168 protein-coding genes and 1 tRNA gene are annotated in these 215,271 nt (G+C 48.4%); 95 read left to right on the forward strand and 74 right to left on the reverse strand.

Translation table 11 applies throughout. The features are described from left to right. Positions 1-225 precede the first annotated feature (225 nt). From HB364_RS28190 to HB364_RS28210, 5 genes are all read left to right on the forward strand, one after another. Positions 226-1,068 (forward strand): hypothetical protein, encoded by an 843-nt coding sequence (locus HB364_RS28190; RefSeq protein ID WP_167291773.1) that lies wholly within the window; start codon positions 226-228, stop codon positions 1,066-1,068. Between the two features lie 104 nt (positions 1,069-1,172). Then, positions 1,173-1,685 carry an RNA polymerase sigma factor gene (locus tag HB364_RS28195; RefSeq protein WP_167291774.1) on the forward strand — a complete coding sequence of 171 codons (513 nt, stop codon included), beginning with the start codon at positions 1,173-1,175 and terminating at the stop codon, positions 1,683-1,685. Beyond that, a complete protein-coding gene (locus HB364_RS28200) occupies positions 1,675-2,244 on the forward strand; it encodes a hypothetical protein (protein ID WP_167291775.1) in 570 nt (189 codons plus the stop codon). Before HB364_RS28195 ends, HB364_RS28200 begins: the two co-directional genes overlap by 11 nt. A 128-nt stretch (positions 2,245-2,372) precedes the next feature. Then, positions 2,373-2,984: an SGNH/GDSL hydrolase family protein gene (locus HB364_RS28205; RefSeq protein WP_167291776.1), complete on the forward strand. Its 612-nt coding sequence runs from the start codon at positions 2,373-2,375 to the stop codon at positions 2,982-2,984. A gap of 30 nt (positions 2,985-3,014) precedes the next feature. Continuing rightward, the gene (locus HB364_RS28210; protein WP_167291777.1) at positions 3,015-3,527 is read left to right on the forward strand and encodes a hypothetical protein; all 513 of its coding nucleotides are present in this window, start codon (positions 3,015-3,017) and stop codon (positions 3,525-3,527) included. Here HB364_RS28210 and HB364_RS28215 read toward each other — a convergent pair. From HB364_RS28215 to pxpB, 6 genes are all read right to left on the reverse strand, one after another. Then, on the reverse strand, positions 3,519-4,784 hold the full coding sequence (locus HB364_RS28215) for a DUF4407 domain-containing protein (RefSeq protein ID WP_167291778.1): 1,266 nt from the start codon (positions 4,782-4,784) through the stop codon (positions 3,519-3,521). The genes HB364_RS28210 and HB364_RS28215 overlap by 9 nt on opposite strands. Positions 4,785-4,919: 135 nt before the next feature. Further along, positions 4,920-5,345, reverse strand: coding sequence for a hypothetical protein (locus HB364_RS28220; protein ID WP_167291779.1), 426 nt, complete (start codon positions 5,343-5,345; stop codon positions 4,920-4,922). Between the two features lie 116 nt (positions 5,346-5,461). After that, a complete protein-coding gene (locus HB364_RS28225; RefSeq protein WP_246228641.1) occupies positions 5,462-6,700 on the reverse strand; it encodes an NRAMP family divalent metal transporter in 1,239 nt (412 codons plus the stop codon). Next, positions 6,681-7,442 (reverse strand): LamB/YcsF family protein, encoded by a 762-nt coding sequence (locus HB364_RS28230; protein ID WP_167291780.1) that lies wholly within the window; start codon positions 7,440-7,442, stop codon positions 6,681-6,683. Before HB364_RS28230 ends, HB364_RS28225 begins: the two co-directional genes overlap by 20 nt. After that, positions 7,436-8,431: a 5-oxoprolinase subunit C family protein gene (locus HB364_RS28235; protein WP_167291781.1), complete on the reverse strand. Its 996-nt coding sequence runs from the start codon at positions 8,429-8,431 to the stop codon at positions 7,436-7,438. The genes HB364_RS28230 and HB364_RS28235 overlap by 7 nt, the downstream gene beginning before the upstream one ends. A 14-nt stretch (positions 8,432-8,445) precedes the next feature. Further along, complete coding sequence (gene pxpB / locus HB364_RS28240) at positions 8,446-9,123, reverse strand: 5-oxoprolinase subunit PxpB (RefSeq protein WP_208420124.1); 678 nt, start codon at positions 9,121-9,123, stop codon at positions 8,446-8,448. Between the two features lie 266 nt (positions 9,124-9,389). Here pxpB and topA point away from each other — a divergent pair, with 266 nt between their 5' ends. The 4 genes from topA (at position 9,390) to HB364_RS28260 (ending at position 14,418) form a co-directional block, all read left to right on the forward strand. Continuing rightward, positions 9,390-11,972 carry a type I DNA topoisomerase gene (topA, locus tag HB364_RS28245; protein WP_167291782.1) on the forward strand — a complete coding sequence of 861 codons (2,583 nt, stop codon included), beginning with the start codon at positions 9,390-9,392 and terminating at the stop codon, positions 11,970-11,972. Positions 11,973-12,116: 144 nt separating this feature from the next. Next, on the forward strand, positions 12,117-12,668 hold the full coding sequence (locus HB364_RS28250) for a YcxB family protein (protein ID WP_167291783.1): 552 nt from the start codon (positions 12,117-12,119) through the stop codon (positions 12,666-12,668). A 155-nt stretch (positions 12,669-12,823) separates the two neighbouring features. Beyond that, the gene (locus HB364_RS28255; RefSeq protein WP_167291784.1) at positions 12,824-13,753 is read left to right on the forward strand and encodes a transglutaminase family protein; all 930 of its coding nucleotides are present in this window, start codon (positions 12,824-12,826) and stop codon (positions 13,751-13,753) included. 194 nt (positions 13,754-13,947) lie between these two features. Next, positions 13,948-14,418, forward strand: coding sequence for a Dps family protein (locus HB364_RS28260; RefSeq protein ID WP_167291785.1), 471 nt, complete (start codon positions 13,948-13,950; stop codon positions 14,416-14,418). Positions 14,419-14,489: 71 nt separating this feature from the next. Here the strand turns inward: HB364_RS28260 and HB364_RS28265 are convergent, their stop codons facing one another. Together HB364_RS28265 and HB364_RS28270 are read right to left on the reverse strand one after the other, a co-directional pair. After that, positions 14,490-15,227 carry a LytR/AlgR family response regulator transcription factor gene (locus tag HB364_RS28265; RefSeq protein WP_167291786.1) on the reverse strand — a complete coding sequence of 246 codons (738 nt, stop codon included), beginning with the start codon at positions 15,225-15,227 and terminating at the stop codon, positions 14,490-14,492. Positions 15,228-15,231: 4 nt separating this feature from the next. After that, entirely contained in the window at positions 15,232-16,293 is a 1,062-nt protein-coding gene (locus HB364_RS28270) for a sensor histidine kinase (protein ID WP_167291787.1), read from the reverse strand. 218 nt (positions 16,294-16,511) lie between these two features. Between HB364_RS28270 and HB364_RS28275 the strand changes: the two genes are divergently transcribed. After that, positions 16,512-18,797 carry an outer membrane beta-barrel protein gene (locus HB364_RS28275; RefSeq protein ID WP_167291788.1) on the forward strand — a complete coding sequence of 762 codons (2,286 nt, stop codon included), beginning with the start codon at positions 16,512-16,514 and terminating at the stop codon, positions 18,795-18,797. 131 nt (positions 18,798-18,928) lie between these two features. On the opposite strand, the gene HB364_RS28280 is transcribed toward HB364_RS28275, so the two are convergent. Further along, positions 18,929-20,365, reverse strand: a complete 1,437-nt coding sequence (locus HB364_RS28280) for a Gfo/Idh/MocA family protein (RefSeq protein WP_167291789.1) — start codon at positions 20,363-20,365, stop codon at positions 18,929-18,931. A 214-nt stretch (positions 20,366-20,579) separates the two neighbouring features. Then, positions 20,580-22,016, reverse strand: coding sequence for a Gfo/Idh/MocA family protein (locus tag HB364_RS28285; RefSeq protein ID WP_167291790.1), 1,437 nt, complete (start codon positions 22,014-22,016; stop codon positions 20,580-20,582). Between the two features lie 67 nt (positions 22,017-22,083). On the opposite strand from HB364_RS28285, the gene HB364_RS28290 reads away from it, so the two are divergent. The 6 genes from HB364_RS28290 (at position 22,084) to HB364_RS28315 (ending at position 26,860) form a co-directional block, all read left to right on the forward strand. Next, positions 22,084-22,416 (forward strand): tRNA-binding protein, encoded by a 333-nt coding sequence (locus tag HB364_RS28290; protein ID WP_167291791.1) that lies wholly within the window; start codon positions 22,084-22,086, stop codon positions 22,414-22,416. Then, on the forward strand, positions 22,413-22,913 hold the full coding sequence (locus HB364_RS28295; RefSeq protein ID WP_167291792.1) for a methylated-DNA--[protein]-cysteine S-methyltransferase: 501 nt from the start codon (positions 22,413-22,415) through the stop codon (positions 22,911-22,913). Before HB364_RS28290 ends, HB364_RS28295 begins: the two co-directional genes overlap by 4 nt. Positions 22,914-22,987: 74 nt before the next feature. Continuing rightward, entirely contained in the window at positions 22,988-23,989 is a 1,002-nt protein-coding gene (locus HB364_RS28300) for a YhdH/YhfP family quinone oxidoreductase (protein WP_167291793.1), read from the forward strand. 1 nt (position 23,990) lies between these two features. Continuing rightward, positions 23,991-25,028 (forward strand): flavin reductase family protein, encoded by a 1,038-nt coding sequence (locus tag HB364_RS28305; protein ID WP_167291794.1) that lies wholly within the window; start codon positions 23,991-23,993, stop codon positions 25,026-25,028. A 183-nt stretch (positions 25,029-25,211) separates the two neighbouring features. Continuing rightward, positions 25,212-26,480 carry an NAD(P)/FAD-dependent oxidoreductase gene (locus tag HB364_RS28310; RefSeq protein ID WP_167291795.1) on the forward strand — a complete coding sequence of 423 codons (1,269 nt, stop codon included), beginning with the start codon at positions 25,212-25,214 and terminating at the stop codon, positions 26,478-26,480. Between the two features lie 56 nt (positions 26,481-26,536). Beyond that, a complete protein-coding gene (locus tag HB364_RS28315) occupies positions 26,537-26,860 on the forward strand; it encodes a hypothetical protein (protein ID WP_167291796.1) in 324 nt (107 codons plus the stop codon). Positions 26,861-26,881: 21 nt separating this feature from the next. Here the strand turns inward: HB364_RS28315 and HB364_RS33440 are convergent, their stop codons facing one another. Further along, positions 26,882-27,745 carry a TlpA family protein disulfide reductase gene (locus HB364_RS33440; protein WP_167291797.1) on the reverse strand — a complete coding sequence of 288 codons (864 nt, stop codon included), beginning with the start codon at positions 27,743-27,745 and terminating at the stop codon, positions 26,882-26,884. Between the two features lie 115 nt (positions 27,746-27,860). Between HB364_RS33440 and HB364_RS28325 the strand changes: the two genes are divergently transcribed. The 6 genes from HB364_RS28325 (at position 27,861) to HB364_RS28350 (ending at position 36,297) form a co-directional block, all read left to right on the forward strand. After that, entirely contained in the window at positions 27,861-28,376 is a 516-nt protein-coding gene (locus HB364_RS28325; RefSeq protein WP_167291798.1) for a DinB family protein, read from the forward strand. 307 nt (positions 28,377-28,683) lie between these two features. Continuing rightward, entirely contained in the window at positions 28,684-30,003 is a 1,320-nt protein-coding gene (eat, locus tag HB364_RS28330) for an ethanolamine permease (RefSeq protein ID WP_167291799.1), read from the forward strand. Between the two features lie 284 nt (positions 30,004-30,287). Further along, positions 30,288-31,571, forward strand: a complete 1,284-nt coding sequence (locus HB364_RS28335) for a hypothetical protein (protein ID WP_167291800.1) — start codon at positions 30,288-30,290, stop codon at positions 31,569-31,571. Between the two features lie 357 nt (positions 31,572-31,928). Next, positions 31,929-33,308: an ethanolamine ammonia-lyase subunit EutB gene (locus tag HB364_RS28340; RefSeq protein ID WP_167291801.1), complete on the forward strand. Its 1,380-nt coding sequence runs from the start codon at positions 31,929-31,931 to the stop codon at positions 33,306-33,308. Continuing rightward, the gene (gene eutC, locus HB364_RS28345) at positions 33,305-34,084 is read left to right on the forward strand and encodes an ethanolamine ammonia-lyase subunit EutC (RefSeq protein WP_317170727.1); all 780 of its coding nucleotides are present in this window, start codon (positions 33,305-33,307) and stop codon (positions 34,082-34,084) included. The genes HB364_RS28340 and eutC overlap by 4 nt, the downstream gene beginning before the upstream one ends. Before the next feature lie 833 nt (positions 34,085-34,917). After that, complete coding sequence (locus HB364_RS28350; protein ID WP_167291802.1) at positions 34,918-36,297, forward strand: glycosyltransferase; 1,380 nt, start codon at positions 34,918-34,920, stop codon at positions 36,295-36,297. Positions 36,298-36,395: 98 nt separating this feature from the next. Here the strand turns inward: HB364_RS28350 and HB364_RS32985 are convergent, their stop codons facing one another. Together HB364_RS32985 and HB364_RS28360 are read right to left on the reverse strand one after the other, a co-directional pair. Further along, on the reverse strand, positions 36,396-36,932 hold the full coding sequence (locus HB364_RS32985; RefSeq protein WP_208420125.1) for a CAP domain-containing protein: 537 nt from the start codon (positions 36,930-36,932) through the stop codon (positions 36,396-36,398). A gap of 73 nt (positions 36,933-37,005) precedes the next feature. Next, positions 37,006-37,485 (reverse strand): GNAT family N-acetyltransferase, encoded by a 480-nt coding sequence (locus HB364_RS28360; protein WP_167291803.1) that lies wholly within the window; start codon positions 37,483-37,485, stop codon positions 37,006-37,008. A gap of 199 nt (positions 37,486-37,684) precedes the next feature. Between HB364_RS28360 and fbp the strand changes: the two genes are divergently transcribed. The 8 genes from fbp to HB364_RS28400 all read left to right on the forward strand — a co-directional run bounded on the left by fbp (position 37,685) and on the right by HB364_RS28400 (position 48,459). Beyond that, positions 37,685-38,692, forward strand: coding sequence for a class 1 fructose-bisphosphatase (gene fbp, locus HB364_RS28365; protein ID WP_167291804.1), 1,008 nt, complete (start codon positions 37,685-37,687; stop codon positions 38,690-38,692). Between the two features lie 63 nt (positions 38,693-38,755). Next, complete coding sequence (locus tag HB364_RS28370) at positions 38,756-40,024, forward strand: aspartate kinase (protein WP_167291805.1); 1,269 nt, start codon at positions 38,756-38,758, stop codon at positions 40,022-40,024. 12 nt (positions 40,025-40,036) lie between these two features. Continuing rightward, entirely contained in the window at positions 40,037-41,818 is a 1,782-nt protein-coding gene (locus tag HB364_RS28375; protein ID WP_167291806.1) for a MutS-related protein, read from the forward strand. Between the two features lie 81 nt (positions 41,819-41,899). Continuing rightward, complete coding sequence (locus HB364_RS28380) at positions 41,900-43,021, forward strand: hypothetical protein (protein ID WP_167291807.1); 1,122 nt, start codon at positions 41,900-41,902, stop codon at positions 43,019-43,021. 38 nt (positions 43,022-43,059) lie between these two features. Continuing rightward, a complete protein-coding gene (locus tag HB364_RS28385) occupies positions 43,060-44,592 on the forward strand; it encodes a T9SS type A sorting domain-containing protein (protein ID WP_167291808.1) in 1,533 nt (510 codons plus the stop codon). 150 nt (positions 44,593-44,742) lie between these two features. Next, positions 44,743-46,686, forward strand: a complete 1,944-nt coding sequence (locus HB364_RS28390; RefSeq protein WP_167291809.1) for a TlpA family protein disulfide reductase — start codon at positions 44,743-44,745, stop codon at positions 46,684-46,686. Positions 46,687-46,827: 141 nt separating this feature from the next. Continuing rightward, positions 46,828-47,499: a uracil-DNA glycosylase gene (gene ung, locus HB364_RS28395; RefSeq protein ID WP_167291810.1), complete on the forward strand. Its 672-nt coding sequence runs from the start codon at positions 46,828-46,830 to the stop codon at positions 47,497-47,499. Positions 47,500-47,709: 210 nt separating this feature from the next. Further along, the gene (locus HB364_RS28400; protein WP_167291811.1) at positions 47,710-48,459 is read left to right on the forward strand and encodes a lysophospholipid acyltransferase family protein; all 750 of its coding nucleotides are present in this window, start codon (positions 47,710-47,712) and stop codon (positions 48,457-48,459) included. Between the two features lie 181 nt (positions 48,460-48,640). Here the strand turns inward: HB364_RS28400 and HB364_RS28405 are convergent, their stop codons facing one another. Continuing rightward, on the reverse strand, positions 48,641-51,277 hold the full coding sequence (locus HB364_RS28405; RefSeq protein WP_246228642.1) for a putative LPS assembly protein LptD: 2,637 nt from the start codon (positions 51,275-51,277) through the stop codon (positions 48,641-48,643). Between the two features lie 118 nt (positions 51,278-51,395). Here HB364_RS28405 and HB364_RS28410 point away from each other — a divergent pair, with 118 nt between their 5' ends. The 11 genes from HB364_RS28410 to HB364_RS28460 all read left to right on the forward strand — a co-directional run bounded on the left by HB364_RS28410 (position 51,396) and on the right by HB364_RS28460 (position 65,316). Beyond that, positions 51,396-52,331 carry an N-acetylmuramoyl-L-alanine amidase family protein gene (locus HB364_RS28410; RefSeq protein ID WP_167291813.1) on the forward strand — a complete coding sequence of 312 codons (936 nt, stop codon included), beginning with the start codon at positions 51,396-51,398 and terminating at the stop codon, positions 52,329-52,331. An 83-nt stretch (positions 52,332-52,414) separates the two neighbouring features. Next, a complete protein-coding gene (locus tag HB364_RS28415; protein WP_167291814.1) occupies positions 52,415-53,338 on the forward strand; it encodes an N-acetylmuramoyl-L-alanine amidase family protein in 924 nt (307 codons plus the stop codon). Between the two features lie 161 nt (positions 53,339-53,499). Beyond that, positions 53,500-54,495 (forward strand): MlaD family protein, encoded by a 996-nt coding sequence (locus tag HB364_RS28420; RefSeq protein WP_167291815.1) that lies wholly within the window; start codon positions 53,500-53,502, stop codon positions 54,493-54,495. A 1-nt stretch (position 54,496) separates the two neighbouring features. Next, positions 54,497-56,182 carry an OstA-like protein gene (locus tag HB364_RS28425; RefSeq protein WP_167291816.1) on the forward strand — a complete coding sequence of 562 codons (1,686 nt, stop codon included), beginning with the start codon at positions 54,497-54,499 and terminating at the stop codon, positions 56,180-56,182. Between the two features lie 75 nt (positions 56,183-56,257). Further along, positions 56,258-56,728, forward strand: coding sequence for a hypothetical protein (locus tag HB364_RS28430; RefSeq protein ID WP_167291817.1), 471 nt, complete (start codon positions 56,258-56,260; stop codon positions 56,726-56,728). A 304-nt stretch (positions 56,729-57,032) separates the two neighbouring features. Continuing rightward, a complete protein-coding gene (locus tag HB364_RS28435) occupies positions 57,033-57,782 on the forward strand; it encodes a DeoR/GlpR family DNA-binding transcription regulator (RefSeq protein WP_167291818.1) in 750 nt (249 codons plus the stop codon). Positions 57,783-57,876: 94 nt separating this feature from the next. Further along, positions 57,877-61,059, forward strand: coding sequence for a SusC/RagA family TonB-linked outer membrane protein (locus HB364_RS28440; RefSeq protein WP_167291819.1), 3,183 nt, complete (start codon positions 57,877-57,879; stop codon positions 61,057-61,059). Positions 61,060-61,088: 29 nt separating this feature from the next. Further along, positions 61,089-62,741, forward strand: coding sequence for a RagB/SusD family nutrient uptake outer membrane protein (locus HB364_RS28445; RefSeq protein ID WP_167291820.1), 1,653 nt, complete (start codon positions 61,089-61,091; stop codon positions 62,739-62,741). Positions 62,742-63,270: 529 nt separating this feature from the next. Then, positions 63,271-63,516 carry a GlsB/YeaQ/YmgE family stress response membrane protein gene (locus tag HB364_RS28450; protein ID WP_167291821.1) on the forward strand — a complete coding sequence of 82 codons (246 nt, stop codon included), beginning with the start codon at positions 63,271-63,273 and terminating at the stop codon, positions 63,514-63,516. Between the two features lie 520 nt (positions 63,517-64,036). Further along, positions 64,037-64,621, forward strand: coding sequence for a transposase (locus HB364_RS28455; protein WP_167291822.1), 585 nt, complete (start codon positions 64,037-64,039; stop codon positions 64,619-64,621). Positions 64,622-64,863: 242 nt separating this feature from the next. Next, positions 64,864-65,316: a hypothetical protein gene (locus HB364_RS28460; protein ID WP_167291823.1), complete on the forward strand. Its 453-nt coding sequence runs from the start codon at positions 64,864-64,866 to the stop codon at positions 65,314-65,316. Positions 65,317-65,487: 171 nt separating this feature from the next. On the opposite strand, the gene HB364_RS28465 is transcribed toward HB364_RS28460, so the two are convergent. Then, positions 65,488-66,036, reverse strand: a complete 549-nt coding sequence (locus HB364_RS28465) for a hypothetical protein (RefSeq protein WP_167291824.1) — start codon at positions 66,034-66,036, stop codon at positions 65,488-65,490. A 909-nt stretch (positions 66,037-66,945) separates the two neighbouring features. Here HB364_RS28465 and HB364_RS28470 point away from each other — a divergent pair. From HB364_RS28470 to HB364_RS28495, 6 genes are all read left to right on the forward strand, one after another. Then, entirely contained in the window at positions 66,946-67,740 is a 795-nt protein-coding gene (locus HB364_RS28470) for a hypothetical protein (protein ID WP_167291825.1), read from the forward strand. A gap of 118 nt (positions 67,741-67,858) precedes the next feature. Beyond that, positions 67,859-68,608: a DeoR/GlpR family DNA-binding transcription regulator gene (locus HB364_RS28475; protein ID WP_167291826.1), complete on the forward strand. Its 750-nt coding sequence runs from the start codon at positions 67,859-67,861 to the stop codon at positions 68,606-68,608. A 141-nt stretch (positions 68,609-68,749) separates the two neighbouring features. Next, positions 68,750-71,902, forward strand: coding sequence for a SusC/RagA family TonB-linked outer membrane protein (locus HB364_RS28480; protein WP_167291827.1), 3,153 nt, complete (start codon positions 68,750-68,752; stop codon positions 71,900-71,902). Between the two features lie 20 nt (positions 71,903-71,922). Beyond that, positions 71,923-73,614, forward strand: a complete 1,692-nt coding sequence (locus tag HB364_RS28485) for a SusD/RagB family nutrient-binding outer membrane lipoprotein (protein WP_167291828.1) — start codon at positions 71,923-71,925, stop codon at positions 73,612-73,614. A 21-nt stretch (positions 73,615-73,635) separates the two neighbouring features. Then, positions 73,636-74,406 carry a DUF4397 domain-containing protein gene (locus tag HB364_RS28490; RefSeq protein ID WP_167291829.1) on the forward strand — a complete coding sequence of 257 codons (771 nt, stop codon included), beginning with the start codon at positions 73,636-73,638 and terminating at the stop codon, positions 74,404-74,406. A 96-nt stretch (positions 74,407-74,502) separates the two neighbouring features. Further along, entirely contained in the window at positions 74,503-76,890 is a 2,388-nt protein-coding gene (locus HB364_RS28495; RefSeq protein WP_167291830.1) for a hypothetical protein, read from the forward strand. Between the two features lie 81 nt (positions 76,891-76,971). On the opposite strand, the gene HB364_RS28500 is transcribed toward HB364_RS28495, so the two are convergent. Continuing rightward, positions 76,972-78,210, reverse strand: coding sequence for a nucleoside recognition domain-containing protein (locus tag HB364_RS28500; protein WP_167291831.1), 1,239 nt, complete (start codon positions 78,208-78,210; stop codon positions 76,972-76,974). Between the two features lie 69 nt (positions 78,211-78,279). Between HB364_RS28500 and HB364_RS28505 the strand changes: the two genes are divergently transcribed. Both HB364_RS28505 and HB364_RS28510 read left to right on the forward strand, forming a co-directional pair. Beyond that, positions 78,280-80,700 carry an ABC transporter permease gene (locus tag HB364_RS28505; RefSeq protein ID WP_167291832.1) on the forward strand — a complete coding sequence of 807 codons (2,421 nt, stop codon included), beginning with the start codon at positions 78,280-78,282 and terminating at the stop codon, positions 80,698-80,700. Between the two features lie 108 nt (positions 80,701-80,808). Further along, positions 80,809-81,192 carry a rhodanese-like domain-containing protein gene (locus tag HB364_RS28510; RefSeq protein WP_167291833.1) on the forward strand — a complete coding sequence of 128 codons (384 nt, stop codon included), beginning with the start codon at positions 80,809-80,811 and terminating at the stop codon, positions 81,190-81,192. 29 nt (positions 81,193-81,221) lie between these two features. Here the strand turns inward: HB364_RS28510 and HB364_RS28515 are convergent, their stop codons facing one another. The 3 genes from HB364_RS28515 to HB364_RS28525 form a co-directional block, all read right to left on the reverse strand. After that, complete coding sequence (locus HB364_RS28515; protein WP_167291834.1) at positions 81,222-82,277, reverse strand: serine hydrolase domain-containing protein; 1,056 nt, start codon at positions 82,275-82,277, stop codon at positions 81,222-81,224. 70 nt (positions 82,278-82,347) lie between these two features. Further along, positions 82,348-83,985: a serine hydrolase domain-containing protein gene (locus HB364_RS28520; protein ID WP_167291835.1), complete on the reverse strand. Its 1,638-nt coding sequence runs from the start codon at positions 83,983-83,985 to the stop codon at positions 82,348-82,350. Positions 83,986-84,051: 66 nt separating this feature from the next. Next, the gene (locus HB364_RS28525) at positions 84,052-84,870 is read right to left on the reverse strand and encodes a helix-turn-helix transcriptional regulator (RefSeq protein ID WP_167291836.1); all 819 of its coding nucleotides are present in this window, start codon (positions 84,868-84,870) and stop codon (positions 84,052-84,054) included. A 136-nt stretch (positions 84,871-85,006) separates the two neighbouring features. Here HB364_RS28525 and HB364_RS28530 point away from each other — a divergent pair, with 136 nt between their 5' ends. Beyond that, positions 85,007-85,528: a GNAT family N-acetyltransferase gene (locus HB364_RS28530; RefSeq protein WP_167291837.1), complete on the forward strand. Its 522-nt coding sequence runs from the start codon at positions 85,007-85,009 to the stop codon at positions 85,526-85,528. Then, the gene (locus HB364_RS28535; RefSeq protein WP_167291838.1) at positions 85,509-86,573 is read left to right on the forward strand and encodes an aminotransferase class V-fold PLP-dependent enzyme; all 1,065 of its coding nucleotides are present in this window, start codon (positions 85,509-85,511) and stop codon (positions 86,571-86,573) included. The genes HB364_RS28530 and HB364_RS28535 overlap by 20 nt, the downstream gene beginning before the upstream one ends. A gap of 8 nt (positions 86,574-86,581) precedes the next feature. Here HB364_RS28535 and HB364_RS28540 read toward each other — a convergent pair whose 3' ends face one another. The 21 genes from HB364_RS28540 to HB364_RS28640 form a co-directional block, all read right to left on the reverse strand. After that, the gene (locus HB364_RS28540; RefSeq protein WP_167291839.1) at positions 86,582-87,739 is read right to left on the reverse strand and encodes a TlpA disulfide reductase family protein; all 1,158 of its coding nucleotides are present in this window, start codon (positions 87,737-87,739) and stop codon (positions 86,582-86,584) included. A 74-nt stretch (positions 87,740-87,813) separates the two neighbouring features. Beyond that, positions 87,814-89,253 (reverse strand): RagB/SusD family nutrient uptake outer membrane protein, encoded by a 1,440-nt coding sequence (locus HB364_RS28545; protein WP_167291840.1) that lies wholly within the window; start codon positions 89,251-89,253, stop codon positions 87,814-87,816. Between the two features lie 11 nt (positions 89,254-89,264). Beyond that, positions 89,265-92,558, reverse strand: a complete 3,294-nt coding sequence (locus HB364_RS28550) for a SusC/RagA family TonB-linked outer membrane protein (RefSeq protein ID WP_167291841.1) — start codon at positions 92,556-92,558, stop codon at positions 89,265-89,267. Between the two features lie 226 nt (positions 92,559-92,784). Continuing rightward, the gene (locus HB364_RS28555; protein ID WP_167291842.1) at positions 92,785-93,942 is read right to left on the reverse strand and encodes a FecR family protein; all 1,158 of its coding nucleotides are present in this window, start codon (positions 93,940-93,942) and stop codon (positions 92,785-92,787) included. A 64-nt stretch (positions 93,943-94,006) separates the two neighbouring features. Next, complete coding sequence (locus tag HB364_RS28560) at positions 94,007-94,579, reverse strand: RNA polymerase sigma factor (protein WP_167291843.1); 573 nt, start codon at positions 94,577-94,579, stop codon at positions 94,007-94,009. A gap of 150 nt (positions 94,580-94,729) precedes the next feature. Continuing rightward, positions 94,730-95,833 (reverse strand): TlpA disulfide reductase family protein, encoded by a 1,104-nt coding sequence (locus HB364_RS28565; RefSeq protein WP_167291844.1) that lies wholly within the window; start codon positions 95,831-95,833, stop codon positions 94,730-94,732. 33 nt (positions 95,834-95,866) lie between these two features. Beyond that, positions 95,867-97,288 (reverse strand): TlpA disulfide reductase family protein, encoded by a 1,422-nt coding sequence (locus HB364_RS28570; protein WP_167291845.1) that lies wholly within the window; start codon positions 97,286-97,288, stop codon positions 95,867-95,869. Positions 97,289-97,351: 63 nt separating this feature from the next. Further along, positions 97,352-98,857 carry a PKD-like family lipoprotein gene (locus HB364_RS28575; protein WP_167291846.1) on the reverse strand — a complete coding sequence of 502 codons (1,506 nt, stop codon included), beginning with the start codon at positions 98,855-98,857 and terminating at the stop codon, positions 97,352-97,354. Positions 98,858-98,880: 23 nt separating this feature from the next. Further along, positions 98,881-99,624, reverse strand: a complete 744-nt coding sequence (locus HB364_RS28580) for a DUF4843 domain-containing protein (RefSeq protein ID WP_167291847.1) — start codon at positions 99,622-99,624, stop codon at positions 98,881-98,883. Between the two features lie 18 nt (positions 99,625-99,642). Then, positions 99,643-101,091, reverse strand: coding sequence for a RagB/SusD family nutrient uptake outer membrane protein (locus HB364_RS28585; RefSeq protein ID WP_167291848.1), 1,449 nt, complete (start codon positions 101,089-101,091; stop codon positions 99,643-99,645). Positions 101,092-101,102: 11 nt separating this feature from the next. Then, complete coding sequence (locus tag HB364_RS28590) at positions 101,103-104,456, reverse strand: SusC/RagA family TonB-linked outer membrane protein (protein WP_167291849.1); 3,354 nt, start codon at positions 104,454-104,456, stop codon at positions 101,103-101,105. A 294-nt stretch (positions 104,457-104,750) separates the two neighbouring features. After that, complete coding sequence (locus HB364_RS28595) at positions 104,751-105,944, reverse strand: FecR family protein (protein ID WP_167291850.1); 1,194 nt, start codon at positions 105,942-105,944, stop codon at positions 104,751-104,753. 56 nt (positions 105,945-106,000) lie between these two features. Further along, the gene (locus HB364_RS28600) at positions 106,001-106,594 is read right to left on the reverse strand and encodes an RNA polymerase sigma factor (protein WP_167291851.1); all 594 of its coding nucleotides are present in this window, start codon (positions 106,592-106,594) and stop codon (positions 106,001-106,003) included. Between the two features lie 203 nt (positions 106,595-106,797). Then, positions 106,798-107,550 (reverse strand): polysaccharide lyase family 7 protein, encoded by a 753-nt coding sequence (locus HB364_RS28605; RefSeq protein ID WP_167291852.1) that lies wholly within the window; start codon positions 107,548-107,550, stop codon positions 106,798-106,800. Positions 107,551-107,817: 267 nt separating this feature from the next. Beyond that, positions 107,818-109,020 (reverse strand): DUF4998 domain-containing protein, encoded by a 1,203-nt coding sequence (locus tag HB364_RS28610; protein ID WP_167291853.1) that lies wholly within the window; start codon positions 109,018-109,020, stop codon positions 107,818-107,820. A gap of 66 nt (positions 109,021-109,086) precedes the next feature. Beyond that, on the reverse strand, positions 109,087-110,304 hold the full coding sequence (locus HB364_RS28615; RefSeq protein WP_167291854.1) for a DUF4959 domain-containing protein: 1,218 nt from the start codon (positions 110,302-110,304) through the stop codon (positions 109,087-109,089). A gap of 29 nt (positions 110,305-110,333) precedes the next feature. Next, positions 110,334-112,304 (reverse strand): RagB/SusD family nutrient uptake outer membrane protein, encoded by a 1,971-nt coding sequence (locus HB364_RS28620; protein WP_208420126.1) that lies wholly within the window; start codon positions 112,302-112,304, stop codon positions 110,334-110,336. Positions 112,305-112,337: 33 nt separating this feature from the next. After that, positions 112,338-115,526, reverse strand: coding sequence for a SusC/RagA family TonB-linked outer membrane protein (locus HB364_RS28625; protein ID WP_167291855.1), 3,189 nt, complete (start codon positions 115,524-115,526; stop codon positions 112,338-112,340). Positions 115,527-115,707: 181 nt separating this feature from the next. After that, a complete protein-coding gene (locus HB364_RS28630; protein ID WP_167291856.1) occupies positions 115,708-119,820 on the reverse strand; it encodes a two-component regulator propeller domain-containing protein in 4,113 nt (1,370 codons plus the stop codon). Between the two features lie 97 nt (positions 119,821-119,917). Beyond that, positions 119,918-121,189, reverse strand: coding sequence for an SMP-30/gluconolactonase/LRE family protein (locus tag HB364_RS28635; RefSeq protein WP_167291857.1), 1,272 nt, complete (start codon positions 121,187-121,189; stop codon positions 119,918-119,920). Between the two features lie 101 nt (positions 121,190-121,290). Next, positions 121,291-123,150: a hypothetical protein gene (locus HB364_RS28640; protein WP_167291858.1), complete on the reverse strand. Its 1,860-nt coding sequence runs from the start codon at positions 123,148-123,150 to the stop codon at positions 121,291-121,293. Positions 123,151-123,286: 136 nt separating this feature from the next. On the opposite strand from HB364_RS28640, the gene HB364_RS28645 reads away from it, so the two are divergent. The 5 genes from HB364_RS28645 (at position 123,287) to HB364_RS28665 (ending at position 127,813) form a co-directional block, all read left to right on the forward strand. After that, positions 123,287-124,045, forward strand: coding sequence for a ThuA domain-containing protein (locus HB364_RS28645; RefSeq protein WP_246228643.1), 759 nt, complete (start codon positions 123,287-123,289; stop codon positions 124,043-124,045). A 195-nt stretch (positions 124,046-124,240) separates the two neighbouring features. After that, on the forward strand, positions 124,241-124,756 hold the full coding sequence (locus HB364_RS28650) for an RNA polymerase sigma factor (protein WP_167291859.1): 516 nt from the start codon (positions 124,241-124,243) through the stop codon (positions 124,754-124,756). Further along, positions 124,749-125,534 (forward strand): HEAT repeat domain-containing protein, encoded by a 786-nt coding sequence (locus HB364_RS28655; protein WP_167291860.1) that lies wholly within the window; start codon positions 124,749-124,751, stop codon positions 125,532-125,534. The genes HB364_RS28650 and HB364_RS28655 overlap by 8 nt, the downstream gene beginning before the upstream one ends. A gap of 12 nt (positions 125,535-125,546) precedes the next feature. Next, entirely contained in the window at positions 125,547-126,314 is a 768-nt protein-coding gene (locus tag HB364_RS28660) for a DUF4097 family beta strand repeat-containing protein (RefSeq protein ID WP_167291861.1), read from the forward strand. A 41-nt stretch (positions 126,315-126,355) separates the two neighbouring features. Continuing rightward, complete coding sequence (locus HB364_RS28665) at positions 126,356-127,813, forward strand: S41 family peptidase (RefSeq protein WP_167291862.1); 1,458 nt, start codon at positions 126,356-126,358, stop codon at positions 127,811-127,813. A gap of 6 nt (positions 127,814-127,819) precedes the next feature. Here the strand turns inward: HB364_RS28665 and HB364_RS28670 are convergent, their stop codons facing one another. From HB364_RS28670 to HB364_RS28700, 7 genes are all read right to left on the reverse strand, one after another. After that, a complete protein-coding gene (locus HB364_RS28670; protein ID WP_167291863.1) occupies positions 127,820-128,404 on the reverse strand; it encodes an RNA polymerase sigma-70 factor in 585 nt (194 codons plus the stop codon). Positions 128,405-128,548: 144 nt separating this feature from the next. Continuing rightward, the gene (locus tag HB364_RS28675) at positions 128,549-130,405 is read right to left on the reverse strand and encodes a TlpA disulfide reductase family protein (protein ID WP_167291864.1); all 1,857 of its coding nucleotides are present in this window, start codon (positions 130,403-130,405) and stop codon (positions 128,549-128,551) included. Positions 130,406-130,459: 54 nt separating this feature from the next. Next, the gene (locus HB364_RS28680) at positions 130,460-131,995 is read right to left on the reverse strand and encodes a RagB/SusD family nutrient uptake outer membrane protein (protein WP_167291865.1); all 1,536 of its coding nucleotides are present in this window, start codon (positions 131,993-131,995) and stop codon (positions 130,460-130,462) included. A gap of 13 nt (positions 131,996-132,008) precedes the next feature. After that, positions 132,009-135,500 carry a SusC/RagA family TonB-linked outer membrane protein gene (locus HB364_RS28685; RefSeq protein WP_167291866.1) on the reverse strand — a complete coding sequence of 1,164 codons (3,492 nt, stop codon included), beginning with the start codon at positions 135,498-135,500 and terminating at the stop codon, positions 132,009-132,011. A gap of 275 nt (positions 135,501-135,775) precedes the next feature. Then, the gene (locus tag HB364_RS28690; RefSeq protein ID WP_167291867.1) at positions 135,776-136,918 is read right to left on the reverse strand and encodes a FecR family protein; all 1,143 of its coding nucleotides are present in this window, start codon (positions 136,916-136,918) and stop codon (positions 135,776-135,778) included. Positions 136,919-137,172: 254 nt separating this feature from the next. Then, the gene (locus tag HB364_RS28695) at positions 137,173-137,586 is read right to left on the reverse strand and encodes a hypothetical protein (protein WP_167291868.1); all 414 of its coding nucleotides are present in this window, start codon (positions 137,584-137,586) and stop codon (positions 137,173-137,175) included. A 128-nt stretch (positions 137,587-137,714) separates the two neighbouring features. Then, the gene (locus tag HB364_RS28700) at positions 137,715-138,128 is read right to left on the reverse strand and encodes a winged helix-turn-helix transcriptional regulator (protein WP_167291869.1); all 414 of its coding nucleotides are present in this window, start codon (positions 138,126-138,128) and stop codon (positions 137,715-137,717) included. A gap of 140 nt (positions 138,129-138,268) precedes the next feature. Between HB364_RS28700 and HB364_RS28705 the strand changes: the two genes are divergently transcribed. Together HB364_RS28705 and HB364_RS28710 are read left to right on the forward strand one after the other, a co-directional pair. Next, positions 138,269-139,033 carry an SDR family oxidoreductase gene (locus tag HB364_RS28705; RefSeq protein WP_167291870.1) on the forward strand — a complete coding sequence of 255 codons (765 nt, stop codon included), beginning with the start codon at positions 138,269-138,271 and terminating at the stop codon, positions 139,031-139,033. After that, entirely contained in the window at positions 139,030-140,031 is a 1,002-nt protein-coding gene (locus HB364_RS28710) for an NADP-dependent oxidoreductase (protein ID WP_167291871.1), read from the forward strand. Before HB364_RS28705 ends, HB364_RS28710 begins: the two co-directional genes overlap by 4 nt. Before the next feature lie 108 nt (positions 140,032-140,139). On the opposite strand, the gene HB364_RS28715 is transcribed toward HB364_RS28710, so the two are convergent. Beyond that, entirely contained in the window at positions 140,140-140,508 is a 369-nt protein-coding gene (locus HB364_RS28715) for a cupin domain-containing protein (RefSeq protein ID WP_167291872.1), read from the reverse strand. A gap of 402 nt (positions 140,509-140,910) precedes the next feature. On the opposite strand from HB364_RS28715, the gene HB364_RS28720 reads away from it, so the two are divergent. The 8 genes from HB364_RS28720 to HB364_RS28755 all read left to right on the forward strand — a co-directional run bounded on the left by HB364_RS28720 (position 140,911) and on the right by HB364_RS28755 (position 148,295). Then, positions 140,911-141,342 carry a hypothetical protein gene (locus HB364_RS28720; RefSeq protein WP_167291873.1) on the forward strand — a complete coding sequence of 144 codons (432 nt, stop codon included), beginning with the start codon at positions 140,911-140,913 and terminating at the stop codon, positions 141,340-141,342. A gap of 251 nt (positions 141,343-141,593) precedes the next feature. Continuing rightward, positions 141,594-141,974, forward strand: a complete 381-nt coding sequence (locus HB364_RS28725) for a VOC family protein (protein WP_167291874.1) — start codon at positions 141,594-141,596, stop codon at positions 141,972-141,974. 357 nt (positions 141,975-142,331) lie between these two features. Then, complete coding sequence (locus tag HB364_RS28730; protein WP_167291875.1) at positions 142,332-143,573, forward strand: MgtC/SapB family protein; 1,242 nt, start codon at positions 142,332-142,334, stop codon at positions 143,571-143,573. Positions 143,574-144,015: 442 nt separating this feature from the next. Next, on the forward strand, positions 144,016-146,226 hold the full coding sequence (locus tag HB364_RS28735; RefSeq protein WP_167291876.1) for a tetratricopeptide repeat protein: 2,211 nt from the start codon (positions 144,016-144,018) through the stop codon (positions 146,224-146,226). 140 nt (positions 146,227-146,366) lie between these two features. After that, positions 146,367-146,726: a hypothetical protein gene (locus HB364_RS28740; RefSeq protein ID WP_167291877.1), complete on the forward strand. Its 360-nt coding sequence runs from the start codon at positions 146,367-146,369 to the stop codon at positions 146,724-146,726. A 232-nt stretch (positions 146,727-146,958) separates the two neighbouring features. Then, positions 146,959-147,285: an ArsR/SmtB family transcription factor gene (locus HB364_RS28745; RefSeq protein ID WP_208420127.1), complete on the forward strand. Its 327-nt coding sequence runs from the start codon at positions 146,959-146,961 to the stop codon at positions 147,283-147,285. Next, complete coding sequence (locus tag HB364_RS28750; RefSeq protein ID WP_167291878.1) at positions 147,282-147,782, forward strand: SRPBCC family protein; 501 nt, start codon at positions 147,282-147,284, stop codon at positions 147,780-147,782. Before HB364_RS28745 ends, HB364_RS28750 begins: the two co-directional genes overlap by 4 nt. A 72-nt stretch (positions 147,783-147,854) precedes the next feature. Then, positions 147,855-148,295: a VOC family protein gene (locus HB364_RS28755; RefSeq protein WP_167291879.1), complete on the forward strand. Its 441-nt coding sequence runs from the start codon at positions 147,855-147,857 to the stop codon at positions 148,293-148,295. Between the two features lie 72 nt (positions 148,296-148,367). On the opposite strand, the gene HB364_RS28760 is transcribed toward HB364_RS28755, so the two are convergent. Together HB364_RS28760 and HB364_RS28765 are read right to left on the reverse strand one after the other, a co-directional pair. Then, a tRNA-Pro gene (locus tag HB364_RS28760) sits at positions 148,368-148,441 on the reverse strand. Positions 148,442-149,232: 791 nt separating this feature from the next. Next, a complete protein-coding gene (locus HB364_RS28765; RefSeq protein WP_246228644.1) occupies positions 149,233-150,381 on the reverse strand; it encodes a class I SAM-dependent methyltransferase in 1,149 nt (382 codons plus the stop codon). Positions 150,382-150,473: 92 nt separating this feature from the next. Between HB364_RS28765 and HB364_RS28770 the strand changes: the two genes are divergently transcribed. The 4 genes from HB364_RS28770 (at position 150,474) to HB364_RS28785 (ending at position 154,431) form a co-directional block, all read left to right on the forward strand. Further along, a complete protein-coding gene (locus HB364_RS28770) occupies positions 150,474-150,824 on the forward strand; it encodes a TfoX/Sxy family protein (protein ID WP_167291880.1) in 351 nt (116 codons plus the stop codon). Between the two features lie 76 nt (positions 150,825-150,900). Further along, positions 150,901-152,934, forward strand: coding sequence for a M13 family metallopeptidase (locus HB364_RS28775; protein WP_167291881.1), 2,034 nt, complete (start codon positions 150,901-150,903; stop codon positions 152,932-152,934). 97 nt (positions 152,935-153,031) lie between these two features. After that, positions 153,032-153,886, forward strand: coding sequence for a helix-turn-helix domain-containing protein (locus HB364_RS28780; RefSeq protein ID WP_167291882.1), 855 nt, complete (start codon positions 153,032-153,034; stop codon positions 153,884-153,886). Positions 153,887-154,023: 137 nt separating this feature from the next. Next, positions 154,024-154,431 (forward strand): DinB family protein, encoded by a 408-nt coding sequence (locus tag HB364_RS28785; RefSeq protein ID WP_167291883.1) that lies wholly within the window; start codon positions 154,024-154,026, stop codon positions 154,429-154,431. Positions 154,432-154,548: 117 nt separating this feature from the next. Here the strand turns inward: HB364_RS28785 and HB364_RS28790 are convergent, their stop codons facing one another. From HB364_RS28790 to HB364_RS28800, 3 genes are all read right to left on the reverse strand, one after another. Then, on the reverse strand, positions 154,549-156,477 hold the full coding sequence (locus HB364_RS28790) for a T9SS type A sorting domain-containing protein (protein WP_167291884.1): 1,929 nt from the start codon (positions 156,475-156,477) through the stop codon (positions 154,549-154,551). A gap of 310 nt (positions 156,478-156,787) precedes the next feature. Further along, positions 156,788-157,822: a dipeptide epimerase gene (locus HB364_RS28795; protein WP_167291885.1), complete on the reverse strand. Its 1,035-nt coding sequence runs from the start codon at positions 157,820-157,822 to the stop codon at positions 156,788-156,790. 36 nt (positions 157,823-157,858) lie between these two features. Beyond that, positions 157,859-160,567, reverse strand: coding sequence for a 4-alpha-glucanotransferase (locus HB364_RS28800; RefSeq protein WP_167291886.1), 2,709 nt, complete (start codon positions 160,565-160,567; stop codon positions 157,859-157,861). Between the two features lie 302 nt (positions 160,568-160,869). Here HB364_RS28800 and HB364_RS28805 point away from each other — a divergent pair, with 302 nt between their 5' ends. After that, positions 160,870-161,022: a hypothetical protein gene (locus HB364_RS28805; protein ID WP_167291887.1), complete on the forward strand. Its 153-nt coding sequence runs from the start codon at positions 160,870-160,872 to the stop codon at positions 161,020-161,022. Positions 161,023-161,144: 122 nt separating this feature from the next. On the opposite strand, the gene HB364_RS28810 is transcribed toward HB364_RS28805, so the two are convergent. Together HB364_RS28810 and hppD are read right to left on the reverse strand one after the other, a co-directional pair. Continuing rightward, positions 161,145-162,356 (reverse strand): L,D-transpeptidase family protein, encoded by a 1,212-nt coding sequence (locus HB364_RS28810; protein ID WP_167291888.1) that lies wholly within the window; start codon positions 162,354-162,356, stop codon positions 161,145-161,147. 335 nt (positions 162,357-162,691) lie between these two features. After that, the gene (gene hppD / locus HB364_RS28815) at positions 162,692-163,822 is read right to left on the reverse strand and encodes a 4-hydroxyphenylpyruvate dioxygenase (RefSeq protein ID WP_167291889.1); all 1,131 of its coding nucleotides are present in this window, start codon (positions 163,820-163,822) and stop codon (positions 162,692-162,694) included. A 407-nt stretch (positions 163,823-164,229) separates the two neighbouring features. Between hppD and aqpZ the strand changes: the two genes are divergently transcribed. From aqpZ to HB364_RS28850, 7 genes are all read left to right on the forward strand, one after another. Further along, positions 164,230-164,925: an aquaporin Z gene (gene aqpZ, locus HB364_RS28820; RefSeq protein ID WP_317170728.1), complete on the forward strand. Its 696-nt coding sequence runs from the start codon at positions 164,230-164,232 to the stop codon at positions 164,923-164,925. Between the two features lie 42 nt (positions 164,926-164,967). After that, positions 164,968-166,089, forward strand: a complete 1,122-nt coding sequence (locus HB364_RS28825) for a 5-(carboxyamino)imidazole ribonucleotide synthase (protein ID WP_167291890.1) — start codon at positions 164,968-164,970, stop codon at positions 166,087-166,089. Between the two features lie 94 nt (positions 166,090-166,183). After that, positions 166,184-167,308: an efflux RND transporter periplasmic adaptor subunit gene (locus HB364_RS28830; RefSeq protein ID WP_246228645.1), complete on the forward strand. Its 1,125-nt coding sequence runs from the start codon at positions 166,184-166,186 to the stop codon at positions 167,306-167,308. A gap of 9 nt (positions 167,309-167,317) precedes the next feature. Then, positions 167,318-170,434, forward strand: a complete 3,117-nt coding sequence (locus HB364_RS28835; RefSeq protein ID WP_167291891.1) for an efflux RND transporter permease subunit — start codon at positions 167,318-167,320, stop codon at positions 170,432-170,434. A gap of 13 nt (positions 170,435-170,447) precedes the next feature. After that, a complete protein-coding gene (locus tag HB364_RS28840; RefSeq protein WP_167291892.1) occupies positions 170,448-171,782 on the forward strand; it encodes a TolC family protein in 1,335 nt (444 codons plus the stop codon). A gap of 99 nt (positions 171,783-171,881) precedes the next feature. Further along, complete coding sequence (gene purE, locus HB364_RS28845) at positions 171,882-172,397, forward strand: 5-(carboxyamino)imidazole ribonucleotide mutase (protein WP_167291893.1); 516 nt, start codon at positions 171,882-171,884, stop codon at positions 172,395-172,397. A gap of 61 nt (positions 172,398-172,458) precedes the next feature. Further along, entirely contained in the window at positions 172,459-173,343 is an 885-nt protein-coding gene (locus tag HB364_RS28850) for a DUF6929 family protein (RefSeq protein ID WP_167291894.1), read from the forward strand. Between the two features lie 6 nt (positions 173,344-173,349). On the opposite strand, the gene bshC is transcribed toward HB364_RS28850, so the two are convergent. The 7 genes from bshC to rimO all read right to left on the reverse strand — a co-directional run bounded on the left by bshC (position 173,350) and on the right by rimO (position 182,941). Next, a complete protein-coding gene (gene bshC, locus HB364_RS28855) occupies positions 173,350-174,945 on the reverse strand; it encodes a bacillithiol biosynthesis cysteine-adding enzyme BshC (protein ID WP_167291895.1) in 1,596 nt (531 codons plus the stop codon). A gap of 90 nt (positions 174,946-175,035) precedes the next feature. After that, complete coding sequence (locus HB364_RS28860; RefSeq protein WP_167291896.1) at positions 175,036-176,286, reverse strand: NAD(P)/FAD-dependent oxidoreductase; 1,251 nt, start codon at positions 176,284-176,286, stop codon at positions 175,036-175,038. Positions 176,287-176,424: 138 nt separating this feature from the next. Continuing rightward, positions 176,425-177,585, reverse strand: a complete 1,161-nt coding sequence (locus HB364_RS28865) for an aldose epimerase family protein (protein WP_246228646.1) — start codon at positions 177,583-177,585, stop codon at positions 176,425-176,427. A gap of 63 nt (positions 177,586-177,648) precedes the next feature. Continuing rightward, positions 177,649-178,710 carry a 4-hydroxyproline epimerase gene (locus tag HB364_RS28870; protein WP_167291897.1) on the reverse strand — a complete coding sequence of 354 codons (1,062 nt, stop codon included), beginning with the start codon at positions 178,708-178,710 and terminating at the stop codon, positions 177,649-177,651. Between the two features lie 153 nt (positions 178,711-178,863). Next, positions 178,864-180,345, reverse strand: a complete 1,482-nt coding sequence (locus HB364_RS28875; protein ID WP_167291898.1) for an aldehyde dehydrogenase (NADP(+)) — start codon at positions 180,343-180,345, stop codon at positions 178,864-178,866. Between the two features lie 100 nt (positions 180,346-180,445). Further along, complete coding sequence (locus HB364_RS28880; RefSeq protein WP_167291899.1) at positions 180,446-181,381, reverse strand: dihydrodipicolinate synthase family protein; 936 nt, start codon at positions 181,379-181,381, stop codon at positions 180,446-180,448. Positions 181,382-181,633: 252 nt separating this feature from the next. Continuing rightward, positions 181,634-182,941 (reverse strand): 30S ribosomal protein S12 methylthiotransferase RimO, encoded by a 1,308-nt coding sequence (gene rimO, locus HB364_RS28885; RefSeq protein WP_167291900.1) that lies wholly within the window; start codon positions 182,939-182,941, stop codon positions 181,634-181,636. A 204-nt stretch (positions 182,942-183,145) separates the two neighbouring features. Between rimO and HB364_RS28890 the strand changes: the two genes are divergently transcribed. Then, positions 183,146-183,628, forward strand: coding sequence for a hypothetical protein (locus tag HB364_RS28890; RefSeq protein ID WP_167291901.1), 483 nt, complete (start codon positions 183,146-183,148; stop codon positions 183,626-183,628). A 104-nt stretch (positions 183,629-183,732) separates the two neighbouring features. Here HB364_RS28890 and ftsY read toward each other — a convergent pair whose 3' ends face one another. The 5 genes from ftsY to HB364_RS28915 all read right to left on the reverse strand — a co-directional run bounded on the left by ftsY (position 183,733) and on the right by HB364_RS28915 (position 186,021). Then, a complete protein-coding gene (ftsY, locus tag HB364_RS28895; RefSeq protein ID WP_167291902.1) occupies positions 183,733-184,698 on the reverse strand; it encodes a signal recognition particle-docking protein FtsY in 966 nt (321 codons plus the stop codon). A gap of 108 nt (positions 184,699-184,806) precedes the next feature. Further along, positions 184,807-184,977, reverse strand: coding sequence for a DUF4295 family protein (locus HB364_RS28900; protein WP_167291903.1), 171 nt, complete (start codon positions 184,975-184,977; stop codon positions 184,807-184,809). Positions 184,978-185,069: 92 nt separating this feature from the next. Further along, on the reverse strand, positions 185,070-185,252 hold the full coding sequence (gene rpmG / locus HB364_RS28905) for a 50S ribosomal protein L33 (RefSeq protein ID WP_167291904.1): 183 nt from the start codon (positions 185,250-185,252) through the stop codon (positions 185,070-185,072). A 32-nt stretch (positions 185,253-185,284) separates the two neighbouring features. Continuing rightward, positions 185,285-185,521 carry a 50S ribosomal protein L28 gene (gene rpmB, locus HB364_RS28910; RefSeq protein WP_167291905.1) on the reverse strand — a complete coding sequence of 79 codons (237 nt, stop codon included), beginning with the start codon at positions 185,519-185,521 and terminating at the stop codon, positions 185,285-185,287. A gap of 137 nt (positions 185,522-185,658) precedes the next feature. Beyond that, positions 185,659-186,021: a hypothetical protein gene (locus HB364_RS28915; RefSeq protein ID WP_167291906.1), complete on the reverse strand. Its 363-nt coding sequence runs from the start codon at positions 186,019-186,021 to the stop codon at positions 185,659-185,661. A 197-nt stretch (positions 186,022-186,218) separates the two neighbouring features. Here HB364_RS28915 and ppk1 point away from each other — a divergent pair, with 197 nt between their 5' ends. The 8 genes from ppk1 to HB364_RS28955 all read left to right on the forward strand — a co-directional run bounded on the left by ppk1 (position 186,219) and on the right by HB364_RS28955 (position 199,468). Further along, on the forward strand, positions 186,219-188,333 hold the full coding sequence (gene ppk1 / locus HB364_RS28920; RefSeq protein ID WP_167291907.1) for a polyphosphate kinase 1: 2,115 nt from the start codon (positions 186,219-186,221) through the stop codon (positions 188,331-188,333). Positions 188,334-188,364: 31 nt separating this feature from the next. Further along, positions 188,365-189,270, forward strand: a complete 906-nt coding sequence (locus HB364_RS28925; RefSeq protein ID WP_167291908.1) for a Ppx/GppA phosphatase family protein — start codon at positions 188,365-188,367, stop codon at positions 189,268-189,270. 219 nt (positions 189,271-189,489) lie between these two features. After that, positions 189,490-190,305, forward strand: a complete 816-nt coding sequence (gene panB / locus HB364_RS28930; RefSeq protein ID WP_167291909.1) for a 3-methyl-2-oxobutanoate hydroxymethyltransferase — start codon at positions 189,490-189,492, stop codon at positions 190,303-190,305. A 206-nt stretch (positions 190,306-190,511) separates the two neighbouring features. Then, positions 190,512-193,097 carry a TonB-dependent receptor gene (locus tag HB364_RS28935; protein WP_167291910.1) on the forward strand — a complete coding sequence of 862 codons (2,586 nt, stop codon included), beginning with the start codon at positions 190,512-190,514 and terminating at the stop codon, positions 193,095-193,097. Between the two features lie 147 nt (positions 193,098-193,244). Further along, positions 193,245-194,768: an L-piperidine-6-carboxylate dehydrogenase gene (gene amaB, locus HB364_RS28940; protein WP_167291911.1), complete on the forward strand. Its 1,524-nt coding sequence runs from the start codon at positions 193,245-193,247 to the stop codon at positions 194,766-194,768. 254 nt (positions 194,769-195,022) lie between these two features. Next, the gene (locus HB364_RS28945) at positions 195,023-196,477 is read left to right on the forward strand and encodes an OmpA family protein (protein ID WP_167291912.1); all 1,455 of its coding nucleotides are present in this window, start codon (positions 195,023-195,025) and stop codon (positions 196,475-196,477) included. A gap of 290 nt (positions 196,478-196,767) precedes the next feature. Continuing rightward, positions 196,768-198,471, forward strand: a complete 1,704-nt coding sequence (locus HB364_RS28950) for a S8 family peptidase (protein WP_167291913.1) — start codon at positions 196,768-196,770, stop codon at positions 198,469-198,471. A 433-nt stretch (positions 198,472-198,904) separates the two neighbouring features. Further along, complete coding sequence (locus tag HB364_RS28955; RefSeq protein WP_167291914.1) at positions 198,905-199,468, forward strand: DinB family protein; 564 nt, start codon at positions 198,905-198,907, stop codon at positions 199,466-199,468. A gap of 139 nt (positions 199,469-199,607) precedes the next feature. Here the strand turns inward: HB364_RS28955 and HB364_RS28960 are convergent, their stop codons facing one another. Next, a complete protein-coding gene (locus tag HB364_RS28960; RefSeq protein ID WP_167291915.1) occupies positions 199,608-200,360 on the reverse strand; it encodes a Rossmann-like and DUF2520 domain-containing protein in 753 nt (250 codons plus the stop codon). A gap of 52 nt (positions 200,361-200,412) precedes the next feature. Between HB364_RS28960 and HB364_RS28965 the strand changes: the two genes are divergently transcribed. The 7 genes from HB364_RS28965 to HB364_RS28995 all read left to right on the forward strand — a co-directional run bounded on the left by HB364_RS28965 (position 200,413) and on the right by HB364_RS28995 (position 207,725). Beyond that, positions 200,413-201,255 carry an alpha/beta hydrolase gene (locus tag HB364_RS28965; protein ID WP_167291916.1) on the forward strand — a complete coding sequence of 281 codons (843 nt, stop codon included), beginning with the start codon at positions 200,413-200,415 and terminating at the stop codon, positions 201,253-201,255. Between the two features lie 132 nt (positions 201,256-201,387). Further along, on the forward strand, positions 201,388-202,962 hold the full coding sequence (locus tag HB364_RS28970) for a flavin monoamine oxidase family protein (RefSeq protein ID WP_246228647.1): 1,575 nt from the start codon (positions 201,388-201,390) through the stop codon (positions 202,960-202,962). Between the two features lie 15 nt (positions 202,963-202,977). Then, positions 202,978-204,150, forward strand: a complete 1,173-nt coding sequence (locus HB364_RS28975; RefSeq protein ID WP_167291917.1) for a pyridoxal phosphate-dependent aminotransferase — start codon at positions 202,978-202,980, stop codon at positions 204,148-204,150. A gap of 347 nt (positions 204,151-204,497) precedes the next feature. After that, positions 204,498-205,490, forward strand: a complete 993-nt coding sequence (locus HB364_RS28980; protein WP_167291918.1) for a Hint domain-containing protein — start codon at positions 204,498-204,500, stop codon at positions 205,488-205,490. A gap of 630 nt (positions 205,491-206,120) precedes the next feature. Further along, positions 206,121-206,486, forward strand: a complete 366-nt coding sequence (locus HB364_RS28985) for a helix-turn-helix transcriptional regulator (RefSeq protein WP_167291919.1) — start codon at positions 206,121-206,123, stop codon at positions 206,484-206,486. A 409-nt stretch (positions 206,487-206,895) separates the two neighbouring features. Beyond that, on the forward strand, positions 206,896-207,342 hold the full coding sequence (locus HB364_RS28990; RefSeq protein ID WP_167291920.1) for a MauE/DoxX family redox-associated membrane protein: 447 nt from the start codon (positions 206,896-206,898) through the stop codon (positions 207,340-207,342). Positions 207,343-207,374: 32 nt separating this feature from the next. Then, positions 207,375-207,725, forward strand: coding sequence for a helix-turn-helix domain-containing protein (locus tag HB364_RS28995; protein ID WP_167291921.1), 351 nt, complete (start codon positions 207,375-207,377; stop codon positions 207,723-207,725). A gap of 400 nt (positions 207,726-208,125) precedes the next feature. On the opposite strand, the gene HB364_RS29000 is transcribed toward HB364_RS28995, so the two are convergent. From HB364_RS29000 to HB364_RS29025, 6 genes are all read right to left on the reverse strand, one after another. Next, positions 208,126-210,078 (reverse strand): alpha-L-arabinofuranosidase C-terminal domain-containing protein, encoded by a 1,953-nt coding sequence (locus HB364_RS29000; protein WP_167291922.1) that lies wholly within the window; start codon positions 210,076-210,078, stop codon positions 208,126-208,128. A 497-nt stretch (positions 210,079-210,575) separates the two neighbouring features. After that, complete coding sequence (locus tag HB364_RS29005; RefSeq protein WP_167291923.1) at positions 210,576-211,235, reverse strand: hypothetical protein; 660 nt, start codon at positions 211,233-211,235, stop codon at positions 210,576-210,578. 17 nt (positions 211,236-211,252) lie between these two features. After that, complete coding sequence (locus HB364_RS29010; RefSeq protein WP_167291924.1) at positions 211,253-211,498, reverse strand: hypothetical protein; 246 nt, start codon at positions 211,496-211,498, stop codon at positions 211,253-211,255. Positions 211,499-211,891: 393 nt separating this feature from the next. Beyond that, positions 211,892-212,659, reverse strand: coding sequence for a hypothetical protein (locus HB364_RS29015; protein WP_167291925.1), 768 nt, complete (start codon positions 212,657-212,659; stop codon positions 211,892-211,894). Between the two features lie 45 nt (positions 212,660-212,704). Further along, positions 212,705-213,445 (reverse strand): hypothetical protein, encoded by a 741-nt coding sequence (locus HB364_RS29020; protein ID WP_167291926.1) that lies wholly within the window; start codon positions 213,443-213,445, stop codon positions 212,705-212,707. A gap of 96 nt (positions 213,446-213,541) precedes the next feature. Beyond that, positions 213,542-214,306, reverse strand: coding sequence for a hypothetical protein (locus HB364_RS29025; RefSeq protein WP_167291927.1), 765 nt, complete (start codon positions 214,304-214,306; stop codon positions 213,542-213,544). 684 nt (positions 214,307-214,990) lie between these two features. On the opposite strand from HB364_RS29025, the gene HB364_RS29030 reads away from it, so the two are divergent. Continuing rightward, positions 214,991-215,161 (forward strand): hypothetical protein, encoded by a 171-nt coding sequence (locus HB364_RS29030; RefSeq protein ID WP_167291928.1) that lies wholly within the window; start codon positions 214,991-214,993, stop codon positions 215,159-215,161. Positions 215,162-215,271: the final 110 nt, after the last annotated feature.

Raw genomic sequence — 215,271 nt, forward strand, 5'->3', positions numbered from 1 at the left:
CCAACAGCATCCATTACAAGCAATCACTGCTGAAAATACTGAAACCGGCAACCTAACCAGCACCGCTCTACGTGAAAAACACGCAAAAAATATCTGTAAAAAACTGGTTGTCATGCCGGCAGGTGAAACGTTGATATAAGTCATGCCCCCGGATGCCCGACAGGGGTTGACAATCCCTCCCGCTTGTTCTATATTTAACCTATCCAATATCCAAGCCCCCAGGCGATGAAAAAGTTTTACCTTATCCTATTGCTGGCCTTCACGACCAGCTCCTATGCACAAATGTCTTTGCTAAAGAAATACCAGGCAGCAGACAGTTTGCTGCAGATCAACAAGCTCACCGAAGCTTGCAAGATCCTCAAAGACATAGAACCAATTTGTGACAAGACAGACACCCTGTACCTCTATATTATTTGGAGCTATGTAAGCATCACCTCCAAACTGGAAATGCAATACCGGTTAAAAGAGCGATTTGACAGCTCCCTGTATTACGGACAGGAAGCCCTGAAGTTTATAGATAAGTGTAAACCCTATTTTGACTCCTCCTTTGCCGCCAGACAATACTGGATGTACAAAAATGTAGTGGTATCCTCCTTTGGCCTGGGTAAGCCGGATAATGCCCGCAAATACCAGGACCTGCTCTATAAAGCCTATAAAGACAACCAGCTACCCGAAGGCATCAACCAGTATTATAACTTCTCCTTTTTCAAATGGGAAGGCAAAAATGTATGGGGCTATGAATGGTATCCGGAGCCGGGCGATCCGGAAACAGCAGGCAGCTTTTCAAAGATCGTTTATTACGTATATAGCACCAATACCGATGGCACCGACAAAGACCATCTCTACCGGCTGCACGTATTGAAGTCTCCTAAAATGAACGCGTCCGCAAAGTTTGATTATGTATTGACCAAATGCCTGGAGAAAGCCAGCAATGAAGTGAGCGGTACTTTTTATAGCTATACCTATAATAGAAAGATTGACTACCTTAAGCTCCGGAACGATATAAAGGAAGTCCTCAAAGGCAATTATTATCCCGGCACAACCGCTGCAGTGATCAAAAAGAATTAAACCACCTGCACCTACCAGGCAACAAAAGCTATCATTAAAAAATTTGACGCCGATTGTAAGGATTTGTTCCTTTACCGGGACTAATAGATGAAACCATCATCCTTTTGACCCTGCAGGAACAGCAATACATTTTCGATCAGTGGCTGCATCAGCACAAAGCGCTCTTCTTTAAGATAGTGCGCACCTATGCCTTTACCCCTATGGACCGGGATGACCTATTCCAGGAGATCACCCTCCAGGTGTGGCATTCCATACCCTCGTTCAAAAATGAAGCGGCTGTGTCCACCTGGCTATACCGCATTGCCTTCAATACAGCCATCAAGTGGTCGCAAAAAGAGCAAAAACACCACACGGCACGCGCTCCCCTTGACAGCGTGGAGCATATTTTACAGGACAATCACCTGCCCATGGACGAGCGGTTGACCTGGCTCTATGAAGAGATCTCAAAACTCAATGAAGTAGACCGCTCTATCACCTTGTTATTGTTAGAGGGCCTGAGCTACAGAGAGATGGCCCTCATCCTGGGTATCACGGAGTCCAATATCGGGGTAAAGATCAACCGGATTAAAAAACACCTGGCTGGTAAATCTAAAAAAACTGAACCATATGGACTTTGAAGAATTGCAAAAAGTATGGGTGGCAGATAGCCAGGAGGCTGTTTATGTCATCAACGAGAAAGCCTTACACAACCGGATCACCTCGAAAAAGAATACGGCACTGCATATTACCAATGTAAGTGAGTTGCTGCTCATCATAGGGAATGTCAGCGCCGGCATTTTTGTGGCTGGCGTAAGCTATTGGAACAACAACCGCAATATTTTTATGTACATCATGGCAGCCTGGATGCTCCTGACAGCCGGGTATGTTTTGGTAAACCGCATCCGCCGGCTAAACAGGCAACCCAGGTTTGACCGCTCTATGCAGGAAGAGCTTCAACACGCGCTGGCTACTGCCACGTACCAGGTACGGCTATCGCACCTCATGCGGCTGAACGTTTTACCCATTGGAATACTGAGCGTGCTGGGGGTGTGGGATGGAGTCAAAACGATTTGGTTCGCTGCGGGTATATTGCTTTTTTTTTGCATAGTGTATTATCTCTCAGGATGGGAACACAATATCTATAAACGCAAAAAACGGGAACTGGAAATACTACAAAATAAATTAATGAAAGAGTAAATATTCCCGGAACAAATACAAACCGTCCCTTTTTACGTATATAGTGTCAAAGGACTCTGATGATGAACAAGGTAGCATTGTTCATGTATCTTTGCGTGTACCTATTTATCCCTTTGACAGCACAAGACATGAACCCAACCAACTTAACCTACCTCGCCCTGGGCGATTCTTATACCATTGGGGAAGGTGTTCCCGAACACGAAAACTTCCCCCTCCAGGCCACCCAATTACTGAATCAGGCAGGTTATCCATTCGGCAAGCCTACCATCGTAGCCAAAACCGGCTGGACAACAGATGAGCTGCAGCAGGCCATTGCCGCTGCCAGCCTGGATAGCAACTATGGTATCGTGTCCTTACTGATCGGGGTTAATAACCAATACCGCGGCAGGAACCATACCGAATATGCCGCCCAGTTTGAAGAGCTGCTGCAACAGGCCATCGCCTTTGCCGGCCACAAGCCGCAACATGTATTCGTATTGTCCATCCCCGACTGGGGCGCTACGCCTTTTGCCGAAGGCAGGGACCGGGCACAGATCGCCCGGGAAATAGACCAGTTCAATGCGACGAATAAGGCCATTACCGAAAAATACCTGGTACACTATATTGACATTACGCCCGGCACCCGGGAAGCCGCCTCCGACACTTCCCTCGTCACTACCGACCATTTGCACCCTTCCGGCAAAGAATATAGTCGCTGGGCAGCTAAACTGGCCGAAGCGGTAAAAGAGGAAATGAAGTAGCTTTGCGCCCATCATTCACTCTGTCCTTGCATGGAAACGCAACAAGCTCAAGCCCCCGTTCTGAAATTAAGCTGGAGAGAAAAATTTGCCGGCCTGCTCGTATTACTCATTGGCATTGTCTACCTGCTGTGGCAGATGACCGACTTTATATCGTCTAAATCCGGCGCCTATGCCGTGAAGGAGGGCGCCCTCCAGGTAAGTACCAGTGAATTGTTCAACCATATACGGTCAATCATTTCCATTCTGCTCGCTTTTATAGGCGGCTGGTTGTTGCTGAAAGGCAAAAGAGCCGGCTGGGTGATTGGTATATCACTGCTCTTCCTGCTCAACGTCATCGCTGCAGGCATTATGATTGCCAGCTATGCAGCAGTAGATAACCTGAACAAGATGGTGGGTGGCGCGTTGGTATTGCCCCTGCTGCTGGCACTGATCTTTTTACTGCTGCCATCGGCCCGGTTAAAATACAAGGTCGGCCGGAACACCCTTGTTACGACCGTGGCCTTGATAGTATTACTGATAGGACTGTATTTCTTCTTACAGTAGATCGCCTTCATCCACCTGGTAGCGTTCCTTGATCTTGCGCATCACCTCATCCATCGAGGAGCGGTGATCTTTGGGATTCCACTCTCCCCGCTCCCATTTGTCCAGCTCCTCATCAATATGCTTTTGCTGCAGGGCTGTCAGCTTATCGGTCAGTTGATCCGACATTTCCTTTTGCTTGCGGTAAAAGGCTTTCTTCTTCTCCGATGTCAGTTCCTTGTCCTTACGCATCTCATTTTCCGAAGCGGCCATCAGCGTCAGTTCTTCTTTGGCCAGGGCAATATCATAAGGGCCTACCGGCATAATGAGCTTGGATAAAATAGGGCCTACTTCTATCAGGATGATCAGCAGCGATAACAATAAACTGGTCCAGAATACGCTGCTTTCTTCGCCGGCCAGGTCGGTCAGCGCCTTATTGCGTTCCAGGAAGCCCACATTGGCTTTGGCTGAGGCTTCATATTGTTTACGCTTTTCTTCCAGGGAAGCCTTGGCCCCGGCAAGAATGCTGTCCTGCTTTCCGATATCCGCCTGTAATTGCAACAGCTCCGGACCATGTTGCTGGCGGGCATTGCCAAAAGCGTCCATTTTCAGCCTGGTCAGTTGTTCTATCCCCCTTCGTCCCGACCCGCCGGTACCATCTGCTTCCTGCACATACGACAGTTGCAGGCGGTGCAGGGTATCTTCAAGAGACAGCTTCCTGTTCATCAGCCGGTTGCGCTCTGTTTCGGTAGTCTGCATCAGGGCGGTGTTCTCCGCCTGCAGCAGGCTGTCATTCAGTTGTATCTTCTTGTGGATATTCTCCACCACCTTGGTATCAATCTCTTTTTCGAAGATCTTCAGTTCCAGTGGCCGGGCAATCGTAACACCGATCAGCAGCGCCAGGGCAATACGCGGCACTGCCATCCAGAACTGTTTACGCCTGCTCACGCCATACTTGCGCATCGTGGATACCAGGAAACGGTCGAAGTTGAATATGATCAATCCCCAGATAATGGCAAAAAGGATGGTCCACCCAAAGCTGTTGAAAATACTGTAAATGGCATAGCCGGAAGAGATGGCCGCCAGTACAAAAGTGGCCAGGATCACGCCTCCCAGGCCACTGTATTTGCTATGTTCGGAAGGGAATTGCTTCAGCAGTTGCTGGTGGGCGCCGGCGCACCACCAGAGGAAATTATTGTCGGATCGTTTACCGCCTCCTCCCCCGCTAAAAGAGTCGTAGGCATACAGGTCATTATCCTGCACAGGTTCTTTGGCAGCCATAAGAATGCTTTAATGAATAAATTGTAATAATTGGAACGATAGCGGTTGAAGTGGGACCAGAATACAACGGCAAATAAACGGATAAATTGTAAATGAAATGTGAAAAATGAGACACTTAAAATGAGCAGGTTAACATTAGTCCTTGAATGGTTCATCCGAATCCCGGTATCCGCCAATGAAGGACAAGAGAATATAACCCAGGCCGGCCAGCGTGAAGACAATGGCCATGGCCCATATCAAAATGGGACGCACCAATATGCCGCCATAGGTATATACATAATAAATATAGAAGGAAGCAGCCAGCCCTAACAGTAAGAAAAAAGCGCCATACAGGTAGCCACTCCGGTTTTCTTTTTTAAACTCTCCGCCATTGGCGGCAAATAACTCTTCCAGCAACTGGGTGGCCTCTATATAATCCATGCCCCGGTAATCGGCCGTAAGGCTTTCCAGAATATGCTCCCGCTTGGAACCTGCTTTCACAGCATCCACTGCATACAGGAAATTGTCTTCACGTACTCCCTGGTCAAGATAACGGGCTTTAATAGCGTCAATATTTTTCATGGGTGGTTGGGGTATAATCAGGCATACAAAATATAATCAATTGCGCAAGATTCCAAGCCTTCTCACCCCTGATGCCTCATTGCCTTTATGCCTTGTTACCTCAATGCCTTCTTACCTTACTTCCACAACGCCGGCAAATCACTCATAATTGCCTTCGCCCCCATATAGCCCATCACCACTACGACGGCCCAGCCGGCCAGTTGCATCCATAATGGATGACGGTAATCTTTCATCAGTTTGCGGTTCATGGCAGCGATTAATATAATGGCCAGTCCCACGGGCAGGATCAGCCCATTTATCACACCGGCAGCAATCAGCAACTGTTTAGGTTTGCCGATCCATACAAAGATGATCGTGGAAAGAATAATAAATACAGAAATACACAAACGCTCATAACGCGCAAAAACAGGATGGAATGTTTTAAAGAAAGAGACCGAGGTATAGGCCGCCCCCACTACCGAGGAAATGGCGGCACTCCACAATACCACCCCAAAAATGCGGAAGCCGATCTCCCCTGCCGCATGCCTGAATACACTGGCCGGTGGATTATTGGCATCCAGCACCACGCCCTGTACCATCACACCCAATGCAGCCAGGAACAATACATACCGCATAATGCTGCTGATAACAATGCCACTCATGGCGCTGCGGTTTACCTGCGGTATATAGGCGGTGCCTTTAATACCCGCATCCAGCAGCCGGTGCGCGCCGGAAAAAGTAATATACCCGCCCACCGTACCGCCCACCAGTGCTACAATGGCTACCGTGCTGATCTTCTCCGGCATGATCGTCTGCCTCAAGGCTTCTCCCAACGGAGGATGCGCACTAAAGGCAATGAATAAAGTAAGCAGGATCTTGACCACGCCCAGCGTCTTTGTAAATCCGTCCAGCATCTTGCCGATCTCACTGAGCCAGAACAGTAACAACGCCACTACACAACTGATCACTGCCCCTTTTTCAAAAGACATCCCGGTGAGCACATTCATGCCCAACCCACAACCTGCTATATTACCAATATTAAAAGCAAAACCACCCATGATCACCAGTACAGCCAGGAAATAACCCAGTCCCGGCAACAAGCGGTTGGCCAGGTCCTGTGCCCGCAGCTCACTGATCGTTAAAATGCGCCAGGTATTCAGTTGCGCGCCGATGTCGAGCAGTACAGATACCAGAATCACAAAGCCCATCCCGGCCAGCAACTGCTGGGTGAATACCGTCGTTTGTGTTAGGAACCCCGGACCTATGGAGGAATTGGCCATCAGGAAAGCGGCCCCGAGGATGGCGCCGCCGCCGCCGAATACAACACGCTTATCAGGAGAAGGAGTACCGGATCTTTTAAATGGCTGTAATTTCAATACCGTGTCGTTTTAATGTATGTTTTATTCGTTGGGCAAAAGCCAGTGCATGCGCTCCGTCGCTATGGATACAAACTGTTTCGGCCTCAATAGGTATCGTTTTGCCACTGGTGGTAGTTACAGACTCCTTCCCTATCATCTGCAACACCTGCTTAATACAAGCATCTTCTTCTTCAATGAGGGCATTGGCTTCCGAACGTGGTGTAAGACTGCCATCATCACGGTAAGTCCTGTCGGCAAATACCTCACTGTAGGTAGCCAGTTTTACAGATTGCGCCCTTTTGATCAACTCACTGCCCGAAAGGCCATACAGGAGGAGGTTTTTGTCTAAATTTTTTACAGCCAGGCAAATGGTGGTGGCCAATGCGGGATCTGCCGCGGCCATATTATATAAAGCGCCATGGGGCTTCACATGATGCAGGTCTGCATTGTATAATTTCAGGAAAGCCTGCAAAGCGCCTACCTGGTAGGTTACCAGGTCGTACACCATTTCAGGCGACAGATGCATATGGCTGCGGCCAAAATTATCCCGGTCCATAAAAGAAGGGTGTGCGCCAATGGCTATACCTGCCTCCAGCGCCGCTTCTACCAACTCATGCATGGTGTGCGGATCACCCGCATGGAACCCGCAGGCTATATTAATGGAACTGACGTACGGAAATAAAGCAAGGTCTTTTGTTATATCATAAGGCCAGAGATGGGTGCTTTCCCCCATATCACAGTTAATATCAATTTCTAACATACTAATTGGTTCAGGTGATCGTGACAGGCCCGCTGAATAATACTCAGCTCATGCTCCTGTGAAAATAACAATTGCTCCGCAGTTGGCATGTCCACCATACTGAAATGAATGCTGTCGCTGGGCCTTAACTGCGCCAGTTTGGGCAGTTGGGAAGAGATGACATGGCCGATGCGGGGGTAACCGCCCGTCGTCTGGTGATCGGCCATCAGCAGGATCAGTTGTCCATCCGGCAACAACTGTATCGTACCAAAACTCACACCGGTAGAGACCAGCTCAGCAGGATGTTGCTGTTGTAAGGCCACCCCGCGCAACTGGTAGCCCATGCGATCGGAAAAGGGATGGATAATAAAATTATTGTCCAGCATTTCACGCTGGGAAGTATGGGTTAACTGGGTCCATTCATTGCCAATGGTAAATAATATCTCATGGGGCAGTTGATACGTTTTGCCGGTATCCACCCGCCAGTTCAGGGGCTGGTATTCCCGGCTTTCTTTCAGCAGCCCGGCAAAATAAATACTGTTCTCCTTAAAAGGCACTTCATCGCCTTTTTCCAGCCTGCGCCCCTGGTAACCGCCGGCGCCGGCCTTCAGGTTGGTGCTGTAGCTGTTCAGCCAACGGGGCACGCAAAAACCACCATGAACAGCCAGGTAACAACGGCTGCCATACTGCCATTTGGGAAAATGCAGGAGGGTATTCCTGCGCACCACAATCGGCCGCCAGGTACTCACCGGCTCATTATCATTCAGCGTAGGCGTAAAATCGGCCCCGGTAATGCTGATCAGGGCATTCTGTTCAAACAACAACTGGGCGCCGGGAAAATGGATCTCCATCACGGCTTCCCCTGGCTCATTGCCTACCAGCATATTGGCTACGCGGGCGGCGTAACTGTCCATAACTCCCCCGGGATTGATACCCCAGCTACTGTAACCATACCGGCCCATATCCTGGATGGTATCCAGCAGTCCGGGTTTGATAATTGATAATGACATAGACTGCGTCGGGTTTATAGTTCATAAAACTCCACTTCGTCACCAGCCTTTAAGAGTACGGGATTTTTAGACTGAGCGTTGAACAATTGCAGCGGTGTACGGCCGATAATATTCCATCCTCCCGGGCAGGCAAAGGGGTAAATGCCTGTTTGTGAGCCTGCTATGCCCACACTGCCTGGCGCTACCATCACTGGTTTTTCTTTGCGGGGCAGGGCTATCAGTTCATCTACTTCGGCCAAATAGGAAAATCCCGGCAGGAAACCGATCATATACACCCGGTACACCCTGGCAGTATGCAGCCGCACCACTTCTTCCGGGGTCAGTTGCTTTTGCCGGGCCAGGGACTCCAGGTCCCCGCCGTTTTCTGCGCCATAATAAACAGGGATACGGTGTTTTACCGGGGTGCTGGTTGCCGAAGCGGCTGATTGGCGGTAAGCAACAGCCACCCTTTCCCGCACCCATTCAAATACCGTACGGGGAGGCCGGTAATGGCTTTTAATGAGTACAGGATCATACAAAATGGTAAGTGAGGAATAAGCGGTGATAATGTCTTTCAGGCCTTCGAAGCTATTTTGTTGCAGCCAGTCCTGCATAGCCAGCACCTTTCCGTTCAGCGTTTCGCTGAGCCGGTTACCGAGGTCAATGGTAACGGCCCCATCTCCCATGGGGTATATGTCGGGTAATTGATTCACGAGCAGGCGGCAGGATCAGCCATCGGCTAAAGATATTGATTCTTACCATAAAACCTGACAGGTTTATTCAGCCTGCGGTATTAAGTGCCGCCAGCCGGCAAAACCTGTCAGGTTTTACCCATCAGGTTAAATCTTGTTTAACATTCGTCATTGCCACTGATTTTCTTTATTTTATACAGGTCGTGGCTGGCATCAATTTGTTGATTTCATGCTTATACACTAAACTTGCACGCCAACAGGCCTATTTTAAACCGTTCAAACAACGTATGGCGAAGAATTTATTGATCGTAGAGTCCCCTGCAAAAGCGAAGACTATCGAGAAGATCCTGGGCAAAGATTTCGAGGTGAAAAGTTGCTATGGTCATATCCGTGATCTGGAAAAAGATGAGATGGGTATTGATGTAAAGAACAATTATCAACCCCGTTATATAGTACCGGAAGAGAAGGAAAGAGTGGTAAAGGAATTAAGAACGCTGGCCAAAAAATCTGAAGAAGTGTGGCTGGCAACGGATGAGGACCGCGAAGGAGAAGCCATTAGCTGGCATTTATGCGAGGTACTGGGATTAGACCCCTCTACTACCAAACGCATTGTTTTTCATGAAATTACAAAGCCCGCCATCATTAAAGCGGTCGATTCTCCCCGCACGGTGGACATGAACCTGGTGAATGCCCAGCAGGCCCGCCGGATACTGGACCGCATTGTGGGTTTTGAACTGAGCCCTGTGCTCTGGCGCAAAATGAGCATGAAGAACAACCTCAGCGCCGGCCGGGTGCAGAGTGTGGCTGTTCGCCTCATTGCCGAGCGGGAAAGGGAGATCAACGCCTTCGTAGCTGTCAGCTCCTTTAAAATAGAAGCCCTGTTCACCGCCAAAGATACCACCGGCAAACAGGTGACCTTCGGCGCAGAAGGCAAAAAATTCAACCAGGCCGAAGACGCTGAAAAGTTCCTGCAAAGCTGTATTGGCGCCAATTATACCGTAACGGATATCCAGGTAAAACCGGGCAAGAAGTCCCCTTCTGCTCCTTTTACCACTTCTACCCTGCAGCAGGAAGCCTCCCGCAAATTCGGTTATTCTGTGAGCCGCACCATGCTGCTGGCGCAAAAGCTGTATGAAAGCGGTTATATATCTTATATGCGTACCGACAGTGTGAACCTGAGCGATACAGCCATGGATGGTATCCGCAACCAGGTCACCAATCAGTATGGCGATCGCTACTACCAGCCACGCAAGTATAAGAACAAGAACGAATCGGCACAGGAAGCGCATGAGGCTATCCGTCCTACCTACATGGAGAATGCCACCGTAGATGATCCGGATACCAAAAGGCTGTATGAGCTCATCTGGAAGCGTACCATGGCCAGCCAGATGGCAGATGCCGAACTGGAAAAGACCATTGCCAAAATACAGGTATCCACCAATAAAGAAGAACTAACGGCCAGCGGCGAGGTGCTCAAATTTGAAGGGTTCCTGAAAGTATACCGCGAAGACCGGGATGATGAAGACATTACCGAAGATGAGCAGGCAGAAGGGATGCTGCCACCACTCAGCGTGCAGCAACAATTGCCATTGCGGGAAATGAAAGCCATTGAACGCTTCAGCAGGCCCCTGCCCCGCTATACGGAAGCTTCCCTGGTAAAGAAACTGGAAGAGCTGGGTATTGGCCGGCCTTCTACTTACGCACCTACCATCTCTACCATCCAGAAAAGAGGCTACGTAGAGAAAAGGGATAAAGAAGGCATACGCCGCGATTTCCGCGTATTCCGCCTGGCCGATAACGCCATCACCAAGATCACAGAACAGGAAAATACCGGCGCCGAAAAGTCGAAACTGTTCCCCACCGATCTCGGACTGGTGGTGACAGACTTCCTGAAGCAGTATTTTGATGATATCATGGATTACGGTTTCACTGCCCGCGTAGAAGAGGAATTTGACGAGGTGGCTGCAGGCAAGATCAAGTGGAACACGATGATCGATGATTTTTATATCCCCTTCAAAAAGGATGTAGAGAATACCATTGAGAATGCCGAACGCATCAAGGGCGAACGTGAGCTGGGTGTAGACGCAGAAAGCGGCAAAAAGATAGTAGCCCGTATGGGACGTTATGGCCCCATGGTGCAGATAGGCGATGTGAATGATGAGGAGAAACCCCGTTTTGCCGCCCTGAAGAAAGAGCAGAGCATAGAGACCATCACCCTGGATGAAGCGCTGCAACTGTTCCAGCTCCCCCGCACACTGGGCGAGTACGATGGGCAGGAAGTGGCGGTAAACATAGGCCGGTTTGGCCCCTATGTAAAGCTGGGTGAGCAATTCATTTCCATTCCCCGCGGTGAAGACCCGCTGGAAGTAACGCTGGACAGGGCCATAGCGCTCATCAACGAAAAGCAGAAGGCTGACGCTCCCATCAGCACGTATGAGAACAAGCCCGTTACCAAAGGTAAAGGCCGCTTTGGCCCCTTTATCAAGTGGAACGACATGTTTATCAATGTGCCCCGCCGTTATAACTTTGATGCGCTGAGCGCTTCGGACATCAAAGAGCTCATCGACGCCAAGGTAGCCAAGGAAGCCAACCGTTACATCCAGCACTGGCCCGAAGAAAAAATTGCTATTGAAAATGGCCGCTGGGGTCCCTTCATCCGTTTCGGCAAGAAAATGCTGAAGCTGGGTAAGAAAGCAGACGATACCAAATACACCGCAGAAGATATGGCAACAGTAAGCCTGGACGAAGTGAAAAAGATCATTGAGACCCAGGTACCTAATGCATTTGCCAAAAAGACCAAGGCTGCCCCGGCTAAGAAAGCGGCCGCTAAAAAAACAGCCACTAAAAAGGCTGCGCCGAAGAAGAAATAGGAAAACCGTTCCGGGTGTAAGGTTTGGAGTTTCGGGTTCTTCCAATGCCAGCGACTGCTGAAAAGTACCAGCCTGTTACCGTTTACTTTCGTTTTTTAAGTTGCGGAGCAACTCCAAACCCGGAACACGAAACACGGAACCATTATGCTCGTTCTGAAATATCATCTTACCGAAGAAGAGTATTTTGATTATAATTACTACACGGCCTGGGCTTCGCCCGACAAAAAAGGCTATCGTATCCGCTATTACGGGCGGGTATTCCTTTTGTATGCGGCAGTAGCGGTCCTGTTCATTATCAGCAACCACAGTCAGCAAATGACCGTGGACTTTATCATCTTTGGCGCCATTGCCATCGCCTACTTCCTGCTGGTGCCCTGGCTCATCAAAAAATCCATCAACAGGCGGGTGAAGGACATTCTGCGACAGCCGGAAAACCAGCATGTACTGGGCGAAGCAGAGGTGGTACTGACGGATACCGGTATCATTGATAAGGATGCCGCATCAGAATCCAGGTACTCCTGGGATGCCATCGTACGCAAGGCGGAAACACCTTTCTGTTACTACTTATATACGAACTCCCATCATGCCATCGTTATACCAAAGCGGGCCGTTCGCAATGCCCAGGAAAAACAGGAGCTGGAACGGTTATTGAATCAGCACCTTTCACTGACCTCCGAATTCAGTGAAGAGGAATAACTTTGTAAGTAAGTAAGGCAGTGAGTCAAAGAAGCTCTTACCATTCACCACTCGCCGCTTTGTGGATTTGTGGAAAACATTTTTATTCATAATATACCAGTTTACCCGAAATTGACCGTCATATCACCTGTGCGTTAGTTATGAAGCTGTAAACCATGGAAGAAAACAAAGAAATATCGGCACTCTTTCACCTGTTGGACGACCCCGACACCGAAGTATATAATGTAGTATCCACCCGCATTATTGACTATGGCAAAGGGATCATCCCCAACCTGGAAAACCTGTGGGAGAATACCATCAGTGAAGAAGTGCAGGAAAGGATTGAAGTGCTCATCCATCGCCTTCACCTCCGTGATCTTTCTGAAGAAGTGGTACAATGGAATAAAAATACGCACCAGGACCTCCTCACCGGCGCTTTACTGGTATCCCGTTTTCAATATCCTGAACTGGCGACCGCCCCGGTATACCAGGAAGTGGAGAAACTGCGCCGCAACATCTGGCTGGAGCTGAATAATTACCTCACGCCGCTGGAGCAGGTCAATGTGCTCACCAGCATCCTGTACAACTATTACAGCTTGCGGGGCGCAGAAGTAGGTTATCAGCACCCGGAAGAATTCCTCATCAACAAACAACTGGAAACCAAAAGAGGCAATGCGATTGCCAATGGTATCCTTTACCTGATACTGAGTGAACTGCTGGATGTGCCGGTACGGGCCATCAACATTCCGCGGCAGTTTGTACTGGCTTACTTTAAGTCCGACTACGACTTCAACCGCCATACAGAAGATACCATGTACAAGGCGGAATTCTTTATAGACCCTATGAGTGGGCAGGTATTTACCCACAAAGACGTAGAGAACTATTTCAAGCGCATCAGTGTACCTCCGGTACCCTCCTACTTTAAACCCCTCTCCAACAAACGCATCATACAATCCCTGCTGGAAGAATTCAGCAAATGCTTTGACACCGACAAAACCCGTTATAAGCAACAGGAGCTGATAGCGCTGTCCGAAATGATCGTGGACCAGCCCGACGACGACCAGCCGGAAGGTGATGTCCCCCCTCCTCCCGCCGGAAACGAATAACTTTTTTTCTTGCTTAACGCTCTTCGAGGCTTTTAGCCTCGAAGCTCTATTACGGGGCTTTTAGCCCCAAAGCCCCTCTTCCCCGTAAACACATTGACGATTCATTAACCCCACAGCTTTGAAGCAGGTATTGTATTTGCAATGCTGTGGGCAATGATCAACGCATAGCCATTTCACTAACCAAATCATAAAGCATGAAAGCCAATATTGGTCTTACCGAAAAAAATGCACAGCAGATTGCCGCCGCACTCAACAAGCTTCTGGCCGATGAACACATCCTCTATGCCAAAACCCACAACTACCATTGGAACTATGTAGGCGATAACTTCATGGAGATGCACAAATTCTATGAAGGACAGTATGAGGAACTGGCTGAAATGATTGATGAGGTAGCGGAACGTATCCGCCACATCGGCCACTTTGCCGAAGGACGTTTAAAAGAATACCTCAAGCTGACCGACCTCGAAGAACCGGCCCCTACCCCCGATCAGCAAAAACAGGTACGCAACCTGCTCGATGATCATGAAACCGTAACACGCTGGTTGCGCCAGCAGGTGGATATTATGCAGGACAAGCTGAAAGACGCCGGCACTGCCGACTTCCTCACCGGCCTCATGGAAAAGCATGAGAAAATGGCCTGGATGCTGCGCTCCTATTTGAAATAAGCAATCCCCCAACGATACATAAGGCGGGCTGTACGCTTTTCAGGCGAATGGCCCGCCTTATCTATTTATATTCATTCATGAAACCCCAGGGCCTTCATTACATCGGCTTTATATTGCCGGCCGATGGGCAATTCCTGGTCGCCTATTTCAATAAAGGCGGCATTAAAGGACCTGATCTTATTAAGAGCAATAATATAAGAGCGGTGAATGCGGAGGAAACTTTCATCAGGCAGTTTCTCCTCCAGGTAAGTAATACGCTGATAAGTAACAATATCTTTTTCGGTGGTTTTTACTTTCACATAATCCTTCAGGCTTTCGATATACAGGATATCCTTCAGGAACACTTTTACCATCTTCTTACCGGCTTTCAGGTAAATAAAAGTATCCTGCGAAATACCATTGATGGCCGGAGCTATCATTGGCGGCAAGGGTACTTCTTCGGCTGCGTGCGCAGCATGATATTTATTGATCGCCACGAGGAAACGTTCAAAAGGAATGGGCTTTACCAGATAGTCCAGCACATTCAGGTCAAAACCTTCCACGGCATAATCACGAAAGGCCGTGGTAATGATCACCTTCGGGCGCCTCTGGAGGGTTTTGAGAAAATCAATGCCCGTGAGCCGGGGCATCTGGATATCCAGCAACAGGAGGTCTATCTTTTGCTTCTGTAAATACGATAAGGCTTCAATGGCATTGCTGCACTTGCCGGCCAGCCATAAAGAGTCCAACTGGCTGATATATTGTTCCAGTACCTCCGCCGCGAGGGGTTCATCATCAACGATCAGGCATTTGATCTTGTTCTTTTCCATCAGGTCAGGATAGCTTTATTTTCAGGTCCACACTATAGCGGCCCGGCTCTTTATTGATCACCAGTTCATGATTATATTCATACATCAGGTTCAGGCGGCGTGTTACGTTTTGTAACCCGATGCCATTTTTATCCCCATCGCCGGAAGTGGGCGGCAGTGGTTCGTTATAGCTGTTTTCCACCTTTACGCTCAGCCAGTCATGCTTCACCTTGATATCAATCGTGACCCACACATTACCGGTCTCCTCGCTTATGCCATGCTTGAATGCATTCTCCACAAAGGGGATCAGCAATAGTGGGGCTATGCTTACCTGCCCGGTCTCGCCCGATACATTGAGCGATACGTCCAGCCGGTTGCCATAGCGCAATTGTTCCAGTTCAATATAATTTTTAATGTGCCTGATCTCCTGCTGCAGGGAAGTAAGGTCCGACCGGGAATCGTACAGCATATAGCTCATTAATTCCGACAACTTCAATACCACGGCAGGGGCTGTGGGCGAGGCCTGCAGCGTAAGGGCATACAGGTTATTGAGCGTATTGAATAAAAAATGCGGATGCACCTGTGCTTTGAGGAAATTCAGTTCGGCATTTAGCTTCTCCTGCGCTGTCTTTTGCTGCTGCTGTTCCTGCCTGAACCACTGCTGCAATATTTTAATGACCAGTGTAAATAACAATACGGGGCTCAGGAACCACAACATGCCTTTAAACAGCATGTACCATACAAATACAGGTTCGGGATAGGTAGTGGCGGGAAAGAATACCGGCTCAAACCATTTCTCAATAATAGTGCGGCTGATGACCGAACTTATAAACAACAATACCATAGAAGCCAGTGTGTAAGCAGCATATTGGCGCTTTGCAAATAAGCGGGGGTACAATACATACATATTTACATACGCTACCAGCATGGCCCAGGGTAGCTGCTGCAATTCATAAAGGAAATACTCAACCATTTCATCATCGCCGGTATGTACGCCTGTGTACACCAACAGGTAGCCCACCCAAAAAAGCAGGTGCGTAAGCCGCCGGTTATTGCCAATATAAAAGCTTTTCGCTTTATCACTCATGTACACTCATTTATTGCCATACCATCCTATACTGCCCCCAAATTAGGCATAAGCGCTTTATATCATTTATTTTTTTAGACCAACGACGATTTACCCAATGCTTTCAACTCCTTTCCCGCGGCAAGGCAGGAATTATGCGAAAGAAAGCATTATCCCGTTGCCGGCCTGCAGTTGGACGAGATAACTAAAAATGAGGCAACTAATAAGGTTCATTTGCATTGAAGCAAATTAAAAATACCGTGCATTATTTACTGCCGATCGCTAACAAACCCCTTATCCTCCTCCTTTGCCTGCTCATTGCCAGCCTCCTCGCAGGGTATCAACAGGCATTCACCCAGGGCCAGGGGCGTCCGCAGGTAATTGATAGGGCTGCCACCCGCCTGAAAGATGACACCCTAAAGACCGTCACTGTAACGGGCCGGCGGCAGGCTATTGAACGAAAAGCCGACAGAACGACCGTTAACGTTGATGCCTTCATTACCAATGCCGGAAGCAATGCCTGGGAGGTGCTGGAACAATCGCCGGGCATCCAGACAACGAACGATCAGATCAGCCTGAAAGGCAAGCAAGGGGTGACCGTTTACATTGACGACAAGCCCACCTACCTGCAGGGGGACGATCTCGTCAGTTATCTTAAATCCCTGCCGGCCAGCATCCTCGATAAAATAGAGATCATGAGCAATCCTCCGGCCCATTATGACGCAGCCGGCAACGGCGGCATCATCAATATCAGGCTGAAGAAAAACCGGATAAAAGGCTTTAATGGCAATATCCTTTCTGAAAACATACAGGGCCGCTATACCCGGCTATCGCAAAGCCTCAATGTTAACCTGCGTACCAATAAGCTCAATATATACGGCAATGCGGCCTATTATAATGGTACAGGCATTTCTCATCTCAACAGTTTGCGCGTATACGCGCCGGGCAGCAATAACTCCCTGCACAGTTTTACGCAAAGCGGCTTTGCCAAAGTGCGCAACAACCGCATTTTGCTGAAAGCAGGCATTGACGTGTATTGTTCTCCCAAAACCACCTGGGGTCTTAGCATGAGCCATATGAACTGGGATGCTACAGAACATCGGTCCTTTAACGGCCGGCAAACCTATATCGGACTATTGGCCACCGATACGTTGACCCAGGTGGACAATGCAAATCAGTCGGCCACGGTGAACAATAGTATTACCCTCAACTTCCAACATGTTTATGACAGTGCGGGCAAACAACTGACGGCCGGTATGGATTATATCCGGTACAGCGAAGGATATGATGCACTGACTTCCACCACGGCGGCCGGTAGCGACGGACCTGTAAATTACCGGGAACAACGGAGCAACCACCAACCGTTTGTTATCGATATTTATGCTGCCAAAGCCGATTATGTGCATCCATTGAGAAAAGGCTTTAAATGGAGCATGGGTTTCAAAAGCTCCCTCACGCACGCCAACAACAGGGGCCTTTTTTCAACGGTAGTCAATGAGGTGCCACTACCTGATCTTATTGTGAGCAATCGTTTCAATTACCGGGAAAATATCAATGCGGCTTATATTAACTATGCAGCCGAATGGCAAAAGTGGGCCCTGCAGGTGGGGTGGAGAATTGAAAACACTTCCCTGCAAGGAGATCAGCGGGACTACAAAACCGCACGGGATACTTCTTTTAAAAGGAATTATACCAATATATTTCCAACGATCTACCTTTCCCGGAAGATTGGCAGAAGAGCCAATCAACAGCTTAATTTCTCTTATGGCAAAAGGATTGACCGGCCAGGCTATACCAGGCTTAGCCCCTTTGCAATCCCGCTGGACAGGTACACTTACCGGATCGGCAATCCTTACCTGCAGCCACAGCTTTCCGACAACGTTGAATTATCCTGGCTGTTCAGGAATAGTTTTACAGCCGCTCTCTTTTACAACCGGCTGAAGGATGGTATGGAAGAAACGATAGAAGTAAGGAACAATGTTTTTTACCGGCAGCCCAATAATGTAAGCCGCAAGGAGGTAATGGGATTCTCCCTGGATGGCAGCACGAACATAACCCCCTGGTGGACGATCAATCCCATCATTCAGTATACCTGGTCTCGTTTATCTGCCAGGCTCAACAATGCTGATGTGCATGTGCGGGGCGGCAACTGGCATATGGCTGCGGGTCAGCAGTTCAACCTGCCCAAAGGCTGGACCATCGAAGTGTCGCCAGACTTCAGCTCGCGGGAAGTGTATGCACAGTTTGTACAACGATCTACCTGGTATATTCATGCGGGCATCGGCAAAAAGATACTGAAGGACAATGGTACGATCAGGCTCAATGTCCGGGATATATTCTATACCCGGCGTGACTACCAGGATTTCAATAATATAAAAGACGTGACAGGGTTCAATCAACGCACCTGGGATACCCAAAGCGTTACGCTATTGCTGAGTTACCGCTTTAAGAAAGGCAACAAAGTAGCCAGGACCCAAACGGGTGAAGGAGGAGAAGAATACAGGCGACTGGGAGATCGACAGTAGTGCTTTCTGAAGAAGAATGGCAGCGTATCTTTTTACAGACGGTCTTCATACCTCCCTTTAATAAAAGAGGAGATATCATTGTAAGATATCTCCTCTTTTAATGCAACCGGTAGATTGCTTGTATTATTTACTTACAATGACAAGCTCCAGCCATCACGGTATTCGCGCTTCACAAACTGGTTGGCTTCATCAAAGTTGGTGATCTTCATATTCTTTGCATCCCACAACAGCTTCTTGCGGCCGAGGTATTTATCATCCCATCCCTTGCCTTTCGGGTTCTTCATTAAGAAGCTGCGGATGGCCAGGTTGGAGATCAGGATGCTTTCTGTAAACGGACCAGCGAAAGAGAACGGTGAGCTGGTTTCACCCTTGCCATAACCGGCAATACAGGCATTCACCCATTGTACATAGTGCCCTTCGGGTACACGCTTAATAGTTTCCTTAGGCATCGTTTTCTCTTTCATCAGCCGGGTAGGCAGTAAGCGGGGATTAGCGCCATAGCAATCAGCCATGATCTTACCCTTGGTGCCTTCAAAGATCACACCGCCATCCCAGTTGCCCATAGGCTCTTCGGGCAGCAGCTCATCAGGACGCTCAGGCAGTAAACCGCCATCATGCCAGGACACTTTAATATTACCCTTGCCATCTTTACGTGGATAAGTAAGATGTACAATGGTAGAAGGCGGACAGCTATCAGGATTAGCCGAATCATTCCACATCTCTTTCCAGATAGTAGCCACACTGCATTCTACGCTGGAAGGGAAATCAATAGGCAATATGCGGTAAACGGGGTCCATAATATGGCAGGCCATATCACCCAGTGAACCGGTACCAAAAGCCCACCATCCACGCCAGTTAAAAGGCAGGTAAGCAGGATTAAAATCAATCTGTTTGGCAGGACCGAGCCACAGATTCCAGTCCAGCTCGGAAGGAACGTCAAACTGGCCGGTAGGTGTAGGAACACCCTGGGGCCATACCGGACGGTTGGTCCAGCAATGTACGGTGTGTACTTCACCGATCATGCCGGCATCAACGATCTCCTTCATCTTACGCACACCGTCGCCGGAACCACCCTGGTTGCCCATTTGGGTAACCACCTTGTATTTTTTAGCAGCTTCTGTAAGCACACGCGCTTCATAAATATCATGCGTCATGGGTTTCTGGCAATACACATGCTTGCCCAGTTGCATAGCAGCCAGGGCCGCTACCGCATGGGTATTATCAGGAGTAGAGACTGAAACCGCATCAATATTATTCTTTTCCTTGGCCAGCATCTCCCGGAAGTCCTTATAATAATTAGCCTTGGAGAAACGCTCACGTGATTTCTTTGCCTGGCGGTCGTCTACATCGCACAAGGCTACGATATTGACATTGGGACTTTTAGCAAATGCAGTCAGATCGCTTTCACCTTTACCACCCACGCCAATGCCCGCAATATTCAGTTTATCGCTGGGCGCAATAAAGCCTTTTCCCAGCACATGACGCGGCACTATAAAGAAACCCGCAGCCGCCAGCGACGTGTTACGGATGAAATCGCGGCGCGTTGGTTTAGTCGTTTGCTTTTTCATGATGACAAACTTGATTTTTTTAATTTTAATATGAAAGATATAGCAGTGTTATAACGATTTAGCACCCAAATTAAGGAGAACGGCTGATACTTCGAAATTAAAAATGAGGGAATTTGAAAATGAAGCCAGTGAAAGTCCCATTTTCATATTATCAAATTTTACGCTGGCGCAAGTATGCAGCCAGGCTCTGTGTATGGCGTACTTGTGCCCCAGCTTATAATTCCAGCTTCCAATTCCCCCTGTACTGCCGCTTCACAAACTGGTTGGCCGGCTCAAAATTGGTCACCTTCATATTGGCGCCATCCCACAGCAGTTTCTTGCGACCGGTAAATTTCTTATTGCCTTTGCTATCAGGCTCGCTATAATAGAAACTGCGGATACCGAGATTGCCCATGAGCACGGTTTCTGTAAGCGGACCCGCCATTTCAAAAGGGGAGCTGGTATAGGCGCCATGCCCTTTTTTGCAGGCATCGGTCCATTGTGTCTGGTGGCCTTCGGTGCCCCGGGCCACGTAGGGCCGCTCTGCCTTAGGCAGTTTGGCGCCCTTGAACTTATTATCGGGCAATAGTCTTGCGTGCTCACCAAAAATGCCGGCCAGGATCTTCCCTTTCGTCCCCTCAAAGAGGATACCGCCACTATCCTCGCCAAATGCCTCATCAGCCCCTAATTCTTCCGGCCGGCGGGGCATAATACCGCCATCATACCAGATCATTTCCACCGGCACCATCTTGCCACGGGCTGGGAACATAATATGTGATTTGGAAGAGGGAGGGTAACTATCAGTATTAAATGCTTCCTGGAAAAATCCTGTCCATACACGGGTTACACTCGACTCTACTGAAACAGGGTATTGAAGTCTCAAAGCCCGGTAAGGCACATCAATAAAATGGCAACCCATATCGCCCAGGGAACCCGTTCCGAAATCTACCCACCCTCTCCAGATAGCAGGAATATAGGCAGGGTTGAATTCACGGAAGGGTGCCGTACCCAGCCAGAGCTCCCAATCCACTTCCGCAGGAACGGCAAACTGTCCTTTAGGCGTAGGAATACCCTGCGGCCAGGTGGGCCGGTTGGTCCATACATGCACCGTGTGCACATCGCCAATAACGCCCTGTTGTACCCAGGCTTCTACATTACGCGTGCCATCACTGCTGCTGCCCTGGTTGCCCATCTGCGTAACGACTTTGTATTTCTGCGCTGCCTGCGTTAAAATACGGGCCTCATAAATATCATGCGTAAGTGGTTTCTCTACATATACATGTTTGCCCAGTTGCATACAGGGAAGCGCCATTATCGCGTGCATGTGGTCTGGTGTACTGATCATCACCGCATCAATCGTTTTCCCTTCTTTGTCCAGCATCTCCCGGAAATCACGGTAATAAGAAGCCTTAGGATGCTTTTTGCGGGAATCTGCCGCCTGCCGGTCATCCACATCACACAGGCTCACGATATTTTCTGCCCCATTATTATAAGCCAGTTCAATATTGACAATACCCTTCCCCCCTGCCCCAATGGCGGCAATATTCAGTTTATCACTGGGTGCTTTATAACCCCTGCCCAATACATGACGGGGCACAATAAAAAAACCGGCAGCAGCCAGTGAAGTATTACGGATAAATTTTCGGCGGGACGATGATTGGTTACTTTTCATATTGCAATAAAATGGTTGAGTGGTATAAGATAGCTTATTTGTTATTTTTGAATAAACATATTCATCAATGACCATTTCCTGGGATGACTTTGAAAAGGTTGACATCCGCGTCGGAACAATTCTGGAAGTTACCGATTTTCCAAAAGCCAAAAAGCCTGCGTACCAAATTACTATTGATTTCGGTGAATTGGGGATTAAAAAATCATCAGCACAGATCGTTGCCCTGTATACCAAAGATGAATTACCGGGCAAACAGGTTGTAGCCATCGTAAATTTTCCGCCCAAACAAATTGCTAATTTCTTCAGTGAATGCCTCGTACTGGGTGTTTATACTGATAAAAAAGACGTAGTTTTATTGCAACCTGAAAGGAAAGTTGACAACGGGTGGAAAATAGGATGAATCATTTCATTACATATTATCAATCGCCTGTGGGATTGCTACGCATTTCCGGTACGGATCAATACGTCAGTGAAGTGCATTTCATGAAGGAGGAAGAAGCAGCTACAGCGCCACCCCCTACCCCCGACCTACCGCCAATGGCCATACAGGCTACCGAACAGCTTATACAATACTTTCATGGCGACCGCCGCGTATTTGAATTGCCCCTTTTCCAAACAGGTACCGATTTCCAGGAAAAAGTGTGGAATGAGCTCATGAACATCCCTTTTGGCAAAACCATCAGCTACCTGGAACTCTCCCGCCGGCTGGGCGATCCCAAATCAATTCGCGCAGCGGGCACTGCCAATGGGAAAAACAACATTGCCATCATCGTACCCTGTCACCGGGTAATAGGCGCCAAAGGGGAACTGGTAGGTTATGGCGGCGGGCTGGCACGGAAAAAATGGCTGTTGACTCATGAAAATAAAGTGGCCCATGGCGTACAAACGCTGTTTTGAGGTCAGCAATCTCAGGCTGAGGCAAGAAATTTGCAACACAAACGTTTGCGATATAACTTTCCACAAAATCATATATGCCATTTAAAGCACTTTGGGTTACAGAAACTGCCGACGGGAAATTTGAACGGAACATTGTAGAACGGGTTATTGACGACCTGCCACAGGGTGAGGTTGTCATCAGGGTATTGTATTCTGCACTTAATTACAAGGATGCTTTATCAGCCACCGGTAACAAAGGCATCACCCGTAAATATCCGCATACACCTGGCATTGATGCTGCAGGGATCGTAGAGATCAGCCGCAATGAACAATTTGCTACCGGCGATGAAGTCATCATCACCGGGAACGACCTGGGCATGAACACCTGCGGAGGTTTCGGTGAATTCATCCGCGTGCCGGCTGCCTGGGTAGTGCGCAAGCCCGAAGGATATACCCTGAAAGAATGCATGATCCTGGGAACGGCCGGTGTTACCGCCGCCCTTGCCCTGCATAAAATGGAATTGCTGGGCCTCCATCCCGACCAGGGCCCCATCGTAGTAACAGGCTCCACCGGTGGTGTGGGCAGCATAGCGGTATCCCTGTTGGCGAAATCAGGTTATGAGGTCATTGCGGTGACCGGTAAAAACCATGCCCATGAATACCTGCAACACCTGGGCGCCCATAAAATAGAAACCCGTGAATTTGTCAATGATACCTCCGGCAAAGCGCTCCTGCGCCCGCAATGGGCAGGCGCCATTGATACCGTTGGCGGCAACACCCTGCTCACCTTGCTCAAAGGCTGCAAGCCCGAAGGCGCGGTAGTAAGTACCGGGCTCGTTTCCTCTCCCAAACTGGAGGCTACTGTATATCCCTTCATCCTCAATGGGGTCAGTCTGCTCGGTGTAGGCTCGGCAGAAACACCCATGACCACGCGGTTACTGATATGGGATAAGTTCAAAGACACCTGGAACATCAGGGACAAGCTCAATGCCATCGCCAAAGAAGTTACGCTGGAGGAATTAAACCTCACTTATATTGATTCGATCCTGCAAGGAAAGATCATGGGCAGGATCGTTATAAAAATCGCCGAGAAATAATATGAACCTGCTGCAATGGAAAGTGGTCCGGCTGATCCCGGAGGCTAAAGACACCATTAGCTATGTGCTGGAGGAAATAAGCGGCCAACCGGTGGTATATGAAGCAGGGCAGTTCCTCACTTTCCTCTTCAATTACCACGGTCAGGAAATAAGACGCTCCTACTCCATGGGCTCCGCACCAGGCATTGATACGCAGGTCTTCATCACCGTGAAGAAAAAAGAGAATGGTTCTATTTCCCGTTACATACTGGAACACTGGCATGAAGGCACTGTCATCCTCAGCCTCCCTGCTTCGGGCAGGTTTACCCTGGCCACTGATCCATCACATAAGCGGCAAGTATGCTTCATTGCTGCAGGCAGTGGCATAGTCCCTGTATTTGCCTTGCTGAAGAAACTACTGCAGGAAGAACCGCATAGCCAGGCCCTGCTCCTGTACCAGAACCACGATGAAAACAACATCATCTACCATGCTGCCATACAACAACTGGCAGAGCAATACCCCGCCCGCTTCTCCCGTATTGACTTATTAAGCCACCCTATACTACATGACTTACCCCATCAAAGATTAAACAACGGCCTCCTCGAAGCGATCGTAACGCGAAACACCAAACCCGAAACCAGGAATACTTTTTACTACACCTGTGGCCCCGCCTCTTTTATGCGCATGGTACAATTCACCCTGCGGGTAATGGGGGTAGATGAATCACGCCTCCGTAAAGAGAACTTTACTGTGGACACCGTACCACCACCCGCCTTTACCATCGACCCGGCCCCACGCAACGTGCAGGTAAAGCAAGGCGAACGGCTATACCAATTCACCGTCTCCTATCCCGATACCATATTACAGGCAGCCCTTAACCACCATATCAAGCTACCCTATAGCTGCCGGGGCGGGCGCTGTTCCACCTGCACGGCCCGTTGCCTCAGTGGCACCGTAAAGATGAACATCAATGAAGTTTTGACGGAACAAGACCTGCAGAACGGCCTCGTTCTCACCTGTGTAGGGTATGCATTGACTGATTTGGTACTGGAGCTGTAGCTAAAGCTGCCCCTAGTAAGTTCTCGTTGCCTTGTTGCCTCAATGCCTCGTTGCCTTTATGCCTTTTCCCAAACAAAAAAGCATCGTCATGCGTTATACAAGGGATTACCGCATTGAGCAATGAGTCCCGGGTCCGCTTTTTGCAGTTTGGATTACTTTTGACCTTCAAAATGGAATTATTTTATGGACGGACATCAAAAAAAAGTGGTTGTCATCGGAGGAGGCTTTGCCGGTGTTAACCTCATCAAAAGCCTCGCAAAAGACCAACGTTTTCACATCACCCTGGTAGACAAGAATAATTACAACTTCTTTCCTCCCCTCATCTACCAGGTCTCTGCAGGCTTCCTCGAACCATCCAACATCAGCTATCCGTTTCGTAAGTTGTACCACCACAAAAAGAACATCACCTTCCGTATGGGCGAATTCCTGAAGGTGATTCCTGAACAAAATAAAGTGGAGCTATCCACCGGGGAGTTATACTATGATTACCTCATTTTTGCCACCGGCACACAAAGCAATTTCTTCGGCATAGAGAATGTCATGAACAAAGCTGTGCCGATGAAGACCATCAATGATGCCATAGAACTACGCAACTACATATTACAGACCGTAGAAAAAGCTACCGTTACCACCGATCCTGCAGAACGAAAGAAGCTGCTCACCATGGTAGTAGCAGGGGCTGGTCCCAGTGGCGTGGAAATATCCGGCATACTGGCCGAAATGAAAAATGGCATCTACCGGAAAGACTATCCGGAACTGATCGGTCAGCCGGGCGGCATCTACCTCATAGATGCAGGAACCAAAGTATTAGGCCCCATGAGTGAGCAATCGCAGGCATACTCCCATAAGTCCCTGCAGGGAATGGGTATTAAAATACTGTTGGGCAAATCCGTAAAGGATTACGTAGACGACAATGTGATCCTGGCCGATGGGGAGAAGATCCCCACCAAAACCCTCATCTGGACGGCGGGTGTTATTGCCACAGAACTACCGGGTTTACCCACAGAAAGCATTGGCCGCGGAAGAAGAGTGCTCGTAGATGCGTACAATAAAGTGCAAAGCACAGAGAACATCTATGCCATTGGCGATATCAGCCTGCAAACCACCGATCCGGCTTTCCCCAACGGTCACCCTCAGTTGGCACAGGTAGCCATACAACAGGGACAGAACCTGGCCCGCAACCTGAAACACATAGCAGACAACAAACCATTAAAGAACTTTAGCTATTACGATAAAGGTACCATGGCCATCATTGGAAAAAGTAAAGCCGTGGCAGATATTGGCAAACTACACTTCAAAGGTGTTTTTGCCGCATTGATCTGGGGCTTCGTCCATATATGGTCACTCATCAATTACCGCAATAAACTCAAAACCTTCTTCAACTGGCTCTTTGCCTGGTTTACCAAAGACGTAGCCATGCGCTTCATCTTCCGGCCCGGCAGGAAACTATAGATCCCTTACCCCCTGCAACGGTCATAAGCGTTCTGTTGTCACCTACTAAAACGCTTATGAAAAAATATTTATTACTCTTGCTGATACCGGCATTGCTGGTAACGGGCCCTGCCTGCAGGAAAAATAAAAAGGAGTTAACATCCGCCATCCTCACCGGCAATGATCCCAGGTATTGTGGCTGCTGTGGTGGGATAATGGTCACATTTACCAACAATCCGGTACCTATGGCAGCAGAGTTCAAATTATTCCGTGGTAATTTATCAAACTATCTTGGCAGCAATCCTACTTTCCCTATATATGTTGAGATAGAGTGGCATGCTGATCCCGACAAATGCGCTAATCAGGAATTTATCATCATTACTAAGCTCATCAAAAAATAGTTACCACCTGGATTACTTTATTTATTGTAAGGCCTTGATCTTACTGATCGTCTCATTGACATACACATCCTGCTTGTCCTTATCATACCCTTTCGACACATACCTGATAATACCCGCTTTATCAACAATCACTTCAAAAGGAAAATTCTTGATCCCGAGCTTACGGGTAAACAGGGCGGCACTATCATAATACTGTTTTTCTGTAGCAGATCTCCGCTTATAAAAATCATCCACCTTATCTATCTTGCCATTATCCACATATACAATTTCAAAGTCTTGCTTATCGGTCATAGCAGCTATTCGCTGCAGGGCAGGATGCTTCATCCGGCAGGGCGGGCACCGGTCAAAATAAAACTCTAATAGATATACTTTACCTTTGGGAAATGGGTTTCCTGCATAAGCAGTATCCGGCTGCAGCCTGGTCCCTGTAAGGAACTCATCAATTGATTTTCCTACCAGTGCAGACTTTCCCCCACTCTCCGATGACGATACCAGCCGGGGATAAATAAAACTTAAGTTCACATATCCGAAAGCAATAATGAGCAACGGAACAATAACCCTGCCTACCCGGCCGATCTTTGCCCAATAATAACCAGACAAGAGGCCCGTAACTATAAAACTGTTGGCAGGTAACCGGTAGTAAAGATCATTCTTGCTAAATGGGTACAGGAAATAAATGATTAAAAACAACATAAACAACAAGGCCAGCAGGAACCCGAAGTCATCCTTAAAAAAGCGGAACAGCACCACACCCCACAGGAAGGCCAGCAAAAACTTGATCAGCATACTCCAGAAAAGTGAATCGAAAATATAAGAATAGCCTGCAGCCATAAATACCGCCACGTCTATTACAATAATGAGCGGGATACTGAGATATGATTTCACCACAATCAGGTTAAGGTTTAATGATGTCCTAAAAATACGTAAACAATCCGGCACCGGGAATGTTACTTTATGGTTACCATGCTTTACGCATCGTTCATCAACAAAACACATTACCATGGAAACGCAAACATCAACAAAGCCAACTGCGGAAAAGGAACTATTTATTAAAATGGTCATTTCCAACTGGGAACTGCAAAATGCCCGCGTCAATAAGCTCATCAGCAAGCTGACAGACGAACAATTGTCCACGCCTACCGCACCGGACAGGAATACCGGCGTCTGGATCCTGGGGCACCTCATCGCCGTTAATGATGGCATGATCCCTTTACTGGGCCTGGGTGAAAAGCTGTATCCCGAACTGGAAGCCCCTTTCATTGGAGAAGCCAACAAGCCCGGCGTGGCCGTTCCTCCGCTGGCAGAACTGAAGCAAAAATGGGAACAGCTCAATGCAAAACTGACACAGTACTTCACCGCCCTGCCTGCCGAAGAATGGTTTACCCGCCACAACTCCATTTCACCGGAAGACTTTGCCAAAGAACCCCACAGGAATAAACTGAACATCCTTATCAACAGGACCAATCACCAGTCGTACCACCTGGGACAACTGGTTTACCTCGATAAAAAACAGTAAACATTAATCATTCGCCTGATTATCCTTTTTGGCCCGGCAGCGGCAGCAGCCGGGCTTTTGTATTTGCCCCATAGAGCTATCGCTTTGTAGAACAAATCGTCAAAAGTGCTTCCTGCCCCAGAGGGGCTACCGCTTTGTAGAAACACGTAGCAAAGGTGCATTTTGCCCAGAGGGGCTACCCTCAACACATGCACAAAAAGCATATCCATATAATTCCACGACGCCAAAGCCATATTTCTATAAAAATCTATCTCCTGCCTCATCATTCCTCCCCCACATGCCTTATTTTTAGAAAAACAGGCTGCTTATGAGTGAATCCGTTACCGCGCTGAAAAAAGCAATACGTCCTATCCACCTCTGGGCCATCGCGGTGGGACTGGTCATCTCCGGCGAGTATTTTGGCTGGAACTATGGATGGGGAGTAGCTGGTACGGTGGGCTTTCTCATCGCTACCCTCGTCATCACTGTCCTGTACATCACCTTCATCTTCAGCTTTACCGAACTTACCACCTCCATCCCCCATGCAGGCGGACCTTTTGCTTATTCCTATAAAGCATTGGGGCCATTGGGCGCCCTGGTAGCCGGCTATGCTACGCTGGCCGAATTCCTGCTGGCTACACCCGCCATCGCTTTCGCCTTGGGCAACTATGTCCATTTTCTATACCCTTCCCTCCCGGTGCTGTGGACAGCCATCGGCTGTTATATCATATTTACCGGCATCAACCTGCTGGGCATTAAAGAATCGGCGGTATTCACGCTCATCATGACCTTACTGGCCGTAGTAGAACTGCTCATCTACATGGGCATTGTAGCGCCCTCCTTTACGGCCGCTAATTTTTTCCGCAACTCCATGCCGGCCGGATGGGGTGGCGTATTTGCTGCACTGCCTTTTGCCATGTGGTTATACGTATGCATTGAAGGCGTGGCCATGGTGGCGGAAGAAGTAAAAAATCCGGCTAAGACCATTCCTGCCGGCTACATCTCCGGTATTCTTACCCTCATGCTGCTGGCCCTCGGTGTGATGATCTTAACGGGTGGCATTACCGACTGGCAACAACTAACCGCCATTGATTATCCCCTGCCCGAATCCATAGGTATTGTATTGGGCAAAGACAACAGCATCACTAAACTCTTTGCGGGCATTGGCCTCTTTGGACTCATTGCTTCCTTTCACAGCATCATCATCGGTTATTCCCGGCAAATGTTTGCATTGGCGCGCAGTGGTTACCTGCCCGGTTTCTTATCGGTAGTGAACCGCAAATTCCAAACACCCCACTGGTCATTGATAGTGGGTGGTTTGTTTGGCATCATCGCCATCTGTTTAGGGAAAACAGATCAACTGGTTATCCTTTCTGTGCTGGGCGCTGCGGTCATGTACATCATGAGCATGATCAGCCTCTTTGTATTACGCAGGAAAGAACCATCATTAAACCGGCCGTTCAAAGCACCGCTGTATCCCTGGTTCCCGGGCATTGCACTTGTATTATCCATCGTGGCCCTCATAGCTATCATCTGGTACAACCAGATGCTCAGCCTGCTGTTCTTCGGCGGACTGGCCTTTGTTGTTTTTATATTCCTCGCATTGGGCAAACACAGGCAGAAAAGCCTGCCAGGCCTCAGCAATTAGCCGCCCAAACTACATGGAATAGGTCCAACTTACGGGAAATACCAATCCGCCATAAAAACGGTAATGCACAGCAGCAAATCTTACTGTGGCATTTACGCATACCATTATGTGAAGTTTCCTCAATCACATATCTGTATTTCATTTATTCAAATTCATTCAGATATACCTGAACAAAAAAGAACAATGTTTAGACTGCATTAGCCGTTAATTTTGTGCAATTCTAATACCTATGCAAAACACTTCTTCATCCGATTTACTATCTCTCAAAAGATCCTGTATCCGATATGAGGAAACCAAACAAAGAGGTATTGATTAATATTCTAAGGAAAGAAGTAGAAGAAGTATTTGGTCAACCCATCACTTCTTATCGCGAATGTGTTTTGCTGAGTGAGGAAATTTCCCGGAAAACTTCCTACACCATAAACCACAACACCCTGCGGCGCATTTATGGTCTCGTAAAGGCCACTTACCCGCCTTCCACCACTACGCTGGCAATTCTTGCCCGCTATTGCGGCTATGATTCGCTGGAAGAATTGGTAGAAAAAAAGCAACAAACAGACAATGCGGCACAAAACTTCTCGCCGCAGGATATCCTGAGCTATATCAGCGCCGTTTTCAAAAATACACCTGTCAGAGACTCCCATGATCCGACATTTGCCGCACTCGTAAAACAAACGGTGATTTTCCTGCAGGACCACTCCCTGCTTAGTTTGGAACTGCTGAAAAAAATTGCCAGGACAAAGAACGGGCAGGATTATTATTTTGAACAATTTATCCATATTGATGAACTCAATTCATTATATGGCGAAGGTCTTCGTTATTACATGAATGAAAAGCAGACCATTTCGGCCCGGATCTTCGGCCACTCACTTTTATGCCTGCGGGACTGGCTTACCGGTAATCCCAAAGATGTAAAAAAACACAGTGACATAGTAAATACACTACAACCTCCAAAATATGCGCACCCATTCTTATCCGGCATCTATTACGCGGCGTTAATACTGGATGCTGACATACAAAAGACCGATAATGCGCAAATTTTGCTGGACGCTGCCCATGCTCATGCGGGTTTAGCATACTTTGAAGGGACCCATGCGCCTTTCCCCTGGTTTGAATACATCTTTTGCATCGCATTGGTTTTAACCGGCCAAAACCAGGAAGCATTGTATTATTTGGATAACATCGGGAGTAATAAGGAGAACCCCCAGCAAATTATTGAAGAAGGACGCTATGAAACCTTATTGCTTTTAAGGGGCATCGCACTTGTCAAAACAGGCCGCAGGGCAGAAGCCAAAGACATTTATGAAACCGTAAAACCGCACCGGTTTCATTTCTTATCTAAAAAGTTCGACACCATGCTGTATCTCACACTCGGCATCCTGCTACAAAAAATAAATCCGAAGGTAGAAACACAGCTTGACAGACTGATTAAAGAAACCGGCTTTGTAAAAATGCAGGGATTAGGAGGGAATATGATGATTGGGATGAACAATACACAACATGTATTACAACAGGAACAGCCTTTCAATGAATACCAAAGCCAACACACGATGATCATGGCAAATTGAATGCACAGTCATTTACTGAACAAAAATGAACAAAAAACATACAATCCTGTACACCATCTTTGCATTACAAAAGTCAGCATCAGATTGAAGAACCCACAGTCCAATAGAGGTTTCGGAAGTGGAAAACCATACAAGGTTTATTTCTGTGAAATGCTACCGCATCCTTGAACAGTGATTAAAATTTACCTCTAAAGCTAAATTGAAACTCACCGAGTTGTTAATTGCTTTTAATCATTTTTGAAGGATGTTTAGTTCCTCCTTTTCCAGGGAGGAACTTTTTTTATTTGATCCAACCCACAACGCAGCAATGCAATAAACTAGCTTAGTCTTATATTTATACCGCAATAAAATATAAGATTGCCTTACAAAACCACCATAGGAAACCTCACCTACCAGTTTGATGACCTGAAAACGGTACTGGCCAAAGCCTCCCCCTACCGCTCGGGCGATGCCCTGGCAGGCGTTACAGCATCCAGTTACGAAGAACGGGTAGCTGCACAGATCGTGCTGGCCGATATACCCTTACAGGACTTCCTGCAGCAGGCCATCATTCCCTACGAAACCGACGAAATCACCCGGCTCATCATAGATACCCACAATACCAGCGCTTTCGCACCGGTCAGTCATTTTACCACCGGCCAGTTCAGGGACTGGTTACTGAGTGATGCGGCCGATACCCCCATCCTGCAACACCTGGCACCGGGCCTTACCCCCGAAATGGTGGCCGCCGTATCAAAGCTCATGCGTAACCAGGACCTCATCAGCGTGGCCCATAAATGTGAAGTGGTTACCCGCTTCAGGAATACGCTGGGCCTTAAAGGCAGGCTTTCCGTACGACTGCAGCCCAATCACACTACCGACGATCCCAAAGGCATTGCGGCCAGTATGGTAGATGGATTGCTCTATGGCAGTGGCGATGCCGTCATTGGTATCAATCCGGCAACGGATAGCCCGGCGGTGGCGGTACAGCTATTGCACATGATAGACGACCTGCGGCAGCAATACGACATTCCCACGCAGTCCTGTGTACTGTGCCATATTACCACTGCTTTATCCATCATGCCACAGGCGCCGGTTGACCTCGTATTCCAATCCATTGGCGGTACCGAACAAACCAATAGCAGCTTTGGGGTGAACCTGTCTATCCTGCAGGAAGCGCAGGAAGCAGCCCTGTCCTTACAGCGTGGTACCATAGGCAACAATGTCATGTACTTTGAAACGGGGCAAGGCAGTTCCTTATCGGCCAATGCCCATGCAGGGGTAGATCAGCAAACCTGTGAAGCGCGGGCTTATGCCGTAGCCCGGCGGTTCAGTCCGCTGCTGGTCAATACGGTGGTGGGCTTTATTGGTCCCGAATACTTATATGATGGTAAACAGATCATCCGGGCAGCGCTGGAAGACCATTTTTGCGGCAAGCTCCTGGGCCTGCCAATGGGCGTGGATGTATGTTATACCAACCATGCCGAAGCCGACCAGGATGATATGGACAACCTGCTCACCTTATTGGGCGTAGCGGGCTGTAACTACATCATGGGCATTCCCGGCGCCGATGACATCATGCTCAACTACCAGTCTACCTCCTTCCACGATGCCTTATATGTGCGGAAAGTGCTGGGCCTGCGCCCCGCGCCGGAATTTGAACAATGGCTGGTGAGACAGGGAATTATGAGTAATGAAGGGAATTTGCTGAAGGTGAGTGGAACGCATAAATTGTTAACAGCAATCAACTACAAGTGAACAGTGAATGGTCGATAATGAATGAAGTGCCCGCTGACCCATGGGCATCACTAAAGGTATTCACCCCGGCACGTATTGCGCTGGGCAGAACGGGAACCGCCATTCCTTTACAGGAAGTATTGCAATTCAGGATGGCGCACGCGCATGCACGCGATGCCGTCTACTCCATGCTGGATAAAGAAACGCTCATCACACAGTTACAAAACTTACAGCTACCGGCAAACTTGTTGCACAGCCAGGCCGCCGACCGGCATGAATACCTGCAAAGGCCTGATAAGGGAAGAAAGCTGGACCAGGCTTCTGCCGGCTTATTAACTTCCATAGCAGGCGATGCCGCACAAAACGCTGTAGCCATTATACTGGCAGATGGATTGAGTGCTACCGCCATTAACAAACATGCCATTCCTTTACTGGAAACATTGCTGCCCATGTTGCAGCAGGCAAACATAGCGGTGTCGCCATTGAGTATGGTGGAGCAGGCACGTGTAGCCATTGGTGATGAGATCGGCAGCTTACTCAAAGCCACATTGGCCGTAGTATTAATTGGCGAAAGACCCGGCCTCAGTTCCCCGGACAGCCTGGGCGTATACCTCACTTATCGCCCGCAACCCGGCCTCACCGATGAAGCCCGCAACTGCATCTCCAACATCCGCCCGGAAGGATTAAGCTATCAAACCGCCGCCGGTAAACTCTTCTATCTTATACAAGAATCTTTCCGGCTACAGCTCTCCGGTATATCCCTCAAAGACAACGAAGCCAATAACCTGCTCTCATAGGGTGAAACATTACATCCTTTTGTCATTTCGAGCCCTACCATACGCTGCCGCCCAAGCAGGAACTATATAGGGCGAGAAATCTGTTATCGAAGCAAAGCCCGCGACGCAAACGCAAATCGAAGCAAACGGCTCCCTTCACTGGCCTTCACTTTTATACCGCATCAAGCATCACTTTGGCAGGTTTATTGCTGCTTAATAAGTATCATTTTCTGTGAATGACTGTTCACCTACGGAATAGAGCGCTCAACGTAAGCATACAAGATTTTAGTTTTTCCATAAGACATCAATTGTAAAAAACGAACAATAAAACAGGGAATCGCTATACCCGTATACGAACAGATATGACAACTGGATATAATAAAATATCATCTTTTAGCTGTTTTAACACCTCCTTACAGCGTACTTACAACGACGTTTCAGTGATCTCATAGCGGACTTTCAGCGAGCTTATAGCGATGTTACAGCGACCTTATAGCGATATAAGTCGTGGGTAACTCCCACCTAACTCCATAGTAACTCCCTATTCCCTCCCCACCAGACGTATAGTAGCGCCCACCCGGCAGCGGCCCAAAAGGCAGGTGACAGCCATATACTTGTCCCGGAATAGTAGTGGAATGCGCTGAGATAGCACTAGGATAGTATTCAGATAGTACTCAGATAGCACTGGGAATGCTCTATATACAGTACTATCTCAGAGCAGTCTTAGACCATTCCCTGACCATTCTTAGACAATACCCAGCGCATTCCCCACATCTGGTGATTGTCTCCCTATACCTTAACGCGCACTTTTGCAAACGATAGCATCTTTTACAACGCTCCAAATTCAAAAAGTCATGAAAACAGTGAATGATCGCCCGCTCAGCGGCATCAACGTCCTGATGGCCTGTGTACCGGCCGATGGACACTTCAATCCCCTTATCCCCATAGCCCGCTACCTGCAGCAGCAGGGCGCTGAGGTACAATGGTATACCTCCAACATCTATGCGCCCAAACTCAAGGCACTGGGTATTCCGCACTGGCCTTTCAGAAGAGCCACAGACATCAATGCACAGAACGTAGACCAGGTCTTACCCGAAAGAAAACGTATCAAAGACAAAATAGCCAGGCTCAACTTTGATATGATCCAGGGATTTGCCGCACGGTCGGAAGAATACTACCAGGACATTACCACCATTGCACAGGTATTTCCTTTCAACATCCTGATCTGCGACAGCATGTTCAGCGCCATCCCTTTCATCAAGGAAAAAATGAATATCCCCGTCATCGGCATAGGCATTATCCCGCTGGCTGAGGCGTCAAAAGACGTTTATCCGTATGGACTCGGATTAACGCCCGGACGCGGCATGCTGGATGCCCTAACGCGGCACATCATGCACTTTGTAGCCCGCAACATCCTGTTAAAGAAAAGCATTGCAACTTTTGACAGGATACTGCTTAACAACGGGCTTACCGGCACAAAAACCGACCTGGCAGACACACTCATCAAACGGGCCGATGCCGTGATGCAGATCGGTATAGCCGATTTTGAATACAAACGGAGAAACCTCGGCAGCAACATCACCTTCATTGGCGCCTTATATCCTTATACAAAGCAAACCGGCCAACCGGCCTGGTCGCACCCCAAACTACTGGTATACCGGAAAATAATACTGGTAACACAAGGCACTGTTGAAAAAGATACCAGTAAGCTGCTGGTACCGGCATTGGAGGCCTTTAAGAATACCGACACGTTGCTCATCGTCACCACGGGTGGATCACAAACAGCCGAATTACGTAAACAATATCCGCATGGAAACATCATCATTGAAAACTTCATTCCTTTCAAAGACATATTGCCGTATTGCAAAATATTCATCACCAATGGAGGCTATGGTGGTGTGTTGCAGAGCCTGGGAGAAGGAGTACCGGTAATAGCGGCAGGTGTGCATGAAGGCAAGTCGGAGATCTGTGCACGGATTGGCTACTTCAAAGTGGGCATCAACCTCAAAACGGAAACGCCTACGCCCAAACAACTGACGCAGGCGGCAGAAGAAATAATGGGTAATGGAGAATACTACGCCAATGCAAACCGTATGGCGGCGAAGCTCAGCAAATACCAGCCGGAAAAGACTGTCATGCAAACCCTGGTAAAGCTCGTACAAAGTAAAACACGCTATACTTCTGCCACCTACCTCTCCCAGCTCAACTTCTCCGGCCCTGCCGGGGATTATTAAACAGCCGTGACACTTTTCATCCGTACCCTATTTCAATTTAATTTTCTCCGCAGAGTCTCCCGAAGGGGACTCTGCGGAGAAACAACTGTGTAAGATGATCAATTCGCAAATATCTGTGTAAAGTACAGCACACTCTGCTCATCCCTTGCCACACCAATGCCCGTGAGGCGGAACCGGCCTTCAATATTCTTCTTATGACCGGGACTATCGAGCCAGCCATCCACTACTTCTTTGGCTGTTCTGCTGCCATAGGCTACGTTTTCGGCAGTAGCGGTAATCCCGGGTATCTTGGAAGTGATCACTTTGGAGCGGTAGGAAAAACCATTGTGGCCAAAAGGTGTTTTGTGGGAAGCCATAGACACCGTATGACGGCGGGCTTCCACGCCAATCACCGCATTTTTTTCCAGGGCAGGCAACCCTTTTTGCTTCCGGTGCTGATTGATCAATGATAATATCTGGTCTTCCAGGGCGGGCGCTATACTGGCAGTGGAAGGCTTGGGCGCAGGCGCCGTCTTTTTGGTAACTGTTGTAGAGGTCTTTCCGGAAGAAGCCGGCTTACTACCCGAACAGGAACTAAATGCAATAATAAAACTACTGATATACAATACTACTGTGTAAGAAATACCACGTCCCATGAATAATGCTGAATTTACTATACCCGCCTGCTAATTCTATACCAGCTTTCGTGAAAGAACTGAGAAAATGACCTCACGATTTGCCGACTGCCACCCCCAATTCCAGCTCCATCTTCACATCAGCCGTCGTAAAAGGAGAATGTTCCACCTTCACATGCCGGAAACCATACTTTTCATACAACTGCAGGGCCGTCTTCAACTGGCTATTGGAAAACAACGTGATTTTGGTAGCCTTCCACAACCTGGCCGTCTCCAGGCACTGATCTATCAGCAACCGGCTGATCCCTTTACCCTGCCACTCAGGCGTTACAGCCATCTTGGCCAGTTCATACACGCCTTCCTCTTCCTTCATCAGGGCCGCCGAACCCACCACCTCATCAGCCACTACAGCCAGGTAAATAATACCGCCCCGGTCAAGAATAGTGCCCCGGGGGTCATTTAATACCATCAGGTCATGCGATTCTGTCAGGTGGTACTTATCCAGCCATTCCAGGTTTAGCCGTTTAAAATCAGCCTTATACCTGTCTTCATATAAAATGATTTCGATGATCATAAAGCTTTTCTTTTAGGGTGCCCCCTTAAAAATACACGCTTAATAGGGAAAATGTTGCATCTTTTTTAAAGCATAATTCCACCCAGCTATACCGTTTTTGCTTTCCCGGCTTCCTGTTGGGAACGTTACCATGCTTTGACTTTCAACCCTTTCGCCTTACTTTTGAGCCCACTTTAACAATTCCCAAAAACAGCCTTCTATGAGTACGATCAACCGGCAGGTAATGACCCTCGATGAGTTCACCATCCAGCAGCTAAGGAATTTCCCCCATGCTACCGGTGAGCTGAGCGGGCTGTTGCGGGATATGGGCCTGGCGGCCAAAAGGGTGAATGTGGAAGTGAATAAGGCCGGACTGGTGGATATCCTGGGCGATGCAGGGGCTATCAATGTGCAGGGAGAGGATGTAAAAAAGCTCGACATCTTTGCCAACAACCAGTTCATGGGCGTGTTGCAGCATGGCATCAGTTGCGCCGGTATCGCCAGTGAAGAGCTGGACGACTTTGTGGCTTTTGACGATGCAGTAAGCCGCAACTCAAAATACATCTGCATGTTCGATCCGCTCGATGGCAGCGGTAACATTGACGTAAACATCTCCATTGGCACCATCTTCAGCGTATACCGCCGGGTAAGCCCCATTGGATCAGTGGCTACGGAAGCCGACTTCCTGCAACCCGGCCGTAAGCAGGTGGCCGCAGGATACATGATCTATGGCTCTTCCACCATGCTGGTGTATGGCACCCGCCGGGGAGTAAATGGTTTCACCCTCGATCCTTCTATCGGTGAATTCTGCCTCAGCCATCCCAACATCAAATGCCCGGAATTCGGTAAAATATACTCCGTTAACCATGGTAACTTCTTCCAATATGCGCCCGGAGTACAGCAATACATAGACCAGTGCCAGAAAAAAAACAAGAATAACGGAGGTCCCTATACACAACGGTACATTGGCAGCATGGTGGCCGATGTACACCGCAACCTGCTGAAAGGCGGCATATTCATGTATCCTGGTACTACCGACAAGCCCAAAGGCAAGCTCCGTTTATTGTACGAATGCAATCCGTTTGCATTCATAGCCGAAGTGGCCGGCGGCAAAGCTACCGACGGTACGCAACGCATACTGGACATAGAACCTACCGAACTGCACCAGCGCTCTCCTTTCTTCATAGGCAGCCGCGGCATGATGGAAGAACTGGAAAGCTGTTTATAAGCAGACTTTCAATTACATTTGCCCCGGTTTTACAACATTCATCGTTCACCTTTCAACAGCACTATGAAGGTTTTTAAATTCGGCGGGGCCAGTGTGCAGAACATTGAGCGGATCCACCTGGTAGCAGACATCCTGCGCGCTTATCCTGATCAAAAAATACTGGTGGTCATCTCCGCCATGGGCAAAACCACCAATGCACTGGAAAAAGTAGCAGAAGCTTTCTTCAACAACCACAAGGAAGAAGCACTCCAATTGTTTGAGGCCGTTAAACAAAGCCACCTTACCACGGCCAAATACCTGCTCGTTACCCATTACAATGAAGCCCTGGAGCAACTGTCCAACTTCTTTACCGAAGTAGAATGGCTGCTGCACGACAAACCGGTACGGGATTATGACTACTACTATGACCAGATCGTTTGCGCCGGTGAACTCCTGTCTACCGGCATCGTAAGCGCTTACCTCAATGAAGCAGGCATCGCCAATCACTGGATAGATGTGCGCGACATTGTACGTACAGATAATAACTTCCGCGATGCCAACATTGACTGGGCATTTACCCAGCAGAAAATAAACGGCGAAATACGTCCGCTGTTTGACAACAACAACATCGTCATTACACAGGGCTTTATTGGCGCTACCGACGACAATGAAAGTACCACCCTGGGCCGCGAAGGCAGCGACTATACCGCCGCCGTTTTCGCCAACATGCTCAATGCCGAAAGCCAAACCATCTGGAAAGATGTGGAAGGCGTTATGAATGCCGACCCCAAATCCTTCCCCGATGCACAGTTCATCAGCGACCTCAACTATACCGAAGTCATAGAAATGGCCTATTATGGCGCACAGGTCATACACCCCAAAACCATCAAGCCCTTACAGAACAAAGGCATTCCGTTGCACGTTAAATGCTTCCTGGATAAAAACCTGCCCGGTACCGTTATCCATAACAAACCCGTAAAAGGCCTCCCGCCCATCATCGTGGTAAAGCAACAGCAGGCGCTGATACACCTCCATTCAAGGGATTTCTCCTTTGTAGGCGAAAAGCCCGTGGCCGACCTGTATGAACTGCTGGCAGAGATCAGGATAAAACCCAACCTGATGCAAACGGGCGCCGTAAGCATACAGGTATGCCTGGACGATCGTGCCGATAAAATTGAAAAACTGGCCTTCGCTGCTTCGGAGTTCTTTGAAGTAGAAGTGGAAAAAGGACTTACCCTCCTCACCATCCGCCATTACAATGAAGACATCCTGCAAAAAATGATTACCGGTCATACCATTGAACTGCGGCAGCAATCGCCCGAAACAGTACAGGTATTGATGCTGCCCCTCTAATAACCTTCCTATATGCAAACACCCATAGCTTTTTACGAAGAAAGGATCAATCAATACAGCGCGGAACTGGAAAAGCTGAAGAATCGCAGCCTGCTCGTGTCCATTGCCCGGCTGGCCAGCTTCGTGGCCCTGGCCTGGAGCGTATGGCAATGGATACAGGAAGGAAGTACCACCTATAAAATATTCACCGCTGGTTTCCTTGTGTTGTTCATCCTTTTCATCCGCATTGCGCTCACACTAAGTGATAAGAAAAAGCTATTGGAGAAACTACTCTTCCTGAACCGGAATGAAGTGGGCCTATTAAAAAACAAGCCCAACGAATTTGACAATGGTATCGCCTTCACCAATAATGACAACTACACCGGCGACCTCGATATCTTTGGCGCCAACTCCCTCTACCACGGGCTCAACAGGACCACTACCCATCATGGCGCCCAGGCGCTGGCAGGCCTGCTGCAACAGTCCTTATTAAAGAAAGAGACCATTGAACAACAGCAGGAGGCGGTACGAACGCTGGGCCCACAAAAAGAGCTGCGCCAGCTCATCACCGCTCATGGCCTGCTGCATGAAGAAAAGGAAGGCAACCTGCATGACGTAGCTTCCTGGCTGCGTTGGCCGCCCATCCTGCATGGTAAAAAAGGGCCCAATACGATGCGCCTCCTGGTGCCCGCCTTTAACATCGGCAGTATTGTCTTTTACCTGTTCACCGATAACTACCTGCCCCTGCTGGCCGGCTACTTCATCGGTTGGTGCGTTATTGGCGCCTTTGCCAAACAAATTAACCGCCAGCACGCCATGCTGGGCAAAAAACAATCCATCCTCGACCAGTATGCCGCTATACTGAGGTTATTCAATGGAGTAGATAAAGGATCATCCACGCTGTTACAACGGGAACAGGCTACTGCCGCAGAAGCACATCGCGCTATTAAAAAACTGTCCCGCCTGTCAGGCCTCTTTGATCAGCGTATCAACATGCTGGTATTACTATTCCTGAACGGCTTTTTCCTCTACGACCTGCAATGCATGTGGTCGCTGGAAAACTGGAAGGCTACCAACAAAGACCGTTTTGATAAATGGATAGCTTGTGTAGGCGCTATTGAAGTCCTTAATTCACTGGCCACCTTTGCCTTTAACAACCCGGCTTATCACTGGCCTTCCGTCAATACTGCGGGGCTTTCTGTTAGCGGCAAAGGTCTCGCCCATCCTTTAATACCAGCGAAGGAATGCGTGGCCAATGATTTCACCATGGGTGCACAGGAGCAACTGGTATTGGTAACCGGCTCCAACATGAGTGGGAAAACCACCTTTTTAAGAACAGTAGGCGTTAACCTCCTGCTGGCGCAATGCGGCGCCCCGGTTTGCGCCGGAAGCTTTGCCTTCACTCCCCTAAACATCTTGTCCTCCATACGGGTAAGCGACTCTCTGCAGGAGCATACCTCCTACTTCATGGCAGAACTCAAACGCCTTAAGCACATCGTACGCCATGTGCAGGAACAGGGATCGCCTGCCCTGGTGCTCATTGATGAAATATTGCGCGGCACCAACTCGGAAGACAAAACCCATGGCTCGGAAATGTTCATCAAAAAACTCCTGCAGTACAACTGCCTGACCATGTTCGCCACCCACGATCTTTCCCTCAGCAAGCTGGAAGCAGAACTGCCCGGCAGGCTCAGCAACTATTGCTTTGAAAGCATCATCCGTGATGGCGAGCTCATCTTTGACTATACCCTGCAACGCGGCGTAGCCAAAAACAGGAACGCCTCCTTCCTCATGCAAAAAATGGAAATTATTTAACATACAAAATCCCGTCGTTCACATACAACGCCCCCATCCCGCCCTGGCCGCACCTTACTTTAGCAGCCACAAACAACTATTATGAGATCAAGCATCATAGCCTGCCTGTTAATGGCATGGCAGGCAGGCGCCTATGCCCAGGTAGGTATCGGCACCACCAACCCCAACCCCAGCGCCGCTGTGGATATTGCATCAACAGATAAAGGATTGTTAATCCCCCAAATGACAGCAGCCCAGCGTACAACGATTACCAATCCTGCTACCGGGCTGCTGGTCATTCAAACGGATGGAACAGCCGGCTTCTATTACAATGCCGGCCCCCCCGCTGCGCCCAACTGGCTCAACCTGAGTACCTATACACTGCAGCAAAACATCAATACCAATGGAAAATACATTTCGGGCGATGGCGGCGATGCAGGTCTGCAGGCTTCACCAGGTGGGATGTTGGTGGGTACCGGCCCTTACACGGGCGTCAATACAAACAGGACATTCAACCCCGGCTCCTACCTCATCTGGGCGCCGCATAAAGGGGCTTTCCGGGCCGGTCAAATGACCAGCCCACTATGGAACGATGTGAATGTTGGCCGCTGGTCGGTAGCTATGGGACACAACGCACAGGCCACCGGCGATGCATCGATAGCCCTGGGATTTCATGCAAGGGCCGCAGCCAACTACTCAGTGGCCATAGGTTCCAATGTAAATACCAATGGACATGCCGGCTCTTTTATCTTAGGCGATGCCCACATCTACGGTCCCTTTTGGAATACCGCCCCCAACCAGATGCTCATGCGCTTTGCCGGCGGATATCGTTTACATGCAGGCCCCAATACGACGGCAGCCCTGAGCATCGATGGCTCCGGCCGGGTAGGTATTGGTAAAGATAACCCAACGGAACAGTTGGATGTAGCAGGCAACATCACCTATTCAGGCACCCTCAACATGGGCGTGCAAACCGTTTATTTTGATTACTCTGTAGGCGGCAACACCAGGGCCACCATTCCCTGTGCCTGCCCCTCAGGTACAAGACTCATCGGCGGCGGAGGGGGTCACCGGGATTCGAACAGTGCTGCGCGGGATATCACCGTTAATTACAGCGCCCCCAGTACCGCGAACCCCAATACAACCTGGCGTGTGATTGTTACCAACTCATCCGGCAGCTCCAGAGCTATCCGCGTATATGCCATCTGCGCCAGAGTACAATAGTCGTCAGCCTTTCCCATCATCAGCCATCAACTTATATCATGAAGCAATATATCTTATTCAGTAACCTGGTGATTATTTCCTTGTCCCTGCAAGCACAGGAGGCGCTCTACATAAAAAGTGGAACTGCTATTACCATACAGCATGGTGCAGTAGTCTCCGTGAAAGGGAACCTAACCCTGGAAAATGGCAGCACACTCACCAACCAGGGCGCTATCTACATTGGTAATACAGCACCGGGAACAGGCCACCTGACCGACCTTTCCGCAACAGGTGGCACCTACGGTACCGGCCGGTTCATCTTCAATGGTACCGGCAATCAAACCATCAGCACGCCGTATACCTTTTCACGGCTCGAAGTCAATGGCGGCAGCCTGGAACTTCAAAGCAATATCAGCGCGCAGAAATGGTACCTGCAAAAAGGTTACGTCACTACCGGATCCTTTACAGCCATTGCCACCGATCCTTCGGCGCTGGCCGTGGAAGCCGATCCCGCCAATCCCAACTTCAGCCAGGGCTGGATCAATGGTACCCTACGCAGGTACATCACGCCCGCTGTTGTCAGCAGCTACCAATTCCCGGTAGGCAGCACTACCCGGTCCAACATAGCCGTGCTGAATAACCTCAACACGGATCCGCTCACCGGCCTCACCTACCTAGATATATCCCAGGCGCCCAAACCCGGCACCGATGCCGGTTTAATAATTACAGAAGCCGGCACGCACTATGTGTCGGTAGCGCCTGAGGGTGTATGGTACATCAGCAGCGATGCGGCGCCCGCTGGTGGCAAATATGATCTGTCTTTATACTTCAATGGCTTCGCTGGTCTTACCGATAACCTGTTTGGCATATTACAACGTCCCGCAGCCAGTACAAATGGGGCCGACTGGGTACGCCCGGCCGCCGCATTAGCCACCCTGAACACGCCCGGCCGCACAGTAGCCGGCGGCTTTGCATCCCGCCATGGCCTGGCCTCCTTCGGGCAGTTTGGCATTGGCCTTACCGCCAGCGCCCTGCCGGTAACCCTGGCCGGCTTCAGGGCCTTCCGCCTCAATACAGCAGTTGTTCAGCTCGACTGGGAAACCGCTACCGAACAAAACAACAAAGGCTTCGATGTGGAAAGAAGATGGCAAACCGAAACCAGCTTCAAAGCCGTAGGCTTTGTACCTTCCGGGGCGCCGGGTGGCGCCAGCAACCAATTGCTGCGCTACCACTATACCGACCCCAATAACTACAAGGGCATCTCCTACTACCGGTTAAAACAAATTGACCTGGACAACAGAAGCGTTCATACGCTCATCAGGGCAGTAAAAGGTACCGGGGAAAATGGCGTTACCGTCGTGCTCTGGCCCAATCCCAACAAAGGGCAGTTCAGCATCCGCATAGATGGCAATACCCAACGGCTGCCGGCTTACATTACCGATCTCAATGGACGGACCATACAGCAGGTATTTATTACAGAGAACACCCCTGTCAATGTAAATGGACTTACCGCAGGCACCTACATCATCAGCATTCCCGACGCCTTCGGCCCCGGTGAAGCTTTCCGGGAAAAAGTGTTAGTGGTAAGATAAAATTGTCTTAAAAAACGATTAGAGAATGATGTTAGTACGGGTTTTACCCCCTGAAAGCTGTAATTTCAGGGAGTTTGTTTTCTCCGCAGTGTCTCCCGAAGGGGACGCTGCGGGATTTGTATTTATTACCTAACATCAACTCCCCGTTTTATGAGAACCTTATTCATGCTATTGGTTACAGCCTGCCTGTTCACCAATAACCTGTTGGCCCAGTCACCTGTTACTTTCACACCGGAAAAGCCGAAGCCCGGCGAAAAGATCAGTTTCACCTACGATCCGGCTACTACCGTACTGGCAGGTACCGTTGATATGGAAGCCTATGCCTACCTCATGGAAGGTAATCTCCCGGTAGTACAGCAAATAAAACTTACCAGGAACGGCGCTGCCTACCAGGGGCAGATCACTACTACAGATACTACCCTCGCACTCTTCCTCACGTTTGTGAAAGGCGATACCTGGGATAATAATAAAGATAAAGGCTATTACACTTACCTGTATGCGTCGGATGATAATCCGCTGCCAGGCGCACGCAAAGCCATTGGTCAGAATGCAGTGTATTACGGGGGACTGTGGAGATTGGAAGCCGATGTTACTACCAGCTTCAACCTGGTAAGAGAAGATTTTGCACTCCATCCCGCACTCAGGGGAAAATATACCTTCGACTATTTCAATGTACTGATGCAGTCCAAAATTGAAAGCGATAAAACACAGCTTATAGCAGCGCTGGAAAAAACACTATCCAATCCGGGTGCCAACGAAAGTGACCTGCAAACAGCTAAAGATTTTTATACCCGCTTAAAAGATAAAGACAATACAGTACGGGCCGATTCATTGATAAAGGCCCGCTTCCCGCAAGGTAGCTGGGTGAAGAATGAAAAGTTCAATTCGCTTTCCACCATTAAAGAAACGGCTACAAGAGAAGAAGTATACAATAAATTGCTGGCTTCCTATCCACCTGCAACGAAGGCAGACTCAGCCCGTTTCACCAACCTGGCCTACCAATTGGCCCTCGCTTACGTAAAAGAAAAGAACTATGACAAGGTAAAACAATATGCAGCCCTGGTTACAAACAAGAACACAAGGGCCAACCTGTATAATTCAGTGGCATGGGGCCTGTCGGGTGAAAGTGTATACGCCCGGCCCGTAGATGCCAAAACAGGTAAAGAATTTTCGGCCATGAGCTTGCAACTGGTGCAGGAAGAAATGAATACTGGCGTGGGCAAACCAATCTATTATACCAGCCAACAATGGAAGGAGCTGCAACAACGTACCTACAACATGTTTGCAGATACCTATGCCTTGTTATTATACCACCTTAAAGATTATAAAGGAGCCTATACCTACCAGGAAAAAGCGGTAGCAGGTAATAAACGGAGTGATGTATCTATGAACGAGGCATTTGCCGTATACACGGAAAAAGTAAAAGGTCCCAAAGCAGCACTCCGGGAACTGGAAGGTTTTGTAAAGGCCGGCAAAGCTTCCGCTAAAATGAAAGAACAATTCAAAAAACTATACCTGGCAGATAGCAAAACAGAAAACCAGTGGGTAGCTTATATAGAAGAACTGGAAAAAGATGTCAAAGCAAAGGAACGTGCCAAACTGGCCAAAGAAATGTTGAACGACCCCGCTCCTGCCTTTGCACTGAAAGACCTGAGCGGCAAGGATATTTCACTGGCCGCATTGAAAGGGAAAATAGTGATCGTGGATTTCTGGGCCACCTGGTGCGGTCCCTGTCTGGCTTCCTTCCCGGGTATGAAGATGGCTGTGGAAAAATATAAAAACGACCCGGATGTAAAATTCGTATTCATTGATACCCGTGAGTCTGGCGACCGGGAAAAGATCAAAAAGGACGTAACTGCCCTGATAGAAAAGAACGCTTATCCTTTCCACGTATTAATGGATTATGACAGCAAAGTGATAGAGGACTATAAAGTACAGGGCATCCCTACCAAATTTATCATTGATAAAAACAGCATCGTTCGTTTCAAAAAAGTAGGTTTTGGCGGCACCGCCGAAGGTGTAGTGGATGAGATCACCAACATGATTGAACTGGCCAAAACAGGCAGCAACACCGATACCAAAAAAGGTTTCTGATCAATTATATGCAGGCTCTGCGAGGCTTGCAGCCTCGCAGCCCTATTCCAGGGCCTCCGGCCCTATCCAGGCAAACGCCCACTCACCACTCACCATTCACTACTCACCACTTTTCCCTACATTTGACGCCAAAAATCCGGTATGGAGGTTAAAATAGATGAAAGCTGGAAAAAGGCATTGAAAGACGAATTCAGCAAGGACTACTTTGGAGAGATCGTTGGCTTCCTGCGCATGGAGAAAGCCGCCGGCAAAACCATCTATCCGCCCGGTGGTCTCATCTTCAACGCTTTTAACCTTACGCCTTTTGACAAAGTAAAAGTGGTGCTGCTGGGACAGGATCCCTATCACGGGCAGGGGCAGGCACACGGCCTTTGCTTCTCCGTACAGGACGGTATCAAACCGCCGCCTTCCCTCGTCAACATCTACAAAGAGATCAACAAGGATATAGGATTGCCCATTCCCAATCATGGCAACCTTACCAAATGGGCGCAGCAAGGGGTCATGATGCTGAACGCTTCCCTTACTGTACGCAAAGGAGAACCTATGAGTCACGCCCGTATTGGCTGGGCCGATTTCACCAATGCAGTCATCCGTAAAATATCCGACCAGAAACAGGGCGTCGTATTCCTGCTCTGGGGCAAATTCGCACAGGAGAAACAAGTGCTCATTGATGAAACCAAACACCGGATCTTAAAAGCAGCCCACCCCTCGCCGTATTCAGCAGATGCAGGCTTCTTCGGCTGCCGGCACTTCTCCCAAGCCAATGAGTACCTCATGAAGGAAGGCCTCGACCCGATCGACTGGTCGTTGTAACGAAAGCTGATCTATATTACGTTGTCATTTCGAACCCTACAAGGGTGAAACATTACATTCTTTTTGTCATTTCGAACCCGCCATGCGTCCCTGCCATATCAGCAAGCAAAACGGGCGAGAAATCTGCTATCGAAGCAAAAGGTTATCGAAGCAAACGCCCATTCCCCACTCACCACTTCCCACTTGCCATTTTCCGTATCTTGCCGCCTTATGAAGTTCATCAAAGAAATATTGGGCCGCCTCTTCGCCGTTTGGGCCATCATCGTATTCATCATCACCCTCCTGGTATTCCTGATACCTTTCCTCCTGTTTGTTTATCCTTTAACCGATCCTGCAAAAACACACCGGTTTAATATAGCCTCCAAAATATGGATGGGCATTTACCTGCCCCTTATAGGCTGCCCCCTGAGGGTACGCGGAAGAGAACATTTTGCGCCTGGACAGAATTACATCGTAGTATGTAACCACAACTCCCTGATGGACGTACCCATCTCCACACCCTTTATCCCCGGCGGCAACAAGACCATTGCCAAAATTGAAATGGCCAAAATACCATTGTTCGGCATGATCTATAAAACCGGGAGCGTGCTGGTAGACAGGAAGAGCGACAAAAGCCGCAAGGAAAGCTTTCCGGCCATGAAGAAAGTGCTGGGTATGGGACTGCACATGTGTCTCTATCCCGAAGGCACCCGCAATAAAACCGATCAGCCGTTAAAATCATTTCATGATGGCGCCTTCCGCCTGGCCATTGACACCCGCAAAGCCATCATTCCCGGCATCATCTTTAATACCCGTAAAGTACTGCCTGCCAGCAAACCTTTTTACCTCATGCCCCACCTGCTTAAAATAGATTTTCTGCCGCCCATCCCCGTAGAGCCTCAGGATACCGTGGAGACCTTAAAAAACAAGGCGCATACAATTATGGCGGCCTACTATCAGGAGCATTCAAAAAATAAGTGAACTCAGCACTTGAGTGAAGGTTTCGCGTTCCGGGTTTTGTGTTTCGGGTTCTTTCAGTGTAACAGAGTGATTAACTTCAACATTCATGTACTTTACAGTAGTATTATTACGTTGTTTCAAATAATGAAGTATCCCAAAGCGCGGCAGCAACCCGAAACTCCAAACGCGAAACCCGAAACCATTACTGCCCATAAAAATACCGCGTCCTGTTAATCCGCAGGTCGCGCAAAATACCACTCTTGGGATTGATCGTGATATTGAAAGTGCGGATAAGCCCCACAGGCGTAACATTGATGGACAACTGCCAGCAGTGCAATTCGCGTGAAATGAACATCGAGAGGGTTTGTATAGAGGAAGATTTGAAATCGTAATACGTATTCATACCCACCTTCCATTTGGGCGTAAGGTTGAAATCGCCATTCAGGCTCAGGTTGGCATTCGTTTGGGTTTCCCAGCCAGAATAATCAGCTTTAAAATTACGGGTGAAATTGAAAGAGAACGACGTATTCAATGACCAGGGAATATTGAAATCGGCAAATTCTGCCGCATTCCGCTGCACATAAGCAAGCTGCTCCATTTGCTCCTCCGGCGTCATGGGGGGCAGGTTCTGGTTTTCAAACTGGTCCTCTTTTTCAGCCGCTTTCTTATCATCCTTGGGCTTGCTCTGGAAAGAAGTAGAGATCGCTATATTACCGCTGGTAATACGTCCCAGCGAAAGCCCACCGCCTTTCCAGGCATACTCATTAATCCGGTCACCCCGCGCATTTACCTTATAAGGGTCCAGGTTGGCGCCGGCGGTAATATTGATCTTCTCAAACAAAGTACTCCGGAAATACAGGCTGATATTGGACAGCTTAAAAGAATCGGCCAGGAAATTATAACCACCGTTAAAACCGAAACCATCTATCAGGCGTATCTTTTTAATCCCACCATCAGCCGTATCTTTTTTGGAACGCACTTTGGCCTCCAGGTTATTGTCAATACCAAAGCTGATACCGCCAAACTCCCCTTCGCCAAAAGGCCCGAAAATAGTGCCTTCATAATAAGAGAACCGGTATTTCGTACTATCAGCACTAATCATTGTGGTATAATAATCCTTTTTGGCCATATCAGGCTTATAGCTGATCGAAAAAGTAGGCCGTACTACGTGGCGGATAGCCCTGAGCGCACTGTTCTTACCAAAATTCTCAAACTTGCCGAAGAGAGCTGTACTGATGCCCAAACTAAAAGAGATATCCTGCGAGGTAAAAAAGCCCTTTTGGATCAATGTATCTACATCCTGACCTGCTGAATCCCAATAACGGGTAAACTTCCGGGAATACCATTTCTGCTGGTAGCTGATACCGGGCGATACCTGGAAAGGCCCCAGGGAAGGCAGGGAAAGCTGAATAGGGATATTGTGCTGCGCGCCCCATTGCATCGTATCAACAAGTTTGCTGAGACTGAAGTCCTTCTCATAAATACTGATCTGGTTGGCCACGTTGGTATTTAATCCTATCCCCAGCTTTTCATACCATTTTGATTCACCGACCGGTTCTTTAGGCGCCAGCGGATAAAAAGTGTTCACGGTAAATGCCACATTGGGCAGGTTCATATTGATCAGCGTCGTCGTATTATTCTGGCTGTGGTTGGCGCTGGCAGTCAGGTTAAACATCGTGCCCCATGTTTTCGAATACGTAATAGAAGAGTTCAGGTTATTCTGGTAATTACGCATGGGGTTATTCGTCACATACTGGTTGAATTTGGACGAACCGGCATTCACGTTGGCGCTGAAGGACTGGCCTGGCCTGGCGCGGCTGTCAACCGTATGGCTCCAGGCTATATTAAACGTTTGGGCGGTTGTAAACTCCTGTTTGGCATCATCACTCAATAGCCGGGTACTTTGGTACGACAGGTTCAGCGTACCATTATAACGATAGCGCTTGCGGTAAGTAGGTGTTACAAAAGCCGCCCAGCCGCCATAAGAATAAATATTCGTGCGCAGCGTCACATCAAAATAATCATTCAATACCTGGTAATAACCCAACCCTTCCAGGCCCAGGCCAAACTGGTCGCTGGCAGTAAACTGCGGCGGAAGCAGGCCCGAATGCCTGCCCTGCGAAAGCGGGAAAAATCCAAAAGGCAGGTAGATAGGCACGGGTACGCCTTCAAACTCCGGGTGTATAGGTCCCGTTACAGCCAGTTTCTGACTCACCATCTTCATCCTGGGCGTGCGGAAAGCAAAGTGGGGCGTATCGAGATTACAGGTAGTAATAAGACCCCGGGCAGCAAAATATTCAGTGGGTGATACCTTCTTGATCTTTCCTCCCTGTACAAACATCTCCCCTTGCGCCGTGATCGTAGACTGGGTGATCCCCTTCTGCGTCTTTGTATTAAAACGCATAAAATCAGCATCCATCTTCGTATCATTCTGGATCATCCGGGGCCGGCCGATAATATTTCCCGCCGAATCGCGCCGGAAAGTGGCCACTACCTCATTCTTCTGGTTGTCCATTTCAATACTGTCGGCCGTAAGGTCCATATCCTTATACTTCACATTGCCCTTACTATACAGGATGATCTTTTTAGTGGGCACTTCCAGTACAATAGAGTCGGAAGCAGAATAATGCACCGGGGCGTCCAGCGAATCCTTCGACATCTTCACATCGAAAGTATCCCGCTGAACAATGGAGGAATCACGTACAGCAGGAACCGTATCTGTCTTGGGTTTCGTTGTATCCTGGAAAGCCGTTAAGGAATTCCCAAAACTGGTATTGGATGAATAATTACCCAGCACATTCATCGTTAATAACAACAATGAAAGCAGTAATACCGGCAAGGGAAGTTCTTTTAGGCTATTTTTGCGTCCGTTAATCATATGCAGTGGTGGGCAAAAATAGTTATTAATGCATTAAGATTATGTGAAGATTGGCAGGCCCATAAAATCATAACAAAATATGTTTAAAAGAATTACAGGCATTATAGTTTTTGCTGTTTCGAGTTGCTTACTCATCGCGTTCACTGGCAAAAAACCCGCTCCACACAAGCAAAAACCTGTATTGGGCACCATCATCATAGACCCCGGCCATGGTGGTATGGACCCCGGCACACTGGGGGCTTACTCCCGGGAATCCCGCGTGGCCCTGGCCGTCTCCCTCAAACTGGGCAAAGCGATCAAAGCAGCATTTCCCGATAGCAAAGTCCTCTTCACCCGCACTACCGATATTTTGTCCGGTAATGTAAGAACGCTGAAAGAGTCCTACTATTACAGGTCCGACTTCGCCAACCAGTCCAACGGCGATCTCTTCATCAGCATACATTGCAATATGGTGGGTAAAAAAGCGGGGGGCTGGTATGAGAAAAAGATCGTGTCGTACAAAAATGTAACCACCGGCAAAGGAAAAAAGAAAAAAACAAAGAAGGTCCCTGTCTATAAATCTTATTACGTAAAAAATACCCATAAAGGAACAGAGACCTATATCTGGGCAGCCGACCGCGTAGGCTTCAAAGGGGAAGCCATCAACCAGCGGCAGGAAGAAAGCGGTGAAAAGAACGACAGCTCCCTCAACTTCGACATGAGTTCACCGGAAGCCCGCATCAGGGCGCAGTTATATGAAAAGAAATACTTCAGCAAAAGCCTTCTGCTGGCCAACTTTGTAGAAGAAGCCTTTGAAAAAGGAGGCCGTAAAAGCTATGGCGTCAAGCAGCGCAATGAAGAAGGCATCTGGGTGTTACAGGCCACGGGAATGCCCAGTATACTCGTAGAGACCGGTTTCCTTTCCAATACAGAAGAAGAAAAATACCTCAACAGTGAAAAAGGACAGAACGAAGTAGTTGCCGCCATCATCACCGCCCTGAAAAAGTACAAAACCGCCCTCGAAGCCACCAAATAGCTAATATTAACGTATTAATAAGCATCTACATCCGTTATTTTTGCATCTTTCCTCGTAGCTTAAATTAGAAGCCGGATTGTAATATGATAAAAAAAGTCACCTGTTATCTGCTGATCGCTACAGTGTTTACGGTACTGACGTCTTTCTATACGAAACCCGTAGGAGCAACACAGAAACCTGTGATCAGGACCATTATTATAGATGCAGGCCATGGCGGCTCCGACAATGGCGCCCGGGGCGATTACTCTTTTGAAAAAGACATCTGCCTCGACGTAGCCCTGAAACTGGGCAAAAAACTGGAGCAGGAATTCCCGGATATCAAAGTCCTCTATACCCGCACCAAAGATGAATATCCTTCTATCAAGGCAAGGGCCGACTTTGCCAATGCCAACAAGGGCGACCTGTTTGTATCCATTCACGTAAATGCAGGCCCGCCAATAAAGCACTCCAAATTTGCCGGGTATAAAACACAAACCTACTATACCGGTAAAGGTAAAAGCCGTAAAAAACGCACCCGCCGCGTGCCCAGGTACAACATATACTATACCGAAAACCCTTCCAATGGCACCGAAACCTATATCTGGGCGGCCGACCGTACAGACGCAAAAGGAGAGTTTATAACCGACCGCCTCTCCGAAGAAGTCAACGACTCCACCGAATATGCGCCCGATATCAATGACCCGGAATTCAAGGCCAAATCATTGCTGTGGACCAAACGCTTTTTCGACAAAAGCCTGATGCTTGCCACCATGGTAGAAGAAGAATTTGTGAGTGGCGGCCGGGTAAGCCGGGGCGTAAAACAACGGAATGAAAAAGGCATCTGGGTGCTGCAGGCCACTGCCATGCCCAGTATACTGGTGGAAACCGGGTTCATCACCCATCGCCCCGATGAAGACTACCTGAACAGCAATAAAGGCCAGGAGGAAATAGCCAGCCACGTAATGGCCGCCATCAAACGCTATAAAGCGGCTACTGAAGGCACTCCTGCCCCAAAACAGGGGTTTTAAAGGGCCCGGAAGCAGGGAACCTGGCTTTTTCTGTGGTAGAGTTTGTATTTTTCAGACTTCATACTTCATACTTCAGACCTCGTAATTCCTTATTTTTGTTGATAATATACTTTTTTAAGGTCGGCCTTGAAAAGTATCATTTCACACCAAACAGCCCGTAAATGAAAATTTCGAATGAAACCAAGGTAGGCGCACTGACTGCTATAGCTATTGTAATACTGATTTTGGGCTTTAACTTTCTGAAAGGAAGAAATCTTGCCGACCGGAGTGATAAAATATATGCCGAATTCCCCAGCGTAGAAGGCTTGCAGGTTTCCAACCCGGTATTTATAAAAGGGCTCCAGGTAGGGAAAGTCTATGCCATGAAGGAAAAAGACGAAAACCTTTCCGGTGTCATTGTTACCATCAGCCTGAACAAAAGAGTTAACATTCCCAAAAACTCTTTGGCTACCATTGGCAGTGAACTACTGGGTACCAGCTCTGTTAAGATCAACATGGGCAACAGCCCCACCTACATACAGGATGGTGATACCCTTTCCACCATGAAAACCCTGGGCCTGGCCGATAAACTGCAAAGCAGCCTCGACCCTACCCTGGCCAAGGTCAACAAAACCCTGGAATCCCTTGACCTCGTTTTGCATAACCTGAACAGTACACTGGACCCCAATACCAAAAACAACCTGCAGTCCATCATTGCCAACCTCACCAACTCCTCCAAATCACTGGAAAAATTACTCGATGCACAGACCGGTATGCTGGCCAAAACACTGGCCAATACAGAATCTGTTACCGGCAACCTGGCAAAGAACAATGACAAGATCAATGCAACGGTTGATAACCTGGAAAAAGCAACCGGCAAACTGGCCAATGCAAAATTTGATGAAGCGGTAGCCAGCCTTCAGAGCACCATGGCCAAACTGGAAGCCACAGTTGATAAAGTGAACAGCAACCAAAGCTCACTGGGCGCACTGTTAAATGATCGCAAATTGTACGACCAGCTATTACAAACCAATCGTAGTTTGACTACCTTGCTCGACGACCTGCGGATGCATCCAAAACGCTATGTAAACATCTCTGTATTTGGAAAGAAAGACAAAAAAGGTCCGCTCATGTCACCTATATATGATTCTACTTCTACGAAACAAGGAAACCAGTAAGATGTTAAGGGTTATCGGTTTGCTCGTATTACTGGCATTTGTGTGCTCAGGCATTACTGCACAGGTAACACCTGTAACGCCGACTCCTGCACAGGATACAGGCAGCAAAAGAATGGTAGAGATCATCCATGCCGATGTTATACGGACAGAAATAAAAGATTCTGTCACAGAACTGAAAACGCTGGCGGGTAAAGTACACCTGGTCCAGGGCAAAACACACTTCTTCTGCGACAGTGCCATCATCAACAGTTACACCAAAATAGTAGAGGCCTTTGGCCATATCCATATCAACGATGCCGACAGTGTGCATACCTACAGTGATTACCTCATCTACTACTCGAACACCAAAATGGCAACGCTGAAAAAGAATGCCAAACTTACTGACGGTAAAACGACGCTGCTAACGGATGAGCTGCACTATGACGTCAACCAGAAAATAGGCGAATACTTTAATGGCGGGCGGGTACTTAACAACAAATCTGTACTTACCAGCAAGGAAGCCACCTATTACGGCGAACTGAAAGACGTTTACTTCAAGAAAGATGTAGTACTCACCGATCCCCAGTACCTCCTCAAATCAGATTCACTGCTCTACAATACCACCACTGAAATTGCCACTTTTATTACACAGACCTACATTGAAGACAGTGCGAAAAGAAAGATCACTACGAAGGAAGGATATTATGACCTGAAGAAGGGCAGTGCCACCCTGGGCAAGCGCCCCATCATTGAAGACACCAAGGCAAGAACAAAAACGATTGCCGATATTGTGGAAACGGACGACTCCACCGGCATTACCACACTCATCGGGCGGGCAGTGCATATAGACAGTGCGCAGGGAGTTTCTTTGCTGGCCAACTTTATACGGACCAACAAAAAGGAAGAAACGCTTTTTGCTACCCAGCATCCGCTCATGATCATCAAGCAGGACAATGATTCTATTTATGTAACAGCCGACACCCTCTTCTCCGGCAGGTTAAGTAAACTGAAAGCGTTGCAGGATTCCCTCGCCAGTAAAGACTCGCTTGCAGGCAAGGATACGCTCCTCACCAGGAGTCAAACCGATACCATCAGGAGAGCTGTCACCATCAATATCCAGGACAAGAACAAGAACGATAGTGCCGACCGTTACTTCCAGGGTTATCACCACGTACGTATCTATTCCGATTCCCTGCAGGCAGTGGCCGATAGTATGTTCTATTCAGGCGCCGACTCCATATTCAAGCTGTTCACAGATCCCGTTGCCTGGGCCAATGACAGCCAGATCACCGGCGATACTATGTACCTCTATACAAAGAACAAGAAGCCGGAAAGGCTCTTTGTATTTGAAAATGGCTTTGCGATTAACAAAGCCGGCAAGGACATGTTTAACCAGCTCAGGGGCAACCGGCTGAACGGTTACTTTGTTGATGGCAATATTGATTACATGCGCGCCAAAGGCAATGCGGAAAGTGTGTTCTATGCAATGGATGAAGACAGCGCGCTGGTAGGCATCAACAAAGCATCGGGAGACATCATAGACCTGCGTTTTGTGAACAAAGAGCTCAACAAAGTAGTCATCATCAGCGATCCCAAGGGAACCATGTTTCCCGCCAAACAGGCCACCGAACAGGATAAAGTACTCCGCAGCTTCAAATGGCTGGAAGCCCGCAGACCCAAGACAAAGTTTGAACTATTCGGAAACTAATTACAACAACTTTAACACCCCCTCTTTAATACTCCGGCACCATTTTTCGTTCATAACTATCAAACCGGACGGAATATGAAACGCCTCACGTTGTTCTTTACAGTAACAGCTTTGCTTATTGTTATCAGTCAGCAATCATCAGCACAGGCTGCACCGGATTACAGGCTGGGACTGGGCATACGGCTCAGTAACTCCACGCCAACACTCAACAACTCTTTTAGTGGCAAATACTTCATTACAGACCGCAGTGCCGTAGAAGGTCTCGTATCATTCGGCAGCCGCTTTGGCTTGGGCGCCCTGCTGGAGATACACCAGCCCTTTGCTTCAGCGCCTGGACTACGCTGGTTCTATGGTGCAGGCGCCTATGTAGGCTGGCAGGATAGTGAAACCTACCTGGGCCCTACTGGTATATTGGGCCTCGATTATAAATTTGCCAATGCGCCCATCAACCTGTCACTCGATTGGAAACCGGAACTGGACATCATACCCGATATCAACTTCGTTCCGGATGCCTTTGCACTCACGGTACGCTTCACCTTGAAATAACAGCTCGTAGCCACGCTGCGAAGCTTGTACTTGCTCTGCGAGGGCTTGCAGCCTCGCAGCCCTATTCCGTTGCCTTTGGCAACACTTTCTTCAAACCGCACAACTGTTCTCTGTGGCATCAGCAGCCACCTTCCACCTAATCCTCAAAATCCGTTAATCCCAGTTCAGACATCTACGCAATCGTTTGCCCCATGCAGGAATATGCACATTCATGCAGGAATTAAAGCCTTTTAATAACTTTTCTATCCACTTTATGTCAATTTATGCAACAATCTGCCTAATTTGAGGGCATTAACCAGGCTATATGCTTAAAAAAGAACGACAAGCTTACATACTCCGGCAAGTAAACCTGCATAATAAAGTATTGTCTTCCACCCTGAGCTCAGAGATCCATGTATCGGAAGATACCATTCGCAGAGACCTGCATGAACTGGCAGAAGACGGTAGGATCATCAAAGTACATGGCGGCGCCCTCTCCCACTCTTTTCATGATGTGTACAACCCCTCCGGCCATATTTACCTGCACGATCATAAAAAAGTAATTGCTGAAAAAGCAGCCGCCCTCATTGAGGATGGCATGTATGTATTAACCAGTGGCGGTTCTACCATCCTGGAGCTGGCCCGGGTATTGCCCCCGCAGCTCAGGGCCACCTTTGTATCAGGCAGCCTGCCTGCCATCGTGGAGTACCTCCACCATCCCAACATAGAGGTCATTGTCATCGGCGATAAAATATCCAGGAATGGCCGCATCACCGTAGGCGGTGATGCCATTTCCAAAATTGGCCATATCCGCGCCGACCTCTGTTTCCTCGGTGTGGATGCCATCCACGTACAGCACGGCGTTACCGACAGCGACTGGGATGTGGTGCAGCTTAAAAAGGCCATGATCGAATCGTCGCAGAAGGTCGTATGCCTCAGCATTGCTGAAAAGACCAATGCCGTAAAACCGGTCCATGTGTGCCCCGTAGGCAGCATTCATACCCTGATCACTGAACTGCCACCGGGTGATCCTTTATTACAGCCCTATGTCAATGCAGGCATAGAGGTATTATAAATCAGCATTTGTTCATAGCATTCATACTCATCCGTACCCTTATCCTTCCCGTTCCCTGCATCAACCAGGCTCCATACACTTTAAATAACAATTTATGAGATCTACTAAACTACTAATGTTGCTTGTACTGCTTTGCCTTACCGGCTTTGCGTATGGGCAAACCATCACCGGGGAGATCATCGACAAATCCAGCCGGTCGCCCATCTCTGCTGCTACCATTACCGGCAGCAAAAGCAAAAAGTCGGCTGTAACCGATGCCAATGGGAAATTCACCATTGAACTGAGTGGCGATAAAAGCATAGAAGTATCCCATGTAGGATACACCACGCAAACAGTAGGCATCACCACTGCCTCCAATTACAATATTGAACTGGAGGCATCCAACTCTTCCCTTGACCAGGTAGTGGTAGTAGCGTATGGTTCCCAGAAAAAAGCCAACCTCACCGGTGCCGTTACTACGGTAGATGTTTCAAAGACCATGCAAAGCAGACCGGTCAACGATCCTGCCAAAGCCTTGCAGGGCGTGGTTCCCGGTTTAACCATCACCTATAGCAACGGTGGACTTACAGCAGGTCCTGGTATCAACATCCGGGGTATTGGCTCCGTCAGCGGCAGCAGTAAGCCACTCATCATGGTGGATAATGTGGAAACACCCGACCTGTCTATCATCAATCCCAATGATATTGAGAGCGTATCTGTATTGAAAGATGCTGCTTCTACTTCTATCTATGGGGCCCGCGCCGCTTTTGGCGTTATCCTCATTAAAACAAAATCGGGCAAACGCAACCAGAAGACATCCGTTGTATACTCCAACAACTTCTCCTGGAATAAGCCCACTACCCTGCCCGACTTTTCAGATCCTGTACCGGAGCTCACAGCCCTGAATGAAGCATCCCAACGCTCCAACATTACCAATCCGGAAATATTTGGTATGAAACTGACTACGCTGCGGGATGGCATCAGGAACTGGCAACAGAAATATGCCAACAACCGGAAAGGCAATGAAATGGTGGATGGAGAAGACTTTGAATTCAACACCGCCGAAAACCGCATGTACTTCTATCGTGTATGGGATGCAAAAGGCATCATGTTAAAAGATTACACACACGAACAACAACAAAACATACGTATACAAGGCGGTAGCGAAAAAATAGGTTACTACATGTCGTTTGGTTATGCGCATGAAGATGGTATCCTGAAAATGAATGCCGACGACCTGAAGAAATACAACATCACGGCCTCTGTCAGTGCAGCCGTTACCCCCTGGATGGATGCAGATGTAAAAATGCTCTACCGCAACTTTAAATACGAAGCGCCTTTCCAGTACCAGGATTACTGGTATTACTTCTGGCGCTGGGGTGCCTACTTTCCCTATGGCACCTACAACGGCAACTACTTCCGCCATACCCCTGCTTATCTGGCCCAGGCCAATACCAATGAAGCAATTGACAACTACAACCGGATTGACCTTGGTACAACCTTCAAGATTACTAAAAACCTGAACATTCGTGCCGATTACACCATTGGCCGTGATAATGTAACGCGCCATGAAGCCGGCGGCCCGGTGATGGCCTACGATTTCTGGGCTGCCGGGTATCCTAAACTGGCCAATATAGCTACCGTATCACAGGACAGAACATCTTATGGCAGCGGCAGATACCTGGTGAATACACTGAATGCCTATGCTACCTATAACAATACCTTCTTTGATGATCATTCCATAAAACTTACCGCCGGGGCAAACATGGAAGATAACGAGTCACTCAACTTCACGGCTGAGCGCAGGGCATTGCTCGATCCCGAAAAAGATGAATTGGGACTCGCTACCAGTGATCAGTTTGCAACAGGCAACCACCGCAAGAATTCCTATGCTGGTTATTTTGGCCGCATCAACTACGACTACCTCGGTAAATACCTGCTGGAACTGAATGGACGTTATGATGGTTCTTCCTCTTTTTCTCCGGAGGATCGCTGGGCCTGGTTCTCTTCTGTTTCGGCCGGATACCGCATCACAGAGGAAAAATTTATGGAGTCGCTCAAGCCACTCCTTTCCGACATGAAATTACGGGTGTCTTATGGGTCAGTCGGAAACCAGGATGTAGGAGACAACTTTTACCTGGAAACAATGAGCAATACCTTAGCGAGCTGGATCCTGCCCGGCACCACCTCCCGTGTTACAACCATCAATGCGCCCAGGCCGGTGGCTCAATCGCTTACCTGGGAAAAAGTAACGACACTTGACCTCGGTACCGACATTCGCCTGTTGGATAACAAAATAGGCGTAACCTTCGATTGGTACCAGCGTACTACTTCAGGTATGCTCATCAATCCGGCCATACCTGCCACCTTTGGCTCTGCTGCGCCCAAGATCAACTCCGGTGAGATGCGTAACCGCGGTTGGGAGCTGAGCATTGACGGAAATTACAACGTAACAAAAGACCTGAACCTCTATGGCATAATTACCCTGGCCGATAACAAAGCGGTGATCACCAAATGGAATAACCCATCCAAACTCATCAACCAGCACTACGAAGGGAAAGTATGGGGCGAAATATGGGGTTTTGAAACAGATGGTTACTTCCAGTCAGCCGATGACGTGACCAAGTCACCCAGCCAAACAGCCATCGCAGGAGACAAATTTGTTTACGGTCCCGGCGATATCAAATACAAAGACCTCAATGGCGACAAGCTGATCAATGGTGGTAAAGCCAGCGCACTGGACCCCGGCGATATGAAAGTAATTGGCAACAGCCAGCCCCGCTACCAGTACAGCGCCAGGATTGGTGGCAATTACAAAGGATTTGACCTTGACATCTACATCCAGGGAGTGGGCAAACGTGACTACTGGGGAATAGGCAACATCGCTATACCCATGTACCAGGGAGCCGATATCCTGTATGCCCACCAACTGGACTATTGGACACCCGACAATACAGATGCCCGTTACCCACGTCCCTTTATTGGCAATGCCAGTGGTAAGATCAGTGGTTTATCCAATGGTGGCAACAACTTTTATCCGCAAACCAAATACCTGCAGAACCTGGCCTATTGCCGGTTGAAAAATGTCACACTGGGTTATACATTGCCCGCCGCATTGGTGACAAAATATAAAATTCAAAAACTACGCATATACATGAGTGGTCAAAACCTGGCAGAGATCTCCAATGTGGGCCTTCCCCTCGATCCGGAAATTACAGATGGTGGCGACTTTAACTTCCTGGGCAGGACCTTCCCTTTCGAGCGGAACTTCTCCTTTGGTTTACAGTTAACCTTCTAACCGAATTGTGTAGTATTAAAATCAAAATCATGAAACTTATACATAAATTGCTCACCCTGTCGGCTGCGGCGCTCTCGCTCACCGGATGTTCCAAATACCTGGAAACCGAAGTACCGGACCAGTTTACCGACGACATTTATTGGACCAGCGAAAACAATGTAAGGACCTATAGCTGGGAGTTCTATAACCTGTTCACCGGGTTTGGTACGGGTACAACTGCCGACTTCTATTTCTCTACCTTTTCCGACGACCAGGCTGCTACAGGATTAAATACCTATCCTACAGTAGCGGCTCCCAGCAATAGTACCTGGGATTGGGGCTATATCCGTAAGGCCAACATCATGCTCAACCGGATAAACATAGTACCCATGAGCGATGACGCGAAGAACCACTGGAGAGGTATCGCCCGTTTCTTCCGGGCTTTTGATTACTTTAATAAAGTGAGAACCTTTGGAGATGTACCCTGGATCGGTACTCCCTTAGTGATCACTGATACGGCGGTGATCTACAAGCCCCGCGACCCGCGGAAACTGATCATGGACAGTGTGCTGGCCGACATCAACTTTGCCATCGATAACTTAAAGACTGATGGCAGCAATACAGTGAACAAGAATGTGGCGCTGGCTTTTAAATCAAGGGTATGCCTTTTCGAGGGCACTTACCGTAAATACCACACGGAATTAGGGCTGACCGATGCTGCCACATGGCTGCAGGACGCTAAAGATGCTGCTGAAAAAGTGATGGCCGCCTCCTATAAATTAGGAGATTACAAAGAACTGTACAGCTCGCTGGACCTCTCAAAGAATACGGAAGTACTTCTTTACAAGATCTATGTGCCCGGTGCTTTGACACATTCTGTGATTGGTTATACCAATAGCAGTACCCAGATGCATGGTCTTACCAAATCGGCAGTGGAATCATACGTAGCAACGGATGGTTTACCCATCGGCCTGTCGCCCTTATACCAGGGAGATGCCGATATCAAAAAAGTACGTGCCGACCGCGATAAACGACTGCTGGCAACCATTGATACATTCCTGTGTTACAATGGTACATTGGTAGGTGGCCTTAGCTCCAGCTCTGGTTACCGTCCTGCCAAATTCCTGAACCCTGCCGCTACCCAACTGGCGCCCAACAATGAAACAGATGCGCCCATCTTCTACCTCAGCGAAGTGTTGCTCAACTATGCTGAAGCAGTGGCAGAATTAGATCAGATGGGACAATACACACTCAGCCAGGGTGACCTCGATAAATCAGTCAACCTCTTACGCGCCCGTGCCGGCGTAGTCAAACTGGAGGCACCCGGTGGTCAAACTGTAGCGGTGAACGGGACTGTTTTCGTAGACCCTAAAAAAGAGGCAGATGTAACACCCCTCATCTGGGAGGTCCGCCGTGAAAGACGTGTCGAACTGATGATGGACGGATTCCGTTACCAGGATCTCATGCGCTGGAAAAAAGGAGAATACCTGGACAATGCAAAGAACCCTGATATCTTCCTGGGCGCCAAAGTACCCGATAACGGTAAAGTATTGCGCAATGCTGCCGGCTATATCATGACCTATACCGCAGCCACCAAAAGAACATTCATTAATCCCAAACATTACTTAACCGCCGTACCAACCGGTCAGATCGCTTTATACCCTGCCGGTATGCTTACCCAGAATTCGGGCTGGGAGCAATAATTTCTTCATTCAACCAGGTCAGATGAGAGAAGAAGAGGATGTCGAATAAGGCATCCTCTTTTTATTATTAGCTGCTACAATCCAACAATAAAACTGCTGCCCTTTCCGGCTTCGCTTTCTATTGACAAGGTTCATTCCCCGCAGAGTCTCCGGCTTCACTCATACATAATAAACCTTGTACTCCTGATTTTTACACTAAATTCGTTTAGACGCAATATCCATTGCCGGGACTCTGCGGCTCCTGAAGACATAAAACCGAATATCCATATGACTGTACGAAGAACCATCACTGAATCGGACGGTATCTATTTCATTATCCGGCCGCATATCTGCACAGTTCTGCAAAGTATTATCTGACCGGCAGCCAGGGCATATTCCCGGTGACAAATTATATGGAAATACAGGATATTGATCTGACTAAACACTGAGCCGCAGAGTCCTCCTCAACCCACAGAGCCATAGCGGAGAGACTCTGCGGGGAAATAAAAATAATTTCCATATCTTCCTATATCGTTTAAAAACAACCGATATGGAAATTTTAGTAACTATCCTGATTGGCGCCATTGCCGGATGGCTTGGCAGCAAGATTTTCTCAGGCAGCGGCTTAGGCCTTCTTGGCAATATTGTAGTAGGTATATTGGGAGGGATTGTAGGTTACTGGCTGTTAGGAAAACTGGGCATTAGCCTGGGGTCAGGATGGATTGGCGCTATACTCACCGGCGCCGTTGGGGCCATTGTGATATTGGCGCTAATAAACCTTGTATTTAAAAAATAATAACAGGACACCAGCTCCCTAAATCCGTCTTCAATGGGAAGGCAAGGTAGGAGGTATGGTCTGGGAATGGTCTAAGAGTGCTCTGGGAATGGTACAGAACTCCTGGTGCAATAGTACTATCTTAGAGCTATCCCAGAGCTACCTTAGTGCTATCTCAGAGCAGTTCCTGACCGTTACCCTACGGTTAGGCACCCAGTAATCATTACCTATTCACTCCACGGATGCGCCCTAATCGTTTCATTATATCGTCGCCGGTATTCCTTTTCCCGTTCACGCCAGTCAAGTAAATGGCGCGACAGTTTCTTTACCGGTTTTGCTTCCAGCAGATCCTGTAGTGTACTCCTAATGCGCCGTGAGCGGCGGCGGTGAGGTGCCTTTAGTATTTCATTCCCCGCAGAGTCTCCGGCTTCGCTCATACATAATAAACCTTGTACTCCTAATTTTTATACTAAATTCGTTTAGATGCAATATCCATTGCCGGGACTCTGCGGCTCCTGAAGATATAAAACCGAATATCCATATGACTGTACGAAGAACCATCACTGAATCGGACGGTATTTATTTCATTACTTTTACCTGCTACCAATGGCTGCATCTTTTAGAGGAGGTCAATGGATATGATATCGTCTATAAACAGTTCGATATACTTAAACAAGAAGGACACTTTATCGTTGGTTATGTAATCATGCCTAACCATATCCATGTATTGATTGCGTTCAGAAATTCGGAGCAGCTTATCAATCAAAGGATAGGAGCCGTAAAAAGATTCATGGCCTATGAAATCATCCGTAGGCTGCAAAAAGCAGCGAAAACGAGTACCTTACAAATCCTTACCAAAGGGGTAAACGCTACAGCCCGGAAAAGAGGCAAGCTGCATGAGGTATTTGAGCCGTCCTTTGATGGCAAGCATTGTCGCTCGTCCCTGTTTATTAAACAAAAACTGGATTATATTCATCATAATCCCTGTTCAGGAAAATGGCAATTGGTGGATTACCCGGCTGCATATCTGCACAGCTCTGCAAAGTATTATCTGACCGGCAGTCAGGGCATATTCCCGGTGACAAATTATATGGAAATACAGGATATTGATCTGACTAAACACTGAGCCGCAGAGTCCTCCTCTACCCACAGAGCCATAGCGGAGAGACTCTGCGGGGAAATAAAATACCGCCTCTACCAGAGGACTATTTAGGCCAACCACAATGGGAAGAGCAGGAACAATTGCAGAATATAACTTTGGCAGAGTTATTGGAACAACTTCAGCAGGAGCTCCTGCAACAAGTTTAAGAGTTATTATAGGAACAAATGGCAATGTAGTAACGGCCTTTCCTTTTTAAATAATCAATCATGTTTGAAATAGAATACAATTTTTCTAATACCAATTCTGAGAATATTGTTGATGCAGATGAAACTACATTAAGGTATAGCCTTTTTTTAGGAAACTTAACTTTAAAGAATGCAGGTAAATCGATAAAAATTGATTGGGATTGGGTACCACTTCTAGATTTTGCGTTAAGCATGGTTATGATTTGTGATAATCTACATGAAAATAAAAACGGAGAAGAGTTATTTGAATTTACTGAATCAGATGAGAAAATAATATTTGAAAAGAATGGAAATAAGATAAAAATAACAACATCGTTTACGGATGACGCTTTAGAAATGGATTTTGTAATTTTTAAAACAATAACTGACAAATTTTATAAAAAGCTCATTTCGGATATTTTTATAAAAAACCAAGAATTAAAGGACAATACTGCGTTTATAAAATATCTGGATAAGGCTAAAGACATAAACTAGTAATATCCATTTTTCTTCGCCGCTAAGTCTCCGGCATTATGGTCCTTGATTGTAACAGGGCTTAATGCAAACAATGAACTCGTTAGAAAAGAACCGTAATGTCGGAACTCAGCGGCTCTGAGTACAACTACAGTTTTATCAAAAGCTGGAAAATTGCAGAGAAATCTGGAATCACATCATCACATATTCCCCCCAGGGATAAGCAGTAATCGCTTCATTATATCGTCGCCGGTATTCCTTTTCCCGGTCTCGCCAGTCAAGCAGGTGGCGCGACAGTTTCTTTACCGGTTTTGCTTCCAGCAGATCCTGTAGTGTACTCCTAATGCGCCGTGAGCGGCGGCGGTGAGGCGCTTTCAATATTGTTACAGCAGGTTCCTTCGCGGGTATTGCTGTGCGGGTATATTGTTTGGCCAGATAAGCGATGATGTCTTCTTCCTTCCACTGGTACTTCAGCCAGGTCATGGCTTCACCGGTGAGTTTGCGGTAGAGCGCATGCTCTTTCCGTTCTGCCGGCACCAAGGCATACACTGCTGAACCGATACGGGAAGCTTTGGCCAGCAGGGCGGCATATTGCATCGTTTTGCGGAAAGCGGGGTCTTTCTTCACCCTTTCACCGGTGAGTGAGCTACGGGAACGCAAAAAGTACCTCCCATACATCTTATAGATGCAGAAGCTATCAAAGGTACCCGTTACCGGTGGTATGGTGTCATAGCGCGCCATGCAATATATTATACCTGAAATTAATAAATGAGAACCTGCCAGGGAATACCCTGAAGTGGGTAAAAATGCCTTCCGGTAGACGCAGAGTCCCCTCGGGACAGGACTCTGCTGGGGAAGTCGAACCTTCTCTCATCCTTGTACCAACCTTTTGTCATCCTGGTAGGTTAAAGCGCACTCAGCCCATAGATGGTACAAGGTTTACTAAACTTTTGCATAAGGATAAAGCTGCCTTAATCAACCTGTTAGGGTTATTTTGAGCTTTCCTTCCCGCTGAATGGCTGGCTTACAAACACCCACCAGCCCCTCACAAAACAGCTTGCGAATAACCAAGGGGATGGTACGTAGCTATTAAAGGGATGAAGAATAGATACCCCCACCATAAAGCATATTAAAGGCGCATTTAACTAAAATCACAACTTGGTTACACCATCCGGATAAACGCCTTTATAAACATTCAACTTATTTACAATCAATCACTTCAATTGACGTATATATACCTTCCTGGCCTTGTGTGAAAGGGTACTTGTTCCCTCCCACCCCTTAGTGCTTTTTCGCTCAAAGCTCACGGCTCACAACCTACAACTTAGAATCCCAGATCAGCAAGGGACCAGCCGCAGATCAGCCGTATTTCAGCCGCACTTCAGGAGTATTAAAGGCGCATTTTACTAAAACCGCAACCCGGTTACACCATCATTCGCACTCTCCTCTATACCCTCAAACCATCTCATAATCAACAACTTTTCAGCCTGGCGCCAGTATGCCGCCCGGCCTTGTGCAGGGGGTACTGGTGCCCCAACCCTTAGTCCCTTTCCCGCCTTCCCGCCTTACCGGCTTATCTCCTCCCAATCCCAAAAATCTTTCAATCCCGGTTCAGACAAATTCGTAAATTCATACATATAATCCAATCCCATGGCAAAGCAAATCGCCGGACTCTGCTCCTTCGAAGGCACTTTCGATGACATTACCTTCTATAAAATGGACGGGCAATACTACGCCCGCGCCAAAAGTTCCCTCAGCAGCAAACGCGTCAAAACAAGTCCGGAGTTTAAATGGACCATGGTCTATGCCCGCTTGCTGGCCCGCGCCTCAAAGATCGGCTCGCAGGTCTACAAAGCCCTGCCACCCGGCTGGCGCCAGTTTTGGATGTACCGCTCCTTCACCGGCGAAGCATTCACCTTATTAAAAGAGAATGCCTATACAGACGAAGAAGTAAAACAACTCCTCTGGAAATGTTATGTCGAATACTGGGAACAGCAAAAGGCAGCCGACCCGGACAATCCTATCTTTCAGCCCAAACCCCAAAAGATCAGGAAGAGAAGAAAATACAGCCAGGAATCCATCCAACGCCTCCTGAAACGGAAAGACAAAAACGGCAAACCCAAATGGAGAGACCCGGAAGAAGAAGAAAGAAAACGCCTGGCCAAAGAAAGGAACGCGGCAGCATATGCCCGCCTGCTGGAAAAAGAAAAACAATTGGCGCAACAAAACCTTGAACAGGCAGACCAACAGCCCAAAGGCGGACCAACGCTCAGCCAATGGGTCATTACACAGGACGGCCTCATCACGTTGACCAAAAGACCGCCAGAAACCAGGAGAGATGCACTGGAAATCACCAGCCAAAATCAAAACTCCATACCCCGCATCCCACCCAGGAATTTCCGCATAATACCGCAAACACCACCGCCTATAGGCTATATTGCATAATAAATGCTTATAATATCATGATTGTGCAGGATTACTTACGGCATCATGCAAATTTATTTTCCCACTACTGCAACTTTATGCGTCATTTTACCTAATTTGTGCGGGTAACCGCTAACCGATGCTAAAGAAGGAACGTCAGGCATACATACTGCACCAGGTCAACCTTCACAACAAAGTGTTGTCCTCCAGCCTAAGCCTGGAAATCAGTGTATCAGAAGATACTATCCGGCGCGACCTCCAGGAACTGGCCGATGAAGGCAAGATCATCAAAGTACATGGTGGCGCCCTCTCCCACTCCTTTAACCAGGTCTACTACCCATCCAACAACGTCTATTCGCACGACCATAAAAAGATAATTGCGCAAAAAGCAGCATCCCTGGTAGAAGACGGCATGTTTGTGCTCACTACCGGCGGCACCACCATCATTGAGCTGGCCCGGGCATTGCCCCCGCAACTGAGGGCCACCTTTATATCGGGCAGTATTCCTGCTGTGCTGGAATACATGTACCACCCCACCATTGAGGTCATCCTCATTGGCGACAAAGTATCCAAGAACTCCAAAATAACAGTAGGCAGTGAGGCCATTGCCCAGATCAAACGCATACGGGCCGATGTGTGTTTCCTCGGTGTCAATGCCATCAGCATTAAAGATGGCATTACCGATAGTGACTGGGATGTAGTACATCTCAAAAAAGCCATGATCGAATCCTCCCGGAAAGTAGTGTGCCTGTCCATTGCCGAAAAGATCAATTCACTCCAACCTATCCATATTGCTGAAGTCAATAAAATCCATACGCTGATCACTGAATTATCGCCCGACGATCCGATGCTGAAGCCTTATCGTGATGTAGGTATTGAGGTGTTATAATAGCTTCTGTAGAACAGTTTGTAAATGCACGGGCCCCTGAACCCCTGTGAATAACCATTTCCCTGCCAACCGCCTTATCCCTGTGTAATTCAACGTATACAACGACTGTTTATAACTAAAAGCTAAAAACACAATCAGCTTATGAGAAAGACCCTCCGGCTGCTCCTGGCCGTTCTCCTGTTATTACCGTGCACCTACCTGCCCGCACAGCAGCGAACTGTTAGCGGCACGGTCCTGGCAGACGAAGACAATACCCCACTGCAAGGAGTAACGATCACTAATCGAAACACCAACACACGTGTTCAAACGAACAATGCAGGCTATTTTACCATAGCTGCAGAAAAAGGCCATGTACTTATCCTTACTTACATCGGTTATGCCCGCCAGGAAATCACCGTAGGTGACAATAACCTGGTCAATGCGAAGCTTGTTTCAAAAGAGAACGAGATGGGCGAAGTAGTAGTGACGGCATACGGCATCAAGCGTGAAAAGAAATCGTTGGGTACTGCCGTAACCGAAGTGAAGGGTGAAGACATTGCACAAACCAGGCGTGAGAATTTCATCAACTCCCTGGCTGGCCGCGTACCAGGTGCACAGGTAAATGCTACCAGCGGTGCGCCAGGTGCTTCCACCTCCATCATTCTCCGTGGAGGAAGCGCCGTTAGCCTTAGCAATCAACCTTTGTTTGTCATTGATGGCGTTCCATTGGACAACAATGTGCTGAACCAGGATCGCGACAACATGCTCACCCGGAATACTGCCAACCGAAGTGACGATTTTATGAATCGTGCCGGAGATCTTAACCCCGAGGATATTGAAAGCATCGTTATCTATAAGGGTCCTGAAGCGCAGGCCCTCTATGGAACAGATGCAGCCAACGGTGTTATTATCATTACCACTAAAAAGGGGAAAGCCGGTAAAGCCACGATTACCTACGACAACACCTTCCGTATGGAAGAACTCTACCGCTTTCATAATATACAAAAAGTATATGCCCGCGGACGTAACGGTATTTCAAATCCCACCGAATCGGCCGCAGCTTTTGGAGAAACTACCACTTTCACACCTTTTTACCTGGGCGCAAAATATCCCGATTCTACCGTTTTTTATGACAACATCGACCAGTTTTTCCGTACCGGAAAAACACAACAGCACAACTTAAGTGTGGAAGGCGGTAATGAAGGTTTTACCTTTCGCCTGAATGGTGGTTACACCAATCAACAAGGGGTCATACCATCCTCTGGCTTTCAACGGATATCAGTACGTTTCACCGGTGATGCCAGATTATCACCTAAATCAAGGCTCACTTTTACTACGAATTTTACCAATACCAACGTTGATAAAACCAGTAAAGGTATCGGAAGCTATTACCTGGGCGCTCTTACCTGGCCTACAGATAATGACATGAGCGTTTACCTCAATCCCAATGGTACCCGTAAATTCCTGTTGTCTACCACTACCACAGGCACACAAGAGTACGACAACCCATTCTGGGATGTGAATAAGAATGAAGCAGAAGACAGGACCAATCGTATCTTTGGTAACATTACTTATAATTTCGACCCCTATAAATGGCTGGGCCTTACAGCGATTGTGAGCCTTGACAACTATACTACTACCGGTTACCAGGCAACACATCCCCAATCACGCTATGGCATTGCTTCCAACGGCTGGTTTTCCCAGTATGATGCGATCTACCGCCAGCTTACCGGTAATATCCGGGGTGTGGTGCGCAAGAACTTTGGCGAGATCAGGAACACACTCACAGGTGGATTTTACGTAGAAGACAACAGGCGCGTTATCAATGCAATGAAGGGTGAACGTTTCATGGAGCTGAATGTCAAATCTATTAACAACACGGAGCCTACCACCATGCTTGCCAGCAACCAGCAACAGCAAAGCAGGAAGGTTCGTTTTTACGGTCAATACAGCTTTAACTGGAAAGACATTATCATACCCACCTTCTCACTTTCTTATGAAGGCAACTCGGTACTAATGTCCAGATTCATCAGTAAGAATCCGTTCTACACATTTGGATCAGGCACCCTGGCCGTTAACATTGGCGAGATTAAAGAAGTAAAGGATATGATTTCCGACCTCGACTTGTTTAAATTACGGATTGGCTACTCTACTTCCGGACAGACAGCCGGCTTATTACCCTACAATATAGATCCCAGCTTCCAGGCCGTAACCACTACGGGTGGCGGATATGGATACAGGTTTACCGGTAACAACTTTGAACTGGACCCTCAATTTACTAAAAGCCTTGAATATGGATTTGAATTGGCTATGTTCAAGAATAGACTGGGTGTAAACTTTACGATGTATAACAACAAGACCACTGATCAGATCTTCTTCCCCCGCGTATCATATGGCACCGGCTTTATTCTTAAATACTATAATGGCGGCGACATCCAGAACAAGGGAATGGAAATACAGTTAACCGGTACACCTGTAAGGACCAAGAATTTTGAATGGAATGTGGTAGTGAACTTTGACCGCTTCAGAAATAAAGTACTGAAACTGAATTCAGGCCCCGGTGGCTATTATGATTCTGATACCTGGGTATATGGCAGCCTTCGTTCACAAACAGCTCCCGGCCAATCCATCTATGTACTATACGGGAACTCTTTTGCCACGAACAACAAAGGCGACCTGCTGATCAATCCGGGCTCCGGTTTACCCTCCACACAGGGCAGCTTTGTACCTGTTGCTGACAGGGCACCGGACTTTGCTGTAGGTGTGCAAAACACCGTTACCTGGAAAGGATTGAGCCTTTCTTTCAACCTCGATATGCGCCGTGGTGGTGATATCTTCAATGGTACAGAAATGGCCTTATACCGCAACGGTATCAGTGAGCGTACCCTCGACCGCGAAATACCCCGTGTTATCAAAGGTGTATTAAAAGATGGACTGGAGAATACAGCCCACCCCACTCCCAACAACATCGTGATCATCCCTTATTACAGGAACGATTATTACCAGAGCACTACAGCTTCCACAGCCGGTATCGTGGAAGGCGACTTCGTGGAAAAAGATGTAGACTGGATCCGCCTGCGGGACATCACCTTGAGCTACCGGCTCGCTTCCAATGTAGTGAAAAAGTTGCGTATCAAATCGGCCAGTGTATTTGTTACCGCTACAGACCTGTTCATGATCACCAACTATTCAGGTGCTGATCCTTCTGTGAGCGCTAACAACCCTTCTACTGGTGGTATCGGAGGTATTGGTATTGACTATGGTTCAATATCTACTCCCCGCACATTGAGCGCCGGCGTAAGGTTATCCTTTTAATTGATTTTAAAACACTCGGTATGAAAAAGATACTTTTCATTATACTTGCTGGTTCTGTTCTGCTTACTTCGTGTAAAAAATTCCTGGACATTAACAGTGACCCGGATACGCCACAGAACCCGGACCCTACTTCTGTTTTTCCTGTATTGATATCCAATATTCCCGGGGCAGGCGGTGAACGGGGCACCGGCGGCGTTCAGTTTGATGCACTGTGGATTGGTTCCTATATCCAATTCTGGCATGCTTTTAACTCCAGCCAGAACCAGTTTACCTGGGATGCACATGGACACAATGGTCATACGGCCGACCGTGCCGCCGGTATCTGGAGAGCTACCTACTTTGGGGTGGGAAAAAACATGGAGTACTGTATTGAGGAAGGCCAAAAAAGAGGTCAATGGGACGTCGTAGGCGCTGCGCTCGCAATAAAGGCCTACCTCTTCCAGCTTACCACTAACTATCATGGAGAGATCATCTTCCACGATGCATTTAAAGAAGATTCTCTTTTCTTCCGCTGGGATGACCAGAAAGAAGTGTACAAGGGCGTGGACTCCCTGGCCCGGTTGGCGATCGCTTTCCTCGATAACAAGGAATATAATCCAGCCTCACTTCGCCTCACACGCGGCGACCTTACCTATGGCAACTCTGCCAACTTTGATACTGAAATAGCCCGCTGGAAAAAGTTTGCCTATGGCGTACTGGCCCGTAATTTCAGCGCTATCATTCATAAGCCGCAATATTCTGCAGATAGTGTGATCAAATATACTGACCTGGCGATGGCCAATGGTGCAGATGACTTCGTAGTACCGTTTGAGGCCAGCAGAACAGCGGATGCCAACATCTTTGGCACCTACCGCGATAATATGACGCCCATACGCCAAAGCGATTACATCGTACGTTTACTGGATGGCAGTGTGTTTGCCGGTTCCAACGCCCTGGCCAACCGCGATCCCCGTATCCGTCATATGCTGGTAGCTTCACCTGATACCCTTACCTATTCTGGTAATGGAGGCTACAGGGTAACAATTCCCGGCCTGGGAGATACTGTGCCCACCGCCAGCACCAGACGAAGGGTACCAGTCCTTTGGGGGGATAGTTTATATTCCAACCCAGGCAACGCCAACTTCGCTGCCAAATCAGGTAAATACCTGTTCCAGAATAAAGCGGTAATGCCTGTAATGACCTATTCTGAAATGCAGTTCCTCAAGGCAGAAGCTGCGCTGCGTAAAGGCGATGCCACTACTGCCCATACTGCTTATAAAAATGGCATTAACGGCCACTTTGATTTCATTAATCGCACCAGCTATCCACGCAACCAGAGCGCCTTATTCAACCAAACACCCCTTTCAGCACAGGAAAGAACCGCCTATCTGGCCAGCGCCAATGTCAAACAAAATGCTGCCGACCTCCGCCTGTCGGACATTATGCAGCAGAAATTCATTGCGCTGTGGGGATGGGGATTTGTAGAAACATGGACCGATATGCGTAAATATCACTATTGGGATATTGATGATGTCCAACCAGGCGCTACCGAACAGGTGTATTCAGGCATGATGAAGCCCGTACTACTCTTTGCCGATAACAATGGTAAATATGCTTACCGCGTAAGGCCACGCTACAATTCCGAATATGTATGGAACATTTACATGCCGGAAATTGCCAACTCACCGGAATATCATACCATCGAAACATGGTTTAGCACCAGCCAACCTTAATCATTCTTAATAAGATTAATTATGAAGAAAATATTCGTCGCTATATTGGTTACTGTTTCCTTATTAGCCTGCGAAAAAAATAAGCTGGCTACTAAAAATGAAATTAACCCGGGAGATAATGCCCGTGTTAAAATAGGCTATTTTACTGCCTGGAGGGCCAACCTTGGAGTGCAATTGAAGGTCGATACTGTGCGTATCAGCAACCTGTTTAATTATGCAGTGGCTTATCCCGGAGGCGGTTTTAATACACTGGGTAATAACTATGCAGATTACCTGTCCGTTAGCAGCAAACCCGACACGAAAATCACTGTATCCGTGCCTTATCTCAACACCAGCACCGATTCGCTCGTCGTATTTACCGGAATATTTGACCTGGAAGAAGGCAAAAGACAAACGCTCATGCTCACAGATACGGTGCCCAATGTAGTGGGAACGGTGGTAGTGGATGAAACGCCATCTCCTCCGGCCACTAAAGCCAAATTTAAATTCTTTAATGGTATTCCTAATGTGGGCGTAAACCTGGATATCTATGCCGGTACTGTTAAGCTGGCTTCCGATATTGCTTATACGAAAGTATCTGACTACGTCGAGCTCACCATCACACCCGGCGCTTCGCTCACCTTTGCAGCAGTTAAAACCGGGCTGGCGCCAGGCGGCGCCAATACAGTGGCATCCTACCCCACCACCGGCATGCAAAACGGGCGGACGTATACGATCCTGACAAGAGGGTTTGCAGGACTTGTTTCTCCCGATCCAAGAAGGATGATGGTATCCCTCGTACCCACGTATTAAAATAAAAATTATAGACCCGGAAGCCCCCACAAACATGGGGGCTTCTCTATTAATTTCCTATATTGATTGCCAATTGTATAGCCCTAAAGCATTCATATGAAAAGCAGATCATTTTCAGTTCTTCCCTTTGCATTATTGCTCATCCAGGGTGCCATAGCACAGCAACATAGCTTTGAAAAACCCCTCCTGTCCATTGACTCTTCCCTGCAGCAATACGATGAAGCCTATCCCCGGGAAAACATTTTCCTGGTTACCGACAAAAAAGAATATGTGGCCGGAGAGACCGTATGGCTGAACAGCTTTATCAGTGTACATCAGCAGCCTACATTCCTGAGCAAAACGGTCTATATTGAACTGGCCAACTATGATGGCAAGGTCATTGAAAAGAAGATGTTGCCTGTGGTAAATGGTACCAGTGCTGTAAACATAAAAATTCCCGACACGGTCTCGTCCGGAGCCTACATCATTAACGCCTATACATTATGGATGAAGAATATGCCGGCGACTATTGCGCAAACACAGGTATTCGTTATAGGAGATGATTATGCCGCCAAACCATTCCGTTTACAAAAACAGGAAAGTGTATGCGCCAAAGTGATCATACAACCAGAAGGCGGGGTATGGGGAGAAGGTATAGAGAATAATTTCCTGGTAAGATTAACCGGTAAAAATAACCTGCCCGTAAAAGATACCTTTTACATTACCGATAATACCAATAAACCAATTGCTGCCGGCAGGACCAATGAGTACGGCCTGGCAAAGATCACCTTCACACCGGCAGCCGGTAACAGGACTTATAAGTTCAATGCAACCGGCATGACGTCGAATATCACTTTAGAAGCTTCTAAAGGAATAAGCATAAAAACCGACGCTACCAATAAGAGCAAGCTGTTTATCTCCCTCGACAAAAGCAGCGACAACAAGAAGAACAACTTCCTGGTAATGGGCATTCACCAGAATAAGATCTGTTACCAGTCTGTTTTCGATTTCAATGAAGGCGCTACGGCAACGGCCGTAAACCGCAATAAGTTACCGGCAGGAGTTATCACGTTCTGGGTATTGGATGAAGAGAACACCGTGCTGGCACATCGCAAGATATACAATACACCTGCAGCCATTGCCGGTCCGGAGGTTACGATACAAAATACAGAGGGTAAAAAAAGAATTACCATCCCCTCTACGCTTAATGCCGGCTTTATTACAGCAGTAGCAACGCGCCCCTTGCTTACAGGCGATGGCGGCACAGTGATTAACCTGTTACCCTCGATCCCGGAGCTGCAACAGGACTATTTCGTTGAACTGGATAACCTGCAGACCGATCAATCGCTCGCCGTCATAGATCAACTGTTACTGTCACAAACTACCGGCCTGCTGGGTGCTAAATGGCAGGTGCAGCCACCTGCGCTGAAATACATCGTTGAATCGGGCATTACCATCAGGGGAAAAGTAGCTCCCTTTGTTGGCAAAATAGATGCCCAGGGATACGATGCGGAGCTGATCATTAAAGGAGATGACTCCTCCACTACCCTTTCCAAAGCCAAAACTTTCCCCAATGGCGATTTTACCGTACCCGATGTTCAGTTTAAGAAAGAGGCCCGTATCTATTTCCAGGCCCATAATCCCAAGAACAAGAAGGAACTGATGAAGATGGAACTCTATCCTTCCTTCTTTGACACACTGAAAACAGCAGCCCTGGCGCCATTGATACGTTATCCCAAGGAATACCTGAAAGGGCAGCTTGACCCGGCATTTAAAAAATTACTGGATAGCCTCAAACCTGTTGATCCGCGGTTCAGGGAGTTGCAGCAGGTGGTAGTAACTGCCAAAGCAAAAAGCAGGATGGATTCTTTGAAACAGGAATACCTGAGCCCTATTTTTAATGATGGAACATCTCAGGTGCTGGTGCCTGAAAGAACTAATTACATCAGTATATGGCAGTTTATACGGGGTAGTGTACCCGGTATCATTATTGAGGGCGACCTGCTGGACCCGGTGGTGCGATTTTCCCGTTACAATGAAGCACCCCAAAGCACTGGTACGGGGGAAGACATGAGCGACGCCATGGAAAATCCTACAGGCATCTACTTTTTCCTGAATGAAGTACAGGTTTCCAAAGACGTGCTGAATTCCATTCAGGTAGAAGATATTGCACTGGTTACTGTTAACAAACAGCCAACGGCTACGCTGGGCGCTTATAATGGTTATATAGCCGTATTTACCAAAAAGGGAGCGGCCACTTCTACTACAGATAAGAGCCTTGCCAGTGATAAACGTAAGGGTTATTCTGTAACACGGGAAGTATACCTATATCTGTCTGAAGAAAAAGAACCGCAGCCGGGCAACACCTTGGCCTGGAGAAGCTTTAGCAAGCCTTTACCTAAACCTATAGTTTTTAATGTACCGGGATCATTGAACAGTGAACTGATCATCGGCGGATGGGATGCCAACGGAAAACTGGTCATTGAAAGAAAAACAATCCAGTAATAAAACATTGTCACCCTGAGCTTGTCGAAGGGCTGTCGAAGGAACATTACCGCCTTCCCGTCTTTCTGGCTAAGCCTTTTCCTACCCCCACGGCCAGTTATACGCCACAATAATAGCTGTTATAATACCGGCCAGGTCGGCCAGCAGGGAAACCGGGATGGCGTAGCGGGTTCTTTTGATACCTACAGACCCAAAATACAAAGCCACTACATAAAAAGTAGTTTCCGATGATCCCTGGAACATACAGCTCAGGCGGCCAACAAAAGAATCAGGGCCGTTTTTAGTCATGGCATCAATCATCATGGCCCTGGAACCACTGCCACTGAATGGCCGCATCAACGCAGTAGGCAAAGCAGGAACAAAGTCTGTATTAATACCCAGTTGGGAAAAAAACCATTTAGCGCCCTGCATGATATAATCAAATACGCCGCTATTGCGCAGCACGCTGATGGCTACCAGCATCCCTACCAGGTAAGGTATGATCTTTACCGCCACCTCAAAACCCTGTTTGGCGCCGTCAATAAACGCATCATACACGGCAATCTTCTTATACATACCGCCCAGGATAAACACTACAAAAAGCAGCATAACAAGGCCCGTACTCAATACATTAGAAAAAATAGTGGCATTGGCTGTGCTCAGGTGTCGCAGGAATACCGCCAGGCCCCCCAGGCACGCTGCACCTACCAGCGCAAAGATGATAATGGCTGTCCACTGCCGGCCGCTGAAATGCTGCTTGAAAGCCGTAATGATCATGGCCACCATCGTAGCCACAAACGTACAGATCACACAGGGGATAAAAATATCAGTCGCGTTCTTAGAGCCCACGATCACCCGCTGGGCAATAACACTCATCGGGATAATACTAAGCCCCGAAGCATGCAATACCATAAACATCACCTGCGCATCAGAAGCCGTCTCTTTATCTTTATTCAGTTCCTGCAGGCTTTCCATCGCCTTCAATCCAAAAGGGACAGCCGCATTATCCAGTTGAAGCAGGTTGGCGGAAAAATTCATCATCATATGTCCCATGGCCGGGTGGTTGCGGGGAACGCCGGGAAACAGCTTACTGAAAAAGGGTCCTACGATCCGCGACAATACATTGATCGCTCCGGCCCTTTCCCCGATCTGCATAAAGCCCAGGAACAAAGCCATCAACCCGATCAGGCCAAGGGAAATATCCACCCCTGTCTTGGCGGTCTCAAATACCCCATCAATAATCGCCTTAAACACCACCACATCACCCAGGAAGATCAGCTTGATCAGGGCTACCACAAAAGCGATCAGGAAAAAAGAGATCCACAGATAATTCAATACCATATTGGATGGTTAAAGCGTTGAAGATAAAATAAAGTTATTGAATCTGACCAGTTTTTAATAACATTGGGTATGCTACGAAACATCCTCCTCGTCACCTGGCGCAACCTTACCAAAAACAGGATTTATACGCTTATTAACGTCACCGGCCTTGCCCTTGGTATAGCAGCCTTCCTGCTCATCAGCGCCTATATCAACTTTGAAGAAAGCTATGACCGCACACATGCCGGTGGAGACAATATCTACCGCGTGGAAAGCCGGTTCTACAAAGGCGATCACCTCACCGACGACTGGGCCACCAGCACCAATGGATATGCCAGGGCCATGCAGGACAACCTGCCGGGCATCGTTTCCTATACCCGGATCGACTGGCACAATGCCGAACGGATGGTGCGTTACGAGGATATCAAACACCGGGAAGAACATGTTTGCTTTGCCGACAGTAACTTCTTTGCTTTCTTTTCTTATCCCCTCCTGAAGGGCGATCCCCTTACCGTGCTGAAAGAAGTAAATACAGTGGTCATTTCCGAAGCAGCCGCCCAAAAATACTTTGGCAAGGAGAACCCGGTAGGCAAATTTCTCGATATCAGCACGCAGAGTGGCAAGCTTAACTGCGCCGTGAGCGGTGTATTCAAAAACCTTCCGCCCAACTCTTCCCTGCAGTTCGATATGCTGATCTCCTGGAGCACCATGCCCAACTGGCTAAAAGACTTCTGGTACATGCATGAAAACTATACTTTCGTAAAGCTGCAGCCAGGCATTTCCCCCGCCAGCATTGAAGCTCAATTCCCGGCCCTTGCCGAAAAATACAAAACAGGACCAGCCCTCAAAGACGTGAAATGGGCCATACAACTGGCGCCATTACAAGACATTCACCTCAACCCGGCCAAACAATATGAACTAGGCATCAAGGGAAACCGTCAGTCAATACAGTTGTTGGGCATCATGGCATTCGTGATACTCATCATAGCCTTCATCAACTACATCAACCTCACCACTGCCCGGTCCATTGACCGTTCCCGCGAAATAGGTATCCGGAAAATCAACGGCGCCCGTTCCTACCAGCTCATCTTTCAGTTCCTGTTCGAGTCTTTCCTCATTAACCTCGTTGCGCTGCTATTAGCCATTGTGCTGGTCATGACGGTGTGGTGGTGGCTACCCGGGTTCCTCATTGCCAACGGCTCGCACGGATTACTGTTTGATACTACCTTGTTCCTGCGCGTAGGCGCTGTACTGTTCGCTGGTGTATTCATGGCGGGCATCTACCCTGCCCTGGTATTGGTACGCTTAAATCCCGTTCAGGTATTGAAAGGACGCTTCTCCTTTTCTGTCAGCGGTACTCTCCTACGGAGATCCATGGTGGCATTCCAGTTCACGGCCTCCCTGCTGCTCATAGCAGGCACCATCGCCGTTTACCGGCAACTGCATTACATGCATACACAAAACATTGGCGTAGGTATTGAACAAACCATTGTGATCAAGTCGCCTGCCAAAACAGACAACTACAAACAAAAAATACAAAGCATAAAAACTTCCTTCCAGGCAATACCCGGTGTTACAGCCGTCACAGCATCCGGCGCAGTGCCCGGTAAGAAAGTGGGAAAATTCCTGGCCAACAGGCGGTTTGGTGCGTCTGCCGCAGAAGAACGGCTCTATGAGATGCTGAAAGTAGACCATGATTTTATAGCTACCTATGGCCTCCAGATCATGGCAGGAAGAGGGTTTGATAAAACCCGGCCCGATGATTCAACCGGCGTGGTGCTCAACGAATCGGCTGTCAGGCAATTCGGGTTTGCTTCTGCCGAAGCAGCCCTGGACCAGCAGGTATGGCTGGAAACCGTTACCCAACGGCCCAATAAGATCATTGGCGTGATCAAAGACTACCACCAGCAATCACTGCAGGAAGCCTATACACCCGTCATCTTATTTATGGACCCTGCCCTGGGATGGATACCCACCGATTACTTTTCGGTAAAAATTACGGCCGGTTCCATGCCCGATAAAATGGCCCATTTGAAAAAGAGCTGGCAGGAGTTCTTTCCTGAATCATCTTTTGACAGCTTCTTCCTGGATGAATTCTACAACCGCCAATACCAGCAGGATATACAGTTTGGTAACAACTTCATGCTCTTTTCCCTGATAGCCATACTGATTGCCTGTATGGGTCTATTCGGTTTAACGGCTTATTCCACTGCAAGGCGCACCAAAGAGATTGGTATACGCAAAGTAGCAGGCGCTTCTGTGCGGCACATTCTGTCCCTGCTTACCTGGAATACGGTGAAGCTGATCCTGTGGTGCAGCCTGGTAGCCATCCCGCTGGCCATATTACTGATCATGCAATGGCTCAACGATTATGCATTCAGGGTATCGTTAACCTGGTGGCAGTTTATATTGCCGGTAGTTATATTGGTATTGATCGCCCTGCTTACGACAGCCTGGCTTACGCTGAAAGCGGCACTGGCCAATCCCACCGTCAGCCTGCGGAATGAATGAGGCTAAAATATTCCCTGCCCTCCCACATCCGGGGAGGGCGTATAGCTCAAAAAGGTGATAAAAGCAGTAAAAGGAAGCCGCTAAATTTGATCCCTAAAAATCACCCTTATGGCAGCAAAAACAGCGGCAGACCTTGTCAGGGAAGCCAAACAACAGGTGGAGAACCTGACACCGCAACAGGTAAAAGAGGAACTGGCAACAGGTAATACCACACTGATTGATATTCGTGAAAGTGAAGAATTGACACAAAACGGCATCATACCCGGCTCGGTACATGCACCCCGTGGTATGCTGGAATTTTATGCGGATGCTTCCCTGCCGTATCACAAACCAGCGTTTGACAAAGAAAAAAGGATCATCCTGCATTGCGCCTCCGGCGGCCGCTCGGCCCTGGCAGCCCAAACACTACAGCAAATGGGTTATGAAAATGTAGCCCACCTCGATGGCGGTATCAAGGCCTGGAAAGAAACAGGATTGCCTGTTTCAGCATAATAAGCCGAATAGAACACAGGTCACTTGGATCATTGCCCACCCCGGCTCCTGAGCACGATGCGCGCCAGTTGATCACTATCTATGAAAATATCGCGCTCAGGGGCATTGCTCAGCACGATCACGCAGAGGTCTTCTTTAGGATAAAACTGCAGATTGGCCAAAAAACCCGGCACTCCGCCGGCATGGGAAATGCAGGTGCGTCCCTGCTTCTTTTCATTAAACCATCCGTACCCGTAATCCCCTTTCCTGCGCACAAAGGCCTGTTCCCGGGTACTGTCCTGCATCACCTTTCCATTGTACAATCCCCGGTACCAATGATAAATGTCCATCACCGTTGAATACATAGCGCCGCATCCCGGCGCCCAGGTAGAATCAAAGTCTACCTGGAGGACCTTCCTCTCCTTCATACTCAAATGACCAGTCGCCTTATTGCTATCCTTCACATGCTGAAAATCATAACCCGAATGCAGCATGCCAAGCGGTTCAAAGATCGTGCGCCGCGCTACCTGCTCAAATGGCTCACCGGTAACCTTCTCAATAATGGCGGTGAGCAAAATATAATTGGAGTTGGAATAGGAAAACTTTTCTCCCGGCTGTATACTCAGTGGCTCATGACTGAAATAAGCGATCAGCTTGTCCCGGGTTACCGGTGGCGCCCCATCCGGCAGCGACTGAATAGCCTTTATGAGCAGGTATTCTCTCACACCGGAACTATGGGTAAGCAGGTGCTCAACAGTAATGGAGTCGCCATGTGGATAGCCCGGCAGGAACTTGGCGATGGGGTCCTGCAAAGAAAGCCTATGCTGTTCAGCAAGCCGGAGTATAACGGCGGCGGTAAAAGGCTTCGTGAGTGAACCGATACGGTATATCGTACCCGTGTCATTAAAAGTGTGGGCAACGGCATTTTTAAATCCATATCCTTTATACAACAGGATATTCCCGTGGTGCACCACAAGCGCCGTTCCGTTGAACGCTTGCTTCTTCTGTGGCTTTAAAAGATAATCGTCCAGTCGCTGCGTAATATCCTGTGCAACGGTACAACCAACAATCAATAAACCTGTGAAAAGGGTAAATAACTTGTGCATAGGCAACATGAATAGTAGCCCGGACAAGTTACTCATTACCCTTTTGAAAGGACCGAAAGGTTTGTTAAAGTTATTTATCCAGCACAGCCGGCAGAATATAATCAGTCATCATCCTGTCTACCTGCGGATGGGCGTATGGCTGCCCATAAGCGCTGGCTGTTATCACGATCACCAACGGCTGGTCTTTGAACACAAATATCTTATTGCCACCGTTACCTGTACAATAGTAGGTTTCATAGCGTTTGCCACGCACAGTGTATTGCTTGTTCCAGAAAAGATACCCATAAAACTCGTCCGGCCTGCCAGGTATGGGCAACTGCCTGCTGAACGTCTTATCAACCCACTGCCGCGGAAGGATCTGTTTACCATTCCACCGGCCACCGTTCTTATACAATTGTCCGTATTTGGCAAAATCGAGCGCATTCAGCCGGATGCCACCCGCTGTATTAGGAACATGTTGTGGCGTATACCCCCACTGGTATTGAATGCCCAATGGGGCAAAGAGTTTTTTATGGGCATATTGTTCCAACCCGCCAGGCACTGTCTTATTTAAAATATCCCCCAGCAGCACCACCCCGGCTGTAAAATAATGCCATTGTCCACGGGGCCTGGTGGCGCTCACCGGCAGATCGAGCGTGAACTTCACCCAATCACTCGTAGGGTACATATTCTCTTCATTGCCCGGCGAATTGCCATCGTCATCATTCCCATCAAAGGCGGCACTCATCGTGAGCAGGTCTTTCAGGGTAACACGCTCTTTTTCGGGTGAGTAATTGGCAAAAGTAGATAGCGGATAAAATTCCTTTAATGTCTGCCCCTCGCCTTTTAAATAACCTTCACCGATGGCGATACCGGCCATCGTAGAAGCAAAGGATTTGCCCACCGATCTCGGATCATGCAAAGAGCTCCGGCTTTCCCCGTTAAAATATTCCTCAATCAATAACTTGCCATCTTTGATAACCACAATGCTGTTGATCCTCCTGAATTCCATCGCCTCAATCTTTCCTTTCAGCTCTTTTATCTTATTGCGGTCGAATGATTCCGTGGAAACGGCAAAGCCCGGATAGGGTTCAATACGGTTCAATTGAATACGCGACACATCAACAACAATCTTCCTGTTCACCACCAGGTTCAGGTCGCCGGCGGCAATAACATCACCCACTACCGACAGTACATGCGGGCGGATCTCCAGCCTGAGCAGATGCTTTCCCTCTGTCAATGCACTGTCTCCACCATTCCTTAGAAAACGGCCCCAGAAAAACTGGGTCCACCATACGCCCTCCTGCTCATTATCGATCAGCGGCTTACGCATCACGGTTTCCGTATCCCTGACGGCAGGCAGCGGCGCTCCCAGGATATCACTCTTGTAAACCAGCCGGCCATCTACCAGCAAAGAGAACTGGTAGCCGCTGAGTTTATGCAGGCTGTCTACGGAAAGTCCGGGGGCCAGCCGGTGCATATAATTCGTCAATGAATGGTTCATAAACACCGTCATGAACAGGTTGCTCTTATTGGTGAGCTCATAAGTATCCAAAAAATCACCGGGAGTAAGCTCCGGCAAAGCAATTGGCCGGGCAGTAAAAATGATCTTGCCGGTATTGGCCTGGTGAAAAGGAGAAGTAATCCCCTGATCCCTGACTATATCCTGGGCGGTAGCGGTAATCACGGATCCAAGGAGAAAAATAACTATCAATAAGCGGGAATGCATGTGCGGGATTTTAGTGTTTTGTTGGGTCAAAACTATTGCAGGCGCCCACGCAAAAATAGAACGATTTTAACACGGCTTATTTCTTAACAGGAATTTACGATAGTGCAAAGGAGTCACCTGGTAATAAGACTTGAACGAGCGGATAAAATGGCTCTGGTCGGCAAAGCCGCATTCAAAGGATATATCGGTCAGGGAAAGCTCCTGGTTGGGCAATAGTGCCAGGGCCCGTTGCACCCTGATCGTCCGGATATAATCTCCCAGGGTCGTACCAAAATACTTAGAGAAGTCGCGTGATAAATGAACCGGATGCACATCCAGGGAGGTAGCCAGGCCGGTCAGCGTCCAATGCTCTTTGGGTTCATGCAGCATCTCTTTGATCCTGTCTACCCATCGGGGATTTCTATCATGCATCCTGCGTTGGGAGGTTGACAAGCGCCCGAATATGTCCAATAACAAAGCATCAATGCTCAATTGACCGGTATTACCGGCTATCTTCATTTCCCGGACGATATTATACATCAGCATCTTGATGCGGGGGGCGGTAATACGGATGCTTCCTTCAGTAACATCGTTGAGCCGGTCAAAACCTTCAAACCACCGGCCATTAACCTCCACATGAATGCCCCGGGTAAACTGGCCGGAAGCAATATTGTAATGGGCATCCTGCCAGTTGTGAAACAACAGGTCCCCGGCACAGCACTCATACCTATCTTTTTTATTGCCTTCCACCATACCACCTTCCAGGATGAACGTGAAATAACTATTCTCATGAAAATGCCAGGGCACCCGGTCCTGCGAATATTCGGTATCCGTGAGGGTTACCCCGTCCAGGTGAATCGTTTCATTCGTGACCCCATAAAATTGCCCTGTTTTTGAAAACTTCATGCAGAATTAATTATTTTTAGAACGATGCAAGGATCCATTACAAAATATCATTAAGCATACCAGTGCTGCTACCCACAATATACAAGCTGATAATGAAAATAAAATACTAAATATTCGTATATAAGTCCCCCGGCCTATGATTATTAAACCTGCTGACCAGGATGCTGAATTCTATCAGATCCATCAACTTAACTACAAAACCTTTGTTGAAGAGATCCCACAGCATAAGCACAACGAGGAGAAAATACTGGTAGATAAATTCCATTTCAAGAATAAATACATCATAGCACTAAAAGATCAACAACTAATAGGAATGGTTTGCTATAACCAATTGCGGCCATTCTCCCTGGATGAAAAAATCCCCGACCTGGATCGCTTTCTCCCCGCCTGTACCAACCTTGCTGAGATCAGGCTATTGGCTGTTGCCCCGGCAGCAAGGAAAATTACAGTAACTTATCGTTTACTACAATACCTGTGCACCGAATTGATCAGGAATAACATAGACGCAGCCGTTATCTCAGGCACGACCAGGCAGATCCGGTTATACGCCAGTATGGGGTTTACTCCTTTTGGACCGCTCGTTGGCCACCAGGGAGCTTTGTACCAACCCATGTCTATAACATTAAACAAACTGCGCAATGATTTCAGAACGCATTAATCTTAGTACCGGTCCTGTAAACATTTCAAGAGAAGTAAGAAAAGCCCTAAGTGCTCCTGCGATTTCCCACAGATCGGCAGCATTCAGGGAATTATTCAACAATACGTCGGAGTTATTGTGTCGTACCTTTTCAGTGCACCAGGCATTTATCATGAGCGGAAGTGGCACCCTTGCCAATGAGGCCATGTTATACCAGGTAAAAATGTTGGGATCAAAAGGATTGATCCTTTCCAATGGCGAGTTCGGGTCAAGGCTGCTCCGGCAGGCTGAACGCATCTCCCTGGATTTTGTGAAATATGAACTTGATTGGGGACAATCGTTCAACCTACCCGAAATTACAGCCATGCTTCAGGCGGGAGATATCAAGTGGCTTCTTTTTTGTCATTGTGAAACATCTACGGGTGTTTTAAACGACCTGGATGCTTTAGCAGCATTATGCTCCTCCTGCAATTGCCTTTGTTTTGTTGATTGTATAAGCGCAGCAGGCGCCATGCCGCTCAACCTATCAAAGGTGAGTATGGCGACCGCCTCATCGGGTAAAGGGTTGGCTGCCTGTTCCGGACTGGCATTAATACTCTCCAATATCAGTCCGCAGACAGATAACAGGATGCCCCTGTATTATGATATAGCTTATTATTCGGACAAATGCCAGGTTCCTTTTACCATTTCTTCCAATCTTATTGATGCATTATATGTTTCAATGCAGCAGAAAATAACTGCACACCAGGCCGGCCTGATCCATCAATATTGCCATCAGTTCTTTGCCATTTTAAATACCTATGACCTGGCGCCTTACAGCAGTCCTGATTCCAGGGTTTTCACCATTATCTTTCCGGAAGACAGGCTAAACGCTTTTATTCATCAAATGACAGATAAGCAGGTAGCATTAAGCCACGAAAGCGAATACCTGAAAAAAAGGACCTGGACTCAACTGGCTGTTTTCGGTTATTACCAGGAAGAACAACTTAACTATGCAGCCAATGCTTTAGAGCAATCTATACAATCCGTCCTGGATGTCAAAAAGCATCAGGAGCTATTCAAATAACAAATAGGCTATTGCCCCTTACCATCGCCCAATATCTCTTTTAGCTTCGCCTGCAATGCCTCGCCACGCAGGTTCCTGGCGATGATCTTACCGGAGGGATCAATCAGGTAGTTCTGCGGAATAGCCATTACTCCGTATAACCTGGCAGCAGCATTGTTCCATCCTTTCAGATCGGACACCTGTGTCCATGGCAAGCCGTCCTTTTCAATCGCCTGTAGCCATGCCTGGCGTTTGGACGTCTCATCAAGCGATACACCCAGCACGGTAAATGACTTGTCTTTATAAGTGTTATAAGCTTTCAATACGGCCGGGTTTTCAGCACGGCAGGGGCCGCACCACGAGGCCCAGAAATCAAGCAATACATAACGGCCTTTAAAATCAGCCAGGCGCACCATATTGCCGGCTGAATCCGGTTGTGCAAAGTCGGACGCATACGCCCCTACAGATGTCGGCCCCATATCATACAATATTTTGGCAAAAGCAAGCCCTTGCCGGCTGTTGCGCAATGGGGAGGCAAGTCCCTCAAACAGGGGTTTTATCTTTAGCACATCTATATCTTGCCCAGCCACTTCTATCAGCGCTTCCAGGCTGAAATAAGAACGGGGATATTTTTTGATATATGCATACTTAAGGCTGTCCCTTTTTACCCATGCCTGCTTTATAATATCCATCAGGCTATCCCTGAAGGCAGCGTCATTCTTTTGTGCCGGTGTTGCACGCGCATAGACAGCCTCCAATGCCTGGTTGGCATTTTCTCCATCTGCCAATACCATTTTGTAGTAGTGCTTATACGCCTCGTTCAGTGTAGACCCACTGATCACTGCCTTGCGCACAGAGTCTTTTCCTTTGATCATTACGGTAGTACTGTCCAGGTACACCAGTAAAGCATCTGCGGTCCTTTCCTGGCCGGCTATCCCCAGCCCGGTATGGTCCATTACAATATGCGCCTTCACAGTATTGCCGGCAGCGCCTTTGAACACAAAAGCGCCCTGCTTACATACAGCAGAATCGAGTATCCGCTGATTGCTCCATCCCCAATCTTCTACCAGGTAGGCATGCGTGTTTTCTTTCAATGCAGGTAATCTCACAATAATGGAATAAGAAGACGTTTGCGCGGTAAGCAGTACGGGCATGGTGATCGCTATCAACAACAATATTCTTTTCATATAATAATTTGGCATGGGAAAAATAGCATAGCGGGAACGGGAACCCGCTATGCGTTTGTATAAGGGCCGGATTATTAGTATCCAGGGTTAGGAGTTAATGCCGGATTTAGTTTCAGATCGGCTGGCGGAATGGGCCACAATTGTTTAAAGTGACTCCATACGCCTCCTTTCAAAGGGGAAATATTTGTCATTACATCATCTATTGTCTCTGTGCGCTTCAGGTCGAAGAAACGGTTAGAGCATTCAGTGAACAGCTCCACCTTCCGCTCCCGGGCGATGGCCGCCAGCAGGTCGGCCTGCGTAGCCGCCGTAGTAGCAGGCAACCCGGCCCGCAGGCGTATGGCATCAAGGTCGTCCGCCGCATCAGCTAAATGGGTAAGCTTTACACGTGCCTCCGCCCTGATGAGGTATAGCTCGGCCAGGCGTAAGAATACCGGTCTTTCCGCACCTACAGCATTCGACTTGTACTTATTGGGAAAATAATAAGTGACAGCAGGCGTTACACCCGTATACACCGTAGAACGTACCCAATTGGTAAAGCGGCCGTCATTGGGTTCAAACGATTTCGCCAGGGTATCGCTCATGGCTACCAGTACATTATAGGTACCGGCCGGGTCTGTAGTTACAGCGGCTGGCATACCGGAATTGTACTGGCCATACTCAGGAGTCCGTTCATCGTTATTAGTGGCAATAGCCCAGATCGTTTCCTTATTGCTGCCATTATCCGCCAGGAAGGCTTGCGGTAAGGTAGATAATTGATACGCCGGATCTGTAATAATGGCTGTTGCGGCTGTTTCTGCCTGCTGCCATTCTTTGGCATACAGACAGGCCTTGGCCAGCAGCGCTGTGGCTACTGCCTTATTGGGGCGCACACGGGCTGTAGTATTCACGCCATAGCCGTCTTTATAATCAGTGCCCAGCAAAGACTGTGCTTCCTGCAGGTCTTTAATGATCTGCTGGTACACGTTGCTTTGTAGCGCCCGGGGCAATACAGCATTCACCTTATAATCGGTGGTAAGCGCCAGCGGCGCATCGCCATACAGGTTTACCAGTTGAAAATACAACAGCGCCCGGGTGAAATAACTTTCACCCAGCCATTGGTTCTTATAGTACAAAGTGGCTTTCGTACTTTGAATGCCTTCTATGGCAGCATTCACGGCATAGATCTGTGCATAAAGATCGCTCCATTGGCGTGCCTGGTCGCTGGCAATACTGTTCTTATAAAAGGCAATAGCGTTGGTATTGCTGGTGGCGATCGGCTTCAACTCATCGGTATACAGCGCAGACAGATAACTCACACCCGAAAAAATACCGCTATTGCTCAGGGCCAGGAAATTACCAGTTACAATGGCCGATACGGAATTGTCCGATACGAAAGCGTCTTTCCCTGCAATGGTACCTGCCGGCAAGGCTGTATTCTCCAGGTACTTTTCACAACCGGTGAACGTTAACAACGAGCAAGCCATCAGGGCAGCAGCGGCATAACGACTATATATATGCTTTACTTTTTTCATGGAGTAATACTTTAAAAGGTGAGGTTAATCCCTGCTGTAAATACACGCATCGGGGGAATAGTAGCAGCGTCCAGGTTTTCCGGATCAAGGCCGCCATAATCAGAAATGGTCAACAGGTTCTGTCCCTGCAGGTATACCGCCAGTTCTTTTACACCCAATTTTCTAAGGCTTTGCGGGTTTACACTATAGCGTATGCTCACGTTCTGCAGTCTGACATAAGAAGCATCGCTGTAAGCACCTGTACTTTCCTGGTAGTAAAAATGCCTGAACCAGTCGAAAATAGAAGTGCTTATACGCGGCACATCGGTGATGTCGCCAGGCTTCTGCCAGCGGTTCAGCCAGTAAGTACCACCATTGATGCCCATATACCCAAATGGCAGCGGTTGCTGGGCCAGGATATTCTTACCCACCCGTTTGGTGAAGTTGAACGTAAGGTCAAGCGACAGCCTTTTATAGCGGAAACCATTTTGAAAAGCACCATAAAATTTAGGCGCCAGATCAAGGAATTCTGTTTTATCTTTTTGCTCATCCAGTCCGAACATATAATCGTCGGTAGTACCATTGGCTGCTGTAAAACGATAATAACCTGTTTCCGGATTGATACCCTCATATTTATACAGCAATACGCCTGTTACAGGTTTGTTCAGTACATAGTTGGCGGCCAGGGTAGTGGTTACCGGCAACTTTACCAGCTTGCTTTTGGGAATAGAGATATTGCCTCTTACCGTCCACGAGAAATCCTTTGTTTTGATGGCGGTGGCGCTCAGGCTCATTTCCCATCCGCTCGTACGGATCGTAGCATCCGAATTGACAGGCATGGAGGTTACACCTGTTACGGATGGCATAGGCTGACCGATCAATTGATTGGTAGCAATGTTCCGGTAAGCACTTACCTCGGCAAATACCCTGTCATTGAAAAAGCCAAGTTCTATACCCACTTCAGAATTCCTGTTCTTTTCCCAGCTTAAAGCAGGATTGGCCAGTCTGCCTATGGCAAGACCACTCTTGTTCTGGTAAGTACCTGTAAGCGCCTGGTAAATGCTGAGGTAAGCAAAATCGCCTACGGCATCTCCACCAATAAGTCCCGTGCTGCCCCTCAGTTTACCAAAGCTGATAAAGGGTGCAAGCTTCCTGAAGAAAGATTCTTCGCTGAAGATCCATGCCAGGGCCACAGAACCAAAATTGCCAAACTTCTTGCCATCACCAAACTTGGTAGAGCCATCCCTCCTGCCATTCAGGTTCACGATATATTTCTGGTCCCAGATAAACTTCACGATCGCATAAGCGCCGAGTGAGCGGTAGGGCGTGGAGCCATACGAGGTGGTTACCTTTGAGCCAACAGCCGGATTCCTCAGCAAGGCATCAGACGAAAAGCCCTCGCCGTGTATTTCATTGAAGGTAGACAACTTGTTATCCACCCTGCCGCCAAGCGTCATATTCAGGTCGCCTTTGCCAAAGACTTTCATGCTATAGGCAGCATAAGGCGACACACTGATCGTACGCACATTGTAATTGTGTATAAGGCTATGCGTTTCCAGCGCCGCATTGGTGTAGGTAGGAGGTTTGGTGGTTGTTGGATAGCCCATAAATTCCCGGCCGGCCATTTCATTGTAGCTGACGTCGGCCCGCAGTGTAAGTTGTTTAATAGGCTTATATACCAGTGAGCCATTGCCCAGCAGGTTATTCGTTACGTTCTCATATTGTTTATTGATATCATCCGCCACGTCATTGGCGCCTTCACTCCAGTTGATGCTGCCATCGGGCAGGAACAGGGGCGGAGAATTAGGCGCCGCCAACGTAACATCAGTCGAGAAGTCCATCGGCACCATATTGCTTTTGGAAGAGAGGTAAGCACCCGACAGGTTGATGCTGAACTTATTGTCGTTTGTATTGCTGTTGAGGGAAAACCGTATCGTACCATCGGTAGAAGCCCCTTTGTGCCGTTGGATATTGCCATTGTTGCGCAGGCTTCCGCTGATCATATAACCGGTGTTCTGCGAACCGCCACTGTAAGTGAGGGAAGTATTGGTGGTTTGTGCATTACTGCCCAACAGGTCCTCCCTGAAATCCTGGTAACGGTCTTCGGGCCAGGTGCCGTTCAGGTCTTTGTCCATCGAACCTACCGTCGCGCCATCGTTCTTCAGCGCTTCCCTTCTCAGCATCAGGTATTCCTGTGTGTTCATCAACTTAGCAGTGGCGCCCAGCACGGAAATACCGGTATAGATATTGGCATTGAGCGACGGAGGCGCTCCCTGCTTCGCTTTTTTGGTAGTAATGAGCACCACCCCATAGGCACCCGAGGTGCCATACAAAGCAGTTGCATCTGCATCTTTCAACACACTGATGCTTTCAATATCATTGGGATTGATATAATTCAGCCCACTCCCACCCTTCAGGAAATTAGCGGTGCCATAAGTAGTATTGGAAGAAAGCGGCAGGGTGCCACCGGGATACATAACGCCATCCACTACCACCAGCGGTGGAGGTGCACCGGCAGAGAAATTGGCCGCACTGCGTAAACGCATTGTAAAGGCGCCGCCGGGTTGCCCGGTAACCTGTTGTATAAACAAACCAGGCACCTTTCCCTGTATGGCTTCCAGTACATTGTTCACAGGATTTTTGCGTATCTCTTCGGCGGTGATGGTGGTCACATCACCCGTGTTCAAACGCTTGGCGGTAGTCATACTTCCGTAACCGATCACCTGTATCTGGTCCAGTTCCGAATTACCTGGAGATAGAGTAATGGTCACAGTAGTACTGCCGGATACGAGCTCTTCCCTGTCTTTATAACCAACAAAACTGATGACCAGGATAGTATGGGCAGGCCGGGTAGTTAATTTAAAATATCCTTTGGCATCACAGCTTACGATTGTGTTGCTGCCTTTTACCCGTATGCTGGCGCCGCCCAGTGGCAGCCCCTGTTCATCAGTAACCCGTCCGGTAATGGCCCAGGTGCTGTCTTTTTTAGGAGCCGGGAGTTGTTCAGTTACAACAGGTGGTTTATTCGCAGCAGGTTTTATATACACAAATCTTTCCTGCTCTTTGATCTCATATTCCAATGGAAGACCACGCAGGCAGGCATCCAAAGCCTGGGTGAGTGTGACATCTTTCAACCGCACAGAAACAGCAGGAGCCTGTGCAATCAACTGGTCCGACCAGAAGAAGGAATAACCTGTTTGCTGTTTGATCTGGTTAAGTACTTTTTCAAGCGGGGTCTCCCTCACTGAAATGGTGACTTTTTGCGAGTAAACGCCTGCGGAAACATGCAGGGCAGTGACCAGTAAAACAATGGTAGTTAATCTCATTATCAACCACAGTTTAGACCAGGGAAAAGCTTTAATAAAGACATTGTTCCCCGGTGGGTGAAATGCAGCTAGTTTCATACTTTTGTGAAGTTTGGGTTTTATGCGATAAACGCTGTTTGGAGAAACAATCTTTAAAGGGTAAAGCCCAACAAATGGCCGGTTCCTGAGTACCAGTCAGGAGCCGGTTTTTATGGTCTCCCCTTCTTCTATCAGTTGCTATTCATATTTATTGCTTTACAATTAATTTTCCGTTTACTAAAGTTGCATGTAGCCCGTTATCATTGAGTGCTTTTAATACCAGCGATAAGTTCACCATCCTGTTGATAGAGCCGCTAAAGCTCATGGCAGGCACTTCGCCCTCAAACACCACATCCACATCATACCACCTCGATACCTGGCGCATGAAGGCGGCCACATCTACATACTTCATGGAAAGCTGTCCACGTACCCAGGCCACTGCCTCCTCTGTATCTACTTCACGTACCGATAAGGCGCCGGAAGCATGAACAAGTACCCCCTGTTGTCCTGGTTTCAGTAATGCCTTCTTGTCATTACTTTCCACCCGTAAAGAGCCTTCCAGCAAGGTCGTTTGCATGGCTTTCTCTTCCGGGTAGGCCATAATATTGAAGTGGGTACCCAGTACCCTGATGGCCGCTTTATTGGCCACCACAATAAATGGCTGTTGCGGTTTTTTGGTCACTTCAAAATACACTTCACCCGTTACCTCCACTTTGCGTTCCGCGCCGGTAAAAGCAACCGGGTAGCGGATAGAGCTGGACGCATTCAGCCACACTTTGGTGCCATCGGGCAGGCTCAGTTGATATTGCCCGCCCCGGGGTGTTGAAAGTGTGTTGTAAACGACCTCCCTCTTGCCCTCCCGACCTGTCGGGAGGGAATAAGTCAACCTTCCACTATCGAGCTTTATTACTTGTACACCACCCTGGTTGGCCAGCATACCATTGGCTGCATCGCGCAGGGTGACCTGGCTGCCATCAGCCAGTGTAAGCACGGCTTTATTGCCGCCAGGGGCAGCATCTGTTACGGCTATTGGCTGCTGCGCAGGCTGCACAGACGTTGGCTTGAACCACCAGTATAAGCCCGATGCTACCACGATCACCGCTGCTGCGACGGCCAGTTTTTTATACAGGGGGATCTTTACTACAGGCGCTTCTGCAACGACCTGTTGTTGGGCAATGCGGGCCTGTACCTGCGCCAGGGAGGCTGTTTCCAGGGTTTCCCGGCTGCCTGTAACAGACACCTCCACTTCTGTGCTTTCCTGTCCAAAAGAGGCATAGAATGCTTCTACCAGTTGCCGCTCGGCCGCTGTTGCCACGCCCTCCTGGTAATGTTTGATTGCATCGTTGAGTTGTTCGGATAATTTCATAATAGGCCTGCCATTAAGTAAGTATAAAAAGAAGGGAGGGAGTATGAGTCCTTATTGATATATTTTAAAAACTTAACAATAAAATAATCGCCTTCAGTGTTTTGCGGAAATGGGCCAATGCTTTGGTGAGGTGACTTTTTACCGTGTGGGGCGACAGATCGAGCTTTTCGGCAATTTCCTGGATCGAATAACCTTCCAGCCGGCTGTAGCGGAATACCAGTTGCCGCACAGGAGGAAGCGCATTCGTTTCCTGCAGGATCACGGCCATCAGGTTTTTGGTATGCAGTAACTGATCAGCAGTAACATCGTCGGGCAGGTTTTCGCTCACTGCTTCGTGCAACAGGTACATCTTTTTGCCGGTACGCAGGTAAGTGAGTGACAAATACTTAACGGCTGTAGCCAGGTAATTTTCAGGCTTTTCAACAGCCGCCTTGTGCCGGTTGTTCCACAGGCTTACAAATACCTCCTGCATAATATCCTGCGCCACCTGTACATCCTTTACACGCTGCAGGGCAATGGCCATTAGCCATTCCCAGTAACGGTGATGTATTTCAGTAAAAGCAGCATGGTCATCCCTTTTCAGAAGGGTGAACAGGTCTATATCACTCAGTGCATTGTACTTATTGTCCGTTACCAATTAGTTGACTGCTTTTACTGTCAGGAATATATAGGAAGAGGTGTAAGAAGAGGGTAAAAATAATTAAATCAGGCAGTCAAAAAAATAAAACAGCCCCTTGATGTGATCGCGGGGCTGCCTTTGGCTGAAAACGGGGATCAGCCAGGGATATTAATTCGTCTTGCTGCTGTACTGTTGGAGGCTGCTTTCAAAAGCGGCCAGCTTATCCGCCGGGAATCCGGGCTTCTTCTTCGCATATTCGATGGCCCTGGTTTCGGCTGCAACAGCTTTTTCCTGATTGCCTGCCTTGAATTGAAGCGCGGCTATATTGTCGTAGGTTGCAGGAAAATCCATGCTCCAGGGATAACGTTCCAGTTGCTCCTCGTAGGCAACAGCGGCTATTTCATACAGCCCTTTGATCAGGGTTACTTTCCTGATCTCCGACATATAGGAGATAGCATCTGTCACACTCCGGAAAGGAGGTTCCGGAACAGCCTTCAATAACTCCCGGATATAAATCAATGCCTTTTCCTGGTCTGTTTTTAGCAAGGAGTAAATGGTGTAATGGGCCATCCGTGGGTAATACTTCAAGCCGGGGTCTTTGGCCAGCAGTTGGTTGATCACGATCAGGGCCGAATCCGGTTTGCCAGGATTGCCCATGTAGCTATTCAACACGGGTATGATCGAATTATCAATCTCTGTCAGCCGCGCAGCTTCTTTACGCGCAGCATCTGTGGCCTTGATATCCCAACTGCCATCAATCACCTTCGGTAATACGTTATCAAGTAACTTAGGGAGGCCTGCCCAGGCAATCCTTCCATTCCTGTCTACCACATAAGCCATCGGTATGCCCCGCTCGCCGGAAGCACGCAGCCAGTTGGCAGCCATAAAATTGCTGTCCTCCGCCGCCACCGCATAATTCATCTTCTTACCCATGCTGTCTATAAAGGCGCCAATATGGGCCAGCGTGGTCGTTTTTCTTTCAAGAATACTGATGCCCGCTACCGTAACCTCTTTTTTATATTTCTCCGCCAGCTCGCTCAGGTGCGGCATACCGGCAATACAGGGCTGGCACCAGGTAGCCCAGAATTCTACTACATAGATCTTTCCTTTCTCAAAGGAAGTAACCGGCTGCCCCTTGAACCATTTCTTTACCTGAATGGAGGGAGCAGGATCACCGATATTCAGCGTAGCGGTAGGTTTACCAGACTGTGCCGTTGTCGCGGCACCGGTCAGCAGGAGGCCCGCCAGCAAGCAGACATTTATTGTATGCATACTTAGTTTTTAGTGGATCGTTTGTTTAAGCCATTATCCTTTTTTAGCAGCTTCGATCATAACGCCCATTTCTGCCAGGAAAGCGTCTTCCCCACCGGCACTGTTGCCGGTGCTGCGGAAACGGATATTACCATTCTTGTCAATGACGAACTTGGCAGGGATTCCTTTCAAACCGTATCCCACAGCCGCATCATTCTTCTTATTGGCATCCTTGAGGTCCATGCCCACATGGAAAGTGTACTTATGGTCCCTGATATAATTGCCCGCATCTTTCACCGGGTCGGCGGCCGTTTCCCAGGTGTGGATGAACAGGAAAGCCACTTCCGGGTCCTTCTTATACTTGTCTACCGCCATTTGCATCTTCGGGAAAGAGGCCTTACAGGGACCGCACCAGGTAGCCCAGAAATCAAGCACCACTACTTTGCCTTTCAGGCTTTCGAGCGTCACTGTTTTTCCATCCAGCGTCTTCACACTGAAATTATAACCAGGCGTCTTCTCCATCTTCGCCATCACTTCCTTGTGGATATGGTTGCGGAAATCTTCCATCAGCCCCGAATAATAAGCCTTGTAATCGACGCTCTTGCCATGTACAGCAGTAAAAGCCTTTTGCAGGCGTTCTTTCATAAGCGGACTGGCGGTACCGGTACGCATGGCTTCTTCCATCCCCGGCAGGGCTTCAGCATAGCGCTCCGATCCTACCAGCAGGCTCAGGTAAGTAACGGCAAATGCCTTATCTCTTTTATCCGCGCTGTCATATACCTGCACGGCATACCGGTAACCTTCCTCGTATTTTTTATTGGCAAGCAGGTAAGCCGCCACTGCTTTCTGGTATTCTTTGTATTCGGGCGTATTGGTCTGGCCCCTTCTTTCCAGGTCGGCCAAAGAACGTTTGATCAACATTTCCGCCGGCACGTGATTGCCCGCAGCAGCCAGTTCCCGTGCACCGTAAGAATAAGCCCTTGTACGGTATACCGTATCTTGTATTTTATCGATCCAGGCGATTACTTTGGCAGGGTTTTCATTGGCAAAGGAGGACGCCACGAAGAATTTCGCATGCTCGAAGCGTATATGCCCCTTCAATGAAGGAATGTTTCCAAATTGCTTGATAAGGGTTTCGTAATTCTTTTCATTGGCAGGTCCATCCTGCTCATCGTAAATAGTACCCACCGCATTGCCCAAAGCAGTAACCCCGCTTGGAAACTTTTCCAGGGCGATCTTATTCACCGCATCCCTTTTCGGGCCATTCATTTTATAGGCATAATAAGAGGACGCCAGCATCAGGTCTTCTTCTTTATCGCTGCTTACCAGCTTTTGCAATTCCTGTTGCAATACCACGGAATCTTTTTGATCAACCAATGCTTTCAAAGCGGGAGGCAGGTTTCTGCCGCCCTGGGCAGCAGCTACGAACGTGCCGGCTGCAAATAATAAGGACAGGTAAGTTTTTTTGTACATCATGCTATGATTTAAGCTGTAGAAAAAAGAGGCTGCAGACATGCCGCCTGCAGCCATTTACGATTGTTAACTTCTTTTGTAATTCATATCGCCCACCTTGCCGCCCACTGTCCATACTTTCAACGGAGCAGCCCCCAACTGGCCGCTGGTGATATTGGCAGCATACAGATACACTTTGCCGGTGCCGGCAGCAGCATCCCAGGTAGCGATATAAAGGAACCGACTGTCCATATCCGGCAGGATACCACCAGTGCCGAAAGTGGCCATCCCTTTCAGCAGCCGCATGCAGGTGATGGCTTCACCGGCAGGCGCCTGGAAAGCTACCGCCGGTGTGCTGATCGTATTACTGGCCGTATTCACCTGGAAGTTGTATACTTTTTGAGCGGTAGCATATAACATGGCCGGACCGAGATTGCTCACGGCAAAATATTGCGCATCCTGTATATCAGGCGCCGTAGTAATATCCACCGCCGCTACATCAGGCGTGGCAGGCTTTTGGAAATTGATCACGTACAGGTAACGGCCGTTGCCACTCACGTCTTTGAAAATGGAATATTTGTAGGGATCCACAGCAGGAGAAGGATTCTCTCCAAAGCCCCGTTCTATGTACAGCAGTTGCTTACCGATATTGTTGAGGTTAAAACGGGCAGTGGCATCTGCATTGGGATACAAAGATGCCTGACTGGTCTGTTGTTCGATCACCACAAAGCGCCTGTTCAACTGATCATAAAAACCACCTTGTTTGGCATACTGGGTATAAATAAAGGGCGCTGCCTCATACCCTTTGGCATCCACAGTTACCTTACCCACATAACTGTTCTCCGATGTCCAGTATACACCGCCATTGTCTATCAGCATGCCCCCGTTGAAAGAGCCCGGGTAAAAACCCTGTGGCGCCGGTGTAGCCGGTGGATTACCCAGTAAGAACATTTGCTGGTAATTCTGCACAAAACCAAAATCCGTATTCTGCAACTTCTCCCCCGTTTTATCCGTATACAAATGCGTGAAGGCAGTCGTCAGGTAATAGATGGCAACCGGCTTGCCCGGCATAGTGGCGCCATTCCGCTTTGAATAAACATTACGCATTACCGTATCCTTTACACCGGTAATGAACTCCGGCGCGCGGATCACATCTACATCCGTATTGCCGGCAGCCGTTTCATAAGCCACCATCCAACCCGAAGGAATGGGCGGCACTACTACCACGGTATATTGCATCAAAGCCTTCCTGCCGGTACTATCCACCGCTTCATACTCCAGCGTGTAAGTACCCGGAGGACGGGGAATCGTCACGTCAATCTGCTTATAGCGGGAAAGCGTATCAAACACATTCGTGGCTACATACAAACGCCACAAATGGCTAAGCTGCGATGCATTACCATCATAAATGAGCTTCGGATTGATGGTTACCTTATCCTGGCTTTGGAATACTTCAAAGCGGGTTTGCGTGCCGGCTGTATCTACATAGAGGGCAGGCACATCATGGTAGGTATAATTGCCTTTGTCCTTATGACAGGCGCCCAGCAGCAGCAGGGCCGCTATACAATAACATATATACTTTACTGTTCTCATTGTTTCGTTTTTTAGCCATCCACTTAATTGCATTGCGAGCAGATCCGCACCTCCTGCCCTTTTTCATCCAGCAGGGGCGCGCCGGGATGAGCGGTATTGTACGCGTTGAGCCAGTCGAGCATTACTGCAGCGATGGCATAGGTTTGCGAATAGTTTAGACCATCGTAATTACGGATGCCGGTTACATCAATGATCGCCTGGTGCTTTACACGGCTCCAGCGGCCTACGGCATACAACATAGAGTTGTTCCATACTGCCGGCTGGGTGAGCACTTCGGTCCATACGATCCGGAAAGCAGGCCCCAGGTCGGCTGTTCCTGCCAGCACAGGACCGGGCAGGAAATGTTCGTTGGGTTGCACACGCAACACCAGCTTTACGATCTCATTTTTCAACCTGTCCGAACGTTTGATCCGCACGGGAAACATAACCTTGAAACTGTTGGCCGGAATCACCAGGTTAGACGGCAATTCATATTCGGCAGGCAGCGCTGTCGTACCGGAATCCGCCACAAGGGTAAAGCTCCGGTCCTTATCCGCCACATTGCCCATTGTTTGAACCACTACGGTTACAACGGTATCTGCCAGCGTAGTGGGCCAGATAGCAAAAGTGAAACCGATGGAATCCTTCCGTGCACCTTCGGCTTCCACACCGCCTACCTGCAGACGGGCCTGGGCCTTAAAGGAAGCATCGTGTACATTCTTCTTGCAGGCGGTGAAAGCGGCCGGCAGGAAAATGGTTAGTATAATACAATGAATGGTCTTTTGCATGCTTGTTAGTTTTGGTGGTTATTGGCCAAATTCAACTTCGGCAGGAGGAAGTGGTACCACATAGCGCGCAGTAGGATAAGCGCCTGATACGCCGGGTACGCTGGTACTGTTCACCCGTTTATAATAGAAGAACATCTGCCCTTCTGAAGGGAACTCCTTCCTGTACTCCTTGCGCAGCTCATCCTGTATCTGGACAGCCGTAAGCGTGGATGAAAGTGGCGCCGTAATACCCCGGTTACTACGTACAGTAGTCAGGTATTCGATCGCTTTGGCCGGATTGGTCTCCTTCAAACATTCTGCAGCGATATAATACATTTCGGGTATACGGATAAGTGGTACCCGCTTGGACAGGTCCACCGGCATACCATTGGGCTGATACAGCTTGCCAAAAAATATCTTGGGTGAAGCCACATTCGTCACATTCCGCACCAGGTATACATTGCGGTAATCCGAAGCCCCTACCGTATTGGTCTCAAACTGTTCGGTAACGCGGGCGCTCGTGATCACCAGGGTGGTGCTGAAGCGGCTGGTATCCAGCAGGTCTACATAATTCTTGGCCAGGTCATTCACAAAGAGGCCAAAAATATGTTCCGTGGTAAACACCCGGTCACGGTTCACATCGGAAGTGGCCACACTGGCTTGTGCCACCCAGGGGAATTTGGCGGTAGCTGTAATCACCGTTTCCGCAGCAGGCAAAGCCTTTTCAATTTGACCGGCCCACAGGTTGACCCTTGCTTCCGTAGCCTTCACCGCATAATAATTGAAGCGCAGCTTCCGGTTCATCAGGTAGCCGTTATCCATATCAGTCGTAATGGTCTCGCCGGTAAGGATGGGATCGTTCTGCAACAGTTGGGCGGCCTTCTCCAGGTCGGCCTGTATCTTCACCAGCACCTGTGCATGCGTACTCCTGGGTGTAACAACTGCAGCGTATTTTTCCACATAAGGGATAGCTGCCTTCTCCGCGCCGCCTGCGGCAATGCTGGTACCGAAATAACGCAGCAGATCGAGGTGCAGGAATGCCCGCAGACCAAGGGCCTCTCCTTTGATGATACGGTAATTGCGTGGTTTGAACAGATTGGTATCTGCCTTGTCCAACTCTTCTATAAGCTTATTGAGATTGGCAATACTATTATATTGGTTCTGCCACATAGTTGTGGTGATACCCTGCACACCGGTAGCCGTATACAGGCCGGCCAGCGCATCGCGGTATGCCTGTGAGCCATTGGAAGTGTTCAGCACATACATACCGCCAATCACATCGGCCATGCCGAAAGTAAACTCACGTCCATACTGGGCCACGCGGCCCATATTGAGGTATACGCCATTGAGCGCTTCCTTGAAGCCCTGCTCATTGGCGAAAAAATCTTTGTCTTCGATCTGGGTCACCGGGGTTACTTCCACCCACTTCTTACAGGAAGTGACCAGTAAGAAAAGGAAAGACAGGTATAATAAATTCGTTTTTCTCATTGCCTGTTGTTTTAGAATGATGCCTGTAAGGTGAACTGAAAATTGCGGGCAAAGGGATACTCCAACCCACGCTCCTGCTGTACAGTGGAAATGACGAACACTTCATTCATATTAAAGCCGGCCCGCAGACGGGAGAATCCCCAGGAGCGTACCCTGGCGATCTTATCCAGGTCGTAAGTAATATTCAGCGAAGCAAAATTCAACTGGTCATTATCTTCCACGAAGCGGGTGCTGAGCTGCGTAGTGGTTGTATTGGCCACATCCTTAAAAAAGCTGATATCACCGGGTTTGCGCCACCTGCCCGTCAGTACGCGCCTGTCTACATTCTGGTACACGTTGGCATTCTCCACTTTGCTCACCAGGGTAGAGTTATACATTTGTCCGCCATACTGGAAACGGAAAGACGTATTCACCTGCCAGCCGCCATAGATCAGGTTGAAACCGAAATTGCCGGAAACCTTGGGCAATGCATCGCCCGCCGCAATCTGGTCATTGGCATTCCAGGTATAAGTAACCGAACCATCCTTTTTCAGGTATACTTCACGACCGGTGGCCGGGTCAATACCAAGGGAGGGCACCGCCCAGATGGCATTCATGGATTGCCCTTCCACGAAACGCACGCGCGGCACAGCGGCCGTTTTATTGTCGGCAGCATTATTACTGCTGGTAGCATCCTGCTGTTGATTCCAGGCTTTAAGTGAGTTGGATATTTCCTTGATGGTATTCTTGTTGTGCGAGGCCAGCACAAACAGTACCAACGAGGCTTTCTTCGCATTATTCGTCCATACCTTGTAATCCGCCCGCAGGTCGAAACCCTTATTCTCTGCTTTGCCCAGGTTGGCCTTGTACGTGTCAAAGCCGGCGGAAGGAGGCAGGGTGATATCCGTCACCAGGCCATCGGTATTACTGATATAATAATCGAAGCGCAGGTTCAGCCGGTTGAACAGGGCGATATCGGTACCAACATTCATATCCTGTTTGCGTTGCCATTGCAGGGCCGGATTGGCCAGCCCGATGAGTTGGGCCCCGTTGCCGAAGCCGGCATACGCATTTTGCAGGTAATACGAATAAGTGGATTTGCTGATGGAGGAGTTAAAGTTTTGCGAACCGGTATAACCATTGGTGGCGCGCAGGCGAAGCTGGTTGATCACTTTGGAGTTGGCGAGGAATGCTTCCTTATGCGCATTCCAGCCAATACCCGCCGACCAGAACTGTCCCCAGGGATTATCCTTTCCATACAGGGAAGACTGCGTGGCGCGATAAGATACATCAAACAGGTAGCGGTCATCATAAGAATAGTTACCAGAGACCAGCCCGCTCATGTCTTTAACAGTACTCTCACTACCGGTGGGCCGTGAGTTCAGCAGGTATTGCAGGCCGAGTGACGGAAAATCGAGGCGGTCATTGGGGAAACCTTCTACGGTGTTGAAAAGAAAGATACTGCTATTGCTGCTATAATCTCCTCCACCATTGATGGCTATATAATGGAGACCGATGTTCCTGGTATAGTTGAGCAACAACCTGCCTGCGTAAACATCTAAGCTACCATCTCCTTTTGTGTACCGGCCTTTGCGTGCTGCGCCGTCACCACTGAACTCAGAAGTAGTAAACATAGTATGATCGGCCGGCAGGAAGAGATGGCTTTCCTTCTCCTGTTTGGTCACGCTGAGATTGGCCAGCGCCCGCAGTCCCGGCAGAATACGCCAGTCAATGCTGAGGTTATTGGTAATATCGAGGTATTTGGAATAGTCCATCACCTTCAGGGTCGAATTATAAGCGGGATTGTATACTGCCTCGTTGACAATAGCACCACCAGCGCCAGCATTCACACGCGAAAGACTGGTGATCACCTTCAGGATGCGCCCGTTTTCATCCTGGTAAGGGAGATAAGGATTCATGGCCGCATATTGTGAAAAAGCGCCCCAGGGAGAGTTGTCGGAGCGGTTATTGGCAATCGTCAGTATATTATTGACAGAAACATTCCTGGTGCGGTAAGTAAGATCAATTGCGCCGGTAAGGGTGGTACGGCCGGAGCCTTTCATCACGCCGGTGACCTTGTTGTACATCAGGTCCACACCATACCGGAAACTCTGGTCGCCACCTTCAGCCCGGATCGAGTGTCGCTGGCCCCATCCGTTCTGCAGCGGTTTGGAAAGCCAGTCGGTATTCACCCCACTTTGCACCAGGCGCAGGTTCTCTTCATACCGTTGTTTCAGGATATATTGTGAGTTGCCTACTGTGGCATTGGAATAAATACCGGCCGCCAGTTCCACCTCCAGCTTTTCGGCCGCATTGGTAAGGTCATAAGAGCTGAGGTCGGGCGCCTGTAACGTAATATTGGTATTATAAGAGAAGCGGAGCTTGCCGGCCTGGGGTCGCATGGTTTCGATCACCACTACCCCATTGGCGGCGCGAGAACCATAAATGGCTTTGGAAGCCGCATCTTTCAGTACGTTGATACTCTTCACACGGTACATATCCAGGTCCAATACCTTTTGGATCGTAGTCTCAAATCCATCGAGGATAAAAAGAGGCGCATTGGGATTGGTAGCATACTCGCCGCGCAGATCAGGTAAGCCCGTTTGGCCACGCAACTGGATATTGGGAATGGCATTGGGGTCCGAGCCCAGGTTCATATTGTCAATCACCTGGAAGGCGGGGTCCAGGTTACGCAGGCTTTGCAATACATTCACACTGCCCACCTTCAACAGCTCTTCCTGGTTAAAAGTGGTAGTAGCCCCGGTAAAGCTGGAAGCTTTGCGGGTAAACATTCCAGTGACCACGATGTCTTTCATGGACTCATTGGTCATTTCCAGCGTAATGCGGTAATATCTTTGTGTGCCGATCACCACTTCACGGGGAGTATAGCCTACATACGTGATCACGAGTGTATTGCCCGAATTGGCCGTGATGGAAAACTGTCCTTTGTCATTGGTCTTCACGCCCTGCGTCTGCCCTTTCACCACGATGCTGGCGCCCGCAATAGGCTCCTGCGTTTTCTCGTCCAGCACCAGGCCCGTGATGGGATCCGGCTGTGGCTCCTCAATAGGTACCGGTGCTTCTATACGCACCGGCTTGTCTTTTACCACAATGATCTTACCTACGATATTGTAGGTGAGCGGCTGGTCTTTAAATAACAGGTCCAGCACTTCGGTGAGTGGCTTGTTCTTTACAGTAATGTCCACAGGCTTTGCGCTGCTGAGTAGTTTGGCTTCTATCCAGAACTGGTAGCCTGTTTGTTCTTTGATGACGGAAAAAATCTTTTCGAGCGGAGCGTTCTTCTCCGATAATGTGAGGTGTTGTGCAAATCCCTTGGCAGATACGTGAAGCGTTGCTGCCAGGAGAAGGAATGCTGTGATCTTCATGTATAACAGCGTTTTGGTTAACAGCCGGTTTCCCGCCGGGGAAATGGCATGGCATAAAATCATAACTTTGTTACGTTTTAGGTTGAGAAATGATTCGCCCTGAGCGAAAAGCAGTCATGCCGATAATCCGGTTTCATTACCGGGATCGGTACTCAGCCTGGACATTCAGCCGTTCCGGGTCGCATCCGGGACGGTTTTTATTTCCAGTACTGCAATGAACTTCCATTTAAGGTTATGTACAACTTTATGCAGGCAAGGAACACATCAATATTTAATTCAAAGGAAGGCTTCGGCTCACAATATGCGCAGCACCCCGTTTTCCAGGGAGAACTTCACGCCGCTCTGTGAAAGGACCGTGAGTATATCGGATAAGTTATTGTCCATTGAAACATTGGAGGTAAACGTCTTCTTCGGAATACCCCGCTCATATTTTACTTCTATGTCGTACCACCTGGCCAGTTGCTTCAGGATCGTTTCCAGGTCATCATTCCGGAAACTAAAAGACCGGCTCATCCAGGCGATGGCCTGCTGTGTACTGGCGCCCGGCACAAGTGCAATACTGCCACCTGCCGTAATACGGGTTTGCTGGCCAGGCTTCATATTCAATGATTGGTCGTTGGCCTTTACCATTACAGCGCCTTCCAGCAGGGTGGTCCTGGTATCGGCCTCATCGGTATAGGCTTTCACATTAAAATGCGTACCGGTCACTTCAATGCTCTTGCCCCCGGGCAACTGCACCATGAAAGGTTGTTGCTTATTGGCGGCCACTTCAAAATAGGCTTCCCCGCTCAGCTCCACCTGCCTCGTATTCCCGGCAAATTGCGTAGGAAACCGGATAGAGCTGGCTGCATTCATCCATACCCGGGTGCCATCCGGCAAGGTAAGCCGGAACTGCCTGCCCCGCGGTGTGGTCATCGTATTATAAACAATGGCGTCTGCTGCGGCCTTTGCAGGATTGTATTGCAGCTTGCCATCCTCCAGCAATACAGTAGCACCTTGCTGGCTCGCTATAATGCCATTACCCAGGCTATCCAGCACTACGGTAGATCCATCGGCCAAAGTGAGCACCGCTCCGTTGGTACCGGGCAATGCATCATGTGTAACAGGTGTTTGTGTAACTGTTTGTTCGGGTGTACGGTTCTGCCGGCTGAGGTACAAAATACCGCCTGTCAGCAAAGCCAATACACAAGCCGCCGCAGCATACCAGCCTATACGCTTCCACGGACGGGCGGGCTTTATCACCGGTATTTCAGCTTCAACTGTATTTTGCATGCGGTCTACTGCCACGATACGGTCTACAGCCTGCATCCAGTTGTCGGGCATCTCCACTTCACCGGTAGCAGGGTACTGTTCTATCAAGACTGCCAACGCTTCTTCGGTAAGCGGTCCTTCTTTTTCCAGCAATTGCATCAACTCCTTCCGTTCCAATTCGCTCAATGAACGGTTGGCATACAATTGCATCAGATATTCCAGTTGATGAATGCTCATAGAATCTACCCAATTATTATAAGACCCGCCCCCAAAGCAGCAGTACTAATGGAGCGTCAAATTTTTTTAAAAATAAAATAACATAGGCTCAACAACACCCCGAAAGTAAAAGTATACCCCTGCTCCTGCAGGAAGCTGCGCACCTCCCGCAAGGCCGCTGTGAGCGTATTTTTTACTGTTTGCGGAGAGAGTTGCAGCCTGTCGGCAATTTCCTGTATCGTAAGGGAATGACTCCTGCTGAGCGTGAATACCTCCCGGCGCTGCGGGGAAAGTCTTTCCACGCCCTGCTGAATGGTTTTGTTGAGTTCTTTCAATGACAAGGGCTGGGAAGACGGTGTGCTTGCCACTTCTGTTTGATCGTCAATCATTTCGAGGGGAAATCTTTCCCTGCGCGTGAGTTTATTGTGCAGTACGCGCAGGTATTCGCGGGCGGTGATCTTGGAAAGCCAGGCTTTCATATGCCTGATCTCCGGCAGCATATCCCTGTTGAGCCATACCCGTAAAAAAACCTGTTGCAGTATTTCATCTGCCTCTGCCTTTTCGGCTACATGCCTTTGCAGAAAAGGCAGCAACTGCGGGTAATAGAACCGGTAAAACCGGGCAAATGCCTGCTCGTCACCCTCCGCTATCTGCTCAATCAAACTATCCATTGTATTGGATCCGTCCTGGGGCAATAGCTTTAATCTTTTATAGTGGCGTAAAGTATATCAAAATCAGCAGATTTGTCTACAAAAAAGCATTACAGCCTATCTTATTTAATAAAAATGGCTGCCTCTTTTTTGAGACAGCCTCTGCCAGCCTATAAAAAATACTGTTTAAATTCCGGGCGCCATAAGATACTACCGGTTGACGGTTATTGCCCAACAGGACCGTTCTTCCAGTACTTCACATTCTTCCAGCGGGTTTCGGAACGGGAACCGGATATATTATACACACCGCATTTGAAATAATGGGTGGCATTGCCACGGTCTGCATAATTACCTTTCAGTACATTGTTCAGGTAAACATAGATCCTGCCGTTGTCAGCATCATGCTGCACATTCACGTGTATCCATTTATTATAAGCGCTCGTCATCAACGTTTCATTATCGTAACGTTTGATGGTGCCGCTGCTGGCTGAATGGATCTTAAGCATGATGGCTGTGGCATTGGTGGAGCCCCCGAATACCTGCATGATGTCCGTTCCGGCAGAACCTGAAACAATATATACATCACCTTCAAACTGGTGCCTTCCGGAAGTATAATTATTGTTCATACGCAATTCGGAACGGGGCCCGGTAGAGCAACCTTCATACTGACAGGCATCATTCGGGTAGATCCAAAAACGATGCTCCCCTCCTGAGTAACTGTAACGGCTGGATTGGGAAAGGTTCCAGGGCGTTTGTATGCCGTACGTATAAGATGTTTGCGTCCATCCGGCCGTTGGATTAGCGGCCGCAATACTGATGTCGTCAGTTTGAATCTCCAAAGCAGTCAGGTTGCTTTCGGCTGGTTGGTTGGCAGTTTTCCTGCAACCGCCCAATAAAAGTGCAGCAAATATAAAAGCGCCTATCACTCCTTTTTGAAGCAAAGCGCTTACATTGGGTTTTGATGATGAGATGTTCATTTGGCAAGTTTTAATGATTAATTGATGGATCCTGTAATGAGGGCAATAGCTGATAAAGCAAGACACCATAAAGCCTGGCGCCCGGTGGTGTCCTGCAGGAATAGCAGTATTTATAACGGATACATCAAAGTTTAAGAACTATACCAATCAAAAGGATCTGCATTTTGGCATTTTATTCGTTTAAATTACCCGGTTAGAAAATAAAAAAGCCGCCTCAGGTTATTTGAGACGGCCTCGTTATCATAGACGGCTTCTTGCTAACCATCATCAGGGAGTGCCATACAGCCTTACCTTGAACACTTTCATAAAGTTCCCTTCGGCAGCCATACCTGCCTGTATGCCAACAGCAACCTGGGTAGGGCCCGATAAGGTAAAATTGAGCTTAGTATCCGCATACTTGGCTATCGTCTTATAAACAAGGGCTGCAGCCGGCACATTATTAATATCGGGCAGCGCACTGCCGGGTGCTACCGTAACGTATTTAGTACCGCCGTCCGAACAATCGCCGGCAGTAGCAATGAATGTATATTTTCCGGCAGGTAATGTAAAGCTTTGGTAAATCTTGCCATTGGGTACCGGTGTCATGCCCCACCAGGCTTCAATAGAAAGTGCCACAGATGGCAGCCATCCGCCGGCATCCAGCCCGCCTATATCGCCGCCGCCATTCCGCACATCGGCCGTAGTAGTCCAGATGGCCGGAGTACGCCACCTGCCTGTACCGCCATCGGAGTTGGTAAAATTGATCCCGGCATTAGGGATATAAAGGTCCGTTATATCATACATCACCCCTACTGTTTGCGATGCGCTATAGAAGGTGTCAATAGCAGTAGGGACCGGCAAATACTGTGTGATGAGGCTGATGGAAGTGCCGCCTTTAAAATTGGGCAGCGTGGTGATCGCCTGGCTAACAGGTACGGATACCGAAGCAGTAGCATTACTGGTCGTAGTATAGCTGATTACCGTAGCCTTTGCTCCGGATGTAGTGTCAAAAACATCCCAGGTTACTTCCGCGTTTCCATTGGCCAGCAACTCAGCACGGGCCACAGGCCGGTTGCTCAATCCGCTTTCGTATTTAGGACCATAAGCGGTACCGGTAGCATTGACGATCAGGGAGCCATTACCGGTTGCATCAAAGGTTTGGATCTTAAAGCTGCTTACGCCCTCCGGCACAGTAATAATTTGTTTAAAACTGTCAACGCCTATCCCTTTGTTAATAGGATAAATGGCGGAATCTTTACCTTGATTCCAGGTTATTTTACAACTGGTAATTTTAGGGTCGGCCGGCAATAGCCCTGTCAGCTTCACCCGCAGCCTGCCGGAATAAATCTTTACGGAGTCCATCTTGCCGGTATAGATGGTTTCGCCATTGGCTGTATACTTTTTATAATCATCCCATTTGGAACAGGACACGATGGTTACAGCCAGCACAAACAGGATTAAAGCGATATTTATTTTTTTACGCACGTTCATAGTTGTCTTTTTAGGAGTTCGTGAACCTTCGGTTTCATCTGCTGTCATTTTTATCTGGTTCAATACTTAACGGGGATCGCCATATACTCTCAATTCATTGATGCTTTGTGCGGTGCCGCCGGCGAAGTTTTCCAGACAACGGATCCGGAGGTACCTTACTTTGGGCGCTGCTACATCCATCTCCCAGCTAAATCCGGCGATGGCGGTGGCCCGGTCATCGGCATCATCCGTGCCATAAGGAAGGCCCGAAGGTTTTGTTACGGTAAATGATCCGAGAAGCGTCCAGCTATTATCCAATGCACCACTGAGCGATGGATTGGCAGCGCCATAAATTTCGAAACGCTTCATGGTAGTAAGATAATAATAGCGGTCTCCTTGCGCAGAACCTTCCGGGTAAGGCCGTATCCAGACCCGGCTGATCCTGGCAAGCGCTCCTGTATTAAAGGTAATCATGTGCGGATCGGTGCTACCGGCTGGCTGGCTGGTGAAACTGGTCCAGGGCCAGCCATACCTGCCATCCCAGATATAGCGCACAGCCGTTTCGCCGTTGTTCCACTGAGGGGCGTCACCCGGCAGGGTAAACTCAGAGAAATTTGTCTTGGGTAATTCTGTTTCATATATCGGCTTGATCACTTTATATACCGTATCGGTTTTATTGCCCCAGCGGTCTTTTACAAAAAAGCCAAAGCGGTACTCAATGGTATCGAGGCCACGTACTTTTGACAGGATGCTATCCACATTGGTGAAAACACTTTTATCATTATCTGCTTCATACTCGTTGAATACATTCGGCTTTGTTACAATAATGGAGATATTGGCTTTGGAAGCATTTTGGGCAGTAAGGTTATAACCGCCAAATGCATTGATGACCTGCATATTGCGGAACACCTCCCAGATGGGCGCCACCAGGGGTTTGATCTTGATGGTCACGGGGGCCGACATAACCTCCGACCTGCTCACGGAATACAACTTCACTTCATGCTCCAGCGTATCTGCAAAACCTTCTACCACCAAAGTATTATTATAGTAGGAAGCTGTTACAGCATATTCCTTTCCGGTGGTAATCGTATACACCGCTTTCACGTAGGACAGGATCGAATCTTTGGGCACGGTATAGCTAATCGTTGCATTACCATTGCCGTTCACAACAGTTACACCAGTTACCTGGGCGGGTACAGTAGGATCGTTGTCCACAGGCTGGTGTGATTCCAGTTGTTTGCCGCACGAGCCAACCACCAGTGCGGTAATGATAAACAGGACAGATAATTTTAGTATAAGCTTCATATATGGCGTTTACATCATTATAAATAGTATTACCAGCCTGGGTTTTCTACCAGGAGGGGATTGCGGCGGATATCATAGTTGCCGATAGGCCAGAAATAATCTCTCGGAGCAATAAACTGCTGGTTATAAATAAAGCGCTCCTTGTAGTAAGTATTATCTGTTGAGCCCTGTATGCTCCAGCCGGTGATATCCTTATTCAGTTCATCAGCAGCTTCCTTCCAGCGTTTCAGGTCCCACAGGCGCTGCCCTTCAAACAGCAACTCAATCGTACGTTCGCGATGAATGATCGCCCGTAAGCCTTCTTTGCTGGCATACTTTGACGGGCTGTTGGAATAATTTGTCCAGGATTCAACGATGCCTTTCAGCCCTGCACGCTCTCTTACCTTATCCAGGTAGCTAATGGCCAGTGCAGAACCGCCATTTACCTCATTTTCTGTTTCAGCATACAGCAAATACAGATCGGCCAGGCGTATTTCGGGCCAGGGATATTGGCGCCATACCGGGGCCGATATGCCACGTGTGGTAGACTCCCAGCTCACCAGCTTTTTGACAAAATACCCGGTCTCACTCCAGTTCCTGAAATCTCCAAAACCAGCGCGTTGACTATTCTTCGCTTTCAGGTAAAAAGTGCCGATATCACTGCTGGTGGCATTGCCATCTTTCATATACCAAATGCCGCCATCGAAGCCCAGGTCTGCGTAAAAACGTGGTTCCCGGTCGAAATTGATACGGGCGGTGGTGAAGCCGGGTTCTATATTGTACCGGTCGGCAACAGTAGCTGTTCTCAACTGATCGTAATTGTTAAAGCTAAGGGTCTTATCTTCTTCGATGGGAACACCATTGGCCGTATAAAATAACTTGACGATCTTCATGGGTGGCGCCCAAACGCCTTGCAACTGGCCACCATGATTATTATTGGTGCCTCTTTCCGTGGGAGGCATACACAGGCTCTCATTCACAAAATAAGATTGAGCAAGGCCCCACACACATTCCGGTCCCCAGCGCTGCGTGATGGCATTACGAACATTCAGTTGTGTTTTAGTGGCATCACTCAGCCCCAATACATCGTTGGTGTACTTATATAAAGCAAAATTATTTGCCTCAGCCGATTCAATAGCTGCTTTCACGGCATCCCTGGCTTTCACCCATTTGTTGGGGTCGAAAGTGGGATTAAAAAGCGCCGCACCATCTTTGTTCGTGAAGCCTGCATAATCAGGATTGCCATTGAATAGCGGACTGGCAGCCATGACCAATAATTTTGCCTTAACGGCTAAAGCAATGGGTTGGGTAACCCGTCCCAGTTCGGTATTTTGATTGATAATACGCTCAGGCAACAGCACAGTGGCACTGTCGAGCCAATCGGAGATCGCATTTACACATTCATCTACAGGTGCCCTTTTTACATAAGAACTGGTGAGGTCGGCATCTACCGGTACATTTTCATTCATAAGGGGAATAGGACCATACATGCGCAGCATATAATAGTGATAATAGGCTTTGAGAAATAACCCCTCGCCTATCCAGCGTGACCGTTCGGTAGATGTAATGTCAGGCACCTTCGTTAAGTCACGCATATTTTCCAGTAGGATATTACAGTTGCGTATGGCATTCCAGATCTTCAGGTAGTTGAACGTACCGTTATTTCCTTTCAGGTTACCCTGCCATTCGTTAAAATAAGGATCGGCAACGGTTTGCTGCCCCTGTGCTATCCGGAAAGCCGGGTGCCAATGGGTCTGATCGTTTTGCGGGTACCAGATCTCATCGGCCCCTGTAAGGGCCGCGTTGTACCATCCGTCTCCGTTCTTGGGCAGGTACGAATAACAGGTGAACAGGTATTTTTCTGCTTCTACACGCAGTTTGAAAACATTATCAATGGTGGATACATTATCAGGCACTACATCGAGGTACTTCTTGCAGGAGCTCAGGCACCCTGTCATTACCAATAGCAGCATACAGAAGTGAAGACTGCTACATTTCCATTTTTTCCTTGAATTTTTCATTTGTATGAGCGATCGTTAAAAGTGATAGAATGATCAGAAATTCAATTGCACGCCCAGGCTGTAAACAGACTGAACAGGATAGTTGAGGCCATTGCCGCCCATTTCCACATCCCACAATTTGAAAGGACTGATGATAAAGAGATTCGTAGCCGACACATAAATACGGGAGCCTTTTAATCGCAGCGCTTTGATATCGGGAATGGTGTACCCCATATCTACACTTTTCAGCCGCAGGAAATCACCGCTGCGCATCCACCAGGTGGAGGTGGCATTATTAGGGTTAACCCTCCAGGTACTGAGGCGGGGCCAGAAAGCATATATATCCCGGTTATCTTCCGACCAGTGATTGTCGGCAATCACCTGCAGCAAATTGTTCTCATACCCGCCGTTCTGGTAGAAGGGCTGTATATTGGCAGGATTGATAAAGAAAGTGGACCGGGCCGCACCCTGGAAGTAAAAACTGAAATCGAAACGCTTATAGCCCATAGAGGCGCCAAATCCATAAATAATTTCCGGTTGCTGCGGATAGCCGATCGGTACCATATCATCATCATTCACTACGCCATCACCGTTTACGTCCTTGTATTTAATATCACCCGCCAGCAGACCATTATCGCCGTACTGTACGGGTGAGTTGGCTACTTCTTTCTGATCAATAAACAGGCGCTCTGCGATCAGCCCCCAAGCCTGGCTAATAGAATGGTCTACCCTGGACCGGTAAGCAATGCTGGCCGGGTATTTTATTTCATCTGTTACCTTGATCTTGCTCGTAGCATAAGTAAAAGTACCCCGCAGGTTGATCCAAACGTCTCTGGATAGTGAATGCTTGTAATCCAGCGCCAGGTCTATCCCTTGTGTTTCTGCTTTTCCGTAATTGGAGGCCGGGATAGCGGCAAAACCTGCGGCAGATTCAATAGATGATTTGGGCTGCAATATCTTCGACCGCCATTGCTTATATACATCTACCGTGATGCTCAAATCACGGAACATCTTCAGGTCCATACCCAGGTTCAACGAGCGGGATTCTTCCCAGGTAATATCATCATTGGCATACCGGGAAATGGAAACACCGTTCCGGTAATAAGTGCTCACACCATCATTGCGGCCAAATGAAGCACCGAAACCGCCATCATTGAGGTTTACGTTCGACAGGTAGAAGAAGCGATCGTTGATATTCCCAATCTGATCATTACCCACCAGCCCATAGGTAACCCTGAACTTCAGGTCGTCAATAATATCTTTCAGCGGCTCAAAGAATTTTTCATTGGAGATGCGGTAACCTATGCCAACGGAAGGGAAGAACCCAAAACGTTTGTTTTTGGCAAAACGCTCGGTGCCATTATAGCCAAAGTCGAATTCGGCGAGGTACCGGTTATCATACCCGTAGGTAAATCTTCCGGAAAAGGTTTGGTTACGCTGTGGCAGGGAAGCCGTAACACTACCGGCATTACCGGTTTCGTAATTAGATACAACAGCGATCAATGAGCCACCCACTGTGTGCTTATCAAAAGTATGATTATACATCAGCGAGCCTTCCAGCCAAAACCGGGAGTCTACCACTTTCGTGCCTTCAGAATAGCCGAGGTATTCTGTACCTACCGTACCAATGGAGGTAGGCCCACCGTCGTTCAGCGCCTGCAGGCTGTACCCCTTTGTAGTAGGATCTATGATAGCAGTATAGTAGAACGGGTTATAACTTCTGTCCACAGAATAATAAGAGTACCTTCTCAGGTAACCCATCGTCCGGAAACTCAAACCCGGCGTAATAAAATTCAGGTTTTGTTTAAACTCGATCTGCGGTTGAATATTGGATGTTTTATACACCGTATAGCCTTTTACCATTTCGGCATACGGGTTGACATAGAGGGTGCTGGTAAGTCCGCCGGCATTGACCATCTGGGCCGAACCAAACAGGGGATGTTCAATATACGGAAGCTTGGATTGCGGGTAAACGGCCGGGAACATAACCGGGTTGCTCCATAAAGCATTATTGAAGGTCCTGGTGCCACCCCCCACAGGGCCATTATAATCATCAAACTGGCCATACATCCTGATGATCATCTCGGTCGAATTGCTCAGGTTCAGATTGATATTGGTTCGGATGGAATAATTTTTCAGCTTGATATTACTGTTGAAATTGTTGATCGGGTCCACTTTCAGCACGCCATTATCCTGGTTATACGTACCTGCTACATAATACCGGGCGCGGCTGGTGCCACCGGTAATACTCATATTATAACTCTGGTTGATCGTGTACTTTTTGATCAACTGGGTTATCCAGTTGTTGTTGGGATACAGGTAAGGATCATCGCCGGCCCGGGTGTGCTCGATCTTGTTCTGTGAGTAAGGCTGTATGGCCAGTGGCGAACGGGTGAGGGCAGCTTCATTGGCCAGGGTCATATAAGTAATATTATCCGCCAGCTTGAAGTTTTTGGTATTGGTGGAAACCCTGTTTTCCGCCCTGAAATAAAACTTAGCCGGCCCGTCTTTGCCGGTACGGGTATTCACCAATACTACACCGTTGGCCCCCCGGGCGCCGTATACAGCAGCAGCGGCAGCGTCTTTCAAAACGGAGAAGTCTGCTATATCATCGGGCTGCAAACGGGCCAGATCAGTAGTAGAGGATTCAACGCCGTCTATCAGGATTAACGGGTCCTGCTTGCCCGTACCAAAGGTGGACAGGCCCCGGATGTAAAAGGCAGAGTTATCGGTACCTAACCCCGGCTCGCCACTTCGCTGAAAGGATATCATACCCGCTATCCGGCCGGCCAGCGTATTGGTGAGGTTCCCGGTAGGCCCTTTCAGTTCCTTCACATTTATTGTAGTGATGGAACTTACGGCGCTGGCTTTCTTTTGGGTGCCGCCAAAACCGACAACGATCACACCATCCAACTGGTTGTTGGCCGACTTCATCAGCACATTCACCGTACTGCGGCCGTTAATAGGCATTTCCTGCTGCTCGTAACCCACTATAGAGAATACAAGAGTGCCGCTGGCAGGAACCTGGATCGTGTAATTACCGTTTTGATCAGTACTTACAGCTCTTTTAGGATCTCCTTTTAACTGCACGGTAACGCTTTGCAGGACAGCCGAGTCAGAGCTTACTTTACCAGTTACAGTAATTTCGTTTTTCTGGGAAAATGCCGCAAAGGAGAAACAGAGAAGAAGTGCGGGGACAATGAGTCGCTTTACACCGTTTTTTAGTGTAGATTCTTTTTTCATATGCAATCAATTCTGATTTAAATGGAAACCTGGTCAACCTGGATGTTAGCCTTAATTAGTGTCAATCAGACAATCATTCCGTGTGCAAAATAGGCAGGCAGGGAGAAAAAGGAGGGACCTGAATTCGTACAAAAGGGACTCATTTTCGTAAAAACAAGGGGAAACAGGGATTTCTACCCTATTATTCTTCATTTAGATGGTAGGACTTCCCAAAAGGTTTCCTGTATCTTTTGATGTATTCCGATGGGTTCATGCCGAACAATTTGGCAAACTGCTCCCTGAAGTATTTTGGACTGGTAAAGCCAACTTCGGAAGCAGCTTCATTTACATTGACATTGGTATGGATAAGCAATTCGGCTGCCTTACGGAGCCTGATAAAACGGATGAAGGCTGTGACCGTCTGCCCGGAAATAGATTTTACTTTTTTATATAGGTTAGAGTGGCTGATATTTAATTCCGAAGCCAGGGTTTTAACGCTAAATTTTTCATCGTCCAGGTGCTTTTCAACTACAGTGATGCATTTCTCCAGGAATGCCTTGTATTCCTCGGATATCTTAAAGGGCGTTTCCCGGAGGGTGATCTCATTGTAAAAGTATTGTTGGAGATTAGTGCGGTTTTTTAAGAGATTGGCCACTTTGGCCATCAGCAGGTCTTTCTCAAAAGGTTTCACCATATAATCATCCGCACCGCCTTCCATGCCTTCCAGCTTCTTCTCCGGGGAAGACTCCGCCGTTAATAATATCATAGGAATATGACTGATAGACGGGTCACTTTTTACCTTTTTGCAGAAGTCAATACCATTTAAGCCTGGCATTTTAACATCACTAATAATAATATCAGGCAAATACTTATAGGCCAGCGCCACCCCCACTTCACCATTTGCTGCCTGGTAAACCGTGTATTTACCGGAAAAGGTCTGGTCAAGATAGGCCCGCATCTGTCCATCATCGTCCACCAATAAAACCGTATGTTTCTCACTTATCAAATCCTCCGGTTCGCCATTCCTGCCGGAAGGAGTACTGTCAATGACCAGTTCCTCCGCACTTAATTCCCGGGAAAGCAGGGGTACTGACGCCGTTTCTTCAAAAACAGTTTGTTCCTCAAAATGGGCCTTCCCCTTTTGCAGCTCCACCAGGAAGCGGGTCCCTTTTCCAAGCTCACTCTCATAGGATATGTTGCCTTGGTGACGCTCCACAAAATGCCTCACCAGGTAAAGACCAATGCCAAACCCAGGCCTGGAGGGTACGCCTGTTGCCTGCACCTGGTAAAACCTTTCAAATAACTTGTCCCCCACCTCTTTGGGTATACCATAACCACTGTCTGAGACCATCAATACTACATTATTGTCCGTTTCAGTTACAGAAATGATCACTTTTCCGCCTCCCGGCGTGTATTTGAGAGCATTCGAAACCAGGTTATAGACAATGATCTCCATTTTCTCCCGGTCAGCATAAATTTCCAGGTCCTCCTTTTCACATTCAAAATGGTAGGCTATTTTAAGTGCCTTTGCCTGCTGAACAAAGGCCAGGTAAACTTCCGAGCATAAACGGCCAAGATTCAATTTTGTAATCTTCAGTTGGTCTGCACTGGTATCGGTCTTTCGAAAAAGCAGCAGTTGGTCCACCAGGCTAAGCAAGCGGCGGGAATTGCGGTAAACGATGTTGAGCTCATCGTAGTCTGCCTTATTTTCCCCGGCTGCCTGCCTGCTCAACATATCCTTTAATGGATTAATAATTAAGGTTAATGGCGTTCGAAATTCATGGGAGATATTCGTGAAGAAAGTCAGCCTTTTTTCATTCACCTCTTTTTCCTGGTCATTGATCAGCTTCTCTGTTTCCCTTTCTGCTCTTTCCTTGGCTGCATTCAATTTGGCAAGTCTTACTTCGAATGCCAGTTTGGTCTGGTTAGCCCTGTACCGCTGGTAAAGCACAATGGCGCCCGCAAGTACCAGCAGGTAAAAGGCATAAGCCCACCAGCTTCTGTACCAGGGTGGTAATACCACAATATGCAAAAGGACTTCCCTGGGATTCCATACCGCTTCAGCATTGGTGGCCCTGATATGTAATATATAATCACCTTCACTAAGCCTGGTATAATTGGCTGTTCTGATAGTACCCTTATTGTTCCAGTCCTTGTCCCAGCCCTCCAGGTACCAGGCATATAAAATCTTACTTGGAGCCGAAAATTCCAGTGCAGCAAAATCCACAGAAACGACCGCTTCGGAAAAAGGAATGGTCAGCGACTCAATTTTATCCGCTTTAACAGCCGTAATGTACTTACTCCCTTCCCCCACCGGCGTATTGTTGATACGTAACCCGGTAATTAAAACCGGCGGATTATAATTGCGTGTTTTCAAACCGGCGGGATTGAAAACATTGAACCCCTTGATGCCACCAAAAACCAGCTCGCCGGAGCGGAGCCGTAGGGCGGCATTATAGGCAAACTGGTTGCTTTGCAAGCCATCCTCCTGGTAATAATTCTTAAACGTCTTTTTTTCCGGGTCAAACCTGGAAAGACCATGAAAAGTGCTGAGCCATAACTGGCCCTGATCATCTTCCAGTATATTTAAAACGGAATTATTGCATAAACCATCCTCCTCGGTAAACCTTTTCGCTATAGTGGCTCTTGACGGGTCAAACAGCACGATGCCAATACCTTCCGTGCCGATCCATAACCGGCCTTTTTTATCTTCCAGTATAGCCCTTACCGGTTTGCCCGTTTCGTAGAAATAGAATGTTTTCTTTTGTCTGACAACTATAGAAAGGCCATAGGAAGTGCCGGCCCATAAAGTACCGGTATGGTCTTCAAACAGGGAAAATATATCGATGCGTCCCTGGCAAAAAGGTTCAAAGCGATTGCTTTGCCGGTTTAACTGGAACAACAGCCCCCGCCCATAAGTAGCTGCCCATAAATTACCTTCCCTGTCTTCATACAGCAACCATACATTTTTGTGCTCTTCTCCGTTTTGGTCGTTGATACATTTATAATGTTCAAATCGCTTCGTTAACCTGTTGAACTTATAAATCCCACTTCCGAAAGAGGCAATCCACAGATCACCCGCCTTGTCCTTCACAAAAGCCGAAACCGCATAATTAATGGAGGAATCATTATTACCGGGTATATGCCGGTAATTCCTGAAACTATTTTGCCGCCGGTTCCAAACGCTGATGCCGCCATTATCAGAACCGATCCATAGGTTTTGTTCCTCATCTTCATAAAAAGAAGAAACAAAATTATCAATCAGGCTATTGGGGTTTAACAGGTCACGCGCGATGGTTGCAAAACCGTTGCTTTGAGGATCTATGATGTCAACGCCACCTTTCGTGATCCCTATCCATTTGCGGGATTCGTTATCCTCCAAAATGAAGGACACATCATATCCGGCTAATTCATTTTTCTTTTCCCCTGATAAAATATAATCCACCTTTCCTGTTGCAGGATGAAACACATTGACACCAACTTCTGTCCCTATCCAGAGCGTTCGTTGCCGGTCGAATCGCAGGCAGTTGATAACACGGGAGGTAAGCGGTGCAGCAACCTTGTGGAATGAACGGCCGGGGATATTATATTTAAACAGCCCCGTACGTGTACCTATCCAAATATTCTCCTGATCGTCAACTTCCAGACAATGAACATTGGTAAGGTCGCTATTGACTACCTGGACCGTATTGATTTTCGGGTTGTAAAGACATAAACCCAGCTCCCGCACAAATACCCAAACCCGTTGCTGCGGGTCGATAACAATACTTGCCACCTCATAATCGCCATTATCTTTTGCATTCCTGGGGCTAGGCATTTGAATGGCAACCTTACTGCCATTGTGCATTACCAGCAGCCCACCACCATTGGTGCCCAGGAAAACGTTGCCGGCAGCATCCGCTTTAATATCATTTACATAGAAATAAATGGGGCGCTTTTGTTGGCTGCCAGACGGAACAAACATTCCCGGCGAGATCTTTCCGGTCAGGTTATTATAAAGGCTGGCCCCCTGGCTGGTACCAATCCAGACATTATTATGATGGTCCCCGCCAATAGCGGTGATGTAATTATGCGGTAAAGAATTAGTGTCCGATAATTGTTTCCGGAATACCTTAAAATCATACCCATCATACCGGTTCAGTCCATCATAAGTGCCAAACCAGATAAAACCATTACGGTCCTGGTAAATACATCTTACCGAATTATTGGAAAGCCCCTGGTCAATGCCCAGGTGCCGGATGGGAAAAGGATGACCAGCGGCTTGCTTGAATAGAAGGCAGAAGAGCAAAACCCCAAAGGTCAAATATTTCGTCATAACAGCAGTCTCGTTTTGGCAAACCTGTAAATGGCATCACTTTAAGCAACTAAAATAGATATTTTTTGCATGTAAATGCCTGAGATATCCTGGCCCGCTACTCCACCTTCAGCTTCAGAATAACCGGCTTCACTAACTTTTCAGGATTAGTAAGACTGCCATCCGGCTGCAGGCTCCGTAGCTGGGCGTTGGCAATATAATGGAGTTGTCCGTTTACAAGGGCTCCTGTTGTCGGAATAATAAAGTCCTTACGAAAAGATTGCAGCGTTTCCGTCCTGGTGATGATATTCTTTTTGATATCATAATAAAACCTGACTACCCTATCGTCCTGGTTGCCGGAATCCTGTATACCGATCAATGATCCTTTGTAATAATAAAGACCATCTATACCGTTCAGATAAGTCCTTCCCTGGTGGCTGATCAGTGAACGTTTCCCGGTTACCAGGTCAATCATGTGTAAGCCAGTAAAATCAGCCACAAAAAGGACCTTATTTTCTTCATCAGCAGCAATGCCGTTCGGATAAATAAAGCCTGCAGCATATTCCGTCAAGGTATCGCTTCCCGGCAGGATCCGCCATACTTTCCCTCCCTTACTGTCTGTAAAATAAATATCGCCCCCGCCGGTTAAAACGAGGTCATTGAATAAATGCGGTCCCTTTTTATTATCCATCACAAATTGTTGGATCAGTTTTCCGGAAGGTATTTCAAACCTGAACAGGCCGGAATAACCGTTCAGGGTGTCTTGTTCTGAGGCACTGCATAACCATAAACTCTTAAAGTCGGGACTCACTTTCATGCCAAGCGCCATCCAGAAGCCGGACGCTGCACCAGTCACAAAATCGGAGCAGTCCCCATTACCCGAACACCTGATCACTTTATGCCTGGCCAGGCTGCCAATAAAAAATGTTTGGCGCAGGCTATCATAGGCAATCCCCTCCGGTATTAACAGGGAATCATTGATCTCAAATGAGACTGTACTCTTGTTGACGGCTATACGGTTTTTCAGGAAGGCTGCTGCATATTCAGCAAAACGCTTATCACCATACAGCCGCGAAAATCCCTTGTTCTCTTCCACCTTGTAAGGCAGGCCCCGCCCAGCCAGCAAACCAAGCAGGTCCAGGCTTTTGGCGAGTTGATCAGTCTGACAATAGCACTCTGCGAGCTTGTATTGAATACCCGGATGGTCGGTGTACTTTACCAGTGGTATTCCAAACTGAACACAGGGTTCATATTTCTTTTCATTATACGCTGTAATGAACTGCTGATAATCATTGATGATATCCTGTGCGGGCGATTCCCCGATAAGTACCACGGAAAGGACCAATAACAGGAAGCATTGCCGGAGCAGCAAGGATGGAATAGGCTTCATATTATGAACATAACTATTTATAGCGGGAATGGCGTATAAATTATGTTCAGCGGAGCGTAGGCTGTATATATGCTTTGCAGTGGCGATACAAACAACCTGTCTTAATGAATATCAAAAGAATAGCCAAGTTGATCACTACTTTCAATACACAATACCACTACCCGCTGCAGGCCCGATTTGAGCGTTGTTTCTTTGAGTACTGCTTTGGCAGCAGCATCATATAAAACATAGATGGTTCCTCCTGGCTTTCTTAGGGTTACTTTGCCGGGTGAAGAGATAAGGGCTGAATCGGTGCTGTTCAACAACAGCGGAATATATTCTTTGAAAGGCCCGGGATGTTGAATCGCTACTTCGATTGCTTTGTCCCGGAAAACAATTGATTTTTTGCCGGTTGCGCCTAATTTATAGGATACAGCCAACATCCCGGTTTTAAGATCATGGCCACCAGGTGTGGGATGGATGGCTTTATTATTGATTAAAAACAAAGCATCCAGCGTATCCGCCTCATACAGCCTGCCTCCTTCCGGTTTGGTGCCCCATGCTGCATCATCTGTATCAGTTTGCGATTGTAAAAAGGAACCGGCCTCCGGATGCCACAAGAGGCCTATGCCATAACGCTGTTGTGGCTTTAGCAAGGGCCCGGAATTAAAACTTGCATAATAGCCGGGCTGCCGTACATAAGTAAATACAGTTGGATGACGACTGTCCATCTTCTGGTGAATGAACCGGTTGCTTTTTATATAGGGCAGATTCCTTACAGCAGCTTCTTTTTGTTGTGGTGAAGGATACCACTGGTAATGTGCACGGTGCAGAAAAGCATAGGGCGAAAAAGCGCTGAATGCTCCTGTAGAAAGCGGCTGCACATGAGGCCAGTTTTGTTCAAGGCTTTTCCTGGCTTCTGCAAAGGCCTTTCCCTTTTCCGCGCTGCTCATGTTGAAAGCCCCTATGCCCGCTACTGCTTCGCCAAGAGGACTGGCTGTGAAATAGCTCCCTGTAGTAGTTGCTTTCTGGCGCATTTCGATCGCTCTGTTAATGGTATAGTTGATTGACCCTGGCTCAGGCACTGCATTATAGCTTATCCAGCTATAATATCTTTTCTCTTCTTCAGTAAATGCATTGGCAAGCGGGGTGCCACGGCTGTAGTGATACGCCATCCATAGGTTGCTATGATGTGTATTGAAGTTATAACCAAAATCGGTACCGCCTGCTTCATAAAAAAATCCTGCAGGGCTTTGAAAATCGGCTGCCGACTGCTTTATACGTGCCGCCAGCCGGCTGCTGATTTCAGCATCAGGATAAAGCGATAAATAAGCCAGTGCGCCTGCCCATACATTGGTGTACTGGTTTGAATAATTTTTTCCATGCTTGTAAAGATCTTCCATGGTAAGTACTGCCATAATTGCTTTTCTGTCTGCATCAATGGCGTTTTGTAAAATAACGGGATCAATAGGCGGACCGGCTTTGAGCAGCCGGAGAGCCTCCCCCATGAATTTGGTACTGAAAGCAGTCGCGGGCAGGTTCCATTGCTGCGGACCATACTCACTAAAACGGCCATCAGTATGTTGGATACGGCACCAGAACGATAAAGCTGCTTCAAGTCTTGGCCGGAGGGCAGAAGATCCATAATATATATTCCATGGACGATTGGTACAATAGAAATAAGCGAGCGAAAGGATGTTTTCCATGATACGGGCATTATAAGGCTTGTTGCCATCAGGGGATCGCCATACGGCAATATTGATAAACCCTTTGTCGGGTCCTGTTTCTATTACGCCATTGGCAAACGTATGGAAATGCTTTAGGTAATAGGGCATATCCAGCTCATCATCTGTAAAATCGGAAGGCTTGAATTTCGACAGATCAATAGCCGGCACATCGGGCCATTGCGACTGAACAACTTGAATAAACACAGTGAGCGATACAATGATGGCAATGGCAGCGCGACAAGCAATTCGTAGCATAGGCATATATCGTTTTCACCTACAAGTTATTATTTCTGCTGCTTTTATAGTGCCAAATGCATTATTGGGTAAAATAGCTTATTGAAATGCTTGCCCTGCTTTTAGAAATCATTTTATATTGAATAAAAATTACTATATGCGCACCAATAAATTCCCCTCTTATCTGCGGGCAACGCCCCTACTCTGTTGCATGCTCGCAGCATGTATTCATTACGCAGCCGCACAGCAGACGAAGATCAAGGTGCTGGTTATAACCGGAGGACATGGATTTCAACGCCAACCATTTTATGACGTTTTTAACGCCATTCCTTCCATTACCTACGATACCCTGGTGCAGCCGCAGGCCAATGCGCTCATCGCTTCACCCGGAGTGAACAGGTATGATGTGCTCGTATTTTACGACATGGGCGATTCCATCCCGCCCGCGCAGCAGGAGGCCTACATCCGCCTGCTAAAAAAAGGAGCCTCCATGATCTTCCTCCATCATGCGTTGGTGTCGTACCAAAACTGGCCTGAATTCGTCAGGATCGTAGGCGGACAATACCACACCCACCCTGTGGTGGTAAATGGCGATACCTTGAAGGCCAACTACGAACATGATGTGAACATCCCCGTGAAAGTGGAAGACAGATCGCATCCCGTGACCAGAGGCATCAGTAATTTTGAAATATTTGATGAGGTATATGGTGACGTTGAAATATTACCACAGGTCAAACCTTTGCTCAGTACTACACACCCTAAAAGCATGCGCTATCTCGCATGGGTCAATCATTATGGGAATTCAGATGTCCTATACATACAATTAGGCCATGGCCCTTCCGGTTATTCCAATCCGAATTTCCGGAAACTGTTACAGCAAGCCATTGAATGGTCTGCCAAACAATCAAAAAAATAGCCACCGAAACTATTTAACAATCAGCCCATTACATCACCACAAAGCTTTTCTCACCAGGTGCATTAAAATAAATACCCAAAAAGTTGCGCATTTCCTGTAACATTAATCTGGTCTATACGATTAGATAGTAAGACACGGAAATATATAATGCCTTTGGGAATTCCTACAACGAACAGACAGGAAGAATTAATAGCTATGTGTAAGCGCGGCAATCCCGCAGCTTATACTGAGTTATACAATGAGCACGCCGGGGCAGTATATAATACCATTATAAGGCTGGTTAAACATACGGCAGAAGCAGAAGATATCCTGCAAGAGAGTTTTGTGGCTGCTTTCCAGGGTATAGCAGCCTTCACGCCGGCAGGCGGGTTCAGGGCCTGGGTGAAAAGAATTGCCATTAACAAATCCATTGACTGGATCCGGAAACAGAAAATAAGTTTTGTAGAACTGGAGTCCCATTTGCTTCCTGTGACAGAAGAAGAGATGATAGACGAGGCAGCCTTTCAATTTACCATGGATGCTATCGCAGCAGCCATTGAATTGTTGCCAGACAATTACCGCACCATTTTTACCCTCTATGCGGTAGAAAACATACCGCAGGCAGAAATTGCTCAAATGCTTGGGCTGGAAAATACGACTGTGAGGACCCAATACCACAGGGCCAAACAAAAACTATTATTTACCCTCAGCAAAGGAGGTTGTCATGAGTAATGAGTTAGAAAATTATATCCGCAATAACCTGGATGAGCTGGACAGGAAAAAGCCCGACGACGCGGTACTGGGCCGCATCCTCTCAGCAATGAAGCCAAAAGGAAACGATAAGTCAGGTGGTATCGTGATCCCTTTCCGGATATTGAAATGGGCCGTGGCCTGCCTGTTGGCCGCAGCTTGCGGCATTGCCTGGTGGTATTTCAACCAGCAACAGCCGGCGACCAGCGTCACTCCCGAAGTTACCCAAACCAATATACCGGAAAAACGGCCGTTGCAAGAACCGGCAATAGATTCGGCAGCACGCACCACCGTTGATGTAAAGGATCAATCTGTCACTATGCCTCAAAAAATCTTGGTACATAAAGTGAAAGCAAAACAGCAGGTATTATGGGCAGGGTTATACAATATGCAATCGGCAGCAAGCAGGATCAACGCCGTTGCATTGATGTCCAGGCTGAAAAACAATGGCTACGACGTCATCAATGCCTTGGTGCAGGTCCTGAATAATGATCCCAATACCAATGTGCGGCTGGCTGCACTGGATGGACTGACCCGCTTTTATAAGGAGGCTTATGTGAGAAAAAAGCTGGTGGCTTCGTTAAAAAAACAACAGGACCCGCTGGTGCAGATCAACCTGATCGATTTGCTCACCTGGATGCAGGAATCAAGTATCCTGTCGGATCTGGAGAGAATGGTCAACGATGAAAACACAAATAAAGCTGTTAAGGATGTTGCCTGGTCCGGCATACTGCAACTTCGTCCTGGAATAATTAATTAATGTACATCTTATATGAGAAAGTATTTATTAATGGTTGTTTTGAGTTTTACCGCATGGATAGCCGCTCTGGGACAGGAATACAAAGTCAGGAAATCAAGTGGCAAAATGATCGTGAACCTGCCCGCGGTGACAATAGAAGGGTATAACGGTAACGAGATCATATTTAGTTCCCAACATAAAGAAACGGAAACCGATCCGAAGGCAGAAGGCCTTCAGACCATCAACAATGCCGGCTACCGGGATAACTCAGGACTGGGTATCAGCGTGGTCGAAAAAGGAAATACGATAGAAGTAAACGAGGTTATTCAGAACCTGGACATTAAAATACTGGTGCCCAAAGGCCTGATCGTTTCTTTTGAATGGAATAAAGTGACCGCCGGTGCAAAGATAGTTTGCAGGAACATGGAAAATGAAATTGAGATCGAAACGTATGATGACAGTGTTATACTGGAAAATGTAACAGGTCCGTTAACGGTGCGCACGATATACGGCTCGGTCGATGCTGTATTCAAAGCACCTGTTAAAGGTCCGGTCTTCATCGCATCCATACATGCCGCCATTGACGTAGCCATACCCGTTGATACGAAGGCGGATATTAAACTCACAAGCACCCACAGTCCCATCCTGGTGGCGCCGGACCTGAAGATAGAAATGGAAAAAAGCGAAGAGCAGCCAATAGGCAGTCGTAGTACTTCGATCAATGGAAAACTGAATGGTGGCGGGCCTGATTGCTGGCTTACTTCCAAATTTGGTAAGATTTACCTGCGCAAGACCAAATAAGTCAAATACTTCCTTTTAACGAAACGAAATAAATCATAATGATGAAACATATTATGGTAATGGGAATGCTATTGATAGCCGTCAGCATAAAGGCCCAGATATGTGTCTGCGAAAAAGAGTTCCTGCACATAAAGAACATTGTTGAGCACAATTTTGCCGGGTTTCCCGACAGGATAAAAGCCCTTTCAAAAGCAGTTTATCAAAAGAAGACCGATGAATTACTGCAACTTACCCGCGACAAATTTGCCAGCGACAATTGCCCGCTCATCATAAGCCGGTATCTTGATATTTTTAAAAGTAATCACCTTGGCTTCTCGCTGGACCTTGACTATTCCAAAACCGATACAGATTTCGTTAACCACCGTCCTATTTTCAACATAACTGAAGAGAAGATAGCAGAATTAAAGAAGTCCCGATCTTGGGAAGGCATCTATTATTTCATACATGATTCATCCACCAAAATTGCTGTAATAAAAGACCCCTCCCCACTTCATGACTATGTTGGGGTAACACTGGAATCCACCAGACCAACCTGGAAAAAAGGCATGATCAAGTGGGAAGGCAAATTGGTAAATGACAGTTTACTCAGGGGCTTATTGTATATGCGCAACCACAGGCCTAAGATGGAAGGTTTTAACCTGTGGGAGGACAATAACAGGATCGGCGGAGACTGGCGTCGTGAGGGTGCGCCTGTAAAGGAATACAGCCGGTCTGCTTCCACGCGTGAACAATCTCCCACCATAGAGGCAAAAAGCCTTACGCCAACTACATTTTACATTAGAATGGCCAGTTTTAATCCCCGTTATAAACCAGTCATAGATTCCATACTGAAAGCCAATGAGGGTTTATTAAATTCAACACCCAACCTGGTACTGGACCTACGCGACAATGGCGGAGGCGCCGATGCCTGCTGGGAGCTGTTGATTCCCTGGTTCTACACCCAACCCATCAAAACGATTGGAGCTGATATATGGGCGACAGAAACCACCATTTCCCGCTATAAAAAATGGGTGGAGGACAAGAGCTTACCAAAGGAAATGGTTGATAACATCAGTCGCCAGGTTGCCAGCATGGAAAAATCAAAAGGGCAATGGATAAAGAAAAATGATGATCATACAGATTCCTCCTTCCGGCCAAAACCATTTCCCCAAAAGATTGTGATTCTCATTAACAAATGGTGTGGCAGTTCAACAGAGGAATTATTATTGGCAGCCCGGCAAAGTTCAAAGGTTATTTTAGCCGGAGAAAATACCGTTGGCAATCTCGACTATTCAAACATTGTAACAATCCCGTTTTCCTGCTACCCTTATACATTGGTATATGCCACCACCCGCAGCCGGCGTTTAGATATTCACCAGGGTATAGACAATATAGGGATCGCCCCAAAGTATCGCCTGGCAGAAGGTACAGACTGGATCAGAGAAGCATTAAAAATAGCGGAACAGCAGGATGCAGGCAATCAGCAAATGGATAACATAATCCAAAATCGTTTCAGATAACACCGGTTAAAGGTAAACGGGTAAAATTACAACCATCAGCAGGTACAGCATATATTGCTCCACGGCCGTTCTTATCCGGCGTAGGGCAATGGTCATCTGCCTTTCCACGGCTTTAACAGAAATATTGAGCCGGTCGGCAATCTGCTGGTTGCTCAGATGCTCGGACCGGCTCAGGTAAAATATTTCGCGGCATTTGTCCGGCAGGCTTTCTGTTACGTGCCGGATAATGTTTTTTAACTCCCTTATCTCTACTTCATTGGCTGGCGCAGCGGCACTAGCGGTAGCAATTCGACGGGCTCGCTCCAAAACATCCTGGCGTGTTTTGCCAGACCGGATATAATTGGCAGTCTTAAACTTGACGGCAGCCCTGAGATAAGCAGCCAGGGATGTTTGTATATGCACTTCGGCGCGTTTCTCCCAAAGCCATACAAATACATCCTGTACAATGTCCATACAAGCCTCTGTGTCGCGAAAAATGCTATAGGCCGATTGGTACAGTTCATACCAATAGCGTGTATAAATAGCGTCAAAAGCAATACGGTCGCCCGCTGCAAGGCCTTGCAGCAGTTCCTGATCAGAATGGGTCAACAAAGAAGCAATAGCATTTTAATCAATAAAATTAATCAAAAGAATCTTAAATGCATTGCTTCCCTGTAAAGAATTGACCAGGTGAAAAAACACAACCATCCTGCAGGAAACGACAAAAGCTCTTTGTGTACGCACTAGCCAGCCGCTTTACCTTGCCGGCGTGCCGGGCAGCGACGCTCCTTTTTGATCTCCCTTCGCCAGCATGGAGCTGATCATCAGTTCCAGCATGCGTTCATTGTCGCCGTTGATCATAAAATTGGAAAATACGATACGTCCCTCGCCATCAATCAAAAAGTTGGTAGGCTCACCCCGCACATTATAAGTTTTCAATGCCCAGTCGGCAGTGCCCCGCAGGGGAATAAAGGAATACTTCGTGCCCTGCATAAAAGGCAACACATAGTCGTCCTGTTCGGGAAATACATTAATTCCCAGGTAAGCGAGGTGCTTCCCCTTGAACTTCCTGACCACGTTTTCAAAATGAGGAAATTCACCGCGACAGGGCCCACAACCAGGGAACCAGAAAGTCAGCAGCACCACCTTGCCCTTATAATCCGATAGGGAAGCCTTTTTATCAGATGTATACAGGCCCAGGTTGAAGGCCGGTGCAGTCCGGATCGTTTTCTCCCGTGCGGCCCAAACGTCCTTGTCTGTTTCCTTGGCATCCTTACCCAACTTGCCGCCGTATTTCAGCAAAGTCTTCATCACTTCGTCGTTCGGTGTTTTGGCTTCCAGTGATACCAGGCTGTCATAGGCAGTTTTTGTATCGCCCGAAGCATCCAGCACACCAGAACGCAGCAATGCCACCTCGCTGCCCAGTCTCGAATAGCGGGGCGTTTTCAGCTTATCGAGCAGTTGGTAAGCATCCTTGTATTTCTTCTCCTTTACCAGCTCCTGCACTTTGGCGATGTTAACAGCCAACGCGGCTTTATCGGGCCAGCCACTGGCTGTGCCCATGGCGGTTGCCAGCTCCCGGGCTTTCTGTGCCTGACCGTGTAAGAGATAGGCATCGTACAGGCCCGACATACCACTTTCCGACCAGCTAAATTTGGTGGGCGGGTATTGGGTACGTAGCTGTTCAAATACTTTTATCCTCTCTGCGGGGTCGGAAGAGCGGGCCGCCAGCCAGTACAGCCCCTGCGCGCCACGCTCGCTATTGGGAAAACGTTTGGCCAGCTCATAGATGGCGCTGCGCCAGCGTGCGGGGTCCACATGCTCAAAGTCCATAGCATAGTAAAACGCATAGGAAGGGTCGTCCGGTGCAGCAGCAGCGGCCTTGCCCATATACCCGCGTGCAGCATGTTCGTCGCCCCAGCGCTCTGCATCAATGGAAAGCATCTGCCATACCTTGGCATTATTGGGTTGCAGCTCCACCACCCTTTTCAGGTAAGGCGTTGCTTTCGGGCTTTCAGCGTTGTAATATTTTTCACCCAGCGCATAAGGAATGGCCACGGAACGCGGAAACTGTTTCATCCAGGCATCCACCTGCGCCACGGTAGCCTCATTGTCCTTGCCCATAACAAACAGGTATTGCCTTACCGGCAGGCTGCTGTCGGGCAGGCGCTCTATGATCTTTTTCAGCGAATCCACCGTATTGGCAGTGCGGGGCACGTCCAGTTCCCAATCCTCCTCGCGGGCAATACTGAGCATATCCGAAAGGCGCTCGTTTTTACCGTTTTGAAGTTGTATGGATTTGATCAGGTAATTCATCGTCTTGCGTGCATCCCGTGCTTTATAAAAAGCTTCACCCAGCGCAAAGGGTAGCTCGGCCGATTTGGGGAACTGCTTCATCCAGGTATCGAACTGCGCAGTCACATCGTCATTGGGAAAGCCTGCAACTGCAATATACTGTTGCATCGCAGCCAGGTTATTGCTTTGTGTTTCTATCACTGTTTTCAGTGAGTCGAGGGTAGATTGCTTGTTGCTGCTCTGCGCATGCGCAGCAGGCGACGCCAGCAGGCAGCCGCCTAACAAGGCCATCATACCATTTAAGATCTTGTTTGTCATATAGCTTTATTGAAAATGGTTAAATGCTTTTTTATATTCCTTTTTATAGACGGATCAATAACTGTTTTGCTGTATCAATCCATTGCTCGATATCATTTCAGTGCGCGGCAGCGGGGCGGCGAACCTTCTTGAATTTTTCGGTAGACTGTACTCTACAGGCGCCTGCGTTGTCATCACCGTTGAAATATTGTAGGGGTAAAATGTTCTCGACAGGCTTACGTCGTCGTTGGGGTCGTCGTTGTTATTGAACCGCCGGATATCGAACCAGCGCTGGGAAAAGGGCATCTCCCGTCTTCTTTCTTCCAGCACCTTTTTGATCCCGTCGTCGGTGGAGGAAGCGGTAAGATCTACCCAGGCGCCGGGCGTCATGCGTTTGGCCCGCAGGATGTTCAATGTATTCATCGCACTATTATAATCGCCCGTGCGGGCCTGGCATTCGGCCTTGATGAGCAGCATTTCTGCTACAGTAGGTCCGGAAGGTATCCTGTCTTTGAAAAAGAAGATATAACCGGGATAACTGTAGGCGGGCTTGATCAGGCCGCGGTCATACGAGTAGTTCTGCACCATATGGTATTTGTAGCGCAGGTCATGTGTCTGGTCGTACAGGTTCAGCAGGGCCTGGCTGGGAATATACCACCAGGATTCATGGGTCAGCATCCGGAAATACAAGAACTCCTTCCAGCCGATCATATCGGTCAGATCAGTTTGGTTGTCGTGCGTGTACGGAAACTTCAGTGTCACGGTCTGCGCATTGGGCGTGCCTGGATTGATAGTCAGGCTTACATCCCGGCCATAGCGCATATTGGTGTTATAGTCCACCAGCGTGCTGTATTCCGTCAGCGCACTGTCGGCATATTTCAGCGCCAGGGTATAATTGTTGCGGCTCAGCCAATAGCGCGCAGCAAAGCCGCGCACAGCGGCCGTACTGGCTCTCCAGTGACGGGGCTTACCATTCTGCACTAGCGGCAGCGTTATCCTGAGCGCTTCGTTGAGATCGGATTCTATCTGCTCATATACCTTCGATAAAGGCTGACGGGCTACCGGTTCGTCGAACGACACGGAATTTTTAATGGGCAGGCCCGCTTCATTCTTATTGGCGTCGGTATAAGGCAGGCAATAAGTATTGGCCAGTTCCCAATAGCTATAGGCCCTTACAAAATGCGCATCGGCCTTGATCGTAGCCTTGTCGGCATCGGGGCCCGATACTTTGTCTGCATATTCCAGCGCCAGGTTAGCCGTGAATATCTTCTTGTACTCATTGCTCCAGAATATTTCACGCGTATCATCGGGCAGGTAATTGATGTCCCACATCGCAAATTCTATCCCGGCGATCGTAAAGGTGCCCGGACCGGCATTATACAGATCGGTACCCATATAATAATCGTCTGTGCTGTAGATAGCCGTCCGGTTGCCTTCCGTGTAGAAAGTACTGGTATTGTTCAGCAAAGCGTTCAGTTGATCCGTAGTAGTTACCACCAGCGAAGAGGTTTTGGAAGGCGGCTCGCCCAGGTATTTGTCGCAGGAGCTCAAAACAGCAACCGCCGACAGGAGTAAAACAATATTGATGCTATGCTTATAACGAAGTTTCATAATAGTCGTGTTTTTAGAATTCGCACTTGATACCAAGGGTCAGTTTCGGCTGGGGCTTCATGGTGCCCAGCGGATACTCAGGGTCTTCTCCCGAATTATTGGCCAGGATGGTAAACAGGTTATTGCCCTGCGCATATACCTGCAGCAGGTTCATGCCCGCTTTTTTAAACAGCCGCTGGGGCAGGTTATACGTTATATTCACTTCCTGCATCCTGATATGCGACGCGTTTTCGATTAGATAGCTCAGGTTCTGATGAAACCGGTCCCAGAAATAATAGCGTGGCTCTACCAGGTTTTGAGGAAGCGGCACGATCTTCATCATGTCGCCATTCACTACTTCCGATAGCTTGTTGTTGGGCAATACCCGGCTGGTCCAGGTGGGCGGGTAGTTGAAACCTTTGCGCTGGAACACATGGCCAAACTTGCCGGTCACGATAAATGATACATCAAAGTCGTAGATCTTAAAACTGTTCATAAAGCCCAGCGTATATGGCGCCACGGTAGTACCCATATTCAGTAGGTAGTCGCGGCCATCGCCGGGCGTAAAGGCGCCGAAATCATACATCGTACCCTTGGGTCCCTGTACCATTGGCTGTTTATTATATACGCCCGCATACTGGTAACGCCAGAGTGTATTGGCATTCTCGCCTACTACGAAGGCGGCAGAGCCCCCGCCCGTCAACGTAGAGGCAGCATACTGGGCTACAAACAGCCTGGTGATAGTGTTTTTATTATAGGAGAAGCTAAGGTTGCCCCGCCAGGAAATATCGTTCCCCCTGATGCGCAACGCGCTCCCCAGTTCCAGCTCGATGCCTTTATTCGTCATGGCAGCGTTGTTGAGCCGCTGTGAAGTGGTGCCGTTAACCGCGGGGATGGATATAAGGGCTATCAGGTCCTTACCGCTTTTATGATAGGCATCCACCTTGCCAAACAGCCGCCCGCCAAACAGGGAGTAGTCTACGCCCAGGTTCCAGCTACCCGTCCTCTCCCAACGAAGCGTGGGGTTGCCATAGCTGGAAACGGTGGCGGTATAATCGCCCGTATATACATTCGGTATGGCCGTGGTTGCAATCAGCGGCCTGAAGGCCGTCGTCTTGTCCACATTGCCATTATAGCCATAGGTCAGCCGTACATTCAGCCGGTCTACCCATGATACCTTGTTCATGAACGACTCCTTGTAAACCTGCCAGCCACCACCCACCGACCAGAATGGCGCATAGCGGTATTGGGGATCGTCGGTGATCAGGTTGGAAGCATCTGTACGGTAACTGCCCGAAATTGTGTATTTGCCATCAAATGTATAAGCCGCATTGCCAAAATAGGAGAAGTACCGTTCAGTGGCATAAGTAAAAGAATTAGTATAGCTGAACGTCTGGTTCGTGCCCATCCAGTTTTTGATCGGAAAGAAAGTGCCGCCCGGTCCGTTGGGGAAAGTACCCAGGGTCAGTGTCTTGTCATTGTACCCGTAAGTGATGGGCGAACCGAAACTTTCGGTTACGATATTATTTACTTCGGTGCCGGCCACAAAATTGATCTCATGCCTCCGCGTAAAGACGCGGTTAAAGTTAAACTGGTTCCTGAAATTATAGGATTCCGCCTTGGTGCGGCTCTGGGTCAGGATAGATCCTTTGGGCAGGTTCAGGGTGATCTTATTGGTCGCCTGGTCCCAGGTAGCGGCGGTATTGACCGTGTTTCTTACATAAAAAGTATTCTCGTTGTACAATCCCTTGTTAAAGACATTGAACAATTCATATTGTATTTTGGAGTCGAAGCTGAGGCCCCGGATAATCTTAAACGTCAGGCCGGCCTGCACACGTGCATTCAGTTGCGTGGTGGTAAGCTTACGGTTGTTGATCTCCTGTAGGGGGTTATAGGTCCAGTCGGAATAGGGAAACAGGTTCATGGGCACAAAGCGCTGCAGGATGGGCCAGTAATATTGGCTGATATTGGTCAGTGAACCGTCGTCATTCACCAGCATTTCATAAGGAGAAATATTCTGGATATCTGATAAGGCTACCCCACTGTTATTGGCCCTGGTATATTGCAGCATGGCCGACAAATTGATATCGAGCCAAGAGAAGGGGCTGGCCACCGTCCTGTAATTGACCATATACTGCTTATCGCCAGTCTCTTTGAAATTGGATTGATTGTTGGCAAACATCAGCGACAATATATTGCTCATCTTGCCCGAAGAGCCCGACAGCGTCAGGTTATACTGCTGGTTGATAGGATTGGAGAGCAGGTTGTCTTTGATTTGCTGCCGGTTGTCCTGCGTAGCCAGTTGAGCCAGTATAGCGTCGCGTTGGGCCGTGGTGATATACCCCAGGTAATGCTCGCTCATCGCTACCGTGGCCGGCGACCATGCTTTCCCATAATTGGTAGCCAGCGCGCCGGAATTGATCTGGGCGCTCCAGTTATTGAATGCCTTCTGCTCGTAATCCACCGTCTGGGTGGAGGAAGCCAGGGGGTTTACATAATCGAGGTCCGCCTTCTGCCCTATTCGGGTGAAAGCCGAGAACTCCATTTTAAATGGATGGCCTTTCCTGGCACTCTTGGTAACGATCACCACCACACCATTGGCCGAGCGGGCGCCCCAGATCGAAGCGGCAGCAGCGTCTTTCAGCACGGTGATACTCTCCACGTCGTTGGGATTAATAGAAGTAAAATCGCCCTGCACAGGGAATCCATCCACTACGATCAGCGGCCGGGCATTGCCATAAAGACTGGTCTGCCCGCGTATCTCAAAAACAGGCGTGCCGTCTACGTCCAGGCTTTTTGCCTGCACGCCGGCTATAGTACCGATAAGGCGTTGCGCGATATTGGTGGCCGGCTTCGACAACTGTTCCCTGCTCACCGTTCCATACGAGCCGGTGGCCCTTTCCTTCGAAATGGTTTGGTAGCCGGTGGATACCTTTACATTCACTTCCTGCAGGCTCGATATGCGCCGGGCCAGCGGCACGGTCAGTATACCCTGAGCAGCCTCTTCCACCTTCAGGGTCTTATTATCAAAGCCGATATAGCTGATGAGCAGCGTATTGCCCGGACTGGCCATGATCTCAAAAAAGCCTTCTTCGTTGGTGATGGCGCGGGCCCTTGTTTCCTTTACCTGTATGCTGGCGCCTGCCAGCGGTTGTTTGGTTTCCTGGTCTATAACAACGCCGGTGATCCTGATGGGCTCCGCCGCATCCGGTCCGGCCAGCATCGGCGGTGCTGCTTTTTTAAGAATGACGATCGTAGTATTCTCGATCTCAAAATCAAGCGGCTGACTGGCCATGCAGGCCTTCAGCACTTCCATCAGCGGCTTCTTTTTTACCTCGAGCGTCACAGGGTTTGCCAGCCGCAGTAAACCGGTGTTATAAAAAAATACATACCCTGTTTGTTTTTCAATGGCGTTGAATACCTTTTGCAACGGCACATCCCTGCCGGAAAAGGTCACTTCCTGCGAGAAGGTACGGGCCTGTACATTGAGGAATGCAGCAGTCAGTAAAAAAATGGTCAGTCTCATAACGAGCCATGTTTGGTGTGGCATGCCCTGCACAGGGCATGCTTTGTAAAGAGCCTTAAAAAGCATACATTCGATGTGTTTTGGTTAACAATTGATACAAGCAGTCACAACATGTTTGAGCAATTGGGCAAAACAAATCATGACCAGGAATGTCGTTACCATTCCTGGTTTTTCGTTTTACCCATTTCAATAAGGTTTAAGGCTATTTGCTTAGGACATAGCTTTACACGTCGCCGGCCGGCAACGATTTTTCGTATGGAAACTGATCCTTGGTTTTATGGAACCACTATGATATTCCTGTCTTCTATGGCAAAATGAACTTCGCTTCGTTGCAATATTTTCAATACCTGCTGCAGCTTCAGATCCCTCCCGAGCTTGCCTTCAAACGTCATCGAGGGATCAGTAGCGCCACGGTATTCCACCTCCACATCATACCAGCGGCTCAACTGGCGCATGACCGTTTTGATATTGGCCTTGTCAAACTGAAAATAGCCATTCTTCCAGGCCACCACCTGCTGCGTGTTCACGTTGTGCAGCACATTGAGGTGGCCATTATTATCCAGTTGTGCCTGGTCGCCCGGTTTCAGTAGCTGATCTGTGCCCCCCTTGCTTACCTGCACGCTTCCTTCCAGCAGGGTGGTCGCCATCATGCTTTCGTCATCGTAGGCGTTGATATTGAAATGTGTTCCCAATACCTGTACCGTTGCACCTCCCGGTACATGCACCCTGAAAGGGTGCGCCGCATCTTTCGCCACCTCGAAATAGGCCTCTCCCCTCACCTCCACCTCACGTGTGGCGCTGCCAAAGCGGGCAGGAAAGCGCAGCGAGGAAGCTGCATTGAGCCACACCCTGGTGCCATCGCCCAGCACCACCTCGTATTGGCCGCCGCGCGGTGTCGTTATCGTATTATACACCATCGTTTGCCCGGGTGTCACCTCGCCGGCTGTAACATATTGCAGCCGCCCGTTTTGTCGCGTCACTTCCATATTACCCTGGTGCGCCAGTGTGCCATTCGCCTGACTGTCCAGCACCACCGTGCTTCCATCGGCCAGGGTTAGCACCGCCTGCTGCGTTCCGGGCTTTATATCGGCAGTACCTGGCTTGGCCTTGACTACAACGCTTTGCACAGGCGCCTCTTCCGGGCGGAAAAAATACCAGTAGCCAGCCCCTGCTATCATAAAGAGAACGGCAGCAGCGGCGGCCCACCTCCCCCAGGGGATCCTGCGGGGCGCCGGACGACTCGTCCGTTGCAGGATACGCTCACGCAACTGCTCCTGTAGCGCCTGCCGTTGCTCCGGCTGCAGCTCCTGCACATCCTGCATACCTTCATACATATTATTCCAGACAGCAATTTCATCATCCGTGGCAATACCTGTGGCGATCTTATCGGCCAGGGCGATGATGTCATTTTGGGTCATTACATCGGTTTATATATTGTAAGGCACGCGGGAGAACCCCAACCCCACAACAGAAGAGAAGTTTTTTTAAAAGCGATATCTCCTTATTGGCGGACTTGAAGAAATTCCTTTAAACTAAAAACCCTTCAGATTCAGCAATCTGAAGGGTTCATTATTAGGCCCGCCGTCGCTAAAGCTATGGCGGGTGAAGTCGGGAAGCCAGGATTCAAACCTGCGATCCTCCGGCCAGGGCCGGGATGCGCTTTCAGTTATGATCAGGGCAATATATGAAGGGTTATCTCGCTAAAATCCTGCGTCATACCGTCATACAGTCCGTCATAGGTCAGCCACGTATATCCCGGCGCATAAAAATACAGGACAATGTACTCATTGCCCCACGCATCTTGTCCCTGGTCAACAATAGTTGCGAAAGGCGACAGATAGCCATTATAATCCCATATAGGCGTGTAGGGTTCTGCATCAGGATACCGGGGTGTCACGTAATAGGTTTTGGTATCGCCCACTCGTACTAACTCTTCGCCCAGGATAAGAACATTACAACCTTCACACTGTTGCGCCGAAGCCGGGGAAGTGGCTACCAGGCTGATGGCAATAATAAAAGCAGCTTTCAGCAGATGTCTGAACAATACATTAAAACGGGCGGATTGGACTGGCAATACAACTTTCATAAAAAAATCGGTTTAATAATTAAAGAATAATTGAAAAAAAGCAATGCACAGTCAAGATAAACAGCAATGCTGCCCGCTGTATTCGTCCGATTAGCCAACTAATAAGCAGCATTGGCAGCAGCCCTATCTTAGCGATATGATTGTAATTCTTTCGTCGTTCTTTTTATAAATCCAGCCTTGTCCTTTTTTACCTCTTTCAACATAGCCTTTCTATCTTCTGGTAATGGAAAATATTTTTCAGCCCATAAATTTATTTCAATCATAATGGGAAGTAAGTCAATCCCTTTCCGGGTTAACCGATAGAGCACTTTTATCTTACTGTCCGGGTGCGCTGATTTTTCAATGAGCTTGTTTTCTTCCAATGCCTGTAACCTCGATGCTAAAATATTGGTGGCGATTCCCTCCGGTGATTTTAACAAATCACCATAAGTACACTCTTTTGCAAACATTAGATCCCTGATAATCAACAGCGACCACTTATCTCCCCATATATCAAGGGAACAGCTAACAGGGCAATCAGACCTCTTTTTAGACTTATTCATAAAAATATTTTCTTTAATTCACTTGCAATTTGCAAGTAATATATACATTTGCACTTGCAAATTGCAAGTAAAGTTACAGAACAACACGAAAAAAAACAAACAACCTGGCAACATTGAATAATATACATAACTCAAAAAACATGGAAATACAAGGAAAAACAATATTGATAACAGGCGGTACAGCAGGTATTGGCCTCGAAGCAGCAAAGCAATTTTTGGCTAATAGTGCAAAAGTGATTATCACAGGAAGAGATCAATCAAAACTGGACAAAGCGAAACAATTATATCCAGCCTTGATTGCTATAAAAAGTGATGCTGGAAATGCAGATGATGCCCAATTGCTTTTCAATCAAATTAAAGAACTCGGAGGAATCGATATTCTATATAATAACGCTGGTGTTTTAAGTATGTCAACTAATATGGGAGTGGCAAATGACAGACATTCAAAAGAAGCAGAACATGAAATGAATGTCAATTATTTCGGTGTAATCCGCCTGAATAATCTTTTTATGGAGATGCTGAAATCAAGAAAAGAAAGTGCAATTATCAACACAACTTCCATTCTTAGTTATGTTCCTTCTGCACTTGAAGCAACCTATTCCGCTTCCAAAGTGGCACTGCATTTCTATACGGAAACGCTCAGGAAACATTTAGAGATTATAAACAGCCATATAAAAGTGTTCGAACTTTTACCTCCGGTGGTTGCAACAAACATGACCGCAGGCAGGAATGATAAGAAAATAACCCCTGAGAAAGTGGTAAAAACGCTTATTGCAGGTCTTAAGAAGCAGCAATTTACCATTCGTGTTGGCGATACGAAGTTGCTCTACCTTGTCAACAGGCTTTTTCCTAAAATGGCTTTCGGTTTGGTTAACTCAGATAAGAATATAAAACAATTACAATGAAAGCCTTTATAGTAAATCAGTATAGTAAAAAAGACAGGTTACAACTTGCCGAAATGCCAGAACCAGTATTACATGACAATGATGTATTGATTCAGGTCTACGCTGCCGGTGTAAATCTGTTGGATTCCAAAATCAGAAACGGAGAGTTCAAACTCATTTTGCCTTATAAAACACCGTTTGTGTTAGGACATGACGTGGCGGGAGTTGTGGTTAAAGTGGGGCCTCGTGTACAACAATTTAAAGTTGGCGATGAGGTTTATGCACGACCAGCAGACCATCGAATTGGCACCTTTGCAGAGTTCATTGCAATCAATGAAAAAGACGTGGCTATCAAGCCCCAAAGACTCACCATGGAAGAAGCGGCTTCCATACCATTGGTTGGCTTGACTGCCTGGCAAGCGCTCATCGAAAAGGCGAATCTGAAGAAAGGACAAAAAGTTTTCATCCAGGCAGGTTCCGGCGGCGTAGGAACATTTGCTATTCAGTTGGCGAAACATATGGGTGCAACCGTAGCCACAACAACCAGCACAGCCAATATTGACTTGGTTCAGCGCCTCGGCGCAGATATTGTGATCGACTACAAGAAAGATGATTTCGAAAAAATGCTGAAAGACTATGATGTTGTTTTGAATAGTCAGGACGCAAAGACCCTGGAAAAATCCTTACGGGTATTAAAACCTGGTGGAAAGCTGATCTCAATCTCTGGCCCACCTGATCCCGGTTTTTCCATAGAAATTGGATCGCCGTGGTACGTAAGATTAATAATGCGCCTTTTGAGTTATCGGATCAGGAAAAAAGCAAAACGTCTTCAAGTCAGCTATGCATTTCTTTTCATGAGAGCAAACGGAAGTCAATTGAACGAGATTACTTCTCTTATCAACGCTGGTATCATACGACCAGTTGTGGATAAGGTATTTCCATTCGAAGCAACAAATGATGCTCTTACTTATATTGAAAAAGGACGTGCAAAAGGAAAGGTCGTAGTCAGGGTAAAATAAAACGGATGAGGTCTTACATCTTTCGCTTTTATACCAACACAGACTAAAAAGCCTTCAATTCGTTGAATTGAAGGCTTTTTAATGTATTTCAATGGAACTTAAAGCATATTACTTTTTCGTTTCAATAAGCAGGGCCTTTATTTCTGTAGTGCCTACATTTTCAATGGTATGTGTAATGGGCTCCCGCCAGGCTATATCACCGTCCTTGTATTCAATCATCTGCGATTTCCCATCGGGTGTGGTCGATTTCAATTTTCCCCCTTTAATAACATAGATCAGAATAGCAGGATGAGAATGCATGGCTTCTTTTTCGCCAGGCTTACTCGCATATTCAAGAACATTGACATGCGCGTTATTGAGCTTTTCTTTGAATGCTTTCGGCGCTACTTTGAGTGGATCCTGGGCGATAGCTGATTTTTGAACAAAAAAGCATGCCGCGAAAATCATAATGAATGCAAACTTGCCAAAGCGTTTCATAACAGGCCTCCTTTGATTTTAAGATGAAATAATAATTACCTGGTTATTGGATTGTTTCATTCGGGCAGATAATCTGAAGCAATATGATGAGATAAAAGGAAGGTTTGGGGGAGATAACTATGGAAGAGGTTCCAATTGAGAAATATAGAATAATAAAGGTACTAAATATCTTACTAAACAAGGTCCCACTGAAAAGCATAAATACAGACTACGACTTAAATTAAACCATTCAAAATCAACGATCTGAAGGGTTCATTATTAGCTGCTGGGGTAGCTGGACAAATATCATGGGGACCTGGATTTTATTAGGGTCTTGCGTCAGGTGGGTTGACATGCAAACTTTGAGCTTTATAATAAATACAGAGACTTTATAATTGTTGTATTTTTAACGACAACACCCATATGACAAAAAATTTTTTATTGTCCATTTTGCTCCTTGCCTTTGGACAAATACTGCAGGCTCAAACCTTCGACACTACAACTTACTTTAAACTGGTTACAGCAGACAAGAATGAATTTATTACTTACGCCAAATCTGTTGGTTTGACAACTGATTTTGACACGGCATCGCAAGCATTGTTTGCCAAAACAAAAGGCTTTGTTTATACAAAACCACTAGGCGACAAAAACAATAACGAATACTACGACCTGGTATTAATTGTATCAACCTTAAGCAAAGAAAACAACAAGTTGATTTTGAAAAATGCAACTGAAAATCCTACTAAAAAAGGAACGTGGACTGATGATAAGTATCTTTATATAGAATGGGATACAGAAAACCCAATATCAAAAGAAATGTGGCACAAAGTACTTGTCTATAAAAAGAAAAAATAAAACTGCTACCAATAACTTCCTTGATCTCACCACGCATCATATGCTGGAACAATATTGCCTGGCTTAATTATACCATTTTTTTATGAATGTCTGGACGGGCTACCTGAAATAAAATATTTAATAGCTATTAGGGAAAATCATGATGAATGGTTCAATGAATTTCGTAATATCGCTAATTGCCGCGCTTATACTTAAAAATAATCCTAAGTCAAATACAGCGCGCACATAGATAATAATAAATTCTGACTAATATGAAAAAAGTAACGGGCCTGGGCGGCGTGTTTTTTAAATGCAATGACCCGAAAGGTATGAACGATTGGTATACCCAAAACCTGGGATTGCCTACCAGCGAATACGGAACAACTTTTGAGTGGCGGCAGGCTGATGATCCGTCGAAAAAAGGATCTACAAGCTGGTGTGCGTTTCCGCAGGACACGAAATACTTCAATCCGTCGGCTAAGCCATTTATGATCAATTACCGGGTGGAAAACCTTGTTGCGCTGGTGGATGAACTAAAAAAGAACAATGTGACCATTGTTGATGAAATTTCGGAATATGATTATGGCAAATTCATCCATATACTCGATCCGGAAGGTAATATCATTGAGCTTTGGGAACCAAAGGATGATTAGGAGCGGGAACATGTTTCTAAACCATCTCCTTTAAGTGATAGTAGGGGTAAACAGCTTCCAGTGTCCCTCGGAGACGACCTCGACGATACCGTCGGTCATTTTTATAGTGGTGTGATCATCAATCGCCTATGACGGTACGGGTATCGTGGCGGCCAACTTTTCCAGGTTGGTCAGGGAATTCTCCGGAAACCACTCATGATCCAGCTGCGGATGCAGCGCAAAATCAAACACTCCCAACGACTTCCAACCCAATTCGCAGAAGGGGTCACCTGGCGATCCGCAAATCACCCTTCGTGCTATGTCAGCCCTGCCGGGCAAGGCGTATATCTTTGGTTTTATTATTGATAAATTTATGGTGTGGAAAACAATCTCTATTTGTTATTGGGCCTATCCCTGGGATTAGGTTTGTTAGTAGGGCTTCAGCGGGAGTACGCCAGTTCAAAAATTGCCGGTATCCGTACTTTCCCTTTAATAACACTTACTGGCACCATTTGTGGATTGCTGGCAAAAGAATTGGATGTATGGATATTAGTGGCTGGTTTTTTGGGAGTCATTTCTTTACTGGTTATAGGGAGCATTCAACAAATAAAAAATAAACAAGAAGGCGGGGGCATTACAACTGAAGCAGCCGTATTACTCATGTTTTCACTGGGCGCTTACCTGGTTTTTGGTGAACCAATTGTGGCCGTTGTTCTTACAGGAGTTATTACCGTGTTATTACATTTTAAAACTTCTCTGCATGGCCTGGTTAATAAGATTGGAGAACAGGACCTGAGAGCTGTGATGCAATTCGTATTGATTTCAATGGTAATCCTACCCGTTCTTCCGAATACCACTTATGATCTGTATAAAGTTTTAAATCCAAGGGATATATGGCTAATGGTTGTTCTAATTGTGGCTATCAGTCTTTGCGGATACTTTGCTTATAAATTATTTGGCGACAAGGTTGGAGCTTTATTGGGTGGAGTTTTAGGCGGTCTTATATCGAGTACAGCTACAACTGTTTCTTACTCTAAAATGGCAGCCCGGAACATTACTGCAGGTAAACTTGCCGCCTTTGTAATTATAACAGCTTCAACCATTTCTCTAGTGAGGGTCTTAATTGAAATAAGAATAGTGTCGCCTTCATCTTTTATAAATTTGGCATTTCCCCTTGTGGCGGAATTGGCTGTCATGATCGTTCTTACAGGAATACTGTCTTTTAAACAGAAGAAAGGGGTCTTTAAAATGCAGGATCAAAAAAACCCTGCCGAATTGAAAAATGCCATAATGTTTGGCTTGTTATACGCGGTTATAAGTTTTCTTTCAGCGGCGGCTAATGATAAGTTTGGGAGTGAAGGGTTATATGTTGTTTCAATTTTATCCGGGTTGACTGATATGGATGCCATCACTTTATCTACAGCTAAAATGACGGAGCAAAAAAACATAGATGCTTCCTTAGGATGGAGATTAATTCTTGTTGCATTTTTGTCAAACCTTGTGTTTAAAGGGGGAATCGCCATGATTATAGGAGGTAAAGAGTTTGGTAAAACAATAGCATTTTTGTGTGGCATTGCCATTTTAACCGGCCTTGCAATTCTTTATATATGGCCTTTCTGAAATTAGGCTGGTTTAAAGGCGGGCCATTGAATATTCAGCCATTTATGCACAAATTGTTAACAAATTGCGTATCAGGGTTCTTCATGGTTTACCTTTGACCTCCATTCGTATAAGTGGAATTAATCTTATAGTAATTGGGCACTTTAGCATAATGAAAATTCACTAGCATTTATCAAAGGATTACTTATTAGCTCATTACATTCTTTCAAAACCTCATCATCCTTTCTCTTGTGTGCCTTGTAAATTAGCGGCCTACCAATGCCTGCCTTAATAGTATTCTATTCATACGCCTTCCTTTTTATTAAAGAATTACTTAGGTATCCCATTTTGTTCTTTCACAAATAGCATCTTCATTTCCCCTCCCCCCACGCCTTGTGAATTAACTGGTTAACAGTACCTGCCTTAACGGTACTCTATCCATTAACATTAAAATTTCATCCTTATGAGTTATTATGATCACAATGGGCATTCAACTATGCTGACTGAACCCAACGGGCCAGCATTATCTGAAGTAACGCCTGTTTCAAAAAAAGCAAAAACTGTTATTAAGGAAACCGAAACCGATGACATAGACGCGTTAATTGCAACGATGGAGATAGGTGAGGCCACCACCGAAGCAATCACGGAAATGGAAGAAGGCATTACTGAAGTGCCTATTCCTGCAGCTATTCCCACCCCAATTATTCCTTTCCCCAAAAACAGGGTATACGGTCGTTACCGCGCCCTTTTAGGCGCTTTTGAACTGGAATTACGTATTGATACAGATGGCCCGGGCCCACTTCAAAAGGTGAGTGGGGATTATTACCAGATCATTGGGCAAACGAAATCCTATTTTGGTTCTTTTATTGTTGACAGCCTTACCAAAAACATTGCCAATGGTGTTATCACCCTCACTGGTATTGCCAATACCACATGGGCCACCTCATTTAAAAAACTGAAAGTGTCCATTAAGCAAAGCCCGATTTTTCAACCACTGGCGCCGGCTTTACTGCAATGGTTCCATGCTACGACCAATGCCCCCGGAGCTTTATATGTATGTAACCATATTCACAGGGCTTTCAGAACGGTGAGGCTGGAGCAGGATTGCACCGCGGGTGTTACTCCTTTTGTCTCTTACAATACCGGGTCACTTCCCTCCGGCGGGCCTGCCAGGATATTATCCGTAACCGATGCCTTTAAGGAAGCCGGCGTTGACATGATTAACGCAGGGCTTGGAAGTGTAGTACCGATGGTCAACATTACTCCTCCTGCCGACAGGTGGTCCAATGCAGAATTGCACAGGGCTATGATACAACATTTCAGCCTGTACAGGCCAGTACCACAATGGAATGTTTGGTTACTGCATGCCTACGAGCATGAATACGGACCGGGTTTGTATGGCATCATGTTCGACCAGGAAGGCTTGCAGCGCCAGGGTTGTGCCGTGTTTTACAGGGGCATTGGCGGGTTAACAGCCGAACAAAAACGCTTGCAGCTTTATACCTGCATACATGAACTGGGCCACTGCTTTAACCTGCTGCACTCCTTCCAGAAAAACCTGGCGATACCTCCCAAACCGAACATTCCCAATTCTCTGTCATGGATGAATTATCCCCAGTTCTATCCGGGTGGAGCCGCTGCATTCTGGAGTGCATTCCCATTCCAGTTTGATGCCGTAGAAGTGGCACATATCCGCCATGGGTTCCGGAACAATGTTTTGATGGGTGGCAATCCTTTCAGGGTAGGCGCATCGTTGGAAGAAACAGGAAATATATTTGAAGACAATATCGAGAATCACACTTCCCTTTACATGGAACTGGAAGCTAAAAAGTCATACCTGCTGGGCGAACCGGTTTGCCTGGAAACCCAACTGAAAACTTCCAGCAACCTGAGCACACAAGTAATGAGCAACCTGCATGCCGATTTCGGATTTGTAACTATTGGCATCAAGAAGCCGGGAGGTAAAATAATGATTTATAAACCGGTAACTGAAATGTGTGCTGAGCCTACCTATACAGTACTGAATGCCAGCAACCCTGCTATCTATGAAAGTTCCTATATAGGCTATAGCAAAGAGGGATTCATTTTCGATGAAATTGGCAATTACCAGGTGAAAGCGGTTTACTATCATACCGATGGTTCTCGCATCGTTTCCAATACACTCAACATCCGCATCAAGAGTCCGGTAACCGCCCAGGATGATGCAGCCGCAGAATTATTATTTGAAGACCAGGTAGGTTACCTGATGAGCTTTATGGGTTCAGATGCCGAATACCTGCAGAAGGGGAATGATGCTTTGCAACTGCTGGTTGATAAGTATAGAGACCACCCCCTCACAATCTATGCACAATTTGTAAGGGGCGTGAATGCACAACGCGCTTTTAAGACTATTACCGCTGATAAGAAGTTGTATGTCAGAGAAGCCAACTACCAGTCAGGCGAGGATATGCTGAGAGAGGCCATCGAAAAATCAAAAGGGGATAAAGGGCTGGATAATATCAGCCTCAACCAGGCTATGCAGATATTGGCTAAGACCTATTATCGCGAAGGCAACAAAGAAGCAGCAAACGCAGTGGCCGGTGATATGATCAACTATTTCAGCAGCCTTCCTATTAAAGAGCATGTGAAAGAGAAGATACGCAGACAAAGCGCCACATTGTTTACCAAAGAATAGCAATAGCAAGTGCCGGATTACAATAAAGAGGCTATCCCTTTGAAGGGCGGGATAGTCTCTTTATTTCCGGCACATAACGGAATCCTGCATCTATTTAAAGGTCTCTCAGGCTGATACGTTGCTCTTTCATCATTTTCATTATGAAATTCCCATTGGCAATTATCATATCTTTTATTTTATTTAATGCTTGCGATATGGCAAACTCAGATAAAAAGTTTTCCGCTTCATCCGGTGAGCTGGAACAACAACATCCTCTTACCAGCCGCCAAACAACTGATACGCTGGAAAATCAGGAAGGGGAAATTGTGGTTATTGATGCCACCAACTTTGGCATTCAGTGCAAAAACGATAGCAACAGGTTATTGCTTCCGTTGAATCTTCCAGCTCCTCTGCAGAAAGCAGGTATGAAAGTAATATTTAGCGGTTCAGTCAAGCAAACCAATCCCGAAGAACTTTGGGCTGCACATCCCGTGATATTGACATCCATCCAGGAAAAATAAAAAAATGTTTGCTGATTGACAAAGAGCCACCGAAACCTTGGTGTCCACTGCTTCTATCTGCTACCGGGTATACAAATGATAGGTCGCTGATGAAAAGAATACTATTCCCCTGAATACCTCTGGCTAAACACTTATAGCATCATTGTTGTTTTTCTTCAACCTGGAAAAAAAATTTGCGCAACCAAATAATTGCACTTATATTTGCAACCACATAGTTGCAAATAATCCCAGGATGGAAATAAGAAGAGACATTTTTCAAGCAATTGCCGACCCGACCAGGCGGGCAATCATCGCCCTGATTGCATTGCAGGCAATGACACCCAATGCCCTTGCCGAACATTTTAATACAAGCAGACAGGCTGTGTCAAAACATATTAAAATATTGACAGAGTGCGAACTGATAAAACAGGAACAACAAGGCAGGGAAATTTACTACTCGCTTCAAATTCAAAAAATGAAAGAGATTGATAAATGGTTAGACCAATTCAGAAGGCTATGGGAAACCCAATTTAATCAACTTGACAAAGTATTAGCAACAATTAAAAAACAAAAAAAATGACAACCAATTTGCTATTTGATTTTACCGTTGACAAAACAACAAAAACAGTGTTCATAACCAGAGAATTTGATGCCGAACTTTCGCTGGTATGGGATGCTTTTACCAAAGCAGAAATCCTTGACCAATGGGTAGCACCTAAACCCTGGACTTCAAAAACAAAATTTATGGACTTCAAGGTTGGTGGAAGAAGATTTTATGCGATGGTAAGCCCCGAAGGACAAGAGCGTTGGGCAATTCAGAAATACACTTCAATTAGCCCAAAAACCAATTTCAAAATGTTCAATGCTTTTGCAGATAAAGATGAAAACCCTGAATTGCCAGGTTCAGATTGGGATTACACTTTTAGCGAACAAGACGGAAAGACAACAGTGCGTATTACTATTTATAATGAATCCCTTGCCCGCATGGAGAAGATGATTGAAATGGGCTTCACAGAAGGATTTAAGGCGTCAATGAACAATTTGGAAAATCTGTTGGCGCGTTTATCGCAAAAATGATTTTCGTTTTCAAAAATGGCAGTCAAAACAAGTAAGAAAGTAACGAATTTAACAACCTAAAAAATAAGAATTATGGCACTTATCAATCCTCACATTAATTTCAACGGAAATGCCGAAGAAGCATTTACCTTTTACAAATCAGTATTTGGCGGAGAGTTTGCAAAGGTTATTCGTTTCAAAGACCTTGCAAGTCCTGAATTCAGCGTTGCGGAAAAAGAAGAAAATAAAATTATGCATATTGCTTTGCCTATTGGTAAGAGTAGTATGTTGATGGCAAACGATGTTCCGGAAATTATGGGAAAAACAAACGAAAATGAGAACAGAAGTAAAATTGTAATAAGTGCAGAAAGTAAAGAAGAAGCAGACAAATTATTTAATGGGCTTTCAGTGGGAGGACAAATAGAAGGGCCTATTGGTGATAGTCCTTGGAATTCATATTTTGGTTGTTTTAGAGATAAATACGGTATTGAATGGATTGTGGAATTTGACCCAAAATATAACGGGCAAAAGTAACTGGCCAGCCATAATTTTTAGATGGATTGTATAAAAAGCAAAAAGGAACACATAATGTGCTCCTTTTCTCTGTCGGGACGACTGGATTCGAACCAGCGACCCCTACGTCCCGAACGTAGTGCGCTACCGGGCTGCGCTACGTCCCGATCTGAAATACAAGGGAAACGCGGGACTGCAAAAGTAATAGTCAGCCAGCATTTTATCAAAAAAATGGCGCTTTTGGGTGAAGCAAGCTGTAAAGCTATATCTGTATTCTGTCCTTGTATAACTACTGTAGATAGGGTTATTCACTGTATAACCAATTTAGATAACTCCGGAAAACTGTATAGTTATTTTAGCAAGGGACATTCAGGGACAGTTTGTCCCAATTCGCTTTTCCTTATTAAATGCTTCGGTACATGTTCGCTATTCCTTCGCTCCGGCTTCGCTCAGGAGCGAACATGTACCGAAGCAATAGCGAAGCGGAAGCGAAGAACAAGCGAAGAAATGACCGTATATGAGTATTTTGGGCAAAGTTTATACCCGGAAGCGGTCAAAACCTGGCTGTTTTCGGGCATAGGCCACACAAAACATCACCACATTAAAACCTCCCGGAAGCATCAGCAACCGCGTAACGCATTACAGCCTCCTGGCGGGCTTTCCTGATCAGCCAACATGCTCTTCCTAATCAAAAGCTGATCCAGCCGTAAAAGGGCTTTACAATGCGCTTAAACGGCAGCATAATCACCGGCAGCATTCCCCCGATTACATACGATTTCGTCCCGGATTGGGACATAGGGGTAGGCAAGTGCTCTAAACAAGGCGAGGGAATGCCTTGAAAAGCGCACTGGAGTGCTCTAAATATATGCAGTTCTATAGTGTACCAGTGCAAGGTTCAGGCAATACGTAGGTCATTCCCTGAGCATCCCCCACCCTACCCATCACCAGGAGGTAAATTTCAGGAACCAAACGAAGCAAAGGCCAGTCCCGACAATGGCCGGCCGGCCATTCCCTTATGCTGGACCAGCACCTTGAACCGCAGGCCCATATCCAGCAAAAGCGTCCGGGTAAGCTGCGCTTCTTGTAACGCTGCCTTGAGTTTATTTTCCCCCGCCGCCAGGGTTTTCCGGAGACAGGCTTTAAAGTCGAGGGCCAGCAGGAAGGCCGCCTGGCTCACCAGCCCCAACGGGGCCAGACCGTTTTTAAAGCCCCAATGACTCAACGCGGAAAAATTGATATGTGTGGTAATATCCTGCCGGCCAATCGCCCGATAGGGATCATCATTGACCTGGTGCTGGTGATAGCAAAGCAAAGTACCTGCACGCCGGCTATTGCGGTATAATTCAGCAGAAGCATAACCGTAATCAATGGTAATGACATAGCCTTTTTGTAAAGCAGCGCCAATAGATCCGATCCATTGCGTGGCTTCCAGGTTGATCTCGGTCTGAAAACCGCGCGGCAGCGCTACGTCCAACTCCCGGAAATAACCGGTCAGGGCCGCACTGGCGGGGCGCAGGGTTTCCACAAACCCATCCTGGTAATCCAGGAACACTTCCTGCAATGTATCCTGCATCACCACCCGGTGCACCGCAAAATTATCCACCAACTCATTGGAGATAATGCAGCCCGTGAGACGGCCAATGGCTTCAATGGAATCATACCAGGCTACCTTATCGGGCAGGTGCGCCCGTTGCCGGTTGCGCATGACCGGACTTTTCTCAATGATACAATACCGCAACCTGCTGTACAACTGCTTATTCTCACACAGGTAACCAAGGATATCATGACAAAGAAAACCGTTCCCCGCACCGTACTCAACGATCGTAAAGTCTGCTGCGCCCAACTGGCGCCACATTTCTTCGATCTGTTTGCCCAGCACCATGCCCATTACCGGACTGAGGCAGGAACTGGTAAAATAGTCGCCCCGCTTGCCGAATTTATCCCGGTCGGAAGTATAATAACCCAGGCCCGGATAATAAAGCGCCATTTCCATAAAATCATGAAACGAAATAGGCCCTTCTTCTTTGATGCGGTCGATGATGATCTCCTGTAAGTCCATACCGGGAAGCACAAAAAATACATGCCCGTCAGGAGGTTGCTGTGTCATCCCCCGAGCGGGGCATTTATTGCCCGGCCTGCTGTATTTTTCCTATTTTTAGTGAGTCAACGATCCGCAAATAATCTTACAATTGATCGTATATGCCATTCAACGAACAACTCGCCGACAGGGTGAGAGAGCTCATTGCCGCCACAGAAAAGAAGGTGGAAGAAAAGAGAATGTTTGGCGGCCTCTGCTTTATGGTTAATGATAAGATGTGCGTGGGCGTTGAACAGGAAAGGCTCATGCTGCGTATCGGTCCCGATGTATATGAAGAAGCGCTGGAAAAAGAGGGCTGCATACCGATGGACTTTACCGGTAAGGTCATGAAAGGATATGTCTTCGTAGACCAGGAAGTATTGACCACAAAAAAACAACTTTCGGGGTGGATCAAACTGGCGCTGGACTATAACAAAATAGCCAAAGCGGCTAAACCTAAAAAGAAGAAGTAACCACTCATATAGAATATTGATTTGCCATCACGGCAACCGGTATCTTTATAACACATCAAATTCAAATTTATCATCTATGAAATTGTATGTGTTGCTTATGGCTGTTTCTACCGGCTGCTTCCTGGCTTGTCAGAACAGCGATACCAAAACTACCCGGCCCGATGTGGTAGCCGCCAACATGGATACCACCGTACAACCCGGCAATGACTTTTTCCTGTATGCCAATGGCGGATGGATTAAACAAAATCCTATACCCGATGAAGAAAGCAGGTGGGGCATTGGCAATATGGTGAATGAAGAGATCTACAAGCGGGTGCTCACCATTAATGAAAAAGCTGTAGCCGATTCTGCAGCCGGCGGCGCCTCCAGAAAGCTGGCCGATTTCTGGCTGAGCGCAATGGACACCGTAGCCATTGAACAAGCCGGCATCACGCCCCTGCAACCTGAACTGGACAAGATCAATGCCATTACGGATATTCCTTCCCTGATGCAACTGATTGCCCGCTGGCAAACACAAGGCATCTCCCCTGCCTTCAGCCAGTTCATTTTCCAGGACAGCAAGAACAGTGAACAGATGGCGCTCTACCTGTACCAGGGCGGACTGGGTCTTCCCAACCGGGATTATTATTTCAATACCGATGAGCGCACCACCATGATACGCAATGAATACGTGAAGCATGTGGCCAAAATGCTGCGCCTGCTGGGCGATGATACAACAACAGCCGCCGGAAACGCGGCAATGATCATGAAACTGGAAACGAGGCTGGCCAAAGCTTCCCGTAAACTGGAAGCCCTGCGCGATCCCTATGCCAATTATAATAAGTTTGCCGTAACAGATATCAAAAAATTAACGCCGGCTGTTGACTGGAAAACATGGGCCACCAATTATGGCGCCGGCGCGGTAGACTCTGTCATTATAGGACAACCGGAGTTCTTTAAGGAACTGCAGGCAGCGCTCACCACTATCCCGCTGGCCGACTGGAAAGTGTACCTGCGCTGGAACCTTGTCAACAATTCGGCCGAGTTTATCAGCAAGCCTTTTGCCGACCAGGATTTTGAATTCTATTCTAAAACCATCCGCGGTGTCAAGAAACAACGCCCACGCTGGAAGCGGGTGCTCGATACCCAAAAAGGCATTATGGGCGAACTGGTAGGTCAGCTATTTGTGAAAGAGTATTTTAATGAAACGGCCAGGAAGCGCTATGAAGACATGGTGGAGGCCATCCGCACCGCTTTAAAAGACCGCATCAATAAGCTGGACTGGATGAGCGACAGCACCAGGCAGAAAGCCTTACACAAGCTGGCTACCATGAAGAAGAAGGTAGGCTATCCCGACAAATGGAAAGATTTTTCTGCTATGCAGATTGTCCGCGGACCTTATGTCATTAATATGCAACACGCCAATGCCTGGTGGCACCAATACAATATCAATAAACTGGGCAAACCTGTGGACCGTACAGAATGGGATATGCCGCCACAGGAATACAACGCTTATTACAATCCGTCCAACAATGAGATTGTATTACCCGCAGGCATCTTCACCGTGCCCGGCTACCGCGATGAAGAACTGGATGATGCGGTCGTATATGGTTATGCCGCCGCCTCTACCATTGGCCACGAGATCACCCATGGCTTTGATGATGAAGGCCGGCAGTTTGATGCCAACGGCAACCTGGTAAGCTGGTGGACAAAAGAAGATGAGCACAAGTTCATGAAGAAAGCGCAGGTAATGGTAGAGCAGTTCAACGGATATGTGGTGGTAGATACCTTGCGCATCAACGGCAAGGCAACACTGGGAGAAAATATTGCCGACCTGGGCGGTATACTCCTCGGGTGGGACGCTTTTCAAAAGACCGATCAATATAAGAAAGCAGAAAAACTAGCCGGTTATACACCTGCCCAACGTTATTTCCTGGGCTATGCACTGGGCTGGCTGGGACATACCCGCAAGGAATCGCTGGCCAATCAATTGCTCACGGATGTACATTCTCCCGCGCAATACCGGGTGAATGGCCCCATGGCCGATGTAGATGCATTCTATGAAACCTTCAACATTAAACCAGGTGATAAACTGTACCGGCCCGATAGCTTGAGGGTAAGGATCTGGTAAGAGATGAAGCCTGAAGTTTGAAGTCGGAAGTCTGATTGGTTGCTTTCAGACCTCCGGCTTCAGACTTCAGACTTCGGCTTTTTCGTACCTTAGCGGCATGGATGCCGACATTCATAGCCTGTATACCTCCGGCTTCTACCAGATACTGGATTTCAAATGCCGGTGTGTGGACTGCCGCACTTCCAAACCGGAATACAACGAGGCATTCTGCATCAGTTTTGTACGCAAAGGCAATTTCCTGTTCAATATATTCCGCCACTCCCTGGATTCTTATACCGGTTGCGTGCTGATCACCAAACCGGGTTATGAACGAACGGTGACACATACCCATACGGTACCTGATGAATGTACCATTTTTGAGTTCACCGCCTCCTTTTATGCAGCATTACTGGAGCACTATGGCCGCACAAAGTTTTTTGCCAGCAACGACCTGCACTCCACCTTGTATAAAACCAATCCGGAAACAGAGTTCCTGCACTTCTACATTGTCCGGCTCATACTTACCAAAACAGGCAGTAAGCTGCAGGTAGATAACCTGGTGATGGAAATGCTCCATAAAGTATTGGGGAATATTACGGATTATGCGCCGGACAACCGGATACATCCACGGCTCAAACAACAACACCTCACCACGATAGAGCTGGCCAAGACTTATATCACTGAACATTTTACCGATGATATTTCCCTGCAGGAGATAGCCACGCACTGCCATGTGAGCCCTTTCCACTTCAGCCGCATCTTTAAAACATTTACCCACTGCTCTCCCCACCAGTTCCTGCTGAATATACGGCTGAAGCAGGCAGAGCTGCTCCTGAAAGACACGCTGCTGCCCGTAGGCGATATCGCCTTCTCTTCCGGCTTTAACAGCATAGAACACTTCACCGCCGCCTTCCGCCAAAAATACAAATGCCCGCCCGCGAAATACCGTACTCAGCAACCTGCTATTCATTGAAGTTGTCTTTCCGCTATCAAAGCAAACGACCTCTCCCACCAATCCCATAAATCCACTTAATCCCAGTTCAGACAAAAGCAAGATTCCTTAAGTCATCCGGAAGCACGCTCAATAGCTTTGTAAAAAACAAAATAGCTATGCAAGCACCATTGATCAAGACGTTACAAAACTCCCGGAATTACACGCTGCAGGTAGCAGAGGCCATGCCCGAAAAATTGTACGATTCCAAACCGGCAGGCGCCGGTTGGAACTTCAGGGAACAGCTACACCATATTGCTTATGGTATACAGTGGTGGGAAAACAATTACATGAAGGGGAATAAAACCGATTGGCAACCACCTGCTACCAAAAAGAACAAGAAAGAGATCATGGCCTACCTCAACGAAGCCTATGATGGGTTGCAGCAAACCCTGGAACAGGGAAAACTATCAGCAGATGCCGTACAGGGCTTTCATGCCACCATTGACCATATCACCCATCACCGCGGGCAGGCAGTACTCCACCTGCATGTGCAGGAAATAGAACCACCGGAGTACACCTATTAAAAACAAGTCAGTAACCGGCGCTCAGGAGTTTACCGGTTACAGCATTCGTGGCCAATTAAAAAAATGCAGGGGAATCAATTGCTTGCCCCCCTGCATTGTGTACAAATACTGAAAAACCTACTTAACCAACTGTACTTTTTGTGTACAGCTATTATTGGTTGCTACCACCCGCAATACATACATGCCTGCCGGACAGGAACCATCAGTACCCATTTGTACTGTTGATATCCCTTTCTGAACCGGTATGATCTTTTTACCTACCTCCCTTCCGTTCATATCCACCAAAACAGCAGTAACAGGTCCGGATACCGGCGACTGGTATTTAAAAACGATACTGCCCCTGGCAGGATTGGACAGCAACGCCAGTTGCGGCGCAGCATCCTCGTTTACGATCTTTACAATATTGGAATACCGCACTGCTCCGGCAGTACTGACTATTTTCAAGCGGTACAATACAGCACCCTGAACAGCATATTGATCCTTGTAAGCAAAACCTCCCTGAACAGTCTGCCGCTCGGGGAAGAACAAAGCCTGTGTTGTAAACGCTGACCCTGCTTCGCTGCGCTGAATTTCATAATGGTCCGCAGCGCTGCTATTGGCATCGGTCCAGGCAAGTTGCACCTGTTGAGCCGTTGCATGATAACTGCCCGATAAGGTAGCAGATGAGGTCGCCAGTAAAGCAGCGATGAAAGTGCCTTTGCTGGAGAACACGTCCCGTCCGCAACCATCGGTCAGGGTAACCGTAACGATACAGGCGCCGCCACCCTGTGGCGCTGTATAGGTTACTGACTGGTTATTGGTGCTGGAAAAAGTTCCTCCGCAGGTAGCCGACCATTGAATGGTATAATTGCTGAGGTCTATTCCGGGAGGTACAGCAAAGGAAAGCTGATAGGGTTGATTAGGCATGATCACCTCGGGAAGCCCGCTTACCTGCGTATTGAATTCTGCAAAACGATCCACTGCAACATAAAAGGAATAATTAAAAAAGGCCCGTTGTGCTGCCACGCGTTCTGCCTCTGTTCCATTGGAATTATGATCATGGCCGGCCTCATACATTACATAGCCGCGGTCCTCATCACCATACGCACGGCCATAGGCAACAATAGCAGCAGGCCCTGCCGACAAGGAAGGCACTTTTTCGTTGCTGATATCATATACGCCCAAGCTGGTCGTATTGCGCCAGGCGCCTCCCAATACAGGCAAATAAGTTTTTTCTGAACCAATATTGGTGGCTTCGTCCAGGGTGCCCATGAACTGCATCACAGGATGGCCATGGTCCTGGTACTGGTAAGGAGGAGAAGCATCTTTTTTATGCAGGCTCCAATCCACCAATCCCGCCGTACTTAGAAAATTCATTTGTATAGTATTATCCGGACTGGTCATATTTTCCAATTCGCTTACCGCATGACAGGCCGCCCAGATATTACCTTTATAGTCCCTGTTCCAGTAATAAAGATTATTGTGTGTGCTCCAGGCCGGATCGGCATGAGGCATTACAAAAATATCGTCGCAGGCATTCAACTGGGCAGGCGTTTTCCAGTTGGCAGTATCACCACCATAGGCAGACGCAGGAATACCAGCATTCATGAAATAATTGGCGGCAATAATGCCGTTTTGCTTATCCATGGTCCAGTTGGGCGCATAATAAATAGTCTTAAAAACATCCAACACCATTTGGCTCACCGAAGTTTCTACTACCACACCCTGTGCCTGCCATGAACTGATCACATTATTGACCGTGGTTGTCCTGAATTCAAAAGGAACAATGAAGGTGCCTCCATGGTAGTCAATACCATTGTGCGTAAAATCAGCGCCATCCTTTGTTTTACCGGTATTGATCACCCACTTTACAGGTACTTTATGATTTTTTACGAGGTCGTAGACCAACCCATACGGTTTTAAAGAATTATTAATAGTTTGAGGCGTAACGCCCATTCTGATAAGGAAAGAACCGGCTTTGATGGTGTCCTGGGCACCCCAGCAATGCATAACAGTAAAGAGAATGATAATGCAGATGAATACGAAGGAAGGGTATAACTTCTTCATACGGTACGATTTTAGGGTTTACGATATAGCAATCGTTTCTCAGGAGGAAATGGACAAAGAATGTGTCACGGGAGATTGGACATTGCGTGGAAGAAAGAAAGCATGCTTTTTCCGGAATATGCTCGTGCAGATAAGATCAGTGGATCTGTAGATGATTAGATACTGTAAAACTATATAGCTTTATTTTTCCATGCAAGCTTTTACTAATATTATCCTCAACATAATGACTTCCGTCAAGTTGATAATAAACTGGCTAAGTATAATGACTTATGTATAAATATAATAGGAGCCTGGTCAGGGGATCGTAAACCTACACCGTTAGTTTTTCATATACATCGGTGAACTCAATACCCAGGCCCGGCTGACCGGAGAAAACGACTTTGCCGTTATCAAACTCAATGCCTTTGGCAATATCTTCTTTCAACAACAGTGGGCCATCCATATCCACATAATCCAGCAAGGGCGTTAAATGGGCAATGGCGGCTGTACCGATGGTGCTTTCATTCATGCTGCCCACCATCACTTTCATACCCAGTGAACGGGCTTTCTCAATCATAAAACGGGCGGGCGTAATACCGCTGCATTTGGTAAGCTTGATGTTGATGCCATGAAAATGCTGGTAGCATTTCTCTACGTCTTCCTGCACCACACAAGCTTCATCGGCAATCAGCGGCAAGGGTGATCTTTCAAATAAGATCTTCATCCCCTCCCAGTTGTCTTTGGCCAGCGGCTGTTCGATGAACTCTACCCCCAGCGCCGCCAGTTGCGGTATCTTTTCCAGGGCTTCTTCCACTGTCCAGCCGGCATTGGCATCTATACGCAGGATGGCATCGGTATGTTGGCGTAAGGCAGTAACGATGGCAATATCTTCAGGGGTGCCCAGCTTGATCTTATAAATGGGCCAGGGCTTTTCTTTCATCTTGGCTACCATCTTATCAATGGTGTCAATACCAATGGTATAATCGGTCAGGGGCGCTTTTGCGGGGTCCAGTTGCCAGAGTTGGTACAGGGGCTGGCGGGATAACTTGCCAAACATATCCCAGGCGGCCATGTCCAGTGCACATACCAGGAAATTATTCTGCGGGTACAGGTGATGCAGGTAATGCCAGTAACGTTCCGGCCCGGTAAAAGCAAACTTCTCCACCATCATCTTCTTGCGCTCCAGGTCTTCGATCATCTTCTCTACCGGTATATTGTAATAAGCAATGGCCGGCGCTTCTCCATAACCGGTAACACCCCGGTGCTCCAATTCCACTACCAGCGCAGGCTGGTGTGTTTTGGTGCCTTTAGAAATCGTGAATGGATGACGGAAAGGTAGGTTATACGTTCTATAAGAGACCTTCATTGAATATGTTAGCTTTTAATTATGCTGAATCCGGGATCACCTGCCACTGGCAGCCACCTGTTCTTTCAATTCCTCATTAAAATCTTTCTCTTTGATCAGTTGTTCCAGCGGCATATGCATGCGGTATTTCCAGTAATGCTGTGCAATGGCTGGTATATTGATGCGTTCTTCCTGCGGGCTTTGCCGGCGTATGGCCTCACTGGTGCCCAATATATCCTGCAATTGGAAGATGGCCCACATGGCAGGTGAGTGCAGGTGTTGCAGTACAATGGCTTTATTGATCCAGGGCTCACAGAAAGGAGGCGCTTCGCCCCACTGTCCCAGTTCATCATTAAAGAAACGCTGGATCTTTTCCCGGTCTTCCTCCCACCAGCCGCGGATGGTGCTCATATCATGCGTAGAAGGTGTTACTACCGATAGATAGGGCGCTGTAGACGGGCTAAAGAATTCATGACCGGCTGCTTTGGGCATGCGTTGTATCTCCAGGCTCAGGATGCCCAGTTGCTTCATCACATAGGGTACACTGCCCGGCACCAGGCCCAGGTCTTCCCCGCAGATCAGCATATTGGTGGAACGTTTCAACGCAGGCAGTTTCTTCATGGCTTCCTTCATCCAGTAGCCGTCCTGGCGGCGGAAGAAATAATCTACATACAACTGCTTCAGCAGGTATTGTGTATGGCCATCGAGGTGGCGGAAGGAAGTGGTACTTTCTATACCAAAGCGGAAGTGAAACTCCTGTCCGTTGGAACCTGGCTGTTCAAATAAAATGACATTGGAAATAAGATCAAACAATCCTTGTCTGATGTGCAGGTTATCCTGGGTAGGCTCCTGCGTGGCGAAATAGTGTTCTACCTGCCGCTGGGTGGCAAACTCAGGTTTCAGTTCGTACGTACCATCGCCAATGGCATGCAGGAAGGGTTTGAACTTATCATTATTGGGACCAAACAATTCCCAAAGGATCGCATCATTGATACAGGGCTTGCAATAGCGGTAATGATCAAACCATAACCCGTACTGGCCAAACTCATGCAGGTGTACCGGAATGGCATGCACAAAATACCCCATAATGCCTTCCACCGCATGCAGGGGAATGCTCCAGATGCGGAAGAAACCCAGTATATGGTCAATGCGGAAAGCATCGAAATAATTGCTCATCTGCACAAAGCGCCGGTGCCACCATTCAAAACCGTCCCCGGCCATGCGCTCCCAGTTATACGTAGGAAAGCCCCAGTTTTGTCCGCGTACCGCAAAATCATCCGGCGGTGCGCCTGCCTGTACATCGAGGTGGTACAGTTCGGGTTCCATCCAGGCATCGCAGCCATAGCGGTATACACCGATCGGGATATCCCCTTTCAGGATAATGCCATGCTTATGCGCATATTCCGCCGCGTCTTTCAATTGCAGGTGCAGGTGGTACTGCGTGAAATAATGCAGGGCCACCTCATCATAATGCTTTGTTTTGGGCGATACAAACTTCTCAATCGATTCCTTGCTGTATTTGCTATGCGTTTTCCATTGGTTAAAGTCGGAAGTATGGTAGCGGTCGCGCAGGCAACAAAAGGCGGCATAGGGCACCAGCCAGTGTTTATTGTTCTCAAAGAACAGGTAATAATCCTTGTCCTTTAATAACTCTTCCTTCTGCAAGGCGTACAGCTCACGGATAGCAGCCAGCTTTAGTTTCATCACGGCTTCATAATCCATATCCGGCAGTTCATTGAGCTGCTTCTGTTTTTTCTTCAGCGGCTTGATAATATCTGCATACGTCTTGCCTGCCACTTCTTCCAGGTTGAGGTACAGGGGATGCAGGGCAAAAGCAGAAATGGCTGCATAGGGATACGTATCTGCCCAGGTATGCGTGGCAATGGTATCATTAACCGGCAATATCTGTATCAGCTTCAGGCCGGTTTTCCGGGCCCAGTCGGTCAATAACTTAAGATCGGTGAATTCGCCGGTGCCAAAAGAGTCTTTGCTGCGTAAACTGAATACCGGTATAGAAATCCCCGCCCCTTTCCAGGTATCATTGGGCAGGTGTACAAAACCATCATGGAGGATGGAGATCATCTCCTGGTCGCCCTCATTGCCCGGCGGTGGCTGCAGGCCATACAATACCCGGTTCTCCCCTGCTTCATAGCGCACAAAGGCTTGTTCTTTGGTATTGTACACACCATACTTATAGCTGAGGGGAAATCCTTCGCGCAGCAGGGTGAGCTTAACCGTCCACCAGCCATTTTCCTGGTTCAGCAGGATGGGTGCGTTGGTATCCCAGTTGCCCGTTTCCCCGGTATTGCCCAGCAGGCATACCACTTCATTGCGGGTGAGCAGGGGCGCTTTCACTTTGAACAGGTGGGTGAACTTCTTTACCGCCTTGGCTTTGGTACGGACATGGTCACTGAGCAATACCTGCTGAAAGGGATCAGAATAAAACACATTTTCATATTCACCTGCATGGTTCCAGGTATCTATCACCTGGATCACTTCAGGGCCTTTCATTTTGGCGGTGTCAATCATCCGGTCGCCCCACTCAAAAACGCGGAAGCCATCCTCATTTTTCAAGACATAATTATACTGGACCGGTCCTGATTCCGGAACGTTGGTATGGATGGTACCATGCCAGAATTCATTATTCAGGTGGGTAAGTGTAAAAGCCTTTTCTATATCATGATTGCCCAGGGCTTCGATATTGCCGGTGACTGCCAATAACTGGCCATACTGGGTATGAAAACGAACATAAAAGTGAATTGTCATCATTCAGGTATTTTCCATGCAGAGCCCTTCCCACACAGGTTAGGTAGGGCGAATTTATTACAAACTGCATAAATTATGCTACCCTCTTGTGGGCGTTTTACAAACGTGTTAGCGAAATGCGATATATAGAAACCGGATAAAGGCTGCCTGCACTATCTTTCAGCCCAAACCTGGCAGGTTTAGGCAGTCAGCAAAATAATTGGCCGCAATACTCCAAAACCTGTCAGGTTTTAATAAAAAATATCCTTTACACTTTCATAATTAACCCTTTCACCCTATTTTTGCGCAAATTCTTTTGTACCATGGCGAATAAAAGACCCAAAGGCTTATACTGGTTGTTATTCCTGATCTCTACGGCAGCATTCGTAGCAGCGATTTTCTATCATTGGGAATACCTTACCCTGATCATTCCTTTTGTGTGCACGTATTTTGTACTGGCGCTGGACATTATCTAAGACCATTTGAACTTTTTATACAAAGCCACCTTTTATAGGTGGCTTTTTTGTTTTTGGGCTATAAAAGCAAAAGCCACCTTGTGAGAGATGGCTCTTATTATAATGAGTTATTATAAAACAGTTTAATTAGCGGCAGTTCCGCCGGTGGGGCCTCCGGTTTTGGTGGAGGAGGTTTCCAGGCGCTCAATGAACAATGACTGCTTCAGCTTCACGGCCACATGCTGTTCCAGCCGCACGGCAGGCGTCCAGTTGGGCATCTTATCAAAAGCATCGATCAGTTTATCATTCAGTTCATCATTGCCACCCTTGATCACTTTAGTATAACCCGGTTTTCCTTCCTTGTCTATCACAAACTCCACCATCACATAGGCTTTCTTCTGGTCTTCTTCCAGGTATTGGGCCATTTCATGGCTCAACTTATCAATGAAGGCCTGGAACCCCGTATTGCCGCCGGGAAATACAGGCAGCTTATTCACGACCGCTGCTATTTCGCCGGTGAATTCTTTTGCCGGACGCGGGTCTCTCTTCTTCACCACTTTCGCTTTATCGGGCGTAACCGGTATGGCCCCTTCCACTACATAATCGCCTTTTTTGGAGACCATGATCACCGGTAACTTCTTCGTTTTTTCAAAATACAGGTAAGCATGTTTCAGCTCATCGGCCATGGGTGCATATTCCGGAAAGTCCTTCATATACTTATCCAGGTAGATACTGCTGCGTTGGTTTTTGAAATGGATAGGGAAAATATGCACAGGTATAAAATCCTGTCCCTGGCTGCGGGCATGTGCGGCCAGGATATATATTTCTTCAATCTGCTGATCAGTAATAGGAATGCAACCGGTGGTCACACAACTGCCGTGGATATAAATATCCCCTCCGGGTTGCAGGGAATCGCTCAGGATACGGTCTGAGGCGTTGGGATAATTGAGACCCAGGGAAAGATGGTACTGGCTTTTGGGGTTAAACTCATTGATGTAGTAAAACCCTTCGGGCACCTGGTAGTCGCCCTGCATACGTTTGGGGCCTAATGTACCGGCCAGGGCGCATACTTTATAGGTCTTGAACAGTTTGAAAGGCTCATTTTGCTCATACTTCACCCATACCTCCAGTTGACTATCGTATTTGAAAGAACGCACATACATGTAGCGGAATGGCCAGGCCAGGCCTTTTTCCTGGAACTGCTTCATGAGAGTGTCCTCTTTGCGTTTCCAGGCATCACTGGTGCGGGGGAATGTTTTCTGGTATTCGACGAAGTTAAAGCTGGAAGCAGTGGTTTGAGACCACACACTACCTCCTGTAAGAAGGAACGCAGCTACTATCAGTACATATTTCATCTGGTAGAATCCCACAGTAATTAATAACGTATTTTAAGACCGGATATTTCTGAAAAGCGGGTCAATCCGGGATTAAAATTAGCACAAATGGAAGTGCAAAAATCAGCCCACATTGTTAACAATGTGAAAAACAGGGAAAAGAATACAGAAGACAGAATACAGAATTCAGCATCTATTGCTTCGAATAGGCCTCAAATATTACTCGAAATATCAATTAGTGCAAGTTGTGCCACAATCAGAAAAGGCTGAAGCCTGCCTGTTATGGAGCTTCAGCCTTATATTGTTTTTTTGCCGAGCAAAAGATTCTGTATGCTGGATTCTGGGTTCTGGATTCTCTAAAGATTTCCCCTCGCCTCCTGTTCACGCTCAATCGCTTCAAACAATGCTTTGAAGTTGCCTTTGCCGAAACTTTTAGCGCCTTTGCGCTGGATGATCTCGAAAAACAGGGTGGGCCTGTCTTCTACGGGTTTGGTGAATATCTGTAACAGGTAGCCTTCATCATCGCGGTCTACCAGGATACCCAGTTCTTTGAGCGGTTCAATATTTTCATCAATCTTCCCTACCCGCTCCTGCAGATCATCGTAATACGTGGTAGGCACCTGCAGAAATTCTACCCCACGATCACGCAAGGCCGTTACTGTTTCCACAATATTGGCAGTGGCCAGGGCTACGTGCTGGCAACCTTCCCCATCATAAAACTCCAGGTATTCCTCTACCTGTGATTTCTTCTTGCCTTCTGCCGGCTCATTGATGGGGAATTTGACAAACCCGTTCCCATTACTCATTACCTTACTCATCAGGGCAGAGTATTCGGTAGAAATATCTTTATCGTCAAAGCTGAGGATATTGCGGAAGCCCATTACCTGCTCATAAAAGCCTACCCATTTATTCATTTGGTTCCAGCCTACATTGCCCACGCAGTGGTCTACATACAACAATCCTGTAGGAGAAGGATTATAGTTGGACTGCCAGGCCCTGAACCCCGGCATAAAAGGGCCCTGGTAGTTTTTGCGCTCGATAAACAGGTGTACGGTATCGCCATAGGTATGGATACCACTCATGACCAGCTCGCCCTGGGTATCGCTCAGCTTCACCGGCTCCAGGTAGCTTTTGGCCCCCCGCTTCGTGGTTTCCCGCCAGGCGCTGGCGGCATCGTCTACCCGCAGGGCCAGGGCTTTCACCCCATCGCCGTGCTTATAAATATGATCGGCTATCGCATTACCGGCTCTCAATGGCGTGGTAAATACAAAAGTCAGTTTCTCCTGGCGCACCGCATAGCTGGCGCGGTCTTTTACCCCGGTCTCAGGTCCTGCATAAGCAAGCGACTGAAAACCAAAGGCTGTTTTATAAAAGTGGGCGGCCTGTTTGGCATTACCCACATAAAATTCCACGTAATCGGTACCCTGCAATGGCAGGAAATCGGTACTGGTATCAACGGAAGCAATAGTTGCCGTTTGAGCAGGCATAATCAATCAATTTAAAAGTCAGTAAAATAAGGTCAACCATTCCTAAAAGACAATCACATAAAGCGGGGAGCTTAGCAGCTTACAGATGAATCCATGGCCAGTGCCTCCATCAGCAGGCAGTAGCACATTCTCTTGTCGTTGAATAATTTATGGTCGTAATCGGGACGCATGACTACAAAGATAATCGTTTTTGGCTTTTTACCCCGTTGCCTCATTGCCTTGTTGCCTCGTTGCCTTTTATATTATAAATACGTATATTAGCCCCTGATTCACAGCAAAGAACACATTTTACACAAGCTTACTGATCCTCCGCCACCTAACCCCGCCCGCTCTGCTTAGTACATGATTCCGGTCTGCGACCGGCAGGTATTTATTTCATCAATCCTTCACAATCAAAACAATCAGTTATGAACGCTTCGTTGTTGAAAAAATGTTTGGCAGAATTTGTTGGCACTTTTGTATTGGTATTCATGGGATGCGGCAGCGCCGTGCTGGCCGGCAGCCATGTTGGCTTCCTGGGCATCTCCTTTGCTTTTGGCCTATCGGTCCTGGCCATGGCCTATGCCATCGGCCATATTTCCGGTTGCCATATTAACCCGGCTATTACCATCTCCATGCTGGCCACCGGCAAAATAACCGCCAAAGAAACAGGCGGTTACATCATTGCGCAGATCCTGGGCGCTATAGCCGGCGCCGCCGTTCTTTATTACATAGCAGGCGGCAAGGCCGATTATTCGCTGGCAGCCAACGGCCTGGGCCAGAATGGCGTGGAAGGTGGCTCGCCCGACCACTATTCACTGGTTAGTGGCCTGGTCACCGAAATTGTGCTCACGGCCATTTTCCTGGTAGTGATACATGGCGCTACCAGTAAGCACAACAGCAATGGCCTGATGGCCGGCACCGCCATTGGCCTCTCGCTCACCCTGATCCATATTGTGGGCATTCCTGTTACCGGCGTTTCCGTCAACCCTGCCCGGAGCATCGGCCCGGCCCTTTTTGTGGGGGGTGATGCCCTGTCGCATCTGTGGGTATTTATTGTGGGACCGATTGTCGGCGGCCTGATCGGCGGCGGTATCTGGAAGGCGATAGATAAACCCAACTGATAAACTATCCGTACCCTTATCTTTGCGCCTCAACCTACAGGCATGCAAAAAGTTGGTATTCTCGGCGGCGGACAATTAGGCAGAATGTTATTACAGACAGCCGCTAATTATCCTGTTGAAACCTATCTCATGGAAAACGATCCCGCATGCCCTGCGGCCCATCTGTGCCATCATTTCACGCTGGGAGACATCCGGAACTTTGATGATGTATACAATTTCGGAAAAGGACTGGATGCGCTGACCATTGAGATTGAATCCGTTAATGAAGATGCGCTCGAAAAGCTGGAACAGGAAGGCGTGAAGGTCTATCCCAGGCCATCCGCTTTGCGTACCATTAAAAACAAGATACTTCAGAAACAATTCTATAAGGACCTCCAGATACCCACTGCTCCTTTTGTAGTGACCCAAAATAAAAGGGAACTGCGGGAACAGGCCGCTTTCTTACCGGCCGTGCACAAAATAGGACTGGGCGGTTATGACGGCCGTGGCGTGCAGGTGATCAAAACAGCCGACCACCTCGATAAAGGTTTTGATGCGCCCTCCGTGCTCGAAAAGATGGTAACCATCCAAAAAGAGATCGCCATGATCGTAGCCATCAATGCCAAAGGAGAAACAGCGCTCTACCCGGCAGTGGACATGGTATTTGACCCGACCCTCAATTTGCTGGATTACCAGATAAGTCCGGCCGATATCCCCGAAAAAACACTGTGGAAAGTAGAAGCCATGGCACTGGCCGTAGTGAAAGGATTAAAAAGCCCCGGTCTTTTTGCCGTGGAATTGTTCATTGACAGGCAAGGCGATGTATTCGTGAATGAAACAGCACCGCGGGTGCATAACAGCGGGCATCATACTATAGAAGCCAACTACTCCTCTCAATTTGATATGCTGTGGCGCATCATGCTCGATTATCCGCTCGGCAATGCAGACCATATTCTTCCGGCAGCTATTGTGAACCTGCTGGGTGCAGAAGGACATAGCGGAGACGCTAAATATGATGGGCTCCACGAAGTGTTGCAGATGGATAATGTATTTGTCCACATCTATGGGAAAAAACAAACGAAACCCGGGCGCAAGATGGGGCATATAACTATCGTCAGTAAGGATAAACACGACCTGACCTATAAAGCACATCGTATTAAAAACACATTAAAAGTCATCAGTTAGAGCTTGTTACGCTACCACTCATACCCATTTTAACATTGGCGCATTGTTAATGTATTAACTTAGCCGCGCACTAACCAAACCCAGGCCCTGACACATGAGACGTAGCATGCCCACTTTTTCCTGTGCCAATACGCGAAGCAATAAATGGTCAATGAATACCAAACACATGCACATGAAAGGTATAAGCCCTGTTGCACTGGCATTATTATTTGTATCGTTTATTGCCTGTAAGGAAGAAAAGAAAACGGAGACGCCGGCAACCGGCGCCCCGCGCAATGCCCCCCTGCAGGTGGAAGCATTTATTGTAAAGACCCAACCCCTCAGCGAAAACCTCGAAGTGCCCGGCACGTTACAGCCGTATGAACAAACAGAGATCCGCCCCGAGATCACCGGACGGGTTGTAAAGCTGAATATACCCGAAGGAAGTTTTGTAAAGAAAGGCACCCTGCTGGTGAAGCTCTTTGATGAAGACCTGCAGGCACAATTAAAGAAATTGCAGGTACAGTTACAGATCAACGCCAAAACAGCCGAACGGCAAAAGGAGTTATTGACCATTGGCGGTATCAGTCAGCAGGAATATGACCTGAGCGAACTGGCCGTAAATAACCTGAAGGCAGATATAGACCTGGTGAGAGTGAGCATCGGCAAAACAGAGATCCGCGCGCCCTTTGATGGCCGTATCGGTTTGAAGGCGATCAGTGACGGCGCTTATATCACTCCCACCAATCTCATTACTACTATCAGCCAGGTAGGACAACTGAAGATGGAATTCTCTGTACCGGAAAAATACAGCGACCTGATGCGTAAAGGCAGGCCTGTAACATTTACCATTGCCGGCACCAACAAAAAATTCAATGCTGCTGTGCTGGCTACCGAATCGGTGATAGAGGCCAATACCCGTACCTTACGGGTGAGGACCGTAGTGAAAGGCAGTGACCCGGCACTGGTGCCCGGCGCTTTTGCCAAGGTAGGATTGAGACTGGATGAAAATGACAAGGCACTGATCATACCCACACAGGCTGTTATACCACAGGCACGGAATAAGCGGGTGATTGTTTATTCGGGCGGCGTGGTCAAATACCAGATCGTTAGCACCGGCATCCGCGACTCTTCGTATGTACAGATCACCGATGGCCTGAAGTTGGGAGATACCGTGATCACCACCGGCCTGCTGGCCATCCGCCCGGACAGCAAAATCAAATTAACCAAAGTTCAATAAGCGCTTCTCATGAATATTTCTGAGCTGAGTTTACGGCGACCGGTACTGGCCACCGTACTGAACATAGCGATCGTGTTGTTTGGGGTCATCGGCTTCACCTTCCTTGGCATACGCGACTATCCCGCTATTGACCCGCCCAATGTAAGCGTGGGCACCTCCTACCCCGGCGCCAATGCGGAGATCGTGGAATCACAGATCACCGAACCGCTGGAGAAAGCCATTAATGGTATTGCCGGCGTAAAAAATATCACTTCCACCAGCAGCCAGGGTACCAGCCGTATCAATGTGGAATTTGAACTGAGCATTGACCTGGAAGCCGCGGCTAATGACGTACGTGATAAAGTATCACAGGCTTCCCGCTCCCTGCCGGATGACCTGCCGGCGCCCCCTGTTGTATCGAAAGCAGATGCCAGTTCCGATGCGATCATCTCCATGACGATACAGAGCAATACGCGCAACCAGCTACAGATCACAGAATATGCCAATAACGTGTTGGTGGAAAGGCTGCAAACCATTCCCGGCGTAAGCGCCATCCAGATATGGGGTGAAAAGAGATACGCCATGCGCGTTTGGTTCAACCCGGCCAAACTAAGCGCTTATGGTTTAACGCCCGGCGATGTGCAAAGCGCCCTCGCCCGGGAAAACGTAGAGTTGCCTTCGGGTAAAATATCCGGCAACACCACCGAACTATCCATCCGCACCTACGGCCGCCTGTTTACCGAAGAGGACTTCAATAATGTGATCATCAAAACCGTCAATGGCAATGAGATCCGGCTCAAGGATGTGGCAGAGGCCGTACTGGGACCAGAGAATGAAGAAACCATATTGAAAGAGAGCCTCATTCCCATGATCGCCCTGGCGCTGGTGCCGCAGCCGGGCTCCAACTATGTATCTATCTCCAATGAATTCTATAAACGTTTTGAACAGCTCAAGAAAGAAGTACCCGGCGATATTAAGCTGAATATTGCGCTGGACCAAACAAGGTTTATCAAACAATCCATTTCGGAAGTAGAAGAAACGCTCATCATAGCCCTGATCCTGGTGGTGCTCATCATCTACCTGTTCTTCCGCGACTGGATCATTTCCATCCGGCCTTTGATAGATATCCCGGTATCGCTGATCGGCGCCTTCTTTATTATGTACCTGAGCGGCTTCACCATCAATGTACTTTCTTTACTGGGCATTGTACTGGCTACCGGCCTGGTGGTGGACGATGGTATTGTGGTAACAGAAAACATCTTTAAGAAGATGGAACAGGGCATGAACAAATACCAGGCGGCCAAGGAAGGTTCCAAAGAGATCTACTTTGCGGTCATCGCCACCTCCATCACCCTGGCGGTGATCTTTTTGCCCATCATCTTCCTGCAAGGCTTCGTGGGACGTTTGTTCCGTGAGTTTGGCATCGTGGTGGCAGGTGCTGTATTGATCTCTGCGCTGGTATCCTTAACCTTAACGCCGGTACTCAACGTAAAGCTCACCCGCAAAGTACACAAGCATAGCTGGTTCTACCATAAAACCGAGCCTTTCTTCCAGTGGATGGAAAATGGCTATTTTAATTCACTGAAAGCCTTTATGCGGGTACGCTGGATAGCCCTGATCCTGATCGTAGCCTGTTTTGGCATCATCTGGTTCATTGGCGGCGGCCTTAAATCAGAACTGGCCCCCATGGAGGACCGCAGCCAGTTCCGCCTGCAGGTAACAGCCCCCGAAGGCACTTCCTTCGATTACATGGATAAGTATATAGACCGGCTGGGGCAACTGATGCTGGATTCCATTAAACCCGAAGAACGCCGCATTGTATTAACGATCACCGCACCCGGCTTCAGTGGCGCAGGCTCTGTGAACAGCGGCATGGTGCGGGTGACGCTGGTAGACCCGAAGGACCGCACCCGCTCGCAGGAAGACATTGTGAATATGGTGAACAGGAACCTGGGTAAGTATTCCGAAGGCCGCGCCTTCGCTGTACAGGAACAAACCATCTCGGTCAATCGCCGCTCGGGACAGCCCGTACAGTTCGTTATACAGAACAACAACTTCGAAAAGCTGAAAGAGGTATTGCCGAAGTTCCTCGAAGAAGCGAATAAGAGCGGCGTGTTGATGAACGTGGATGCCGACCTTAAGTTCAATAAGCCGGAACTGAATATTGATATTGACCGCATCAAGGCCAGCCAACTGGGCGTGAGCATTGCCGATGTATCGCAGGTATTGCAACTGGCGTTGAGCAATCTTCGCCTGGGATACTTCTATCGTGAAGGTAAACAGTATGAAGTAATCGGCCAGGTAGCCCGTAATGACCGCGATGACCCTACCGACCTGAAGAATATTTACGTACGCAATAACCGCAATGAAATTATTTCGCTGGATAACCTGGTAAACATACGGGAAGAAACAACTCCCCCCCAACTGTACCATTTTAACCGGTATAAATCGGCCACCATCTCTGCCAGTCCGGTCAATGGCCGCACACTGGGAGAAGGTATCAAGACCATGCAGGATATTGCCGCCCGGTTACTGGACGATACGTATTCTACTTCGCTGTCGGGCCCGTCAAGAGACTTTGCCGAAAGCTCCGGCAATACCAGCTTTGCCTTTATACTGGCGCTGATCCTGATCTTCCTCGTATTGGCGGCACAGTTTGAAAGTTTTGTTGACCCGCTGGTGATCATGTTCACGGTACCGCTGGCGATTGCCGGTGCGGTATTGTCGTTGTGGATCTTTGACCAGACCCTGAATATCTTTTCTCAGATCGGTATGATCATGCTCATTGGCCTGGTGACCAAAAATGGTATCCTGATCGTGGAGTTTGCCAACCAGAAACAACTGGCGGGATTACCCAAGCGACAGGCTGTTACCGAAGCCGCTCAGGCGCGTTTACGGCCCATCCTGATGACCAGCCTGGCCATGTCGCTCGGCGCTTTGCCCATCGCTTTATCGCTGGGCGCTGCCGCTACCAGCCGTATCCCATTGGGTATAGTGATTGTAGGTGGTATTATGTTCTCCCTGGTACTTACCCTGTACGTAATACCTGCGATGTATACATTCCTTTCCTTCAAAAAGAAAAAGAGTGAGCTGGAACTGATGGAAATGGCGGAAAAAACACACCAACCGGAAGTTCAACATGCATAAAATGCATTTCATTATGAGAAGTTTTCTTGTATTTGTTATTTCGGCTGCATTACTGGCTCCTGCTGCTACCGCGCAGGATTCGCTTACCCTGGAACAGGCGATCATGGCTGCCCTCAAAAACAATTATGATATCCTGCTTACCCGTAATGATTCCGCTTCTTATGCGCTGGACAATTCTTATTCCTGGGCGGCCTTCCTGCCACAGGTAAATGGTACGGCAGGCACTACCTGGAATACCAATAACCAACAATTAAAATTTACCAAGCGTGCGCCCGGCGGCGGCGATAGCAGTGTGACCAGGGATGCGGTGAAAACGCATAACATGAACTATGCGCTGAACCTTAACTGGACCTTATTTGATGGTCTTAAAATGTTTACCACCCGCAACAAGCTGGAAGAGCTGGAGAAGCTGGGTGAACTGGGCGTGAAAACACAGGTGATCAATACCGTGGCGGCAGTGGTCAACAATTACTACAATATTGTACGCCAGAAACAACAGCTTAAAGCAGTGGAAGAGCAGATATCCATCAATGAAGAGCGGGTGAAACTGGCCGATAAAAAACTATCCGTAGGCCTCGGCAGTAAACCGGAACTGTTACAGGCAAGGGTGGACCTGAATGCACAAAAAGCAGCCCAGTTACAACAACTCACCCTGATTGCCCAGTTGCGCGACCAGCTCAACCAGTTGATCGGTTTCCGCACCGGCGCTACCTATCATGTGAGTGATAGCATCCCGCTGAATACCTCCCTGCAGTTTGGAGAGCTGGCGCAGAAACTTGAAGAGACCAACCCTTCCCTGTTATTTGCCAAAAAGAATATTGACATTGCCCGCCTCACGGTGAAGGAACGCAAGGCAGACCTGTTTCCCATTTTATCTTTCAACTCGAACTATACTTTCACACAGAATGATAACAGCATAGCGGTGAATATTAACCAGCCTTTCTTTAACCAGAATAAAGGGTTCAATTATGGCTTTGGCCTCACCGTTCCCATCCTCAATGGCTTTAACGTAAAAAGACTGATCAAACAGGCTGAGCTGGATGTACGCTACCAGCAATTGGTGTATTTTAATCAACGCTCCCTGATAGATGTGGGACTGAGCAATGCCTTTAAAGATTATGAGCTGCAAAAAAAGCTGCTGACGCTGGAAGAAGACAATATTGCCCTGGCCAAGGAGAATGTGATGATCGCACTGGAACGTTTCCGCCAGGGCGTGTCTACTTTCCTTGAATTACGGGAAGCGCAGATCAGCCTGCAGGATGCCTATAACCGTCTTATTGCAGCCCGGTACAATACCAAATTGGCTGAAACAGAATTATTAAGGCTCAAAGGCGACCTGGTAAGGTAACCGTACATAAAACACCATAATAAATACATCAGGCAGGCCTGCTCTTTGTGCTGATACTTGTAAATTTTTCCTTTCTTTGCCGTTCAAATCAATCCTTGCATGAATCCGCAGGTAGGCATAATTATGGGCAGCGATAGTGATCTGAATGTTATGCAGGCTGCTGCTGATATACTTACAGAGCTAGGAGTAACCTACGAACTAACAGTTGTTTCTGCTCATCGTACCCCCCTGCGGATGGTGGAATATGCTACCAAAGCAAGAGAAAGAGGACTCAAAGTGATCATTGCCGGCGCCGGCGGCGCTGCTCATCTGCCCGGCATGGTAGCCTCCCTTACCCCCCTACCCGTCATCGGCGTCCCCGTGAAATCATCCAATTCTATAGATGGCTGGGATTCCATATTGTCCATCCTTCAAATGCCCAATGGTATACCTGTAGCTACTGTGGCCCTCAATGCAGCCAAGAATGCAGGCATACTGGCCGCTTCTGTGATCGGCGCTTTTGATACGGCTATCGGTGAAAAAGTAGCCAGTTATAAAAAGAGCCTGGAAACGGAGGTATTGAAAAAAGCGGATAAGCTGAAAAAAGAAGGCTGGCAAAACCAGTTCGACCAATAACGGGTTGCCCTTATATTGATAAGGCGGCAACAGATGCTTATGAGGTAGTTAAACACATTATATGAAATTGACGCTGACAGATTTTAAAGTGCTCGAATCTTTTCCTTCCGGTTCAGGCATTGAATTCCATGATGAAAAAGTATTCCTGGTAGGAGATGATGCCAAAGAAGTACTGATCATGAATAAAAGCTGGAAAGAACTGGAACGTATTCCCCTGTTCGAATCCACCGATGAACGCATTCCCAAAAAGATCAAATCCGACCTCGAAGCCACTACCGTGGTGGTGGTGAACAGCATTCCCCGTTTACTGATCCTCGGCTCCGGCTCCAAAGAAGAACACCGCAATAAAGCCATCCTGCTCGACCTTGACAGCTACCTGAAAGATGAGTTTGATATGACGGTCTTCTATGATCGTATCAGGGCAGCCGGCATTACCGACCTGAATATTGAATCTGCCGCCACACTGGAAGAAGGGCATATTATCCTGGGCAACCGGGGCAACAAGAAGAATCCTGATAATCACCTCATCATTACCAAAAACACTTTCTGGAAGCACCAGGCCGATGCTGAACTGGAAATATTACCGATCAAATTTCCCGGCAAAGAAAACAAGTTAAAGCTGGCAGGCATCTCGGGCCTCGCCTACTCTGCTTTAAATGACTGGTTGCTCTTCACCGCTTCTACAGAAGATACAGACAATGCAGTGGATGATGGCGCTATTGGCGACAGCTACCTCGGCATTATTGAAAATGCCTCCCGCAAGATTGGCCGCAAGGATATGAAGGTAAATGAATTCATTACCCTCCGCGAAGCCGAGAAATCATTGAAAGGCTACAAAATAGAATCCGTATGCGTACAGTCGGAAAAGAACGGACGGCTGAAGCTGCAGCTCGTAGCTGATAATGATGATGGGGTGAGTAGCTTGTTTAAGGTGCGGTTGAAGTAACGGCTGTTACTTCTGCTGCAATATCACAAACTCCTGTTCCAATGTGAGAGAGCTTTTGTATACGCAGTCTATAAAGGCTTTACCCCAGAGTGCGTAATAAGGCAGGAAGTTCTCGATACGTTCCTGTAAACCGCCGGCGGGGAATAAGGCGGCCTTGATGGTATTGATCTGGTGTTGCTCCTGCTCGTACTTTTTCTTTTCGGCCCGTAACATTTTCTTCTCTAATTCCTGGATGGGCTTGAGCGTCTTTATTTCCAGCGCTTCAATATGCGGCAGCAGGGTTTCATCAATATGCCCGGCTTTCTCACGCAATTGCTTGTACAATTGCTCAGCCGCCAGCAATTCATTTTCCAGCTTCAGGTGGCCATTTGAATGGCGCGTTACTAAGGCTGTTAATAGCTGTTGTTCATTCTGAAAGAAATCAGCTAACCCAAATCCCAGTTTATGGATCTTATCTTCCCATTTCTCTTCCACGATGAGGAAGGAGTTGCGCAGTACCAATACCGGGTAAGATACTTTGTAATGCTGCATCAGGTCTTTCAGTTCCAGCCAATAGCTGGTTTCCCCGCCACCGCCAATAAAAGCAATATTAGGTAGCAAGGTTTCCTGGTATATACCCCGCAGGATCACATTGGGGCTGAAGCGTTCCGGATGTTCTTCCAGTTCTTTCTTGAGCGTTTCTGCTGTGAACCTGATATCGGTGCCTACCACCGTCCATTCATTGCCCTGCTTTTCGATGCGCTCCCGGATATTGCCTTCCAGGTAAAAAAGGTTGATGGCCCTTGGATTGGCCTGTACTTTATATTGCTCGCCCAGTCTTCCAATCGTCTTCTCTACAATACCGGAAGCTGTTTGATTAAACAGGTCATCTTCAAATACCGGTTGCATGATCCGCTTCAGCTCCGCATTATCCGGCAGGATAACGATCAAACCATAGTCTGCAAACAAGGCATTCAACAGTTTAAAAGTAGCGGTTTGTATATCGGGGCTGTTGCCATAACAATCTTTTAATAACTGCACCAGCTCCTGGCCATGCGGCTGTACGGACAATTCGCCTTCGATACGGTGAATGATGGCCTCCAGCCCTTTGGTGTTCATGCGGCCTACGGCACCTGTTTGTTGAGTGTCCCACACCAGCTTATCACCGCTCAGCCAGATATTGCCCAGCTCATCCAGGTCGGCATCTTCACTGCCCATCCAGAATACCGGTACAAATTCATATTGCGGCAGGTCCTGCTTTAAGCGGGCTGCCAGTTTAATGGTGTGCAGTATCTTATAAATGAAATAGAGGTGGCCGGTAAAAATAGCCGGCTGGTGGGCTGTGGTAATGGTAAAGGTATTGTCCTGCTGCAGCAAGGCAATGTTCTTTTGTACAGCTTCTGTAGTGGTAACAGCCGAATACTGTTTTTGAAGGCTGGCCGACAGCAATGACCGGTGCAGGGGTAATTGCTGACGATCTTTTATAGCTTCCTGAATACCCTGCAGGGTGGGTTCATATTGGTAGAACGGACGTAAGGAAGGCGCCTGCTGCAGGTAATCGGTAGCGATCTTTGAAAAATAACCGGTAGCAATGTAAGGTAACTGTGTAGTATTACAATTCATAAGTGCTTAAACGAGCGTAAAAGTACAACTTGCAGGCGGCAAAACTGCCCGCCGGTCATTTTTAACAAAGTCTAAGCGAAAAGGTTGTGATTACTTAAACCGTTCTACATTAAATGCTGAAACATCAATACTTGTCTTCTTTCCTTCCACCATTTCCTCCACCAGTTTGCCGGTACCGGCAGCCAGGGAGAGACCCAGCATGGCATGACCACCGGCCAGGGTAAGATTGGCATATTTGCTGTGCCGGCCGATATAGGGCAATCCGTCGGGGCTTAAAGGACGTAATCCACTCCATATTTTCTCTACGCCGGGGAATTCGACAGGCAGGTTGGGATAATAGTTTTTAGCGGCTTTAAAGATGGCCTGCGCCCTTTTCACCAGCGTGGGACTTTCCAGTCCACTGATCTCCATGGTGCCTCCCATGCGCAGGTCGGCGCCCATCGGGGTCATGGCTACCCGGTCATCTACCAGGATGGCGGGATGACGCAGGTTGCGGGCTACGTTCTCATACGTAATGCTATACCCTTTACCGGCCTGCAATAAAAGATCAATGCCCAGGTATTCAGTGATCACCGGCATCCAGGAACCATTGGCCAGCACCAGTTCTTCGCAGGCAAACTTTCCTTTATCCGTGATCACGGCAGTCACCTTGGCACCGTTCTTTTCAAAACCGGTTACGGTTGTATTCAACTGAAGCTTTACACCGGCCTCTTGTAAATGCTTTTTAAGGGTGATCATGAAATCACCGGGGTGCATGTGGCAATCCAGCGGGTACAAGATACCACCCCGCACATTAACTTCCACCTCCGGTTCCATGGCCTGCACTTCCTGGGCGCTCAATACTTTCGTATCAATTTTGAAATGTGCTGCTTCTTCTGCCAGTTCCAGCTCATGTTTTTCTGTATTGGCATTTTTATACAACATAAAGCAGCCTACTTCCTGCATGCGGAAGTGATTGCCCAGTTGCTCTTTCATGTCCACGGTCAGTTCCCGGCTCAATTGCAGGATATTGTTCAGGTGCGGCGCGCTATAGGTAACATGGGCGGCATTGGCTTTCTTGTAAAAGCTCAACAGCCAGCGCAGCAGGTCCCAGTTAAGACGGGGTTTAATGTAAAAAGGGCTTGTTGAGCTCAGCATCCATCGTATGCCCTGCGCCACAATACCGGGTGTGGCCAAAGGAATGAAGTGGCTGGGCGATACATAACCGGCATTGCCAAAAGAAGTGCCATTGGTAATGTCTCCTTTATCAATCACTGTTACCTGGTAACCGGCCTGCTGCAGATAATAGGCACTGCACAATCCGATCACACCACCACCTACAATAGTTACTTGCTTGCTCATAGTAATCCTTTGTTTATTCCGCAGCGTCCCCTCCGGGAGACACTGCGGGGAAATCTATTTCTTTGATGTTATGAAATAGAAAAGCCGCCCGGGCAAGAGCAATGACAATCATTAGCCACCCGGACGGCTTTCCGGCTTTTATTTCGTTGAGAACTTATAGATCGTTGTTTGTGTATAGGTCTCTCCCGGTTTCAATACGGTATTCGGGAAAGAAGGCTGATTCGGTGAATCAGGGAAATGTTGTGTTTCCAGGCAAAGACCAGCATGTTTTACATACTTTTTGCCGCCCTTTGTATTGGTCAATGTTCCATCCAGGAAGTTACCGGAATAGAACTGTACGCCCGGCTCGGTGGTGAACACTTCCATGTAACGGCCACTGGCAGGATGATACAAAGCACCGATCAGCTCCAGTCCGGCTCCTTTGCTCAATACCCAGTTATGGTCAAAGCCGCCGGGTACTTTGGCAATATCATTCCCGATCTTCTTGGAGGTAGTAAAATCCATCGGTGTACCTTTTACATCGGGCAGTTGACCGGTAGGGATCAGCTTAGCATTAACGGCGGTGTACTTATCTGCCTTCAGCATCAGCTCATGGTCCAGGACGGTAGAATCGGCGCCGGCACTCAGGTTAAAATAAGCGTGGTTGGTCAGGTTGAGCGGCGTCGCTTTATCGGTAGTAGCCTTGTACTCGATCTTCAGCTCATTGCTACCGGTCAATGTGTACACCACTTCGGTATGCAGGTTGCCGGGATAACCTTCTTCGCCATCTTTGCTATCGTACGTCAGCTTCAGGCTGCTGTCGCTCAGCGGGGCGCCTGTCCATACCACTTTATCAAATCCTTTCAGTCCACCGTGCAGGGAGTTGCCATCGTTGTTGCCCGCCAGTGTATAGGTCTTGCCATCCAGTGTAAACTTGCCATTGGCAATCCGGTTGCCATAACGGCCGATCAGGGAACCAAAGTAAGGATTGCCTTTCTGCTGGTAACCGCTAAGGGAATCAAAGCCCAGTACCACATCGCCGGCAGCACCGTTCTTATCGGGCGTTATGAGGTGGGTAATGGTACCTCCATAGTTCAGGATCTTCACGCTTACCCCATTGCCATTGGTCAGGGTGTATTCAATCACTTCTTTTCCGTCAGTCGTTCCAAAGGGCGCTTGTGTCATACTCATTTTTGCGGCTGTTGTTGTTGAATCAGTTTTTGTGTCGGTAGTAGTGCTGGCATTGTCGTTGCAACCGATCATGGCAGCAGCCATGCTGATGCAGAAGAAAGAACAAGTAATCAATCGTGTGGACTTCATATAGCTGGTTTAAATTTTAAAACGTTTTGCCCTTGAGCCATAACTACCGGACCCTTTCAACAGCTACAATACCTGGAACCCATGCGCGTAGGGATCATCCTGCGGGTCGATGGAAATACTATTATAACCATAGATCTTTGCCCATCCCTCAATACTGGGCCTGATGGCCGGCTTACCGGAACCGAAAGCGTTGGGTATCTCTTCTTCGATCCGGCCGATAAATTTAGAGCCTATAATGCTTTCATGGATAAATTCATCGCCTTTTTTTAATTTACCCTTTGTGTACCATTGGGCCATCCTGGCCGAAGTGCCGGTACCACAGGGCGACCGGTCGATGGCCTTATCGCCATAGAAAACCGCATTGCGGGCTGTAGACGTTTTATCCAGCACTGTACCCGTCCACAGGATATGCGAACAGCCATTGATGGTGGGGTCTTCGGGGTGCACAAACTCGTACTTTGCATTGATGCGTTTGCGCAGTTCCCGCGCCCAGGCGATCAGCTTATCGGCCGCATAGTGTTCCAGCCCTTTGAAGTTTTGCTGCACATCTACAATGGCGTAGAAATTACCACCGTAAGATACATCTATTACCAGCTCGCCCAGGTCGGGACATTCCACCGTTAATTCGGTGGCCGCAAGATACGCCGGAATATTTGTCAGTTTAACGCTTTTAACTTTGCTGCCCTCCTGCCTGTATTCGATCAGTACCAGGCCGGCCGGCGCTTCCATGCGGATGACGCCCGGCGTTTTGGGAACGATCAGTCCTTCTTCCACCGCCATGGTAATGGTGCCAATGGTGCCATGGCCGCACATGGGCAGGCAGCCACTGGTTTCAATGAAGAGTACGGCTACATCATTTTTGGGATCGTGCGGCGGGTACAGGATACTTCCGCTCATCATATCATGACCGCGCGGTTCAAACATGAGGCCTTTGCGGATCCAGTCATATTCCTTTAAAAAATGCTGGCGCTTTTCACTCATGTTGGCGCCGGTTAAAGCGGGGCCACCGCCGGCCACCAGCCTTACGGGATTACCGCAGGTATGCGCATCCACACAATGAAACACGTGCCCCTGTAAGGGCTTCGCCAGCGTGGAAGTCGTTTTTGTAATGGGGTTGTTCGTCATTGTTTCTTCTTATACTTAAGTTCTCCGCAGCGTCCCCTCCGGGAGACACTGCGGGGAAGAGATTTATGGCGCAGTTGGTGAGCCACCTGGATTCTCCGCAGTGTCTCTTCCAGCCAGGCTTTTGTGTGCAGGTGGAAGGACGCTGCGGCCTTTTTATATACTGTCTTTTGTTACTTCGTTGTTCACTGTTCTCCAGATGCCCAGCGGGTTGCCGTTCTTCAGTTCAGCGGGCAGGAGGCTATCGGGCCATCCCTGGAAGGAAACCGGCCTTGCAAAACGCTTGATACCATCGGCCCCTACCGAAGTAAAGCGGGCATCGGTGGTAGCGGGGAATGGTCCGCCATGGTGCATGCTCAGGCATACTTCCACACCGGTGGGCACACTGTTGAGGATAAACCTGCCGCAGATGTTTTGAACGGCTTCTACCAGTTCGTCCTGTTCCAGGATATCCTGTTCGGTAGCCATCAGGGTAGCAGTGAGCTGCCCCTCGAGGTGCTTCGCCACCTGCAGCATTTCGGGTATATCGGCACAACGGATCACCAGTGAATAAGGGCCAAATACTTCCTGGTGCAATACCGGGTTATTGAGAAAGGCTTTGCCGGTAGCCGAAGCGATGGCCGGCACGCCCTGGTTGGCCACAGGGGCTGCAGCTGATTCGGCCACGGTAGTCACTTCCTGCTGGGATAAAGCGGCTGACTTTTTCTCACCATAGGCTTTGGCAATACCGGGGTGCAACATGGTGCCTGGCGCAACCTGCCTGATCTCATTGCCGAGGGCAGTGATGAATTCCTGCAGCGGCGCTCCTTCTATACCAATGATGAGACCGGGATTGGTGCAAAACTGTCCGACCCCGAGGGTGATGGAGCCGGCATACAGTTTGGCAATATCGGCGGCGGATTGCTGCAATTTGCCGGGCAGGAGCCATACGGGGTTGATGCTGCCCATTTCGGCAAATACCGGGATGGGTTCTTTCCGCTGGTTGGCCCAGTCGAACAGGGCTTTACCGCCCCCATAGGAACCGGTAAAACCTACCGCTTTGGTATAAGGATGGGTAACGAGGGCTTTTCCTACTTCGAAGGATGCGCCATGCACATGGGCGAAAATGCCTTCCGGCAGACCCAGTTGCTGGGCCGCTTTCAAAATGATCTGCGCCACGATCTCAGAAGTACCTGCATGGGCGGGGTGTGCTTTCACAATCACCGGGCAGCCGGCTGCCAGGGCACAGGCCGTATCGCCGCCGGCCGTAGAATAGGCAAACGGGAAGTTACTGGCGCCGAATACCACTACCGGCCCCAGAGGTACCCCCATTTTGCGGATATCCGGTTTGGGCGGAGTGCGGTCGGGATTGGCTGTATCAATACGCGCTTCCAGCCACTCCCCTTTCTCACAAGCCGCTGCATAGCTGGTGAGCTGGAATACGGTACGTGTTTTTTCATTGCGCAACCGTGCCTCGGGGAGATTGGTCTCCTGCATGGCGGTTGGTATCAGTTCATCCGGGGCATTGTCGAGCCCGGCTGCGATGGCCCGCATGAAACCGGCCCGTTGCTTCAGCGACAATTTACGGTAGGCATGAAAAGCCTTCCAGGCCTTTTCCATAATAATATTGATCTCCGCTACGGTAGTATCTTTAAACATAGTAGAATGCTTTAAACATGAAAAGGCAAAGGTACTTTACCATGCATTGAGAGGTGGCACCTTTTCAAAAGATGTCACCTCTCCAGGCAGTTTATTCACTTTACAGGTAGTTGTTGGCCATTGCCAGGTTCATATAGTCGGGCAAGGCAGGCCTTGTGCGGATACCTTCATTGATCACTTCCAGTATCCTTTCCCGCTCTTCACCGATCAGGCGCAGGCGGGGCGCCCTTACGTATTCGGAACCAATGCCGGCTTGCGTAGCAGCCAACTTGATGTATTGTACCAGTTTGGGATGAATGTCCAGGTCGAGCAGGGGCATAAACCAGCGGTAGATGGCGGCGGCCTCTTCCAGTTGACCGGCTTTTACCAGGCGGTAAATCGCTACCGTTTCACGGGGGAAGGCATCCACCAGGCCGGCTACCCAGCCATCAGCGCCCATCACGAGCTCTTCCATGGCGAGGGGATCCACACCACATAAGATCTTAAAGCGGTTGCCAAAACGATTGATCATGCGGGTTACATTCGATACATCGCGGGTGGACTCTTTCACGGCGCCGATGTTCCGGCATTCGGCCAGCTCCTCAAACATGTCCAGCGTGATCTCGATCTTATAATCAACCGGGTTGTTGTATACGATGATGGGCAGGTTGGTAGACTGCGCTACGGTTTTGAGGAAGGCCACTGTTTCGCGGTGATCGCTTTTGTAGCGCATGGGGGGCAGCAGCATTAAACCATGGGCGCCCCATTTGGCGGCATTGGCAGCCTGCTGTATTGCTTCGCGGGTAGAGCCTTCTGCTATATTGATGAGCACAGGCACCTGCCCGGCAGTTTTTTGCAAGGCGGTCTTAACGAGTATTTCTTTCTCAGGGGTAGTCAGCACACTGGCCTCGCCCAGTGACCCTCCCAGGATAACACCATCAACACCGGCATCCAGTTGGGCAGCCAGGTTCTTCTCAAAAAGGGGTATGTCCAATTCATCATCCGCTGTAAACTGTGTAGTTAGTGCAGGGAAAACACCTTTCCATTCAAAATGCATGGGCTAAAAATTTTGAGGACAAAACTACGGCGCTACGAATTGATTTATTTTGCGGTATTTAATCAGTTTTAGTACAATATTCTCCTAACGGCTGTTCAGGGTTTCGCGTTATGAGTTCCGGGTTCTTCCCGTGTAGCCCGCTAATAAAATTACTTTGTTGCTGAAATGGCTGTTCTCTCAGGCTGCTTAAGTTAAGCAACCAGCTTGAACAGCGGTAGCAACCCGAAACTTAGCACTCGAAACCCGAAACCGTTATACCACTTCCCCTTCCAGGTCATAGTCATAGGCCTTGGTGATCTTTACGTTCACAAATTCGCCGGGGGTTAACCGTTTGGTACTGTTAATGATCACTTCATTGTCTACTTCCACGCTATCGAACTCTGTACGGCCCAGGTAGCGGCCCGATTCTTTTTTATCAATTAGTACCTTGAATGTTTGCCCGATCTTTTCCTGGTTCTTCTCATAGCTGATCTCCTGCTGCACTTCCATGATCTCCTGCGCCCGGCTTTCTTTTTCTTCCTGGGGAATATCATCTTCCAGTGTATGGGCGGAGGTACCTTCTTCGTGTGAGTAAGTGAAGATGCCCACGCGGTCGAAGCGGTGCTGCCGCAGGAAGTCTTTTACGTCTTCCACATCCTGGGCTGTTTCGCCCGGGAAGCCGGTGATGAGCGTGGTACGCAGGCAAATGCCCGGCACTTTTTCCCGGATGGCAACAATCAGCTCATCCATTTCGCCCTTGGTGATCTGGCGGCGCATGGCTTTCAGCATGGGATCGCTGGCATGCTGCAAAGGCATATCGAGGTAATTACAGATGTTGTCGCGTTCGCGCATCACATCCAGTATTTCCAGCGGGAATTTGGAAGGGTATGCATAGTGCAACCTGATCCAGTGCAGTCCTTTTACATCGGCCAGTTTGTGGAGCAGGTCGGCCAGCATGCGTTTTTTATAGATGTCGAGGCCATAATAGGTAAGCTCCTGGGCGATGAGCATGATCTCCTTCACGCCCATCTGAACCAGGCGTTCTGCCTCCTGCACCAATTGCTCGATGGGCCTGCTCACATGCGCGCCCCGCATGAGGGGAATGGCGCAAAAAGAACAGGTACGGTTACAGCCTTCTGATATCTTCAGGTAGGCATAATGCCTGGGCGTAGCCAGCAGGCGCTCACCCAGTAATTCGGCCTTGTAATCAGCCTCGAATTGTTTCAGGATCAGGGGCAGCTCCATGGTGCCGAAATAGGCATCCACTTCGGGTATCTCCTGCTCCAGGTTGTTGCGGTAACGTTCGCTCAGGCAGCCGGTTACGTATACTTTGTCCAGCTTTCCCTTGCGTTTCAGGTCTACCTGGTCTAAAATGGTATTGATGGATTCTTCTTTGGCCTTGTCGATAAAGCCGCAGGTATTCACCACTACGATGTTGTGGTCAAGGCGGGCGTTCTCATGCACTACGTCAATATCATTGGCCTTTAACTGGCCGCTCAGCACCTCACTGTCTACCATATTCTTGCTACAGCCCAGGGTAATAATATTGACCTTATCTTTTTTTAGTGACCTCGTTTTCATAATAATATAGCCTGCAAAGGTACTGAGGATATGCCGGAATTATGCAATTAAGAACACCTAGTTGCCAACTGACAGCCCTTCTGTGCATTAGTAACTTATATACAGGGCATTACACTACCGGGAAACCGGTATTTTGACCCCGAAACTGCGAGTTGGGGAACATTTGGCACAATATTTATAACAACCTGCTGTAAAATGAACAGCATGAAGAAAATAACCATTATTGCAGTAGCTATGATCTGTTTGCTCTCCCTCACGCAAACAGCCTTTTCCCAATCAACCGGCCCCACTTACAGAACTGCCCTCGGCGCCAAAGCCTATTTTGGCGATGGTACTACCGGTGGCATCAACCTCAAACATTTCCTGAACAGTAAAGGCGCGCTGGAAGCCTCCCTGCTGTTTGAAAGAGGCCATCTGGGGGTGGAAGGTTTGTACGACTGGCATGGTGATATCACTGGCGCTTCCGGCCTGAAATGGTATGTTGGCGGTGGCGCTCTGCTTTTCTTCCCTACTGATGATGATTATGGTGATGATGTGTTGTTTGCCCTTCGTGGAACCCTGGGCCTGGATTACAAGTTTACCGGCGCCCCGATCAATGTATCGTTCGACCTGAACCCGGTCTTTGCCCTTACCCCGGATACTGATTTCGACTTCTGGGCGGGCCTTGCTTTCCGCTTTACGTTCTAAGTTTTCAACCTTTCCTTATAAAGCAAAAGGGTGAGCCGCCTTTGGAAGGCGACCCACCCTTTTCCTTTATATGCTATACAGTTCGTGGCGAGTGGCCGCGAAGCCTAACTCTTCTCCAGATTAAACAAGCTGTCTACAAACTCGTGCTTGTCAAAGACCAGCAGGTCTTCCATCTTCTCCCCCATGCCAATGAACTTGACCGGTATTTTAAACTGGTTGGCAATGGCCAGCACCACGCCGCCTTTGGCCGTACCGTCGAGTTTGGTAATGGCCAGCGCCGTTACATCGGTAGCGGCTGTAAACTGTTTGGCCTGCTCCAGGGCATTCTGCCCGGTAGAGCCATCCAGCACCAGCAATACTTCATGGGGTGCTTCGGGGATATGCTTTTGTATTACGCGTTTGATCTTGCTCAGTTCATCCATCAGGTGCGCCTTGTTGTGCAGCCGGCCGGCCGTATCAATGATGACTACATCAGATCCTTTCGATACCCCACTTTGTACAGTATCAAAAGCCACAGAAGCCGGATCAGCGCCCATGCCCTGCTTTACAATCGGTACTCCTACCCGCTCACTCCAGATGGTCAACTGGTCTACCGCGGCAGCCCGGAAGGTATCGGCGGCGCCCAGTAACACCGATTTACCGGCTTTCTTGAAGTTATAGGCCAGTTTGCCGATGGTGGTGGTCTTGCCCACACCATTCACGCCTACCACGAGGATCACAAAGGGTTTGGCCGGCAGGGTAGATTCGAAGGTATAGGCGTCGGCTTCCGGTGCTTCCACCAGTATGTTCTCTATTTCCTGCTGCAATATGTTGTTCAGTTCGCTGGTGTTGAGGTACTTGTCCTTCGCCACCCGTTTTTCAATGCGCTCAATGATCTGTACGGTGGTTTCGATACCCACATCGGCGCTTACGAGCGCTTCTTCGAGGTTATCCAGTACTTCATCATCTACCGAACTTTTACCGGCAATGGCTTTGGTCAGTTTTGACAGAAAACCGGTCTTGGTTTTCTCCAGCCCCTGGTCGAGTGTTTCCTTCTCTTTTTTGCCGAATAATTTATTGAACAGGCCCATAGTGCAATTTAAGAATACAGAATTCAGAATCCAGCATACAGAATATGAGAAATACAAAAAGCTGTTCCGGTACAGAACAGCTTTTAATATTGTACTTACTTATCCAACTTACTTTTGAGCTAAGTATTCTTTCACCTTATCCTTGTGCACGATAGCTTCTTTAAAAGTATATGCACCTGATTTGGGGCTGCGCACAGCACGGATCACTTTGGTCCAGTTCTTTGCTTCAGCAGCCAGTTTGGGGTCCTTCTTGATCGCGGTTTTAGCTGACTTTGCCATATATAATCAATTTGAAAATTAGCGAATTTGAGCATTTGAAATTGAGTACAGTACTAATCATTTTCGAATTAGCACATTACCCTATTTTCAAATTACTTGATTTCCTTGTGAACGGTTACCTTTTTGAGGATCGCGTTGAATTTTTTCAGTTCCAGGCGCTCCGGATTGTTCTTCTTGTTCTTGGTAGTGATATAGCGGCTGGTACCGGGCTTACCACTGGTTTTGTGCTCAGTGCACTCCAGGATTACCTGTACTCTGTTTCCTTTCTTTGCCATTGTTATAGACTTTGACGGTGTTTACTAACTAATTAAATTTTCTCGCCTTTGGCCCTCAACTCCTTAACCACACTGATCAGTCCGCGCTTGTTGATGGTACGGATACCTTCAGTAGACAGTTTCAGGGTAATCCATTTGTCTTCTTCAGCCAAAAAGAAACGTTTAGTCTGCAGATTGGGCAGAAAACGGCGCTTTGATTTGATATTTGAGTGGGAAACGCGGTGCCCAGACACTGGAACTTTACCTGTTACCTGACATACTCTTGCCATGACTTCAAAAATTTAGGACGGCAAAGGTAGGAATTAGCATCGAATAAAGAAAAAGAAAATCAAGGTTTTTGCGAGAAAGGTTGTCCACAGTGTGAATTTCGGGAGAATAAGTCAAAATCAGGGGATTACGAGTCAGATTATTTCTTTAAAAAGAGCAGGATAAATCCAAATGTAGCAGCTATTTGCCCAACCCAGAAAATAAACATCCACCTTACGATCTCTACCCGTGTGCTGGAAAGATCTTCTTTTGTAGCAAATTTGAAATCCAAATGTGCAAATTCCTTGGCAATGTATGCCTTCATATGCCCAAACTCCAGGTCCATATGCTCATTTAACAGCTTTATATCCTTCTGCACCATTTGCTCCAAGTGTTTATGTTTATCTGCCTGTTTTTCCTCCACTACATTCTGGATGACTTCTACCAGTTCCTTCGCTTCTGCTTCCTGTAATTTCAGGTTCTTCCTGAAAATATCATATAACCTGATACTAATTGTACTCATAAAATTAGACCAATTTTTACGATTAATGCCGGGCGCTTTACAAACATAATATTTTTTTATTATTAATAAAAATGACAATAAGATATTTTGTCAGCCCACAAGTCCATGAAAAACAGTCTAATGAATTAATAATTCCTTAATTTAAAGTTGTTTTTGCCTGCAACACCTTTGGCAAAAGCTACGTTTAAATGACACTAATGAAAAGAAAGACCATAGCAAGGGATATCAGTTGGTTATCGTTCAATGCCCGGGTATTGCAGGAAGCCGCCGACCCCAGCGTGCCGCTGCGGGAGCGCATCAAGTTTTTAGGCATCTTTTCCAATAATATGGACGAGTTCTTCCGGGTGCGCGTAGCCACCCTGAAACGCATGACCGAAATGGGCAGCAAGCTCCGGAATATGCACCTGGAGCAGGCGCCTGACCGCATCCTGGACCAGATCCAACAGATCGTACTGGAACAACAGGCCGAATTTAACCAGATCTGGGAAACCATTCGCAAGGACCTGGCGCGGGAGAAGATCTACCTGGTGAATGAACGGCAGTTGAATAAAGACCAGCAGAAGTTTGTGCATACCTATTTTGAGGAAGAGGTGCGCTCCAATATCATTCCCCTGATGGTGGAAAGTATTCCCCAATTCCCCTATCTCCGCGATAAATCCATTTACCTCGGTGTGGTGCTTTCCCGTAAGGATGCCACCCTCCGGCGCAAGTATGCGATTATTGAGGTGCCTTCCAAAGCGATCGGCCGCTTTATCAAGCTGCCTTCCCCGGATGGCGAGCACCATATTATCCTGCTGGAAGATGTGGTCCGCTTTAACCTGAAAAGCATTTTTGCCTATTTCGGGTATGACCGGTACCAGTCGTGGGTGTTTAAGGTGACCAAAGATGCGGAGCTTGACCTGGATACCGACCTCTCCACCTCCCTGATCCAAAAGATAGAAAAGGGCCTTAAGAACCGGCGTAAGGGCAAACCTGTGCGCTTTGTATACGATAAGGAAATGGATGATGGGCTGCTGGCCTACCTGATCCGCAAGCTGAATATTTCCCGGAAGGAAAGTGTGATACCCGGCGGGCGCATCCATAATTTCCGGCACTTTATGGACTTCCCGGATGTGTTCCAGCGCAGGGGGCAGCGGAAGAAACCCTTCCTGCATCCCCTGCTGAAGAATACGATGCGGGTAACGGATACGATATTGCAAACGGATATTATGCTGAATTTCCCCTATCACTCTTTCAGTCCGGTGATAGACTTGTTGCGCGAAGCGGCCATTGACCCGGATGTTACTTCCATTAAGATCACCGCTTACCGGCTGGCCTCGAATTCCAAGGTGATCAATGCCCTGATCAATGCGGTACGTAATGGCAAACATGTGACGGTGATGCTGGAACTGCGGGCCCGTTTTGATGAGGAGAATAACCTGGAATGGAAGGAGCGCCTGGAATTGGAAGGCGTGAAGGTGGTGATCGGTATTCCCAATATGAAGGTGCATGCCAAGATCTGCCTGATCAAGAAGCGGCAGAATAATCATACGATCCATTATGGTTTTGTAAGCACGGGTAACCTGAATGAGAAAACAGCTTCGCTGTATGGCGATCATTGTTTGCTCACTGCCGACCGCTTTATTATGGCCGATGTGAACCGCCTGTTTAATTACCTGGAGAAACCCAAGGACGGCGCCAGGTTCCTGAAGGCCTGTAAAACACTGATCCCCTGCCCTATCAGTCTGCGCCGTGAACTGCATAAGCTCATCAATAAGGAAATACGCAATGCCCGGGCAGGCATACCAGCCGCCATTACGCTTAAGATGAATTCCCTGTCGGACGAGGAACTTATTATGCGCCTGTATGAAGCGGCGCGGGTGGGTGTGGAGATCAAACTCATCATCCGGGGTATTTTCTGTCTATACTCAGAAAATAAGAAGTTCAAGCATCCTGTGCGGGCCCTCAGCATTATTGATGAGTTCCTGGAACATGCACGGGTATTCATCTTCCACAATAATGGAGAGGAAAAGGTATTTATCTCATCGGCCGACTGGATGGTGCGCAATCTTGATCACCGTGTAGAGGCTACCTGCCCCATCATGGATGAGAATATTAAGAAAGTGTTGAAAAATATACTGGAAATTCAATTGAGTGATAATGTAAAAGCCAGAATTTTGGATAATGATCTGACCAACCGGTATGTGCGCGACAGAAAACAGAAGAAGGTCAGGTCGCAGGTAGAGATCTATAATTACCTGCATCAGAAAACCAGTTCGGTATTGGGTATTGTACACCCGCCTGCCGAACCGGTGGTAGTGACTGCTACCTGATGCGGGCCGGACATTTATACCATACTAATTCATGAGACTGGCGGCTATTGATATAGGCAGTAATGCGGCGAGATTGCTGATATCCGATGTAACCATACAGGGTAATGGCAAACCGGTGTTCCAGAAGATCAACCTCATCCGGGTGCCCCTGCGACTGGGTTTTGATGTATTTGAACAACAGGAGATATCGCCCGAAAAAGTGGCCATGATCATGAATACCCTCAAGGCTTACCGCCACCTGCTGGACGCCTATGAGGTACAACACGTAAAAGCCGCCGCCACTTCGGCCATGCGCGATGCATCCAATGCACGCGCTATCCTGCAACGGGTAAAAGACGAAACCGGTATTGACATCGAGGTGATCACCGGCGATGCAGAAGCCTCCCTGATTTACGAGAACCATGTTGCCGAAAATATGGACACCGACCACGCCTACCTGTATATTGATGTAGGCGGTGGCAGCACCGAACTCACTTTCTTTGCGGATGGCAAGCCGGTGTTCAAGCGCTCTTTCAATATCGGCACCATCCGCCTGCTGAAACAGCAGGTAGATGACTGGCACTGGGAGGAAATGAAAGATGTGATCAAACGCGAGACCCGCGGCCATGACAATGATATTGTCGCCATTGGCTCGGGTGGTAATATCAATAAGGTATTTTCTATCTCCAAACGTAAGGAAGGCAAGCCCCTGCAACTGGAACTGCTGAAGGATTATTATAAGGAGTTCAGCAGCTTTTCGCTGGAGGACAGGATGCGCTTGTATAAGCTGCGCGAAGACCGGGCCGATGTGATCGTTCCTGCCCTGCAGATCTATATCAACGTGATGCGCTGGGCCAATATCACGGAGATCTATGTGCCCAAGATCGGTCTGGCGGATGGGTTGATACAGTACTTGTATGAAGAGCTGAAGCTGAAACAAAAACTGCCGACGGTGTGATTCCGGGTTTCGGGTTTCGGGTTTCGGGTTTTGTGTTTCGGGTTCTTTGGATGTAACAACTTACTTCTTTTTAAAATAGCTGCTATCGCCAGGGCAACTCCGGTGATCAGCCCGTTTAAAGCATACAAAATTTCCCAAAGTGCAGCAACAACCCAAAACTCCAAACACGAAACCCGAAACTTTCATACCTTTCCGCCCGCTTAATAAAACGCACCCCGTATGTCGGTTAATAAAGAAGTAAAGCGGATCACGACCAATACCCTGCAAAAAATGAAGTCGGTAGGCGAAAAGATATCCATGATCACGGCCTATGATTATTCTTTTGCCAGGTTATTCGATGCTGCCGGTATAGATGTGATCCTGGTTGGCGACTCTGCCTCCAATGTGATGGCGGGCCATGAGACCACGCTGCCCATTACGCTGGACCAGATGATCTACCATGCTTCTTCAGTGATCAGGGGGGTGGAACGTTCCCTGGTGGTAGTAGACCTCCCCTTCGGCACCTACCAGGGCAATTCCAAGGAAGCGCTGGCATCGGCCATCCGCATTATGAAAGAAACCGGCGCCCATGCCGTAAAGCTGGAGGGTGGTGAAGAGATCGTTGAGTCGATCAAACGTATCCTTGCTGCCGGTATTCCTGTGATGGGACACCTCGGATTAACTCCTCAGTCTATTTATAAGTTCGGCACGTATACGGTGCGGGCCAAAGAAGAAGCCGAAGCCAATAAGCTGCGCAGCGATGCCAAACTGCTGCAGGAGTCCGGCTGCTTTGCCATGGTGCTGGAAAAGATCCCTGCCCAGCTGGCCAAAGAAGTATCGGAAAGCATTGCCATTCCTACGATCGGCATCGGCGCCGGCAGGCATTGCGACGGGCAGGTGCTGGTGATGCACGACCTGCTTGGTATTAATACCGAATTCAAGCCCCGTTTCCTGCGTCAATACCTCAACCTGCATGAACAGGTAACCGGTGCGGTGAAGCATTATATCAAGGATGTGAAAGACAGGGATTTTCCCAATGAGCAGGAGCAATATTAGGAGAACCGGCAGTCGGCAGTGCGTTTGCTTCGCAAGCAGATTTCTCGCCCTGTATACACGCTGAACAGGCAAGGACGTATGGCAGGGCTCGAAATGACAATTAAGAAAGGGGCGTTTCACCCTTGCGGGTTCATGACAACTAAGAGGGGGCTCATGGCTTTGTCGGTTAAATGCGTTAAATTACAATATAACCAACAAGACTTTTTATGAGAAAACCGCTCCTGTTGCTGGCGCTGATCGCCAGTTCTTACCTGCTATACGCACAGCAAACTGTTTCCGGAACTATTAAAGACGCCAAGACCAAAGAGCCCCTCCCGGGCGCCTCCATCACGATCAAAGGAACCAACCAGGGAACCACTTCCTCCGCTACCGGCACTTTCACCATCAGTATTCAAAAAGGAGATATACTTGTTGTCCGCTACATCGGTTATGCCGTTTCTGAAGTAACGGTGGGCGACCAGGCAACACTGGCTATCGAACTATCGCCCCAATCGGGCAACCTGCAGGAGATAACGATCGTGGGCAGCCGCCGGCTGGGCCGCACCGCCACCGAAACGCCGGTACCCATTGACGTGATCGATATTAAAAGCATTGCCCGTCAAACCGGCCGGTTCGATGTGAATAATATGCTGCAGTTTGCCACCCCCTCTTTCAATGCCAATAAGCAATCGGGCTCCGACGGCGCCGACCATATTGACCCGGCCACGATCCGTGGCCTCGGCCCTGACCAGACCCTGGTACTGATCAACGGGAAAAGAAGGCATCAATCGTCGCTCATCAACCTCTTTGGCACGAGGGGCCGCGGTAATACGGGCACCGACCTGAACGCCATCCCTGCTGCCGCCATTGAACGGGTGGAAGTACTGCGCGATGGCGCCTCTGCCCAATATGGCTCTGATGCCATTGCCGGCGTGGTGAACGTGATCCTGAAGTCGTCCGTGAATGAATTCTCTGCCAATATCAATACGGGGGTATATGATGCCAAGAAGTACCGCCGCGACCGGAATTATGATGGGGAGAGCTTCCAGCTCAATGCCAATTATGGTACCCGCATCGGTGAGAAAGGGTTTATCAATTTCACCGCCGATTACCTCACGAATGCCAAGACCAACCGGGTGCCGCCTCCCGGCGCCGTTACGTATCGCCGTGAGTTTGGCGATGCTTCTGCTGAAAACTACAGCGCCCTCTTCAATAGTGAGATACCTGTTTCGGAAAATACTTCCGTGTATGCTTTCGGGGGCTATACCCATCGCTTTACGGATGCCTATGCCTGGTCGCGCGACCCGGATGATGACCGGAATGTGAAGGAGATCTATCCCAATGGATTTGACCCGCGTATTCAATCGGCTATTGATGATAATTCCATTTCCGTAGGCGTACGCACGGTACACAACGGCTGGAATATTGACCTGAATAATACGTACGGCAAGAATAAGATGCACTATTATGTGGATGGCACGCTGAATGCTACCCTGCTGGCCAAGTCGCCCACACATTTCGATGCCGGTGGCTTCTGGTTCTCCCAGAATACCACGGGCATTACTTTCTCCAAACCTTTTGATGTGGCCGAAGGCCTCAACGTAGCGTTCGGCGCTGAATACCGCACCGACCGCTATGCTATTTTCGCCGGCGAAGAAGGCTCCTGGCAAAATTATGGCGTGATCGATACCCTGATCGATAACCGGATCGTGAAGTATGATGTGTTGCAAAGGCCGGCCGGCTCACAGGGCTTCCCCGGTTTCCAGCCCAGGAATGAAGTGAATGCCAGTCGCACCAATTTTGGCAGTTATGCAGATGTGGAACTGGATGTGACGAAGGCCTTATTGGTGTCAGGCGCTGTGCGCTATGAAAAGTACAGCGATTTTGGCGGCACCCTGAATGGTAAGCTGGCCACCCGCATCAAGGTAGCGCCCGGCTTTAACCTGCGCGCTTCCGTGAGCACCGGCTTCCGCGCGCCTTCCCTGCAACAGACTTATTTCAATACGATCTATACCAATTTTGAACAAGGCGTGCCCATTGAGATCCTGCTGGCCAATAACCTCAGCACAGTGACCCGCACACTGGGTATACCGCCACTCACCGAAGAGAAGTCGGTGAACCTGAGCGCCGGTTTCACGGCCAAACCCGTGAACGGCCTTACGATCACGGTAGACGGTTACCTGATCAATGTGAAAGACCGCATTGTACTGACCGGCACGTTCGACCAGGATGATCCTGATATCGGCTCCGACCTGGCCGCCCTGAATGTAGGCGCCGCCAATTTCTTTACAAATGCGATTGACTCGCGCAATATCGGCCTGGATGTGATCGTCACGCACAGCGCGCCGCTGGGCGATGGCCGGTTGAATACTTCCTTCGCCGCCAATTTTAATAAGCTAACTATTGAAGACATTCATACGAGTCCCAAGTTGGTGGGCAAGGAAGAGAATTACCTCAGCGCGCGGGAACGCTCTTTCATTATCGCTTCTGCGCCCAAAAGCAAGATGAACCTTACGGTGGATTATAGCACCAACAAGTTCAGCGCTACTGCCCGCCTGGTACGTTTTGGTGAAGTGACCCTGCTGGGCTATGATGACCTGCCCAATGTGTATGACCCGAAGATCACAACCGACCTGACGGTGGGTTATCGTTTTTCGAGGAATGTGGGCCTTTATGTGGGTGTGGACAACCTGTTTAATGTATACCCCGATGAGCAGGACCAGGAGAATACGGAAGAAGGCGGGCTGTGGGATTCGGTGCAGATGAATTTTGGGGGACGGCATTATTTTGCGCGGTTGAGTTTTACATTTTGATAACACTCGCTCGCCTCCGGCGAGTGAGGCTATTGGCAAGCCTCCGGCTTGCAAGAACAAGCCGGAGGCTTGTAAATACCCCTCACCAGCGGGACGCTGGCGAGTGAATACAGATTCCGTACTTTTGCCGTCTTAACAAAAGAACGTATGGATTTTCTTGCTTCGCTCAAAATACAAGGTAATAATGCCGGGGTGTCTACCGGCGCCACCTGGATCAATAGCTCCGGAAAGGCTATTGAATCTTATTCTCCGGTAGATGGGAAACTGATTGGCACGGTGCAAACTGCTGACGCTGCCAGTTATGAAGCCGTTATTGCCAAGGCACAGGAAGCGTTCCTGGCCTGGCGGCAATGGCCTGCCCCCAAGAGAGGCGAGATCGTGCGCCAGATCGGGGAAGCCCTCCGGCAATATAAAGAGCCGCTGGGCAAACTGGTGTCTTATGAAATGGGCAAGAGCCTGCAGGAGGGTTATGGAGAAGTACAGGAGATGATCGATATCTGTGATTTCGCCGTAGGACTCTCCCGCCAGTTGCATGGCCTCACGATGCACAGTGAGCGCCCGGCCCACCGCATGTATGAGCAATGGCATCCACTGGGTATTGTGGGCATTATTTCCGCCTTCAATTTCCCCGTAGCCGTGTGGAGCTGGAATACGATGCTGGCCTGGGTATGCGGCAATGTATGCGTGTGGAAGCCTTCTGAAAAGACACCGTTGTGCGCGGTAGCCTGTCAGCATATTGTAGCCGAAGTATTCGCTAAAAATAATGTACCGGAAGGTGTGTGCGGACTGATCGTGGGTAACCGCGATGCCGGGGAATGGATGGCCGCCGATACCCGCATACCACTGGTATCTGCCACCGGCTCCACCCGTATGGGCAAGGCCGTAGGGGCTGCCGTAGGCGCGCGCCTTGGGAAGGCCCTGCTGGAACTGGGCGGTAATAATGCGATTATTATTTCCAAAGATGCCGACCTGGACATTGCCGTCCGGGGCGCTATTTTCGGGGCGGTAGGTACTGCCGGGCAACGCTGCACTACTACCCGCCGCCTGATCATCCAGGAAGACGTATACGATACGGTCAAGAATAAACTGGTGGGCGCCTACCAACAACTGAGCATCGGCGACCCGCTGGATGAGAAGAACCATGTAGGTCCGCTGATTGATAAAGACGCTGTGCGCCTCTACTCAGCCTCCATTGAAGCCTGTAAGAAAGAAGGCGGCCAATTCATTGTGGAAGGCGGCGTACTGGAAGGGAATGGTTATGAAAGCGGTTGTTATGTGAAACCCTGTATTGCCGAAGCGCAACCGGGTTTTGCCATTGTGCAGCATGAAACGTTTGCCCCCATTTTGTACCTGCTGAAGTATAAGACGCTCCATGAAGCCATTGCTATCCAGAACGGGGTGCCCCAGGGGCTTTCCTCCGCTATTATGACCCTCAACCTGCGGGAGGCGGAACAGTTCCTTTCGGCTGCCGGCAGCGATTGCGGCATCGCCAATGTGAATATCGGCACTTCCGGCGCTGAGATCGGCGGCGCTTTTGGCGGGGAGAAAGAAACCGGCGGTGGACGCGAAAGCGGCAGCGATGCGTGGAAGGCGTATATGCGGAGGCAGACGAATACGATCAATTATTCGGCTCAATTGCCACTGGCACAGGGGATTAAGTTTGATTTGTAGATAGCGAGTGGTAAATGGCGAGTGGCGAGTGGGCTTTTGCTTGGATAGCCCGGATCGGAAGCCGCAGAGTCCCCTTCGGGAGACTCTGCGGGGAATATAAGTGGTAAATGGCGAGTGGGCTTTTGCTTCGATAGCAGCAAAGCCAGAGGCTTTGAAATAGGCGTCACCAGCCAGAGGCTGGCGACTGGATACTTTTCCCCTATACTTTTTTGTCGTCCAATTCGTTAATAGTTGTTGGAAATCTAATGTCGTTTATGAAAAAATTGATTACGCTGCTGTGCTTACTGGTGGTTGCGGGTACTGGTTTTGCCCAACTCAGGGTGGCTATCCTGGGCGGCCCCCACTCCTCCTCGGTGAAAGAAACCAATAGTTTGCCCGGGTGGACAACCGATGTAGAACCCTTCTACGCCAACCGGGGCGGTTTTAATGCCGGTTTCCTGGCAGAGATTCCCCTCGACGCCTCCGGCCGGTTATATCTTCAGCCAGGACTTTTCTATATGTCGAAGGGCCGGAAATACCAGCGGTTCAATGATACCACAGTGATCCAGACCGACACGCTTTCCGTGAAATCGAATTTCTTTACGAATTATATTGATCTTCCCCTGAACCTGACCTTAAAGCTGCCCCTGGGCAAGAAAAGCAAGTTCTTTTTGAGCGCAGGCCCTTATATCAGTTTGTTTTACAATGGCAAAAGCAGCCAGGAAACGGTGGTAGCCGTTGGGGATTCTGTCCTTAAGTTTGATAAAACAGAAGATGATCTCGAGGTGGGTAAAGCCACAAATAAGGCCAAAACCTTCGATTATGGCATTAATGGCCGCGCCGGTTTTGAGCTGGGCGGTGTGATCCTCTCCGGCTTTTTCAGCCAGGGACTGGGGAATTTCTTCCAGCCCGATTATGACGCCACGTTTAAACACAAAGTGATTGGCGCTTCGGTAGGCTTCTGGCTCAATAAAGGTCCCGCCCTGGCCCCCAAAAAGCCCAAAGACAGGGATAAAGATGGTATTCCCGATGCAGAAGATGGCTGCCCCACCCTGCCCGGTACCGCCCTTTCCAAAGGCTGCCCGGATAAAGATGGGGATGGAATTCCCGATAATGTAGACAAGTGTGCCGATGTGGCCGGTGTAGTCGCCTATAAGGGCTGCCCCATCCCCGATACGGATAAAGACGGTGTGAATGATCCCGACGATAAATGTCCGAATGAAGCAGGCCCTGCCTCCAATAATGGTTGTCCGCTGCCCAAACCTGAACCGGACACCGATGGAGATGGTGTGATCGACTCGGCAGACAAATGTCCCACCGAATCGGGTAAACGTGAAAATAATGGCTGCCCGGTGCCGCCTGTTATCCAGCAGGAAGTGATCGAAAAGGTGAATTATGCCGCCCGCAATATCCTCTTTACGAAGGGAAGCGATAAGCTGGCCGCCAGCTCTTACAAAGCGCTGGACGAGGTAACCGCCATCCTGCAGAAAGAACCTTCCCTGCGCCTGGTGATTGACGGCTATACCGATAATACGGGACAAGCCGCCACCAACCTGCTACTGTCGCAAAAACGCGCCGATGCGGTGCAAAAATACCTGACCGATAAGGGTATAGCGGCCAGCCGGTTGAACGCCACAGGCCATGGACAGGCCAACCCCATTGCCCCCAATACGACCGAAGACGGGCGCAATAAGAACCGGCGGGTGGAACTGAAACTGGAAAGGCAATAAACTCCTTACGAAGTATTCATAGGGCCACTCATGTAATCTTATCGCATGAGTGGCCTTCTTTTTATATTTTGGAAACCTGGCCGGGAAGTTTCGGGTTTCGGGTTTGGGGTTTCGGGTTCTTTGGTGCGGCGGGCTGATGAAAGGCAACCTGACTTAGCGCCAGGCAGGAGAAAACGGGCTGGCTTTTTCCAAATATTAACGTTAATGAATAGTAAAAAAGAAGATATTTGCGGCTTTGCAACAAACGTATCGTGTTACAAAAACATCTGAGAGTAAGTAAATCAATGACAATGATCAAACCGGTAAAAGTTACAGGGCTGGCTGTCGCCCTTGTGTTGACAGGATTTATCGCGCAGGCGCAACAGGATGAGCATGCACAATCCGACGAATTACCCAAAGGCTGGCATTTGCTGGACAAAGCCAAAGACGGTTATTATGGCATCAGTGTAGATAAAGCCTATGAATTCATCAAGCTGAAGAAGCTGAAAGGAAAAACAGTGGTGGTCGCCGTTATTGACTCCGGCGTTGATACCCTGCATGAAGACCTGAAAGAAGTGCTGTGGAAGAATCCCAAAGAGATCCCCGGCAATGGCATCGATGATGATGGCAATGGCTATGTAGACGATGTGTATGGCTGGAATTTTATCGGTAATAAAGACGGCCGCAACCTGAAGCAGGACTCTTATGAAGGCGCCCGTGTATACCACCTGCTGAAACCCAAATACGATGGCAAAATGATCAATCCCGCCACGCTGAAAGGCGATGAGCTGGAAGAATATAATATGTGGGTGAAAGCCAAGGCCCGGATCGAAGGCCATAACGGAGAACCACAACTCGACCTCTATATGCTGAAACGCCTGCTGAAAGGCGCCAAGCAAGGCGACAGTATTTTGCAGGTGGCCCTGAAGAAGGGTACGTATACCGGTAATGACCTTGATACGATGAGCACCGCCACCGAAGTAGATAAGGCTGCCCGTGCCAATATCCTGTACCTGTTCCGCGCCAACCAGCGCATGGACCAGACGAATAAAGAACTGATCGGCGATTTCGATGAGTTCGTAGCCGGTGAAGAAAAGAAGGCAGAAGCCAAGGATAAGGTACCCCCTCCTTACCGCGCCGAAGTGGTAGGCGATAATGAAAATGATATTACCGACAAGTATTACGGCAACAACGATGTGATGGCCTCTACCCCCTTCCACGGTACCCACGTAGCCGGTATTATCGGCGCCGTGCGCAATAATGGCAAGGGCATGGACGGCGTGGCCGATAATGTAAAGATCATGATGATCCGCGCCGTGCCCGACGGCGATGAGCACGATAAAGATATTGCCCTGGCTATCCGCTATGCGGTAGACAATGGCGCCAAGGTGATCAATATGAGCTTTGGCAAGGATTTCTCTCCCCAGAAGAAATGGGTGGATGAAGCCGTTCGCTATGCCGACAGCAAGGGCGTATTGCTGGTACACGCTGCCGGTAATGACGCCAAGAATGTAGACACTGCCGATAATTTCCCCAACCCGGTATACCGGGGCGTGAAAGGCAAGGCTACGAACTGGATCACGGTAGGCGCCAGCGGCGACCCCAAAGCAGGTGGCATTACCGCTTCCTTCTCCAATTATGGCAAGAAAGAAGTAGACGTATTCGCCCCCGGCGTACGCATCTATTCCACGATCCCCGGCACCACTACGTATGGCAACGCCCAGGGTACCAGCATGGCCTCCCCGGTAGTAGCCGGCGCCGCCGCTTTCCTGCTGGAATATTTCCCCTACCTCACCCCCGAGCAAGTGAAGTACTGCCTGGAGAAATCGGCGCAGTCGCCCGGCGAGAAGGTGAATAAGCCTGGTACAGATGATGAAGTGAACCTGTCGGATATCAGTAAGACCGGTGGGGTGATCAATGTGTATGAGGCGGCTAAGATCGCGGCTACGTTGCAGCCGAAGACAGTGGTGAAGAAGAAGGCGGCGAAGCCTGTGTTGCAGAACAAGAAGGGATAAAGCAATTCATTAAATTTATTAGAAGCGTCTGTCTGATAAGACAGGCGCTTTTTATTTGCTTTTGCTTTGTTTTTTCTTTTGCTTTGTTCGCACTGCGTGCGGGGCTTTTTCTGTTCTTTTTTCTTGACAAAAAAGAACCAAAAAGTCAAGGCAAACCCGAATGCCTCCGGCCGGTTTGCCACCCACGCCACCCCAGGTATTACTTTGCTGACTAATTGCTGGCTTTTATGCTTTGGAATGGATGGTTGTTGGTAAAGGGCTGGTACTTTTTGATTCCTCCTATGCTGGGGTTCTTGATTGTTGGTATCTTCTTGCTTTTACTCGTTGGCTTTTTTACTCACTACACACTAATCACTGGCTTTGGGGCTGCGGCCTGTTAGGGGCCTTTCCATATGTCAACACTTTTTAATAGCTTTAGCTAAATAACCTGCTTATGATCAGCCGGAAGGAAGTTGCCACTACGGTGCCTGAATCTTTTAAACGATATGTGAATGCCATCTCCGAGAACAATCTGGAAGAAGCCCTGCGGAAGAATACCAGGCGTTTCCGCAAGCTACTAAAGAATATTCCCAAGAAGAAGATCAATTATGCCTATGCCGAAGGCAAGTGGTCGCTCAAGGAAATGTTGCAGCACATCGTAGATGCCGAAAGGGTGTTCACCTTCCGCGCCCTGCATTTTGCCCGCAAAGACGGCGCACCCCTGCCCGGCTTCGATGAGAATGTATGGGCCATTACCGCCAAGGCGCCCAAACGTAGCTGGAGCGACCTGGTAGATGAGTTCCTCGCCCTGCGCGCCGCCAATGAACTGTTCTTTACCGCCCTCGATGAAGACCAGTTGCTGGCCACCGGTACTGCCAATAACAATCAAATCAGCGTGGCCGGTCTCGGCTTTGTATGTGCCGGCCATGTGGCGCATCATATGAATATTATTAAGGAACGTTACTTAGGAGAGTATCCACCGCTCAAGCCGGTGCGGAAGAAGAAACGGCAGGCGTGAGCTTGTCACTTTCTTTGCCTTTGGAGTGGATGCCTGTTGGTAAGAGGCTGCTACTTTTTGATTCCTCCTATGCCGGGGTTCATGATTACTTGTATCTTCTTGTTTTTCCTTTGCCTTTAATCGATGATGAATAGCGAGCTTACTGCTGGATGCTTTTCGTGAACCAGGCGTATAGTTCCTTCAACTCGCCATGGGCTTCCAGTAGTTCGAGGTGTTTCTGAATGGTCGGTGTGTCGTGCCGTATGGCAGGGCCGGTCTGTGCATCGCGAGGCGACAGGTATTGCAATCGCTCTGCTACTTCCTTTATCAATGGATGCAATAGTTGAAAGCTAGCTCTCTCCGCTGCACAATACTGCGCCGCCAATGTATACAAGTGATTGGTAAAGTTGCTCACCATGACCGCTGCTACATGTAATTTCAGACGCTGTTCATCACTGGCCACCTGCACCTGCGGGGAAAGGCTGTTGGCTACAGTCTGCAGCAGGGAAAGATCTTCTTCCGTATTGGCATTGATGAGCAAAGGGATCACGGGCAATTGGGGCATTTCTTTGCGTAAGCTTTGTAAAGGATATAAGATGCCATACCGTGCACTTACTGGTTTCAGCACTTCTGCGGATACGGATCCAGCTGTATGTACTACCAGTTTATCCTTTACGGGCAGAGAAGCTGCTACTGCGGCAATCGCCGCATCTGCCACGGCAATGAGGTAGAGGTCTGCACTGGTGTCCAGTTCTTCCATACGGGTGGTATAGCCGGCCTGTAACTGCGCTGCCAATGTTCTTGCGTGTGTGGCTGCACGTCCGTACACCTGTACCACTTCATGGCCTGCTGCCGTGATGGTACGGCCCAGAACCGTTGCTACATTGCCTGTGCCGATGATGACGATGCGCATGATCTTGATTTGGGACGCAAGCTAAGGAAAACTTATTCTATCTTGCCTTCCCATGAAGTTTGCACAGCAACTGGTTGTTAATTATCTCCGGGCGAGGCTCAATATGATTTCTCTGGTCTCTCCGAGGCGGGCAGCGGTGAAGGCCTTCGAATTGTTCTGCACGCCGCTGCGCCGGTCGCGCAAACAACCCCCTGCCATTTTCGACCAGGGCGAAGCATTGTCCTTCACGCTGGAAGGAATTACCATCCGCGGGCACCGCTGGAACCATCCGCAGCCCCGGAAAGCACTGATCGTTCATGGCTTTGAATCTTCCTCCAAAAATTTCGACCGCTATATTACGCCTCTTATCCGCAAGGGATACGAAGTACTCGCCTTTGACGCACCTGCCCATGGTAACTCCGGCGGCAAACAGATCAACCTGCCTTTGTATGTACGCACCCTGCAGGAGATTAACCAGCGATACGGTCCTATACAAAGTTTTATGGCGCACTCCTTCGGCGGACTGGCCCTCGTACATTTTATCGAAACCATCCCGCATACAGCCGACACCCGCGTAGCCCTGATTGCCCCTGCTACCGAGACCACTTCGGCCATTGACTCTTTTTTCCGGTTCCTCGATCTACGCCCCACAGTACGAACCGCCTTTGATCAACTCATCTTTGACCTGTCGGGCGTATGGCCTGCTCATTTTTCTATCCGCCGCGCCATGCAGCAAGTGCAGGCCCAGGTATTGTGGCTGCATGATGAGCAGGATGAGCTGACGCCGCTGGCGGATGCGCTGAAAGTGCGTGATGATCAGCATCCGCAGGTTTCGTTTGTGATTACACAAGGGTTGGGCCATAGAGCGATCTACCGTGATAACAAAGTGGTGAAACAGGTCATAGAATTCTTGTAGTACAAACAAAGAAAGTGACCAATCTTATCCAAAGATCATATGATTTTAACGTTCATGTATTTCGGAGGGCAGGGGTTTGGAGAAAAATTCTATATTGATGACGGATTCGTCAACGATTAATTTTTTTATTATTTGAACCAGATCTCACGGAGAAAATTCCTGCTGCATACCGGCCGGCTGGCGGGTGGCGCCTACCCGGCCATGATGGCACTGGGCCTGTTGCCCGAAGCGCCGGCCCCCGATTTCCAACTGCCGGGCACCGCCAAAGGCGAACATATTGTTATCCTCGGGGCCGGACTGGCGGGACTCACCGCCGCCTACGAACTGCAACAACTGGGCTACCGCTGCACCATTCTTGAAGCCCGCAACCGGGCAGGCGGCCGCTGCTGGAGCGTACGCAAAGGATCGACCCATACAGAAACCGGTCAACCGGAACAAAAAGCCGCCTTTGATGAAGGCCTTTATTTCAATGCCGGTCCCTCCCGCATTCCCCATCACCACGCGATTACTTTACATTACTGCAAGGCGCTGAACGTGCCCCTGCAGGTGTATAATAATGTGAATGAGTCGGCGTATTATTTCAGTGAAGGCAAGGGTCCACTGAGCAACAAGAAGGTGCGGGTGCGGGAAGTGCACAATGATGTACGTGGCCATATCGCGGAGCTGCTGGCCAAAGCCGTTGACAGTAAACAGGTGGATACCGCCCTCACGAAGGAAGACGCCCAGAAGGTGGTGGAGTACCTGCGCGCAGAAGGCGGACTGGACCTCGACAAGCTGTATAAAGCCTCCGCCCGCCGCGGTTATGTGGAAGCGCCGGGCTATGGGGAGAAAGCCGGCCGCATCGGCGAGCCGCATACCCTGGCCGCTATTATCAGTTCGGGCCTGCTGGACCCCGATTTCTATAATGTGGCGGAATATACGTACGAGCTACAGACTCCCCTATTCCAGGCTGTGGGTGGCATGGACATGATCGCCAAAGCCCTGGAAAAGAAACTGGTTACCCCTGTACAGTTCCATGCAGCCGTGACTACGATCCGCAATACCGAGCAAGGCGTACAGATCCATTATACGACACCGGCCGGCAATAAAAGTATTAGCGGCGACCTGTGCATCTGCACCCTGCCCCTGCCGGTATTGAGCAATATCGACCATAATTTCTCTTCCCCCGTGAGCCGCGCGATTGACTATGCTCATTATATCCAAACCGGTAAGATCGGGCTGCAGTTCAAACGCCGCTTCTGGGAAGAAGATGAACATATTTATGGCGGCATCACGCATACGAATAATGAGCTGACACAGATATTTTATCCTTCCCATGATTATCTCGGGAAGAAAGGCGTACTGATCGGGTATTATAATTTCAATGAGAAAGCGCGCATCGTAGGCGAGCTATCCTTTGCCAAACGCCAGGAACTGGCGCTGCAGAAAGGACGCCTGATCCATCCGCAATATGACCCCGAATTTGAGCAAGGGTTTTCGGTGAGTTGGCATAAGACCCAATTCAACCTGGGTGGCTGGGCCGTTTATACCGGCGAAGCGCGCACCACCCACTATAAGGCTTTGCTGGCGCCGGATAAAAACGTATATTTTGCCGGAGAGCATACGACGTACCTGAACTCGTGGATGGCCGGGGCTTTTGAATCGGCGAGGGTGGCTGCCACCGCTGTTCATGGGAGACTATCGGAACAAAGACTACAGTATAAGTAAACAAAACTAACTACTATGCCTACTACAATTAACCGCCGGCAACTGCTCAAGACCGGCGCCCTGCTCACCGGTGGACTTGGCCTGCTTCCTGCTTTTGTACACAAGGCCCTGGCCCATCCGCCCGCTGAAGTATTCGACCCGCTGCGCACCTGGGAAACCGATGAATCGGTGATCCTTTCCGCCCCGCCGGATATCAAGGCCCGGCTTGGCGCCAATGAAAACCCCTTCGGCCCTTCGCCCAAAGCCAAGAAAGCCATCCAGGACACCATCGGCGATAGTTACCGCTATCCTTTTATGTACAGTCGCGAGCTGGTGACCAAGATCGCTACTTTTGAAGGCATACAACCCATGCAGATCCTGCTGGGCGCCGGCTCCTCTCCCCTGCTGCTGGCCGCGGCCCTGTATTACAGCAAGGACGGCGGCAATATTGTTACCGGCGACCCTTCTTACGAAGACCTGCCCGAGAAAGCCCAGCAATTCAAAGCTACGATCATCAAGGTGCCGCTGACGGCTGATTATAAACTGGACCTGACCGCCATGGAGAAAGCCATTACGGCTGATACCAAACTAGTGTATATCTGCAATCCTAATAACCCCACCGCCACCGCGCTGGATACCGCCGCACTGAAAGCATTCTGTGAACGCGTATCGGCCAAGGTACCCATCTTCATTGATGAAGCGTATATTGATTACCTGGATGATCCCAAAGGCGCTTCGATGATGGAGTGTGTACGCAAGGGACAGAACGTGATCATTGCCCGCACTTTTTCCAAGCTGTATGGCTTTGCCGGATTGCGGGTAGGTTATGCGGTAGGGCCAGCCTCCGTTATCCGGTCTATGAACCAATATACGAATGCGGGCATGTGCCTCTCCTCCACTTCGATCCAGGCAGCGAACGCCTGCTATAACGATACGGAGTACCTGAACGATGCCAAGGCCAAGACGATGGCGTCTAAAAAGTTCCTGTATGAGGTGCTGGAAAAAGAAGGTTATACGTGGATCCCTTCGGCGGCTAATTTTGTGATGTTCCCGCTTAAGATGGAGGCGCCCAAGTTTGGCATGGAGATGATGAAGCGTGGGGTGATGATCCGCACCTGGCGATTTGCGGGGAAGGATTGGTGCAGGATCAGTTTGGGGACCATGGAGGAGATGGAGGTGTTTGCGAAGGCGTTTAAAGAAATATCGTGAATCGGCAGTCGGCAATGCGTTTGCTTCGATAATTTTCTTTTGCTTTGTTCGCGCTGCGCGCGGGGCTTTTTCTGTTCTTTTTTCTTGACAAAAAAGAACCAAAAAGTCAAGGCAAACCCGAATGCCTCCGGCCGGTTTGCCACCCACGCCACCCCAGGTGGTACTTTGCTTACTAATTACAGGCTTTTATGCTTTGAGGGTGGATGATTATTGGTAAGAGGCTCACTTTTGGGGGTTCCTACTATGCTGGGGTTCATGATTATTTGTTACTCACTGCTTACCACTGTTCACCGGCTTTTTACTTTGGAAATGACAGAACAAGATTAACTTATCAATATTTCAACACGATGAAGAAGCTTATTTCATTTGTAACGTTATCAATGATTGTCCTGGTTGATTATGCGCAGGAGAAGCCGGTGCGGAGCCTTACGCTGGAAGAGTATGAGAAGGCCAAGACGTTTGCGGTGAAGGACCTGGACAATGATACGTATGTGAAGTTTGAGAATACTTATGTACTGGACCGCTATGAGAGTCGCAAGCCTTATTTTGTGACCGGCGATGACGGCAAGAAGAAACGCATTGATATTTATAAACTACTGGCCAAAGAAGGTATGCAGGACCTGGGCATCCTCATTTTTTATACCAATGAGCAAGGGACGCTCTATAAAGCCTGTATGCCCCACTTTACGGCCGATAGCAAGGTATGGGGAAAGTATTTTGAAGATATCCATGCGATTGATAAGCAGGAAGCCAATTTCGTGCTGAAGCTGTCGTATGTGCTGTCGAAGGAGTTTGGCTTCCAACTGTACAAGGCAGCCAACCAGGGGAAGGACCTCAGCAAGGAATCGGCCACGTATGGCAATGATATTTGTTTCCCGGGCACGATGCAGGTAAGCATGGCCGGCGGCGGCACGAAGGCACTTGCCGCTATCCGTCCCGGTGACCGCATCCTCACCGTAGACCCGGCCACGCAACAAACGCAGGTGGTTACGGTGAAGGAGCTGACCAGTCATACCCCCAAGAACTATGCGATCACCCGGCTGCGTTTGTTGGCTGCTACCGAAAAGGTTACTGCGGCCGGTACGGAAGTGTTGCTGCTTGGTAAAACGGTGCAGGCTACCCCCAACCATCCTGTGCTGACCACCAACGGGCAAAAGAAGATGGGGGAACTTGTTACCGGTGATGAGATCCTTTGCCAGGACCAAGCGACCGGGCGCTACCAGGCTTTCCAGGTGTGGCATAAAACGGAATCGGCCGGTGGATGGCAGCCGGTGTATAATATTGTGGCTGATGGGGGGAGTACGTTTATGATGAATGGGGTGATGGTGTTGCAGAAGTAGCTTCGAGCTACGAGCTTTGAGCTTCGAGCTGCGTTTGCTTTGCAGGCACAAGCGAAGAAGTTTTTGCTGACGGCTGCGGGGTTGTTGTTGTGTTTCGTTTAGGCTCAAGGCGTTAGGAGCCATTTGACTTTATAAAAAAACTGCTGATTGCATAACTTTTTGTGCTAATCCGACAAATCATATAGACTAATTTGCATACAGGTTCAGGATTTCTTACGACCTGGCAGTATGATGTTTCAATTTGATACGATCTTCTATTACGTGCATTCTCACCTTTTGTAGTTAACAGTAGCAGCTAACGGTAGCCGTACCGCGACGTCCCTCTATGTCGTCAGGTGCTATCCCATTGTCTGTACACTGATACGGAAACAGCTTTACGATTATGACATTGAAGGCTTAATGGTTTAATGGCATAGCTGTGCACGATGCAGCAGCTATCCCTGGATTAATTACCCATTGCTGTCCGTGGCACAGGACGGCAATGGTGGATCCAGGGTGGAAGCCCGCTTCGCGGGCTCAGGGTGACATTGTTCAAGATGAATAAACAAACTTATAATCCATTTATAATCCATATCAGTTGATGCCCTACCCTACCTGTGAGAATCCATTTCATCAATTAAACCTTTTGCTATGCAAGTTCAACTTACAGAAGCCGACATTGAACGACTGACGCTTGTGCGCGACACTATCCTAAAGAACCTGCGTTATCATTACACGATCCCGGCACTGGCCCAGACAGCCGGCATTAACGAGTTCAAACTGAAAACAGGTTTTAAAGCCCTGTACGGACAGCCCGTTTTTGATTTCCTTACCGAACACCGGATGAAGATGGCCATGGAGCTGATGGAAACGAACAATTATTCCATCGGGGAGATCGCCCACCGCTGTGGCTATAACCACCCTACGAATTTCTGTGCGGCCTTCCGGCGCCGCTATAAGATCCGGCCCTCAGACTACCGGAAGAATATACCCGATCATGTACGCAGCGCTATTTAGCGGTTGCGGCCCTGTTCAACCGGAAGGCATTTGCCTGCAACCCCGACCCACCCGATTACGCAATGATTCATATCCCTGGGCCTTATGGCCCGGGGACTTTGTTACGAGGCTAAAATTTCCGTGCACCTTTATAGTTTATCCTGTTCGCATCATTGCCCTATTTTAACTTCATAGTACCCAACAACCCGATGCCCGAAACTTTATGTACGGTATCCCAACATCCGGGCGGCTGGATGCCGGGCCTGGGCGTCAAAACAACCAATTGCCGGCCATGCTCCGGTGAGGCAGTGTTGAAGCGTGAAGCCTGTCGAAGGGTGAGCCACCCTTTGCCGGTGACCCACGCTTTGACAGGCGAGGCGATCTTGTTCCAGCCCCCGGATCTATTGTTGTACCATTTTATTATGTCAGTATGAAACGTGCCATTGTTGTAGAGATCATTGCTTTTTTGTTTGTGGTCCTGTTCCTGTATACCGGTATCAGCAAGCTGATGGACTATGGTGTTTTCCGGGAACAGTTGGCCGAATCACCTATCCTGAAACCCGTGGCGCCGGTAGTGGCTATCGGGCTGCCCATCCTGGAGTTTGTACTGGCGGCGATGCTGATCATTCCCAAGTGGCGGCTGAAAGGCTTTTACGCCTCTACAGCCCTGATGATCGCTTTTACGCTTTATATTATTGCGCTGATGTTATGGGCCGATCACCTGCCCTGCAGTTGCGGTGGTGTGCTGGCGCAGTTGAGCTGGGGCGAACATATTGTTTTCAACAGCGTGTTTATCGTGCTGGGGATTGTGGGGATCATCCTGGAGCGAAAGATACGGCGCGGCCATCCTCCGGCCATGCCTACCGTGATGCAGTAACCCGGCTTCTATCGTGCCTATAAACCTTTCTTATGATACGATTAAAAGACAAAGACATGGTCAAACTGGCCAAGGCGGAAGCATTGATCATCCGCTCGCTCGACAAGCATTATACGATCGTAGAAATTGCCCGGATGGTGCAAATGCCGGAGAAGCGCTTGAAGTGGGCCTTTAAACATACGTATGGCATGGGCATTTATACTTACCTGAAAACGCAGCGGCTGCTGCGGGCCAAGGTACTGATGCTGGAAAGAAAGCGCGTGCACGAGATTATCCAGGAGATCGGCTATTCCAGTCAAAGTAATTTCAGTAAGGCGTTTACTAAGACGTTTAAGGAAAGGCCTTCGGAGTGGAGGAAGAGCCAGTTGGCGAAGACGGCATAAACTTGCCTTGCCGGCGGTTTTGCTTTTGCTTTTGCTTTTGCTTTGTTCCCGCTGCGCGGGAGGCTTTTTCTGTTCTTTTGCCTTGATGCAAAAGAACCAAAAAATCAAGTCAGGCCCGATCCCTCCGGGCGGCCTGACTGGCCAGCGCCACCCCAGGTACTACTTTGCTGACTAATTATTGGCTTTTATACTTTGGGGTGGATGACTATTGGTAAAAAAACCGCTTGGGGGGATTCCTCCTATGCCGGGGTTACTGATTTTTTGTACCTCCCTGGTATTACTCACTGGTTGTGGATGCCTGTTGGTAAGAAGCCGGTGCTTTTTGGTTCCTCCTATGCCGGGGTTATTGATTACTGGTATCTTCTTATAGCAGGCTTGCTTTTATGGCGTGCTTCTGCATTTATATTTTTATGCGAAGTACGTTTACTGAATAGGGTGTCAGGGTTATTACTCCTTTGTTTTTTATTTCAACGGTGGTTACGGCGGGGGTTACTGCTTCGGGTTGGCCGAGGGTGTTGATGGCATTGGGTGCAGGGCCTTTTAGTACGGCGAGCGTTCCGGTTAGTTTTTTCTTCTTTACCTGTGGTAAGTCGATGGTGCGTTGCTTGGTTTCGCCGGAAGCGTTTATCAGCTTTACAATTAATTCTTTGGTGGTGGTGTCTATGACGGCGGAGGCATAGCAACTGTCCTGTCCCGTTACTGCCATGCCTTCCTGTAATAACGGCACTACATGCGTGCCACGGTTGCGGCTGAATAGCTGCTGTACGTAATAGCTGGGCGTGGCGAGGACGCGGCTGTTATCAAACCAGATGAGGTTGGGCGTCCACTGCCAGGCATCTGTATGGGCAAAGAGGGGCGCATAGGCGCTCATGGTCACGATATCGGCATTGCGCTCCAGGCCGGTCATGAAGGCGGCTTCACTGAGAGCACATAAGAGCGTGTTCCTGTTGTCCTGGCTGCCAATGCGCACACTGTGGCAGGCATACTCGCCTAAGAATATTTTGGGGCCTTTTCGGTCGTAGTTATCGTATTTACCGGCATTCATCAGGAACCAATTGGGCGTTTGGTAGTAATGCTCATCAATGATGTCCACATTTAACTTACGCAGCACCGAATCCATGTATTTGAACTGCGGGTTGGGTGAATAGCCGGTGCTGGTGATGAGTTGTATATCGGGGTAGCGTTGTTTGATGGCTTTGGTGAAAGCCTGTAAGCGTTCAATGTATTGCGGTCCCCAGTTCTCATTGCCGACGCCCAGCCATTTCATGTTGAAAGGAGCCGGATGACCTAGCTCGGCGCGTTTCTTTCCCCAGGGAGTATTTACGTTTCCATTGGCAAATTCTATAAGGTCCAGCGCATCTTGTATATAGGGATTGAGTTGGTCCATGGGCACTACTTCGGCGGTGTTGAACTGGCAGCTCATGCCGCAGTTGATGATGGGCATGGGGGTAGCGCCAATGTCTTCACAGAGCTGGAAGTATTCCAGGAAGCCGAGGCCAAAGCTCTGGTAGTAATCGGGTGTGGGGCGGGCGGCTACGCCGTGGTTCCATTTGTTGATGATGAGCTTTCTTTCTACGCGGGGACCGATGGTCTGCTTCCACTGGTAGCGCTCGTTGAGATCAGTGCCTTCCACGATGCAGCCACCGGGAAAACGGATGAAGCCGGGTTTGATGTCGGCCAGCGCCTGCACCATGTCAGCGCGGAGGCCTTTGGGTCTGCCCTTCCAGGTATCGGATGGATAGCAGGATATCATATCGAGGTCCAGCTTGCCGCTGCCTTCGAACCAGATGACGAGGCGGCCTTTGCGGGCGGTATCGGTGGGTGTGAGGCTGACGGATTGCTCCTGCCACGAGCTGGTGGCTGGTTGGAGGCGGGCGGTGGCGATGGGTTTGCCGGCGGCATTGAGCAGTTCGATGCGCAATTGTATGCCGGGTTGTTGCTGGCGGACTAGCAGCGAAAAATCATACCGTACCTCCTTTTTAATGACCATGCCGCCGAAGCCTTCATTGACCAGGCCGAGGGTATCGGTGGACCGGGGAATATCGAGCTGCAGGTATTTCGGATTGTTGGGATTTTCCTGTTGACGGTTCACGATGATGGCGACACCATCGGGGATGCGGCGGGCGGTGGTCTTCCATCCCATGAGGGGGGTATTGAACTCGAAGGAGCCATTCTTGATGAGGTCGGCATTGAGGCCGCCATCGGCGCCGCGGTTGATGTCTTCAAAGAAGATGCCCCAGAGGGAGGGTTGGATCGCGGTTTTCACCGTGGTGGTGTTTATGACATAGGTGATGGATTCCTGGGCTTGGAGCGTGTAACAGCTTATCAATAGTATGGCAGCGATTCTTAGCATGGTTTGATTTTGTATGGTGCAATCTTACTATAACAGATATTTTCTTCTTTTAACCACTTTAGGGCAAAAGTATTTGTTTGGGATGTTACGAGTGGGAGGCTGTGCGCAGGCATGTTGTTACTTTCGTTGCATTGCATTGTTCTTTTGCTTTGTTCGCGCTGCGCGCGGGGCTTTTTCTGTTCTTTTGCCTTGATGCAAAAGAACCAAAAAATCAAGTCAGGCCCGATCGCTCCGCGCGGCCTGACTGGCCAACGCCACCCCAGGTGGTACTTTGCTGACTAATTATGGGCTTTTATGCTTTGGAGTGCGTGTCTGTTGGTAAGAGGCTGGTGCTTTTTGGGTTCCTACTATGCTGGGGTTGTTGATTGTTTGTATCTTCTTGCTTCTTGCTTGTTACTCATTGGCTTTTTTACTCGCTATTCATTACTCGCTACTCATTACTCATTATTTACTATTCACTACTCACCACTTACTGACTGTCGCCGCTGCTGTACCGGTTATTTGCGGGGTTGCAGGAGGCCTTTTGCATGGAGAGAGATGGCGGAAGGGCCCTGGGCGTGGAGCCAGGCGGGTAGTTGTTCCATCCGCAGCAAGCGTTGTTTTTCTTCCGGCGTGCATGCAAGGAGGTTGTGGATGGTGATCCAGCTTATGTGGAAGCCCTTTGTTTTTTCGCCGAGGAGCTCGTAGGCCAGCGCTTCCACCGCCATGTTCATTTCGGTGGTGATGGCTGTATACAGTTCTGCATATACGCTTAACTCGTACCTGCCGTCGATGCAGCGGTGATCCGGTGGTAAGAACCAGCAATTGGTGAGGTCAATCCCTGACCGGCCATAGAAAGGCAAGAGTAATTCGCCCAGCAGGCCGGGCGGCTGCAGGGCTATGACCTGCCAGCCGGGCATCCTGGGCGCTTTGGCCACGAAGGCCTCCGCCAGGTGGAAGTACCGGACTTTGCCATAGGTGGTAATGATGAGCCGGGACTCCCTCCTCTGGCTGGAAAGAAGTTCAAAGCTGAGGTTTTTCGTACAGGCCATGAGGTGTGTGTTGATCTCTCTGTACCAATATTCCCGCTCCTTCTTGTTCATCGCCGGCAGGGCCAATAAAAGGTTGCTGTACTTTTGGAACCAGGTCCAGAAGTGGTGGGCGTGTGCGTATTTCATGGTAGTTTGTTTTGTGGTTAATTATTGTTGTATGGTACACCGAGTTGCTCACAGGATTCTCGCAGGGGATAAGCAAAGTACTTGCAGAGCTCTGTGAGGAAGACCGCCTGATGATCCTCCCTATTGAGGGCCTCGCGTAGTTCCTGCAATCTACGGCTGGCAGTGGACGCTGTTTTGCCACTGAGGATCTGGACATCCTTTATCGTGGGCTGGTAGAGTTCGGGGGGTAGTTTGCTTTCCTTTTTGTTTGGAACGTTTTTCATAATGACCATGATTTTAATAAGTTAGAGAATAGCTATATGGTTCCGCACATGCAAGCACGTTGACGTCCAGGCATGAGCAGGTAAGCGCGCCTTGTGATGGTTCGTGAGGACACGAACCATGGCGGCAGACACGAACCATGGCGACAGGCGTTGCGTAGACGGCCTATGGCCTTCCACTCCTGTAACCAGTGATCAAAAAAAAGGAATAAGTGGCCTTTTAAAGGCCTGATGCGCGTGTGGTTGGGACAGCGAAGTGCTACTAAGCGGATGGCATGTGTAATGCCTGCGGGAATTATTCACCAGGGACGGGACCATAGAGCATCCGGATGCTCTATTTAGCTTGTACGATTGAGGATATTTGAATGTTACAGCTCCCTGAAAATATTTTTTAGTTTATTTTTTGTCTGCCATTTTGTGGTCTCCGCTTTTCCAAATTTTGGAAATAATGACCGGGCCAGGTATTTTGAGCGGGCTTATTTTGTTTGTCCCGGCTTTCATCTGGTACCACCTTACCCCTGTTACAATTATGTTTAGCTGATTGTAACCTATTGTTATCCTTCTTGTTTCCGGTCTTTTTTGTATTGCCTTTAGTGGCAGGAGGCTTGCTTTCACCCGCATTTTATCACCTTCCCAATGATGCAGATCAAACCAGGCCACGATCGCATATAGGGTGTAATGGGTAGCCCCTGGTGGTGGATTTACTGCCTGATTGGCCGTACAGGCGGGAAAGGTGATCTCTATTTCATTGTCGAGCGTATCCACCGTGATGGGGATGTGGATGTTTACACAACTTTGCCATGGGCAGGCTTCATTGAAGTTAAACCCCTCCAACTGCTGGATGGGACCATTGAGGGGACTACGATTGCCAAAACAATGCTGCTCATCGGCCTGTTGCAGTTCTCTAAGGACATTTGTGAACGGGCGGGCCGGCAAGCTAGCGCCGGCTTCCACCAGCAGGTTTGACCGTATGAGTGCAGACAGTTTCATGAGATGGCCAAATTCCTGGTTGTTCCGCCGGGAGAGGTTGAACCGCGGGTCGGTATTGAACTGCTTGCCCGACACGCCGCCGATCTTTTTTATCTGGTAATGGTCGTCTTTGGGAGTAAGTGTATGACCAGGAATGGCCCGTTTACTGATCCTGTTGTTTTTTTGTGTTGACATGATGGTAAGTTTTTAAAGTGGTACAAGTACCCCACCGTGGAGTATTTATTTACTGACCCCTACTTTGAGGATGGTGAATGGCACCTGCGTGTCCAATGGCATTAGTACTTTTGCATGCCCTACCGACTCATACCAATTGATGGTGGCCACCAGCAAGTGCAGACAGGGAGCTGTTTTATGGAGTTTAAAAACCAGCTCCTGTTGCGGTATTTGCAGGTGTTTCCAGGGTAAGAGTGTGGTCCTTTGTATTTGTTTTTCTGCTACCATACCCGTAAGATCAATGCTGACCTGTATGAAACGCAACCGGCAATATGTAGCGGAGCGCGGACCTTTTATCGCGTTGCGTGGCACGAAGGCAGGGATAGTGAGGCTCCATTGGCGCTTTTTCCGGTCAACCTTTACGTGTTCGTGCAGTTTTGTGGCCTCCTGCCATGATAATGAGGGGTTGAACTGAAAGTTTTCCAGGCTGGAAAAATCGGCGTTCAGGAGCGACCGGCAGCCAACCGGATTTTGCTTATCGGTTTGTATAATGTTAATAAGTGCTGCTGTTAGTACGGCTGGATGTTGGGCTATGGTGGCGTCTTCGAGGACGGCATCACGGATGAGCGTACCCAGTTTCGCAGCTACTGCAAATTCATCTGAGAGCTTGCGGGTCATGCTAAAGGCAGGATCATTGTTTACCCTATCCTTTGTGAGACCGATCTTACGTACCTGGTAGTAGCCTTCTTTGGGAATTAAGGTATAACCAGGAATTGCCTTGCGTGATTTTTTATTTTTGTATACCATGTTTTTGGGTTTGATGTGTTATGAATAATGTTTTAAGAGCAGGAAACCGGGCATGCTACCGGTTTCCTGATGCATGAACAAGTGTGCTGCCTACTGCTAAGCCGGCTCACTTACCGCGAGTACTGCTGCGGCACAACTCTGGTCGGTAAAGTCCCATGATTTACCATTCACAATTTTCTTAAACTCTATCCCCAATACCACAAATATGGGATGGGGACTGTTGGCAGGCAGCATCATTTGTAATGAGCCTGCCTCAGCGGGATCCTTCGACCAGGGCAGCTCTACGGTCTCGGCCCTGGCGGTGTAGCCTTGCCCATTCACAAAATCAATGGCTGCGGCAGCAGCAAAGAAATGGTAATGGGTGGTGCCTTTGGGCGCGTGGATCTTGTCGTAAGGAATTAAAGCCGGCAAGGTAATGTTGACCAGACCGGATGGCCGCCCCACGGCAATAGACCATCCACCCTCTATTATTACAGCCTGGGAGAACGGCAATGTGTCGTTGAACTCCAAGCCTACGAGTCCCTGCTTGCTTCCTTTGTGTACATTGCGACTGCCGTATTCGCTTTCGGTATCGCTTTGCAATACTTTGACCATGGTACGGGTAACCCGGCTAACGAGGCGGGGATCACCTGCTTTACTGACCTCTGTACTACATGCAGTACGGAATATTTTCCCGGCTGCTCCTGCGATGCCGAACTCACTTGCATTGCGGCGTGTGAGGTCGTATGATTTGGCAGTCCTGAATTTTTCGATGCTGTACCGGGCCGTTTTCTGCACCATGTAGCCATCGGCTGTTTCGAAAAAGTTCAGTTGATCTATTTTGCCCTTGATCTTGACGACAGGGCTTATTTGTTTAGGCATTTTTTTTAATTTTAAATTGTTAATGATCGTGTTTCGTGTTGCCGCCCGCGGTGCAGCAACTATAACCAGCCTTATACTTTGGTGACCGGGCGCCAGCTACCGCGCCACTTTTGCATAAGTCGCTGATAATTTTATTTTACGGTATTAGCATGCTATCGGTATGCTTCGGGTATGCTTCAGCTATGCTTCCTCCATACTCCCGCCATACGTCACCATGCTGTTCACCTCACCCCACAAACGTACGTTGAGGGAAAGCCTATTTCCAAATATGGGTGGTAGTTATGCCCTGTTTTGCATAAAATGATAAAAATGAAACCGAGGCCATTGCATTAATGAAACAGAGGCCATTGCATTTTTATCATTTTATGCAATTACATGCACTATTACCAGGTGCATTTGGAAAATGGGTATACGGTGTTGTAGGTTTGTGCTGCTGCATTCGTCATGACAACTGTCAGCAACAATGGCACAAGTACGCTCCCGCTCATGGCCTAAGCTGCGTACTTGCGCCAGCAGAGTGAAAGTTTCTATTAGTAGCCGCTGCTGTATCCGTTCTCCCGTCAATCATTATACGCCTGTTGAAGCCAGCCGCAGGCCCTCCGGAGATATCTCCGGGCAGCCGGGAAGAACGCCGTATGGAAGCGTGTACGCAAATACGATTATTCATTTCTAAAATGTTCTGTTATGAGTATACAAGAAAGAATGCAAAGTCCTACCCCGCCCTTTTTTGCGAAGCTGCGGAACTGGGGCCTGATCCTGGCGGCTGCGAGCGCCGCACTCCTGACCACCCCGGTAGTACTGCCGGCGATCGTGGTGAAGGTGGCCGGCTATTTAGCAGTTGCCGTGCGCCCGTAAAGGGTTGCTTTGTAAATATACCCTGGCAGGGTATCGGGTTAGTGTTCACAAAGACCCGTCATCACCGGCTTATCCGTGAGGGAAACCAACCGGGGAGTATAGCATGCCGG

The organism is Paraflavitalea devenefica, from assembly GCF_011759375.1.
In the GTDB taxonomy this organism is placed as follows: domain Bacteria; phylum Bacteroidota; class Bacteroidia; order Chitinophagales; family Chitinophagaceae; genus Paraflavitalea; species Paraflavitalea devenefica.

What these genes read in the sequence shown, in the direction of transcription:
- HB364_RS28190 (WP_167291773.1), top strand. Translation starts at nt 226, where the DNA reads ATGAAAAAGTTTTACCTTATCCTATTGCTGGCCTTCACGACCAGCTCC.
- HB364_RS28200 (WP_167291775.1), top strand. Translation starts at nt 1,675, where the DNA reads ATGGACTTTGAAGAATTGCAAAAAGTATGGGTGGCAGATAGCCAGGAG.
- HB364_RS28205 (WP_167291776.1), top strand. Translation starts at nt 2,373, where the DNA reads ATGAACCCAACCAACTTAACCTACCTCGCCCTGGGCGATTCTTATACC.
- HB364_RS28210 (WP_167291777.1), top strand. Translation starts at nt 3,015, where the DNA reads ATGGAAACGCAACAAGCTCAAGCCCCCGTTCTGAAATTAAGCTGGAGA.
- HB364_RS28215 (WP_167291778.1), bottom strand. Translation starts at nt 4,784, where the DNA reads ATGGCTGCCAAAGAACCTGTGCAGGATAATGACCTGTATGCCTACGAC.
- HB364_RS28220 (WP_167291779.1), bottom strand. Translation starts at nt 5,345, where the DNA reads ATGAAAAATATTGACGCTATTAAAGCCCGTTATCTTGACCAGGGAGTA.
- HB364_RS28230 (WP_167291780.1), bottom strand. Translation starts at nt 7,442, where the DNA reads ATGTTAGAAATTGATATTAACTGTGATATGGGGGAAAGCACCCATCTC.
- HB364_RS28235 (WP_167291781.1), bottom strand. Translation starts at nt 8,431, where the DNA reads ATGTCATTATCAATTATCAAACCCGGACTGCTGGATACCATCCAGGAT.
- topA (WP_167291782.1), top strand. Translation starts at nt 9,390, where the DNA reads ATGGCGAAGAATTTATTGATCGTAGAGTCCCCTGCAAAAGCGAAGACT.
- HB364_RS28250 (WP_167291783.1), top strand. Translation starts at nt 12,117, where the DNA reads ATGCTCGTTCTGAAATATCATCTTACCGAAGAAGAGTATTTTGATTAT.
- HB364_RS28255 (WP_167291784.1), top strand. Translation starts at nt 12,824, where the DNA reads ATGGAAGAAAACAAAGAAATATCGGCACTCTTTCACCTGTTGGACGAC.
- HB364_RS28260 (WP_167291785.1), top strand. Translation starts at nt 13,948, where the DNA reads ATGAAAGCCAATATTGGTCTTACCGAAAAAAATGCACAGCAGATTGCC.
- HB364_RS28265 (WP_167291786.1), bottom strand. Translation starts at nt 15,227, where the DNA reads ATGGAAAAGAACAAGATCAAATGCCTGATCGTTGATGATGAACCCCTC.
- HB364_RS28270 (WP_167291787.1), bottom strand. Translation starts at nt 16,293, where the DNA reads ATGAGTGATAAAGCGAAAAGCTTTTATATTGGCAATAACCGGCGGCTT.
- HB364_RS28280 (WP_167291789.1), bottom strand. Translation starts at nt 20,365, where the DNA reads ATGAAAAAGCAAACGACTAAACCAACGCGCCGCGATTTCATCCGTAAC.
- HB364_RS28285 (WP_167291790.1), bottom strand. Translation starts at nt 22,016, where the DNA reads ATGAAAAGTAACCAATCATCGTCCCGCCGAAAATTTATCCGTAATACT.
- HB364_RS28290 (WP_167291791.1), top strand. Translation starts at nt 22,084, where the DNA reads ATGACCATTTCCTGGGATGACTTTGAAAAGGTTGACATCCGCGTCGGA.
- HB364_RS28295 (WP_167291792.1), top strand. Translation starts at nt 22,413, where the DNA reads ATGAATCATTTCATTACATATTATCAATCGCCTGTGGGATTGCTACGC.
- HB364_RS28300 (WP_167291793.1), top strand. Translation starts at nt 22,988, where the DNA reads ATGCCATTTAAAGCACTTTGGGTTACAGAAACTGCCGACGGGAAATTT.
- HB364_RS28305 (WP_167291794.1), top strand. Translation starts at nt 23,991, where the DNA reads ATGAACCTGCTGCAATGGAAAGTGGTCCGGCTGATCCCGGAGGCTAAA.
- HB364_RS28310 (WP_167291795.1), top strand. Translation starts at nt 25,212, where the DNA reads ATGGACGGACATCAAAAAAAAGTGGTTGTCATCGGAGGAGGCTTTGCC.
- HB364_RS28315 (WP_167291796.1), top strand. Translation starts at nt 26,537, where the DNA reads ATGAAAAAATATTTATTACTCTTGCTGATACCGGCATTGCTGGTAACG.
- HB364_RS28325 (WP_167291798.1), top strand. Translation starts at nt 27,861, where the DNA reads ATGGAAACGCAAACATCAACAAAGCCAACTGCGGAAAAGGAACTATTT.
- eat (WP_167291799.1), top strand. Translation starts at nt 28,684, where the DNA reads ATGAGTGAATCCGTTACCGCGCTGAAAAAAGCAATACGTCCTATCCAC.
- HB364_RS28335 (WP_167291800.1), top strand. Translation starts at nt 30,288, where the DNA reads ATGAGGAAACCAAACAAAGAGGTATTGATTAATATTCTAAGGAAAGAA.
- HB364_RS28350 (WP_167291802.1), top strand. Translation starts at nt 34,918, where the DNA reads ATGAAAACAGTGAATGATCGCCCGCTCAGCGGCATCAACGTCCTGATG.
- HB364_RS32985 (WP_208420125.1), bottom strand. Translation starts at nt 36,932, where the DNA reads ATGGGACGTGGTATTTCTTACACAGTAGTATTGTATATCAGTAGTTTT.
- HB364_RS28360 (WP_167291803.1), bottom strand. Translation starts at nt 37,485, where the DNA reads ATGATCATCGAAATCATTTTATATGAAGACAGGTATAAGGCTGATTTT.
- fbp (WP_167291804.1), top strand. Translation starts at nt 37,685, where the DNA reads ATGAGTACGATCAACCGGCAGGTAATGACCCTCGATGAGTTCACCATC.
- HB364_RS28370 (WP_167291805.1), top strand. Translation starts at nt 38,756, where the DNA reads ATGAAGGTTTTTAAATTCGGCGGGGCCAGTGTGCAGAACATTGAGCGG.
- HB364_RS28375 (WP_167291806.1), top strand. Translation starts at nt 40,037, where the DNA reads ATGCAAACACCCATAGCTTTTTACGAAGAAAGGATCAATCAATACAGC.
- HB364_RS28380 (WP_167291807.1), top strand. Translation starts at nt 41,900, where the DNA reads ATGAGATCAAGCATCATAGCCTGCCTGTTAATGGCATGGCAGGCAGGC.
- HB364_RS28385 (WP_167291808.1), top strand. Translation starts at nt 43,060, where the DNA reads ATGAAGCAATATATCTTATTCAGTAACCTGGTGATTATTTCCTTGTCC.
- HB364_RS28390 (WP_167291809.1), top strand. Translation starts at nt 44,743, where the DNA reads ATGAGAACCTTATTCATGCTATTGGTTACAGCCTGCCTGTTCACCAAT.
- ung (WP_167291810.1), top strand. Translation starts at nt 46,828, where the DNA reads ATGGAGGTTAAAATAGATGAAAGCTGGAAAAAGGCATTGAAAGACGAA.
- HB364_RS28400 (WP_167291811.1), top strand. Translation starts at nt 47,710, where the DNA reads ATGAAGTTCATCAAAGAAATATTGGGCCGCCTCTTCGCCGTTTGGGCC.
- HB364_RS28410 (WP_167291813.1), top strand. Translation starts at nt 51,396, where the DNA reads ATGTTTAAAAGAATTACAGGCATTATAGTTTTTGCTGTTTCGAGTTGC.
- HB364_RS28415 (WP_167291814.1), top strand. Translation starts at nt 52,415, where the DNA reads ATGATAAAAAAAGTCACCTGTTATCTGCTGATCGCTACAGTGTTTACG.
- HB364_RS28420 (WP_167291815.1), top strand. Translation starts at nt 53,500, where the DNA reads ATGAAAATTTCGAATGAAACCAAGGTAGGCGCACTGACTGCTATAGCT.
- HB364_RS28425 (WP_167291816.1), top strand. Translation starts at nt 54,497, where the DNA reads ATGTTAAGGGTTATCGGTTTGCTCGTATTACTGGCATTTGTGTGCTCA.
- HB364_RS28430 (WP_167291817.1), top strand. Translation starts at nt 56,258, where the DNA reads ATGAAACGCCTCACGTTGTTCTTTACAGTAACAGCTTTGCTTATTGTT.
- HB364_RS28435 (WP_167291818.1), top strand. Translation starts at nt 57,033, where the DNA reads ATGCTTAAAAAAGAACGACAAGCTTACATACTCCGGCAAGTAAACCTG.
- HB364_RS28440 (WP_167291819.1), top strand. Translation starts at nt 57,877, where the DNA reads ATGAGATCTACTAAACTACTAATGTTGCTTGTACTGCTTTGCCTTACC.
- HB364_RS28445 (WP_167291820.1), top strand. Translation starts at nt 61,089, where the DNA reads ATGAAACTTATACATAAATTGCTCACCCTGTCGGCTGCGGCGCTCTCG.
- HB364_RS28450 (WP_167291821.1), top strand. Translation starts at nt 63,271, where the DNA reads ATGGAAATTTTAGTAACTATCCTGATTGGCGCCATTGCCGGATGGCTT.
- HB364_RS28455 (WP_167291822.1), top strand. Translation starts at nt 64,037, where the DNA reads ATGACTGTACGAAGAACCATCACTGAATCGGACGGTATTTATTTCATT.
- HB364_RS28460 (WP_167291823.1), top strand. Translation starts at nt 64,864, where the DNA reads ATGTTTGAAATAGAATACAATTTTTCTAATACCAATTCTGAGAATATT.
- HB364_RS28465 (WP_167291824.1), bottom strand. Translation starts at nt 66,036, where the DNA reads ATGGCGCGCTATGACACCATACCACCGGTAACGGGTACCTTTGATAGC.
- HB364_RS28470 (WP_167291825.1), top strand. Translation starts at nt 66,946, where the DNA reads ATGGCAAAGCAAATCGCCGGACTCTGCTCCTTCGAAGGCACTTTCGAT.
- HB364_RS28475 (WP_167291826.1), top strand. Translation starts at nt 67,859, where the DNA reads ATGCTAAAGAAGGAACGTCAGGCATACATACTGCACCAGGTCAACCTT.
- HB364_RS28480 (WP_167291827.1), top strand. Translation starts at nt 68,750, where the DNA reads ATGAGAAAGACCCTCCGGCTGCTCCTGGCCGTTCTCCTGTTATTACCG.
- HB364_RS28485 (WP_167291828.1), top strand. Translation starts at nt 71,923, where the DNA reads ATGAAAAAGATACTTTTCATTATACTTGCTGGTTCTGTTCTGCTTACT.
- HB364_RS28490 (WP_167291829.1), top strand. Translation starts at nt 73,636, where the DNA reads ATGAAGAAAATATTCGTCGCTATATTGGTTACTGTTTCCTTATTAGCC.
- HB364_RS28495 (WP_167291830.1), top strand. Translation starts at nt 74,503, where the DNA reads ATGAAAAGCAGATCATTTTCAGTTCTTCCCTTTGCATTATTGCTCATC.
- HB364_RS28500 (WP_167291831.1), bottom strand. Translation starts at nt 78,210, where the DNA reads ATGGTATTGAATTATCTGTGGATCTCTTTTTTCCTGATCGCTTTTGTG.
- HB364_RS28505 (WP_167291832.1), top strand. Translation starts at nt 78,280, where the DNA reads ATGCTACGAAACATCCTCCTCGTCACCTGGCGCAACCTTACCAAAAAC.
- HB364_RS28510 (WP_167291833.1), top strand. Translation starts at nt 80,809, where the DNA reads ATGGCAGCAAAAACAGCGGCAGACCTTGTCAGGGAAGCCAAACAACAG.
- HB364_RS28515 (WP_167291834.1), bottom strand. Translation starts at nt 82,277, where the DNA reads ATGCACAAGTTATTTACCCTTTTCACAGGTTTATTGATTGTTGGTTGT.
- HB364_RS28520 (WP_167291835.1), bottom strand. Translation starts at nt 83,985, where the DNA reads ATGCATTCCCGCTTATTGATAGTTATTTTTCTCCTTGGATCCGTGATT.
- HB364_RS28525 (WP_167291836.1), bottom strand. Translation starts at nt 84,870, where the DNA reads ATGAAGTTTTCAAAAACAGGGCAATTTTATGGGGTCACGAATGAAACG.
- HB364_RS28530 (WP_167291837.1), top strand. Translation starts at nt 85,007, where the DNA reads ATGATTATTAAACCTGCTGACCAGGATGCTGAATTCTATCAGATCCAT.
- HB364_RS28535 (WP_167291838.1), top strand. Translation starts at nt 85,509, where the DNA reads ATGATTTCAGAACGCATTAATCTTAGTACCGGTCCTGTAAACATTTCA.
- HB364_RS28540 (WP_167291839.1), bottom strand. Translation starts at nt 87,739, where the DNA reads ATGAAAAGAATATTGTTGTTGATAGCGATCACCATGCCCGTACTGCTT.
- HB364_RS28545 (WP_167291840.1), bottom strand. Translation starts at nt 89,253, where the DNA reads ATGAAAAAAGTAAAGCATATATATAGTCGTTATGCCGCTGCTGCCCTG.
- HB364_RS28550 (WP_167291841.1), bottom strand. Translation starts at nt 92,558, where the DNA reads ATGAGATTAACTACCATTGTTTTACTGGTCACTGCCCTGCATGTTTCC.
- HB364_RS28555 (WP_167291842.1), bottom strand. Translation starts at nt 93,942, where the DNA reads ATGAAATTATCCGAACAACTCAACGATGCAATCAAACATTACCAGGAG.
- HB364_RS28565 (WP_167291844.1), bottom strand. Translation starts at nt 95,833, where the DNA reads ATGCATACAATAAATGTCTGCTTGCTGGCGGGCCTCCTGCTGACCGGT.
- HB364_RS28570 (WP_167291845.1), bottom strand. Translation starts at nt 97,288, where the DNA reads ATGATGTACAAAAAAACTTACCTGTCCTTATTATTTGCAGCCGGCACG.
- HB364_RS28575 (WP_167291846.1), bottom strand. Translation starts at nt 98,857, where the DNA reads ATGAGAACAGTAAAGTATATATGTTATTGTATAGCGGCCCTGCTGCTG.
- HB364_RS28580 (WP_167291847.1), bottom strand. Translation starts at nt 99,624, where the DNA reads ATGCAAAAGACCATTCATTGTATTATACTAACCATTTTCCTGCCGGCC.
- HB364_RS28585 (WP_167291848.1), bottom strand. Translation starts at nt 101,091, where the DNA reads ATGAGAAAAACGAATTTATTATACCTGTCTTTCCTTTTCTTACTGGTC.
- HB364_RS28590 (WP_167291849.1), bottom strand. Translation starts at nt 104,456, where the DNA reads ATGAAGATCACAGCATTCCTTCTCCTGGCAGCAACGCTTCACGTATCT.
- HB364_RS28595 (WP_167291850.1), bottom strand. Translation starts at nt 105,944, where the DNA reads ATGAGCATTCATCAACTGGAATATCTGATGCAATTGTATGCCAACCGT.
- HB364_RS28600 (WP_167291851.1), bottom strand. Translation starts at nt 106,594, where the DNA reads ATGGATAGTTTGATTGAGCAGATAGCGGAGGGTGACGAGCAGGCATTT.
- HB364_RS28605 (WP_167291852.1), bottom strand. Translation starts at nt 107,550, where the DNA reads ATGAACATCTCATCATCAAAACCCAATGTAAGCGCTTTGCTTCAAAAA.
- HB364_RS28610 (WP_167291853.1), bottom strand. Translation starts at nt 109,020, where the DNA reads ATGAACGTGCGTAAAAAAATAAATATCGCTTTAATCCTGTTTGTGCTG.
- HB364_RS28615 (WP_167291854.1), bottom strand. Translation starts at nt 110,304, where the DNA reads ATGAAGCTTATACTAAAATTATCTGTCCTGTTTATCATTACCGCACTG.
- HB364_RS28620 (WP_208420126.1), bottom strand. Translation starts at nt 112,304, where the DNA reads ATGAAAAATTCAAGGAAAAAATGGAAATGTAGCAGTCTTCACTTCTGT.
- HB364_RS28625 (WP_167291855.1), bottom strand. Translation starts at nt 115,526, where the DNA reads ATGAAAAAAGAATCTACACTAAAAAACGGTGTAAAGCGACTCATTGTC.
- HB364_RS28630 (WP_167291856.1), bottom strand. Translation starts at nt 119,820, where the DNA reads ATGACGAAATATTTGACCTTTGGGGTTTTGCTCTTCTGCCTTCTATTC.
- HB364_RS28635 (WP_167291857.1), bottom strand. Translation starts at nt 121,189, where the DNA reads ATGAAGCCTATTCCATCCTTGCTGCTCCGGCAATGCTTCCTGTTATTG.
- HB364_RS28640 (WP_167291858.1), bottom strand. Translation starts at nt 123,150, where the DNA reads ATGCTACGAATTGCTTGTCGCGCTGCCATTGCCATCATTGTATCGCTC.
- HB364_RS28645 (WP_246228643.1), top strand. Translation starts at nt 123,287, where the DNA reads ATGCGCACCAATAAATTCCCCTCTTATCTGCGGGCAACGCCCCTACTC.
- HB364_RS28650 (WP_167291859.1), top strand. Translation starts at nt 124,241, where the DNA reads ATGTGTAAGCGCGGCAATCCCGCAGCTTATACTGAGTTATACAATGAG.
- HB364_RS28655 (WP_167291860.1), top strand. Translation starts at nt 124,749, where the DNA reads ATGAGTAATGAGTTAGAAAATTATATCCGCAATAACCTGGATGAGCTG.
- HB364_RS28660 (WP_167291861.1), top strand. Translation starts at nt 125,547, where the DNA reads ATGAGAAAGTATTTATTAATGGTTGTTTTGAGTTTTACCGCATGGATA.
- HB364_RS28665 (WP_167291862.1), top strand. Translation starts at nt 126,356, where the DNA reads ATGAAACATATTATGGTAATGGGAATGCTATTGATAGCCGTCAGCATA.
- HB364_RS28675 (WP_167291864.1), bottom strand. Translation starts at nt 130,405, where the DNA reads ATGACAAACAAGATCTTAAATGGTATGATGGCCTTGTTAGGCGGCTGC.
- HB364_RS28680 (WP_167291865.1), bottom strand. Translation starts at nt 131,995, where the DNA reads ATGAAACTTCGTTATAAGCATAGCATCAATATTGTTTTACTCCTGTCG.
- HB364_RS28685 (WP_167291866.1), bottom strand. Translation starts at nt 135,500, where the DNA reads ATGAGACTGACCATTTTTTTACTGACTGCTGCATTCCTCAATGTACAG.
- HB364_RS28690 (WP_167291867.1), bottom strand. Translation starts at nt 136,918, where the DNA reads ATGACCCAAAATGACATCATCGCCCTGGCCGATAAGATCGCCACAGGT.
- HB364_RS28695 (WP_167291868.1), bottom strand. Translation starts at nt 137,586, where the DNA reads ATGAAAGTTGTATTGCCAGTCCAATCCGCCCGTTTTAATGTATTGTTC.
- HB364_RS28700 (WP_167291869.1), bottom strand. Translation starts at nt 138,128, where the DNA reads ATGAATAAGTCTAAAAAGAGGTCTGATTGCCCTGTTAGCTGTTCCCTT.
- HB364_RS28705 (WP_167291870.1), top strand. Translation starts at nt 138,269, where the DNA reads ATGGAAATACAAGGAAAAACAATATTGATAACAGGCGGTACAGCAGGT.
- HB364_RS28710 (WP_167291871.1), top strand. Translation starts at nt 139,030, where the DNA reads ATGAAAGCCTTTATAGTAAATCAGTATAGTAAAAAAGACAGGTTACAA.
- HB364_RS28715 (WP_167291872.1), bottom strand. Translation starts at nt 140,508, where the DNA reads ATGAAACGCTTTGGCAAGTTTGCATTCATTATGATTTTCGCGGCATGC.
- HB364_RS28720 (WP_167291873.1), top strand. Translation starts at nt 140,911, where the DNA reads ATGACAAAAAATTTTTTATTGTCCATTTTGCTCCTTGCCTTTGGACAA.
- HB364_RS28725 (WP_167291874.1), top strand. Translation starts at nt 141,594, where the DNA reads ATGAAAAAAGTAACGGGCCTGGGCGGCGTGTTTTTTAAATGCAATGAC.
- HB364_RS28735 (WP_167291876.1), top strand. Translation starts at nt 144,016, where the DNA reads ATGAGTTATTATGATCACAATGGGCATTCAACTATGCTGACTGAACCC.
- HB364_RS28740 (WP_167291877.1), top strand. Translation starts at nt 146,367, where the DNA reads ATGAAATTCCCATTGGCAATTATCATATCTTTTATTTTATTTAATGCT.
- HB364_RS28745 (WP_208420127.1), top strand. Translation starts at nt 146,959, where the DNA reads ATGGAAATAAGAAGAGACATTTTTCAAGCAATTGCCGACCCGACCAGG.
- HB364_RS28750 (WP_167291878.1), top strand. Translation starts at nt 147,282, where the DNA reads ATGACAACCAATTTGCTATTTGATTTTACCGTTGACAAAACAACAAAA.
- HB364_RS28755 (WP_167291879.1), top strand. Translation starts at nt 147,855, where the DNA reads ATGGCACTTATCAATCCTCACATTAATTTCAACGGAAATGCCGAAGAA.
- HB364_RS28765 (WP_246228644.1), bottom strand. Translation starts at nt 150,381, where the DNA reads ATGACACAGCAACCTCCTGACGGGCATGTATTTTTTGTGCTTCCCGGT.
- HB364_RS28770 (WP_167291880.1), top strand. Translation starts at nt 150,474, where the DNA reads ATGCCATTCAACGAACAACTCGCCGACAGGGTGAGAGAGCTCATTGCC.
- HB364_RS28775 (WP_167291881.1), top strand. Translation starts at nt 150,901, where the DNA reads ATGAAATTGTATGTGTTGCTTATGGCTGTTTCTACCGGCTGCTTCCTG.
- HB364_RS28780 (WP_167291882.1), top strand. Translation starts at nt 153,032, where the DNA reads ATGGATGCCGACATTCATAGCCTGTATACCTCCGGCTTCTACCAGATA.
- HB364_RS28785 (WP_167291883.1), top strand. Translation starts at nt 154,024, where the DNA reads ATGCAAGCACCATTGATCAAGACGTTACAAAACTCCCGGAATTACACG.
- HB364_RS28790 (WP_167291884.1), bottom strand. Translation starts at nt 156,477, where the DNA reads ATGAAGAAGTTATACCCTTCCTTCGTATTCATCTGCATTATCATTCTC.
- HB364_RS28795 (WP_167291885.1), bottom strand. Translation starts at nt 157,822, where the DNA reads ATGAAGGTCTCTTATAGAACGTATAACCTACCTTTCCGTCATCCATTC.
- HB364_RS28800 (WP_167291886.1), bottom strand. Translation starts at nt 160,567, where the DNA reads ATGACAATTCACTTTTATGTTCGTTTTCATACCCAGTATGGCCAGTTA.
- HB364_RS28805 (WP_167291887.1), top strand. Translation starts at nt 160,870, where the DNA reads ATGGCGAATAAAAGACCCAAAGGCTTATACTGGTTGTTATTCCTGATC.
- HB364_RS28810 (WP_167291888.1), bottom strand. Translation starts at nt 162,356, where the DNA reads ATGAAATATGTACTGATAGTAGCTGCGTTCCTTCTTACAGGAGGTAGT.
- hppD (WP_167291889.1), bottom strand. Translation starts at nt 163,822, where the DNA reads ATGCCTGCTCAAACGGCAACTATTGCTTCCGTTGATACCAGTACCGAT.
- aqpZ (WP_317170728.1), top strand. Translation starts at nt 164,230, where the DNA reads ATGAACGCTTCGTTGTTGAAAAAATGTTTGGCAGAATTTGTTGGCACT.
- HB364_RS28825 (WP_167291890.1), top strand. Translation starts at nt 164,968, where the DNA reads ATGCAAAAAGTTGGTATTCTCGGCGGCGGACAATTAGGCAGAATGTTA.
- HB364_RS28830 (WP_246228645.1), top strand. Translation starts at nt 166,184, where the DNA reads ATGAGACGTAGCATGCCCACTTTTTCCTGTGCCAATACGCGAAGCAAT.
- HB364_RS28835 (WP_167291891.1), top strand. Translation starts at nt 167,318, where the DNA reads ATGAATATTTCTGAGCTGAGTTTACGGCGACCGGTACTGGCCACCGTA.
- HB364_RS28840 (WP_167291892.1), top strand. Translation starts at nt 170,448, where the DNA reads ATGAGAAGTTTTCTTGTATTTGTTATTTCGGCTGCATTACTGGCTCCT.
- purE (WP_167291893.1), top strand. Translation starts at nt 171,882, where the DNA reads ATGAATCCGCAGGTAGGCATAATTATGGGCAGCGATAGTGATCTGAAT.
- HB364_RS28850 (WP_167291894.1), top strand. Translation starts at nt 172,459, where the DNA reads ATGAAATTGACGCTGACAGATTTTAAAGTGCTCGAATCTTTTCCTTCC.
- bshC (WP_167291895.1), bottom strand. Translation starts at nt 174,945, where the DNA reads ATGAATTGTAATACTACACAGTTACCTTACATTGCTACCGGTTATTTT.
- HB364_RS28860 (WP_167291896.1), bottom strand. Translation starts at nt 176,286, where the DNA reads ATGAGCAAGCAAGTAACTATTGTAGGTGGTGGTGTGATCGGATTGTGC.
- HB364_RS28865 (WP_246228646.1), bottom strand. Translation starts at nt 177,585, where the DNA reads ATGAAGTCCACACGATTGATTACTTGTTCTTTCTTCTGCATCAGCATG.
- HB364_RS28870 (WP_167291897.1), bottom strand. Translation starts at nt 178,710, where the DNA reads ATGACGAACAACCCCATTACAAAAACGACTTCCACGCTGGCGAAGCCC.
- HB364_RS28875 (WP_167291898.1), bottom strand. Translation starts at nt 180,345, where the DNA reads ATGTTTAAAGATACTACCGTAGCGGAGATCAATATTATTATGGAAAAG.
- HB364_RS28880 (WP_167291899.1), bottom strand. Translation starts at nt 181,381, where the DNA reads ATGCATTTTGAATGGAAAGGTGTTTTCCCTGCACTAACTACACAGTTT.
- rimO (WP_167291900.1), bottom strand. Translation starts at nt 182,941, where the DNA reads ATGAAAACGAGGTCACTAAAAAAAGATAAGGTCAATATTATTACCCTG.
- HB364_RS28890 (WP_167291901.1), top strand. Translation starts at nt 183,146, where the DNA reads ATGAAGAAAATAACCATTATTGCAGTAGCTATGATCTGTTTGCTCTCC.
- ftsY (WP_167291902.1), bottom strand. Translation starts at nt 184,698, where the DNA reads ATGGGCCTGTTCAATAAATTATTCGGCAAAAAAGAGAAGGAAACACTC.
- HB364_RS28900 (WP_167291903.1), bottom strand. Translation starts at nt 184,977, where the DNA reads ATGGCAAAGTCAGCTAAAACCGCGATCAAGAAGGACCCCAAACTGGCT.
- rpmG (WP_167291904.1), bottom strand. Translation starts at nt 185,252, where the DNA reads ATGGCAAAGAAAGGAAACAGAGTACAGGTAATCCTGGAGTGCACTGAG.
- rpmB (WP_167291905.1), bottom strand. Translation starts at nt 185,521, where the DNA reads ATGGCAAGAGTATGTCAGGTAACAGGTAAAGTTCCAGTGTCTGGGCAC.
- HB364_RS28915 (WP_167291906.1), bottom strand. Translation starts at nt 186,021, where the DNA reads ATGAGTACAATTAGTATCAGGTTATATGATATTTTCAGGAAGAACCTG.
- ppk1 (WP_167291907.1), top strand. Translation starts at nt 186,219, where the DNA reads ATGAAAAGAAAGACCATAGCAAGGGATATCAGTTGGTTATCGTTCAAT.
- HB364_RS28925 (WP_167291908.1), top strand. Translation starts at nt 188,365, where the DNA reads ATGAGACTGGCGGCTATTGATATAGGCAGTAATGCGGCGAGATTGCTG.
- panB (WP_167291909.1), top strand. Translation starts at nt 189,490, where the DNA reads ATGTCGGTTAATAAAGAAGTAAAGCGGATCACGACCAATACCCTGCAA.
- HB364_RS28935 (WP_167291910.1), top strand. Translation starts at nt 190,512, where the DNA reads ATGAGAAAACCGCTCCTGTTGCTGGCGCTGATCGCCAGTTCTTACCTG.
- amaB (WP_167291911.1), top strand. Translation starts at nt 193,245, where the DNA reads ATGGATTTTCTTGCTTCGCTCAAAATACAAGGTAATAATGCCGGGGTG.
- HB364_RS28945 (WP_167291912.1), top strand. Translation starts at nt 195,023, where the DNA reads ATGAAAAAATTGATTACGCTGCTGTGCTTACTGGTGGTTGCGGGTACT.
- HB364_RS28950 (WP_167291913.1), top strand. Translation starts at nt 196,768, where the DNA reads ATGATCAAACCGGTAAAAGTTACAGGGCTGGCTGTCGCCCTTGTGTTG.
- HB364_RS28955 (WP_167291914.1), top strand. Translation starts at nt 198,905, where the DNA reads ATGATCAGCCGGAAGGAAGTTGCCACTACGGTGCCTGAATCTTTTAAA.
- HB364_RS28960 (WP_167291915.1), bottom strand. Translation starts at nt 200,360, where the DNA reads ATGCGCATCGTCATCATCGGCACAGGCAATGTAGCAACGGTTCTGGGC.
- HB364_RS28965 (WP_167291916.1), top strand. Translation starts at nt 200,413, where the DNA reads ATGAAGTTTGCACAGCAACTGGTTGTTAATTATCTCCGGGCGAGGCTC.
- HB364_RS28975 (WP_167291917.1), top strand. Translation starts at nt 202,978, where the DNA reads ATGCCTACTACAATTAACCGCCGGCAACTGCTCAAGACCGGCGCCCTG.
- HB364_RS28980 (WP_167291918.1), top strand. Translation starts at nt 204,498, where the DNA reads ATGAAGAAGCTTATTTCATTTGTAACGTTATCAATGATTGTCCTGGTT.
- HB364_RS28985 (WP_167291919.1), top strand. Translation starts at nt 206,121, where the DNA reads ATGCAAGTTCAACTTACAGAAGCCGACATTGAACGACTGACGCTTGTG.
- HB364_RS28990 (WP_167291920.1), top strand. Translation starts at nt 206,896, where the DNA reads ATGAAACGTGCCATTGTTGTAGAGATCATTGCTTTTTTGTTTGTGGTC.
- HB364_RS28995 (WP_167291921.1), top strand. Translation starts at nt 207,375, where the DNA reads ATGATACGATTAAAAGACAAAGACATGGTCAAACTGGCCAAGGCGGAA.
- HB364_RS29000 (WP_167291922.1), bottom strand. Translation starts at nt 210,078, where the DNA reads ATGCTAAGAATCGCTGCCATACTATTGATAAGCTGTTACACGCTCCAA.
- HB364_RS29005 (WP_167291923.1), bottom strand. Translation starts at nt 211,235, where the DNA reads ATGAAATACGCACACGCCCACCACTTCTGGACCTGGTTCCAAAAGTAC.
- HB364_RS29010 (WP_167291924.1), bottom strand. Translation starts at nt 211,498, where the DNA reads ATGAAAAACGTTCCAAACAAAAAGGAAAGCAAACTACCCCCCGAACTC.
- HB364_RS29015 (WP_167291925.1), bottom strand. Translation starts at nt 212,659, where the DNA reads ATGTCAACACAAAAAAACAACAGGATCAGTAAACGGGCCATTCCTGGT.
- HB364_RS29020 (WP_167291926.1), bottom strand. Translation starts at nt 213,445, where the DNA reads ATGGTATACAAAAATAAAAAATCACGCAAGGCAATTCCTGGTTATACC.
- HB364_RS29025 (WP_167291927.1), bottom strand. Translation starts at nt 214,306, where the DNA reads ATGCCTAAACAAATAAGCCCTGTCGTCAAGATCAAGGGCAAAATAGAT.
- HB364_RS29030 (WP_167291928.1), top strand. Translation starts at nt 214,991, where the DNA reads ATGAGTATACAAGAAAGAATGCAAAGTCCTACCCCGCCCTTTTTTGCG.